The following is a 225314-nucleotide window of genomic DNA, read 5'->3' as shown; positions in this document are numbered from 1 at the left end:
CCGCCGTCTCGGCGGCGACCAGCTGCCGCACGGTCAGCCCCTCCGCGGCGGCGCGCGCCCGCAGCTGGGCTGCGCGGGCGACGCGATCCTCGACTCTCGTCGAGACCTGGCCGAGACGCTGCTCGCCCGCCCCCGGCTCGGTCGCGGGCAGCGGCCCGTCGGGGTCGAGCCCCGGGAGCTCGCGGCCCCAGATCGCCTCGACCCACGCCACCGCGGTCTGCGGAGTGGTCTGCGCGAAGCCGATCGCCCGCGAGGCCTCCGCCGCGTCGGCGTCGGTGTCGCCGATCACGAAGGTGGCCGCGGGGAGGATCAGCAGCGAATCCTCCGTGCGCCCCGCGGCGGGCAGGCGCCCCTTGACGTCGCGGTAGAACTGCTGCCCCGCCCGGTAGTCGGCGTGGCGCGAGAAGATGATCTCGGCATTGGCGGCGGCGAAGTCGCGCCCCGCCGGTGAGTCGCCGGCCTGCACGATGACCGGGTACCCCTGCGGGCTCCGCGGGAGGGACCCCGTCGCGCGCACGTCGAACTGCGGGCCGGAGTGCACCACGGAGTGCACGAGCTGCTCGTCGATGAAGCGCCCCGAGCCGCGGTCGGCGAGCACCGCGCCCGTCTCCCACGAATCCCAGAGGCGTTTCGCGAGGGCCACGAACTCCTCGGCGCGCGTGTACCGATCCTCGTACGGCAGGAAACCGCCGCGGCGGAAGTTCGCGCCGTGGAAGGCGTCGGGCGAGGTCACCACGTTCCAGCCGACCCGGCCGCCCGAGAGCGTGTCGATGGTGGCGAGCTGGCGCGCGAGCTCGTACGGCTCGTTGAAGGTGCTGGAGAGCGTGCCGACGACGCCGATGTGCTGCGTGACCGACGCCATCGCGGCGAGGATCGCGAGCGTCGCCGGTCGCCCCGCGACGTCGAGATCGTGGATCTGCCCGCCGTGCTCGCGCAGGCGAAGGCCCTCGGCGAGGAAGACGTAGTCGAAGAGCCCGCGCTCCGCGGTGCGGGCGAAATGGGCGAACGACGCGAAGTCGATCTGGCTGCCCGAATCGGGGTCGCTCCAGACGGTCGTGCTGTTGACGCCCGGGAAGTGGGCGACGAGTCGTGCCTGTCGCTGAGTCACGCGGAGACCTCCTGAGGTGCGCGCCGGGTGGCGTATCGGTTGGGTGCGACGCCGAGGCCGAAGCGCTCGCGCAGCGGGTTCGGTTCGGAGGCGACGGGGTTCGCGAGCCCGCGTGCGCGCAGCAGCGGCAGCAGCTCGGAGGCGATGAGGCCCAGGTCGAGCGGCAGCGCGGCGGGGCGCAGCCGCACGCCGTCGACGCCCGCGTCGCGCCACGCGGCGATCCGGTCGGCGATGCGCTCGACGGGCCCGGCTTCGACGCGCGCATCGCTCGCGGTGGCGACCCCCGCCAGCCGGTCGAGCCGCGCCACGCGATCCGCACCGCCCTCCGCGTCGGTGTCGAGCGCGACGACGAGGTCGGCGACGATGCGGAGCGGGTGCAGGCCGAGGGCGGCACGATCGACGCCGGCTTCGGCTTCGCGCACCTCGGCGATGAGGTCGGCCGCGGTCTTGCCGCGGGAGGCTCCGGCGGCGGGCGCCTCGTTCTCGGGCGTGATGAATACGACGTCGGCGGTGCGCGCGGCGAGGTCGAAGATCGGTGCGGCGTGCGCGAGCAGGGCGACGACGATCTGCCCCTGCGGTGAGCGCGGCACGATCGACGGGCCGATGACGGAGAACCCGTCTCCCTCGAAGTCGATGTGGTGCACGCGGTCGCGGTCGAGGAAGCGGCCGGTCTCGAGGTCGCGGATGATCGCGTCGTCCTCCCAGCTGTCCCAGAGCCGCCGTGCGACCTCGGCGGCGTCGGCGGCGTCGGCGATGAGGGCGTCGAGCCCCGCCTCCGGCTCGCCGGCGAACACGCGCTCGATGTCGAGCTCGGGCGGGGGGCGCCGCCCGAACGCGTCGGCCGAGGTCCGGTCGGCGGAGAAGCGCAGCTGCCAGCCGGCCCGCCCGCCCGAGACGTGGTCGAGCGTCTGCAGCGCGGTCGCGACGTGGAACGGCTCGGTGTGCGTCGTCGTGACCGTCGGGATGAGCCCGATGCTGCGGGTACGGGGGGCGAGCCAGCTGGCGGTGAGCAGCGCATCGAGGCGGCCCTCGACGCGTGCGGGGTCGAGGGTGCGCGATCCTGCCGGGGCGTCGGGGCTCGATTCCGCGGCGCCCTGCAGCCGCAGCGCGTCCTCGAAGGTGACGTAGTCGGCGCCCGCGCGCTCGGCGGTGTCGACGAGCTCCGACCAGTACTCGGGGGAGAACAGATCGGCGGGGCGAGCTGCCTCGTCGCGCCAGGCGCTCGAGTGCCAGCCTGCGCCGTCGAGGGCGATGCCGACGGTGAACGGCGGAGCAGTCTGTTTCGGTTCAGTTATGGAAGACATGCGGTGAGCTTATGGTGCAGGATTTCGATCCCGGAAGAAACATGACGAACGATGACCGTTACGGACTGTTGCGCGCCGCCCGCCGAACCCCGGAACGCGCGGCCTACACTGAGCACCACGCTCCGGGATGAGATCCTGGGCGCCTCCGCGACACCACACCGTGGATCACGACCGACCGCCGAGAAGGGAACGTCATGTCCACACTCTCCGTCATCATCGGAAACCCGAAACCCCGCTCACGCACCCGCCGGATCGCGGAGGCGCTCGCAGCGCGCATCGCCGACCGCACGGGCGCCGAGCTGCTGCCCACCGTCGATCTCGTCGACCACGCCGACGAGCTCTTCGCGTGGCCGGCACCCCACGTCGACGCGTGGAGCGCGCAGCTGCGCGACTCCGACTACGCGATCATCGCGACGCCCACCTACAAGGCCAGCTACACGGGCCTGCTGAAGGCGTTCCTCGACCGGTACCCGGCGGGCGGGCTCCAGGGCGTGACCGCGATCCCCCTCTTCACCACCGCCTCCGACGAGCACGCCCTCGCCGTCGAGTTCACGCTGCGCCCGCTCCTCGTCGAGCTCGGAGCGAGCGTGCCCACCCGCGGCCTCGCCTTCTCCACTCCCCGATTCGACCGGCGCGACGAGCTGCTCGACGCGTGGGTCGCCGCCGAGGGGGATCTGCTGCGACCGACCGAGGCGCGGCTGCAGGTGCCAGCATGAGCGCCAGCGCCTTCGCCGTCGCCGTCGCCCCGACCGCGGGCTCGGCTCCCGTCGCTCACGCCGCAGCACCGGTAGCGTTCGATCAGCGCGAGTTCCGCGATGCGATGGGCGGGTTCGCCTCGGGCATCACCGTCATCACGACGCACGGACCCGATGGGCCCGTCGGGTTCACCTGCCAGTCGTTCACCAGCATCTCCATAGACCCTCCGCTCGTCTCGTTCTCGATCTCGCGCACCTCGAGGAGCCTCGCCGCCCTGCGCGAGCACGGGCAGCTCGTCGTGAATTTCTTGAGCGCGCGGCAACAGGCGCTCAGCGGGCAGTTCGCCCGCTCGGGCACGGACAAGTGGGCGGGCGTGGCCTGGAGTCGGTCGGAGATCAACGGCGCACCGACGCTCGAGAGGGCGACCGGCTGGGTCGCGGGCGAAATCGCGCAGGAGATCGAGGCGGGCGACCACCTCATATTCCTGGTCGCCGTCAGCGGCATCTTCACCGACCGGGAAAGCGCCCCGCTGCTCTTCTTCCGCGGCGCGTACCACGAGCTCGCATCTCAGCCTCGCGGAGGGGTCGACAGCGCGCGCTGACTCATCGACGGCGATCCGTGCGAGCGGGGTCGCTTGCGGAGGGTGTCGTCCGATTTTCGGCGCGCGACACGCTCCGCAAGCGACCCCGCTTCATGTCGCTGTCGTTGTGGTCGTCGCTGATGCGACGCGCGCCGAGATGCCGGCGAGCAGCAGGTCCAGGCCCCTGTCGAACAGGCGCCGGTTGCGCTCGGCGCCGACCGGGTGGTCGCCGAGCAGTCCGCCGAGCACGTCGCCGGCGCTCGCGGGGTCGAGGATCGTATCGGGCGAGAGCGTGTCGAGCGCCGCGCCGAACGTGAACGCGTCGATCACCTCGATCGTCGTCAGCAATTCGCGCGCCGGCAGGCCCGCCTCGGCGAGCGCATCCGCGAGCGCGTTGTAGAACCGCATCACGTCGGGTTCGTCGATGACCGAGGTGACCATGTACTGGAGCACTCGCGGGTGACCGGCGTACATGCGCCAGGTGCGCTCCACCTCGAGGCGGATGCGATCCTCCCAGCCCGATCCCTCCGGCACATCACCGAGGTACTGCGGCACGAGCACCTCGCGCATGGCCCGGATCACACCATCGCGCCCGTCGACGTGGTGGTAGAGCGACGACACGCTCACGCCGAGCTTCTTCGCGAGCGGCACGAGTTGGAGTTCCCGACCCGATTCGGCGAGCTCGATCGCGGCGCGCCCGATCATCTCGCGGCTGAGCCGTGCGGTCTTCGGTCTCGCCACAACTTCCCCTTCGACATCCGCCAACAATCGCGTTTGACAGATCCTCCCACACCGGGGGAACATGTATGCGGTTTAACCGAAACCGATTCGGTTAAGACGCATCAGCCGGCGACGCAGCCGGAGAAACGAGTTCCCGTGTCTCGCACGCAGATCGACGCCGATCCTCGGCTTCCACTGACCCTCCGCAACGGCAGCGCGACCTTCCTCATCGCACTCGCCAGCCTGATGATGGCCAACCTCGCGCCGTTCATCATCACCGCACTCGGAGCCCTCGGCTTCGACGCGGTCGCCTCGGGCAATATCCTCACCTGGGCACTGCTCGCCTCCGCCGTGGTGGGCCTCGGCACCGGGCGCGTCGCCTCCGGCCGACTGCGCCGACCCCTCGCCATCGCCGGGCTGCTCATCGCGGTCGTCGCATTCGGTGCGGCCGCGCTCATACCCGCGACTCCCATCGTCGTGACCGGGCTCATCGTCGGCGGCGCCGGCGTGGGCGCGGCGATCTCCACCTCGGGCGCCGCGATCGCCGCGCTGCGCAACCCGAACCGCATCTCCGCGACGAGCGGCCTCGTCAACCGGGCCCTGATCACCGTGATCCTCGCGGTCATCCCGCTGATCGGCATCACCCAGGGCAGCGTCTTCGGAACGCTCGCGCTGATCTCCCTCGTGGGGCTCGCGCTCGCGGTCTGGCTCCCGAACGCGCCCGAGCACGCCGCACCCGTCGACGTCACCGAAAGCCTGCAGATCGCGGAGCCGCGCCGCATCACGATCGCAGGCATCGCGATCCTCTTCCTCTTCCCGATCTGGGGCACGAGCGAGGATGCGATCTGGACGATGGCGCCGGTGCTCGGCGACGCACTCGGCATCGACGAGCAGACACTCGGATTCACGCTCAGCCTCTCCGCAGCGGGCGGCATCCTCGGCATGCTGATCGCCGCCGTGATCGGCAACCGCTTCGGTCGGGCCTGGCCGCTGACCATCGCGCTCGTGATCGGCGGGGCGCTCAAGGTCTGGACCGGACTGACAGCGGACCCCCTGACCTTCGCGGTGCTCATCATCGCGGTGAGCTCCATCTACGCGTTCGCCTTCGCGCTGTTCATCGCGACCGCAGCCGGTCTCGACGCGCGCGGCCGCTGGTCGGGGCCGCTGCTCGGCGCGTACCTCGTCGGTTCGAGCTTCGCCCCGCTCATCGGCGGTGTGCTCATCGAGGGGCTCGGCATCGCCCCGTTCACGCTCATCACCGGTATCGTCAGCTTCGTGGTGATCGTTCCAATGGTGTTCGTCGCCCGCGTCTCGACCGGGGCCGAGCGCGCGCTCGCCCGATCGGCGACGCGCGGCGCCAACCCCGTCACCGTGTAGCGGCGCAACACCCGTCGCCTGGCGCACGCCGAGCGATCCTCACCAGCACCCGCACCCCGCACCAGCACCCGCACCAGCACCAGCACCAGCACCAGCACCGAAAGCGAGCCCCCATGTCGGCCCCCATCACCGTCTACCGCAACGCCGTCGTCTTCACCGGACCAGCCGATACCGCTCCGCTGCAGAGCTTCGCCGTCGCGGGCGACCGCTTCCTCGCCGTCGGCGATCTGGAGACGGTGCGCGAGGCCGCGGGCGCCGCTGCCCGTGAGATCGACCTCGCGGGCGCCTTCGTCACGCCCGGCATCACCGAGGGGCACGCCCACATGCTCATGCTCGGCGAGGCGCTCGGCAAAGTGCAGCTGCGCGACGCCGATTCCGTCGCGGAGGTGCAGCGGCGCCTCTCGGCCGCTCGCGAGGCGAACCCCGGTGCGAACAAGCTCACCGGCGTGAGCTGGCGCTTCGACATCTTCGGCGAGGGCGAGCGCCCCGCCGCCGCGATGATCGATGCGGTGGTAGCCGACGTGCCGGTCGTGCTCGACGCGAACGACCTGCACTCCGTCTGGGTGAACACGGCGGCGCTCGAGGCCATGGGCATCACCCGCGAGACGCCCGATCCCGTCGGCGGCGAGATCGTGCGCGACGCCGCCGGCAACGCGACCGGCTTCCTGCTCGAGACCGCGGCCGTCAAGTACGCGTGGAGCTACCTGGAGTCGATGGCGACCGATGAGGATCGCGACCGCTTCCTCGACAACGCGTTCTCCGCCTACCTCGAGACCGGGGTGACCGGGGCGACCGAGATGTCGTTCGGGCACGCCGAGCTCTCGACCTACAGCCGGCGACTCGACCGCGACGGCCGGCTGCCCTTCCCGGTGAACGCGCACTGGCTGCTCACCGCGTCGGGCGACCTCGACACCGACCTCGCCGAGATCGCGGAGGTCGCGCGCATCCGCGACGAGGTCGCCGAGAAGTACGGCGACCGGTGGCTGCGCATTGCGGGAGTGAAGTTCATCCTCGACGGGGTCATCGACGCGTGCACCGCCGCGATGCGCGCCCCCTACGCGAACGGTGCACTGCCCGGCCCGATCTGGGAGCGCGAGTTCGCGCTCCCCGTCGCGGTCGCGGCGGACGCCGCCGGGTTGCAGTTCGCGCTGCACGCGATCGGCGACGAGGCGAGCACCATCGCGCTCGACATGGTGGCCGAGGCGGAGCGGGTCAACGGTCCGCGCCCGGAGCGCCGCGCACGCGTCGAGCACCTCGAGTACGTGGCGGACGACACGATCGCGCGCATGGCCGAACTCGGCGTCACGGCGTCGATGCAGCCGGTGCACTGCGACCCGGCGGTGCTCGACAACTGGCAGGCCGTGCTCGGCGACGAGCGGGCGGTGACCGGCTTTCCATGGCACAAGTTCCGCGAGGCCGGCGTGCGTCTCGCGCTCGGCACCGACGCCCCGACGGCGCCTCACGAGGCCGCCGACAACCTCTTCATCGCGCTCACGGCGCAGTCGGTGCTCGAGCGGGATCGCGCGCCGTACCAGCCGGAGCGCGTCTTCACCCCGCCGCAGGCGCTCGAGGCCTTCACCGTCGGCACCGCGTATGCCACGGGTCGCGATGACGAGCTCGGCACCATCGCCCCCGGATACCGGGCGAACTTCGTCGTGTGGGCGGCGAATCCGCTCGTCGAGGATCCGGAGCTGCTGCTCGGCGCCTCCGCGGTGCTCACGGTGGTCGACGGCGAGGCGGTTGCGACGGAGGAGCGCGGCAGCTGAGCCCGCGGGCCCCCATAGACTGATGCCGTCACCGATCAGCCGAGGAGGCCCCATGTCGGAGCGCGGCCACGCGGCATCCCACCTCGATCTCGACGAGCTGGATCGCAAGCTCATCGCCGCACTGCAGGTGGACGGCCGCACGCCGTTCAGCAGCCTGGCGCAGGACCTGGGCGTATCCGCGTCATCCGTGCGCTACCGCGTGCAGCGTCTGCAGGACAGCGGGCTCTTCCAGATCGTCGGGATCGCCAACCCGCTGAACATCGGGTTCGACCGGCTCGCGCTCATCGGCATCAAGTGCGAGGCGGGCACCGCGCCGCAGGTGTGCGAGGCGCTCGCAGAGCTTCCCGAGACCAGCTACGTCGTGCTCACGAGCGGCGGCTTCGACGTGATGGTCGAGGTCGTGTGCCGCGACATCGAGCACTACACCGACCTGATGTTCAGCACCCTGCAGCAGGTGCCCGGCGTCGTCTCGACCGAGTCCTTCTTCGTGCTGAAGGCGCACAAACTCGCGTACGGCTGGGGAGTCGGCGACGGCTCCTGACTCCCCACCGCGTTCAGCGGGTTCCCTGGCGCCCGCATCGCCGAGCCAGCAGAATGGGCAGATGAGCATCACGGAAGAGCGCGTCGAGTTCGACTTCGTCGACGCCCACGGTGTCGAGATCCGGTGCTACGAGTGGCGCGCCGCCGATGCCGTCGGCGTCGTGCAGATCTCCCACGGCATCGGCGAGCACGCCCTTCGGTATGACGCCTTCGCGCGGTATCTCGCCGCCATCGGCTTCACCGTCATCGCCGACGACCACCGAGGTCATGGCGAGACGGGGCGACGCCAGCACGATGGCGACCTCTCCCGCCTCGGCAGGCTCGGAGTCGGCGGGCTGCTCGCCGCGGAGGCGGGGGTGCGGCAACTGGCCGAGATCGCACGCGAGCGGCACCCCGGCCTCCCGCTCGTCGCCTTCGCGCACTCCTGGGGGTCGCTCATGGCGCAGCGCATCATGAACGAGCATCCGCGCACGTGGGATGCGGTGGTGCTCTCGGGCTCGGCGTTCCGCACCTTCCGCCATATGGAGAGCGGCAATCTCAACGCGAAGTGGGATGCCCCCGAGGCCAACGGGTTCGAATGGCTCAGCCGCGATACGGCCGTCTCCGAAGCCTTCGCGAGCGATCCGCTGTGCTTCGAAGCCGACATCCTGCGACTCTTCGGCGTCGCGGATGGTCTGCGGTTGTTCGGCAAGCCGGGCTCGGGCCTCGCTCCCGATGTGCCGATCCTCATCGTCTCCGGTTCCCAGGACCCGCTGAGCCGCGGCGACGGCATTCGCCTGCTCGCGGACGCCTACCGCGCGAAGGGCGTGCGCGACGTGACGGTCAGGCTCTACTCCGACGCGCGGCACGAGATCCTGAACGAGACGAACCGCGACGAGGTGTTCGCGGATGTCGCGACGTGGATCCAGGAGCGCGTCGCCAGCGACTGAGGGCGACGATGCCGTGCACGCGGCAGTGTCGCAACGCTGCTCGCGGGCGTACTCTGAAGGCATGAGCATGCACGGCGAGTACAAGGTTCCTGGCGGCAAGCTGGTCGTCGTCGATTTCGAGGTCGTCGACGATCGCATCACCGATTTCCGACTCTCGGGCGACTTCTTCCTGGAACCCGACGACGCGCTCGCCTGCATCAACGAGGCCATCGAGGGGCACCACCCGAACGGCACGATCGAGGAGTTCTCGACCGCCATCCACCAGGCCCTCCCGAGCGAAGTGCACCTGCTCGGCTTCACGCCCGACTCCGTGGGTGTCGCGATCCGCCGCGCGGTGACGGGCGCCGCGCACTGGCGCGACTACGACTGGCAGATCGTGCACGAGCCGCCCATCGCCCCCGTGCTGAACGCGGCCCTCGACGAGGTGCTCACTGCGGCCGTCGGCGAAGGCCTGCGGGGGCCGACGCTGCGCATCTGGGAGTGGAACGCCCCCGCCGTCTTCATCGGCAGCTTCCAGTCCGTGAAGAACGAGGTGGACGAGGAGCAGGCGGCGGCCCGGCACGCGCAGATCGTGCGCCGCATCTCGGGCGGCGGCGCGATGTACATGGAGCCGGAGGCCTGCATCACGTACGCGCTGTACGTGCCGGGCGAACTCGTGCGCGGGATGAGCTTCGCCGACTCGTACGCGTATCTCGACGAGTGGGTGCTCGAGGCGCTGAAGTCGCTCGGCATCGACGCCGTCTACAAGCCGCTCAACGACATCACGAGCCCGCACGGCAAGATCGGCGGCGCGGCGCAGAAGCGCCTCGGCTCGGGCGCCGTGCTGCACCACGTGACCATGGCGTACGACATGGATGCCGGCGCAATGACGCAGGTGCTGCGCATCGGGCGCGAGAAGCTCTCCGACAAGGGCACTGCGAGCGCCGAGAAGCGCGTCGACCCGCTGCGCAGCCAGACCGGCCTGCCGCGCGAGGAGATCATCGAGCGCATGATCGAGGTCTTCAAGCGCCGGCACGGCGGCACCGACGGCGAGGTCACCGAGGGCGAGTGGGACGCTGCGGAGCGGCTGGTCGAGAAGAAGTTCTTGACCGAGGAGTGGATCCGCCGGGTGCCGTAAGGGCAGCCCCGTGGCCGCGATCGCCGCGCGGTCGGCGTCACGCAGCGGCCGGATCACCCGAGCGGCAAGCGAGCCCGCACCGCGAAGCCCTCCGCCGTCGGCCCGAACGCGACGGCGCCGCGGAGCGCCTCGACGCGTTCGCGCACCCCGGCGAGCCCGAGCCCGGAGCCGGGCGCGGGCTGCTGCCCCCTCGACGCATCAGCGGGCCCGTTCTCCACGTCGATCTCGAGCGCGTCGGCACCTGCTCGCACCGAGACGGCGACGTCGGCGTCGGGCGCGTGCCGCATGGCATTGCTGAGCGACTCCTGCACCACGCGGTACGCGGTCAGGCCGAGCGCGGGCGCGATCGCCGATGCGTCGAGCACCCCCTCGACGACGAGCCCGACGCGCACTCCGCTGCGACGGGTCGCCTCGACGAGCGACGGGATATCCGCGATCGACGGCTGCGGAGCGAGCGGGGCATCGCGATCCTCATCGCCGGATCGCAGCAGCGCGAGCAGGCTGCGCATCTCGGCGAGAGCCTGCCGCGACGACCCGGCGATCGATTCGAACTCGCGCTCCGCCTCGTCGCCGAGCGCAGGAAACCGGTACTTCGCCGTCGTCGCCTGCACGCTGATGACCGACATGCTGTGAGCCACGACGTCGTGCAATTCTCGCGCGATGCGGTTGCGCTCCTCGAGCTCGCGCCGCTGAGCACTCAGCCCCGCGCTCATCAGGCGCTCTTCGCGGAGCGCGCCGCGGTTCGCGAGCCACTGGCGCCCGAGCACGCCGATCGCGAGCATCGCGGCCGACACCGACGCCGAGACGATCACGTTCGCCCAGGCTGCACCGTCGAACCCGCTCATCAGCACGGCGATCGCGCTCGCGAGCTGGGGCACCGACCACGCCACCGCGGCCCACACCCAGTTGCGACGCAGGGACACGATCAGCACGAGCGCGGCCTGCACGATGAGGGCCATCACGGGCCAGGGCCAGGGCCACGAGGGGCTCGGCGCCGCGCTCGCCAGAACCGTCGACGCCACGGCGACGGTCTGCAGCGCAATACCCGCGGCGACCCAGCGCACGACGAGCACGATGGCGAGCGCCTGCCCCACGGCGATGAGCATCGCGCTCACGACGGAGATGCCCTACAGGGTTGCGAGCACCGGCCAGCCGATGGCGACGGCGACGACCGCGATGAACGTCGCGCCGATCCACCACCAGCTTTCCAGCGACCGCTGCGCCGAAGCGCTCGCTCCCCCGGGCGAATGCGCAGGCTCAGACGCAGGTGCACTGCCGGCGACCGCGACCGGAGCGGCCTGCCCGAGCGCCGCCGTGGTCACCACTGCCTCGAGGCGCGCGAGCCCGCGCAGTACGACGGGGAGCAGCAGCAGGAACACGACGCCCGCGATGCAGTTGAACGCGGCGTCGATGAGGAAGGAGTGGCGAAGGCGCCGGGCTCCGCGCCGGTCCAGGTTTCGAGAACGATCCCGGGCACCGTCTGCTCCTGCGGCGGCAGGAAGACACTCCACACCGGGTAGGTGACACCGCCGAGCGCGACCGCGGTCCAGGTGATCGCGAGTATCGCACTCACCGTGCGCAGCGGGAACGCGATGAGCGTCTCGAATGCGAGATCACCCCACCGGCGCGGCTCGGCGAGCACGCGCAATTGGCCAGGCAGACCGGGCGGGCGCACCGCGTAGTGCGCAGGAGGCAGCTCGCCGCCCCAGAGCCTCACGCGCGCCCGTGAGAGTTGTGCAGCGGCCGAAGCGATGTGGAGCGTCAGCGGCAGCAGGAGGGCGCCGATCCAGATGATGAGCGTGCCGACCGAGAGGAGCACCAGGGGAACGAGCACGACGAACGCGACGAGGGAGATGAGGAAGCCCGGCAGGATGAAGCTCATCGCGGTCGGCAAGTCGAACGGGGAGATCGCAGAGCACCTCTTCCTCTCCGAGCAGACCGTGAAAACGCATGTCTCGCGGGTGCTCGGCAAGCTCGGATTGCGCGACCGCACGCAGGTCGTCATCGCGGCCTACGAGTCCGGGCTCGTCGGCGTCGGTCGCTGACCCGCGTCACTCCGCAGTTCGGCGCGATTCACCCGACCGGGTGACGCGACGCCCGCCACCCCGCTCGTACCGTCTCTCCTTGTCCCCGACACAAGGAGCCCCCGGACCCTCGTACACTCGCACCCTGCCCGGACCGCACCCGGAGCCCCGACCCCGCCGCGCGCATCCGTTGCGACCTCCGCCTCGTATCACGATCCGACCATCGACGCCGTACGCACCGGCTCCCTGTTCGTCGTCGTGGTGCTGCACGCGCTGATGGTCGGCGTGGAGCTCGGACCCGCCGGATCGCTGCACACGAGCGTCGCGCTCTCGGGCGAGGCCTGGTTCGCGCCGATGACCTGGGTGCTGCAGATCATGCCTCTGTTCTTCATCGCCGGCGGGTTCGCCTCGCTCTCGCAGTGGCGGCGCATGCAGCGTCGGGGCGCCGGTGCCGTCGAGTACGTCATGGCCCGCACGCGTCGACTGGCGGTGCCCGCCGCGCTCATGATCGCATCGGTCGGCGGCGCACTGCTGCTCGCCCGAGCGCTGGAGGCGGATGCCGCACTCATCGAGGAGGCGAGTCTGAGGATCGGCCAACCGCTGTGGTTTCTCGCCGTGTACTTCGCCGTGACGGCCCTCGTGCCCGCGATGGCGTGGCTGCACCACCGGATGCCGCTGGTCACCGTGTCAATGCTCGCCGTGGGCGTCGTGATCGTGGATACCGCTCATGCCGGTCTCGGCGTGCCCGTCGGGTACCTGAACCTCATCCTGGTCTGGCCGCTCATGCAGCAGCTCGGGTTCATGATGCGCGACGGGGTGTTCATCGCCGCATGGTCGCGCGGTCGCCTGCTCACCGGCCTGCTCGCCGCGCTGACGGCCCTGCTCGTACTGATCGGCCGCGGGTGGTCTCCCGACATGCTGGAGAATCTGAACCCGCCCACGACGGCGATCATGCTGCTCGGCACCGCGCAGTTCTTCGCCCTGCAGCTGCTGCGCCCGCGGCTCGACACGCGCATGCGCGCAACGCGCTTCGTTCGCATCGTCTCGCGCGCGAATACTGCGGCGATGAGCGTCTACCTCTGGCACATGCCGGTCATCCTCGCCCTCGTCACCCTCATGTGGGTCGCGGGGCTTCCCCTGCCCGCCCCGCACTCCGGCGCATGGTGGGCGACTCGGGCGCCGTGGCTCCTCGTGATCGGGTGCTGCGTGATCCCATGGGCCGCCCTCATCGCACCCGTCGAGCAGCGGATACTCGCGAGACTCCCAGCGCAGAGGAGACCGGGCGACCTCGGCATCCGCGGTCGGGTCGCGGGCGGCGGGGCAGCGGCACTGAGCGTCGTGTGCTGCATCGCCGGTACCGCCATCGCGCTGCTCACCGGGATCGCGACGCCGCTGCCCTACGCCTGCGCGGTCGCGCTCCTGGCGCTCGGCATTCGCGCCGCTCGCGTGCCGTGATCCGACACGTACTGCCCTCGCACTGCCCTACGGTTCGAGGATCACCTTGCCCGTCGTGGCCCGCGATTCGAGTGCCCGGTGCGCTTCAGCCGCTTCAGCCAGTGGAAAGCGGGCGCCGATGCGGAAGTCGAGCCGACCTGCCCCGAGCGCGTCGAACAGCTCGCTGTATCGCCATGCGCGCTCCTCCGTCGTGCGCACGAAATGACCGAGCGAGGGGCGCGTGACCGAGAGGGATCCCCCGGCGTTGAGCCGCTGCAGGTCGAACGGCGGTACCGGCCCGCTCGCCGCGCCGAAGAGCACGAGCTCGCCCCGCACGCGCAGCGCCGAGAGCGAATCATCGAAGGTGCGTGCACCGACTCCGTCGTACACCACCGCGACGCCCTCGCCATCCGTGAGCTCACGCGCGCGCGAAGCGAAGTCGTCGTAGTCGAACACCTCCGCGGCGCCGGCGCCGATACTCAGCTCGCGCTTCTCCGGAGTCGAGACCGTCGTGAAGACTCGCACGCCGCGCGCGACCAGGAGCTGCGTGAGCAGCAGGCCGACGCCGCCGGCTCCCGCGTGAACGACGACCGTCTCCCCCGACTGGGGGCGAGCGGCCGAGGTGGCGAGGTAGTGGGCGGTGAGCCCCTGCAGCGGGATCGCCGCGGCCGCATCCGCCGCAATGCCCTCGGGCACCCGCACCGCCCGATCCGCAGCGACGACGAAACGCTCGGCATAGGTGCGCGAGGCCTCGGCGGTCGTGATCACGTCGCCTTCCGAGAACCCCTCGACACCCGCACCGACCTCGAGCACCAGCCCCGCCGCTTCGCCGCCCGGAGTGAAGGGGTACTCCACCGAGTACAGCCCCGACCTCTGGTAGGTCTCGATGAAGTTCACGCCGACCGCGCGGGTCTGCACGAGCAGTTCCCCGGGCCCCGCTTCAGGGCTCGGCACTTCGGTGAACTGCAGCAGCTCGGGGCCGCCGGCCTGGGCAACGGTGATCGCACGCATCTTCGACATGAGTCGAGCCTACGATGCTCGCCCGCTCAGCGCTGCACCGGGTCGTTGTTCGCAGCCAGTTTGAGCGAGTTCCCAAGACGGTCGATCGCGCAACCCCCTCGCGCACACGTGCGTCAGTTGAGACGGTGGGGAACCAACACACCGTACGGCGCGATCAGGAGCGGAGGAAGTATGACCATGAGCGATCCCTTCTCGGCGGAGGTACCGGAAGCCGATGCCCTCGAGCAGAGCAGGAATGCGGGTCTCGAGCACGAGTCGAGCTCTGATGACGCGGTTCTTCCCTCATCGACCGAGGCGGACACGGCTGATGCGCTCGAGCAGTCCATCACCGTGGAGCTCGATGACGACGACGCGCCGGCAGTCGAGACCTTTCGCGACTGAGACGCGGCGGTTCTTGTCGGAATCGGCGCGGATTGCGCACCACGAGCCAAGCAGTGAGCAGGAGGCAGCACGATGAGCGAATCAACCGTGACGACGAAGTCGAAGAACGGCCAGTGGGTGAACCACGTGGAAGGCGCCCCGCAGCTCTCGAGGAGCTTCCGTAACAAAGACGAGGCCGTGCAGGCGGGCCGTGAACTCGCGGTCGAGCGCGGCCTCGAGCACCGGATCGAAGAATCGGATCCGACGGGAGCGATCACCGATCCCGACCCCGCGTCGCAGCGACAAGCGGAATCGGCGGACCCCGATCCGAACGCGCCCTTCTCCGAGCAGAGCTGACCGCGCCCGGGCGGAAGCACACACCGCCGTCGTCACCGCTGAGCGGTGAGCTGCGGCGGAGGCCCTCCCGTGAAGTCCTCGAAGATCAAGATGGTGCGGGTGTTCCGCACCCACGGAATCGCCTGAACGTCTTCGAGCACCACTCGGCGAAGGTGGCTGTTGTCCGCGGCACGCACGAGGAGCAGGACGTCGAAGTCGCCGCCGACCAGAGCGATGTGCTCGACCTCCGGGATCTCGCCGAGCCGCTCGCGAACCTCCTGCCACCCGGTCTGGTCGATCAGCAGTGTGACGTAGGCCGAAGCGTGCGAGCCCGCGAGCACGGGATCCGTGCGCACCGTGAAGTTCATGATGACGCCGCTGTCGACGAGCCTGCGCACCCGCGCGTGGGCGCCCGCACGGGAGATGTGCATGGCTTCGGCGAGCGCCGTCATCGAGATGCGCGCGTCATCCTTGAGCACGGCCAGAATGGCACGGTCGGTGTCGTCCACCTGCATGTCTTCCCCCTTGGAGACCGAAACCTGGCCCGAGACACTCATCCAGACTTCGGGCGGATCTGCGATCAAACATACAGAACTCAGGCATGAACGCGCACAGTCGCGCCATGGAGGAGCACAATAGGCGACATATCGACGGACGGATTCAAGGAGGAAACCGTGTCCCGATCAGAAGTCGACCTGCTCCCTCGCTCGACCCCGGTGCAGCTGATCGCTCCCGACGGCGCCGAGTCGAGCGATCCCGAATTCTCGATGCCCGATCACGACACCCTGCGCCGCGCGTACGCGAACCTGGTGAACGGTCGGCGCATCAACGACCAGTGCAACGCGCTGGTGCGGCAGGGGCGCCTCGCGGTCTACCCCGCGTCGACCGGGCAGGAGGCCTGTCAGGTGCTTCGACGACGCACTGGCCCCGCGAGTGCACGACACCGAGGCGTTCGGGCCCGTGGCATCGGTGATCGGGTACGCGGCACCCGAAGAGGCGGCGTCACTCGTCGTGCGCGGCGGCGGCTCGCTGGTCACGAGCGTCGCATCTGCCGACCCCGAGTTCGTCGCCGGGCTCACGCGCATGTGCGCTGCAGCGAACGGGCGCATGCTCGTGCTCGACCGCACCGACGCGCGCAGCTCGACCGGCCACGGTTCGCCGCTGCCGAACCTGGTGCACGGCGGCCCGGGCCGCGCAGGCGGCGGTGAAGAGCTCGGCGGAGTGCGCAGCGTCTTCCACTACATGCAGCGCACGGCGATACAGGGCAGCCCCGAGATGCTCACCGCGGTCACCGGGGTCTGGCACGCGGGCGCGGCGACGCGCGATGAGGCGCATCCCTTCCGCAAATCGCTGCAGGAGCTGCGCGTCGGCGACCGCGTGGTGTCGGAGGAGCGCGAGGTCACCCTCGACGACATCGCCCACTTCGCGCAGTTCACCGGCGACACGTTCTACGCCCACACCGACGAGACGGCCGCCGCAGCCAACCCGTTCTTCCCGGGCCGCGTCGCCCACGGCTATCTTCTGCTGTCGTTCGCCGCCGGGCTCTTCGTCTCGCCCGAGCCGGGGCCCGTACTCGCGAACTACGGGCTCGAGAGCCTCCGCTTCATCACGCCGGTGTCGCCCGGCGACCGCATCAGAGTCGCGCTCACGGCGAAGCAGATCATTCCGCGCGAGACGGACGAGTACGGCGAGGTGCACTGGGACGCGGTGCTCACCAACCAGGAGGGCGAGATCGTCGCGACCTACGACGTGCTGACCCTGGTGTCGAAGACGCACGAGGCCGTCGCCGCGTGAGGGTGCACCGCCGAGCTACCGGAAGTCGGCGACCTCGTTGACCCGCAGCCCGGAGCGCACGTAGGCGAGCACCGCGTCGGCGAGCGCGTCGGGGGTCTCGGGGCCGTCGGGCCGGTACCACTCGACGAGCGAGTTCACGAGGCCGAACGTGAAGCGCGCGGCGAGACCGGGATCGAGATCGTCGCGCAGCGCGCCCTCGCTCCGAGCGCGCTCGAAGATGGCGCGCAGCCGCGCGGTGAGCGCACGGCGCCGCTCCAGAGCGCGCAGCTCGACCTCCGAATTGCCGTGCAGTCGCAGCAGCAGAATCAGATAGGGCTGCTGCTCGCAGGCGACGAGCACGGCCGCGCGCACGATGTCGGTGATCTGTCCGACCGCGCCGGCCTGCGCATCGGCCTCCGCCTCATCGAACACGCGCTCCAGCGCGCCGAGCGCACGCTCGAGCGCGATCTCGAGCATCTCCGCCTTCGAGGCGAAGTGGTGGTACACCGCCGACTTCGAGAGCCCGAGCCGGCTCGCGATCATGCCGAGCGAGGAGGCGTCGTATCCATGATCGGTGAATACCTGCACGATGACTTCGAGCATGCTGCCCTGGTCGTATCCCGGCCGCCCCCTCCGAGGTGCTGCGTCGGAGTTCGACATGGATCTCCTCCCCTCAGGAGCGGTCGCCCGCGACTCTCGCAGCGTGCACGCGGGGTTCCGCGCTGCCTGCAAATCTACCTCAGGTCGTAGAGGCGCTTGAGCTTGCCCTCCGACCGCGGCAGCGAGCCGATCGGCGCGAGCTCCGCGGCGATCGTCGCCCCGATCCGATCCTTGACGCACTTCTGCAGCCGCCGCAGCGCGTCGTCGGCGCTCTCGGGGCGCGCATCCGGATCCGCCTCGATCTTGATCGTGAGATGATCCAGCGCCCCTCGTTTCGTCAGTTCGAGCACGAAGTGGCTCGTCAGCCCCTCGACCTCGCACGCGATCTCCTCGATCTGCGTGGGGAAGAGGTTGACGCCGCGCAGGATGATCATGTCGTCGTTGCGCCCCGTGATCTTCGCGATGCGACGGTGTGCGGGCCGCCCGGTGCCGGGGTGCAGCGAGGTGAGGTCGCGCGTGCGGTAGCGGATCATGGGGAACGCCTCCTTGGTGAGCGTCGTGAAGACGAGCTCCCCGGTCTCGCCGTCGCGCACCCGGTGCAGCTGGTCGTCGACGATCTCGGGCAGGAAGTGGTCCTCCCAGATGCGCGGCCCGTCCTGCGTCTCCACGCACTCGCTGCCGACGCCCGGTCCCATCATCTCGGACAGGCCGTAGATGTCGACGGCTCGAATGCCCATGCGATCCTCGAGCTCGCGCCGCATCGCCTCAGTCCAGGGCTCCGCCCCGCAGATTGCGACCTTGAGGCTCGTGCCGCGCGGGTCGAGGCCGGCCCGTTCGAACGCGTCGGCGATGGTGAGCAGGTAACTCGGCGTGCACATGATGGCGTCGGGCTCGAAATCGCGGATCAGCTGCACCTGCTTCTCGGTCTGCCCTCCCGACATGGGGATCACCATGCACCCGAGCCGTTCGATGCCGGCGTGGGCGCCGAGCCCGCCGGTGAAGAGGCCGTAGCCGTACGCGTTGTGCACGCGCCACCCCGGCCGCACACCCGCTGCGTAGAGCGATCTGGCGATGAGGTCGGCCCAGTTGTCGAGGTCGCGCTCGGTGTACCCGACGACCGTGAGCCGCCCCGTGGTCCCCGATGACGCGTGCACACGGCGCACCTGCTCCATCGGCACCGCGAAGAGCCCGAACGGGTAGTGCTCGCGCAGGTCGCTCTTCGTCGTGAACAACAGTCGCTCGATGTCCGCGAGGGAGCGGATGTCGTCGGGGTGCACGCCCGCCGCAGCGAACTTCTCGCGGTAGAACGGCACGTTCTCGTAGGCGTGGCGCACCGTCCACTGCAGACGCTCGAGCTGGAGCGCCTCGAGCTCGGTGCGGGTGAGGCGCTCTGCAGGGTGCAGGGTCTCGGGATCCGCTGCGTCGGGTGCGGGCACTGGCGTGACCGCGGCGGGAGCTGCGGGGGTGTGAGTCTCGGTGATCATGGTCTCGCTCTTTCGTCGTCGAAGTCTCAGGAGGCGGGCAGAGGCCGGTCGGTGGCGAAGGACCGCCCGCGGAACTCGGCGATCGTGTCTCCGCGCTGATCGCGCACGGTGATGTCGTAGAGTCCGTTTCGCCCCGACAGCCATCGGCGTTCGGCGAGAGCGGTGAGGGTGTCGCCGGCTCGACTGGCGCGGGTGAACGTGATGTCGACGCCGGACGCGACGACGGCGTTCGCACCCTCGTTGCACGCGTAGGCGAAGGCCGTGTCGGCGAGCGTGAAGACCATCCCGCCGTGCGTGATGCCGAAGCCGTTCACCATGTCGTCGCGCACCACCATCGAGAGCTCCGCCCTCCCCCGTTCGAGCGCGCGGAGGCGGATGCCGAAGGCCGTCTTCGCCGTGTCGGCGCGCAGCATGGCCGTCGCCGACCAGCTCGGGTCGAAGTCGATGCGGTCCTCGATACCGCTCTGCGGAGAGACATCTGTCCGTGAACTCATGTGGCGCTCCATTGCGTCGATGCGGGAAGGCTGCTCCTCCTTTGCGATGCTGCCCGGAGAAGCGTATACTGACTGAATGGTCGGTCAGTAATTCCATGGGAACTCTACCACCACTGTCCCACCCAGAGCGAGAGTCGCGGCGCATTGCACCGATGCAAGGAGGCACGAGATGGCAACGATGGCTGAAGAGCTCACCGAGGCTGCGAAGCAGGAGCGCTTCGACGCTCTCATCGCGGACGAGCAGCGCATCGAGTCCCGCGACTGGATGCCCGAGAAGTACCGCCGCACCCTGATCCGGCAGATATCGCAGCATGCGCACTCCGAGATCATCGGAATGCAGCCGGAGGCGAACTGGATCACGCGGGCTCCGAGCCTCAAGCGCAAGTCGATCCTCATCGCGAAGGTGCAGGACGAAGCCGGCCATGGGCTCTACCTCTACTCCGCCGCGCAGACGCTGGGGGTTACGCGCGAGGAGATGACCGACGCGCTCATCGAGGGGCGTGCGCGGTACTCGTCGATCTTCAACTACCACACTCCGACGTGGGCCGACATGGGCGCCATCGGGTGGCTCGTCGACGGCGCTGCGATCTGCAATCAGGTGCCGCTCTGCCGCGCGTCATACGGCCCCTACGGCCGGGCGATGGTGCGCATCTGCAAAGAGGAGTCGTTCCACCAGCGCCAGGGATTCGAGATTCTGTACGAGCTCTCGCACGGCACCCCCGAGCAGAAGCAGATGGCGCAAGACGCGGTCGACCGCTGGTACGGGCCGTCGCTCATGATGTTCGGGCCGAGCGACGACGCCTCGCCGAACTCCGCGCAGTCGATGGCGTGGAAGATCAAGCGCTTCTCGAACGACGAGCTGCGCCAGCGCTTCGTCGGCATGTGCGTGCCGCAGTTCGAGGCGCTCGGCCTCGAGTGCCCCGACAGGGACCTTCGCTACGACGAGGAATCGGGCAAGTGGATCATGGGCGAGATCGATTGGCACGAGTTCTGGGAGGTGCTCGCCGGGCGCGGGCCGGCCAACGCCGAGCGCCTGCGTCACCGGCGGGAGGCGCACGAGAACGGCGCCTGGGTGCGCGAGGCCGCGGCCGCCTACGCGCAGAAGATGCAGGATCGCCGCCGCTTCGCGGCCTGACACCGACCGAGCGCCGAAACGCCGGGCGACCCAGGGGCGAACAGGGGCGACGAGATTCGAGCAGGCACGACCACACCGCACGCAGCACACACGAGGAGACGAAGATGTCGACACCCGGTGAGACCGGCACCGAGGCCTGGCCCCTGTGGGAGGTGTTCATCCGCGCCAACCGCGGACTGAGCCACGTGCACGCCGGGTCGCTGCACGCACCCGACGAGGCGATGGCCCTCCGCAACGCCCGCGACCTGTACACGCGGCGCCATGAGGGCGTCTCGATCTGGGTCGTGCCCGCTGCGGCGATCACCACGAGCGACCCCGACTCGAAGGGCGTGTTCTTCGAGTCGCCCGCGGGCAAGAACTTCCGGCACGCCGTCTACTACTCGCGCGCGGAAGGGGTGAAGCACCTGTGAGCATCGAAACGGGCGCACCGCCCGCCGACCCCCACGGCGACGTCAGCGTCGACGACCTGGAACTCGCCGACGAGCTGACCGGGTCGGGCGAGGTTGCGACACCCGAAGCGGGCGGGTACGCGCTGCGCCTGGGAGACGATGCGCTGATCCTCGCCCAGCAACTCGGCTGGTGGGTGTCGCGCGGGCCCGAGCTCGAAGAGGATCTCGCGCTGAGCAACATCGCGCTCGACCTGTTGGGGCACGCGCGTTCGCTGCTGCGCTACGCCGGCAGTGCTGCGGGGCGCACCGAAGACGATCTGGCCTTCTGGCGCGATGAACCCGACTTCCGCAACTGCTGGCTCGTCGAGCAGCCGAACGGGCACTACGGCGACACCATCGCCCGGCAGTTCCTCTTCTCCGCCTACCAGGCCGAGCTGTATCGCGCGCTGCTCACCAGCACCGATGCGACCCTTCGCGCCATCTCAGGAAAGGCCGAGCGAGAGGTGCGGTACCACCTCGACCACTCGGCCCAGTGGATGCTGCGCCTCGCCCTGGGCACCGATGCGTCGCGCGCACGCATCTCCGTGTCGCTGCGCGACCTGTGGCCCTTCGTCGACGAGCTCTTCTCCGACGACGCGCTCGTCGAGGAGCTCGCGGGAATCGCCGCACGACCGAGCGGGCTCCGCGCGGGATTCGACGCCACGGTGCACGCCGTGCTCTCCGAGGCCGAGCTCCCCGTTCCCGAGGTGGAGCCTGCGCTGGGTCGCGGGCGCGAAGGGCTGCACAGCACGCGCCTGGGCTACATCCTCGCCGAGATGCAGTGGCTTCCCCGCCGGCATCCGGGGGCGTCATGGTGACAGACCGGCGCCCGACAGAACCGGCATCGGCGCGGATCTGGGACATCGCCGCGCAGGTGCCGGATCCCGAGGTGCCCGTGCTCACCATCGAAGACCTGGGCGTGCTGCGCTCGGTGATCGCCGCCGAAGACGAGGTACGGGTCGTGCTCACCCCGACCTACTCGGGGTGCCCCGCGATCGACCAGATGCGGGACGACGTCATCGCGCGGTTGCGCGAAGCCGGTTACCCGCGGGTTCGCGTCGACACCACCCTGAGCCCCGCCTGGACCACCGACTGGATGAGCGACGCGGGCAAGCGCAAGCTCGAGGCCTACGGCATCGCGCCCCCGGACTTCCGCGCCGCGGGGCGTCATGGACCGATCGCCGTAGCACTCGCGGTGAAGTGCCCCCGCTGCCACTCGATCCGCACCCGCGAGATCGCGCGCTTCGGCTCGACCTCGTGCAAAGCGCTCTTCGAGTGCGAGGAGTGCCTCGAGCCGTTCGACTACTTCAAAGTTCACTAGGAGCACCATGGCCGCCATCAATCTCGGCGCGAGGCAGCGCGCGACCTTCCACGAGCTGCGCGTCGCCGAAGTGCGCCCGCTCACGGAGTCGAGCGTGGAGGTGACGTTCGAGGTGCCCGACGACCTCGCTCCGGAGTACACCTACCTCGCGGGTCAGTACCTCGCGCTGCGCGCCACCGTCGACGGCGAGGACCTGCGACGTTCATACTCGATCTGCCGCCCCCGACTCCGGGGCGCATCTCCGTCGCGATCAAACGGGACCTCGGCGGCCGCTTCTCCAGCTGGGCCAATGAGTGCCTGCGGGCCGGCGACGTTCTGCAGGTGATGACACCGCAGGGGGCGTTCACATCGAAACTCGACGAGCTCGACGGGCGGCACGTGGTCGGCATCGCTGCGGGCTCCGGCATCACGCCGATCATCACGATGGCGCATCGCGTGCTCACCCGCAGCGAGACCAGCCGATTCGACCTGCTCTTCACCAACCGCTCCTCGCTCGACGTCATGTTCGTCGAGGAGCTCGCCGACCTCAAAGACCGGTTTCCGCAGCGCTTCGCCATTCATCACGTGCTCTCGCGCGAGCAGCGCTCGGCGCCGGTCATGTCGGGGCGCCTCGACGAGGAGCGCCTGCGCACGATCCTGAACACCGTGATCCCCGTGGGCATGGCCGATGAGTGGGTGCTGTGCGGCCCCTTCGAACTCGTGCAGCTCTGCCGCGACCTGCTCGCCGAACACGGCGTGGACGCATCCCACGTGCGCTTCGAGCTCTTCTCGACGGGCGAGCCCGCTCCGACGCGGGCGAGGCACGTCGAGGTGCACACCGGGGAAGAGACCGTCACCATCGACTTCACCCTCGACGGCACCTCCGCCTCGGTGGAGAGCCCGGTCAGCGCCCACGAGACGATCCTGAACGCCGCGCTGCGCGTGCGCAGCGACGTCCCATTCGCCTGCGCCGGCGGCGTCTGCGGCACCTGCCGCGCACGAGTCGTCACGGGATCGGTGTCGATGACCGAGAATTACGCGCTCGAAGCCGACGAGATCGATCGCGGGTACGTTCTCACCTGCCAATCCCACCCGCAATCGGACCGCGTGGTCGTCGACTACGACGCGTGACCGGATCGGAGCCAGCATGATCACCCTGACCGTCGCCGACGACATCGCCGAGATCGCGCTCGACGCACCCGAGCGCCTCAATGCGCTCGCGCCCGACGACCTCCGTGAGCTCTCGGACGCCTACGCGCAGGCCGAGCAGCAGCGGGTGCGCGCCCTCGTGCTGCGCGGGGAGGGGCGGGCGTTCTGCGCGGGGCGCGACATCTCGGGCGTGGACCCGCGCACCGACGACGTGCACGAGTACCTCGACGGACTCGTGCAGCCGCTGCTCGAGCGCATGAGCCGCTTCCCGGCCCCGACCTTCGCGGTCGCGCACGGCGCGTGCCTCGGCGTCGGGCTCGGGCTGCTCATCGCGAGCGACGTCGTGTACGTCGCTGAACGCGCGAAGATCGGCAGCCCCTTCGCGAGCCTCGGGGCGACGCTCGACTCGGGCGGGCACGCCCTCTTCTTCGAGCGGCTCGGCGCGCACCGCACGCTCGATCTCATCTACACCGGCCGGCTCATGTCGGGCGCGGAGGCCGTGGCCGGCGGCCTCTTCTCGCAGTCGTTCCCCGACGACGAGGTGCTCGAGGCGACTCGGGGCGCTGCGGCGAGCGCGGCACGCGGGGCCACCGAGGCGTTTCTCGCCTCCAAGGCGCTCGTCGCCGAGCTGCGCGATGAGCGCCTCGGGCTGTGGCGGTCGATGGCGCACGAGAACCGGGTGCAAGCGGCGCTCTGCGACACCGACGACTATCGCGAAGGCTTCGCGGCGTTCCAGCAGAAGCGACGACCGGAGTTCACGGGCGGTTCGCGCACGGCGCGCTCCTCCGAGGTGCGGGCGTGAGCGCCGGCAACTTCGTCGCCGAGCACGGCGCCGGCGAACTGGCCGAGGCGATGGGAATCGAGTTCCTCGAGTTCTCCGTCGAGCGCACGGTCGGCCGCATGCCGGTGCGCGGCAATCGCCAGACCGTCGGGTTCTTGCACGGAGGCGCCTACGTCGTGCTCGGCGAGACGCTCGGGTCGCTGGCGGCGAACCTCCACGCCGGGCCGGGCCGCCTCGCCGTCGGCGTCGACATCAACGCGACGCACACGCGCTCGGCCACCGCGGGCTTCGTGACCGCGGTCTGCACGCCCGTGCACCTCGGGCGCAGTCTCGCCGTGCACGAGATCGTGGTCACCGACGAGGGCGGGCATCGGTGCTGCACCATGCGCATGAGCAACCTCATCAAGCCCATGCCGAGTCACGCCCGTACCGACCTCGGCGACTGAGCAGCAATCTGTACTGCACTGCACTGCACTGCACCCAGTGCTGCGGCAAGATGGTGAGCACACCTCCCCGTGCGCTCCCGCGCACAGAAACGGAGTCCACCCGTGTTCACCGGCCTCAGCGCGTTTCCCCTCACCCCGTTCGTCGATGACGCGGTCGACGAAGCCGCCTATGCCCGATTGATCGAACGCCTCGCCGCATCCGGCGTCGATTCGATCACCGCGCTCGGCTCGACGGGGTCGTACGCCTATCTCAGCCAGGAGGAACGGGCGCGCGTGGCGCAGCTCGCCGTCGAGCACGCCGGGGCGACGTCCGTGCACGTCGGTGTGGGAGCGCTGCGCACCTCGCACGTGCTCCAGAACGTGCGGAGCGCGGAACGCGCCGGCGCGTCGGGAGTGCTGCTCGCCCCGATGACGTACCAGGCCCTGACGCACGACGACGTGTTCGAGCTGTTCGCCGCCGTGGCGCGCAGCACCGAGCTCCCGGTGATCGTCTACGACAATCCGGGAACCACCCACTTCGAATTCACCCCCGAGCTCTACGGGCGCATCGCGACTCTGCCGGGCGTCGCCTCGGTGAAGATCCCGGCGCTGCCCGCCGACGCCGACGCGGCCGCAGAACGCATGGCGCGCATTCGCGCCGAGCTCCCGCCCCACGTCACCATCGGCATCTCGGGCGACGCGTCCGCCGCCGACGGTCTGCTCGCCGGTTGCGACGCGTGGTACTCGGCGATCGCCGGCACGCTCCCGGAGCCGGCGATCCGCATCACGCGAGCGGCTCGCTCCGGCGATCGAGCCGGGGCCCTGCGGGCGTCGCAGGATCTGCAACCGCTCTGGAATCTGTTCGCCTCGATGGGCGGCAGCCTGCGCGTCACCGCCACGATCGCCGAACTGCTCGGGCTCGTCGCGTCGCCCTCGCTCCCACGACCGATCCTGGGTCTCTCCCCGTCGCAGCGCGCCGAAGTCGCCGACGTGCTCGACCGACTCGGCGCGCTCGCGGGACGCTAGCGCGACGCGCGCCGACGCTCGCGCACGACGGCGAACGCGGTGAGCAGCAGGCCGGCCGCCGCCCACAGGGCGAGCACCACGGCCGCACCTCCGGCTGATCCGGCCCCCGTCGCAATACCCAGGAATCCGTCGAGCGCGGCGCCGAGCGGGCTGGCGTCGCCCACTGCGGCGAGCGCCCCGGGAACCGTGGAGACGACTCCGGCGGCGAAGGCGATGACCAGGAGGAGGAAGGCGAGGAAGCGTCCGAGCCCGCCGAGCAGGGCCGACAGCCCCTGCACGAGGAGCGTGAAGGCGATGCCCGCGACCAGCGCGAAGCCGAAGAACCGCGCGCCCTGACCGAGGTCGTACCCCAGCGCGATCGGCATCGCGACTCCGGCGGCCGCGCCTTGAATCGCTCCGAGCACGAGTGCCGGCCAGGCGCTGCGAAGCGTGATGTACCCCACGCCGCGAGCCGCCTCACGGGTGCGCCGCCACAGGGGCGACAGCACGAGGAACGCCGCGAGCGCACCGGCCCAGAGCGCGATGCCCGCGAAGAGTGGGACGCCCGACGCGGTGAAGAGCTCGTCGCCTCCACCTTCGGCGAGCACGGGGGTGACCGCTGCGCGGGAGAGCCGCTCGCGCTCCGAGTCCGTCGTGACCGGCACGCTCTTCGCCGCCGTGCTCAGGCCGGTCTCGAGTTCGGCGGCCCCGTCTTCGAGTTGCACCGTGCCGTCGGCGAGCTCGGCGGTACCGGCGGCGAGCTGCGATGCGCCGTCCGCGAGCCCGGGCGCGTTGGCGGCCAACTCGCCCGTGCCGGCGCTCAGCTGCGACGCGCCATCGGCGAGCTGCGCAGCACCGGCCGAGAGCTGCCCGCCCTGTGCCGCGAGTTCGTTCAGCCCGGTGCCGAACCGGCTCAATCCCTCGGTGAGCTGACCGAGCTGGGCTGCGGGGTCGGCCCCCGGGGTCGCCGCGCCGCCGAGCTGCTGCTGCAGCGCCTGCGTCGCCTGCGCCATCCCGGTCGCCCCCTCGCTCGCCGTCGCGAGCCCGCCGCTGATGGCACCGGCGTGCGACTGCAGCGAAGCGCTCAACCGCTGGCAGTACTCGGCATCGCCCGTCGAGACGAGGCAGTCCGTGACCAGCGGCTCGATATCCGCGCCGAGGGCCCCGGCCCCGGCCCCGGCGCTCGACAATCCCTGCTCGAGTTCGGCCGACGGTCCAGCCATTGCCGACTGCAACTGCTGCAGCGCTCCGATGAGCTCCTGCAACTGCTGCACCGCGGTCGTCGCGCCTGCCGCCAGCTGCGGGTACGCATCGGCCAGCTGCTGAGCGCCCGCGACGTACTGACCCACGCCCGACGCCAGGTCGCCCGATCCGGTCGCCAGCGTTCCGGCCCCGCTCGCGAGCTGCTGCGCGCCGTCCGCGAGCTGCTGCGCGCCATCGGCGAGCTGGGTGGCGCCATCGTCGAGCTGGGCCACCCCCGTCGACAGCTCGGATGCGCCGGATGCGAGCTGACCCGCCCCATCGGCGGCATCGCCCACGCCGGACCCGAGCTCGTTGAATCCGACGTAGACGCCGTCGACGAACTGCTCCCCGAGCTGTTCGTTCAGCACCTGCGTCGCGGTTCGCGTCACGATGCTCGAGAGCGCGGTATCGATCAGTCGACCGCGGTCGCTCTCGGTCACGTCGATCCTCGCCTGTTTCGCATCCCCGGGCTCTCCCGACAGCGATGTGGCGTCCGCCGAGAAGCTCTTCGGAATCGTCACGACGGTCGCGTACCGGCCGTCGGCGACGCCCTCGGCCGCATCGTCGGCGTCGGTGAGCACCCACGTGAAGTTCGTCATGCCATCGTCGGCGGACGTCGAGTCCGAGCCGGTCTCCGGATCGGCGGGGCCCGGATCGCCGATGAGTTCGCCGGCGAGCACGCGCCCGAGCGGCACGGTCTGCCCGTCGACCTCCGCGCCCTCGTCGAGGTTCACCACGGCGGCGGTCACGTTCTCGAGCCGCTCCGTCGGGTTCCAGAGCCCCCACAGCAGCACTCCAGCGACCGTCAACGGCACGAGCATGATGCCGACGATCGTCGTCCAGCGCACCGGCCGGGTGCTCTTCAGTCGGGTCAACGCTGCGCTCATCGCGCGCTCCCTTCACTGTCGCGAAGATGCGACACGAGGTGTGGTTCTGCAGGGTCGAGATTGTCGTCGGGGCCGGTTTCGGGCTCGGCTTCGGGAGCGACGAGCTGCGTGCCCACGGGCAGGATCCGACGCGCCAGCGCGGCGTCTCCGAGCACGAGCACGGTGACCTCCGGCGCCGCTCCCCGCGACACGGCGACCGCGTGGGCGGCGAATGCGGATCGCAGGTCATCGGCCATGGCCGCCGGCGCACCGGTCTGCGCCACCTCGCGCGCGTCGAGCACGAGCACGGACGGGTGATCCTGCAGGGCATCGCGCAGAGAATCGGGAGTCGCCCAAGCCGAGCGCGAGCGCAGGGAGGCGGCTCGCTCCGGCAGCAGGAGGCCGGTGACCTTCGCGGTTCCGGCGGCGATCGGCCTGCGCCCCGTCAGCGCCTCGGCGAGCGGAACCGCGATGCGGAGCTCTCGCTGGTCGAGCAGCAGCGCCTGGCCGGGAGCCACACGAATGGTCGGCGCAGCAGCACCGCCCGCACCCGCAGCGCCCGCAGCACCGCCCGGCAGCACGAGTGCGTCCGCGGCGATGCGCGCGTCGGGCATATCGCCGGGCCAGGAGGCGTGCGCGAGCTCGCGCGCGAGCCCCTCGCCCTCGACGTCGAAGGAGGGCAGCACGCGGCTCAACCAGCGCGGCATGCTCCAGGCGCGGTCGCCGAGGAGCGCGAGCACGGCCGGCACGAGCGTCATGCGCACGATGAATGCATCGACGAAGACGCCGACGGCGAGCCCCAGTGCGATCACCTTGATGCTCGGGTCGCCCTCCGGCACGAACGCGGCGAACACCGCGAACATGATGAGCGCCGCGGCCGTCACCACCTTCGCGCTGCCGACGAACCCGCGGCGGATGGCGGCCTGCGCATCGGCGCCGTGCACGTACTCCTCGCGGATGCGCGAGACGAGGAAGACCTCGTAGTCCATCGCGAGCCCGAAGAGCACCCCCATCAGGATGATGGGCATGAAGCTCAGCACCGGTCCGGTCGCGTGCACGTGGAGCGCATCGCCGAGCCAGCCCCACTGGAAGACGGCGACCACCGCGCCGAACGCGACGCCCACGGAGAGCAGGTAGCCGAGCGTCGCCTTGATCGGCACCCAGACCGAGCGGAAGACCATGGCGAGCAGGATCAGCGAGAGCCCGACCACCAGCACCCCGAACGGCAGCAGCGCCTCTCCGAGCAGGTTCGACACGTCGATGCCGACCGCGGTGAAGCCCGTCACCGCGAGACTGACGCCGTACTCGTCGAGCCATTCGTCGTGATGCGCCCGAAGTTCGGCGACGAGCTCGGATGTGCTCTCCGCCTGCGGGCCCTCCTCGGGAACGACCTGGATGATGCCGGTGTCCGCGTTCTGATTCGGGGTCGCGAGCGGCACGTCGTGCACGCCGGGGATCTCGCGCACCTCGTCCGCCAGATCCTCCATGAGCCCGAGCGGGTCGTCGCTCGTGATGATCGATCCCGTCAAGAGGAGCGGGCCGTTGGCACCCTCGCCGAAGTGCTCCCCCGTCAGTTCGTAGGTGATCCGCGCGGGGTCGGTCTCCTCCAGCGTCTCGGCTCCGGGAAGCGCGAGCCGCAGTTCAGTCATCGGAATCGCCGCGACCCCGAGCACCACGAGCACGGCGAGGATCGTGGCGACGGGCTTCGCGGTGACGCCGCGCACCCATCCGCCGAAGAAGCGGTCGGCGCGGCTCGGCCGGCGAGCGCCGGTCTCGGGCTCGGTGTGCGGGTCGATCGTCTCACCGGCGGCGAGCGCTGCGCGCTGCCGCTTCGGCAGGATCTTCAGGCCGGCCATGGCGAGGATCGCCGGTGTGAGCGTCACCCCGATGAGCACGGCGACCGCGACGCCGGCGGCCGCGGCGACACCGAGTGCGGTGAGGAACGGGATGCCCGCCACCGCGAGACCGAGCAGCGCGATGATCACGGTGAGACCCGCGAACACGACCGCCGATCCGCTCGTCGCCGTTGCTCGCGCAATGGACTCGGTGACCCCGAGACCCGCCCGCAGTTGCTCCTGGTGCCTGCTGACGATGAAGAGGGTGTAGTCGATGCCGACCGCGAGCCCGAGCATCAGCGCGAGCATCGGCGTGGTGGAGGTCATCTCGGCGAAGGCGGTCGTGACGAAGAGGCCCGCGATGGTGACGCCGACGCCGATGATCGCGATGATCAGGGGCATGCCCGCGGCGGCGAGGGAGCCGAGCGTGAAGAGCAGCACGATGAAGGCGATGAGCACGCCGAGTGCTTCGGTGGCGGTGAACCCGGGGATCGAGACGGAGAACACGTCGCCGCCGTACGAGACCTGCGTGCCGCCGGGCAGGCGATCCTGCAGCTGCTCGGTCACCGCGATGATGCCGTCGGTCGTCGCCTCGGGCACATCGCTCTGCGAATCGGTGATCTGAATCGTGAGGAGCGCCGCCCGCCCGTCATCGCTGAGTCCGCTCGCCGCCTGCTCGGCGAACGGCGAGGTCACCGCGCTCACGTGCTCGAGCTGCTCGAGGTCGTCGACCGCGTCGACGATGATCTGCTCGGTGCGCTCGTCATCCACCCGCTCGCCGTTCGGGGCGACGAGGATGATCGTCGCGCTCGTGCCGCTCACCTCCGGGAAGGTGCGCCCGAGCGTGTCGATGGCCTCCTGCGATTCGGTGCCGGGAATCGTGATCGGGGCGTTCGCGCCCTGCGAGAACAGGCCGGCTGCCACGCCGAGCACGGCGAGGATCGCGATCCACACGGCGAGCACCAGCCACTTCGCACGCGTCGCCCAGAGTCCGATCGCATGAAGCAGTGTCGACATGAGGGATGGGGCCTTTCGGTCTCGAACGATGCGGTGGTCGATACACGAGTGTATCCGATTCGATACACGAGTGTATCCGGTTCGGTACACTGATGTATCGGGAATCTTTCAGGCTAGGCTCTGCATGCTGTGCCGAGAAGAGAAAGGGGCTGCGATGACCAACGACGCTCACCAGGATCCGCCGACCGCACGTCGGCGAGAGACGCGCGGCCGCCTGCTCGACGCAGCGATCGAGGTCTTCGCGGAGGCCGGAGTGCAGGGAGCCTCAGTCGAGCAGATCTGCGCCCGTGCGGGATTCTCGCGCGGCGCCTTCTACTCGAACTTCAGCTCCAAGGAGCAGCTGTTCCTCGCGCTCCTCGAGCGCGAGTTCGATCGGCGCATCGAAGACGTCGAGGCGATCATCGCCGAACTCACGCCCGCACTGCGCCAGCACCACGGCATCATCGACGCCGAACAGGCGGCCGAGTACATCACGCGGTTCGTCGCGCACGAGAGCGGGAGCGCGCACTGGTTCATTCTCGAGAACGAGTTCACACTGCTCGCGATGCGCGACCCCGAGATCGCGCCGGGATACCTCGCCCTGCTCGACCGCGCGACCGCGAGCCTCGCCGAACTCGTCGAGACCGCAATCGCAGCGGCGGGGCGCCGCTTCGTCTTCCCCGCCGATCGCGCCACCGAGATCATCAACGGGATGTGCGAGCGCGCCGCACGCGTCTCGGCGCTCGAGAGCGAGGATCACCCGCGGGGCATCGCCGGGCTCCCCCACGAGATCGGCGAGCTGCTCTTCGCGGTGACCGAGCCGATCGAGGCGGTGGAGCCGATCACCCCGCGCTGATCGTGCGCCCGAGTGGCGGCCTCGGCCTGCGCACGGGGGCATCGGTCGAGAGCGCAGGGCTTCATCCGCCGCGCAAGATATCGTGCGCCTGTTCGAGGAGCTCGGGGACTCCGTGGATCAGCGTCGGCGCGAACGTCGTATCGCCGGGCCGCTCCCCATCGAGCCAGCGCGTGTAGATCGCCTCGCAGAAGATCGCCGCCTTCCACAGCGCGAGCGCTTGGTACCACGAGATCTCGGCGAGATCCAACCCGGTGGCCGCAGAATACCGCTCGGCGAGTTCGTCGCGCCGGAGATACCCCGGCTGCCGCGAGACGGGGCTGAGCTGCATGACCGACGCCGGCGATCCGGCCTCGGCCGCGGTCGCGAGGAGATATCCCACGTCGGCGAGCGGGTCGCCGAGCGTCGCCATCTCCCAGTCGAGAACGAGCACGACTCCGGGCGGCTCCGCTCCCTGTCGCGCGAACATGAGGTTGCCGAGACGATAGTCCCCGTGCGCGACGCTGAACCGCTGCGAGGCCGGCCGGTGCGATGCGAGCCGCTCGCCGAGCTCGGCGACGAGCGGAACGTCACGTCGGCTGTTCACCTCCCAGAGCGAGGCGAACCGGCGCACCTGCCGTTCGAGATAGCCGCTCGGCCGCCCCAACCCGGAGAGCGGCTCCTCGTCGATCGGCACAGCGTGCAGCGCGACGAGGGTGTCGACCATCTGCTCGCCGACCGACCGCCGCACCGCGGGGTCGTCCCATCCGGCAGGTTCTGCGCTCGTGAGTATCTCGCCATCCACGAAGGGCATCACGTAGAAGGGCACACCCAGGAGCGACGGGTCATCGCAGGTGGCTAGCACTCGCGGCACCGGCACCTCCGACTGCTGCAGGGCATCGAGCAGCTTCGCCTCTCGCAGCATGTCGTGCGCAGATTTCGGCAGCGGCGGCTTGGGGCCGCGCCGAAGCACCAGGTCGGCATCTCCCTGCCGCACCCGGAACGTCACGTTCGACTGCCCCTCTCCGATGCGCTCTGCCGAAAGCGGACCGTGACCGAGCCCGCGATCCTCGAGGAAGGCTCGAATGCGGGTCTCGTGGAAGAGCTCGTCGCGCCCCCGACCCGAGTCCGGGGTCATCGCGCAGCCATCCGCAGGATGTCGCGCTCGGGCTCTCCCGCGGCGACCTCTCGGGCGCGAGCCCGGGCCGCCCGCCGCGCGATCGCCCATCGCTGCGTCTCGCTCGAACCGTCGTAGATGCGAAACGGCCGCACTTCGTTGAGGAAGCTCGCAAGCGGCAGATGCTCGGAGACCCCGTCACCGCCGAGAAGCTGGATAGCGCGATCGATGACCCGATGAATGGCCTCCGAGCAGTGCACCTTCGCGATGGACGAGAGCGCGGTGCCCGCGCGCGCATCCTCGGAGAGCAGCAGCGCGGTGCGTTCGATGATGGCGGCGGAGCTCTCGATGTCGATCACCGAGTCGGCGATGAGCGCTTGCGCGAGGCCGAGCTCGTTGACCGAGGCTCCGAAGAGTTCGCGCTTCGCGGTCCGATCGAGCGCCGTATCGAGTGAGCGCCGGGCGAGGCCGAGCCAGCGCATGCAGTGCGTGAGACGAGCGGGCCCGAGACGCACCTGCGCGTAACGGAAGCCTTCGCCCGCCGCACCGAGCACCTGCTCCTCCGGGACGAACGCCTCATCGAAGCGCACGTGGGGGTGGCCGCCGATGATGGCGCGGTCGATCGTGTGCACGAGATCGCCGATGCTCACGCCCGGCGCGTCCATATCGACGAGGAACATCGTCGCGCCGCGATTCCCCTCGAGTTCGGTGGCGGCCATGACGATGGAGAAGTCGGCTCCGACGGCGCCGCTGCTGAACCGTTTCTCCCCGGTGATGCGCCATCCTCCGTCGACGCGCACCGCACGCGTGCGGAGGGCCGAGGGGTCCGATCCCGCCCCCGGGTGCGGTTCGGTCATGCCGAAGCAGGAGCGCATCTCGCCTCTGCCCATCGGCCCGAGATAGCGCTTCTGCTGCTCGGGGGAGCCGATCTCGCTGAGCAGATGCATGTTGCCCTCGTCGGGAGCCATGCAGTTGAGCGCCAGCGGGCCGAGCGGAGAGTACCCCGCCTCCTGGAATATCGGCGACCAGTGCTGGATCGGCAACCCGAGCCCCCCGAATGCCGCGGGCACCTGGGGAGCGAATACCCCGGCCGCGCGCGCCTGAGACTGCAGATCCTCGCGCAAGTCCTCATCGATGTGCGCGCCCGGCGGCAGTTCTCGGGGAATGACCGTCTCCCTGATGAAGCTGCGCGTCGTCGCTCGAAGCTCGTCGACACGTTCCGCCGTCCACGCCTGATGCTCGAACACGATCGTCCTCCTGTCACTCAGCCGCCGGGGCGGACATTCACGTTCTGGCCCGCGAACTACGCGGTTCCCCCGACGGCTGCGAGACCGCCGTCCAGGGTGAGTACTCGGCCCGTCACCCAATCCGCATCGCGAGACGCGAGAAACGTCACGGCCACTGCGACATCGCGCGGTTCGCCGAGCCGCCCGAGCGGATAGCGGGAGGCGACCTCCGCTTCGTTCTCGTAGAGCGCCGCGGAGAATTTCGTCTTGACGACGGCCGGCGCGACCGCGTTGACCCGGATCTCCGGGCCGAGCTCGGCCGCGAGCGTGCGGGTCAGGTGACTCAGTGCTGCCTTCGCGATGCCGTAGAAGCCGATGCCGGGCGATGGAGTCTCTGCCGTCGACGAGGAGATGTTGACGACCCGACCGCGGTACTCCCGGAAGCCGAGATCCGAATGGTGCAGAGCACCCTGCACCCATGCGAGCGGGGCGAGCAGATTCACTTCGAGGGTCTTCCGCGCCGCGCCGAGATCGAGGGCGGCGAGCGGCCCGTAGGCAGGGTTCGCCCCGGCCCCGTTCACGAGCACATCGAGGCGCCCGAACCGATCAGCCACGGCATCGAGCACCCGGGCACGATGCTCCGGATCATCGGCCTTCCCAGCGATCCCGATCGCGCGACCTTCAGGGAGCGCGAGCACGGCGCGTTCGAGTTCTTCCGCATGCCGGGCTGTGATGCACACGCGCGCGCCCTCCGCCGCGAGTTGCCTTGCGATCGCGAATCCGATCCCCCGACTCGCACCGGTGACGATCGCGACTTCGCCGGAGAACCGCGGGCGGTCGCCGCCGTGCGGCGTGTGGCTGCTCATCGGATCCGCTCTCAGGCCGGCTGCCCGAGCGGCACGAGTCGCTCGAGGAACCACTCCGTCGCCGCTCGAGCGCAGCGCTCCAGCAGCATCTGCTGGCTGTAGAGAGCGAGATGATCGGACTTGTCGATGACGGTCAGGCGTTTCTTCGCCGTTGGAATGCTCTGGTACACGCGCATCGCCTCGTCCCAGAGCGTGATGTCATCGTTCTCCGCGACGATCACCAGCGTCGGGGTGTCGATGATCCGACGCGTGAACGGTCTCACGTCGTACTGCATCAGCAGTTCGACCGACTCAGCTGTGGCGTCGAGGGAGTAGTTCGGTGCGACCGACGTGCGGAAGCCCTCGAAGAGCTCATAGCCGTCTGCGTTCGGCCATGCCGATATCTCATGCTCGGTATCGAGAGTGAAATGCGGGAAATAGGTGTCCTCGCCGGTCTCGAACCGCCTGCGTCGCGCTGCGAGGATCGCCTGCTCCAGACGACGGAAGTTGACGGTTCCGTTGGCGAGCTGCATGTTCAGGTAGCCGTCGATGACGGGGATCTGCGACACCGCGCATCGCACACGGGAGTCGATCGCGGCGAGCACGAGCGAGTGGCCGCCGCTGTACGACAGCCCCCAGCTCCCGATTCGCTCCGAGTCGACGACATCGAGCGTCTCGGCGTAGCTGATCGCGTTCCGATAGTCCTCGATCTGCATGCCCGGGTCGATGTGCTGACGTCGGTCTCCGCCGCTGTCGCCGAAGTTGCGATAGTCGAAGAGGATCGCGGCGATGCCGTTGTCGGCGAACATCTCCGCGTAGCGCGGTTGCACGATCTCCTTCACGTAGCACCACCCGCCCGCCATCACGACGGTCGGGAACGGCCCCGACCCCTCGTCCGGGGTGAACAACCAGCCGCGAACGGTCTCGCCGCCGCTCGGGAACTCGATGTCTGTGCGCACTCGGATCTCCTTCGAACCGCTTCATGGGAACTGCGAACCGACCCATCGGTCGGTGCCCACAAAATTAAGTCGAGCTGATCAATGTGTCAAGCAAAAGCACACTCTCTGCAGCTCGAAGCGCGAGAAAACACCGAGATTTCGCGCGTCTCGTCGCGATCTCCTCGTGCGCTTGAATAGTCACACTTGACATTACGCAGAACGCATGACGGAATAGTCGAGTGGCGACCGACCGCTCGGCCGGGTCGCCGCGCAGCGCATCGACTTCACCGGCCCGACGACGGCACTCGCAAAGGAGCGGACTATGACTTCATCGGCAGCACACGGATCACGCACCGCGGTCATCACCGGAGCGGGCGGCGGAATGGGCGTCGAGGCGGCGCTCCGATTCGCCGCTACCGGCCACCGACTTGCGCTCCTCGATCTCTCGGGCCCCCGCCTCGACGAGGTCGCGGACCAGGTGCGCGCCTCGCATCACGATGTCGAGATCCTCACCGTGCCCTGCGACGTCTCCGACCCGGCGTCGGTCTCGAACGCCCGGAACGCGGTACAGGCCTGGAGCGGCGATGTGCACGCACTGCTGCTCATCGCAGGCGTGCTGCAGAAGGCGGCCCCCGTGACCGAGCTGTCGGTCGAGGAATGGGATCGCACCTTCGATGTGAACATCCGCGGCGTCTTTCTGATGATTCGGGAGTTCTCGCCGCTCATGCCGGAGCACGCGGGTGCAAGCATCGTCGCGATCGCCTCGTGGTACGGCCGTTCGGGCCATGGCCTGTTCAGCGCGTACTGCGCGTCCAAGGCCGGTGTCATCAACCTCATGCAATCCGTCGCCTCGGAGCTCGCCCCGAAGGGCATCCGCGCCAACACCGTCTGTCCCGGCAACATCGACACCGAGATGCATCGGAAGGCCCTGCGCGAAGAGGCGGAGGAGCGCGGAATCAGCTTCGAAGAGATGAAGGCGATCGAATGGGCGAAGATCCCGCTCGAGATCGCAGGGCCGCCCACCTCCATCATCGACGCGGTCGAGTATCTCGCCTCCGAGAGGGCCTCGTACGTGACGGGGGCCTCGATCGACGTCAACGGCGGCGTACTGTTCCATTGAAACGACCGAGCGCGACAGCCCCGAACCGGTTCGAGCAACGATGACGAATTCCGCCCGCGTATCCCCCGCTGAGGCCGAGCAGATGCTCGCGCTCTTCCGGAAGGTGTGCGAGATACGTGCGTTCGAAGCGCGCGTCTCGACGCTGTACCGCGACGGAGAGATCCCCGGATTCGTCCACGTATCTCTTGGGCAGGAAGCCGTGGCGGCGGGAGTGTGCGCGGCACTCCGCACGCAGGACAAGATCGCATCGAATCACCGCGGCCACGGACACTGCATCGCCAAGGGCATGGCCACGCTGCCGATGTTCGCGGAACTCTTCGGCAAGGAGGAGGGGGTCGTGCGGGGGCGGGGCGGCTCGATGCACATCGCCGATCCGGAGCTCGGGATCCTCGGCGCCAACGGCATCGTCGGCGCCGGCCTCCCGATAGCGGTGGGGGCAGCGCTCGCAGCGCGCGTGCTCGATGAGCCGAACGTCGTCGTGGCGTTCTACGGCGACGGGGCGGTAGCGCAGGGGGCCTTCCACGAGGCGGTCAACCTCGCCGCTCTCTGGCGGCTCCCCGTCATCTTCCTCTGCGAGAACAACGGATTCGCCGAGTTCACCCCCGCGTCCGAGGGGCATCCCGTGACGCTCGAGCAGCGCGCCGCGGGCTACGCCCTGCCGTACCTCGGAGTCGACGGCACGGACGTCTGGCGCGTCTTCACCGCGATGACCGAAGTCGTCGCCCGCGTTCGCGATGGCGGAGGCCCGGTCATCGTCGAAGCGATGACCGCGCGGTGGCACGGCCACTACGAGGGGGACCAGCAGAAGTATCGCGATGCGGGCCAACTGAGCGCCGGACTCGCGAAGGATCCGATTCCCACCGCTCGCCAGCATATGCAGCGCGCCGGGGTCCCTGTCGAGCAGATCGATGCGATCGTCGCGGAGGTGGATCGCGAGATCGAGACGAATGTCGAGCGTGCACGGATGCTCGCAGCTCCTCGGCCCGAGACGTTCGCCGAGCACGTCTATGCGCCGAGGCCGGACGTGGTCGAGGGCCAGGTCGACCCCGACGCCGAGCCCGTGAAGTATCTGCAGGCCATTCGGCAAGCGATCTCCGATTCGCTCGACGACGACGAGAAGCTGGTCTTCACCGGGATCGATGTCGCGGCTGGCGGAGGGGTCTTCGCCGTATCGCGAGGCCTCCACGATCGGCATCCCGGGCGCGTGCTCGACACTCCGATCTCCGAGACCGCCATACTCGGTCTGGGTGTCGGCGGAGCGATATCGGGTCTGCACACGCTGACCGAGATCATGTACGTCGACTTCATCGGGGTCGCATTCGACCAGGTGCTGAATCAGGCGGCCAAGCTCCCCTTCATGACGGCGGGCAAGACGGCCATGCCGTTCACGCTGCGCACCCAGTTCGGTGCGGGGAAGTCAGCCGGTGCGCAGCATTCGCAGAGCCTGGAGGCTCTCTTCGCGCACATTCCCGGTCTGAGCGTCGTGATGCCGGCGACCTCCGCCGACGCGTACGGCCTGCTGCGGGCCGCCCTCGAGGATCCCAACCCGGTGGTGTTCATCGAGAACCGCACGCTGTACGGCCGCCGTTCGCCGAGCGTCGACAGGAACCATCGAGTACCGATCGGCAAGGCTCGCATCGCTCGCCCGGGAGCCGACGTCACCGTCGTCTCCTACTCCCGCCTCGCTCTGGAATGCGAGAGCGTCGCCGAGGAACTGGCGTTGGAGGGCATCGACGTCGAGGTCGTGGACCTGCGCACGATCTCGCCGCTCGACCGCGAGACGGTGCTCGCCTCGGTGGCGAAGACCAATCGCCTGGTCGTCGTGCACGAGGCCGTCGCCGAGTTCGGGGTCGGCGCCGAGATCATCACGACGGTGGTCGAGCACGGCTTCTGGAGTCTCGACGCGCCGATCGAGCGGGTAGCCGCTGCATTCTCACCCGCACCCTACGCACCCGCGCTCGAGGCCGCCTGGCTCCCGCAGCGCGACGACATCGCGGCCGCGATCCGACGCGTCGCCCGCTTCTGAGCATTCCCGAGGACCAGCCGCATGATGATCACGAACAGACGCCCCGAGCTCACTTCCGCGGGCGAGCAGCGCCGCGGCGAGATCGTCGAGGCAGCGGCGCAGCTCTTCAACCGATTGGGATACCACGCCACCTCGATGGCGGCGATCGCGGAGGAAGTGTCGATGGCGAAGGGCGCCGTCTATCACTACTTTCAGGCGAAGCACGAGATCCTCTCCGAGATCCACCGGATCTGGATCGAAGAGCTGATCGAGCGGTTCCAGGTGAATCAGGCTCGGACCGACGACGCTGTCGAGATCATCCGCTCGGTCTTCCACGACGTCCTCCGGCTGATCGACGAACGACCGGCTCACGTGCGCGTCTTCTTCGAGTTCTTCCGCGAGCTGCCACCGGAGCTGCGAGCGCACGCGCGGTCTCGGCGGGATCTCTACGAGGCGCTCGTCGAGAACACGATTCGGCGCGGAATCGATACGGGCGTCCTCCGGGAGATGAACCCTCGCACCCAGGCCTTCGCCCTCTTCGGCATGTGCAACTGGAGCTACCAGTGGTACCGGCGCGACGGTGAGTTCGACTCGCGCGAGATCGCCGACATGCTCTTCACCATCTTCACCGATGGAGTGCGAAACCGCGCATGATCACCGCCACGCATCGCTCCTCGCACCGCTTCACGACGGATCCGGATCCCGCCGTGACGATCCCCGAGTGCATCACGCTCCGCGCGGCTCGGCATCCCGGCCACCCGGCCGTCATCGACGGGAGAACACGACTCACGTCAGCCGAACTGATGCACGCATCATTCCGCGCAGCTCGGTTCCTCGCAGCCGCGGGGGTGCGGCGCGGAGACCTCGTGGCGCTGCAGCTCCCGAACCGTTGGGAGAGCATCGCCGCGATGCAGGGGGTGTGGCTGCTCGGGGGGATCACGACGCTCATCACCCCGATCTACCGCACCGGCGAACTCACGAACCTCTTCTCCGACGCACCGCCGCGCGCAGTGGTGGTGCCCGGCGAGTACCGGGGTACGGACTATGCGATGCAAGCAGCAGAGGCATTGCACAACGCGGGAGCAGACGCGCCCGTGCTTGTTCTCGGGGAGCTCTTCGCCGAAGCTTCGGGCGAGGCCTCGGAGGCGTGGCGACTCGGATCTGAGTCAGACGACCTCCCGGGCGGCGGCTCGCGATCCCCACGAACGCAGCCCGACGACGTCGCGATACTCATGTTCACCTCAGGCACGACCGGCCGCGCCAAAGGAGTGCTCCATACGCATCGCACCCTGCTGCACGAGGCCGCCTCGATCGCGGAGACGTTCGGGCTGAGCGGCGACGCGGTGTTCATGCCGTCCCCGCTCACGCACGTGACCGGGTTGCTCTACGGTGTGCTCCTTCCAACGCTCATCAACGGCTCGGTCGTGCTGCAGGATCGGTGGGACCCGGCCGAAGCCGCGACGAACATCGAGCGCCACAAGTGCACGTTCACCGTTTCGGCCACCCCGTTCCTCCGCGGCCTCGCAGACCAGTATGCGTCCCGAGGCGAGCGGTCGAGCCTGCGAGTCTTCGTGTGCGGAGGCGCCGACATTCCTCGAGACCTCGTGCAGCAGGCGAGCCGGACCATGGGATCGGACGTCTGCCGCACATACGGGTCGACCGAGATGCCGACGCTGACCGTCGTCACCCCCGATCTCTCCGCGCCGCAGCGCTGGGAGACCGAGGGTCGGCCCATCGGGGCGGCCCGCGGACGGATCGTCGACGCGACCGACGGCGTCGGGGAGCTCGAAGTGATCGGCCCCGAACTCTTCGTCGGCTACCTCGACCCTGCGGATAACGCCTCAGCGTTCACCGACGACGGCTGGTTCCGCACCGGCGACCTCGCACGGCTCGACGACGACGTGCTGCGGATCTGCGGCCGTTCGAAGGATCTGATCATCCGCGGCGGTGAGAACATCAGCAGTAAGGAGATCGAAGACGTCCTGCTCTCCGCTCCTGCGATCGATGACGTCGCAGTCGTCGCGATCCCCGACGAGACCATGGGCGAGCGCGCATGCGCCGTGGTCGTGGCGGCACCAGCCGGCCCCGACGATCGGAGCGGGTCGACCTCCCCTCCGCTGACGCTGGCAGACCTGAGCGCGGTACTGGAGTCGGCCGGCCTTGCGAGGCAGAAGCAGCCCGAAGCGCTGCTCATCGTCGACGAGCTGCCGCGCACGCCATCGGGGAAGATCCAGAAGTTCGTCGTTCGTGAACGAGTGCGGGAGGCCCTTGCGGAGGGGCGCGTGGTGCGGCGGTCGTGATGGCGCGCACTCGTTCTTGAGTTAGAGCGTCGCTCCCAGGGCACGCGCTTGCGCAAGAGCCGTCTCGAGTTCGTCCTCGGCGAGCTGTTCGCCGAGCGCGGGCACACGGTCAGCGAGGGTGCGGCTCGTCGTGATCGTTCGCACATGCATGCCGAGGCCGCTTCCGATGGTGAGTTCGAGGGACCCCAACGCATGCGCGAAGCCTCCGTCATCATCGGTGCCTCCGCGCGCGGCGACCAGCACCGCGGGCCGGCCTGCGAGCGGCCGGCTCTCGACATCGAAGGGAGCCGTCACGCCCGGTACATGCACGAGATCGATCCACGCCTTGAGCGTCGCGGGCATCGCGTAGTTGTACATCGGCACGCCGATCACCACGGCATCGGCCGCGAGGAGCTCCGCGATCGCGGAGCTCTGCGCCGCTTCGAGCGCAGGATCGAGCTGTGCGCCGTCGCGAAGTCGCTCTGGCCAGTGCTGCGCCGATGCGACCATCACAGGCGGCGGGTCACGGTGGAGGTCCCGCGTGACCACGGTGTAGTCGTGACCGCGGGATCGCCAGCTCTCCGCAAGACCGGCCGTGAGGCGTCGGGTGCGTGATGGGGCGCCATCGACCGATGAGTCGATCTTCAGAAGTACGGGCACGGGTGCGACCTCTTTCGTGAGAGACGAGTGTCCGGCTGCGGAGCGACACCGTGCCGGTGCCGCTCCGCAGCCTCAGACGAGAATACTCATCGGGTGCTCGATGCGCTTCGTGAAGGCGGCCAGCCACTCGGCGGCGAGCGCGCCGTCGAGCACGCGGTGATCCGCCGACAGCGTGACGGTCATGACGGTTGCGATGCCGAGGGATCCGTCCTCCTGCACCACCGGTCGCGGCTCCGCGGCGCCCACCGCGAGAATCCCCGCCTGCGGCGGATTGAGAATCGCGGAGAACTCGCTCGTCCCGTACATTCCGAGATTCGACACGGAGAAGGATCCTCCCTCGAGCTCATGCTGCTTGAGTCTCCCCTCCCGAGCTCGCGTCGCGAGATCGCGAATGGTCTCGCCGAGCTGCCCGAGCGACAGCTTCTCGACACCTCGAACGACCGGAGTCAGAAGCCCGCCGGGAATCGAAACCGCGACCGAGATGTCGATGCCCGTGAAGCGTCGCGTCGCGTCGTCGGTCCAGATCGCGTTCGCGTCGGGCACGTCGCGGAGCGCACCGGCGACGGCTTTGACGATGAAGTCGTTCACCGAGATCTGAATGCCCTCGATCGAGTTGATCTGCTTGCGCAGCGCGAGGAGATCGTCCATTCGGCATTCGGCGACGAGGTAGAAGTGCGGCACCGTGCTCTTGCTCTCGGTGAGCCGCCTCGCAATGGCACGCCGCATCCCGGTGTGCGGCACGTCGATGTAGTCCGTCGCAGCGTCGGGGCTTCGAGTCGGCTCGTCGCGTGTTTCGGTGCGCGTTGTGCTCGCAGCAGGTGTTTCGACAGTGGCGGCCGCGGTCGCGGGAGCCGCCTGCGAACCATCGATATCTCGCCGGACGATTCGACCGTTCGGGCCCGTACCGTGTATGCGAGTGAGGTCGATGCCGCGCTCCCGGGCGAGCTTGCGCACGAGCGGGCTCGCGAAGAGGCGCTCACCGCCCGGCGCTTCCGGAACAGTGAGGGCGAGCCCTGCGTCGGGCTCGTTCATCGGCGGGGTCGATGGAGCGGGCGCCTCGTCGGACGGCACGGGCGCGCTCTCCTCCTGTGCAGATTCCGGCGGGGAAGGGGCTTCGGGCGCCGCTGCCGCTTCCGATCCGACACCCGCCTCGGCGAGCGCATCGTCCGCCGATTGGCCGCCGGTGGCGAGCACGACGATCGGAGTGCCCACGGTGGCCGATGATCCGGCATCCAGGAGAATCCCGGCGACCACGCCGCTCTGCTCCGCCGAGTACTCGACCGTGGCCTTCTCGGTCTCTATCTCGACGATCTCCTGCCCCTCGGAGACATCGTCCCCGACCGCGACCAGCCAGCTCGCTATCGCGGCTTCAGCCGATCCCGTCGCGATCTCCGGCATCCGGACTACGATGGCCATCAGTTCCCTCCCCATGCTGCGCGCACGGCCTCGAGGCCAGCGACGACTTCCTCGGTCCCCGCGATCGCGGCGCGCTCCAGCACCTTCGAGATGCTCGGGCTTGCCTCGCCTCCCGTCACTCGAGCGACCGGCTGATCGAGCCAGTCGAAGCAACGGCGCTGAATCTCATCGGCGAGCCAGGCGCCGTACGACGGCCCCCGCGATCCCTGCTCGACGATCACGACGGCGTTCGTCTTCATGATGCTGGATTCGATCGTGGCCCAGTCGATCGAGGCTCGGTCGAGCCAGCGCAGGTCGACCACCTCGGCGTCGATGCCGGTCTGCTCGATCGCCTCGAGCGTGTGCTCGACCATTTTCAGGTACGTGAGCACGGTCACCTCGGAGCCTGTGCGTCGCACCGCTGCAGAACCGGGCGGAATGATGTAATCGAGATCGTCCGCCGGTACGCGGTCGGCGCTGCCGTACTGCATCATGTGCTCGATCACGAGCACCGGGTCCTCGAGCGCGAGGGCGGCGTTCATCAGTCCCACGTAGTCGGCCGCATTCGAGGCGGCGACGATGCGCCACCCGGGAGCGGTCGCGAAGATCCCGGCGGGATCCATGAGGTGCTGCGACCCGTACCCCGAGCCCATCGCCACCTTCGTGCGCAGCACCAGCGGCACGTCGTTGTTGTTGCCGAACATGTGCCGCGCCTTGCCTGCCTGGTTGAACACCTGGTCAGCCGCGACCCACATGAAGTCCGGGTACATGAACTCGACGACCGGGCGAATGCGCCCGTCGAGCGCGGCGCCGGTGGCGAAACCGAAGAAGGCGTTCTCACTGATCGGCGTTCCGACGACACGCTGCGGTCCATACTTCTCGGCGAGCCCTTTCGTCGCGCCGTTGGTCCCGCCGCCGAGATTGTGCACATCCTCTCCGAGCACGACGATGCGCTCGTCGAGCTCCATGCGGCGGTCCATCACCTGCGCAACCGCATCCACGAATTTGACGTCGCGCCACTCACCGCCGGCTTCCGTCGGCTCCACCGCGGAAAGGCCCTCGAGTTCCGAAGCGTCACTCCGAATACCGGTGTCAACCCAGTTCGTATCGGGCCAGAGCGCCGGAATGATCCTGCGCTTTCCCTCTCGCTCGGGGTCGTCCTCGACGAGCGCGCGCACGGCATCCGCCATCGCCTGCTTGGCCTGATCCTTCACCGCGGCGATCTCGGCCTCTGTCGCGTACCCGAGCTCCTGCATCTTCTGCCCCATGAGTACGAGCGGGTCGCGGACGCGCCAGGTCTTCTCCTCGTCCTTCGTGCGATACCCGAAGGCGCTCCCGGGAAACGGGCCGTTCTGGTGGAAGAAGCGGTATACCTCGGCCTCGATGACAGCCGGCCCCTCCCCCGCGCGCATGAGATCGACGGCTTCCCGAGTCGCCAGGTGCACGGCGAGGGGGTTCATGCCGTCCACGCGCCACGCCGGAATCGAGAACCCCTGCGCGCGGACGGAGAACCGTGGATCGGCGGAGGCCTCCCGAGCGTGCGTGGAAACGGCGTACAGATTGTTCTCGATGAAGAACAGCAGCGGAGTCTTCCAGGTCGCTGCGAGGTTCATCGATTCGAGCACGGACCCGATCTGACTCGATCCGTCCCCGAAGTAGTTGACCGAGACGTCGTCGGTGCCCGCGAATTTCTGAGCCCACCCGTTGCCGCCGGCGAGCGGCGCCCCGCCTCCGACGATCGCATTGGTGCCCAGCGCTCCCGCTTCGAGCCACTGGAGGTGCATCGACCCGCCGCGTCCGCCGGAGAATCCCTGCGCGAGACCGAGGATCTCAGCGAGCGTCCGCTGAAGCATGGCCTGCAGGTCGTCGGTGACGAGCTCCCCGAGGTCGAGACGTCCGCCTGCGACGTGCGTGATCGCCTTCGCGAGGAACTGGTGGTGACCGCGATGAGACCCGTTCACCGCGTCGCTCGAGCGCAGGCCGACGATGGAACCGACTGCACCGCCTTCCTGACCGATGCTCGAGTGCGCGGGGCCGTGCACGAGACCGGCGCCGGCCAGGTCGAGCACCGTTTCCTCGAAGCTTCGGATGAGCTGGATCTCCCCGAGCATGGTCGCGAGGAGTGCCGGGTCGGCAGCCCTCCAGTCGTCGTCCGTCGTGTCGAGTTCGAGCCAGGGCACTCCGGTATCGAGCTTGCGGCGTTCGGGCATAGTCCATCTCCGTTGATGCGAGTCGAGTGAGTTGAGACGAGAATACGGGTGATTGCATCCAATCGCAAGAACGAAGCACCTATATTGATCAGATTCGCCCACTGAAGGGCATTCTTGGATACAATTACCCACATCACGCCGAGGTGAGGAGATGCGATGGCGATTCCAGGGATTCGAGGCACTGACCACTTCGGGTTCACCGTTCCCGACCTCGACGAGGCCGAGCAGTTTCTCGTGGGCATCCTCGGAGCTGAACCGATCTACACCCTCGGCGCGAAGCGCGCCGACGACGACTGGATGCAGACGCAGATCGGTGTGCACCCGCGCAGCGTCATCGAGGAGATCCGCTTCTACCGCCTGCACACCGGGGCGAACCTCGAGGTCTTCGAGTACGACGCGGCAGACGGCCAACGATCTCAGCCTCGAAACAGTGACATCGGCGGGCACCATCTCGCACTCTACGTCGACGATATGGACGCGGCGGTCGCGTACCTCCGTGAACACGGCGTCGAAGTGATGGGTGATCCCGTCGAGAGCAGACAAGCCGCCGAGGGGCAGCGCTGGCTCTACTTCCGCTCTCCCTGGGGCATGCAGTTCGAACTCGTCAGCTTCCCCGACGGCAAAGCCTACGAGCGGGAAGCCGCGCGGCTGCTCTGGCACCCCGGGAATCCAGCCTCGTGAACTCGATCACCCGCCTCGATTCCGCACCTCCGACGACGGTGAATCGGGAAGACTGGGAGCAGTGCAACCCAGAGGGAGAACGATGTCGACACCGATCCAGAGCCGCACACGGGGAGGCGATGCCGGAGCACGCATCGCCGAGCGCCTGCGAGCAGAGATCCTTTCAGGGGAGCTCGGCCCCGGGGCGCGCATTCGTCAGGAGGATCTGGCAGCACGATTCGGGGCGAGCCGCGTGCCGGTGCGCGAGGCCCTCAGCATCCTGGTTCACGAGGGTCTCGTCACCACCGTTGCGAACTCCGGCTCGTGGGTCTCGACCCTCACCCTCGCAGAGTGCGAGGAGATCTATCAGATGCGCGAGCAGCTCGAGCCGTTGCTCCTCCGCTACAGCGCACCCCGACTCTCCGCCGACGACATCGATGCGCTCGAGCGCCTCGCGACCGATATCGACGATATCGCTCGCACGGGAGACGTCGACCTCTTCCTGCTTCGCGATCGGGAGTTCCACCTGGCGAGCTACGCCCGCGCCGAGACGCAGCAGCTCGGCGACCTCATCTCGAAGCTCTGGAACAGCACAGCGCCATACCGTCGTGCGTACGTCTCGACCTGGTCCCCCGAACTTCGCCGTGTTGCGAGCGATGAGCACAGCATTCTGGTCGCGACCCTCCGCGATGGCGACTTCGCAGAGGCGGAGCGCGTGCTCGCGGGGCACATCCGTCGCACCCGGCGGCAGCTGGCGAAACATCCGGAGATCTTCGGCGCAGACGACCCGCGTTCCCGCCGATAGCGGAGGCACCCCGGACGGAGCTCGTGCGGCAGGTCGAAACTCCCTCGCTTCTCCGCAGCACCGACTCTCGAAGGGTGGATCATGACCGACCTCTCTGCAGCGCAGCGCCCCCTCTACACGCCGGGTCAGATGGCCGTCGACTATGAGATGCGCGTCGACTTCGCGCGCCTGCGCGACTACCGCCTGCAGCGAGCGCATGCAGCGCTCGAAGCCAGCGAGTGCGGGGCATTCCTGCTCTTCGACTTCTACAACATCCGCTACACCACGCAGTCCTGGGTCGGCGGTGCGCTCGGCGATAAGATGATCCGCTATGCCCTGCTCACCCGCGGTGGTGAACCTCATCTCTGGGACTTCGGGTCGGCGGTGAAGCACCATCAGCTGTACTCCCCCTGGCTGCAGCACGAGCACAACCATCCCGGATTCCTCGGATTTCGCGGCGCCGTATCGCCTCGCGCCGGACTGATGGTCGATGCCATTGCTCAGATCAAGGGCATTCTCACCGATCTCGGGCTCCAGAACTCTCCGATCGGCATTGATATCGTCGAGCCTCCGTTCCTCTTCGAGATGCAGCGCCAGGGCTTCACGGTCGTCGACGCGCAGCAGCACATGCTCGACGCACGAGAGATCAAGAGCGCCGACGAGATCATGCTCATGAACCAGGCCGCCGCGATGGTCGACGGCGTCTACACGGACATCGTCGAAGCACTGAAGCCCGGAGTCCGCGAGAGCGAGATCGTCGCGCTCGCGGCGAAGAAGCTTTACGAGTACGGCTCAGATCAGGTCGAGGCGATCAACGCCATATCGGGCGAGCGCTGCAACCCGCACCCCCACAACTTCACGGACCGCATCATCAGGCCAGGCGATCAGGCGTTCTTCGACATCATTCACTCCTTCAACGGATATCGCACCTGCTACTACCGCACCTTCAGCGTCGGAAGCGCGACAGGGGCGCAGCGCTCCGCCTACAGTCGAGCGCGCGAATGGATGGACAACGCGATCTCGGCCATCAAGCCGGGCGTCGGCTCGGACGAGATCGCGTCCCTCTTTCCGACGGCCGAGTCCCTGGGATTCGGCGACGAGCTGTCGGCCTTCGGCCTCCAGTTCTGCCATGGACTCGGCCTCGGCCTGCATGAGCGGCCCATCATCTCGCGGCTGAACAGCTATCGAGAGCCCGTGGAGATCAAGCCGGGCATGGTGTTCGCCGTGGAGACGTACTGCCCGGCCTCCGACGGCTATTCGGCGGCGCGCATCGAGGAGGAGGTGGTGATCACCGACGAAGGTCCCGTGGTGATCACCAAGTACCCTGCGCAGGATCTCGTCGTCGCGAATCCCTTCTGACGCCGCTTCCGGCACCGCATGACGCATGAGCGTGCACCGAGCGCGGCCGATGACTCACCAGTCCGCCAGACCGACCGAGAGGAAACACCTTGACTCAGACATCGAACGTCGCCGTGATCACAGGCGGGGCCGGCGGGATCGGCCGTGCCGTCGCCCGGAGGTTCGCCGAAACCGGCGCGCGAGTCGTCGTCGCGGATCTTCGCCGGGAGGAGGCGGTCGAGCGAGCCACCGAGCTCTCCCGGGCCACCCAGACCGAGACCATGGGTATCGCGACCGACGTCACGGACTCGGCAGACGTGCGCAGACTCGTCGCTCGCACCCTCGAGCGATTCGGCCGCGTCGACCACGTCGTCAATTGCGCAGGCACGTCACTCAACTCGCCGACCGTCGAACACCCGGATCGCGATTGGAGCTTCGTACTCGATCTCAATCTCAGCGGAACCTTCTACGTCTGCCGCGAGTTCGCTCAAGAGCTCTTCGCAACCCGAGGCACAATCGTCAACATCTCATCCATCGCCGCCTTCGCGGCGACGCGCCCTGAGATTCATGTCGGATACGATGCGACGAAAGCGGGCATCATCGGGTTGACGCGCACGCTCGGCGTCGAGTGGGCGAAGTATGGCGTGCGCGTCAACGCTGTGGCGCCCGGGTACACCAACACCGAACTCCTGCAGACCGTCGGCTCGGACTCTCCCGAGACCGTGGAGGCGTGGCTGAGCCAGACCCCGCAGGCGCGACTGATGGAGCCGGAGGACATCGCGAACGTGGTGCACTTCCTCTCCTCGCCAGCGGCGGCCGCGATCACCGCGCAGACGATCCTCGCCGACGGGGGCTACTCGGCGGCGAAGTAGACGCGGAGGAGGCCCCGGTGCGAGCACACGCATTGCCGCCCGGGGCCTCGACCTCGGCGCCCTACAGAGTCGCGTCGAGCTCCACGTGCACTTTGAGGTTGCGGCTGCCATCGCGCGACGCTTCCAAGGCGTCGAGTGCATCGTCCGCAGCGAAGCGCTCCGTCACGAGCGGTGACAGGTCGATTCCCGTGCGCTCGAGGAAGCGAATGGCCTCGGGCCAGACGCCCGGCGACCCGATGGTGCCCGTGATCGTCAGCCCCTTCGATTGGATGAGGCCGAGCGGTGCCGACGCCTCGTTCCCCACGTCGATTCCGATGAACCCCAGGCGCGCCCCGTGCGCCGCGATCCTGATCGCGTTGCTCATGACCTTCGGATTGCCGCTCGCCTCCATGACGACGCTCGGGCCGCGGCCCTCGGTCAGGGAGCCCAGCAGCTCCTCCGCTTCTTCGGGACCCACGGCGTGGTCGGCGCCGAGTGCGAGCGCTGCATGACGACGCGCCTCGGAGGGCTCGACGGTGACCACTGTGGCCCCGAGGGCGTGCGCGGCGGCTGTCGTCACGAGCCCGACGGGCCCGGCGCCGAGCACGGCGACCGTGTCGCTCGCGTTGACGTTGCCGACTCGCATGAGCGCGTAGTAGCCGACGGTGAACGTCTCGATGAGCGCACCACTCGAGTAGTCGATGTTCTGCGGAATGCGGTGCAGCCACTCGGGCCGGGCGACGAAGAACTCAGCAGCGGCGCCGCTGATCGAGAAGCCGAAGTGATCCTCACCGATCACGCACTCGCCGACCACACGGTCCCCGACGGCGAACTCCGTGACATTCGCGCCGGTAGCGGCGACTTCACCCGCCCATTCGTGCCCGGGAATGATGGGATAGGTGAAGGGAATGATGTAGCGCCCCTCGAGCAGCTCGATGTCCGAGTGGCAGATGCCGACGGAGCGTGAGGCGATGAGCACCTCGTCGGCGGCGATATCGGGTACGGGAAGCTCCGAGACCTCCGGCTGGTGCTCGCCGAGGAACTGCAGTGCCTTCATGAAATCATCTCCATTGATCGATCCACTCCTGTTCATATTTACTGAGCAGAATGTACAGTCTAAATGTACGTCATCGGCGAGAGCGTTTCAAACACTGCGGACGCCGGCCGACGGCCGATCGAGGAGGAATGACGTGGAACCATCGAAGGATCAGCGCAGGGCGCTCGTGGTCGGGGCGAGCGGAATCTCGGGCCAGGCGGTCTGTCGCGAGCTCGTACGGCAGGGGTGGGAGGTGCACGGCCTGAGTCGCTCCGGTCGCGCGCCGGAGGGCACGACCGCGATCCGAGCCGACCTGCTCGATCCCGAGTCGCTCGACCCGCTCGCCTCGATTCGGCCGAACGCCGTGTTCATCACCACATGGATGCGTATGGAGACCGAAGCAGAGAACATCCGGGTGAATCGCTCTGCCATGGAGCACCTGATGGCCGCGCTCGAGCCGGCGCACTCGGTGCGCCACGTGTCGCTCATGACGGGCCTCAAGCACTACCTCGGCCCGTTCGAGGCCTACGCGCAGGGCGCCTCGGCCGACACCCCGTTCCACGAGGACGAACCGCGAATCGAGATTCCGAACTTCTACTACGCCCAGGAGGACGTGCTCTTCGCCGCCGCCGAGCGGCAGGGATTCACCTGGAGCGCCCACCGCTCGCACACGGTCATCGGGTTCGCGACGGGCAACGCGATGAACATGGCACTGACGCTCGCCGTGTACGCCGAACTGTGCCGCGCAACCGGAGAGCCGTTCATCTTCCCGGGCTCCGAAGTGCAGTGGAACGGCATCACGGATGTCACCGACGTCGATCTGCTCGCCGAGCAGATGGTGTGGGCCGCCGAAACGCCCGCGGCGGCGAACACGTCCTTCAACATCTCGAACGGCGATGTCTTCCGCTGGCGGTGGATGTGGAAGCAGATCGCTGAGTACTTCGGCGTGACCTGGGAAGGGCACAACGGCGTCGACCGCCCCCTCGAGCCCCGCGTGCACGCGCTCGAAGGGGCGTGGAGTGACATCGTCGAACAGCACGGGCTCGCCGAGCCCGACCTCTCCCGGCTCGCCTCCTGGTGGCACTCCGACAGCGATCTCGGGCGCCCGCTCGAGTGCTTCGCCGATATGCGACGCAGCCGAGAGCGGGGTTTCGACAACAACCGCGTCACCATCGACAGCTTCATCCACGCGTTCGATCGTTATCGCGAGGCGGGCATCCTCCCGAAGCGCTGAATCGGCCCCGCGGCCGGGCAGGCCGGCTCCATGCTCACAGCGGGCGGTTCCGAGAGCTTCCGAGCTCTGGGAGCCGCCCGCTGATGCGATCCGGCTCCCGGATCAGGCGGCGACCCGGCTCTTCACACGCGCCCGCACGACGGAGTAGATCACCGCGGCCGCGAGAATCATGATGCCCTGCAGATAGTACTGCCACGATTGATCCAGCTTGAGGAAGAACATCGCATTGAGCACCTGCGTGAGCAGCAGTGCGCCGAGCAGGCTTCCGACGAACGTGCCGCGCCCCCCGAACAGGCTCGTGCCGCCGAGCACGACCGCGGTGACGCTGGTGAGCGTGTAATTGACTCCCTGAGCGGCATCTCCGACGCCCACCTGCGCCATGAGCATCAGTGCTCCGAGGAATGTGAGGAGAGAGCCGAACACGTAGGCGGAGATCACCGTGCGATTGATCTTCACCCCGACCCTCCGGGCATTCGGCTCGTCCGACCCGGCGGCGCGCAGCTTCCACCCCCACTGCGTCTTCTTGAGCGCGAGCTCCAGTCCGGCTGCTACCGCCACGAGCGCGATGAACGCGACGGGAAGCGCGTCGAACAGCTTGTACTGGATCACGGCGGAGACTGCGGCGTCGATGGTTCCGCCCGGCGTCGGCCTGAGGATGAAGCTGAACCCCTGCAGCGCGAAGTACGTGGCGAGCGTGGCGGCGATCGCCGTGAATTTCAGGTATCTGATGAGGAGACCGTTCACGAGACCGTTGATGATCGCGACCGCGATCATCGCGGCGAGCCCGAGCAGCATGGACCCGACGGTCGCCCCCGAGAAGTGGAACGATGAGATCACCACGAGCAGCCCGACCAACGGGCCGAGCGACATGTCGATTCCGCCGAGCAGCAGCGCGAGCGTCTGCCCCAGGGCGACGAAACCGAGTGCGGCCGTCAGCGTCAGAACCGACGCCACGTTGAACGCGTTCAGGTACTTGTCGTTCTGAGCCAGGATGTAGAGCGCGAGCGCGATGATCACGACGCCCAGCAGCGCCACCGGCGCATAGTCGCCTTGCAGGAAGCGCGTGAGTCTGCTCGTTCCGCGCTCGCGCGATACGGCGACCGGCAGACTCTCCGTGCGCGAGGAGACGGCGGTGTGCACCATCCGCTCCTCTTGAATGTCGTCCCCCACGAGCTCGGTCACGATCTGACCTCGGGAGAGCACGATGACGCGGTCGCAGAGTCCTTCGAGTTCCTTCGCGTCCGACGATGCGACGACGACCGGGGTGCCCTGCGCCGATATCTCCCGGAGGATCCCGTAGAGTTCGGCGCGCGCGCCGACGTCGACACCTTGAGTCGGCTCGTGGGCGAGCACGATCTTCGGCTGGGAGAGTACCGTCCGCGCCATGACGACCTTCTGCTGGTTGCCGCCGGAGAGCGACGACACCTCCGCATCGAGCGAGGGCGCCTTGACCGCGAGCGATCGCAACTGATCCGTCACGAGATCGAGCTCTTGACGTCGGCTGAGCGCCGGCCCCTTGCGGAAGCGCTTCAGCGCGGTGATCGCAGCGTTCTCCCGAACGGACATTCGCATGATGAGGCCTTCATGGTGGCGGTCGGCCGGCATGTAGCCCGATGCATCGAGGAGTTGCTTGGTGCTCAGCTCCCTGCCGCCGATCTCGACCCTGCCCTGGTGCGGGGCGAGGCCCGCGAGAGCCCGCATGAGCTCCTCCTGCCCATTGCCCACGACACCGGCGATTCCGACGATCTCTCCGGGCTTGGCAGTGAACGATATGTCATGAATTCCATCTGCGGTCACGTGCTCGACGACGAGGTTCGGGGTGTCGGATCCGCCGGTGCGCTTGTCGGGGAACGTCGAGGAGAGACGGCGGCCGACGATGAGCGCGAGGAGATCGTCATCGCTGACATCGTCGATGAGCGTGTCGGATCGCGCGACATGCCCGTCCCGCAGCACGGTCACGCGCTGCGCGAGTTCGCGCACCTCGGCCATACGGTGGGTGATGTACACGATGGCGGTGCCCTCGGCCGTCCACTCGGCGACGAGTTCGAACAGCATCTGGACGGAGTCGCTGCCGAGCGGAGCCGTCGGCTCGTCGAGCACGAGCACGCGAGGGTGCAGAGCGAGCGCTTTCGCGATCTCCAGAAGATGCTTCTGCGCGACGCTGAGGTTCTCGACCTTGTCGGCGAGATGCACGCGCAGGCGCACCCGCGCGAGCAGCTCCTCCGCGACCTCCTTCGCCGGGCGCCCGGCGAATACGGAGTGCGGGAGTGCTACACGCAGATTCTCGAGCACGCTGAGATCGGGGAGGACCGCCGGGTGCTGATGCACGATCGCGATGCCCAGCTCCGATGCCTGGGTCGGCGTCAGCGAGCCGAAGCTCTCGCCGCCGATCTCGATGCTGCCTGCGTCGGGGGTCAGGGAACCGGTGGCCACATTCATCAGTGTCGACTTGCCCGCGCCGTTCTCGCCGAGGAGCGCGTGCACCTCGCCGGCGTAGACATTCAGGGATACGTCGGTCAGCGCGGGTACACCCGAGAAGCTCTTCCCGATTCCGTTGAGAGACATCACCGGTACGGGTGCGTTGGCATCGCTCTGCTGCACGTTGGGTTCCTTAGAGATGTGTGGCCGATGCGCCGACGGGTCGTCTCCGTCGGCGCATCGGCGATCGAGTTAGCGGCCGATGATCTCCGCCTGCTGATCACCGGTCAGGGCGGCAGAGGAGAGGTAGATGTCATCGGGCAGATCCGGCTCGCACTGCACCGGCTTGTCCTCGGCGGTCGAATCCTCGAAGATTCCGCTCTGGTAGGCGGTCTCCTCGGGGACCTCTCCGCCGGTGGCGCGTGCGACGGCGTGCTGCACGGCGAGTGCGATGTTGTCGGTGCCCGTCTTGATGGTCATCATCTTGAAGTCGGGATTGTCCGCTTGGTGATCGGTCCAGAAGCAACCGAGCACGTTGCCGTCGGAAGCCGCGAGTGCGGGAATGGAGCGACCTGCTTTCTCGAACTCCGGCAGTGCTCCGACGAGCGACGGGCCGTAATCCGAGACGATGACGTCGATCTGCGGATGCTTCGCGATAGCCGCGGTGAGCACCTGCTGCGTCTTGGCGGGATCCCAGTCGGTGATCTCGAAGGGCTGCTCTCCGATGAACTCGTACTTGTCATCGCCGCCGAGCACGTTGTCGAGACCCTCCTTCTCATCGAGACCCTGGGTGGTGCCCGCCGGACCGCTCATGAAGAGAATCTTCGCTCCATCGGGGAACTGCTCCTTGATCCAGTTGCCGAAGGTCTCGCCGTCGTTGACGTAGTCGGAACCGATCCAGATGTCGTAGTCGGTCTCGTCCTCGCCGCCGACGCCGTCACGGTAGGGAACGGTGACGACGCCCGCCTGATGAGCGGAACGGAGCGCAGGCAGCACGGCCTCGCCCGACGCGGTGTGCACGATGATGGCGTTCGAACCGGTGGCGACCGCGCCGTTGATGTCTGAGATGGCCTTCTGCGTGTCGCCCTGACCGTCGATCGTCTCCCAGGAGGTGACGCTCGGGCACTTCTCCGCCTCGATCTTTCCGGTCTCCGCGGCGATCTTGCGCCAGCCGTTGACGATGTAGCCGTCGAGGAACGCGACCGAGGCCTCGTCCGGCCCGCACCATGCAGGGGCATCCGCGTTTCCGCCTCCGCCGGCTTCTCCGCCCTGCTCCGAGCCGCCGCCCGACGAACATGAGGTGAGCGCGAGGAGGCCCACCGAGAGCGCCGCTGCTCCCGTGAGCAGCTTCCGGTTGATCTTCATGATGTGTCCTTTCAGTTGAAGGTGCTTGTCCTGCGTGCGCAAGGGTCACGTCGACGCCTGCGGCACGGCAAGTCGATGACGGCCGGTGATCCAGCGGCGTACGCGGGCCCAATCGACCGTGTAGATGGCGACGCCGATCACGAACGCGGCGGCCTGCATGAGTGTGCGCGCCGCGTAGGGAATCCCGAGGGCCAGCGAGAACTGCTCGAGCTGCGTGAGGAACAGAGCCGCGACGATGGTGGCGACGGGGAAGCCTCGGCCGCCGAGCAACGAGGTGCCGCCGAGGACGACGACAGCGACCGAGGGCAGCAGGTAGTTGTTGCCGAGGTAGGCCGTGGGCTGAGCGACAACGCCCGCGAGGATGATGCCCGCGGTGAAGTACAGCAGCTGCGCCCAGACGTACGCGCTCACCTTGTGCGTGCGCACCCGCAGGCCCATGGCGCGCGTCGCAGCCGGGCTCGCACCGATCCCCTCGAAACGACGCCCGGCCGCACTCTTCTTGAGCAGCAGGGCGACCGCCGCGAGCGCGACGATCAGGTAGACGGCGGTGTTGGGCACTCCGAGCACGTTGCCGTTCGTGATCTCGGCGAGCAGGGGCGTGGTGGTGCGCGGCACGCCTCCCGAGATGACGAGGATCGCACCGAACATGAGTCCATTGCTGCCGAGGGTGGTGATCACCGCGTTGAGCCCGAGCACGCCGACCAGCACCCCGTTGACAAGACCGCCGACCACCGCGAAGACGATGCACAGCAGCACCGCGACCCAGAGGCGACTCGAATCGCCATTCGGCACGTGCGTCGAGAGCACGACCGCCAGTGAGACGGCCCCTGGTACGGAGAGGTCGATGCCCGCCTGCTGCACGACGAGCATCTGACCGAGGCCCGCGATCCCGAGAACAGTTGCGAAGGGGATGATCCCGAGCAGCACGGCGGGAGTCACGCTGGAGGGTGCGATGAGGAAACCCAGCACGATGATCGCCGCGAGAGCGATGACCATCGTCACAAGCCCCCGTGACACGGGGACTCCCGCACCCTTGAGCACGCGCGGTGAAGCCGCCTCAGCCTCCATCATTTCTCCCTTGAATATCCGGACCCCGCCTGTGCAGCGAGTCGTTGAGCTACGCTCTAAGCCGTTAAGTGACACTCTACTTGCTCTGCATGCCGCGCCAGCTCGTCGGAGCCTTCCGATGCGGAATCGTTACCGACGCGGCCATCCCGTCACTGGGCGGTGTACCCGCCGTCGATGATCAGCTCGGTGCCCGTCACGAACTTCGATTCATCCGAGGCGAGGTACACCATTGCGTAAGCGACGTCCTCCGGCTCTCCGATCACGCCCAGAGGATGGATGGATCGCATCTGCTCGAGATATCCCTCCACGCCGCCGGGCATCCGGCTGCCCTTCTCGATGTTGAGCGGCGTCAGAATCGTTCCCGGCATCACCGAGTTCACGCGAATGCCCTCGGGGGCGTACGTAATCGCATCAGTCTTCGACATCAGCCGAACGGCGGCCTTCGTGGTGTGGTACACCGGAACATCGGCGTTGCCGATGAGCCCATAGATCGAAGACGTATTGACGATGCTCTTCATCCCGCTTGTTCTGCGCATGTGGGGAATCGCGTGCTTCGTGCACAGAAACGGCCCTCCGACGTTCACCGTGAACACGGATTTCCAGTCGTCGAACGCCACTTGGTCCGTCGGCTCCATCGGGCCCGAGATGCCGGCGTTGTTGATCAGCACGTTGAGGGCGCCGAATCGCTCGAAGACCTCCGCGAACACCGCTTCCACCCGAGCCTCGTCGGTCGTGTTCATCTGCCAGAACTCCGCGCGACCGCCCGAATCGCGGATCTCTTCCGCCACCTGATCGCCGCGCTCGGACATATCCGTCATCGCCACGACCGCCCCCTCCAGGGCGAACATCCGCGCTATGGCCTCCCCCATGCCGTTCGCCGCGCCCGTGATCAGTGCGACCTTCCCCGCCAATCGTCCACTCATGTCACTCGTTCCTCTCGATCGTCTGCCGGACCGGCAGGCCCGCCATCTCGTACGCCGCATCGATGGTGCGCATGTTCCTCACGGCTGCGGCGGTCGTCGTGTGATAGTCAGCACCGAGCCGGACCGCATCTCGAAACGCGCGCATCTGATGGACGAAACTGCTCGTCCTTCCCAGGTGCTCGGTGCGGGCATCCGACCCGGTGCTCACGAGGAGGCGATCATCGGTGTGCACATAGCTGAGGTTGCATTGATGCAGCGACCCCTGCGAGCCGATCGCCGTCAAGCTGAACTCCCGAGGCCCCACGAGATTCACTTCGGCGACGCCGTGCACGCCTCCGGGCAGAGCGAACGTGAGTTCGGCCCAGGAATCCACTCTCGGGTCCGCGCCCGACCGTGAGCCGGTCTTGACGGCAAGCAGCTGCGCTTCGCCGCCGAGTTCAGCAGCGACGTGATCGAGTGCGTCGATGACGTAGCACCCCACGTCCATGAGCGCCCCACCCGCGAGCGGCCAGGACCAGCGAATATCCGAGAGATCGGGCACGTCCACGGTCATCACCGCGCGGACGAACTGCACGTCCCCGATCTCGCCGCTGCGCAGCACGTCCTTGAACCGACGGAAGACCGGGTGGTAGCCGTAGTGAAATCCGTTGAACACCACGAGGTTCGGCCGTTCCGATGCCGCCCGGTGTACCGCCGCGGCCTCGGCCGCGTTGCTCGCGAAGGGCTTCTCTGCGAGGAGGTGCTTGCCCGCAGCGATCGCCTGAAGATTCCACGGCGCGTGCAGCGCGTTCGGCAGTGGGTTGTATACCACTTCGACTTCGGGGTCTGCGACGAGTGCCGCGTAATCGTCGAGGGCGCGTTCGATGCCGTGCTCCTCCGCGTACGCCTGTGCTCTCTCGGGTTCGCGGGCCGCGACTGCGACGATTCGCGCCCCGACGTCCCGGGCCGGTCGGATGGGCGTGTGCTCATTGATCCTGGCTGTACCGAGAACGCCGATCCTCAATGGCTCCATGTGTGTCTCCTCATCGCGACGAGTGGGATGGAGAGTCCGATCACCCGCGTGCGTTGATGAGCAGCTTCACCTCGTCGCCCGTCGGCGAGAGCAGCGTGTCGAATCCCGCGACGATCTCTTCGATGTCGACCTGAGCCGTGACGACCTTCTCCACGGGAAGCCCGAGGCGACTGATCAGATCGATGACACGCGGCCAATCGTTGAGCGGGTAGCACCATGTGCCGTTGTACGTCAGCTCACGCAGTGAGATCTGCATCGGATCGATCTCGGCCGGTCGAGTGAAGAGGCCGGTCTGGGTGACGGTTCCGCGCGACCGCACGGCACCGATCGCCGCCTCCAGTGCTCGGCCGTTGCCCGAGCACTCGATCGCCGCATCCGCACCGCGACCGTTCGTGAGATCGCGCATGTACTGCGCGACGTCGACGCTGGTCGGGTCGAGCGCCTCACCCACGCCGAGCGCGGCAGCGCGCTCGCGCCGTTTCGAATTGGGCTCCGAGATCACGACCCGCGCGCCGAGCGCAGCCGCGTAGATGGCGGCGAGCGAACCGATCGGGCCCCCGCCGGTGATGAGCACCGTATCTCCCGGGCGCACACCGGCAGTGTCCACTCCGCAGGCGGCGACCGCCATGGGCTCGACGAGAGCCCCCTGCACCTCGGTCATATTCTCGGGCAGTGCGAACGCGGCGCGCGCAGGCACGATCGCGAGCTCGGCGATGCCGCCCCACTCGTCGCTCAGCCCGATGCACGCCATCTTCTCGCAGAGGTGACCGAGCCCACGGCGGCAGTAGTAGCACTCGCCGCAGGCGAGGATCGGCATGACTGAGACCCGATCCCCCGGCACCAGATGCGTCACTGCAGATCCGACCTCGACGACCTCGGCCGAGAACTCGTGCCCGAGGATCTGCGGGGCCCTCGATCCGTTCAGCGCGTGCGGCTCGGTGGGAATGACGATCGGGCCGGCGGCGTATTCGTGCAGGTCCGTGCCGCAGATGCCGCACCAGTACGGCGCGACGAGCACCTCATCCGCTGCCACCGACTTCGGGGCGTCGACCTGCTCGACGCGAATATCTCCGGACCCGTAATACACCGCTGCGCGCATCCGCTGTACTCCTTCTGTGTGTTCGTGCTGGGGCATTCGAGGCGTGCCGGCTGATCAGACCAGGATCATGCCGCCCTCGATCGGAATGATCTGTCCGGTGATGTAGTCGGAATCCTCCGCGGCCAGGAAGATGGCGGTCGGCACGATGTCGGCGGGCTGCGCCGGTCGGCCGAGCAGAATGTCTCCCGACATCGAAGCGAATCCGGAGTCCCCTTCACCCATCTTCTCCAGATCCGCATCGAGCTTGTCCCAGAGCGGAGTGGCGACGACACCGGGCGCGAACCCGTTGACCGTGATGCCGTGCTCGGCGAGCGCCCGAGCGCCCGCCTGAGTGAGTGAGATGACCGCGGACTTGGCTGCGGAGTACGGTGCGAAGCTCGCGAACCCGGTGCGGCCGGCGATCGAAGCGGTGTTGACGATCTTGCCCCCGCCGCCCTGAGCGATGAACTGCTTGGCAGCCTCCTGCGTGCCGACGAGCGTGCCGAGTGCGTTCACGCTCATGACCTTCGAGAAGTTCTCCTCGGTGATCTCCAGGTACTTCATCGGAGCGTTCATCCCCGCGTTGTTGAAGTACGCGTCGATCCTGCCGAACCGTTCGACCGCGGCTTCGATGCCCGCCCGCACTGCGGCGCGATCGGTGATGTCCATTCGCACGGCGAGCGCGGCTCCACCGCTCTCGATGATCTCGTCGGCGATGGTCTGCGCCGCCTCGAGGTTGAGGTCGGCGAGCACCACGTTCGCACCCTCGGCGGCGAGACCCCGGACGATGCCGGCCCCGATGCCGGAAGCCGCTCCGGTGACTACTGCCGTTCGCCCTGCCAGTCGTGACGTCATTGTCTACCTTCTTCCTTGAAACGGTGTTCTCAGCTGACTTCGCATTGTGTGAATGTCTACTGAACAGTCCGAGTGTCACTCTACATCGATAACGCCGATATTTGCGAGAAATCACGATGACATGTCCTGGAGGTAACGTGATTTCGCTGATTCGTTTATTACCGCTGTACGCTCTCCATCCAGCTCCAGTCCTCGTTCTCCTGCAGCCCGACTTCCCACTGCTGCTCGACGAGCGGCAGCCGATGCGCGAGCACCGCATCGAGCGCGTCGTCGTCGATCGCGGCGTCCAGCGCCGCGATCGCGGACTTCAGGTGGGAGATGCTCGTCGTACCGACCACGGTCGTCGCGGCTGCGACGCGCTGGAGCGCATACTGGTTCGCGAGGAAGGCGATATCGACTCCCTGCGCAGCGGCTGTACGCGCCATCTGCTGGGCCGCGCGCAATGACACCGCCGATGCGATGTTGTGCTCGGTCATCTGCAGCACGCCGGGAACCAGGATTCCGAGCGAGACCGCAGCCGCATTCATCAGGCCGACCCCTCGTTCCTCCGCGATCGGAGCGAGCTCGTCGCTGAGCGAATTGTCGAGCAGGGTCCCGTGCGCGTAGTTGAGCACGACATCGACGTTCGTCTCGAGCATTGCCCGACGGGTGGTCGGCAGCGAGTAGCAGGTCATGCCCACGAAGCGGCACTTGCCCTCGCGCTTCAACTCCTGCAGCGCCTCGCATGTCTCGGTGAAAACCGGGCCGAGCGGCTGGAAGTCGATGTCGTGCAGCTGAAAGACGTCGACGGAGTCGCGCCCGAGCAGCCGCAGACTGCGTTCGAGACTGCGACGGATCCCCTTCGGCGAGAAGTCGAACTCATCCCACCCGAGCCGACCTCCTTTCGTCGCAATCGCGACATCGTCGGGGAGATCGCCCGCCATCCGTCCCAGGCGCTCCTCCGCGTCGCCGTAGTAGGACGACGTATCGATCAGATTCACGCCGAGATCGACAGCGGCGAACAGAGCGTCGCGCGCTCGTTCGAACGATACTTCTCCGAACAGCCCTCCGAGCGGCGCCGTGCCGAACGACACCGCCGAAACATCGAGCCCGGTCTTGCCGAGCGGGCGGAACTCCATGATGCTCTCCTCATCCTTGCGCGTCAGACCATCTCAGCGACGAGATCGACCTCTTCCGGCGGTGCATCCGCATCGACCACGTGCTCGGTGCGCACCCGACCGTCCTTCATGACGAGGATGCGATCGCTCATGTTGATGAGCTCCGGCAGATCATCGCTGATGAGAATGACGGACACGCCGGTGGCCGTGATCTGCTCGAGAATCGAGTAGATCTCCCCCTTCGCCCCGACGTCCACGCCGTTCGTCGGATTGTCGAGTACGAGGAGTTTCGATCCGATCGTGAGCCATCGAGCGAGAATGACCTTCTGCTGGTTCCCTCCGCTCAGATTCCGGATCAGTGCGCCCGGGCCGGGCGTCTTGATGCTGAGCTGCTCGATCGCAGCCACCGCATCGCGCCGCTCCTTCTTGCCGTCGATCACGGCGCCGCCGATGGCTGCGCCGATGAAGGGAAGGGAGTGGTTCTGCGCCACACTCATCCCGAGAACCAGGCCCTCGCGGTGGCGCTCAGTGGGCACGTATCCGATGGAGTGCCGGATTCCCGCTCGAGGCCCAGCCCGACCCGGCGCCTCGCCGTTGATGAGGATCTCGCCACTGCACCCGCGACCGAGCTCGAAGATCGCGCGCCCCAGCGTGCCCTTCCCCGATCCCACGACCCCCGCAATCCCGATGATCTCGCCCGGCGCCACGCTCAGGGAGACATCGGAGAACCCCTTTGCGCTCGAGAACCTGTCGAGTCTCAGCACCGGTGCTTCTGCGGAACCCGTGCGCACGTGTCGTTCGCGCCGATGCATCGCGATGCTCCGCCCCACCATCATCGAATGGATGTCGGTCTCGCTCAGTTCGCGCGGTCGATCGTTCTCAGCCACTTTCTCGCCGTCCTTCAGGACGACGAGCCGGTCGCACAGACCCACGATCTCCTCGAGGCGGTGCGACACGAACACCTGCGCGGCCTGGTCTTTGATGCGGTTGACGAAGTTGAAGAAGAAATCGATCTGTCCGCGCGTGAGCGCACTCGTCGGCTCATCGAGCAGGATCACCGGATGAGTGATGCCGAGTTCGCGGGCTTGCGCGAGACACCGTACGATCTCGACGACCTGCCGTTCGGCGAAGTCGAGTCGGTTCAACGTCATCTCCGGCCGCAACGCGACGCCGAGCTCCTCGAATATCTCGCGCGCCTTGCGCTCCATGTCGCGCTTGCGCAGCACGCCGAGCTTCGAGAACTGCCGCTCCTGCGCCAGATAGACGTTCTCGGCGACGCTCAGGTTCGGTACGAGCGCCTGATGCTGGTACACGCGGAAGACGCCGCTCAGCGCGGACTGGTAGTAGGAGCGGAACTTCACCTGCTTACCGTTCAGTTCCAGCGTGCCCTCGTCCGGCTCCAGCGTTCCGCTCAGCATCGAGAGCAAGGTCGATTTGCCCGCACCGTTCTCGCCGACGAGCCCGAGCACCTCGCCCACGCGAATGTCCAGGTCGACCGACTTGTTCGCGTGCACCGGCCCGAAGCGCTTATCCAGCCCGCGAGCCACGAGTATCGGAGTCGTATCGCTCGTCATCGTTCCCACCTCGATTCGCATCTACTTGATGATCGTGAGCTTGGCGCGGTCGAGCGTCAGCGCGACGGCGGCGACGACGACGAGACCCTGGATGATGTTCTGCATATAGGGCATCACGCCCATCGAATTCAGTCCGACCGTGAGGGTCGTGATCACCAGCACGCCCAGCACGGTGCGCTGCACGCCGCCCACGCCGCCGGTGATTGCCGTGCCGCCCATCACCACTGCTGCAATCGAGTTCAGGGTGAGCGCGTCACCCATGCCAGGAGTTGCGGCACCGATGCGAGACGTGAGCAGAATTCCAGCGATCGCGGCGCAGAGTCCGACCAGGGTCAGCGACCAGAGCTTGACCCGGCGATTGGGGATGCCGGCGAGAGCGCTCACGGGCTCGGCGCCGCCGATCGCGAAGGTGTAGCGCCCGAACCGTGTCTTCGTGGCGATGAAGGTGAAGATCAGCCAGATGACGAGCGCCCAGATAACGAGGTTCGGGATCCCGAGCAGCAGTTGATCCTGAGAGATCCAGCGGAGTCCTGCATCGGTGACCTGCACGGGCCGGCCATCGACGAACCATGTGCCGACGCCTCCGACCGTCATCGACATGCCGAGCGTGACCAGGAAGCTCGGGACCTTCCCGTACGCGAAGATGAAGCCATTGATGAAGCCCACGATGAGCCCTACGGCGAGTGCGGCGACTACCGCCACGAGGACGTTCGCGTCCTTGGTCACGGAAGCCGTGACCAGACCGGTGAGCGAGACTGTCGCTCCGACCGAGAGGTCGATGCTTCCTTGAATGATGACGAGCGACATGCCGACCGCTACGACCAGCAGCACCGCGGACTCGCGCAGGATCGTGACGAGAGTACTCACCTGCAGGAACGACGGGCTGAGCACGGAGAACAGCACCAGCAGGATGACGATCGCGACGACCGGCAGTCCGATCGATTTGAGTGTTTCTCGGCGTTCCGCTCGGCCGAGATTGATGGCTTGAGTAGCGCTCATGTGGTTTCACAGACCCTTTCAGTTCGTGGGCCCGTGCCGAGGTTCGGAAGGAGCATCAATGTCCTCCCGAACCTCCGCCGAGCCGATCCTCTCGTGAGCGATCGCTCAGTCGCGACGCAGCGCCTTCCAGTGCTCGTCCCATTCGGTGTTCACTTCTTCGAGGTTGGGCAGATCCGCCGTGTACTCCTCGGGGAGTTCGTACCCCGAGGGCTTATCCGCCCACTTCCACATGTCCTCCATGTCCATGGCCTTGATGCCGTTCTGCGGATCCCAGTCGTCCGGGTATGCCACGCGGCTCATCTTCACCCAGTCCCACGGCAGTTTGCCGTCCTGGGTGTAGTTCTCGATGTAGTCGTCCACGTTGTCGCCGGTGACGAGCATGCCTTGAGAGAGGATCTGTCGGTTGAGCGCGCGGGGCGGCTCTCCGGACTTGCACGCGTCGAGCGCCTGTACGAAGGAGAATCCGGCATTCCAGTTCGGCAGTGACGAATTCACGGCGAAGATGTCGCCCGACTTGATGAGGTCCATTGTTCCCAGATTGCCGTCCATGCCGGTGATCGGAACGTCCTCGATGCCGGCCTCCTGCATCGCATTCAGAGCCCCGATCGCGACATCGTCGTTCTGGCCGAACACTCCGTCGATGTCCTTGCCGACACGATTGATGACACCGGACATCGCGGTGCGCGATGAGTCGCGATCCCATTCACCCGGTTGCCGATCGATCAGCTCGATGTCCGGGAACTCCTTCAGTGCATCATCGACGGCAAGTGTGCGCACGGAGTCGGGGGTCGCGCCGGGGTGGCCGGTGATGTGCACGAACCTGCCCTCCCCGCCCATCTCCTCGAAGAGAGCTGTAGCCGTCTCGTAGGCCGCGGCATACGTATCGGGGAAGATGTACTGGGTGTAGTTGTCGCCGTATTCGAACGGCGAGTCCCACGGATCCATCTCCCAGGTGTTCACAAGGCAGACGTCGTTCTCGTTCGCGATACGAGCGATCTCCGGCACCGGCCCGGAATCGGGCGCGGTGATGAAGATGATCTTCACGCCCGCGTCGACCTGCTGCTGGAATTGAGCGATTTCGGTGGCCGGGTCGCCCTCGTTCGTCTGCGAGACATACGTGCCGTTGAAGGCCTCGACAGCTGCGCGGGCACCCTGATCCCACGTCGAGTAGTAGTCGTTGTTCATGCTGGTGAACAGCGATGCGACGGTCTCGCCCTTGAGGTCGACCGATTCGGGCAGTTCCGACTGGTTCGCTGCGGCATCACCGCCCCCGCCGCCGTCGCCGCTCCCGCTGCAAGCGGTGATGGCCAGTAAGCCGACGGACAGGAGACCTGCCGTGACGACTCGACTCGTCTTCTTCATTCCTCACTCCTTCGTGATTCGCGTGGGCTTCTCATGTCGCGCCCGTGGTGGTGTGCGCCGCAGCGCCTTCGGTGTTCCTGCCGGTGAAAGCTCGTTTCTCAGAATGGCTCCGATACTCAATCCCAGTAGCGGGTCGAGACGAAGTGCGGCTCACCGTCCTTCGGGTATGCCGTGAAGCCGACCTTGTCCTTCGGCATGTAGCTGATGGCGAAGCAGAAGCACCGCATCGGCACCCCCTGGTCGGCCTCCAGCGAGTGGATGAGGTTGGGCCTGATCCGCACCAGCTCACCAGGTCCGAAGGGGGCCCGCTCCCCATCGATCACCATCGTGCCGTTCCCTTCGAGTACGAAGTAGAACTCATCGGTGTCGTGGGAGTGCGGTTCGATCGCGACGCCCTCTCCGATGCTGAACTCGTTGACGAACTCGAGGTAGCCGTGCACCTCTTCGCGAAGCTCCTCCATCTTGTAGAAGAACATGCTCTGCACGGTGCCGTCATGCTCCGACATGATCTCGCGCCCGTCGCGCCGCTGGATGTCCATGTGCGCACCTCCTCTAGAACAGCGCTCGAATGCTGCCGCCGTCGACGCCCAGGGTGGCCCCCGTGGTGAAGGCGGACACGTCGGAGGCTAGAAAAGCGACGGCAGCGCCGACCTCTTCGGGGCGGCCCATGCGCGCCATGGGAATGCCGCGGTCATCGATCAGCGCCTGGAGGGCGGCGTCGCCTTGCTTGTCATAGGCGTCCTCGACCGTCTTCTGCCACCCGTAGTTCTCGTCGGACCAGAAGGGAGTGTAAATCGGGCCGGGCGCCACGCAGTTCACCCGAATCGTCGGTGCGTACAGACGTGCAAGAGACTTCGCAACCGAAGCGACCGCTGCTTTGGAGGCCGCATAATCGGTGATCGAATCCTCCGGCTGCCGAGAGAGATCTGACGTGACGGTGACGACCGAGCCTCCGCCGTTCTCGCGCATCGCGGGCAGAAACGCCTTGCAGATGCGCACCATTGCGAACAGGTTGAGCTCGAGCGTGCGATGGAATTCCTCGTCGCTCGTCTCCTCGATGGTGCGCAGGCGGCCGGTACCGACGTTGTTCACGATCACGTCCGGTGCCGAGCCGAAGATGCTCCTCCCCTCGGCGACGACCGCATCGATTCCCCCCTGCGTCGCGAGATCTGCGACGATCGAGAACGACTCCGCGCCAACGGCATGGAGTTCGCCCCGCTGTCGCTCCAGTTTCGCCGCATCGATGTCGACGGAGACGGGTACGGCCCCCTCCGCTGCAAACGTGCGGACGATCGCATCGCCGATGCCTGATGCCCCGCCGGTGACGAGCACCCGCTTTCCTGTGAGTCTCAGATCCATGATTTCCTTCTCTGTGAATTCAGCCGAGGAGTTCCCCGCGGCCATGGGCCGTCCTGGGGAGCGAGCCTCAGGACATGACGACGCCGCCGTTGACGTCGAGCGTCGCGCCGGTGATGTAGCTCGCCTGATCGCTCGCGAGGAAGAAGATCGCATCCGAGATGACGTGCGGCTCGCCCGCGTACCTCATCGGAATCGTCGACCAGTGCTTGTCGCGCATCTCCTCGAACGTGATGCCGAGTTCCGCCGCCTCGTCGCGCAAGTGCTTCTGGTGCATCTGCGTGTTGGTGTTGCCCGGCGCGACGCTGTTCACGCGGATCCCGTCCTCGGCGAGCTCTCCGGCGAGTACCTGCACCAGGCTGATGACGCCGGCCTTCGACGTGCAGTACGCCGCATACAGGGGGTGGGCTTCCCGACCCCAGTAGGAGGCCACCATGACGATCGAACCGGTGCCGTCCGTTGGAATCAGCGGGATGAAGTGCTTGGCGAGGATGAACGGCCCCGTGAGATTGACGGCGTGGACCCGCTGGAACTCCTCGACCGGCAGACGGGTGACCGGCACGCCCTCCGACTGCAGCACGCCGGCGACCACAGCGAGGGTCGTCAGCTGACCGCTCCACCCGCGGACGGCCTCAGCCGCCGCTTCGACCGAGGGGACCGAGGACTGGTCGAGCTCGAGCGGAAGAACGTCGGCCCCCGGGAACTCCGTCCGCAGCTCTTCCGCCAACGCGTCGACGGCGTCCTGCCGAATGTCCGCGATCGCCACTCGATGGCCCTCGCGCACGAACCGCTGAGCCGTCTCCCGGCCGATTCCACCCGTGGCGCCCGTCACGAGCACGGAAGGTGCTGCATTCGTCATGTTGCTCCCTTGCATCATTTCCGAAAGTGAACGATCCTGTTCACCGACGGTTAAATACTTGCGGCAAGGTTCGTTACTGTCAAGCAATATAGAACAACATTTGCTGGCTATTCCCGGAATGTTCCCATTTCGTTGCCCTTCAGCAGTGAAACTTGTTAAGTGGGGATGTCCACGTACTATTCATCGCTCGCGAAGGAGCAGCAATGGCATTCACCGTAGAGGGCGTGCATCACGTCGGGATCACCGTTCGCGATATGCGGCGATCGTTCGAGTGGTACCGCACGATGTTCGGGCTGAACCCCGGCCCCGTGAACCACAACGAGGGTCCCGATCTCGAAGCGGGGGTCGAGGTCGACGGAGCAGTGCTCGATTACTCGATGATCGAAGTTGGATCGACACGGATCGAGTTTCTCGAGTACTCATTCCCCGAGGGCGACGACTTCCAGCTCCGCAACTGCGACGTCGGTGCAGCGCATCTGTGCTTCCAAGTCGATGACATGGACGCGGCGTACCGCGCACTCACCGAACGGGGAGCCGCGTTCAATGCGCCACCGGTGACGCTCACCGAAGGAGCGCTGACCGGATCGCAATGGGCGTATCTGCGAGACCCTGACGGACTGCAGATCGAGCTGTGGCAGTGGCCGGCGGGTCGAGCCCCCGCGTAACGGGGCGGAACGGCCGGTGCCCGGGAGCTCCACAGCCCCGGGCACCGGCCTCTTGTTCAGAGCGAGGGGTCGAACAGTACTTTGCCCTCGATCTTCCCGGTCGCGAGCAGGTCCAGCTGCTGCGGCAGATCGTCGAGAGGACGCACGGAGTCGAGTAGCTCACTCGCGAGGTTCGTCGTGGCGAGGATGTGCAGCGCCGCAGGCATGTCCTCGGCGCACACGTGCGCCAGGGTCGTGCGAATCGAGATCTCGCGGAAGACGAGCTGATGGATGTCGACCTCCTGCGGAGTCGTGGGCAGCCCGACCTGCAGTACCGTTCCGCCATCGCGCGTGAGCGCGATCGCGCGATTCAGCTGACCGGGTGCTCCGCTCGCCTCGATGACGACATCGAGTGCGCCCTGCAGCGCGGACAGCTCCTCCTCGAACGAGTCGCCGTCGACCGCTATCACTCGAGATGCGCCGACTCGCGACGCACGCTCCAACCGGCTCCCCGCGAAATCGACCACCGTCACATCCGTTTCGACGAGATGCTGCAGCCCTGCCAGCACGAACGTTCCGATCGCACCGGCGCCGATCAGCAGCACTCGATCACCCGCGCGGGCACCCGCTCGACGCGCGGCATGGAGCCCCACCGCCAGGGGCTGTGACAGGCCGGCCGCGTCGTCTGTCAGCTGATCCGGAATGCTCACCAGAGTGTCCGCTGCCACGGCGACGTACTGGGCCATGCCGCCTTCGACGTTCAGCCCGTAGGTGCGGTACACCTGGCAGAGGTTGGCGCGCCCCTCTCGGCAGCGGTCGCACTCGCCGCACGACACCCCCGCGCCGGATGCCACGCGACTGCCGACCGGAAAGCGCGGGTCCTCGCTCTGCACCACCTCGCCGATGAATTCGTGGCCGAGGATCAGCGGCCCGTGGTGCCCGCTGTGCGGATGAGCGCGGTCGACGGGGAACACCTTCGGCCCGGCTTTCCATTCCGAGGCGTCAGTGCCGCAGACGCCGGAACGGGACACTCGGATCAGTACTTCCCCCTGCTGCGGTGCGGGGCGATCGACGCTCTCGAGCCGCACATCGCGCGCGCCGTAGAACACGGCGGCTCGCATCTGCTCTGTCATCTTCGCTCTACTCCTCGCCCCGGCCCCACGGCGTATTGAGATGCGACTGCGAGCTGCGCAGCGTGGGGAGATCGAAACCTACCGCATGGTACTTCGGGCCCGCCACCAGCAGCTCCTCCGCTGGGAACTTCGTGATAACCTCGCACCCGTCGGCGGTCACGACGACCTCCTCCTCGATGCGCGCCGCCCCGATGCCATCAGCGGAGGGCCAGTAGGTCTCGAGGGCGAAGACCATGCCCTCCTTGAGCTCCTCGGGGTGGTCGAACGAGACGAGGCGGGAGAAGATCGGCTTCTCCCAGATCGACAGGCCCACGCCGTGCCCGTACTGCAGAGCGAACGCGGCCTCCTCATCCGGGAAGCCGAACTCCTCCGCCTTCGGCCACACCGCGACGATGTCGGCGGTCGTTGCTCCCGGCTTGACCAGCGCGATCGCACGGTCCATGTATTCACGCGCGCGCTTGTACGCGTCGACCTGCGCGGGGCTCGCCGAGCCGACGGCGAACGTGCGGTAGTAGCAGGTGCGATATCCCTGGTGACTGTGCAGGATGTCGAAGAAGGCGGGATCGCCTGGGCGGATCAAGCGATCCGAGTACACGTGCGGGTGCGGCGAGCAACGCTCGCCCGAGATGGCGTTCACGCCCTCGACGTACTCGGAGCCGAGGTCGTACAGCACCTTCGACACCAGACCGACGGTTTCGTTCTCTCGTACGCCCGGCTTGAGGAAGCGGTAGAGCTCGTCGTACGCCGCATCGACCATCGAGGCCGCCTGAGTGAGGAGCTGGATCTCCTCCTTCATCTTGACGGCGCGCGCGTTCAAGAACACCTGCTGGCCATCGACCACGGAGATTCCCGCCCGTTGAAGCGCGAGGAGGATCGGCATCTCGACGATGTCGACGCCGAGCGGCTCATTCAGCAGTCCGAACTTCTCGAGCTCGCGCTTGACCTTGCGCGCCACCTCGTCCGCGATGCCGGCGTCGGGATGGAATGCGCCGCGGAGCGTGGAGATGCCGGCGCGAGCGCCGGACTCGGCGCGCGGCTTCACGGCGCCATGATGGGGTTGGTGCGGATCGGCGTCCATCTCGGTGGTCGTCGTGTGCAACCAGGGGTTGTACAGATCGTGGTGCTTCGCCGCCGAGCCGAAGTCCCAGACGATCGGGTCGCTGTTCCGAGTGATCAACGAGAACCGGATCGCCTTGTCCATCGCCCATGTGCCGATGTGCGTCGCCGACATGTAGCGGATGTTCGAGAAGTCGAATGCGAGCAGGCCGCCGAGGTCGGATCGCTCGAGCTCGACCCTGAGGCGCGCAACACGGCCGGAGCGCAGGGCGTCCCGATCGATCCGAGCTTCCCAGTCGACGTCGTTCATCCCGAAAGTTGGAATCGGCATTGGTACCAGTCCTCACAGTCATCTACTCGCGCGGCGTGTGCGTCACTGCACCACCGGATCGAGACTTGCCTACATGTACACAGTAACTAAACACATGTCCACGGTCAATGAAGCAGCGAGGTGAACATTCAAGCGCATAAATACGGGCGTTTCGTCCGTAAGTGCTCGAAGACGTGCCCTACAAGTGGAGGACATTGACAGTGACGCTGAAGAAGTGTGTACTTTTGCTACACGGCCGCCACGGGTCGTTCTCTCGAAAGGACAGCAATGAGGCTGCAGCACAAGATCGCGCTGGTGACCGGAGCAGCGGGAGGCATCGGACGTGCGACCGCGGAACGCTTCGCTGAAGAGGGGGCGATCGTATTCGCGGCGGATGTGCGGGCCGCCGAACCCTATGAGGCCCCCGGCGTCACCTTCGTCGAGCTCGACGTCACCGACGAGCCGCAGTGGCAGCGCGTCGCGGGCGAGATCGTCTCCGAGCACGGGCGCATCGACGTGCTCTTCAACAATGCCGGAATCGTGAAGGCCTACGACGGAGTCGCCGAGATCGCGCTCGAGGATTGGCGCCAGGTCATCGACGTGAATCTGAACGGCGTGTTCTACGGCTGTCGCACCGTGATTCCCGTGATGCGGGAGAACGGCGGCGGCTCGATCATCAACACCTCCTCGATCTGGGGCATCGCCGGTGCAGCGGGGGTCGCCGCCTACACCGCGTCGAAGGCTGCAGTCCGTTCGCTCAGTAAGAACGTCGCGTTGACCTACATCGGCGAGGGAATCCGTTGCAACTCCATCCATCCCGGCCTCATCGCCACGCCCCTCATCGACGCTCAAGACGATGACGTGACCGCGGCCGTGCTGGCCCAGACGCCGATCGGCAGACTCGGGACGCCCCGCGAGATCGCGAACGGCGCGCTGTTCCTCGCGAGTGACGAGGCCAGCTACGTCACGGGCGCCGAGCTCGTGATCGACGGCGGTTACACCGCGCAGTAGATCGCACCCGTGATCCACGGGCCCGAACACCCCGCTCAGAGCGATCGATCGCTCGCCGCATCGAGGAGAACCATGCACATTCCCCCGCTCCTGGCCTCGTGCTGGACGCACGCTGGAAACGCCGCACCCCAGTGGCCCGACGAGCGCTCGCCGTTCGACATCCTCGAACGCGTCGCCGCGGTCGCAGACTCCGGCTGGCAGGGCATCGGCCTCGTGCACGCCGACCTCGTCGAGGTGAAACGCTCCATCGGCCTGCCGCGACTCGCATCCGCGATCCGCGACTCCGGTCTGGAACACGTCGAGGTTGAGTTTCTCGGTGATTGGTGGACGGATGGGATCGATCGCACGGCCTCCGATCAGGTGCGACGCGATCTGTTCGAGGCGGCCGAGGTGCTCGGCGCGCGCACCATCAAGGCGGCAGGCAGGATGTTCTCGGATGACGTCGATTTGGACATCATGGCCGAGGCGTTCGACCAGCTCGCCCGCGAGGCGAAGGAGCACGGAGCGCGGATCGCATTGGAGACCCTGCCCTTCACCAATTTCCGCACCGTGGGCGACGGATCGCGCTTCGTCAGCGGGGTCGGCAACGAGAACGGCGGCATCATCGTCGACATCTGGCACGTGTATCGAGCCGGCAACGTTCCTGATGACCTCCTGCGCGACGTCGACCCGAGGTACCTGTTCGCCGTGGAGCTCAACGACGCTCTCGCCCCGACCCCGCCCTACGAGGAGCTCTGGGCCGACACCGTCGACGAGCGACGCCTGCCCGGGGAGGGGGACTGGGACGTGCCGCGGTTCATCGAGGTCGTCCGCGAGCTCGGCTATTCGGGTGCATGGGGGGTCGAGATACTCTCCGCGGAGCATCGTCGGAAGAGCCTGCACGACGAGGTCGCCTCAGCTCTCGCTGCGACCCGTCGGGCATTCGAGCTGGCCGGGCCGGTGGGCTGAGCCTCTCCCCCGTCGACCCGCGCTCAGCCGGAGGTCACCGGGTGCGTGCGCATCCGGATCGTCTGCGCCGCCGCGCCCACCGCGAGGAGCACGAGCGCGACGAGCGAAACCGCGTGCGCCCCGGAGGCGCTCAGAGCGAAGCCGCCGATGGCGGCTCCGAGAAAGCTGCCGAGATTCGTCGTACCCGACGTGAAGGAGGCCGCGACCTTCGGCCATCTGCGAGCACTGGTGACGAAGAGGATCTGAATCGCCGGCGAGTACGAGCCCAGGGAGACCCCGATCAGCAGCATGCCGGCGATCGCGGTCGCCCCGCTCTCACACGGGATGCTCAACAGAGCAGCGGCGACCACTCCACTCGCGGCGCTGAGCGCGAACGTGAGTTCAGCCGAGACGTCGGTCAGCCATCCTCCGCCGAAGTTGCCGATGTTCATGCCGATCCCGAACAGCAGCATGAAGACCGCCACGGGGATCCCCGCTCCGTGCCCCACCCCCTGGAGCTGCTCGACCACGGGCGCCACATACGTGACGAGCATGAACGCGCCGATGGCGAGGCCGGTGCCGACGACCAGCAGCACGCCGATCTGCCCCACCGACCCTGTGCGTACCGCCTCGTCCCCGCGGAGCCGCGCGTGGTCCGACCCGAGGCGAGGAGACATGAGCAGCGCCGCGATGGGCACGAGGAACAGCGCCGAGCACAGCAGCAGCACGAGGCGCCAGTCGCCATTCGATCCCAGTACAGTGCCGAGTGGGACGCCGAGCAGGTTCGCGAGCGCGAAGCCCCCCAGCACGAGCGAGGCCCCTCTCCCCTGGTACCGGACTCCGAGCATGCGCCCCACCAGAATCGCGGCGAGACCCACGTACGAGGCGTGGGTCAGCGAACTCAGGAAGCGCAGCAGCACGGTGAGCGGAAGCGTGGGCGAGAACGACGTGCATGCAGTCCAGGCGAACATGGCCGCAGCGCACACCAGCAACGTGGTGCGCAGTGAGAGCCTGTGGAGCGCGATCGGCGTGACGACGAGGCCGACGACGACTCCGAGTGCGTAGAACGACACGACGTTGCCGGCCGATGCCACCGCCGCGTCTGGATTCACCGCGAAGCGCTCGGGGATGAGGTCCGCAGCGATCTGAGGCAGCAGGCCCATGACGACGAACTCGCTGATGCCGATGCCGAACGATCCGCAGACGAGTGCGGCGATCACCCACCCGCGACCGCGGATGCGCGCCGGTTCCGTTTCAAGGGCCATCGGTGCTCCTGTCTCAGTGCGTGTCGGCGTGGCTCCGCTCGCGTCGATCGCGCGCAAGCCGACGTCGCCACGTGCGATACTACCCGCGGTCTCCCTCGTTGGATCCAGTAAGGGTGAACGGTAAAGCGTCGGCTCGCCACCCAAGGGAGCGCCCTCGACCGGCCGTCATTGCGGGCTTCAACCGCTTCTGCCGCGAGAGTTCCGTTCCACCCACCCCAACCTGTGTACATAAGGACTAAACTGACTGTGAACTCTCATCACGGTCGACTTGAATGAGGAAGCTATGCAGACATCCATCGGATTCATCGGACTCGGCACCATGGGCGCAGCCATGGCTCAGCGCATCGCAGAGGCGGGGCACACACTCCGCATCTGGAATCGGACGCCCGGGAAGGCGCCCGGCGTCGTCGCTGCGGGAGGCGTCGAGTGCGAGCATCTCTCCGAAGTCCTCGACCAATCCGACATCGTGCTGTCGATGCTCGCGAATGACGCGGCCGCCGACGCCACCTTCTCAGAGGAGGCACTCGCGAGCGCGCGCGGGATCATCCACGTGAACATGGCGACCGTGAGCATCGAGATGAGTCGCAGGCTCGAGGCGCGTCACCGTGCAGCAGGTGTCGGCTACGTCGCGGCTCCCGTGCTCGGCCGACCCGAGGTCGCCGCGGCAGGCAAGCTGAACATCGTCGCCGCGGGCCCTGCGGAGCTCATCGATCAGGCGAAGCAAGTTCTCGCGCTCGTCGGCAAGCGCACCTGGAACGTCGGCACGGATCCCTCGCAGGCGAGCCTCGTGAAGATCGGGGTGAACTACAACCTCATCCACGCAATGCAGGCGCTCGGAGAATCGCTGTCGCTCGTCGAGCACGGCGGTATCGACGCGGAGACCTTCGTCGAGATTCTCACGGACGCGGCATTCACCGGATCCGCGTACGTGGGATACGGCGGCATGATCGCGAAGCGCGCCTACCGCCCGGCTGGCTTCACGGTCGACCTCGGCCTGAAAGACCTCACTCTCGCGGAACAGGCGGCGGCAGAGCTCGGGGCGGTACTGCCTACCGCCCGCACCCTGCGCGCAATGTTCACGGAGGCGCAGTCAGATCCCGAGCTCTCCGATGGGGACTGGTCGATCATCGCCGAGGTCATTCGACGCGGGCCGTCGCAGGCCTGAGTCTGGCCCGCCCTATCGCGGAAGGTACCGCTGTGCAGGGCGCTCGGCCGAGCGCGCCGGCACGAGCACCGGTGATCGCAGCGCTTCGCGAAGCATCTCGACGTTCGCGGTGCTCGGCACGAGCTCGCCCCGCTCCACCTTGACACCGAGTTCGAGAATTCTCGCGTTCACCGGCGCATCGAGGCCGTACCTCTTCGCGAGCTCGACCACTTCTGCATGCAGTTCGACGACCTCGCTCCGGCGGTGCTTCATCCAGTCCTGCAGCACCGTCGCGCGGGAGTCGGGTTGAATGTAGTTCTCGACGAGGTTGTCGAGGATGGATGCCACGTACGTCTCGGGCGACGCCGCTTCGTCGCCCTCCATTCCGAAGATCGGCCGGACGGAGTACCCGTGCGCCTGCGCCGCCGCCACGGCTTCGTTGCCCGCGGCCAGCATCACCTCCCGCATCCCGGGGTACCGGGCGCAGTCCGCAATCGATAGATCGAGAACTGCGGAGGTGACCAGTTCGGCGACGTTCAGAACGAGCTTCATCCATTTCGCCGACTGGATGTCGTCGGTCTCCTCGACCACCCCGACGCAGCGCAGCAGTTCCGCTGCGACCGGCACGTGCCGTTCGGCCGCGGGGCTGAGCGCCCCGACGGCGAACCAGCAGCGCTCGGGCGCGGAGTGGCGTTCGACCAGTCCCGGCGTGTACATGGCAGAGGTCACCTCGATCACGGCCCCGACAGTTCGCTCGGAACCGACGACATCGGCGATCACGTCGGCGGTCATGCCGTTCTGCACACCCACCACGAACGAGTTCTCGTGGAGCAGCGGCTTGATGAGCTCGCATGCCCACCGTGTGTCGTACGCCTTCATCACGAGCAGCACGGCGTCGAACGGTTGTCGCATCTCCGCAATCTCGCAGAGGTGGTGAGTCAGAACGCGCGTGCTTCTGACCGTATCGTCGAGCTGCACACGGATCCCGTGTTCGCGGATCGCCTCGACGTTCGACGGCCACTGATCGATGGCAACCACATCAACACCGTGCTCAGCGAGGTCCGACGCGATGATCGACCCGTTCGCGCCTGCCCCCAGTACCGCTACGCGGAGTCCGTCCATGTGGTTCTTCTCGCTCACCCGTTCCTCCTTGAACAGCTGTGGTGTATGGTTTCGTTAATTGTAGCTGTACAAGTTATCCGACGGGAAGGACAACGGCGCCATGACGGTTGGAAAGCCGCGCATCGCGGTGCTCGGAGCAGGCGCGAACGGAGCGTCGATCGGCGCCGACATGGCGCGGGCCGGCCTCGATGTCTCCCTCATCGACCAGTGGCCCGCCCACATCGAGGCGATACGCGCCCACGGCCTGACCGTCGAGATGCCGGATCGCACCGTGACTGCGGAGATCCCGGCCTTCCACCTGTGCGAGGTCGCCGAGATGCGGCAGCCCTTCGACATCGTGTTCTTGTCGACGAAGACCTATGACACCCGATGGTCGGTGCAACTGATCGCTCCGCTTCTGCACCGTTCATCCGTCGTCGTCGGCCTGCAGAACGGCATGACCATCGACGACGTCGCCGATATCGTCGGGGGCGAACGCACGATCGGAGCGGTGCTCGGCATCGCCGCCAATATGTTCGAACCGGGTCGCGTCGTGCGTCAGGTGCCGCCCGAGGGAACGTGGTTCACAGTCGGCACGCTCGACGGCACTCGAACGCCGCAGCTCGAAGCGGTTGCCGAGGCGCTGTCGCACGCGGGCACCACGGAGATCACCGAAGACATCCGGTCTTCGAAGTGGATGAAGCTCATCGCGAACATCCCCGAGATGCTGCCCTCCGCCATCCTCGGCGTACCCCTGCTCACCGCGGTGGAGCAGCGCGACATGCGCCGCGTCATGGACGCCGCGTCTCGCGAGGCGTACCGGCTCGCGGTCGACGCGGGCATCACGATGCTTCCGATCTTCGGGAAGACCGCCGAAGATGTTCCGGATTCCGACCGGTACGCTCTCGACCTGCTCGATGCAGTGCTCGAATCCTATTCGCTGCCCGACACGCGCGTCGCCGTGCTGCAGGATTGGCAGAAGGGCCGTCGAGCGGAGCTCGACGGCTTCAACGGGTACATCGTCGAACTCCGCGAGCGGCTCGGCGGGGAGGCGCCGGTCAACAGCGCGATCCTCGAGATCGGAGAGCGCATCGAACGCGGCGAACTGGTCCCGAGCCTCGCGAACGCCAAGCTTCTGCGCGAAGCAATCATGGAACCGATCACCGTGCCCGCTCGCACCGAGCGGCGCGTCGAGCAGAAGAGGATGGACCGCCCATGATCCGCCATATCGTCACATTCCAATTCGCGGCGACAGATCCGGAGGGTCGCGCTGCAGCGGCGAATCGTCTGCGAGCAGCGCTCGAACCGCTCGCGAATTCCATTCCGGGTGTGCAGTCGCTCGAAGTCGGCATCGATGACGGAGGCATCTCGGGGCACTGGGATGCTGCACTCGTCTCCGTGCACGATTCAGCCGAAGCGCTCGCCGCCTACCAGTCTCACCCCGAGCACCTCGCCGCCCTCGCCGTGATCGCCGAGCTCACGGCGAGAAAGTCCGTGGTCGACTTCGAACTCGGCTCTGCACAGTGACGAATCTCCGCATCGCGGTACTCGGAGCCGGTGCGAATGGCGGCGCCATCGCGGCCGCACTCACCGATGTCGGAGCCGACGCCGTCGCTGTGGATCCGTGGCCCGCGCACGTCGAGCGCATGCGAGCAGAGGGTCTGACGGTCCGCGACTCAGAGGGTCGCGAGCGCGTCTCACCGGTACGTGCGCTGCACGTCTGCCAGCTCGCCGAGCAACGCGCTCGCTTCGACATCGTGGTGCTGGGCGTCAAGGCGTACGACACCCGTTGGGCGTGCGAACTCGTGAAGCCGTATCTCGCCGACGACGGCTTCATCGTGGGCGTTCAGAACGGGGTCACTCTCGACACGGTCGCCGATATCGTCGGCCCGGACCGCTCCGTCGGCGCCGTCATCGAGGTGGCCGCGAATCTCATGCAACCGGGAGTCGTCGTTCAAGAGGCTCCGATGTGGCTCGCACTCGGGGGTGAAACCCCTGCCGCCCAAGAGCGGGCGTCGATCGCGGCGGAGGCGCTCGCCCCCGCCGCAACGACAGTGGTCGTCGACGACATCCGCTCCGCGAAATGGATGAAACTCGTCGCCAACGCGTGCGAGCTCGTGCCGAGCGCGATCCTCGACCTGCCTCTCGCCGAAGCGATCTCGAGACCCGGAATCCACGAGTTCATGCTTGCAACGGGAGAGGAAGCACTCGCAGTGGCCCTTCGAGCGGGCCAGCGGATCGTGCCCATCTTCGGCAACGATGTCGATGAGGCGACTCTGCATCCGAATCGGTACGTCGAGCACCTCCTCGGCGTCGTACTCGAAACGTACACGTCACCCACGACACTCACCACGGTGCTGCAGGATTGGCGAAAGGGGCGGCGCGCGGAGATCGACCAGCTGAACGGGTACGTCGTCGAGATGTGCGCCGTCGACGGCGGGAGCGCGACGGACGAAGCGCTGGATGCTCCATTGAACCGTCGAGTGCTCGACCTCGCGCGGGCTATCGAGAACGGCGAGCTCCAAGCCGGGGAATCGCTCGTTCCGTCACTCACCGGCACCGAGACGGGATGAGTTGTCTGCCATGACTACACTGAAAAGCACCACGGCTGCACCTCACAGCATCGCCGCTCACGCAGGAGGACCTCCACACATGTCCGATTCCATCGGCGCCCGACTTCGCGAAGCTCGCGAAGCGCAAAGCATGAGCCTGCGCGCGCTCGCATCTGCGATCGGCGTCTCCCCGAGTCTTCTCTCGCAGATCGAGACGGGAAAGACGAAACCGTCGGTCAGTACGTTGTACTCCCTCGTCTCCCAGCTGAACATATCCACGGACGCTTTGCTCGGGCGAGAGCCCCACGAGCCGTCGCCCACACCCTCGCCGCAGCCGACGCCGGTGTTCGCGCCGAACCCGACGACGAGTTTCAACTTTCAGGCATCCGCCGACAACCCCACGCTCGAGATGGATAACGGGGTCAAGTGGGAGAAGCTCTCGGTGCTCGGCGGCACCGATGTCGAGGCCCTCCGCGTGACGTATCAGCCGGGAGCCTCCAGTTCGATCGAAGGGCGCCTCATGCGTCATTTCGGCATCGAGCACGTGTATCTCATCACCGGTGAGCTCACGCTTCAGCTCGAGTTCGATACCCACGTCATCAGGGCCGGTGACTCCATGGCATTCGATTCGCAACGCCCGCATCTGTTCGTCAATCGAGGCGACGAACCGGCCTTCGGCATCTGGTATGTGACCGGCCGTTCGGGCGCAGCGCAGAATTCTGCGCGCGGATCTGAAGAAGTGCTGACCAAGCAGGCCCACGACGAGGTTCTGAATTCTGCGGTCGACGTCCTCCGGAGCTTCCGCGGCTGATTCCCTGACGCGCCGATGCTCGATCCAGCGCCATGCCGTGGGCGCGCGCAACCCCGTAGAATCGTCCCGTGCTGCTCTCAGATCGCGACATCAAGGCCGAACTCGAATCGGGACGCATCGGGCTCTCTCCGAGCGAGGCGTCGATGGTGCAGCCCTCCAGCGTCGACGTGCGGCTCGACCGGTACTTCCGACTGTTCGACAACCACAAGTACGCGGTGATCGATCCCGCGGAGGAGCAGCCCGAACTGACGCGTCTGATCGAAGTCGACCCGGAGGAGGGGTTCATCCTGCATCCGGGTGAGTTCGTGCTCGGGTCGACGTACGAGCAGGTCTCGCTGCCCGACGACATCGCGGCGCGTCTCGAGGGAAAGAGCTCGCTGGGGCGGCTCGGCCTCCTCACGCACTCGACGGCCGGCTTCATCGATCCGGGCTTCGAAGGGCACGTCACACTCGAGCTCTCCAACGTCGCGACCCTGCCGATCCGCCTGTGGCCCGGCATGAAGATCGGCCAGCTCTGCTTCTTCAAGCTCACGTCCCCCGCAGAGCGCCCCTACGGATCAGGGGCGACCTTCTCGCGCTACCTCGGCCAGCGGGGCCCGACGGCTTCGCGTTCGCACCTCAACTTCCACCGCGCCGACGTGACGACGACCGCAGCGGGAGCGCCGGGCGCCTGATCCTCCACGTACGCGGCTAGTGCTGCGCGCCCAGTTCGACGAGCAGCACACCCGCACCGATCAGCGCGATTCCGGCGCCCATCACCCAGGTCAGCGGCTCCTTGAAGAGCACTCGACTCATCACCGCCGTGAGCGCGACGCCGACCGCAGCCCAGATGCCGTAGGCGACGCCGAGCGCCATCCCGAGCGAGAGCGTCAGCGACAGCATCACGAACGCCGTCAGGTATCCGACGACGACGGCGATGAACCAGAGCCGGTTCGGGCGCTTGCCCGCGGGCGCAGTCGTGGCGACGCGCAGTGAGAGCGACGCGGATACCTCGCTGATGATCGCCACGATCAGCGTGCCGAACATCACGCCTCCACCACGCCTGGCTCGCCGTGCGCGGAGCGTGCCGCCTTCCGATGGGCATGCTGCGAGCCGAGTTCGACGAGCAGCACGCCCCCGATGATCAGCACGATCCCCGCTCCCATGAGCGCGGTGAACGGCTCGTGGAACACGACAGTCGAGAGCCCGGCGGTGAGCGCGACGCCGGTCGCTCCCCAGATTCCGTACGCAACGCCGAGAGGCATGCCCAGCGACAGCACCTTCCCCAGGCAGACGAACGATCCGACGTAACCGACGGCCACGGCCGCGTAGAGCGCGGGCGCCTCGAGCGCGCCCTTCAGACTCATCGACCCGGCGACCTCCAGCAGTATCGCCCCCGCTAAGAAGTACCAGGCCCTCACTCGCCCGCTCCGGCACCGCTCGCGCGGCGCGCCTCCGACTCGGCGACGATCTCCTGCTGCCGCTTCATCTGCCGGGTCAGCACCATCGACAGCACGAACCCGCCGACGAGCGCGACGCCGATGAGCGCAACCAGTCCGATGTCGGGGTCGATCACACGAGCGACGTACATGAGCACGATGAGGATCGCGAGAACCGCGCCCTCCGTCAGCGCGAAGCGCAGAAAGAACTTCATGCGCGCTCGCGACAGCGCATCGAACTCCCGTCGGCCGATGTCATCGAGGTGCGGCAGGCCGTGCGGTGCGGGGTGCGTCATGCTCCGAGGCTAGCAACGATCATCGCCGCTGCGCGGCGCGCTTCCCATCACGGCGCGCCTGCTCGGCCAGCATCTCGTTGTAGGCCTCCAGCTCGGCGCCTCCCGAGCGATCCTCGGCGCGATCCTTGCGCTTCTGCTCCTTCTCGTCGCTGCGAGACCATTGAATGGCGACGATGAGTGCGAGGGCGAGCGTCGGCAGCTCGCCGATGCCCCAGGCGATGCCGCCACCCGTCGACTGGTCCTCGAGCGGCGGCGCGCCCCAGGTGCGGCCCATCGCACCGTACCAGTCGGAGAGCAGTAGACCGTCGCCGGTCATGATGGTGACGCCGAAGAAGGCGTGCGACGCCATGGTCGCGAACAGGGTGACGATGCGCAGCGGGTACGGGAAGCGGTAGGGCACCGGATCGATGCCGATCATCGACAGGTTGAAGAGGTAGCCCGAGATCAGGAAGTGGATGATCATCCACTGGTGCCCCAGGTGCTCCTCGGCGGCCCAGCGCGCGATCGGGGTGAAGTAGAACACCCACAGCGAGCCAGAGAACATGATGGCGGCGACGGCCGGGTGGGTCACGATCTTCGAGAAGGGGGTCTGCACCGCCCAGAGGATCCACTCCCGGCCGCCCCACGAACCGTCGCCGCGCTTGTGGGTCGCCCGCAGTGCGAGCGTCACCGGGGCGCCGAGCACGAGGCAGAGCGGAATCAGCATCGCGAACATCATGTGGCCCAGCATGTGGACGCTGAAGAGGTACTGCTCGTAGGCGTTGAGCGCCCCGTTCGTGGTGTAGGCGAGCAGCAGGATGCCGAGCACCCACGCGGTCGTGCGCCCGGCCGACCAGCGGTCGCCTCGCCGGGCGAGGCGGACCACCGCTGCCGCGTACATCGCGATGGCGAAGACGCAGACGAGCACCCAGAGCAGGTCGAACTTCCACTCGGTGAGGTAGCGCATGGGAGTCAGCTCGGGCGGCAGCGGGTCGCCCGTGAGCCACTCGGCGGGGCTGATGCCGCCCGGCTGGTCGCGCGCGGGTTCGACGGCCACCGGGGTGGCTGTGCGTCCGAGCGCACCGGCGATCCCGCTCGCGACGCCCATGACCACGAGTTCGCTCACCACGAACCAGGCGAATGGTCGCATACCGAGAGCCGAGTCGGCGATGTGCGCGATGAGCCGCACGCGCTGCATGGCCCCGAATGCGCCGAGCACGATGAGCGAACCCGTCTTGAGCAGCACGAGCTGCCCGTACCCGGTGCCGAAGAGCGCGTCCCACGTGCCGATCCGCAGCCAGGCGCTCACGACGCCCGAGGCGGCGACGCCGATGAACGCGAGCAGCGCGAGCGACGAGTAGCGGGCGGTGATCGTCGCGAGGCGCCTGTGATCGACCGTGCGCGCGACGAAGATCAGCGTCAGCAGACCCCCGAGCCACACGGCGGCACCGACGATGTGCACGAGCAGCGCGTTCACCGCGGCGCCGTGACCAGACGCGCCGGCAGCGTGCCCCTGCTGGGCGAGGGGCAGGGCGGTTGCGAGTGCCGCCACCAGCACGACCAGCGTCAGCTTCCTGCCGCGGATCGCGAATGCGAGCACCGTCGTGACGGCAGCGAGCATCAGCTCGAGCAGCCAGAGCTGCCCGAGCTCGATCTCCGTCAAGAACTGGGCGAGACCCGCGCCGAACGAGGCATCGCCGGAGAACGGCTGGCTCGACACGTCGAGGTAGGTGAACAGCGTGGCTGCCGCACTCGCAACCGTCAGCACCGCTGCGGACCCAGCCGCGAAATCCATGGCGAGCCGAGTCTCCGCTCGATCGCTCGCGAAGACCCAGACCGACATCACGATGGACCCGATCAGACCGGCCATGGCGACGTTCACGATCGTGCGGGTGACCGGCAGCCCGACACGAACGAACGCACCCGGGTCGGCGAGCGAGCGCTCGGCGGCCGCACCGCCGATGCCGAGGCCGAGCCACAGGGCCAGCAGTGTCGCTGCGAGCAGCGCGGCGGGGGCGAGAACGCGGACGAAACGGGGCACCCGACTAGCCTACGCGCACTGCGGTGGGAGCTCGGTCGGCGACGACACCCCCGCTCGGCGGGAGACCCGCCTCAAGACGACGAAACCCCCGAGCCGCGCAGCGACCGGGGGCTTCGAGGAAGACGAAGTTACTTGACAGCAGCCTTCAGCTTGCTGCCGACCGACACCTTGACGCGCTTGCCTGCGGGGATGTCGATGGACTCGCCGGTGCGGGGGTTGCGGCCGGTGCGAGCAGCGGTGGTCGCGGTCTCGAAGGAGATCCAGCCGGGGATCGACACCTTGTCGCCAGCGGCAACCGTGTCGGAAACAGCGGAGAACAGCCCGTCGAGCACGCTGGAGACGGCGGCCTGGCTCTGTCCGGTCTCGGCAGCGATCTTCGCGACAAGCTCGGTCTTGTTGAGTGCCATGTTGTGTCCTTCCAAGGCGATGCGCCGCAGCCGGGCACGCCCCTAGATCTGAGTTCAGGGTTCCCTCCGGGTGGAGGGTCCGATCGAATGATCGGTACGAATCTACCTCAATTCGGCGGAATGATGCGGAACTTCGGTCGGGGATTCCTCAGACTCACGTCGCCTCAGCCGGAATTGCCGCTGATCGGAGACGATTTCCAGTGCCGGTGGCGAGCTACGCAGAACGGCGCGGACCCCGAAGGATCCGCGCCGTTTCAGCTCAAGCGGCTGTTACCAGCTGCAACCAGCTGTTACCAGCTCGATCCACCGCTCACGCGGCCGACCGAGCCCAGCAGTGCTTATCGGTCGAGCTGTTACCAGCTCGACTTGGTGATGCCGGGCAGCTCGCCCCGGTGCGCCATGTCGCGGAAACGCACACGCGAGACGCCGTACTTCGTCAGCACACCGCGGGGGCGGCCGTCGATGACGTCGCGGCTGCGCACGCGCACCGGCGAAGCGTTGCGGGGCAGCTTCTGCAGGCCCACGCGTGCGGCTTCGCGGCTCTCGTCGGTGCCGTTCGGGTCCACGAGGGCCTTCTTCAGCTCGAGGCGCTTCGCCGCGTAACGCGCAACGATCGCCTGACGCTGCTTGTTCTTCGCAATCATGCTCTTCTTCGCCATGATTAACGCTCCTCTCGGAAGTCGACGTGCTTGCGGATGACCGGGTCGTACTTCTTGAGCACGAGACGATCGGGGGTGTTGCGACGGTTCTTCTTGGTCACGTAGGTGAACCCGGTGCCCGCCGTCGAACGGAGCTTGATGATCGGACGTACGTCCTTGTCCTTCGCCATTAGAGCTTCACCCCGCGCTTCTGCAGATCAGCGACTACCGACTCGATGCCACGAGCGTCGATCATCTTGATGCCCTTGACCGAGAGGGTCAGGGTCACCTTGCGGCCGAGCGAGGGCACGTAGTAGGTCTTCTTCTGGATGTTCGGATCGAACCGACGCTTGGTGCGACGGTGCGAGTGCGAGATGTTGTGTCCGAAGCCGGGAACGGCGCCGGTCACCTGGCACACTGCTGCCATGATGTTTCCTCTCATACCGTGAGACCGGACGGCCTCACCCAAGATTTCTTGTCTGCACGAACCTGCGGCGAAATCGATGATTGACGCGCCGCGACCGGTTCACGCGGTCTGTGCACTGGGACGGCGCACAGCCAAAGACCGAGCTTACGTCACAACCGAGTGGCGCGCAAGCCGGGCGTGTCGCTCGCGCGGCTCGGCTCGTTCGGCGCCCGAGTCGGGCCGCCCCGGGTGAGCCACAGAACCGAGGCCACGAGCACTGCGAGCGCTGCAGCCGATCCCCAGTTGAGGTACCCCTGCGTCAGCACCCACCCTACGGAGACCACCAGCATGGCGGTCGCTCCGAGCGCCGCCCACGACGGCATCTTCCGCGCGCGAACTCGCGGCCAGGACCGCTCGAGGCGCACCACGATCGGGCAGAGACCCGCGAGCACCACGGCGATCGCCAGCAGCCAGGGCACGCGGGTCAGCCACCACTGCGGCGTGAGCGGCTCGATGAACGGGAGTCCGATCGCCGACTGCACACCGACGACCACACCCATAGCGACCGTGTGCCACAGGTAGATGGTCATGCCGAAGGTGCCGAGCGCGGCTACGGGGACCAGCACGCGGGGCCGGCGTACGATACGGCGGATCGCAGGTTGCAGCAGGGTGAACAGGTACACCTGCGCGAGGCCGAGGAGAAGCAGCAGCACGGTCGGAGGATTGAGGTTGTCGAGCATGTCGGGCGAGTACCCGAACCCCCACACGGCCGCTCCGATGACGCCGTAGGCGGTCATCGCGAGCAGGCCGAGCAGCCAGCGCGGCCGTCGCGCGTACCACCCGTCGCGCACGCCGAAGCCGAGCTGCTGCACGAAGAGCCAGACGAACAACCAGTTCAGCGGCGCGATCGGGACGCCGCCGAAGCGGCTGAGCACATCGACCGCGACGGCGCCGGCGGCCAGTGCGAAGTACGTGGGCCACGCGGCGACGCGATGCAGCCGGGCCATCACCGGCACGAACGCGGTGCAGATCGCGTACACCGCGATGAACCAGAGCGGCTCCGCCAGCCGGAACGCGAAGCTGTGCAAGAAGCCGGGGTCGGCGCCGCAGAGCGCCATGATGCCGAGGGTTGCGAGCACGCCGAGCATCGCCGTCAGCGTGGGCCGCGCCAACCGGAGTGCGCGGGATCGCAGGTAGTCCCTCGCGGTACCGCCCTCCCCGCTGAGTCGTCGCCAGTTCGTGATTCCGGCGAAACCGCCCGCGATGAAGAACGTCGGCATGATCATGCCGACCCAGGTGATCCATACGAGCGGTTGCCAGTGCGCGAGGGCGTTCTGCGCGCGCAGCGGGTCCCCCGAGATGCCCATCTGCAGGGCGTGCAGCACGACGACGACCGGCAGGCACAGAGCACGCACGGCATCGATCGAGAGGTCGCGATCCGGCGGGATCCTGGGCAGCTGCGTCACCACCCGCCCAGCTTAGGCCGCGGGGCGGCATGGAGCGCGATGGGCGTAGGCTGTGCCCGTGAGCGAGTCGCACGAAGCCACCGATCAGGCCCCGATCCGCTATGTCGCCATCGGCGACAGCTTCACCGAGGGGGTCGGCGACGAGCGACCCGACGGCTCGGTGCGCGGCTGGGCCGATCTCGTCGCGCAGGGCCTCGCCGACGCGACGGGTACGGCCGTCGACTACGCGAACCTCGCCATCCGCGGCCGTCTCCTCGCGCCGATCATCGCCGAGCAGCTCGAACCGGCGCTCGCGCTGCGCCCGACGATCGTGACGTTCAACGGGGGCGGCAACGACATGCTGAGACCGCGCACGAATATCGAGTGGATCGCGGCCCAGACCGAGCATGCGCTGCTGCGCATCCGAGAGTCGGGCGCCGAGCCCGTGCTGCTCGCGGGGGCGAACCCGACCGCGGGGCTCCCGGGAGGCGCGCGGGTGCGCGTGAAGGGCGACGAGTTGGTGCGCGCCGCTCGAGCCATCGCGGAGCGACTCGATGTGCGCTTCGCCGACAACTGGAGCGACCCCGAGCTCGCGGGTGGGCAGTACTGGTCGCCCGACCGGCTCCATCTCGCTCCGGTCGGGCACCATCGCGTCGCAGCCAACGTGCTCCGAGCGATGGGGTACGCAGCCCCGCTGGACTGGGAGGTGCAGGCCGGGCCGATCCCTCGCCCGACACGGCGGGATCAGCTTCGCTACACTCGCGAGCACGTCTTCCCGTGGGTGCAGCGACGCCTCACCGGCCGCTCGAGCGGTGACGGACGCACGGCGAAGTACGCGCAGTGGACGCGCATCGAGCCGCGAGCGCTCGACTCCGCTCGCACCGCATGACCGCGCGCCTCGGCTCGAGCGCTCGCGGCCGCGGAGCATTCGCGGGCGCGTTCGCGCTCATCGGGCTGCTGCTCGTGGCGGGGAACCTGCGCGCGAGCCTCACGTCGGTCGGCCCGATCCTCGATCGACTGCAGTCGGAACTCGGGCTCACGTCACTCGCCGCATCCATGCTCATCAGCCTTCCCCTCCTCGCGTTCGCCGGCGTCTCGCCGATCGTGCCGAGCATCGCCGCGCGCCTCGGGCTCGAACGACTGCTCGGTGCGAGTCTCGCGATGCTCGCCGCGGGCATCGTGCTGCGCTCCGTCGGCGGGGTGTGGCTCTGGGTGGGGACGGTCGTGCTCGGCGTCGCGATCGCGTCGCTGAACGTCTCACTCCCATCACTGGTCAAGCGGGACTACCCGAGGCGCATCGGGCAGGTGACGGGAGCGTACTCGGTCGTGCAGTCGGTGTTCGCCGCGATCGCGGCGGGCGTGTCCGTGCCGCTCGCAGACGCGTCGAGTCTGGGGTGGCGGCTGTCGCTCGGTCTGTGGGCGGGATTCGCGCTGCTGGCGCTCGCCGCACTCGTACCGCGCATCCTGCGCACCGGTTCGCCCCGCGACGCTGCACCCAGCGAGGTGATCGCGCTCCCCGGAGGGGGCACCTCGCGCGACCAGTTCTCCCCTTGGCGCTCGGCGCTCGCATGGCAGCTCACCGCGTTCATGGGCGTGCAGTCCGTGGCGTACTACATCCTCATCCTCTGGCTGCCGTCGATCGAGGTCGCATCGGGCATTTCACCGGCGGCGGCCGGGTTCCATCTGCTCATCCTGAACGCCGTCGCCATCATCGGCAGCACCGTGTGCTCGGCGCTCATCCCTCGGTTCCGCGATCAACGGGGGCTCGGCGCCGTCTCCGGGCTCTTCTTCGTGGTGGCCGCACTCGGGCTCGCGTTCGCGCCCGAGTGGGGCGCGGTCTGGGCCGGGTGCGGTGGCCTCTCGGGCGGCATCTCGATCGTGCTCGCACTCTCCTTCTTCGGGCTGCGCACCCATCACCACCGCCACGCCGCAGCGGTCTCCGGTATGGCGCAGGCCGTCGGATACCTGTGCGCCGCCGCCGGCCCGCCTGCCATCGGGCTGCTGCACGACGCGACCGGTTCGTGGGCGCCCGCCCTCTGGACGCTCGGCGGCATCGGCGTGCTCCTCATGGGCCTCGGGGTGCTCGCCGGTCGCGATCGCTACGTGCGGTAGGCGGGCCGGGGAGGCTCGGCCTTCAGGCCGGAGCCGGTGAGCAGCACGACGGTCGTCTCGGAGGGGAGGATCGCGCCGCGCTCGACGAGCAGCCCGAATCCCGCGGCTGCGGTCGCGCTCGTCGGCTCGACGTACAGCCCGCGCGAGGCGAGTACTGCGTGCGCAGCGCTGATCTCCTCCTCCGGCACCGCAACCGTGCCGCCGCCGCTCTCGCGGAGCACGTGGAGCATCACGTCGAGACGAATCGGCCGCGGGATCGCCGTGCCCTCGGCGATGGTCGGGCGCGCTTCGCGGGCGGGCGCGGGGTCACCGGGTTTCACGTGGAACGCCGCATCCACGGGCGAGCAGTTCAGAGGCTGAGCAGCGTACAGTCTCGGAAGCCGCTCGATCTGACCGCTGCGCAGCAGTTCGCGGAAGCCGAACGCGCAGCCGAGCAGGCTGCTGCCCGCCCCCACCGGCATCACCACGGCATCGGGGGCGCGGAACCCGAGGTCCTCCCAGATCTCGTAGGCGAGTGTCTTGGTGCCCTCCAAGAAGAAGGGCTGCCAGTTGTGGCTCGCGTACCAGCCCTCGCCGCGCTCGGCTGCGGCGATCGCGGCGTTCTGCGAGGCGACGCGCGGTCCTGCGACCGGTTCGATGCGCGCCCCGTACGCTCGCGACTGCACGAGCTTGCCGGGCGAGGTGCTCGCCGGCGCGAAGACGGAGACGTCGAGCCCGCCGGCGGCGCCGTATGCCGCGATCGAGGCGCCGCCGTTGCCCGAGCTGTCCTCGATCACGGCACGCGCTCCCTGCTGCCGCAGCACCGAGAGCATCACGCTCGCCCCGCGATCCTTGAAGCTGCCGGTCGGCGAGCACCATTCGAGCTTCCAGTGCGGTCGCGCGCTTCCCCAGGTTCCCTGCACCAGTGGCGTTCGCCCCTCGCCGAGCATGATCGGCGCATCGACCTCGATCGCGAAGGCCGCCCGATAGCGCCACAGACCTGGAGCGCCGACCTCGATATCCGCACTCGTGATCCCCCGCCCGGGCTCGAGGAGGAGCGGACCGCCCGCATCCGAACGCCAGCGACCCGGCTCGAGCGCGTATCGTGCGCCCGAAGCCGGGTCGAGGTACATCGGTTCACTCACGTGCGTGCGCGGGCGACGTCAGCGCGCCCGCCCCCGCCCACCGGTGGCATCGTCACCGGGTCCGAGTTCGCCCTCCCCGGCGGCGAGCCCGGTGCCGACCTCGCCTCCGACCGCGGCGGCGACCGCAGGTTTCTTCACTGCCGCCATGGGCTTGCCGCTGCGCATGGCGGCGAGACGACCGGCGCGTCGCCCGAGCCACGACACCGTGAGGTTGATGGCCAGATAGATGACGACGGCGACGACCCAGAACGTGAAGAGGTAGCGGTTTCCGTAGAACGTGGAGGCCTGCTTCACGGTCGACGCGAGTTCGGAGTACGCCACGATGTACCCGAGCGAGGTGTCTTTCAGCAGCACGACGAGCTGCGCGATGATGATCGGCAGCATCTGCGTGAACGCCTGCGGGAACTCGATGAGCAGGCGCGTTCGCACCGGCGTCAGGCCGATCGACAGGCCCGCCTCCCGCTGCCCCTTGTTCAGTGCGACGATGCCGGCCCGGAGCGCCTCGCCGATGATGGCGCCGTTGTAGACGATGAGCGCGATGACCACCGCGCCGAACGCCCCGGTCGACGCCACCAGCAGGATGAAGAGCATCATCAGCAGCACGGGCATGCCGCGGAAGAACTCGAGCAGCACCGTCGTCGGAATGCGGATGAAGGGGCTCGTCGCCAAGCGGCCGAACGCGAAGACCATGCCGAGCAGCACCGCGCCCACCATCGCGACCGCGGCGGCTTGCAGCGTGTTGAGCACACCCCGGCCGATGAACTGCCAGACCTCGCCGTAGGCGAGCACGTCCCAGCGCGATGCGTCGAACATGCCCGGATTCTCGTTGCCGTTGACCGAGATCTGGGGCTGGGCCAGGCGCCAGATCACCCAGCCGAGCAGCGCCGCGAGCACGATCACTCCGACGACCGAGATGATGCGGGAGCGCCGGCGCGCCTTCGGCCCCGGAGCGTCGTAGAGGACTGTCGCCGTACTCATCGCAGCACCCGCACCTTCTTCTCGATCTGCCCGGCGATGAGGCCGAGCGGAATGGTGATCAACAGGTAGAAGCAGGCGACCCCGATGAGAATCGGGATCACCGCCTGCCCGTTGTTGTTCGTGAGCTGGCGCGCCGTCGCGAACAGCTCGACCACGAAGAAGCCGCCGGCGACGGAGGTGTTCTTCGTCAGCGCGATGAAGACATTGATGAGCGGCGGAACGACCATGCGCAGCGCCTGGGGCAGCACGATGAGCGACAGGGTCTGGCCGAAGCCGAGGCCGATGGAGCGCGCCGCCTCGGCCTGCCCCACGGGCACCCCGTTGATGCCGCTGCGGAGCGCCTCGGCCACGAACGGCGAGGTGTAGACCGCGAGACCGATCGACGCGAGCACGACGTAGGGCGGCTTGTCGGGCACGATCAGCGGCAGCACGAAGACCATGAACAGCAGCAGGAGCGTCAGCGGGATGTTGCGGATCAGCTCGGTGTACGCCGTCGCGAAGCCGCGGAGCGAGGCGACCGGGCAGATGCGCATCACGGCCACGAGGAGGCCGATCAGCAGTGCGCCGAGGCCGCCGAACAGCAGCAGCCGCAGGGTCATCAGGAAGCCGGCGAGGATGTCGCCGGCATTCGCGAGTAGGACATCCACGAACGGGATCCCTTCGTCAGGGCGGATCCCGGGGGCGGTGTGTACCGCCCCCGGGTCAGCTCAGTTCCAACAGATGGTCGGAGCGGTGAGGCTCCGCACCCGATCAGTAGCGGTCGACGGTCGGGGGCTCCGGGGTCTCGAGCACCGCGCCGGCGGTCTTCTCCCAGGCGGCCTCCCAGTCGCCGTTGTCGAAGGACTCCTCGAGCGTGTCGTTGATGAAGGTGCGGAACTCGTCGTCGCCCTTCATGAGACCGATGCCGTAGGGCTCCTCCGTGAACGGGTTCTCGACGACCTCGAACTCGCCCTCGTTCTGGTCGGCAAGGCCGGCCAGAATCACGTTGTCGGTCGACACCGCGACGACCTCGCCCGAGCGCAGCGGCTCGAGGCAGTTGGAGTAGGTGTCGGTGGCGAGCACCTCGACGCCCGCCTCCTTGAGGTTCTCCTCCGAGGTCGAGCCCGTGACCGAGCAGACCTTCTTCCCCTTCACGTCGTCGATGCCCGTGATGCCGTCGGGGTTGCCCGAGAGCACGAGCAGATCCTGGCCGGCGATGTAGTACGGGCCGCCGAAGTCGATGACCTGCTTGCGTTCGTCGTTGATCGTGTAGGTGGCGATCACGAGGTCGACCTCGTTGTTCTCGATGAAGGGCTCGCGGTTCGCGGAGACCGCTTCCTTCCACTCGATCTGATCCTCGGAGAGGCCGAGCTTCGCGGCGATGATCTTGCCCATCTCGACGTCGAACCCCTCGGGAGAGTTCGTCGTCGGGTTCATGAGGCCGAAGAGCGGCTGATCGTACTTCGTGCCGATCGTGATCTTGCCCGCTTCGTTGAGCTTCGCCATCGTAGTGCCCTCGTCGAACGTGACGTCCTCGGCGGGCGCCGGGGCCGACGACTCATCGCCGGCGTCGTTCGGCGAGCCCGAGGCGCAGGCGGTCAGGGCGAGGATTCCAGTTGCGGCGAGCACGGCTGCGTACTTTGCGATTCGCATGGTGTCTGCTTTCTCTTCGGTGAGTGGGGTGAGCCCGTGGCGGATGGTTCCGTCGAGGCTCGGTCGACCGGAGTGGAGGTCGGGTCAGTGGCCCAGGATCTTCGACAGGAAGTCCTGGGAACGAGAGGTCTGCGGGTCGGTGAAGAACTGCTCGGGCGTCGCCTCTTCGACGATCTGCCCGTCGGCCATGAAGATGATGCGATCCGCGGCGCGACGCGCGAATCCCATCTCGTGCGTCACCACGACCATCGTCATTCCGTCATTAGCGAGCCCGATCATGACGTCGAGCACCTCGTTGATCATCTCGGGATCGAGTGCCGAGGTCGGCTCGTCGAGCAGGATCAGCTTGGGATCCATGGCGAGAGAGCGCGCGATGGCGACGCGCTGCTGCTGCCCGCCGGAGAGCTGCGACGGCAGCTTCTGCGCCTGGTTCGCGATGCCGACGCGGTCGAGCAGTGCCATCGCCTTCTCCTCCGCCGCCTTCCGCGAGAGCCCGCGCACCTTCATCGGCCCGAGTGTGACGTTCTGCAGGATCGTCTTGTGCGCGAAGAGATTGAACTGCTGGAAGACCATGCCGACGTCGGCGCGAAGCGTTGCGAGCCCGTTGCCCTCCTCGGGAAGCGGCTGCCCGTCGATCGAGATCGTGCCCGAGTCGATCGTCTCCAGGCGGTTGATCGCGCGGCAGAGCGTCGACTTGCCCGATCCCGATGGACCGAGCACGACGACCACCTCGCCGCGCCCCACCTGCGTGTTGATGTCGTTCAGCACATGCAGGTCGCCGTAGTGCTTGTTCACCGCATCGATGATGACGAGTGGCTCTCGATCGTCGCGGACCACTCTGACCGCTGTCGTGTCTCCCATGCTGCGATCGTACAAACACCGGGGTGGGCAGCGGGAGAACTTGTGCGGCTCCCACAAACCTGACTAGGGTGAGTCAAAACTCCTGATCGCCGGTGAGAACGCCCACGAGCAGCGCACGGAAGCGCCGAGCGTCTCTCAGAATTGTTACCGAGCTGACATCTTCCGGGGCCGAAACGCGGCGCAGACGAGGAAGATCGCTGTGAGAACGAGGCCCACGGCTCCTCCGGCCGCGACGGAGAACTCGCGCGAGATCCACAATCCGACGAGTGCTCCGACGACGCCGATCACTGCCGAGATCACCGGAATCCACTCGAGGCGCTGCGTGAGCACGCGCGCTGCGGCAGCCGGAGCGATGAGTACCGCGACGCCGAGGATCGCGCCCACCGCGGGCATCGCGACGACGACCGAGGCGGCGACGATGCCGGTTACCACGAGTTCGATCGGCCAGCTGCGGAAGCCGGCTGCCGCGAATCCCACCGGGTCGAAGGTGTGGAAGAGGATCCGTCGGCCGAAGACAGCGGCGAGCAGGAGGGCTGCGACCAGCACTGCCGCGGTCGCGGCGACGTCCGACGCGTTCACGCCGAGCGGCGAACCCACGAGGAGCGCCTCGACGGGAACGCCGAGGCCGGGGTTCAGAGCCGCGAGCAACGTGCCGAGCGCGAAGCCGAACGAGAGCACGACGCCGCTCGTGACCTGGCGCCCCTGCCCGGGGATGCGCGCCAGGAGCGCCATGGCGAGCACGAGCACCAGTGCGAAGAACGCCTGCCCGATCAGCAGGTTCCAGCCGAGCACGGCGAACACGACGCCGCCTGGAAACGTCGCGTGACTGAGCGCCACGGCGAAGAACGAGCGCCGGCGGAGCACGATCAGCGTGCCGGCGACACCGGAGAGCAGCCCGAGCAGCGCGAGTTCGAGCGCGGCGAGCGCGAGATAGCTCATGCGGAGGCCCTCCGCTTCCTCTGCTTCCGCAGCGCCGTCGCTCCGGTGCGGATCAGCGCCGCGAGCACGTACGCCGCGACGAGAACCAGCACGACGACGGCTCCGGGAGACACGGTGGCGCCGAGCGACGTCGACCACTCGAACGAGAGCCACAACCCGGCCACGCCGGCTCCCAGAGGCAGCAGCATCGCCATGGGAATCAGCAGCGCGAAACCGCGCGTGAGCAGACGGGAGGCGGCCATCGGCACCGTCAGCAGCGCGATCACCATCAGCACGCCGAGGGCCTGCACGCCCGCCACGACCAGCAGCGCCACCGCGACCGAGAGGGCGAGGTCGGCGCGGAGCACGCGGAAGCCCGCGGCTTCGGCGCCGGCCGAATCGAAGGAGCGGAAGAGCTGGGCTCGCCAGGTGCACCCGACGATCCCGACGGCCACGATCGCGACGATCAGGATCTGCCAGAGCTGCGCCTCGGTGACGGTCAGGAGCCGCCCGAAGAGCAGCTCCGTGAGCTCCGAGACGTACCCCTCCTGCTGCGAGACCAGCACCACGCCGAGGCTGAAGAGCCCGGTGAGCACCACCGCGATCGCGGCGTCTGCGCCCACACCGCCGCGATGCTCGATGATCGTGAAGAGCACGGCCGCCAGGATCGCCGCGACCAGTGCGCCCGGAAGCAGACCTGCGGATCCGCCGATCAGAGACCCCGCGACCAGGCCGGGAAAGACCGAGTGCACGAGCCCATCGCTCACGAACTCGAGTTCGCGAAAGCTGATGAACAGCCCGACGACGCCGGCCGCGACCGCGAGGATCGCGACGGTGAGCAGTGCGCGCCACATGAACGGCAGCGCGAAGATCTCGAGCGGGCCGGATTGCACGAGGTGCAGCGCGGGCGCCAGCACCGTCGGAATCACTCCGTCTCCCGCGTGGTGGTCACGGTGTGGTGGTCGAGTTCGACGGTCGTGTCCTGGAAGGCGTGCTGCACCGCGTCGAGCGTCAGGGCTGCATCCACCGAGCCGTAGGCGGCGGGGTGGCCCGGTTGATTCGGGTGGTGCCCGCTCGCCAGCAGCAGCGCGTGGGAGCACGCCTCCTGCGCGATCTCGAGGTCGTGCGTCGAGACGATGATGGTGCGGCCCTCGGCGCGAAGCTCGCGCACGAGCCGCAGCAGCACGTCGCGGTTCTCGCGGTCGAGCCCGTTGAACGGCTCGTCGAGGAGCAGAAGCTGAGGATTCGATACCAGTGCGCGCGCGAGTATGCCGCGCTGCTGCTGGCCGCCCGACAACTCGCCGAATCGCCGATGCGCCCACGCGGAGAGACCCACGCGTTCGAGCGCCTGCGAGACCGCGGCCCGCCCGCTCCTGCCGATGGGGCGGAGTGCCCCGCGCGAGCGGTAGAGCCCCATGGTCACGACCTGACGGAGGGTGATGGGGAGTGCGGCGTCACGCGTGTCCGCCTGCGGCAGCGAGCCGATGCGCGGGCGGGCGCGATCCGGGGCTTCGCCGAGTACCCGGACCGACCCTGCGGTCAGATCGGCGAGACCGAGGATGCCGCGCAGCAGCGTCGACTTGCCCGACCCGTTCGGCCCGATCAGCGCGACTGCCGCGCCCGCCGGCACCGCGAGCGTCAGGCGTTCGACGCGAGGGGTGCCGTCGTACCCGAATGCCGCACCGTCGAGCACGAGGGCGGCGTTCGCCGCGCCCGTCGACTCCATCGCGCCCGGGGCCGCGCAGTGCTGCGCGTCGCCGTCGTCGTGTGCTGCTGCGTCGCGTGCGGCGGTCATCCCTGCAGACTATCGGGCACCGCGTCCACCTGCGCGCCCCACGCGTCGAGAATGAGCGCCGTGTTGTGCACGGTGGCGCCGATGTACGTCGACCCGTCGCTGTCGGGGGCTCCGAGGGAGTCCGCGTACAGGTTCTCGGAGTCGACCACCTCGACGCCCGCCTCGTCCGCGATCGTCTGGGCCAGCTTCGGGCTCATCGAGGATTCGACGAACACCGCCTTCACTCCGTGCTCTTCGATGGCGGCGACGAGCGCATCGATGTCGGCGGCGCTCGGTTCGGCGTTGTCCTCGAAACTCGGCAGAATCGACCCGACGAATTCGATGCCGTAATCGTGCAGGTAGTAGCGCAGCGAATCGTGGCCGCTCACGAGCACGCGCTCGTCTGCCGGTACGCGCTCGAACTGGGTCGCGATCCAGGTGTCGAGCTCCTGCAACCGCTCGGTGTACTCGGCGGCGCGCTGTTCGTAGTCGGTTGCGTGGTCCGCGTCTGCAGCGGCGAGGCCGTCCGCGATCTCCGCGACCATGCCGATGGCGTTCTTCGGCGAGGTCCAGATGTGCGGGTTGACGTCGCCGTGGTCATGATCGTGATCGTGCTCGGCGTGGTCGTCTTCGGCGTGATCGTGCTCCGCGTGATCGTGCTCCGCGTGATCGTGATCGTCTTCGGCGTGGTCGTGGCCCGCCTCCTCGGCGTGCTCGTGATCGTGACCGTGATCGTCGGCTTCGCCGCCCTCGGCGGTGATGCGCTTCGCCTCATCGAGATCGATGCCGTCTGCCGCGGTGACGATCGTGCCGTCGAACCCCGAGGCGTCGACCGCGTCGTCGATGAAGGTCTCGAGATCGGCGCCGTTGACGATCAGCACATCGGCCTCCCCGAGGGCCAGCAGATCGGACGGGCTCGGGTCGAAGTGGTGCGCGGAGGCATTGGGCGAGAGCAGCCCCGTGAGATCGATGTCGTCACCGCCGACCTCGCCTGCGAAATCGGTCAGCTGGGTGGTGGTCGCGACGACCTTCAGCCCGCCTTCGCCGCCCCCCTCACCCGCGGCGGCTCCCCCGCTGCACGCGGTGAGCGCGAGCAGCGATGCCAGGGCTGCGCTGGCGAGAACGGCGGGCTTCGTATTCCGGGGCTGAGGTTTCATGGCACACTTTCTAATGAGAACGAGTATCACTATACACCCCCTGTTCTCGCGCTCGTAAGCTGAATGCATGGAAGCAGGGGCCGCGCCCGAGACCGCGATCGACTGGCGCGACGCGCTCCGGCAGGGCGAGATCTCCGCCCGCGACGCGACCGAGCTCGTGCTCTCCCGAATCGAGGATCGCGCAGAGCTCGGAGCGTTCCTCACCGTCACGGCGGAGCAGGCCCGGGCAGAGGCGGCTCGCGCAGACGAGCGCTTCGCGTCGACCCCGCGCCGGGAGCGCGAGCACCTGCCCAGACTGCACGGCCTTCCCATCGCGTTCAAGGATCTCGTCGACGTCGCCGGAGCAGCGACGTCCCGGGGCAGCGCAGCCCTGCGCCACCCAGTCGCGGCGACCGACGCGCCGGGGGTCGCAGCGCTCCGCGCCGCGGGCGCGATCCCACTTGGCAAGACGCAGGTCCCCGAACTCGGCCTCACCGGCTACTCGGAGAACGCCATCGCACCCCCGGCGCGCAATCCGCTCGACCCGACGCGCACCCCAGGCGGGTCATCCGGCGGCAGCGCGGCGGCGATCGCGGGCGGGCTCATCCCCGTCGGCCCAGGAACGGACGGCGGGGGATCGATCCGCATCCCCGCCCTCGCCTGCGGCCTCGTCGGCCTCAAACCGGGGCTCGGAGCGGTTCCCGGCGATCTCGGCAGCGGTGCCGCGCCCTCCCTGCACGACGAGTTCGGAGCGCCGCGACTCACGGTCAGCGGCCCGCTCGCCAGGAACGCACTCGACGCCGCGATGCTCTACGATGCCCAGCGCGGAGCCGCCGGAGAACCCGCGCTCAGGGCTGTGCAGACCGCCGATGCCCTCATCGGGCTGCGCATCGCGTACACGGAGGCGTCGCCGTTCTCCTCCGTGTACCCGATCTCGCTGAGCGGCGAGGCAAGGAGCGCCGTCGAGATCGCGATCGACCGGCTCACCGGCCGCGGCCATCACATCGAATCGCCCCACTTCGTCTACGACCCGGAGTACCCCGAAGCGTTCACGACCTCGTGGACGGCCGGGCTCTCCCGGCTTCCCCTCACGCCGGCGGCCGCCGCGCGGCTCATGCCGCTCACCCGCACCTTCCGCGAACGCTCGCTCGCTCGGGGCGACGAGTCTTTCACGCGCGCGGGTGCGCGCCTGCGGGGCTTCGCCGCCGACGTGCGCGCGCAGTGGGGTGCGTTCGATGCAGTGCTCACTCCGGGCCTGACGATGCTCCCGCCCCGCATCGGAGCGTTCACATCGCTGGACGCCGACGATGACTACCGACTGCAGTGCGAGTGGGCCCCCTTCACCTCGATGGTCAACGTCTCGGGGCTGCCCGCGATCGCGGTGCCCGTACTGCGCCTTCCGACGGGACACGCGATGGGGGTGCAGCTCATCGGTCGAACGGGGGGCGAGGAGCTCCTGCTCCGGCTCGCCGTGCAGCTCACGACGGAGTGATGGAACGGCGCCGGGGGCGCTCGGCGCCGTCCGCATTCCCGCGCAGATTCCAGGAATCTTGCAGCGTCCTTCATTAGCACTCTCAGGTGCAGAGTGCTAATTTATAGGCACATCGAGTGACCTCCACTCACGTTTCACTGGAAGGAGATAACCATCATGGCAATGACGTTCGATCCCTTCAGCGAGCTGGACCGCTGGGCAGCGGGCGCGCTGCAGCAGGCGCGCTCGGGGCCCCGGCAGATGCCCGTCGATCTGCAGCGGGACCAGGAGCGGTACGTCCTGAACGCCGATCTGCCGGGCGTCGATCCCGGGTCCATCGATATCGACGTCGACGGTCAGCTCTTGACCATTCGCGCACAGCGCACGGCCGACGCCGCCGAGGGCTCGAAGTGGTTGACGCGCGAGCGCCCCTCCGGCACCTACCTGCGGCAGTTCAGCGTGGGTCAGGGCGTCGACATCGCCGGCATCTCGGCGTCGTACGACAACGGCGTGCTGAGCGTCGTGATCCCGGTCAGCGAGCAGGCCAAGCCGCGCAAGATCGCGGTGCAGGGCCAGTCCGAGCACCTCGAACCCGACGCCCAGAAGTCGCTGACGCACTAGGGCACGCGCGAGCCGGGGGTGCTGTTCGGGCACCCCCGGCTCTGCTGCGCGCGCCGCACGGCCGCTGGGCCGCGCGTCGCGGCTACTGATCGTAGGCGCCCGGAACGTTCTGATCCCAGTCGATGATCGAACCGGTCACGACGCCGCTGCGACCGCTCAGCAGGAAGACGATCGCGTCCGCGATCTCATCGGGGCGACCGAGCTTTCCCATGGGCTGCTCCGACTCGGCCCGCTCGAGCCAATCATCATCGGCACCGTGGAAGGTCTGCTGCGTGACCGCCTCCCCCGGCGTGGCCGTCCACCCGATGTTGAGCCCGTTGATGCGGATCCGATCGAAGCGGTGCGCGAACGCCGCATTCTTGGTGAGCCCCGCGAGGCCGGCCTTCGACGCCACGTAGGGCGCGAGATACGGCTGCCCGCCGTGCATCGACATGCTGATGACGTTCACGATCGTGCCCGGCTCTCCGCGGCGACGCATGTCGGAGACCGCTCCCTGCATCGTCATGAACGGCGCGATGACGTTGAGGTTCAGGTGCTCCTGCAGCAGCTCGCGGGAGGTGTCGAGCAGCGCGCCTCGCGAGGTCGCCCCGGCGGCGTTCACGAGGGCGTCGACGCGGCCGAAGCGCGCGACGGCTTCGGCGACCGCGCGCTCGGCCTCTCCCGCCTCGGCCAGATCGGCGATGATCGCAGAGGCCTCGAATCCGGCCGGATCCGAGGCGCACCGGCGGATGGCGGCGAGCGCGGTCTCCGCCTTCTCCGCGCTCCTGCCCACGATCACCACTCCTGCGGCTCCCTCTCGTGCGGCCGCCTCCGCGACTGCGCGCCCCAACCCCTGGGTGCCACCCGTGACGAGAACGATTCTGCCGGTGAGTAAGTGCTGCATGGTGTGCTCCTGAACGTGATCGGTGGATGCGGGTCAGACGTCGAGGCGCCCCGGTCGCAGCGGAAGGCCGGCGCGCGTGTACACCTCGTCGATCAACGCCATGGTGCGCCGCGAACGCTCGAGATCGACGCGCGACCGCTCTGCAGAGCGCACCGCTGCGCGAATGCGACGCAGCTGATGCGTGTACGAGGAGGACGTGCCGATGTGCTCGACCCGCTCCTCGAACCCGGCACCGCTCGTCGTGCGTACGATGAGCCGCCCGTCCTCCTGCGGCTTCACGAAGTTCGGCAGCACGACCTCGCCGAGCGCACCGCTCAGGCGGAGGCCGAAGTTCCACTCCGGGCTGACCATGCTCGTGTGCACGGCCGCGCTCACTCCGCCCAAATCCAGACCCGCGACGACCGTGGCGTCGACCCGCGCATCGCCCTCGTACGGCTCGGCTCGCGCGGATTCCAGCGCGAGAGGCGCTTCGGCGGGCAGCGCCGAGCCCGCGAGCTCATCGCCGAGCAGCAGCAGGGCGTGCAGCGCGTAGCAGCCCAGATCCATGAGCGCGCCGCCCGCCAGGTCGAAGCTCCAGCGCGGGTCGCCCGGGTCGGGAGCGGGCATATCCATGTGCACGTCGATGCCGCGGATCTCGCCGATCGCGCCCTCGCGCACGATGCCGATGAGGCGGTGCACACCGGGGTGATCGGCGTAGTGGAACGCCTCCCAAGCCCACCCGCGCGAGAGCTCCAGCCTGGCCGCGACGCGATCGAACTCTGCGAGATTCGACGCGAAGGGCTTCTCGACGAGCACATTGCGTCCCGCCTCGAGCGCTCGTGCCGTCCACTCCGCATGCAGGGCGTTGGGCAGGCCGATGTAGACGAGGTCGAGTGAATCGTCTGCGATGAGCGTCTCGTAACTCGCCGCTGCCGACTCGAACCCCCGGTCGGCGGCGTAGCGTCGAGCGCGCTCGGGATCCCGCGCCGCCACGGCGGCCCGAACGTCGCCGGTCTCCTCCGTCGCCGCGATGATCGACGCATCGGCGATGCGAGACGCCCCCAGCATGCCGATGCGCAGCGGTGCACTCACGCCGCTGCCGTTCCGTCGTGCTCCCCGAGAGCGCCGCGCAGATAGGCGACGCTCCGCCGGGCGTTGTCGAAGGCCGTCTCCGCATCTGCCTCGTTCTCGACCACCGTGTCCTGCTCGAGCACGTACCAGCCGGAGTATCCGGCGTCGCGCAGCGCGGAGACGATCTCGCCGATGCGCGCATCGCCGGAGCCGAGCGACCGGTACATGCCCTGCCGCACTCCTTCGCGGTAGTCGATCTCTCCCGCGCGCACCCGGGCCGCGACGGCGAGGCTCACATCCTTCAGATGGGCGTGCACGATGCGCCCCGCGTGCTGTTCCACGAAGACGACCGGGTCTCCGCCGCCGAGCGTGTAGTGGCCCGTATCGAGGCACAGGCCGATGCGCGACCCCGCGACGACGCGCTCCACGGCCTCGGGTGTCTCGACGACCGTGCCGAGGTGGGGGTGCAGCGTCGCGACGACACCGACCGCCGCGGCGGCGTCGAGCGCGCGATCGAGGTTGCCGAGCAGCGTGGTCCACTCCGCTTCGGTCAGCTGAACCGTGCCGTCGTAGCCGGCTTCTCCCGTCACGGCGGAGAGCACCAGCGTCGTCGCTCCGGCGGCGACGTACGCCTCGAGTTCGCGCTCGATCGACGGCAGCGGATCCTGCGCATCACGGTGGAGCACGACGGGGAAGAACCCCCCGACCGCGCTGAGCCCCGCGGCGGCGAGCGCTGCGGCTCGATCTTCCGGAGCATCGGGGAGAAACCCCTCCGGCCCGAACTCGGTCGCGGTGATGCCCAGCGAGACCATCTCCGCGAGCACGCGGTCGCGCTCGAGCTGCAGGCCCCAATTCGGAACTTCGATGACTCCCCAGCTGATCGGGGCTGATGCGATGCGTGCAGAGCGTGCCATGTGCGACTCCTTCGTCGGTCGAGGTGATGGGGTGGCGTGAGATTCGAGCGTGGAGATACTCGGGTGAGGATCGTCGGTCAGGCGCCTGCCGCGGTCGTCCCCTCGACCGGGGCGCTCGTCTCCCATGTGCGCGTCTCGGCGGAGCGTTCGGCGGCCGTGACCACCTGCGCCGCGGAGAGCGCGTCCTGAATATTCGAGTTGACGGCTTCGCGGCCGAGCACGGCCTGCAAGAACTTCTTGGCCTCGATGACCTTGAGGTCGTCGTATCCCATCGAAGTACCGGCTCCCGGCTGGAAGCGGCCGAAATCGCCCATGCCCGGTCGCGCCATGACGCGCGTGTATCCCTGGTTCTCGGCCCCGAGGCCGCCGGAGAGGTGGAGCTCGTTCATGCGCTCGAAATCCCAGTGCGCGGAGCCCTGGGTGCCGTACACCTCGATGCCGTAGCTCGCCCGCGGCCCCACCGAGACGCGCGAGGCCTCGAGAGCGCCCACCGCGTTCGCGGCCGGAGCCCCGTCGGCGATGCGCACGAGCATGCCGGCGTAATCCTCGTTCTCGACCGGTTTCATCTCGCCGTTCTCGATCACCGCGAAATGGGTGCCGGTGCCCATCGGGAGCTCCGGGCGCTCGGTGTACACCGTCGACGTGACCGCGCTGACCTCGGCGATGGGCCCGAGCGTGTACTGCACGAGATCGACGAGGTGCCCCATGAGGTCGCCCAGCACGCCGTTGCCGGCGAGTCCGCGCACGAAGCGCCACGAGAGCGCGCCTCGCGGGTCGGCGGAGTAGTCGGCGAACATCTGGCCGCGCACATTGGTGATGCGCCCGAGCTTGCCGTCGAGTACGAGCTCGCGGAGGTACTCGATGGCGGGAGCGTGGCGGTAGTTGAATCCGATCGAGCTGATCACACCGGCTGCCGCCGCCGCGTCTGCGACCTCACGGGTCTCCTGCTCGCCGCGGCCGACGGGCTTCTCGATCCAGAAGTGCTTGCCGGCTCGCGCGGCGGCGATGCCGATCTCGGCGTGGAGGAAGTTCGGGGCGCAGATCGACACGACATCGACCTCGGGGTCGCTCAGCACTTCGCGGTAGTCGGCCGACGCGCGCTCGTATCCGAGCACGTGGACGGCCTCCTCGGCGCGCGCCGGCGCCGGATCCGCCGCGTGCACGAGGCGGGGCTTCAGGCCGAGGTCGGGATACGCGTACTTCAGGTTCGCGTAGGCGCGACTGTGCAGCTGGCCCATCCAGCCGACGCTGATGAGACCGACTCCGATCTCGACGGTTCCATCCGGCAGTGTCCGCATCGGTGCTCGCTTCCGTAATCGTGGTGCTGGGCACCGATCCTCGTCGTTGAGGTCCAGGCCGCGCTACGCGCCCGAGGGCACGATGGCGTTGAAGAATGGACCGGTCCAAATTGTATGAACATATGCGGTCGACTGTCAATGAGACACGCGCCTTCGCGGCGACCGAAGCACGCGGAACGGGCGCCGATCCTCGATAGGATCGACGCCCGTTCTCAGCGAGGCGAGTCGCGCTCAGCGACGCGATCGTCCGCGCCCACGGCCCTCCGGCTCTTCCTCGTCATCCGCGTACTCGCCGGGCACGACGGTGACGGCCTCCGTGACCTGCACGCGCCCGACCCCCGCAGCGGCGTCGCCCTGGATCTCGTCGCGGATGGTGCGCACCGCATCGGTACTCGTACCGACATCGCGCAGCTCGTGCACGAGCTGCTCCAGTTCGGCGCCGCCCGCCATCAGGCCGGTGAGCTCCTCGAGCGAGATCGCCGACTTCTCGTGGTACCCGATGCTCTGCCCGCGCTTGAGCAGCAGGAAGCGGTCACCCACGGGGTACGCGTGGTGCGGATTGTGCGTGATGAAGATGACGCCGAGACCCCGGTCGCGCGCCTGGATGATGTAGCGCAGCACCACGCCCGACTGCTTCACGCCGAGCGCAGCCGTCGGCTCGTCGAGAATCAGCACCTTCGCGCCGAAGTACACCGCTCGCGCGATCGCGACGCACTGCCGCTCGCCGCCCGAGAGCGTGCCGATCGGCTGGTCGACATCGCGCAGGTCGATGCCCATCTCGAGCAGCTCCTGCTTCGCGGTCTTCCGCATGAAGTCGACGTCGAGGCGCTGGAACGGGCCCCAGCCCTTCGTCTTCTCCGAGCCGAGGAAGAAGTTGCGCCACACCGGCATGAGCGGCGCCACCGCGAGATCCTGGTACACGGTCGCGATCCCGCGATTCAGAGCCTCACGAGGGGAATCGAACTTCACCGAGTCGCCCTCGACGAGGTACTCGCCGGCGGTGTGCTGGTGGAGGCCCGCGATGATCTTGATCAGCGTCGACTTGCCGGCGCCGTTGTCGCCGAGCACGCACATCACCTCGCCGGCCGAGACCTTCAGGCTGACGTCGCGGAGCGCGATGATGTTGCCGTATCGCTTCTCGGCGTCGCGCAGCTCGACGAGCGGCGCGTTCGCAGTTGCTGTGGCGTTCACTTCTTCCCTCCCCGCGCCGCGCGGCGCTGCAACGTGAAGTTCAGCACGGTCGCGCCGAGCAGCATGGCGCCGAGGAAGAACCTCAGCCAGTCCGGATTCCACTCGGCGTAGACGACGCCCTTGAGCGCCATGCCGTAGATCAGGGCGCCGATCGCGCCGCCGATCGCCGAACCGTATCCGCCGGTCATGAGGCAACCGCCGACGACGGCCGCGATGATGTAGAGGAACTCGTTGCCGATGCCCTCACCCGACTGCACCGTCTTGAACGCGAACAGCTGATGCATGCCGAGCAGCCACGCGCAGAAGCTGACGCCCATGTAGAGGCCGATCTTCGTCTTCACGACGGGCACGCCCACGGCGCGAGCCGCATCCGGGGCGCCGCCCGACGAGAAGATCCAGTTGCCGATCTTGGTGCGCTGCAGAATCCAGGTCGCGATGAGCACCAGGATGATCCAGTAGAACACCGTGATCTTCACGTTGACGCCGAACACGGGAATGTCTGCGGCGAAGACGGCCTCCGCCGAGGCGAAGCCGGGCCACTCGGCGATCGACGGCGCTGCCACGCCGCCCGTGAGGGCTCGGGTGACGCCCAGGTTGAGGCCGGTCAGCATGAAGAAGGTCGCGAGCGTGATGATGAAGCTCGAGAGCTTCGTCTTCGTCAGCAGCCAGCCGTTGAGCAGGCCGATCAGCAGCGAGAACACCAGACCGACCGTCGCTCCGACCCAGACGTTCCCTCCGAACCAGTACATGAAGAGGGAGGACGAGAGCGCCGCCGAGATGACGCCGACGCCCGCCGACAGGTCGACCTCGCCTCCGATCATCAGCAGGGAGACGCCGACGGCCATGATCCCCACCGTCGAAGCGCCGTAGAGGATCGTCGCGATGGAGTTCGGCTGGGTGAACTGGGGGGCGACCACGGCGAACATGATCGCGAGAACCAGTGCGGCTGCAGTTGCGCCCGCCTCGGGCTTGGTGAAGAACCTGGTGAACAGGTTGCCTGAGGCGATGCGCTCATCGAGCTTGGGAGCTGTTGCTGTACTCATGGATTCGACCTTCCGGTGCGACCCTCTCCTACTCTGCGGACTCTTCGTCGCCGCCGTCGAACTGCGCGGCGACGCTCTCGGCGTTCTCGGCGTTGACGACCGCGGGGCCGGTCAGCACCGCCTGCCCGCCGCCGAGCACGTATCCGCCCTCGGTGTAGAGCCGCACGGCTTCGACTGAGGAGTAGCCCTGCAGGAACGGCTGCTGGTCGATGCCGAAGAGGATCGTGCCGTCCTTGATCGCCGAGTAGACGTCGGAGTTGAGGTCGGTCGTGGCGAGGGTCGCGCTGCTGCCGGCATCGGCGATCGAGTCCATCGCCGTCATGGCGAACGGTGCGCCGAGGGTGAGCACCGCATCGATGTCGGAGTTGGTCTGCAGCTTCGACGTGATGGTCGATGCGACATTCGTCATGTCGGTGCCCTGCACGTAGAGCACCTCGGAGGTGCCCTCGAACACATCGGCGAGGCCTTCGCAGCGCGACTCGAGGCCGACGTGGCCCTGCTCCTGGATCACGCAGACGGCCTTCTTCAGGCCGGCCTCGTTGAACTGCTCGCCCGCGGCCTGGCCGGCGATGAACTCGTTCTGACCGAAGTGGGCGAGCACTCCCATGTCTTTGTAGTCGTCTTCGCCTGCGTTGATGCTGAACACGGGGATCCCGGCGTCGACGGCCTTCTGCACCTCGCCCGCCATCGCATCCGCCTTGGCGAGCGTCACCACGATGCCGTCGACGCCCTGGTCGACCGCCTGCTGCACGAGCTGCGCCTGACGCGCACCGTCGGGATCGGAGCTGTACAGCAGCTCGACATTGTTGCGCTCGGCGGCGTTCTCGGCTCCGGCTCGGATCGTGTCCCAGAACGTGTCGCCCGGAGCGGCGTGCGTCACGAGGGCGACCTTGATCTCGTCCTCTTCGACGCCTCCGCCACCGCCACCGGCTGCGCCGCCCCCGGCACCCGCGGGCGTTCCGCATGCGGCGAGGGCCAGTGCTCCGACACCAGCCAGGCCTGCGAGGCCGATCTTCGACCAACGCCCGAAACGTGATTTCAACATAGCTGCACTCCATCGTGTAATTGAACTAATGTCGTTACAAAGCTTGCGCTCTGCGTTTACAGTACCGTAACTTCCGCGATCAAGCATCTCCTACGGTAAAGGTTGGATAACGACCGCCGAGCACCTCGCCCACCGCGACGGCAGCCATGCGCACGGTTTCCCGACGCGCCGCTCTCGAGAACCCGGTGGTGTGCGGGCTCAGCAGCACATCGGTACGACCCGCGAGCGGATGCCGCTGCACGGGTTCGTCCTCGAACACGTCGAGACCCACCCCGCCCAGTATCCCGCTCTCGAGGCCCTCCTGCAGCGTCGCCGTCGAGACGAGGTCGGCCCTGGCGCAGTTGACGAGCACCAGACCCGGTTTCGCGGAGCGCAGGATCGCGAGAGGCAGCAGCTCCGATCCCCCTCCGGGCAGATGCAGCGTGAGGGCGTCGGCCCGCCGCACCGCGTCCTCGAGCGAGACGTTCTCGGCGTCGTCGGCCGAGACGAAGGGGTCGTGCGCGATGACGTGCATCCCGAACGCGCGCCCGAACCCGGCGACGATCCGCCCGATGCGCCCGTATCCGAGCACTGCGAGCGTGCGGCCGTGCAGGTCGCCCGCCTCGGGCACCGGCGCGCGCCCCCACTCGCCCGCGGACACATAGCGGTGGGATTCGCCGAGATTCTTGATCAGCGAGGCGAGCATCGTGAAGGCGCCCTCGGCGACGGCGCGACTGTTGCTCCCCGGGGTGATGGCGACGGGGATGCCGCGCTCCCGTGCCGCGTCGAGATCGACCCGATCCACGCCGACCCCGGTGCGTGCGATGATGCGCAGACGCGGCATGCGATCGAGCATCGCGCGGTCGAGGGTGAAGGCGGCACGAACGATCGCCCCCTCCGCGACCGCGAGGTCGTCGGCCCCGGGGTCGGGCACGAACTGCGCATGCTCGGGCAGGTGCGGCGTCACCTCGTCGGCATCGACCGGCCCGAGCGCGACCACTACGCTGCGCGGCCGGGCGGAGGCGCTCGACGCCGGTGCCGGCGATGCGGCGCTCATCGGTCGACGCCCAGCCCCGCGGGCACCACTCGGCGCAACGTCGCGGCGAGCAGCGTCGCGTCGGAGCCGATCGCGATGAACCCGAAGCCGCGCGCCAGGTACGCCTCGGCGCCCGCGCGGTCGTTCGTCAGGATCCCCGCGACCTTCCCGTGCGCTCGGCACGCCGCGACCACCCGATCGAGCGCCTGCTGGAACCGCGGATCGTCGTACTGGCGCGGAGCATCCAGGGCGTAGCTGAGATCCTGCGGGCCGACGAACAGCACGTCGGCGCCCGGAAGCGCGGCGATCGCGTCGACCTCCGCGAGTCCGCCGGCGGTCTCGATCTGCACGATGCCGATCGCGCGATCGTTCGCGGCGTCGATCGCAGACGGATCGGCACCCCAGCGCGCGGCGCGGTTGTAGCTCGCGACGCCGCGATCCCCCAGCGGCGGATAGAGCCGATGCCGCAGCGCCGCCTCGGCCTCCGCTGCGCTCGAGATCCGCGGCAGCATCACACCCGCACCGCCGGCATCGAGCACCCGCCCGACGCGCAGGCGATCCGGCACCTCGACCCGCACGAGCGTTGCGACACCGTACGCACCGGCGGCAGCGGCGATCGACCCCACCTGATCCTCATCGCCTCCGCCGTGCTCGAGGTCGACGAGGAGCCAGTCGAGCCCGGCCGATGCGCACACCTCCGCCGCGGTCACCGACCCCAGCCCGATGAACGTGCCGACGGTCGGCTCACCGGAGAGCAGGCGTTCGCGCAGCGCCCATCCCGGAGCGAGCGGCCCGCGATTCCCGGCGCTCACCCGTGCCACCGCTGCTGCGCGAGGCCGTCGCCGTACTCGACGAGTTTCTCCGAGGTGTCGACTCGCTCCCACACCTCCGCCGGCGACACATCCCACCAGACATCGGACGAGGGCAGGTCGGCGTGCGGGATCGTCGGCACCACGATCACGACCGGTCCGCGGACGTCCCGGGTCTCGTCGAGCGCGGCCCGCACCTCCGACGGCGCGGTCGCGGTGCGCACCTGCGCGCCCAGCCCCGCAGCGATCTGCGCCAGGTCGATCTTCAGGTAGTCGCCCTCGAGCCGGCCGCCGTCGCCGCCACCGGCGCCGGAACCCGCCAGCGAACCGCCCTCCCGGTACCGGAACTCGTTGCCGAAGTGCTCGCCCGTGCGCCACATCTGGAGGCGCCGGATCACCTGGTAGCCGTGATTCTCGGAGATCACGACGGTGAACGGAATGCCCTCCTGCGCGGCGGTCACGATCTCGGTCGGCATCATTATGAACGTGCCGTCGCCGATGAACGCGGTGACGCGGTGCGCGGGATCGGGGTCGGCGAGACGCACCCCCATCGCGGCCGGCAGTTCGTATCCCATGCACGAGAAGCCGAACTCGAGGTGCGCGTGGCGGCTGTTCGTCGCATCCCAGACCTTCTGCAGGTCACCGGGAGGCCCTCCCGCTGCGGCGACGATGGTGTCGCCCGGCCGGGAGTGCTCCTGCATCAGCCCGATGAGCTGCCCCTGCGTGAGCACGGCGCCGGTGTCGGGCAGCTCGGGGTGCTGCTCGAGCGGGAATCGCGCGTCGGCGTCGAGCGCCGCGTCGCGCACGGGCAGCCAGGCCTCGCGAGCGGCGACCACCTCTGCGGCCCACGCCTCGGGCACCCGGTAGTCCCCGAGCGCTGCGGCGAGCGCCTCGAGGGCGAGCCTGGCGTCGGCGATCACTGCGGTCGCGCCCTGCTTCACCGCGTCGTGCTCGACCACATTGATCGACGCGAAGCGCACCTCGGGGTTCGCGAACAGCGACTGCGATGCGGTCGCGAAGTCGGTGAGTCGCGTCCCCACGTGCACGATGAGGTCGGCGCGCTCGGCAAGGCGATTGGTGGTCGGGGATCCCTCGAGCCCGATGCCGAACACGCTCCACGGGCCGTCCGCCGCGACCGCGCCCTTGCCGGCGAAGGTCTCGCCGACCGGCAGGTGCGTCGTGCGGCCGAGCTCGGTGAGAGCCGCCGTCGCGTCGGAGTAGTGCACCCCGCCCCCGGCGATCACGAGCGGTCGCTCGGCCGACCTGACGAGTTCGGCGATCTGCTCGACCTCGGCGGCATCCGGCACGCGGCGGCGGATCACCCAGTCGCGATCCTCGAAGAACTCGACCGGGAAGTCGAAGGCATGCGACTGCACGTCCTGCGGCAGCGCGACGACCGCAGCGCCCGTCTCCTCGGGGCTCGCGAGCACCCGGAAGGCCTGCGGGAGCGCGGTGAGCAGCTGCTCGGGGCGCGTGATGCGGTCGAAGAAGCGGGAGACCGGGCGGAAGGTGTCGTTCGCGGTGACGTCGGGAGTGCCGGGCAGATCGAGCTGCTGCAGCACGGGGCCCTGGCGGCGAGTGGCGTACGTGTCGCCCGGCAGCAGCAGCAGCGGAATGCGGTTGACGGTCGCGAGCGCGGCCGCGGTGACGAGGTTCGTCGCACCCGGGCCGATGGACGCGGTCACGGCGAGCGTGCGGCGGCGCTTCGACGCCTTCGCGAAGCCCGTGGCCATGTGGCCGAGTGCCTGTTCGTTGCGGCCCTGCACGAACGGCAGGCGATCCGCGTGCTCGGCCAGCGCCTGCCCGAGGCCCGCGACATTGCCGTGGCCGAAGATGCCCAGTGCGGCCGGGACGAAGCGCTCGCGCACTCCGTCGGCGACCGAGTACTGGGCGGAGATGTAGCGGATGACGGCCTGAGCGACCGTGAGGCGGACCGTGCGGCCCGAGGCTCCGTGAACCATGGGTGTCAGCTCCTTCGCTGGTGGTGAGTGGGTGGGTGCAGCGCGTCAGCCGTGCATGACGACGGTCTTGACCTCCGTCATCTCCTGAACCGTCGAGCGCACGCCCTCCTTTCCGTAGCCGCTCGCCTTCAGCCCGCCGTAGGGCATCAGGTCGGCGCGCCACAGCGGAGTCCATCCGAGGTGCACGCTGCCGGCGTCGATCTCCCGCATCGCCCGCACGCCCTCGGCGAGGGTGCCCCCGAAGACACCTGCTGCGAGCCCGTAGGCGGTACCGTTCGCCGCGTCGATCGCGGCGTCGAAACTGTCGACGGAGGTGACCGCGACGGCCGGGCCGAAGAGCTCCTCCTGCGCGAACGCATGATGCGTGTCGACTCCCGTGACGATGGCGGGCGAGACGAATGCGCCGTCGCGTTCGCCTCCGGTGAGGAGCGTCGCTCCATCATCGACCGCACGAGCGATGCTGGCGGCCACGCGCTCGGCCTCCCGCTCGGCGATGAGCGGGCCGAGGGTCGTGCCGTCGGCGAAGGGGTCGCCCATGCGAATCGCTTCGACCTTCGGCCGGAGCGCGTCGAGCAGGTCGCCCTCGACGTCGCGGTGCGCGATGACGCGCTGCACCGAGATGCAGACCTGACCCGCGTTGACGTAGCCGCCGGCCGCGATTGCCGCGGCGGCGCGCTCGATGTCGGCCCCCGGCAGCACCAGCGTCGGCGAGGAGGCCCCCAGCTCGAGCGACAGCTTCGTGACACCCGCGAGGGAGGCGATGCGCTCCCCGACGCTCGTCGAACCGGTGAACGACACCTTGCGCACGCGAGGGTCGCTCACGAGGGCGTCGCCGAGCTCGCCGCCCGGGCCGGTGAGCACCGAGATCACGCCGGCCGGCACCCCGGCCTCGACGAAGATGCTCGCGAGAGCGAGAGCCGTGAGCGGCGTGGCGCTCGCGGGCTTCAGCACGACCGCGTTGCCGGCCGCCAGCGCAGGCGCCACCTTGTGCAGCACCAGGAGCGCCGGATAGTTGAACGGCGTGATGGCGACGACGACGCCGACGGGCTGCCGCAGCGTGAAACCGACTTTGTCGAGCCCGGTGCCCGGGTTCGCGTCGAGCGGCAGGCCTTCGCCGTAGAGCTGCGTGCCCTCGTGCGCGGCGAGGCGGATCAGGGCCCCCGATCGTCGGGCCTCGCCGAGCGACTCGGCCAGCGGCTTCCCGTTCTCGGCGGAGATGGTGGCGGCGAGCACGTCGGCTCGGGCGTCGGCCAGTTCGGCGGCGCGGCTGAGGATCGCGAAGCGTTCATGCGCGGGCGTTCGGCGCCAGACCGCCGCTCCGCGTTCGGCAGCCGCCAGCGCGGCCTCCGCGTCGGCCGCGCTGGCGACCGCGACCTCGCCGACGGTGCGGCCGTCGTACGGGCTGCGGATCTCGGCCCGGGCGCCTCCCGCGGCCGCGCGCCACTCGCCGGCGACGAGCAGCCCGTACGAACCGGGGTCACCCCCCGCGCCCGTTGCTCGTGCTGCGTGCGGGTGCGCGCTCTGCTCGCTCATGACCGTCCTCTCGCCGTTGACTTGGACCGGTCCAAATTGTATGCACAAGGTGTCGGCCGGGTCAACCGGAGGCACGATCGCTTCCGGACGAACCGTACCTCTCCCGCGTCACGCCGAGGCACGCACCACCAGGGTCGGCGGAATCAGCACCTCACCGGTCGGCTGATCCGTCAGGCCCTGCGCTCCGAGCAGCGCCTCCGCCGCCTCCCGGCCGATGCGGCGGTTGTCGGGATCCACAGTGGTCAGGGAGATGCGCGGGATCGCGGAGAGCGTGGTGTCGTCGTAGCCCACCACGCGGCACCCGCCCGGTACCGCGATGCCCGCGGCCTCGAGTGCCGTGATCACTCCGACCGCGGTGAGGTCGTTGACGGCGACAATGGCTTGCGGCAAGCGATCCTCATCGAGCAGGCGGGCCACCGCCCGGCGCGCACCCGCCTCCGTGAAGTCGGCGCGCTCGGCCCACGCACTGCTCCCGAACCCGCGTCGCTCGACGGCGGTGCGGAACGCGGCCTCCCGGGAGGCGGAGACCGTGCCGCCGGCGCCGCCCACGAACGCGATGCGCTCGACGCCCTGCGCGGCGAGATGCGCGATGACGAGGTCGAGACCCGCCACGTCGTCGGTGCGCACCGTCGCCACCACATCCTCTGTGGCATCGATCGCGCTGGCGACGACGGTCGGAATCGCAGCCGTCAGCTCGGCGAGCTCGGCGAACTCGGGAATCGTGCCGACTGTGATCAGCCCCGACGGGCGCAGATCGCGCAGCACGTCGATGTTGTCGCGATCCAGCACCGTGCCGCCCGCCCCGTCATCGACCTGCGCGCTCACGATCATGGTGCGCCTGCCCGCGTCCGCCAGACGCGCCTTGGCGGCCCCCACGATCTCGGCGAAGAGCGGGTTGTGCAGGTTCGACACGAGGATCGCCACGATGTCGCGGCGCCCTGCGGAGAGCGATTGCGCCACGAGATTGGGGCGATAGCCGAGGCCGGCGGCGGCGTGCAGCACCCGGAGGCGCCGCTCCTCGCTCACGTTCTCGCCGCCGTTGAACACCAGGGAGACGAGCGACTTCGAGACGCCCGCAACGCGAGCCACATCGCGGATCGTGGGCGGGCGCGGCGCAGCATCGAGCGGGGCACCGGTGTCGTGCGCCATCGTCCTCCTCACGTCCCGTTCATCATAGGGGCGGCGCGGCCGACGGGCGACGGTTCAGAGCGCGACGGCGACGATGCCGCCGGTCTCGGCCGACCGCTGCGCCGCATCGGCCAGGATCAGCGCCGCGCGCCCGTCCTCGAACGTGGGGCTCGTCGAAGCCTCCCCGCGCACGAGTCTCACGAACTCGCTGAGCTCGGCGGCGTACGCGGCCGCATACCGCTCGAGGAAGAACTCGGCGTACGGCGGCCGGGACTCGACCGAGTCGCCGTTCGAGAGCACCACGGTGTTCTGCTGCGGGTTGCCCACCTGCAGCATGCCCTTCGCTCCGAACGCCTCCATGCGCTGGTCGTACCCGATCGCGCTGTGACGCGAGTTCACGATCGTGACGATCGCGCCCGAGGCCGCCTGCAGCGTCACGACGGCGGTGTCGAAGTCGCCGTGCTCACGCGCGCCGGCGTCGAAGGTACGGGTACCGGTGGCGCTGACCGAGACGATGTCGTCGATGAAGAACCGCGCCATGTCGAAGTCGTGGATGGTCATGTCGCGGAAGATCCCGCCCGACACTCCGATGTACTCGGCCGGCGGGGCTGCAGGGTCGCGGCTGATGATGATCAGCTGCTCGAGATCGCCGATCTCCCCCGCGCGCACCCGCGCCTGTGCGGAGGCGTGATTCGGGTCGAAGCGGCGGTTGAACCCGAGCGCGACCGGCACTCCGCTCGCGGCGACCAGGGGGCGCAGGGCATCGACGCGAGCGATGTCGAGGTCGATGGGCTTCTCGCACAGCACGGGCAGACCGGCGCGCACTGACGCCTCGATGAGATCGACATGGGTGGGGGTCGGGGAGGCGATGAGGATCGCATCGACCTCGCCCGACGCGATCAGCTTCTCGGCGGATTCGGTGGCGGTGGCCCCATAGCGCTCGGCGATCGCGTTCGCACCGGCGATGAAGGGGTCGGCCACCCACGAGAGCGTCGCCTCAGGCGAGGCGGCGATGCTGGCGGCGTGCACCTGGCCGATGCGACCGGTTCCGACGAGGCCGAAGCGAATGGGTTGCTGCGTCATTGCGATTCCCTTGCGATGTGCGCCCGGTCGATCGAGAGTGCGAGCCTGGCACAGATGAATTGTTAGGTCAAAGTCTGATTCTAGGCCTCGGCGAAGCGACGCGCCAGCGGCGCGGTCAGGGGCGCAGGATCGCGGATGTCGAATCGCGAACGACGAGTCGGGGGGCGAAGGTGCGCGATCCGGCCGGCGCTCCTGAGAGCAGCTCGAGCAGCGTCTCGCCTGCCGCCTCCCCCACCTCTCTCGGGTCTCCGCTCACCGAGGTGAGCGAGACGAGGCCGTAGTCGGCGAGCGGCGAATCATCGTAGCCGACGACCGAGATGTCGCCCGGCACGGTGAGACCCGCATCGGCGGCCGCTCCCATCACGCCGACCGCCATCGGGTCGTTCACCGCGAATACGGCCGTCGGCCGCGGCGCGCCCGCCCCGCGAACCCGCCCGGCGGCACTGCCGCCTCCCAGTATCGGCGCAACAGCGGCGCGAGCCGCCTGCTCCTCATTCGCGTCCGCGGGAACGATGCAGGTGTCGAGCCCCGCCTCGCCCATCGCCTCTCGGTACCCGCGCTCGCGCTCGGTCGCGCTCGCACCGGGCCCCGACACGCAGACGATGCTGCGGTGGCCGATCTCCATCAGGTGGCGCGCGGCGATGCGCCCGCCTTCGGCCTCATCACTCGCGATCACCGGCATCCCTGAACCGCTCACGTGCCGCGTGCCGAGCACGACCACCGGCACGCCGGCTCGCTCGACGGCCGCCGCCGTCGCCTCGCCCGCGAGCACGATGCCGTCGACGCGCAGAGCGCGAAACGCGTCGAGCGGGTCGATTCCGAGGTGCGCGTTGAGACTGGCGTCCGCCACGCTGAGCGCATACCCCTCCCGTCCGATCGCCGAGCGAAGACCCGTGAGCGCCTCGACGAACCAGAGGTTCGCGAAGTCGTCGATGACCACGCCGATGCTTCTCGTGCGCGTGCCCGCGAGCCCGGCGGCCAGACGGCTCGGGGTGTAGTCGAGTTCCGCGACGGCGGCGAGGACCGCGGCCCGCTTCTCGTCGCTCACCCGCGGGGAATCCCTCAGCACCAGTGAGACGAGCGACTTGGAGACTCCGGCGCGCTCGGCAACATCGTAGATCGTCGGTCGTCGCATCGCAGTCCTTCCTCGCGGGTGGCCCGACTCAGGCTACGGGAAGCCCGGCGAATTCGGCGCACGACCGATTGACGGGGGCCCGGCGCCCCGGCTACCCTGGCCGTAATTGGAGCGCTCCAATACTCGCTGCACCCTCGCCCCACAGCACCGAAGCACTCTCGGAAGGATCACCATGCACGCATCTCTCGGCGTCGCCGTCATCGGAGCCGGCATGGCCGGCAAAGCGCACGCAGCCGCGTATCGCGCGGCCTCGACCCTCTACGCACCGGTGCTCCCGGACATCCGGCTCGTCGCGATCGGCGATGTCTTCGCACCGCTCGGCGAGGAGACCGCGAAGCGCTTCGGATTCGAGCGGCACGTCACCGATTGGCGCGAGATCGCCGCGGCCGACGACATCGACGTGGTGAGCGTCGTCGTCGCCAATTCGCTGCACCGCGAGATCGTCGAGGGCCTGCTCGCCGCGGGCAAGCACGTGCTCTGCGAGAAGCCGCTCAGCGACACCATCGAAGACGCTCGCGCAATGGCCGATGCCGCCCGCGGCGCCGAGGCGAACGGCGTGATCGCGCGCATCGGCTTCAGCTACCTGCGCGCGCCGGGCATCGCGTTCCTGCACAAGCTCATCGAGGAGGGCCGACTCGGCGACGTACTCCACTTCTCGGGCCGCTACTGGACGGACTACGCCAGCCGCCCCGACGCCCCCATCAGCTGGCGCTACCAGGGCCCCGCCGGCACCGGAGCCCTCGGCGACGTGGGCAGTCACCTCAGCTACATCGCCGAGTACCTGTGCGGACCGGTGCGAGAGGTCTCGGGCGGTCGCTTCCACACGGCCATCACCGAACGCCCGCAGCCGCTCGGCCGGGTCGTCGGGCACACCCGCGGCAACGTGAGCAACGAGACCGCACCGGTGACCAATGACGACTACGCCACCTTCAACGCCGAATTCGCCCGCTGCATCGGCACCATCGAGGTCTCACGTGTAGCGGCCGGCCATCCCAACAGCTGCACGGTCGAGATCTTCGGATCGCAGGGGGCTGCGCGATGGACGCAGACCAACCCCTCCCAGGTCGAGGTCGTGCTGCACGACGAGCACTCCGATGTCGCCGGGTACCGTACGATCCCCCTCGGTCCTGAGCATCCGCACTACGCGGGCGGATGGGCGATGGACGCCCCCGGCGTCGGCATCGGGCAGAACGACCTCTTCGTGCATCAGGCAAGGGCCTTCCTCGAGGAGATCGCCGGGATTCCCACCTCCGAGTCGCTCCCCCGCTGCAAGAGCTTCGACGACGGCGTGCACAACATGGAGTTCCTCGCGGCCGTCGCCGAGTCGGCGGCCCGGGGCGGCACCGCGGTCGCGGTGCGTTGATCCTCACATCCCCGAACCCCGATCCCGAAGAAGCGAGCACCCCATGAAACTCGGCGTCTACAACGCAATCCTCCACGACCGAACCCTCCCCGAGGCCATCGAGGTGGTCCGCGACCTCGGCCTGGCCGGCATCGAGCTCAATTCGGGCGGCTTCCTGCCGTCGCTCCACATCCCGACATTCGAGCAGATCCTCGAGTCGGACAGCGCGCGCGACGACTTCCTCGGAACGTTCGAGGGTACCGGCGTCTCGATCGCCGGACTCAACTGCAACGGCAACCCGCTCCATCCGAAGCGGGCGATCGGCGAAGCGCATGCGAGTGACGTGCGGCGGTCGATCCTGCTCGCGGAGCGGCTCGGGCAGGATCGCGTCGTCACGATGTCGGGCCTCCCCGGAGGCGAGCCCGGGGCGACCGTGGTGAACTGGGTCGTCAACGCCTGGAATTCTGCGGCGCTCGACGTGCTCGACTACCAGTGGGACGTTGCGGCGAGGTTCTGGCGCGAGACCGACCGCTTCGCCGCCGAGCACGGCGTCACGGTCGCACTCGAGCTGCACCCGCAGAATCTCGTCTTCAACTCGGCGGATGTGCACAAGCTCATCGAGCTCACCGGCGCAACGCACGTCGGCGTCGAGCTCGACGCCTCCCACCTCTTCTGGCAGCAGATGGATCCGATCGCCGTCGTGCAGCACCTCGGCGAGCTCGTCGTGCACGCCGCTGCCAAAGACGTACGGGTGAACCCCGAATGGGCGCGCCTCAACGGCGTACTCGACAACTCGTTCCGCCGTCTCGGTGCGGATGAGCCGCGCACCAACCTCGGCGGCGACGAATGGGCGAACGAATGGCCCGTGCATTCCGCCTGGGACTTCGTCGCACTCGGTCGAGGGCACGACACCGCGTTCTGGACGGAGTTCTTGCGAGCGCTCCGCGATGTGGACCCGGACATGTGGGTCAACATCGAGCACGAAGACGTCTCGCTCGGCCGCATCGAGGGCCTCGAGGTCGCAGCGAGAGTGCTTCTCGACGCGGACGCGGCCCTGCGAACCGCCCCGTAGGCCGAGGCGCTCTCGCGGGCCGAGAGACGCGCGCCCGTCGCGGCCGCGAGAGCGCAGTCGTGGTCGTCCGCGCGAGCGGGCGCGACCGAAACTGCGCTCTCGGCGCGGTCAAGGGCGCTCAGACCGTCACGCGCTCACCCGTCAGCGCGCTCTCCCGGGCGGCGTCGAGCACGGCGACCGTGTGCAGCGCCTCGTCGAGGGTGACGTTCGGCGAGGTACCGGCGGCGAGCGCGCGGTGCAGGTCGCGGTAGAACTCCGTGTAGTCGCCTCGCAACGACGGGACGCGGATCGCGCCATCCGCAGTCGTCAGCACGCCCCAGCGCTCCTCGGCCTCGATGCCCCACACGTCCGCATTCGCGGCGGGGGTCAGCCCGGCGATCAGCTGCTCGAACTGCACGTCGGCCATGTGCGACTCGTAGTTGCCCTCATGGCCGACCACGATCATGCGACGATCCTGACGACGCGCGCCCTTCGTCGACGAGACCGCGCTGAACACCCCCGACACGTGGTGCAGCCCCAGGAAGAACCCGACGTCGACGCGTCGATCACCGGTGCCGATCCAGTCGAGGTGCGCGTCGACCCGCTCCACGGGGCCGAAGAGCTGCGTGAGCTGGTCGACGACGTGCGCGCCGAGGTCTCGCAGGAGTCCCTCGTCGGGCCCCTGGTCGAGCACCGCGCGGTCGTCCTGCTCGAGCGCGAAGTCCGCCCGCCAGACGGGGCCGAGCGCTCCCGATGCGAGCACCGATCGCAGCGTCACGAGATCCGTATCCCACCGGCGATTGTGGAACACGGTGAGCGTCCGCTCCGCCGCCCGCGCCGCCGCGATGAGTTCGCGAGCGGTCGCCGCATCGGGCGCGAAGGGCTTGTCGGCGACGACGTGCACTCCGCGTTCGAGCGCCCGCAGCACCAGCTCGCGTCGCGTCGCGGGCGGGGTCGTGATGACGACGGCGTCGACGCCCGCATCGATGAGCGCGTCGAGCGACGCGAATGCCGGCACCCCGGGCGCGGCGTCGGCGAGCGCTGCGCGCGTGCGCTCCGACCGCGCGACCGCACCGACCAGCTCCCACTCCGTGGCGGCCTGCACGTAGGGCAGGTGGAACAGGCGTCCTCCGACGCCGAACCCGACGATTCCGATGCGCATGCGCGCTCCTCACTTGCTCCGCGGCACGTAGATCGCGCCGGTCGAGACTTCTTCTTCGAGCGCCTCGAGGGTGCGCCCCCGCGTCTCGGGCACGCTCTTCCAGACGAACAGCAGGGCGAGCGCGCCGACGGCGGCGAAGACGAAGAAGGTGTTGGAGATCCCCACCCCGTCGACCAGCGGCAGGAAGAACAGCGCGACGATGCCGTTCATGATCCACAGTGCGAACACCGAGATTCCCATTCCGATGCCGCGCATGTGCAGCGGGAAGATCTCCGAGAGATACACCCAGACGGCGACGTTCAGGAACGTCTGCATGGACCCCACGAAGATGACCACGAGCGCGAGAATCACCCACGGGCGTGCGGCGCTGCCCTCGGGCAGCGTGAGCGACGCCACTCCGATGAGCAGGTGGCTGACGGTGGTGAGGCTGAATCCGGTGATGAACGTCTTGCGTCGATCGAGCCGATCCATCATCTGGAGCGCGATGATCGCGCCGATCACGGCGATCACGCCCGGCGCGACGTTCGCGATGAGGGCCGCGTTCTGCGAGAAGCCCGACTGCTCCAGCACCTGGCTGCCGAAGTACATGATCGAGTTGATGCCCGTGAGCTGCTGGGCGATGCCGAGGCCGATGCCCACGAGGATGATCTTCGTGAGGTTGCGATTCGCGAAGATCGCGCGCCAGCCGATCTGAGTCGCTCCGCGCTCCTCCTCGATGAGCGTGCGCAGCTCGCCGATCTCGGCCGTCGCCCGCTCCGGCGTCCGCACGGTCGCGAGCACGCGCTCAGCGCCGGCGAAGTCGCCGCGACCCACGAGCCAGCGGGGCGACTCCGGCATGCGCAGCATGCCGAAGAAGAGCGCGATCGCCGGAAGCGCGCACACGGCGAACATGACGCGCCAGATGCTGTCGATGTGCCCCCAGACGTTCCCGATGATGGCGTTGACCACGAAGGCGGCGAGCTGACCCACCACGATCATGAGTTCGTTGCGGCCCGCGAGGGAGCCGCGAATCTCGTAGGGCGCGAGCTCGGCGAGGAAGACGGGCACGACGGTCGAGGCTCCGCCCACGGCGAGGCCGAGCAGCACGCGCCCGAGGATGAGCGTGCCGAACCCGAGCGGCGTGTGCGAACCGAAGACGTCGCCGCTCGGCGCGAACACGACGAACGCGGTTCCCACGAAGAAGAGCACGGCGAGCAGGATGATGGTCTTCCGTCTGCCCCAGCCGTCGGAGAGCCGCCCGCAGACCATCGCGCCGAGCGCGGCGGCGAACACCAGCGAGCTCGTGAACCAGCCCTCGAGGAACGGAGTGAGCCCGAGCTCCTCCGACATCGGGCTGAGCGCGCCGTTGACCACTCCGGTGTCGTACCCGAAGAGCAGGCCGCCGAACGTGGCGATGAGCGCCACGAGTCCGAGGCGGCGCCGATGCGGCCCGGTTCCGAGCGGAGGCAGCGAGGTACGACTCGCGCCCGCGGTTCCGACTGACATAGTGTGACTCCTTCGTCGTGCACGCGACCCGCCGAGTAACGGGCCCTTCATCTGAGCCTAACAATGTCGTTACATTTGGACAAACTTTCGCGAGCGGTACAGTGGTGCGGTGATGACCCTGCTACCCGAGCTCGCTCCCCTCGCCTGGACGACGCTCGGGGTCGCAGCCGTCATCGTCGGGTTCTCGAAGACGGCGCTGCCCGGCGCCAACACCGTATCGATCGCGATCTTCGCCGCGATCCTGCCCGCGAAGGAGTCGACCGGAGCTCTTCTCGTGCTGCTCATCGTAGGCGATGTCTTCGCAGTGTGGGCCTATCGCAAGCACGCGAGCTGGCAGACGATCCTGCGTCTCGCGCCCGCGGTGGTCGCGGGCCTCGCACTCGGCGCCGTGTTCCTCGCCATCGCTGATGACGGATGGGTGCGCCGAGTGATCGGCGCGATCCTACTGCTCGTCGTCGCGTTCACCGTCTGGCGCCGCTTCTTCTCCGTGGGCCGGTCCGAGGCCGGGGCGGGAGGACTCGCCGGCAGCGTCGGCTACGGGTCGCTGGCGGGCTTCACGACGATGGTCGCGAATGCCGGCGGGCCGGTCATGTCGATGTACTTCCTCGCGGCGAAGTTCCCGGTGCAGGCCTTTCTCGGCACCGCGGCCTGGTTCTTCGCGATGATCAACGTCGCGAAGCTGCCGTTCTCGTTCGGGCTCGGCCTCATCGACGCCTCGAGCCTCGCACTCGACCTGCTCCTCGTGCCCGGCGTGATCATCGGAGCCGTTCTCGGGCGATGGATCGCGGTGCGCCTCAAGCAGCGGGTGTTCGAAGGCGCCGTGCTCGTCGTGACGGTGCTCGCAGCGCTGTATCTCGTGATCTTCTGAGCAACGCGCGAATCAGGCCAGACCGACCAGTTCGCGCAGCTTCTCGAGCTGGAATCGGGAGATCTCGTCCGCGCGCTCGTCTTCGGCGAACACGTTCGACACGATGAGCGCGTCGTCACGGTCGAGGTACCCCGACTGCCGCAGCACGCTGAAGAACTCCTGCCAATCCACGTCGCCATCGCCGATCGCCAGGTGCTGATGCACGCGCACCGCATTGCCCGGCGGATTCGTGATGTACCGCAGCGCGTGCGACCGCGTGTGGTCGAACGTGTCGGCGGCGTAGACCGCGCCGAGGCGATCGCCGAGCTGCGGAATGAGGCTCGTCGCCCGGTCCCCGTAGTGGAAGGTGTGCGCAGCGACGTAGACGAAGCCGACGCGGTCGCAGTTCAGCCCGCGGATGATGCGCCACGCCTCGAGCCCGTCCTCGACGAAGTCGTCGGGGTGGGGGTCGAAGTTGAGCGCGACGCCCTCCCGCTCGAGCACGGGGATGAGCCGCTCCATCGCTCGGTAGAACGCGTACTCCGACTCCTCCTCGCGCTCCGGCCGACCCGAGAACTCGGTGTTCACGACGGGTGCCTCGAGCTCGGCGGCGATCTCGATGTAGCGGGTCGTGTTGAAGACGGCCGCGTCGACCTGGTGCGGCTCGGGGCCGCCGAACCGCTGCACGGGCAGCACCGACGTGATGGTCACCCCCGCGTCCTTCGCCCGCTTCTTCAGCTGCGCGATGAGGTCGCTGTCGACCTTCGGGTAGTGGAAGTGCCGCCCGAAGTCGGGGCTCGGCGTCAGCTGCAGGTACTCGTACCCGAGCTTCGCTACGAGGTCGGGGAAGTCGAGCAGATGCACCGAATCGTTGTACGGCGTCGGGTCGAGTGCGATGCGCACCATGGGGGCCTCCTCTGTCGTGTGCTGGGCTCAGGCGTAGAACTCGGGGCGTTCGGGCGCCTCGACGGGCACGACGCCGCCGCCTCGCATGGCGTTCACGCCCGCCTCGCAGGAGAGCGCGACGAGGTATCCGTCCCACGCGTTCGGCCCGTCGATGAGGTCGCCGCGGTGCACGGCATCCACCCAGCGCTGGATCTGCTCGTCGTAGGCCGCGGCGAAGCGCGTCGTGAACGACTCGTGCTCCCTCGTGCTGAATCGGCCCGCGCTCCAGAGCTGCAACCCCGAGGGCTGACCGATGCGGGCGACGCCCTGCTCGAAGACCGCCTCCGTGGCGACCTGGTAGCCGAACTGCACGCTGACGCTCATCTCGACATCGACGAGCACGCCGTTCTCGAGCTCCATGATGACGAGGATCGGCTCGTGCAGGCGCTCCGGCGCGAGCGAGTTGCGCCGCGGGTGCTTCACCTCGACGCTCACGACCCGCGACCCCGCGAGCCAGGGCACCACGTCGAACTCGTGCACGACGGAGTCGGTGATGAGCATGTCGTTCGTGTAGCTCTCGGGCACCGAGGGGTTGCGGTGCACTCCGCGAACCATCAGCAGCTCGCCGCTCTCGCCCGACTCGACGAGCTCGCGAAGCGCCTGGTACTCGGCGTCGAAGCGGCGCATGAATCCGACCTGGATGTGCGGTCGGTCCAGCTGCTGCTCGAGCTGCAGCACCTCCCAGGAGCTCGCGGAATCCTGCGTCAGCGGCTTCTCGCAGAGGATCGGCAGCTTCGCCGCCAATGCCGGTGCGAGCACGGGCGCGTGGAACTGGCCCGGAACGGCGATGAGCACGGCGTCGAGCGCCTCGGCGGCGATGGCCTCCTCGATGCTCGCGAACAGCTGGGCGCCCGGAGCGTCCTGCGCGGCAGCAGCGGCGCGTCCGGCATCGGGCTCGACGACCGCCGAGACGCGGGCGCCGCTGATGCGTTCGGTGATGCGTGCGATGTGGTCGGCGCCCATCTTGCCGGCGCCGACCACGGCGATGCGAAGATCTTCGGTCATGGTGTGGGTCCTTTCGTGTCATTTCCGGGCCCGAGGGCGGTCCCGGGACCGGTAGCGCGCGCCGCGATGCGGCGCTCGAGCGCTACGTCCGCGCAAGGTGCGTGCAGGAGAAGATGTGCTCCCGCGTGCGCGTGGCGATGGGCAGGGGTCGGTCGACGTCGCAACCGTACATGTCCTGCTCCACGATCGCGAAGATCTCCGAGTCGATCTTCGCGACGGCTTCGATCACGGGCGCGAGGTCGGGGATGCCGTGCGGGGGCTCGATCATGATGCCCTGCGTCACCGCTTCTGCGAATGGCACGTCGTTCTTCAGCACGTCGAAGAGCAGCGACGGGTCGACCTGCTTCAGATGCAGGTAGCCGATGCGATCCGGCCGCTCCTCGATGAGCTTCACGTTGTCACCGCCGTAGTACGCGAAGTGCCCGGTGTCGAGGCACAGGTTCGTGTACCGCTCATCGGTCTCGTCGAGGAATCGCAGCACCTCACGGGTGGTGCCGATGTGGCTGTCGGCGTGCGAGTGGAACTGCTGCTTGACGCCGAACTCCTCGAGCAGCGCCTTGCCGAGTCGGTCATGACCGGCCCCGAGCTTCGCCCACTGCTCGTCCGTGAGCGTTCGCGGCTCGAGCACCTGACTCGTCGCGTCGCTGCGCCAGAGATCCGGGATCACGACGAGGTGCTCCGCCCCGAGCTTCGACGCGAGGCCCGCGACCTGCAGTGCCTGGTCCCACGCGCGCTGCCACTCGTCGTCGCCCTTGTGGAAGCCGGTGAACACCGTGCCCGCACTGAGCTTCAGCCCGCGCTTGCCGAGTTCGTCTTCGAGCTGGTGCGGGTCGGTGGGCAGGTACCCGTACGGGCCGAGTTCGATCCACTCGTAGCCGGAGGCGACGACCTCGTCGAGGAAGCGCTCCCACGGCACCTGCCCCGGGTCGTCCGGGAACCAGACGCCCCACGAATCCGGCGCGGTTCCGATCCGGAGGCCGGCATTGTCGGTTGGTGATGCGTTCACGCAAACTCCAGTGTTCGGAATGGGCGCTGCAGAGTCCTGCGCCCTATATTGATATGACAATAGATCATAGCTGAGCGGTACTCCCGCCCTATCCGAGCAGGGGCCTCTGCGCGGCGACCTGCTCCTCGTACGCGGCCCGAGCGCGCTGCGTCGACTCGAGCGTCGACACCTGCGGCACCGGCACATCCCACCAACCGGCGCCGTCCGGCGCGTAGATCAGCGGGTCGCTGTTGACGTGGATGAAGGTCGCGCGATCCGACGCCTTCGCCTGCGCGATCGCCGCCTCGAGATCCGAGATCGCAGACGCGGTCGGCTCGACCTCGATGACATCCATGCCGTAGCTGCGGGCGTTCATCGCGAGGTCGACCGGCAGCACCCGCTCGCCCTGGAAGTTCTTCGCGTCGCCGTCGTACTCGCGGTACCACGTGCCGAAGCGCTCGGAGCCGACGGTCTCCGAGAGGTGGCCGATCGACGCGTATCCGTGATTCTGAATGAGGATCACGATGACCTTGATGCCCTCGGCCACCGCGGTCACGAGCTCGCTGTTCAGCATCAGGTACGAACCGTCGCCGACCATGATGATCACATCGCGGTCGTCATCGGCGGCGACGAGCCCGCGCTTCGCGCCGATGCCGCCGGCGATCTCGTAGCCCATGCACGAGTAGGCGTACTCGACGTGGTAACCGAGCGGGTCGCGCACGCGCCAGAGCTTGTGCAGGTCGCCGGGCAGTGATCCCGCCGCCTGCACGATCACGTCATCGGGGGCGCTCGCCCGCTGCACCGCTCCGATGATCTCCGGCTGGCCGGGCAGCTCGCGCCCCGACGGCGCGAACGCCTCATCGACGAGGCCGTCCCACTCCGCCTTCTCGGCGGCGATGCGCTCGGCGTAGTCGGAGACCACGCGCAGTTCGCCCGTCGCATCCGCGTCGACGGCCTCGATCAACTCGACGAGCGTCTCGCGGGCGTCTGCGATCACCGGAATCTGGCTGCCGTGCTTGTACGCGTCGAACGATGCGACGTTGATGTTCACGAAGCGCACATCGGGGTTCTGGAACGCGGTGCGCGACGACGTGGTGAAGTCGCTGTACCGTGTGCCGATGCCGATGACGACGTCGGCCTCAGCCGCGAGCCGGTTCGCCGCGAGCGTGCCGGTCGCGCCGACGCCGCCGAGGTACTGCGGGTGATCCCAGTCGAGCACGCCGCCGCCGGCCTGCGATGATCCGACGGGGATGCCGGTCGCCTCGACGAACGCGCGCAGCTGCTGCTCGGCGTCGGAGTACAGCACGCCGCCGCCCGCGACGATGAACGGGCGCTGCGCGGTGCGGATCGCATCGAGCGCGAGGGCGAGCGCATCGCGCTCCGGGCGCGGGCGACGGATGCGCCACTCGCGCGGCTGCAGAAACTCCTCGGGCACGTCGACGGCCTCGGCCTGCACGTCTTCGGGAAGCGCGATCGTGACGGCGCCGGTTTCGGCGGGGTCGGTGAGCACGCGCATGGCGGCGAGCGCGATCGAGAACAGCTGCTCGGGGCGCTGCACCCGGTCGAAGAACCGGGACACCGGGCGGAACGCATCATTCACGGTGAGCCCGATGTCGTGGGGCTGCTCGAGCTGCTGGAGCACGGGATCGGCCACGCGCGTCGCGAATGTGTCGCTCGGCAGCAGCAGCGCGGGCAGACGATTCGTCGTGGCGAGCGCGGCGCCCGTCAGCAGGTTGGTCGCGCCGGGCCCGACCGATGCGGCCGAAGCGTACGTGCCGCGACGGCGATGCATGCGGGCGTACCCGACCGACTGGTGCACCATCGCCTGCTCATTGCGAGCCTGATAGTAGGGCATGAGGTCCGGCTGTTCGACGTTGGCCTGCTTCAGAGCCTGGCCGATCCCAGCCACGTTCCCGTGGCCGAAGATGCCGAAGGCGCCCGGGATCGTGCGCTCGCGGATCTCGGTGCCGTCGGCCGCGCGATCCACTGTCCACTGGTTCGCGAGGAATTCGATGAGCGCCTGGCTCACGGTCATGCGTCGGGTGCTCATCGTGCCTGCTCCGTTTCGTTCGAGGGGGTCTGCGGGGCGAACGGGAGGCGGGGGTCGAGGTCCTGTCCCTCCCAGGTATCGCGCACCCAGCCGTGCGCCGGGTCGTCGCTGATGAGCCAGGTGCGCTCGGGATCGGGGCCGGCCATCACGTTCAGGTAGTACATGTCGTACCCGGGCGCGGCGACCGCAGGCCCGTGGTAGCCGTGCGGCACGAGGGCGATGTCTCCGGTGCGCACCTGGGAGTCGATCTCGATGGGACCGGCGGGCGAGGAGTAGGTGCTGAACATGCCGAACGCGCGCTCGGGATCGACGCCCTCCGGGGCGTCCCTGACGGGCGCGACCTCGAAGTAGTAGATCTCCTCGAGCTCCGACTCGTGCCCGGGGATGTGCTCGTCGTGCTTGTGCGGCGGATACGACGACCAGTTCTCGGCGGGCGTGATGACCTCCACGACGATGAACCGGGCGGCATCGAGCGACTCCTTGCGGCCGAAGTTGTGCACCTGACGGCTCGAGGCGCCCGCGCCGCGCAGTTCGACCGGCACCTCATCGACCGCCATGTAGCGGGAGGGGCGCACCAGCTCGGGATCGCCCTCGGGCACCGGCGAGGTGGCGACGAGGAACCGCGCCTCTCCGGTGGGCGCGACGGTCGCGGTGACCTCGGCCGTGGCGACCGACGACAGGTAGAGCACGTCGGTGGGGCCGTCGAAGACGGAGGCGCGGCCTGCGAGACCCACCTCGGTCTCGCTGCCGTCCGCCTCCCGGTACGTCACCGCGAATGATCCGGAGAGGGGGACGATCAGGCGCTCGACTCCGGTGCCCTCGAGCGCGATGGAAGCACCCTCGGCGAGCCGGGCGACGCGAACACCCGTGTGCTCCCACCCCGGAATGCGCTCGTCGACGACGGATTCCCACCCGCCCTCCGCGAGTTCACCTCGGCGGTGGAACCACCGCTCGGCCGGTGCCGTCTGCTGCGCGTCGTGCGTCATCTCGCCCCTCCTTCGGTGCGTTCGATCAGTTGTTCTGCGGGAAGCCGAGGTTGATGCCGCCGTGCGTCGCGGGATCGAGCCAGCGGCTCGTGATGGCCTTCTCACGGGTGAAGAACTCGAAGCCCTGCACGCCGTACGCCTTCGAGTCGCCGAACAGCGAGGCCTTCCACCCGCCGAAGGAGTGGTACGCGACGGGCACGGGGATCGGAACGTTGATGCCGATCATGCCGACCTGGATCTCGTGCTGGAAGCGACGCGCCGCCCCGCCGTCGTTCGTGAAGATCGCGGTGCCGTTGCCGAACGCGCCGGAGTTGATGAGCTCGACGCCCTCCTCGAAGGTGTCGACGCGCACCACCTCGAGCACGGGCCCGAAGATCTCCTCAGTGTAGGCGCGCGACGTGGTGGGGATGCGGTCGATCAGGGTCGGACCGACGAAGAAGCCGTTCTCGTGCCCCTCCACCGAATAGTCACGGCCATCGACCACGATGGTGGCGCCGTCCTGCTCGGCGATGTCGATGTAGCCCGTGACCTTGTCGCGATGCGCGTCGGTGATGAGCGGCCCCATGTCGGGCTCGGGGGTCGAGGCGCCGTTGCCGATGCTGAGCTTCGCGATGCGCTCGCTGATCTTCTCGATGAGCTCATCGGCGACGGGTTCGACTGCGAGCACGACCGAGATGGCCATGCAGCGCTCGCCGGCGGCGCCGTAGCCCGCGTTGATCGCCTGATCGGCGACGAGGTCGAGGTCTGCGTCGGGCAGCACCAGCATGTGGTTCTTCGCCCCGCCGAGCGCCTGCACGCGCTTGCCGTGCTTCGAGGCCGTCTCGTAGATGTACTGCGCGATCGGTGTCGACCCGACGAAGGAGATCGAGTGCACACCGGGGTCGGTGAGCAGGCCGTCGACGGCGAGCTTGTCGCCGTTCAGCACGGTGAAGACGCCGTCGGGCAGCCCGGCCTCCTTCCACAGCTCGGCGAGCCACAGCGCTGCGGAGGGATCCTTCTCGGAGGGCTTCACGATCACGGCGTTGCCCGCGGCGATCGCGATGGGGAAGAACCACATCGGCACCATGGCCGGGAAGTTGAAGGGCGCGATGATGCCCGCGACCCCGATCGGCTGCTTGATGGAGTAGACGTCGATACCGGTCGACGCGTTCTCGGAGAACGCGCCCTTGATGAGGTGCGGAAAGCCGGTCGCGAGCTCCACGACCTCCTGGCCGCGCAGGATCTCGCCCATCGCATCGGAGACCACCTTGCCGTGCTCGCGAGTGATGATCTCGGCGAGCTCGCCCTTGCGCGCGTTCAGCAGCTCGCGGAAGGCGAAGATGACGGTCTGACGCTTCGCGATGGAGAATGCGCTCCACGCCTCGAACCCGCGGTTCGCCGAGGAGATGGCCTCGGCGATCTCGGACTCGTCGGCGAGCGCGACATGCGCCTGCACCTCGCCGGTGGCCGGGTTGTAGACGGGAGCGGTGCGACCGTTCGTCGAGGCGCGGCGGGCTCCATCGATCCAGTGGGGAATCACGGGGAGGGAATCGGTGCTCATTGCGTATGTCCTTCGTGTGGGGTCGTGTCGTTCGTTCAGGAGATGGGTGCGGGTTCGGATCGGTGCGGGGCCGGGTTCGGATCGCGAAGCGCCTCGTCGAGGCCCCGGTGCACCAGCCGCGCGGCGGTATCGACCGCGGCCGCGACGTCGCCGTCGTGCGGGTACAGCAGCGTGCGCCCGACGGTGAGGCCGCGCACACCCGGCAGCGCGAGCGCCTGCTCCCACGACGCGAACGTCTCGTCGGGATCGCCGCCGTTGTCTCCCCCGAGCAGCAGGGTCGGCATCGTCGTCGCCTCCATGACGCGCTCCATCTCGGGCACGACGGGCAGCTTCATCCAGGTGTAGGCGCTCGAATTGCCGAGGCCCGATGCGATGGCGGTCGAGAGGATCACCGCGTCGGCCGACAGATCATTGACCACCTTGCCGTCGACGCGACGGCTCATGAACGGCTCGAGCATGATCGGCAGCCCAGCGGCGGCGGCGGCATCGACGGCACGGGCCGTCGCCTGAAGCGTGGCCGCCGTGCCGGCGTCCTGCAGGTCGACGCGGATCAGCGTCTTCGCGAAATCGAGCCCCTGCCGCACCATCGCATCGATGTCGTACGCCGTGTACCGGTCGTCGAGCTCGAACGAGGCGCCGCGCAGCCCGCCGCGGTTCATCGACCCGACGACGATCTTGTCGTCGAGCAGCCCGAGGGCGGCGAGGTCGTCGATGATGTCGGGTGTTCCCAGCACGCCGTCGACGCCGGGGCGCGACAGGGCGAGAGCCATGCGCTCGAGCAGGTCGTACCGGTTCGCCATCGCGGTGGCATCACCTCCCACGGCGATGGCGCCGCGCGCCGGGTGATCCGCCGCAACGATGAAGAGGCGCCCATCGCCGGCGATGACGTCGCGCCGGCGACGCTCCGCGAGAGCGCGACCGATGCCCGAGGGGTCTGCGGCGCGCAGGTGGCGCAGCCGCTCGAAGTCGAGTGCCACGGTCAGGCCTCCTTCACGAGGAGCGCTTCAACCTCAGCGGCATCGGGCATCGCGGTGGAGCATTCGCGCCGCGTGGCCACGATCGCACCGGCGACGTTGGCGAATCGGAGGATGCGTTCGAGGTCCCACCCCTCGAGCAGCCCGTGGCAGAGCGCGCCCCCGAAGGCGTCACCGGAGCCGAGGCCGTTGACCACGTCGACGAAGTGCGGGGGCACCTCCACGCGCTCCCCCCGCGTCTTCGCGAGCACGCCCTTGGGCCCCTGCTTCACGATCGCGAGTTCCAATCCGCGCTCGAGCAGGGCATCCGCCGCGCGATCGGGCTCGGTCTCCCCCACTGCGACCTCGCACTCCTCCCGGTTGCCGACGGCGATCGTCGCCTGCTCGATCGCTGCCGCGACCTGCGTCGTCGCCTCCGCCGGGTCGTCCCAGAACATCGGGCGGTAGTCGAGATCGAAAATCGTGTGCGCGGCTCCTGCGCGCGCTTCGAGGGCGGCGAGATGCGCCCCCCGGCTCGGCTCCTCGCTCAACCCCGTGAGCGTGAACCACAGTATGCGCGTTTCGCGCACGGCGTCGAGGTCCAGATCCTCAGCGGCGATCTGCAAGTCGGGCGCCTTGGGCTTGCGGTAGAAGTAGAGCGGGAAGTCGTCGGGCGGAAAGATCTCGCAGAAGGTGACCGGAGTCGGGTACTGCGGATCGACGCGCACCTCGCGGCTCGAGACGCCCAGCCGTTCGAGCTCTCGCAGCAGGTACCGCCCGAAGGGGTCGTCGCCGACGCGCGAGACCAGAGCACTTGCTCTCCCGTACTTGGCTGCGGCGACGGCGACGTTGGCTGCGCTGCCGCCGAGGTACTTGCCGAAACTCGTGACGTCTTCGAGGCCGACTCCGTCTTGCAACGGGTAGATGTCGACTCCGAGTCGACCCAGTGCCAGAACGTCATCCCGACGTCGCAGTCCCGACATTCGCTACTCGCCTTCTCGTCGTGGCGCAGGCGGGCCTCGTGCACCGCTGCATTTGTCCTAACAATAGCACGAACTGGCGCGGAACCTCGTACGGTGGAATGAGGGGGGTAATGTTGTCATCACAAAGGGGTCGCTCGCGGCCCACCGCCTTCGATCCGCGTGCCACCCCAGCGCCGAGGAGCACCGCATGAGTACTGAACCCGTCTGGCCGAGCGAGCTCTTCACGGACCTCGACCGCAGCGGCCCCATCCCGCTGTACTTCCAGATCTCGAGCCGCCTCGAGCGAGCGATCCGCGACGGCGTCATTCCCGCCGGGGCCCGTCTCGAGAACGAGATCGCCATCGGGCAGCACCTCGGGCTCTCGAGGCCCACGGTGCGCCGCGCGATCCAAGAGCTCGTGGACAAGGGACTCCTCGTTCGACGGCGCGGGATCGGCACCCAGGTCGTGCAGGCGCGCGTGAGCCGGCCGGTCGAACTCACGAGCCTGCAGGAGGACCTCACGCGCGCAGGCCATCACCCGAGCACCCGAGTGCTCTCGCTCGACAGGATCCCCGCCGACGAGGATGCGGCACTGCGGCTCCGGGTCGCGGTGGGCACCGAGATCACGCGCATACGGCGCCTGCGCAGCGCGGACGGCACGCCGATGGCCATCCTCGAGAACCTGCTCCCGCCCGAGTACGCGGACATCACGTTGGAAGACCTCGAGACGCATGGTCTGTACGAGATGCTGCGGGCGCGAGGCATCGCGATCAAGATCGCGAATCAGACGATCGGCGCGCGACGCACCCACAGCGACGAGCACGAACTGCTCGATCTCGCGAAGGGCAGCCCGGTACTCACGATGGATCGCGTCGCCTTCGATCAGGGCGGGAGCGTGATCGAGGCCGGGCATCACTGCTATCGCCCCGACCTCTACTCGTTCGAGACCACGCTCGTCTCCCGCTAGATCTCGCGGGCGATGATTTCTCGGTAGACCTCAACGAGACGGTCGGCGGACGCCTGCCAGCTGCGCTCCACCGCGTGCGCGCGAGCCGCATCTCCCATGCGCTTCAGACCCGGGGCGTCGGCGAGCATCTCCCGGATCGTCGAGGCCCACACCTCTGCGTCGTCGCTCGTCACCAGCACACCGGTCGTGCCGTCGACGACCGCCTCCCGCAGCCCGCCCGCGTTGCGCGCGATCACGGGCACCCCGGATGCAGCCGCCTCGAGCGCGACGAGACCGAACGTCTCGGTGTGCGACGGCACGAGCATCACGCTGGCTGAACGAATGCGCTCCGCCAGCTCCCGACGCCGCAGAGCGCCCTCGAACGCGGTCGTGCCGAGCATGCCGTGCGCCACGACGGACTCGTGCAGGGCTCGGGCGTACGCATCGCCATCCGGCGGCGGCGCCCCGACGATGCGCAGCGTCGGCCGCTCGGCCCGCGGCAACCGAGCGATCGCCTCGATCGCGAGGTCGAACCCCTTGAGCGGGTGGAGGCGACCCACGAGGATCACCTCGGGCCGCCCGCCGCCGCGCAGCCAGTCGCGCTGCTCTTCGCACTCGGCCGTGTCGCACGGGTGGAACAGCTCGGTGTCGACGCCGAGCGGCACCACGCGCACACGATCCGGATCGCCCTTCAGCCGCTCCAGCACGGTCGCCCGCTCCGCGTCGCTCACCGCGATGATGAGGTCGGCCTCGGCCGCGAGCCGAGCTTCACCCGCGAGTCGCCCGGGCGACTCCGGCCGCTCGCCGTCGCCGATCGGCGACTCGGGCGGTGCGGCGATCGAGTGGTAGCTCTGCACGAGCGGGATGCCGCGGTCACGTGCGACGGGCAGAGCGGCGATGCCCGAGAACCAGTGCTCGGCGTGGAGGACCTCGACCGGGTCATCGGCGAGCTCGTCGAGCAACAGGCGGCTGAACTCCTCCATCACCTGCTCGTGCTCGCCCTTGGCCAACAGGCGAGGGGCGCCCGCGTCGAGCAGCAGTACGGTCAGGTTCGGCATCAGCTCGACGCGAGCCGGCGTCTCCGTGTCGCTGCGCCGGGTGAAGATGCGCACCCGATGCCCGGCGCGCGCGAGGGCTTCGGCCTGGGCGCGCACGACGACGTTCATTCCACCCGCATCCTTGGTGCCCGGCACATCGAGCGGCGAGGTGTGCAGCATGACGAAGCCGATCGAGAGTGCTGCGGTAGTCATACATCGAGCGTAGTGGCAGGATCGAGGCCGGCCGTCACAGGACGGACCTGCCGGCCGAGCAAGCCTCGACTAAAGATACCCCCGGGCGGTATGCTCGATTGCATCGACCGGGGAGGGAGCCGCCATGTCCGAGCCGCACGCGAGCAGCGACGCCTGCGAACCCGAGTTCAGCGCCGGGCACCCCACCCGACCGGGGGAAGACGCAAATCCCCGAACGGCGCACGCCCACGATCACGGCCTTCAGGGCGCGGCCACCGGCACGGCGAAGCACCGCCGCAGACTGGTGCTCGTACTCGGGATCACGCTCGCGGTCTTCGTCGTACAGCTCATCGGCGCCTTCGTCTCGAACTCGCTCTCCCTGCTCGCGGATGCCGGGCACATGCTCACCGACGCCACGGGAGTGGCGATCGCGCTCATCGCGAGCCTCATCGCGGGCGTCGCCGCCACATCGAAGCGCACCTTCGGCTACCTGCGGATCGAGATCCTCGCCGCACTCGTCAACGGCATCGTGCTCGGGGTCATCGCGATCGTCATCCTCGCTCAGGCCATCGCGCGCTTCGGCTCCGAGGTCGAGGTGCACTCCGGGCCGATGCTCGTCGCCGCCGTGATCGGAGCGCTCGCGAACCTCATCTCCCTGCTCATCCTGCAGTCGGGTCAGCGCGAGAGCCTCAACGTGCGGGGCGCCTACCTCGAGGTGCTCGGCGACCTGCTCGGATCGGTCGCCGTCATCGCCGCCGGAATCGTCATCCTGCTCACGGGCTGGAACGCGGTCGACCAGATCGCCTCGATCCTCATCGCGCTCCTCATCTTCCCGCGAGCGATCAGCCTGCTCCGAGACGTCGTCGGCGTGCTGCTCGAAGCATCGCCCAAGAACATCGATGTCGACGCCGCGCGCACGCACATGCGGGCGGTGCCCGGGGTCGAGGACGTGCACGACGTGCACGCGTGGACCATCACCTCGGGGGTGCCGGCCTTCTCAGCCCACGTCACGGTAGCCGACGCCGCGTGGAGCGAGCGCGGCTACCACGCGATCCTCGACGAGGTGCGCGCCTGCCTGCACGAGCATTTCGACACCGAGCACGTCACGCTCCAGCTGGAGCCGCGCAGCCACGAAGCGGCAAGCGAACGCGTGCACGCGTGACCCGTCCCGGGCTCAATCGAGCAGCAGCGCAGGCTCCTCGAGCACCGACGCGACGTCGGCGACGAAGCGCGAGATCACATCGCCGTCGACAATCCGATGGTCGAAGGATCCGCCGACCGTCGTCACCATGCGCGGCCGCACCTCGCCGTCGACCACCCACGGCTTCTGACGGATCGTGCCCATCGCCATGATGCCGCACTCGCCTGGGTTGAGGATCGGCGTGCCGAAATCCATGCCGAACACGCCGATATTGGTGATCGTGATGGTGCCCCGCGCCATGTCGCTCGGCTGGGTGCGCCCGTCGCGCGCCGTGATGGTCAGCTGCTCGATCGCGCGGGCGAGATCGAGCAGGCTGAGATCCTGCGCATCCTTGATATTCGGCACGACGAGTCCGCGGGGCGTGGCCGCCGCGATCCCGAGGTTCACGAAATTGTGTCGAATGATCTCGGTGTCCGTGAAGGTCGCGTTCACCTCGGGGTTGCGCCGCACCGCCCAGAGCATCGCCTTCGCGAAGATGAGCAGCGGCGACACCTTGACGCCGGCGAAGTCGGTGGAGCTCTTCAGCCGCTTCACGAACTCCATGGTGCGCGTCGCATCGACGTCGGTGAACACGCTCACGTGCGGCGCCTCGAAGGCGCTGGTCACCATCGCCTGCGCCGTCATCTTGCGAATGCCCTTGAGCGGAATCCGCTCCTCCCGAGCCTCCGCCGCCTCCGGAGTCGACAGGTTGCGGAAGACGCTGGCCTGCGACGCCTCGCGCACGACGTCGTCGCGGAGCACCTCGCCGGCGATGCCGGTGCCGGTCACCCGCGTGAGATCGACGCCCAGATCTTTTGCGAGCTTGCGGATCGGCGGCTTCGCAATCACGGGCGACGACTCCGCGACCGGGATCACGGCGTGCGACCCCGCCTGCGGCCCGCGAACCGCGGCCGCGCCGCCACCCGTTGCAGCGCCTCGATTCGCGTCCGTGCCGCCCGCGTTGCCGCGCAGCAGCGGCTCTCCCCCGCGGCGGCGGCGCGACTTCACCGCACCTCCGGTGCCATAGCCGACGAGCACCGCCCCGGCCTCGCCGTCCTCGTGAGCGACACTGGCGGCGGTGTCCGCGACGACGTCGCGGGTCTCCTCGGTATCGAGCGGGCTGGTCGGCGTCGCGGGATCCTGCGCGACGGGATTCTCCCCGCCGAGACCCGATGCATCCCCGGCAGTCTCGCCCTCCACACTCACGCGCAGGATCGGCTGACCCACGGGCACGGTGACACCGACCTCGACGAGCACTTCGGAGACGACGCCGGTGAACGGGGAGGGCAGCTCGACGAGCGACTTCGCCGTCTCGATCTCGCAGATCACCTGATTCAGCGCGACCGTATCGCCGGCGGCGACGTGCCAGGTGACGATCTCGGCCTCGGTGAGTCCCTCTCCGACATCGGGGAGGGGGAACGTCATCTCGCTCATGAAAACTCCTGCAGTCAGTTCGGGGTCAGTAGTGCATCGTGCGGTCGACGGCCTCGAGCACGCGGTCGGCGTCGGGGAGGAACAGCGGCTCGATGGCGGCCGCGGGGAACGGGACGTCGTACCCCGAGACGCGCAGCACGGGCGCCTGCAGCGAGTAGAACGCGCGTTCGGCGACGGTCGCCGCGATCTCACTGCCGACACTGGCGTTGCCCGACGCCTCCTGAGCGACGACGAGGCGTCCCGTCTTGCGCACGGATGCGAGCACCGGCTCGTAGTCGATGGGAGAGACCGTGCGCAGGTCGATCACCTCGAGGCTCGTCCCCTCCGACTGCGCGATCTCGGCCGCCTGCAGCAGGGTCGTGACCATCGCCCCGAATCCGACGACGGTGCAGTCGGTGCCGACGCGGGCGATTCGGCTCTCGTGCAGCGCGGCGGCGGGGGCCGTCGGATCGACTTCCCCCTTGTGCCAGTACTTCGCCTTCGGCTCGAAGAACAGCACCGGGTCGTCCGAGGCGATCGCCTGCTGGATCATCCAGTAGGCATCGTTCGCCGTCGACGGCGCGACGACGCGCAGCCCCGCAGTGTGCGCGAAGTACGCCTCGGGGCTCTCCTCGTGGTGCTCGATCGAGTTGATGTGCCCGCCGTACGGCACGCGGATGACGATCGGCATGCTCACCGTGCCGTCGTGCCGCGCGCGGATCTTCGCGAGCTGCGTGGTGATCTGGTTGAACGCGGGGAAGATGAACCCGTCGAACTGGATCTCGACCACGGGGCGGTAGCCGCGCAGCGCCAGTCCGATCGCACTGCCGACGATGCCCGCCTCCGCGAGCGGCGTATCGAGCACTCGGGCCGAGCCGAAATCGGCCTGCAGCTTGTCGGTCACGCGGAACACCCCGCCGAGGGGCCCGATGTCCTCGCCCATCAGCAGCACGCGGTCGTTCTCGACCATCGCGGTGCGCAGGCCCTCGTTGATCGCCCGCGCGATGGGCAGTTCGGCGCGCTTCGCGAGCGTCTGGATCTCGGTCATGCGGCGCCCCCCTCGAACGAGGATTCGTACTCGGTGAACCAGGCGCGCTGCTCGTCGATGCGCGGGTGCGGCTCGGCGTACACGTGCGCGAACATCGACTCCGGGTGCGGCTTGGGAAGCGTGAGGATCTGATCGCGCACGACCTTCGCCTGCCGATCCGCGGTCTCGGCGACCTCTGCGAAGAAGGCGTCGTCGACGTCGAGGCTGCGCAGGTGCGCCTCGAGGCGCGCGATCGGGTCGCGCAGCCGCCACGCTTCGAGCTCGCCCTCCGGGCGGTAGCGGGTCGGGTCGTCGGCGGTGGTGTGCGCGCCGATGCGGTACGTGAGCGCCTCGATGTAGCCCGGACCCCGCCCCTCACGGGCGAGGCGCATGAATCGACGCCCCACGGCGAAGGCCGCGAGCGGGTCGTTGCCGTCGATCTGCACCGCGCGGAGGCCGAAACCGAGGGCTCGGCGGTACAGCGGAGTGCGCGACTGGCGCGCCACCGGCACCGAGATCGCCCACCCGTTGTTCTGCACGACGAACACCTCGGGCGTCTGATAGCTCGCGGCGAAGATCATCGCTTCGTTCGGATCGCCCTGACTGGTGGTGCCGTCGCCGTAGAAGACCATCGTGGCCTCCCCGGTCGGGGTCCCCGGCTCGCCGGCGTCGAGCGCGGTGCTGCCGGAGCGGCGCTTCGCATCGAGCACCTGCGCGAGCGCATGGCCCGTGGCGTGCTGCGTCTGGGAGCCGAGCACCAGCGTGTAGAGGTGCACGTTGCCGTTGGAGGGGTCGGTGATGTCCCACCCCCCGTGCGTCACCCCGCGGAATTGCGCTGCGATGTCGAGCAGGTCGACGCCGCGCACGTGCGCGACCAGGTGCTCGCGGTACGCCGGGAAGACGTGATCCTGCGGCTCGGTCGCACGGACGAGCCCGACCTGACACCCCTCCTGGCCGACGCTCGGCACCCACAGGGCGAGCTGACCCTGCCTCTGCAGATGCGTGCATTCCGTGTCGAAGGCGCGGGTCGTCACCATGTCGCGGTACCACTGCATGAAGTCTTCGACGCCCACGCCCTCGAGCTCGGCCGCGTACTCGGCCGCCGTGTCCGACGGCGCGTAGCCGCCCTCCGCGTCTAAGAAGCGGATCGGCTCGGGGTCGTCGCCGCGCAGCAAGCGCTCTGTGCTCTGTTCGCTCATCTCGACTCAGTGTAATGAGTGGCGCTGCGCACGGCGGGATATACCCGCGGAGTCGCGGTGCAGCGATTACCGCTTCGCGAGATGGCGGCGCACGATCTCGATGACGACCGGCACGCTCTCCGGCTCACCGACTGAGATGCGCACGCCGACGCCGCCGAAGGGTCGCACGAGCGTGCCGGCCTCGGAGAAGTCTGCGGCGAGCGCGAGCGCATCCGCAACGCCTCCGGGCGCTTCCCCGGTCTCCGGGATCCAGACGAAGTTGCCCTGCGCCTGCGGAATCGCGAGACCCAAGTCCCGCAGCGCTGCGGCGAGCGCATCACGGCGTTCGGCGAGTTCGGCCACGCGTTCCACGTGCACGGCGCGCGCCTCGGGGGTGAGCGATGCGCGGGCGGCGCTTTCCGCGATCCCCGTGACCGAGAGCGGAATCGCCACGCTGGCCGCCGCCGCGAAGATCGCCGGATCGCCGACGCCGTAGCCGATGCGAAGCCCGGCGAGCCCGTACGCCTTCGAGAAGGTGCGCAGTACGACGAGATTGGGGTGCTGCCGCAGCACATCCTCACCGCGCACCGCGTCCGGATCGGTGACGAATTCGCGGTACGCCTCGTCGAGCACCACCAGGGTGTCCGAAGGCACTCGCGTCATGAAGCGGTCGAAGTCGGTACGGCGGATCGTCGGCCCGGTCGGATTGTTGGGCGTGCAGAGCAGCACGACCCGGGTGCGCTCGGTGATCGCGTCGGCCATCGCCTCGAGGTCGTGCTCGGCGGTCGGGGTGAGCGGAACCCTGCGCGCCACGGCACCCGAAGCGAGACCGAGTGAGGGGTAGGCCTCGAAGCTCGGCCACGCGTGCAGGTACTCGTCGCCCGCAGCGGCAGTCGCCTGGACGAGCTGGAAGAGGATCGCGACGGAGCCGGCGGCGAGATGCACGTGCGCGCCATCCACGCCGAACTCCGCACCGATCGTCTCCCGGAGCTCGGGCATCGCGACCGCCGCGTAGCGATTGACGTCCGCGCGCCGGGCGATCGCATCGAGCACGCCGGGAAGCGGCGCGAACGGGTTCTCGTTGCTCGAGAGCTTGAATCCCGGCTTCGTCGGCGCTGCGCCCTGACGATAGGCCGGAACGGCGAGGACGTCCGCGCGGAATCTGACGGGGGGCACGGCCTGCTCACTCATGACAAGTGAGTCTAGTGATCAGGCCGCGCCGCTGCACCGCTACCAGCCGCTGGCGATATAGATATCGGAGATCACGGGTTTGCCGTCCTCGATGCTGATCGTGCCCCACACGCTGACCGTGTGTTCCTCGAGCTCCGGGTCCTCGTCGAACATGGAGGGATTGGAGCGCGTTGCGATGGTGCCCTCTCCCGACGTGAAGCTGTCGAGCGAGATGTCGTCGAAGCCCGATGGCTGTGCGACGACCTTCATCTCTGCGAGGTCATCGTCTCGCGTGACGTACGGACAGACGTCGTCCATGTTGGTGGGAATCTCAACGCACTGCGCGATGCGATTCTGCACCTGCAGCAGCACTTCCTCCTCGAACGCCTCGCTCGGGGCGACGGTGATGGTGACCCCCTCGCCGAGGCCGCCGCCGGGCGTCACCCGCAGGCTCTCCTGCGACGGCGTGATGAAGGCGCTTCCCGGGCCCGTCACGGGGTACACACCGGGATAGGCGTAGAGGGAACGGCTGGCGTAGCCGTACCCGCCGTCACTCTCGAGCGCCACGTCTGTTGCACCGACGGTGACCGTTTCCAGGCCTTCGGCGCTCAACGTCACGGGAGCGACGAGCGAATCCTCCAGCGTCCAGGTGTCGAGCACGACGAACTCTTTGGGCCCCGGCGACAGGAAGAACGTCTTCTCGAATCGTTCGCCGTCGAGCGCCAGCGTCGCGTCCACCGTCGCACCCGAATCGGATCGATCCGTGGTCTCCACATCCACGATCTCGATGCGGGTCTCGGCAGACCCGAGCACCTCGTCGGTCAGCAGCTCACGATCCGCATTCTGCAGTCCGGGATCGACGAGCTCGTTCGCCTGTTCGGCTTCGCCCTCCGCGAGGAGTTCGAGGTACTGCTCCACCGCCTGCGCCGGGTCGCGCTGCTGATTGAGCACCGACACGGTGACCGCCGCGCCCACACCGAGCAGCACGACGAGGCCGACGATCGACCCGGTGACGATGAGCGCGCGCTTGGTGCTCGGCGCCATGGGCTGCCGAGGCGGCAGTTCGAAGGACGGTTGCCCGCCCGCTGCCGCTCCGGGTGCGGCTGTCGGAGCCTCATACGCGACCGCGGGCGCGGGTGATGCGTCCGCTGCGTATGCAGCTGCGGGAGCAGGCGCGGGCGCGGCCGGCCTCCTCGCGCCGGTGATCCATGCGTGCGCGTTCCCGCGCCCGCCGAACAGCACCAGCAATGCGGGGGAGATGCGATATGCGAGCAGCGGCGCGAACTCGGCTGCGACGGAGATAAGCCCGGCCCCGATTCCGACTGCCAACGGGCTCCACCAGGAGACGTTCACGGTTCCGCCTGAGCCGAGGCTCGCGAGTGAGAGCACCTCGCCGCGCACCGAGGCGCCGGCCACCCCGAACGCGAGCACGCACCACGCGCCCAGAACGATGAGCGGCATCTGCCAGACGCGGCCCCACACCGGAGCCTGCGCCCGCGGGCGACGAACTCCGATCATGGCGGCCGCGATGACGAGTGCGAGGAGCGCAACGACGATCGACCAGATGCCGTATCCGTCGGGAACGTCGAACGCACTCGTGCTCATCGAGGGATACGATGCGACCGACAGGCTGACGCCTCCGAAGTGCCCGAGGGCAGCGATCATCGCCGCAAGATTGCCGAGCAGCGGCATCCCGGCGAGGATCGGCGCGAGCGATTCCGCTTGCACCGAGAGCACGGCGAGCACCACGAGCGCGGCGGCGCCGAACGCCGCGAACTGCACGACGAGGGCGATTCCGCTTTCGCGCAGGCCGGAGATCCACGCTCCGTCGTGCACGGCGGTGACTTCACGCCGCAGCGCTGTGCGGGCGATGAACAGCGAGAGCGACACGGTGAGCAGCACGACGAGGAAGACCAGCCCGGCTTGCGTGCGCACGCTGAATCCAGCGCTGAGCGAAAGCCCGTCGAACCTCGCGAACGCCGTCACCAGCGTGACGACAAGCGCGATCACGGTGGCCTCGATAGCGGCGCGCGCCGCTTCTGCCCCGAGATTCGGCGCCAGAACGCGGTCGTGCCGCATTCGCCAACGCGCGATCAGCGCAGTGCCGGTGATCATGATGGCAACCGTGCCGAGCGGCACGACGGACAGAGACCCCGCAGCACTCGCACTCATGAACGACTCGTCGATCCTCGCGTCGACCGCGATACCACCGCCGAGCGCCGCACCCAGGGCCAGGAGCAGTCCGAGGAACGCCTGCCCGAGGTCGGGCGCAGCGCCCCCCGGGTCCGAGGCGAACGCTGCGACGATGAGCAGGAGTGCACTCGTCACCCCCGCTGCGAGCACGCCTCCCGCGAGCCACCCCAGGGTCCGCAGGCCCGCGGCGCTCCAGATCGCCCGGAGGTAGGCGGCGACCGCCGGGTTGCGCGGAGCGGGGGGCGGCAGTGGAGGAGCATGGTGATGCGGCTCCGCTCCCGGTTGACCGGCCATTGAGGGAGTCTGGGGAGTCTCGGGTGCCGGCGGGTGCGGCGAGCGGTACTCGGGGTGAGGATCGTCCGTGCTGGACACGTTGGGCGGCTCCATTCGATCGGCGACGAAGTTCTCCGCACACACGCGTCCCCTCGGAAAACTCACAGGCAATGCGAAGCTTAGCAATCCGCGTGATCGGCGCTCAAGGCCGTCCGCCGACGGGCGGATCTTTCCTCTCGTCGGAGCGCTCGGGCGGGTGGGAGAATCGAAGCATGCGCACGCTCATCCGGGTCCTCGTGAACGCCTTCGCTCTCTGGCTCACCACGCTCATCGTGGGCGGCAGCGGGAACCACGGCGTGTGGATCGATCCGATCAACGCGGACGGCTCCGGCCAGGTGATCACCCTGGTGCTCGTCGCGCTGGTGTTCGGCCTCGTCAACGGCACGCTCGGCAAGGTCGTGCGCTTCGTCTCGATCCCGCTCTACATCCTGACGCTCGGCCTCTTCGGTCTCATCGTGAACGGACTGCTCCTGGCGGTCGTCGCATGGCTCTCCGACCTGGCCGGGTTCGGCCTGCGTCTCGACGGCTTCTGGTGGGGTGTGCTCGCGGCACTCGTGCTGTCGATCCTCTCGGGAATCTTGAACGGCCTGCTCGGAACCTCTCGGAAGAAGGTCGGCTGAGCCGCCATTCGGCGCCACGTCCACGGGCGGGCGGCGTGGGAGAATGGTCGACGGACCGCGATCCCGATTCCGAGAGGCTCACATGACCCCGCTCCCCACGCAGCCCATCAGCCCCCTCGACGGACGCTACCGCGCTGCGGTCGCCGAACTCGGCAACACCCTCTCCGAGGCGGGTCTCAATAAAGCGCGCGTGCACGTCGAGGTCGAGTGGCTCATCCACCTCACCGAGCACTCGCTGCTCGGCGGCTCCCCCATCGATGCCGATCAGGTCGCTGCGCTGCGGGAGTGGGCGGCCGACTTCGGTCAGGCCGAGATCGACGAGCTCGCGGAGACGGAGCGCACGACGCAGCACGACGTGAAGGCGGTCGAGTACCTGGTGCGCGCCCGTCTCGAATCGCAGGGCCTCGGTCGTCTGGCCGAACTCACCCACGTCTGCTGCACCAGCGAGGACATCAACAACCTCTCGTACGCACTGACCGTCAAGCAGGCGATCGCCGAGGTGTGGCGCCCGCGCTTCGAGAAGGTCATCGCCGAGCTCGCGCGGCAGGCCGAGCAGTACCGCGAGCTCCCGATGATGAGCCGCACGCACGGCCAGCCCGCGACCCCGACGACGCTCGGCAAGGAGCTCGCCGTCTTCGTGCACCGGCTCGAGCGCCAGCTCAACCAGATCGACGACATCGAGTACCTCGGCAAGTTCTCGGGCGCGACGGGAACCTTCGCGGCGCATCTCGCCGCTGACCCCGATACCGACTGGGCGCAGGTGTCGCAGGAGTTCGTCGAGGGGCTCGGCCTCGACTGGAATCCGCTCACCACGCAGATCGAATCCCACGACTGGCAGGCGGAGCTGTACACGCGCATTGCTCACGCGAACCGCATTCTGCACAATCTCGCCACCGATATCTGGAGTTACATTTCCATCGGCTACTTCCGGCAGATCCCGGTCGCAGGCGCCACCGGGTCTTCGACGATGCCCCATAAGGTCAATCCGATCCGTTTCGAGAACGCAGAGGCGAACCTCGAGCTCTCGAACGCGATCCTCGATTCGCTCGCGGCGACACTCGTCACCAGCCGCTGGCAGCGCGACCTCACCGACTCCTCCGCACAGCGCAACATCGGCGTCGGCCTCGGCCACTCGGTGCTCGCCCTCGACAACATCCTGAAGGGGCTCGGACAGATCGATGCGGCGCCCGAGGTGCTCGCCGCCGATCTCGACGCCAACTGGGAGGTGCTCGGCGAGGCGATCCAGACCGTGATCCGCGCCGAGGTCACCGCCGGCCGCTCATCGATCAGCGACCCCTATGCGGCCCTGAAGGAGCTCACGCGCGGTCGCCGCATCGGGCAGTCGGACCTCGTGGAGTTCGTCGAGGGGCTCGAGATCGGCGACGACGCGAAGCAGCGACTGCTCGCTCTCACCCCGGCGACGTACATCGGAGACGCCGTGCGGCTCGTCGACTACCTGCAGCGGTAGCTCGTGCCCTTCGGGGCGCGGGATCGCGGACGGTGGGAGGCGACTCCCCCGTCCGCCTCGACGACTTCTCCCCTCCACGAGCCGCAGGTGACGTTCCACAGCGCGCCGTGCTGAACGCTCGTCGAGGTGACGACGAGAGCGTCAGTGCCAGGTGGGCTTGTCGTTCGGCTGCTGCAGGTCTTTGCGCGCATCGAGGTCGTCCTGACTCGGCTTGCCGCCGAGCCCGACCAGCGCGACCATCATGATCGAGACGATGAAGCCGATGCCCAGGAAGACGGCCGCGAGGATCAGATCCCGCGTCGTCAGCAGCACCACGACGCCGGCGAAGAGGCCGAGGACCACGGAGAAGCCGATGAGCTCGAGCGGCTTCAGGCGGTCACGGCGCGACGGCGTCACGGGTTCCTGATTGGCGGGCTCGGGGGGCTGGGTCATCGTCTGCTTTCGGAAGGCTCGGGTGTGGTCAACGGTTGCCGGCGGCGGCGTCGCGAGGGGAGTGCACTCGGCGTGTGTCGAAGGCGGAGATGCCGAGGAAGACTCCTGCGAGCACCGCGTACGCTCCGAGGAACCCCAGCACGGCGACCTGATCGTCGCGCACGAGGATCACGAGCAGCGCGAGCAGCATGCCGATCGCTCCGAGGAATACTGCGTCTTGCCTGCTCCCCGGGCGCACGGTCGTCCCGACGAACTCGAGGAGCGCGCTCAGCAGCGCCCATGCGGCGACGATGATCGCAAAGGCGACGACGGCGCCCGCGAACGCGAGCCCGAGCGCTGCTGCCACCGAGACGAGGCCGAGCAGCAGCGGAAGCGGGTTTCCTCCGTTCGCCCGCCACGACCACCACTCGAGGAGATGGGCGATGCCGATGGCGCCGATCGTGATGGCGGCCATACCGAGATCGAACGGGAGCTGCTCGTGGAGCGTCGCCGAGAATGCGATGGCGATCCCCGAGAGCAGAAGCACTGCGACGCGCACCAGCTTGACCGGGCGTGAGACGGGGATTTCGGGAGTCGACGATCCCGCAGTTGTCGAAACTGCAGCAGGCATGACACCCCTTTCTCGCTCTTCCCCAGTCTACCCCCGCCTCGCTGAGCAGAATCCCCGCGGGAGTGGGCTTAGCCCTCAGCCCTCGGCCGTCACCGTGTGCGATTCTCCGCGGATCGCGAGCATCGGCCGATCGCCGGCGTTGTCACGACTTTCCGAGCCGTCGTTCGGCGATCTTACGAGCGACGTCGAGGAACCCGGGGACGTACTCCCCCCAAGAGTCGCTGATCTTGTCCCCGTCGAGCTTGCCGGTGTGCACCTGTTCGCACATTCGCATCCAGCCCTCCCCCGTTGCCGCGGTCAGCGCCGCGGCAATTCCGGCATTCATGACGTTTCCGGCCCCGGGGATGATCTTGAGCAGGCTACTCGCAAGCGCCCTGCCGGCCAGTTGCACACCGACCTGCGCTAGCGCCCCGGCGGACATCATCGTCTTCATGTCCAGGTCGTATATGGCCGAGATCCTCCCCATCATTCCGAGTTGGATCGGCGCCAGAATGGCCGCATCCGCAATGGGAACCGGGACTGCTGCTGCCGCTGCGGCTGCTCCCGAAGCGGATGTGATGACGGGACGGGCCAGTTCCCTCTTCCAGGGAAGATTGAGTCGCTGGGCGACGCGAAACGCGTCCTTCTCGTTTTCGGGCGAGAGTGCGAGGGTCTCCGCTACGAGCTCACCGAGGCCATGCCCCTTACCCTTCCCGTGCTTGTCGCGTGTAGAAACCAGCACAATGCGCTGATACGGGATGTCAAGCGGTTCGCCCGTCGCGTCATTGACAGGACTCTCGAGCCAGTCGACGAACGCCTGTACGTCCTTCGCCGCACCGCGCTGACCGGTGATGGGGTTCTTGATCCAATCGACCTTTGTGAGCACAAGAATCACTGGGAGGCCTGCGGCGTCGAGCTCCCGAATCATCGCGATGTCCGCCGGAGTCAGTCTGTCGTCGTTCGCCTTCACGCAATACCAGACGACAGCAATCTGGCGATCGGCCGGGTGCTCGGCGATCATCGCAAGGTGCGCCCTGAGCTGTTCCGCGGGCGATACCGGAGAACCGATCTCGAAACCCTCGACGTCCCAGATGCCAAGCGAATCGTCGTGATAGAACTGCACGCCACGAGTCACGGGGAGACCCTTGCCCACTTTCGCCCAGTCTCTCCCGAATACGGCATTCACCAGCGAGGACTTCCCGACGCCAGAACCGCCGATGACGGCGAGGTTGAACCGACCATACGCCGACTTGGATTCTGCGTTCGCTTCGAGGAATGCGCGCTCATCGATCTTCCGTACGGACTCACCGGTCGCCTCTGCCGCCTCAGCGGGGTCGGGCACGGGTTCAGCGCCGTTCGGCGCTTCCTGTTTCGTCACCTCAGCTCCTCGTCTCTGGGCGAGCTACTCGGCGAACTCGAACGTGAGGACGGCATCGGGTTCGATACTACTGACGATCCGCGTATAGAACGTCTCTGCTTGCGCTTCGAGGAGCGGCCGGAACTCCGCAACCTGCTCGGTGATCTGGGCATCGGTGAGTATCTCTTCGATAGCTTCGGTCTTGTCGATCTCCGGGGTGACCCAGCTCAGAATGCCGTTCGATTCAGTCGCGACAGTGAAGTTGGGGTCGTTATAACCCAAAAAGATAAACTCGGGGATCTCGATCGTGTAGGTCATCTCACCCGTGGGACGAATCTCGACATCTTTGCCTTCGATGCCGAACTTCGCGTCGAAGTCGTACTGCATGAAGACCTCGCGGTCGGAGAACGGGATGTCAAAGAGACCGAAGAAGTTCTGGTTCTCCTTCTGAGGCTTAATCTCGCTGAGTCCGGCGGTGACCAAGATGACCTGCTCCTCACCTTTCACAGACCGGAGGACCTGAACGGATCGCTCCTCCTCGGCGCCGAGGTGTGTCCCAACTCCGACGCCGACGACACCAGCGCCAACGATGAGTGCGGTCACCACGACAAAGAGCAGCATTCTCGCCCACGCCGGCGTTCGCTGCGTGGCCTTGCGTTGGGACGCCGATGGCAGCGAGTTCATAGCGTTCATACAGTGTCCTTCAAATCGGCCCGCCGGTGCAGACTTCTGAATCTACCGGACGGGCCGGGCATGGTCACGCCCGAGGATCACACCTGCGGCATGTCCTGGAAGCGCGAGTAGTGCCCCTGGAATGCGACCGTCACGGTGCCCGTGGGGCCGTTGCGCTGCTTGGCGAGGATGAAGTCGGCCTCCCCCGCTCGTGGGCTGTCGCGATCCCCCACCGCTTCTCGATGGAGCAGGATCACCATGTCGGCGTCCTGCTCGAGCGATCCCGATTCGCGGAGGTCGCTGATGGCCGGCATCTTGTCTGCGCGCTGCTCCGAGGCTCGGTTCAGCTGCGAGAGCGCGATGACCGGCACATCCAGCTCCTTGGAGAGCAGCTTGAGGGCTCGCGAGAACTCCGAGACCTCCTGCTGACGGCTCTCCGACTTCTTGCCGCTCGAGAGCAGCTGAAGATAATCGATCACGACCATGCGCAGCCCGTGCTGCTGCTTCAGACGACGGCACTTCGCGCGAATCTCGACGAGCGTCAGGTTCGGGCTGTCGTCGATGTAGAGCGGCGCCTCGGCCACGCGTGCCTGCGTCGCCGCGAGCTTCTGGAAGTCGCGGTTGTCGAGCGCACCCTTGCGAAGCGTCTGCATCGGGATGCTCGCCTCCGCCGCGAGCAGACGCATCGCGATCTCCGCGCGGCCCATCTCGAGCGAGAAGAACACGGTGGGAGCGTTCGCGTGCACCGACGCGTTGCGCGCGACGTCCATGGCGAGCGTCGACTTACCCATGGCGGGTCGAGCGGCGATGATGATCATCTGGCCACCCGCGAACCCGTTCGTCATGGCGTCCAGCTCGCTGAAGCCGGTGGGCACGCCGAGCATGCCATCCGCCGCACCGTTCGCCTTGTTGATCTCCTCGAGCGCAGCATCCACGGCGAGGTGGAGCGGCACGTAATCCTCTCCCTGGCTCTCCCCCGTGACGCCGTAGATCTCGGACTGAGCGACGTTGACGAGGTCGATCGCCTCGCCCTCACCGGCATACCCCATCTGCACGATTCGGGTTCCGGCCTCGACGAGTCGCCTGAGGAGCGCCTTCTCCGCGACGATCTCCGCGTAGAAGCTCGCGTTCGCTGCGGTCGGCACGATACTGGTGAGCGTGTGCAGGTATTCCGCACCGCCGGCACGCTGCAGCTCACCGCTCTTCGTCAGTTCGTCGGTGACCGTGATGACGTCGGTGGGCTCGCCGCGGGAGTACAGCGAGAGTACGGCCTCATAGATCACTTCGTGCTTGGGCACGTAGAGGTCGGAGCCCTTCAGCAGACCCGTAACGTCTGCGACGGCGTCCTTCGACAGCAGCATGCCGCCGAGTGCGCTCTGCTCCGCCAGAAGATCGTAGGGAGGAGTTCGCTCGTGCCCCCGGGAGTCGTCGTCGACGAAGGGATCCGGGATACCCAGGTGTGCAATTGACACGCGCAGACTTCCTCTCACAGCGATGGATTCGGTTACTGATCGATCAGACACCAGACCCCGGACATTCACGGTAGGGCTCGAACGTCGGTGGTCAAAACGGTGCTCTTCCACACGTGCAGCGTCCTGTGGATAACTCGGTGGACAAGTCACCGCTTTGAGCCGCACGTTGTCCACATTCCTGGGGACAACTTGTGGATGGCTTGTGGATCAGAATGTTTTTATGGCGGCTGACCTGCGATTTATAATCTCCACAGGAGAAAAGTTATTCAAGCTTCAGGTACACCTTGAGGCTTGATGAAACGCCCGAAGTGTGGAGAACTTGCGGCGGGGAACTCGCCATTGATAGCAATTCTCCGAAGCGTTCGAATCGCTGTGTTCACGACTCGTTCAGCGAGCTGTACGACTCCACCACGCCGCCCGGCAATCGCGACCAGCGCCTCCGCGGCATGGCTTCTGCACACGACAACGGCGGGACGCCGACCCGGAGAACCGAGCCGGCGTCCCGCCGTTGTCGTGCGCGAGAGCGTTATCGCTGAGCGATGACCTGCAGCGTGACCTTGGCGTCGACGCCCTCGTGCAGGTGCACGACGGCCTCGTACTCGCCCGTGGTCTTGATCGAGGGGAGCGTGATCTTGCGCTTGTCGATCTCGCCGATTCCGGCCTCGGAGACCGCAGCTGCAACTGCAGCGGGCTTCACCGAACCGAACAGACGACCGCCGTTTCCGGTCTTGGTGAGGAGGCGGATCTTGCCCTCCTGCAGCTTGGCCTTGAGGGCCTGAGCCTCTTCGACCGATGCGAGCGCACGAGCCTCGCGCGCAGCGCGGATCTGCGCAACCTGGGCCTCGCCACCGCGAGTCCAGTGCACCGCGTACCCCTGGGGGACGAGGTAGTTGCGTGCGAAGCCGGTCTTGACGTCGACGACGTCTCCGGCGGAACCGAGGCCCTGGACCTCGTTCGTGAGGATTACCTTAGACATTTCTCTGCTCCTTACCGGCCGGAACCGGCGTAGGGGAGGAGAGCCATCTCGCGGGCGTTCTTCACGGCCTTCGCGATGAGTCGCTGCTCCTGAACGGACACACCGGTGATGCGACGGGCGCGGATCTTTCCACGCTCGGAGATGAACTTGCGGAGCGTTGCGACATCCTTGTAATCGATGACGCCGACGGTCTGCTTCTTCGCGGGTGCGAGGGTCTTGGCGTTCTTACCGCGACCCGGCTTGCGGGCTGTGCCGCTGGACTTGCCTGCCATAATTGGTCTCTTTTCGTGATGCGTTCCGGCTGAGCCGGATCAAGAAGTTTAGAAGGGTTGCTCGTCGTCGAAACCGCCGCCGAAACCGCCGCCTGACTGACCCTGACCCGAATTGGTCCAGGGATTGTCCTGCTGCTGAGGAGCTGCGGGCTGGCCCCAGCTGCTCTGCCCGGCGGGCTGGTTTCCACCCGAGTTCGCGCCACCGAAGCCGCCGACCTGACCACGAGCCTGGCCGCGCGCGACCTGTGCTGTGGCGAACCGGAGCGACGGGCCGACCTCTTCGACCTCGAGGTCGAGAGAGGTGCGCTGCTGGCCCTGGTTGTCGGTGTAGCTGCGCTGGGTGAGGCGGCCCTGCACGATGACGCGCATGCCCTTGGTGAGGGATGCCGCGATGTTGTCGGCGTACTCGCCGTATGCGCGGCATCCGAGCCACAGCGGTTCGCCGTCCGACCAGTCACCCGACTGACGGTCGCGCACGCGGGGGGTCGAGGCGATCCGGAAGGTCACCCACGACTTTCCCGCCTGGCTGACGCGCGGTTCCGGGTCGGCAACGAGGTTGCCGACGACTGTGATCAGCGGCTCGCCGGCCATGAGCTAGGCGCCGACCTTCGCTGCTGCGCGAGCAGCCTTGGCCTGGTCGCGCTTCTTCTGCTCTGCGCGCTGGGCGATGAGCTCGTCGGAGCGCAGCACCTTGGTGCGGAGCACGGCCTCGGAGAGACCCAGCTGGCGATCGAGCTCAGCGGTGGCCTCGTGCGACGCGGTGAAGTTCACCACGACGTAGATGCCTTCGGACTGCTTCTTGATCTCGTAGGCCAGACGGCGCTTGCCCCAGATATCGGTGCTCTCGATCTCGCCGCCCGCATCGCGGATGACGCCGAGGAACTTCTCGATGCTGGGGGCCACGGTGCGCTCGTCGATACCCGGATCGAGGATCACCATCAGTTCGTACGGATGCATTATTGACCCACCTCCTTCGGACTTCACGGCCACAGGATTTCTGTGACAGGAGGGTGTTGATACATCATGCCGTCGCGCAGCGCAGGGTGCACTGAACGCAGACAACTTCAACAGCTTAGCACCTCGTGCCCGAAGCGTCATACAGAGTGTGGCGTGCGTGCGACCCCGAAGAACTGCAGTGTGAAGTCGTACCACGGGCCGCTCATGACGATCGGACGCCAGCCCGTATCGCGGCCGCGGCGTCGAGCCGCGTACGAGCCGACGCAGACGTACGCGACGCGATCCGCCCGGGCCTCGTAGACGTGCACGATGAGATCCCCGAGATTGTGCCATTGCGGCATTCCGAGCTGCTGCAGCGCCGCGAGATCTCCGGCTCTCAACTGCTGGTAGATCCATTCGTTCCAGGCGTCGTCCGAGTGCCACGTGCGCTCGAACACGCGCACGACCGGCGCTCCCGTCGCACGACGGCGAAGCGCATCCGCGCTGCGGTTGAACCAGAGGCGGTGACGGATCATGAATGCTCCGCCGATGGAGAGGGCGAGGAGGAAGAGGAGCCCGAAGGGGATCAGCGCGAGCGTCAACGCCCGGCTCGCGCCCGCGGCTGCTGAGCAGTCGACGCCGGGGCGGCACACCGCCTCCGCGTTCGAGGAGGAACCGAGGGCGACGGCGATGAAGATCGTGCCGAGCACTACGAAGCCGATGGACCAGGCCAGGTGGAAACCCACGGTGCTCCGCTTGATCTCCGGCAGGCTCAGCAGCTGCTGAACCGGGTCGTGATATCGACTCATCCTCGCTCCGTTCCGCCCCCGGGTCTCAGTCCGCCGAGGAAGAGGACCCCGGCGAACCCGCCACCGGTGTCAGGCGCCGGAACGCCTCGACCGTGCCAATCGGCTCGCGCTGCCCGCCGACGTGCACGATCTCGTCCCCGTCGACCGTGAGCTGCGTGCCGTACGCCCGCAGCGCCGCGACCTTACGCGGAAGCCAGGGGGAGACGTCGTACGCCTCGACCGACTCGCTCGCGTGCACGGGGGCGACATCGCTCGCGAAGACGTCGGAGACGATGCCCCAGAACGGGATCTCCAGAGCGTGCGCGACCGCGCGCGCGATGCGATGCGCGAAGACGTGATCCGGGTGCCCGTACCCGCCGCCGTCGTCGTAACTCACGATCGCCTGCGCACCCGAATGGAAGGCGGCGGCGAGGAGATCGTTCAGCGCCTCCACCGCGGGGGCCGAGGTGAGCGCATCCGGGCTCGCATCCTGCGCCGCCGTTGCGCGCCCGTCCGGGCCCCATGCCATACCCGAATCCTCGTAGATCACCGGGGGATGCCCTTCGGCGCGCGCCGGCTCGACTCCGAGGAACGCGTGGCGATCCACCCCCAGCATGCCGAGCGCCGTCTTGAGTTCGTTCTGACGAGCGACCGCGATTCCGTGCGCTGCCACCAGCGCCTCCAGCGGGCCGGCCACCACCTCGCCGCGCTCCCCGCGCGTGAGCGTCACGAGCAGGGGCTCCCGACCGGCCTCCGCGAGAGCCGCAAGGGTGCCACCGGTCGCGATCGTCTCATCGTCGGGATGCGCGTGCACGAACAGCACCCGCGCACGCCCGTCGAACCAGGTCGAAGCAGTCTCACTCACGTCACGATCTCCCATTCACTCGTCGCCGTGCTCGGCGTACCACGCGCGCAGCCTCGTCTCGGCTGCCTCCGCCCCGATCGGCCCCTCGTCGAGACGCACCTCGAGCAGGTAGCGATACGCGCGGCCGACCGCCGGCCCGGGTCGAATGCCGAGGATCCCCATGATCTGCTCGCCGTCGAGCTCGGGACGCACCGCCGCCAGCTCCTCGGCCTCCGCGAGTTCGGAGATCCTCCGCTCGATGTCGTCGTAGGCATGATCGAGTCGCTCCGCTTTGCGCCGATTGCGCGTGGTGACGTCAGCCCGAGTCAGGATGTGGAGGCGCTCGAGTTCTTCCCCGGCGTCGCGGACGTAGCGGCGCACCGCCGAGTCCGTCCACGGCTGGTCGCTGTACCCGAAGAACCTGAGGTGCAGTTCGATGAGCCGAGCGACGCGCTTCACGGTGTCGTTGTCGAACCGCAGTTCGCGCAGTCGCTTCTTCGCGAGTTTCGCACCCACCACATCATGGTGGTGGAACGTGACACCGCCCCGTTCGAAGCGGCGCGTCGCGGGTTTGCCGATGTCGTGCAGCAGCGCCGCGATCCGCAGAACGATGTCGGGCGCCACTGCCCCTGCGTCGCCTCCGGCCCGCGCGCCACGCGATCGTTCGAGCCCGATCGCCTGCTGCAGCACGGTGAGGCTGTGCTCGTAGACGTCCTTGTGCCGTCCGTGATCATCCTGCGTCGCGATGAGCGCCGTGAGCTCCGGCAGGAAACGCTCGGCGAGGCCCGTCTCGACCAGCAGTCGGATGCCCGGGAGCGGGTCGCCGGCCGACAGGAGCTTCACGAACTCGTCGCGGATCCGCTCGGCCGAGATGATGTCGAGCCGTTCTGCGAGTTCCTCCATCGAGACCCGAGTCTCCTGACCGACCTCGAACCCGAGCTGCGCGGAGAAGCGCGCAGCCCGCAGCATGCGCAACGGATCGTCGGTGAACGACTCCTCGGGGGCGCCCGGCGTGCGGATCTTGCCCGCGAGCAGATCCTCGAGCCCCCCGGAGACATCGACGAGGCGCAGATCGGGGAGCATGAGCGCAAGCGCGTTGATCGTGAAATCGCGGCGCACGAGGTCGCCCTCGATCGTCTTGCCGAAGCGCACCTCGGGCTTTCGCGAGTCGTCGCGATACGTCTCCGCGCGATACGTGGTGATCTCGACCGTCTCGCCCAGTACATTCGCCGCGATCGTGCCGAAATCGCGCCCGACATCCCAGACGTTCGTCGAGACGGCGTCCAGCACGGCTCGCGTCTCGTCCGGGTGAGCAGACGTGGTGAAGTCGAGATCCGTCACCGGTCGGCCGAGCAGCGCGTCGCGCACCGGGCCGCCGACGAGGGCGAACTCATGACCGCGTTCGGCGAAGGCTGCGGCGAGTGCCGCGACCGGCGCCGAACCGGCGATAGCGCGCAACGCATCCATGGATGCAGCGAGGGAAGGCATCCCTCTAGGGTACTCGGCTCCGCGTGGTAGGTCCGGTCCCTAGACTTGACGCCATGCTCCCACTCCTCCGTCTGCACGCGCGCGCTGTCGGATCGTGGGCGCTCGCCGGAGCCGTGCTGGCCGGAGCCGTCTTCGGAACGTCGGTCGAACCTCCGAGGAGCGCGGATGGCGCCCCGATCACATCCGAGACCGGTGGGGGAGCGGACGTCGAGCTCGTGGTCTCGCCGCGCGAACCCGTGATCGCAGCTGCAGACGATGAGGTGCAGTTCGGCCTGCTGATCCGGAATTCGACCTCCGCCGCATTGCCCGCCGGCACGGTGTCGCTCGAGCTCGACGCAACGCGCCTGAACGATCCCGCAGAGCTCGAAGAGGCGCTCCCCGAGTCCGCGATCCGCTTCGCGGAGGCCGAAGTGGGATCGACCGCTCCCGGCGCGGATCAGACGGTGACGGTGACGGTACCCCGCGGCGAGCTGCCGATCGGTCCGAACGCGGCCGCGGGGGCGTATCGCGTCGGTGCGACGCTCGAGTTCGTCGAAGCTCCTGAACCGGGATTCGCGTTGTTCGGAGCAGAACCCACCGATCAGACCGCTGTCGTCCCGGCGACGGTCTCGAGCGGAACCTCGATCGTCTGGAAGGGGGCGGGTGCGCAGAGCGTCCCGTTGAGCGTCATCGTGCCGTTCGTGCTGCCCCCCGATATTCGTACGCTGCCGACGCGCGGCCAGCTCGAGGATCTCGCTCCGGGCTGGGATCGCTTGCTGACGGCTGCTCGAACGCACGAGGCGACGCTCGCGATCGACCCCCGCGTGATCGCGGGTATCCGCGCGTACGGCGACGAGGCGCCGCGGAACGCCCAGTTGCTGCTCAACCGCCTCGAGACCACCCCGCTTCCATCATTCCTCCTGCAGTTCGCCGACGCCGACCCGTCCGCGCAAGCGGCGCTCGGGTTCACGACGCTGCTGGAGCCCACCAGCCTCGACTTCGTCAGCAGGTTCGGGAGCTTCTCCGAGGCACCGGCGTCCGATGCGGGCACCGAGGCCGATGCGGACTCCGGCCCCAGCTCCGGCTCCGGCTCCGGCTCCGATAGCAACTCCGTCGCAGATGGCGCATCCGGCACCGAGAGCACTGACTCCGCCGACGAAGCCGACGCCGGCGCCGAATCGACTCCCGAAATCGAGCCGGAGTCAGCTCCGCTTCCCGCGCTGAGCGACCTGCTCGCGTGGCCCCAGCAGGAGTCGCTGCACGCCTGGCCGGCGGAGGGCCGAGCTGACCCGGCACTGCTCCCGCTGCTCGAGAGCGAAGGCGTTGACAGCCTCGTGCTGAGCTCGGAGGGAGTCGAGCTCGCCGGCGGGCCGCGGGGGAGTATCGGAGACACCGAGGTGACGGTCACCGACGCGGAGCTCGACCGCGCCGCCCGCACCGCGCTGCGAGCGGCGACCGAGACCGAGCGCTCCGGAGGAGTGGCGCGAATCGCCGCGGAACTCGTACTGGAGGCCCAGGACGGTTCCGACGGGGTGGTACTCGCCCTCGACCGGGGGGCGACCGGGGGCGCGGCCGATCCGGCGGCTCTGCTCGAGCAACTCGAGACCTTCGCGTGGACCTCGCCGACGGCGATCGCCGAGCAGGGCACGGGATCAGTCGAACTTCGACCGTCCGGCCCGCTGCAAGACCGACTCGAGCTCCTGCGTTCCGCATCGAACCGCGAGGGATCCGTGAACGAGGTCGGCGCGGTGCTCACCCATCCCGAGTACCTCAGCGGTTACCAGCGCACGCGTCTCCTGGAGCTCTTCTCGACGCGGTACGCCGGCGATGAGGGCGGTTTCGCCGACGTCGCGGCCGCCTTCCGGGAGCGCGACGCCGAGCTGCTCAGCGGGGTTCAAGCGATCAGTACCGAGCACATTCAACTCGTCGGCAGTTCATCGCGCGTCCCCGTGCAGCTGCGCAACGCGCTTCCCTTCGACGCCGCCGTCACGGTCGATGTCGAACCGGCATCAGCAGCCCTCTCCGTGGAGGAGCGCCGCTTCGAGGACGTCATCGTGCCGGCGGAGACGACCGAGCGCGTGCTCGTGCCCGTGCGCAGTCGCGTCTCGTCCGGAGAATCGGGTCTCGTCGTCAGCGTGTCGGCGGCCGACGAGCAGACGACGGTGTTCACGGGCACGCTGTCGATCACCATCCGCAGCAGCATCGAGACAATCATCTTCTGGTCGCTGGGCGGGCTGGCGGTGCTGCTCCTCGTATTCGGCATTCTGCGGAGCGTGCGCCGCAGACGTCATCGAGCCGAGGGATCGTCGGGAGCGCAGGACGCCCCAGAGGAACCGGCTCGGGCGATGTAGTCCCGGCCTCAGTCGCCAGGAATACCGCGCGCCTAGGATGGGTTGTATCATCCGAGCGGTCATCACCGCGACCCAATCACCAGGTGTGCAAGGAGCGTCATGCACCAGATCATCATCATCGGATCCGGCCCGGCCGGTTTCACCGCGGCGATCTACGCCGCGCGCGCCGGCCTCGAGCCTGTGCTGTTCGCGAGCGCGGTCGGCATCGGCGGCGAGCTCATGAACACCACGGAGGTGGAGAACTTCCCCGGGTTCCCGGAGGGCGTGCAGGGACCCGACCTCATGCAGAAGATGCAGGAGCAGGCCGAGAAGTTCGGCACGGAGGTCGTCTACGACGACATCACCGAGGTCGATTTCACCGGCGACGTCAAGCGCGTCACTGCCGGCGACGGGTCGGTTCACGAGGCCCGCACGGTGATCTACGCGACGGGCTCGGCCTATCGCAAGCTCGGCATCGCCGACGAGGATCGCCTCTCCGGTCACGGCGTATCGTGGTGCGCAACCTGCGACGGCTTCTTCTTCCGCGAGAAGACGATCGCGGTCGTCGGCGGAGGCGACTCCGCGATGGAGGAGGCGACGTTCCTCACCCGCTTCGCCGACAAGGTCTTCGTGATTCATCGTCGCGAGGAGCTCAAGGCGTCGAAGATCATGCAGCAGCGGGCGTTCGACAACCCGAAGATCGAGTTCGTGTGGAACTCCGAGGTGGCTGCGATCCACGGCGAAACCGAGGTCACGGGCCTCACGCTCCGCGACACGGTCGACGGCTCCGAGAAGGACCTCGCCATCGAGGGCCTGTTCATCGCTATCGGCAACGACCCCCGTACGCACCTCGTGCACGGCAAGCTCGACTTGACGGACGATGGCACGATCGCGGTCGAGGGACGCAGCTCGCGCACATCGGTCCCCGGTGTATTCGCGGCGGGTGACGTGATCGACCCGTCGTACCGCCAGGCCATCACGGCTGCGGCCTCCGGCACGGTCGCCGCCCTCGACGCCGAGCACTACCTCGCTGCGCACGAGCAGGCCGAGCAGATCGCACTCGCGACTGTCTAACCGCAAGAACACGTCAGAAGGAGTCACCATGTCACAGGCAATCACCGTCGACGAGCAGAGCTTCGAGCAGGCCGTCCTCCAGAGCGACGTTCCCGTTCTCGTCGATTTCTGGGCTGAGTGGTGCGGCCCCTGCCGCGCCGTCGCGCCCGTGCTCGATCAGATCGCCGCCGAGAACGAGGGCAAGATCGTGATCGCGAAGCTGAACGTCGACGAGAACCCGAATCTCGCCGCTCAGTACCGCATCACGTCCATTCCTGCGATGAAGGTCTTCAAGGGCGGCTCCGAGGTGCGCGAGATCATTGGCGCCATGCCGAAGCCGATGATCGAGAAGCACCTCGACGGCATCATCTGAAGCCAGTGAGCTGAAGACACTTTCAGCTCAGAGTGACGGCCGGCAATCGATTCGACGATTGCCGGCCGTTCTCATGTTCGGAGAGCCCTCTACGGCCGCCTCTGCGGATAGCGGAGGAGTTCCTCAGGCGCCGAAGCCGGGATCACCGAGGTCGGTGAGAATACGCTTGAGATCGGCGATCGTCGCGAAGTCGATGACGATCTGACCCTTCTTCGCGCCGAGCTTGACAGCCACTCGCGTGTCGAACCGGTCGCCCAAGCGCTCCGCGATCTCCCCGAGCTGCGCCTGTACGCCTCCCGCTCGGGGCTTCGGCCTGTTGCGCTTCGGCTCCTCCGAGGCGGCGGCCTCGGCCGCGCGCACCGAAAGTCCCTCGTTCACGACCTTGTCGGCCAGCCGCTGCATCGCGTCGACGTCGCCATCGAGCGAGAGGATCGCACGCGCGTGGCCCGCCGACAGCACCCCCGCGGCGACGCGCGCCTGCACGGGCTCCGGCAGCCGCAGGAGACGGATCGTGTTCGAGACCTGCGGACGCGAACGTCCGATGCTCTCGGCGAGCTGCTCCTGCGTGATCCCGAAATCGGCGAGCAGCTGCTGATACGCCGACGCCTCCTCGAGCGGGTTCAGCTGTGCGCGGTGCAGGTTCTCGAGCAGTGCGTCTCTCAGCATGTGCTCATCGGCGGTGCTGCGCACGATCGCGGGGATCGTGTCGAGACCCGCGCGCTTCGACGCGCGCAGTCGGCGCTCGCCCATGATCAGTTCGTACCGCGCACCCTCGGCGGGCACCGGTTCGATCGCGCGCACCACGATCGGCTGGAAGACTCCGAACTCCCGAACGCTGTGGGTCAGCTCTTCGAGCGCCTCCTCATCGAACTCGGAACGGGGCTGAACCCGGTTCGGCACCACGTCTTCGACGCTGAGTCTCGTGAGACGCGCACCCGGCACCTCCTGGAGGGGAGGCGCGGTGTCACCCTCGGGGGCCCGCTTCTCGTCCGCCTCAGGATTCGGAGTGGCACTGACGGCGGCAGGCGCCGCGCCTGAGGGGAAGAACACGTCGACAGGGCGCTCCTCGCCCGATGACGTCTGCGGAATGAGCGCGCCGATTCCGCGACCGAGACCGCCTCGTTTCTTGGTCGCCATGCGTTAGGCCTTTCCGTCTTGCTGAATGTCACCTGCGGCTTCACCGGCGCCGCGTTCCGCGATCTCGGCGGCCGCCTCCAGATAGGCGAGCGCTCCGATCGATGCTCCGTCATAGGCGTGCACCGTCTGTCCGTAGCTCGGCGCCTCCGAGATCCGCACCGATCTGGGCACGATGGCGCTGAGCACTTGGTCGGGGAAGTGCTCGCGCACCTCGCCCGCTACCTCCTGCGCGAGATTCGTTCGAGCGTCGTACATCGTCAGCAAGATCGTCGAGATGCGCAGCCCGGGGTTGAGATGCTTCTGAATGAGTTGGATGTTCCCGAGAAGCTGGCTCAGACCCTCGAGCGCGTAGTACTCCGTCTGAATCGGGATCAGCACCTCATCCGCCGCGACGAACGCGTTCACCGTGAGGAGACCGAGAGACGGAGGGCAGTCGATGAACACGTAGTGGTACGTGCGCTCCGACTCCGCGAGGAAGGTCTGGAGAGCCGTGCGCAGGCGCTGCTCTCTCGCGACGAGAGACACCAGCTCGATCTCGGCGCCGGCGAGGTTGATCGTCGAGGGAACGCACCAGAGATTCTCGTGATCTGACGTCGGCTGCAACGCATCGGGAATCGTGTCGTCCCCGAGCAGCACGTCGTAGATGCTCGTCACCTCCGGCCGGTGGGGTACACCGAGAGCGGTCGAAGCATTCCCTTGCGGATCCATGTCGATGACGAGCACCGTCGCTCCGCGGCGAGCCAGAGCCGCCGCAAGATTCACGGTGGTCGTCGTCTTGCCCACGCCCCCCTTTTGATTGGAGACCGTGATGATGCGCGTCTCCGCCGGGAGCGGAGACACCGTTTCGGCGAGTTTGCGCCGTCGCCGAATCTTATCGACGAGATGGTCGCCGACGAGCGATTTCTCCGCTTCAGCCATGTCTCACGATTTTAGCTCGAAAGACACGGGTCGTTTCAGCGAGCAGACCCTCGGAGACGAGATCCGTGCCGAGCTCGGACACCTCGACGTCGCGCACTCGGTACTTCTGCAGCACCTTGGCCGCCGCTCCGATCTCGTTCTCCACCGAGGCACCCTTCAAGAACAGCATGTCACCGCCGTCCCGAAGGAGCGGAGCGGTGAGCGGGACGAGCCTCCGCAGCGCTGTGACCGCGCGCGCCGTGATCTGATCCACTTCGAACGCGCCGTGGAATTCCTCGGCGCGGCCCCGTCGTACTTCAGCGTTCACCAACCCGAGTGTCTGAATCTGCTCGGCAAGCCATGCGCAACGCCGCTCCATCGGCTCGACGAATACGAAGTGCGCATCCGGTCGCACGATCGCGAGAACCAGGCCCGGCATGCCTCCGCCGGTACCGATGTCCGCGACCTGGGCACCGCTGACGATGAGGGGAGCGAGCAGCGCACTGTTGAGCAGGTGCCGAGTCCAGAGTCGGGGCGCCTCCAGCGGACCGATGAGACCGAGCTCCTCGCCGCGCTCGCCGAGGTCTGCGGCGAACGCCCGAAGCACGTCAATGCGCTCGCCCGCCATCACGGCGGCGGCAGCAGGCTCCTGCTCTGTCACCTGCTCAACGGGCATGGTCGTCCTTCCGGAGTTTCACGTGAAACGGCGCTGCGTTTAGGCGCGGCTGATGACGAGGCGGCGATCGCGGCCCTCACCGCGGGACTCGGAGAAGTACCCGCGATCCGCCACGTCGTCATGCACCAGCTTGCGCTCATAGGAGGACATCGGTTCGAGCTCCACGTGCTCACGGCCCGCCGCAATCTGCGCGACCGCAGCATCGACCATGCGCTTGAGTTCGACCGCCCGGGCATCCCGGGAGCCGCCCACATCGACGATCAACCGCGAGAAACGACCCGTCCTCGCCTGCACCGCGAGACGAGTCAGGTCCTGCAGCGCCTGCACGGCGTCGACGCTCGCGAGACGCTCGAGGTCGGCGTCGCCTCCGGTCACCGAGACGTAGGCGCGTCCATTGGCGACGTCGATGTCGATGTCGCCATCGAGATCAGCGATGTCGAGCAGGCCCTCGATGTAGTCGGCGGCGAGATCGCCGTCAGCCTCGAGTTCCGCGAGACTGAGCTCGTCAGTGGTCGATCCGGGAGCAGTGCGGTCGTCCGTCACCATCACTTGCCTTTCTTCTTCGAACGCTTGGCGCTGATCGGCTGCTGCCGCTGACCCGTCTTCGCAGGAGCGATCTCTTCGCCGCGAGCCTGCGCGCGCTTCTCGTCGTCGGTCAGCTTGCCCTTCGCCTTGAGGCGTTCCTGACGCGCTCGCCAGGCGTCACTGCCGGGCGTCGGCATGTTCCGGATCACGATGAACTGCTGGCCCATCGTCCAGAGGTTCGAGGTGAACCAGTAGACGTTGAGCGCGAGCGGGAATGCAACACCGGAGAAGAGGAACGCGAAGGGGATGATGTAGAGCAGAATGCGCTGCTGGCGGTACATCGGAGAGTTCTTCGTCTCGTCGGAGACGTTCTTCGACATGATCTGCAGCTGCGTGAAGAACTGCGATCCGATCATCAGGATGACGTTGATGCCGAGCAGCACGACGACGGTCCAGTTGCCGGACTCCCAGCCCTGCGTGAAGGTCATCTTCAGCGGAGCGCCGAAGAGTTCCGCGGCGTTGAAGTTCTTCGTGAGCTCCGCCGTCATGAAGCCGATGCCCGTCGTGTTGTCCGACGCATGGCGCAGCACGTAGAAGAGCGAGAAGAATACCGGCATCTGGATGAGGATCGGCAGGCACGACGAGAACGGGTTCGTACCGTGCTTCTTGTACAGAGCCATCGTCTCCCGGCTCATGGCCTCGCGGGAGTACTGATCCTTCTTGCCCTTGTACTTGTCCTGGATCTTCTTCATCTCGGGAGCGAGATCCATCATGCGACGCTGCGACTTGATCTGTCGCACCGTGACTGGGATGAGCGCGGACCGAACCACGACGACGAGACCGATGATCGACAGCACCCACGTCAGACCGGACTCCGGATCCATGCCGAGCCAGGTGAAGGCCTGGTGCCAGACCGCGAGCACGAGCTCGACGAGCCAGCGCAGCGGCCACAGGATTGTTTCGAAGAAGTCCACCGGGTTAAGCCTTTCGCTCGATGGGGCGGACGAAGCCGCGGGTGTTGGTCACGAAGTGGGAGTGCGCTCGCTGCGGCACGTCATCGATGCCGCCGGGCGTGAGAGGATTGCAGCGCAGCAACCGCCACGCGGTGAGAGCGGTTCCGACGATGAAGCCGCGGGATTGATACGCGTCAACAGCGTATCTGGAACACGATGGATAATACCTGCAGACTTCGCCGTACAGCGGAGAGACGAGTCTGCGATAGGCGTGCATGCAGGCGAGCGCGGCATTGCGCGGGGCGAGCCACAGCTCCGTCATGACTCGCATCATGTCGCCACCTGCGCGGGAGTCTGCCAGCGTTCCACACGATCGAGCGCGCGATTGATCTCTCGATCGAGTGACGCGAAATCCGCTTCGGCCGAGGCCGGAAGAGCACGAAACACCACGTCGACCCCCGCTATCCCTGACCGAAGGCGTTGCTCCACGATCGTCTTCAGGCGTCGGCGTAGCAGGTTGCGCGTCACCGCGTTCCCCACCGCCTTCGAGATGATGAACCCGAACCTCGCTTCTGAACCCGTCGAACGCAAAACCGCGTGGGTGATGCACAATGCACCACCCACGCGGCGTCCGGCACGAACGGTCTGCCGGTAGTCCTCTCCGCGGGTCACTCGATTTCGCCGTGCAGGCATGATCGATCCCGGGGGGAGTACGTCGATTACGCGGTGAGCTTCGAGCGGCCCTTGCCGCGACGAGCCGCCACGATCGCGCGGCCGGCGCGCGTGCGCATGCGGGCGCGGAAGCCGTGCACCTTGGCGCGGCGGCGGTTGTTGGGCTGGAAGGTACGCTTGCTCATAATGAAGACTCCGTGACTTATGGAATAGATCCCCGTGCCTCTCGGGCGGCGAGGAAGTCGGATGCAGGTCGCCCGCGTGCGTGCGACCACGCGCGTGATCAAATCGTTTTCGAGCACACGATGACGCACTCGTCGTACACGAGCCACCCATACAAGGTCTTCACTCTACGCCTTCACCCCGATTCCGTCAAAGTTCGCCGCGATTCTGGTGGGTTCGCACACGGAGTTCTCGCATGCCGTGCCATCTTCGCCGTCCGACTTGCCTGTGGACAAATCTGTGACTAACGTGGGCGCAAGTGTTCGCAGGCGGCTGGACTTCGCTGTTTTTTCGCGACATCGCGCTCGTTCGCCTGTGGATAAGCCTGGGTATAACGGGTGATCTCAACCAATGAACAGCGAGCCGGGAGCGACGTGACTGAGGACGAACTGCAGGAAGTCTGGGATCGCGTCACTCAGGCCGTCATGGGAGATCCGGCTGTCGGGCCGGCGGTGGGCGCGCAACTCGCGCTCGCTCTTCCGCGCGGAATCGCTGCGGGAACGCTGTATCTCGCCGTACAGCTCGACTTCACGCTGAAGCTGCTCGAGAATCGTCTTCGCCCGGCGATCATGGCGGCGATTGCGCGTATTCCCGAAGCGCACGAGATCGACAACTTCATCGTGATCGTCGACGAAGACGCGCACCCCGATATCGATCCCGAGCCGGCCCCTGCACCGCCGGCGCCGGTCACTACAACCCGCGATGCCGATGCACCGGACTTCGGAAATGCGCGTTTCGATGCTCCACGACACGATACGCAACGCCCCGTGGCCGAACCCCGACGTCGTCACGGCGCGGAAGAGGCCGTGGACAGCCGACTCAACGAGAAGTACCGCTTCGACAGTTTCGTCATCGGCCAGTCGAACCGTTTCGCTCACGCCGCGGCCGTCGCAGTGGCCGAAGCCCCCGCGCGTGCGTACAACCCGCTGTTCATATACGGCGATTCCGGGCTGGGCAAGACGCACCTTCTGCACGCCATCGGCCACTACGCCCGCGAGCTCTTCCCCGACGTGCGCGTCCGGTACGTCAGCTCAGAGGACTTCACGAACGACTTCATCAACTCGATCGCGAACAACCAGGGCGCCGCCTTCCACGCGCGGTACCGCAGCGTCGACATTCTGCTCGTCGACGACATCCAGTTCCTCGAGGACAAGGTGGAAACGCAGGAGGCGTTCTTCCACACCTTCAACACGCTCCACGATCACAACAAGCAGGTCGTCATCACGAGTGATGTGCAGCCGAAGCAGCTCCGCGGATTCGAGGAGCGGATGCTCTCGCGTTTCGAGTGGGGCCTGCTCACCGACATCCAGGTTCCGGACCTCGAAACCCGCATCGCGATCCTGCGGAAGAAGGCGGAGCGCGAGAACCTGGAGATCGATTACAGCATCCTCGAGTTCATCGCCAGCAAGTTCTCGTCGAACATCCGCGAGCTCGAAGGAACCCTGATCCGCGTGACGGCGTACGCGAGCCTGAATCAGCAGCGCATCGACATGCAGCTCGTGCACACGGTGCTCAAGGACCTCATCACCCTCGACGCGGACAACGAGGTGCAGCCCTCGGACATCATCAGCAAGACCGCCGAGTACTTCGATCTCTCCGTCGATGACCTCTACGGCCCGACTCGCGCACAGCAGATCGCCACGGCTCGGCAGATCGCGATGTACCTCTGCCGTGAACTCACTCCGCTCTCCCTCCCGAAGATCGGACAGCTCTTCGGCGGCCGCGACCACACGACGGTGATGTACGCGCACAAGAAGATCTCGCAGTTGATCGCTGAGCGCCGATCGATCTACAACCAGGTCACGGAACTGACGACTCGTATCAAGCAGGGCTCCCGCTAGTCGAGTTATCCACAAGTTTTCGCGCACATGTGAATAGTTGGGGAGAACTCACCCGAACTTGTGCATGGATCACCATCCCCTGTGAGCGAGGCGTCAACGCGAAAGATTCGCATGGTTCCGCCGAACTCGTTCCATCCACGTGGAGTGCACAACTCACATTCGTGTAGTTCGGTTGCAAGAATTGGGAAGAAGCGACTTATCCACAAAATCCACAGACGTTAACACTGTTAACACTTCTCATTCTTTTCAACGGGCACTCGATCACGCGATCGGCTCTTCACACGAAACGAGTCCTCGGTGAGCCGCTGAGCTAACGGATGCTCAGCCCTCGGGAGTATGCAAAGATTGTCAGGCCGAGGAGAACGACGCGACCCAGAACGCGTGCGAAGGGAAGCCCGATGCGATTTACCGTCAATCGTGACGTATTCAGCGATGCAGTGTCTTTCGCGGTCAAGTTACTTCCTCCTCGCCCCACCCAGCCGCTCCTGACCGGTGCGCTCATCGAAGCGGAAGGGGAGCAGCTCACGGTTTCTTCGTTCGACTACGAGGTTTCAGCGCGAACATCGATCTCCGCCGTCGTATCTGAATCGGGCCGCGCATTGGTATCCGGTCGTCTGCTCGGCGAGATCGCCCAGCGCCTGCCGCACTCGGACGTCGAGGTATCGCTCCTGGAGAGCCGCGTCGAGGTCCGATGCGGCTCCGCGTCATTCAGTCTTCCCGCGATGCCGGTGGAAGAGTACCCGCAGGTTCCGAGGGTCGACTCGGTGTCGGGATCCGTTCCCGCCGACGTCTTCTCCGACGCGGTGTCCCAGGTGTCGATGGCGGCGTCGAAGGATGATGTGACTCCGGTGATCACGGGAGTGCAGTTCGAAATCGATACGAACTCAGTCACGTTGACGGCGACGGACCGCTACCGTGTAGCTACCCGGAGCATTGATTGGGAGCACCGCGACGCAGGGGAGTCGCTGGGTGCGCTCGTTCCCTCGAAGATCGTGACCGAAGTCGGGAAGACCTTCTCCGGAGTCGGCGAGGTGCAGGTCAGCATCGTGAAGGATGCGGATCGTGAGCTCATCGCGTTCACCGGTGGGACGAAGACCGTGACGTCGTTGCTCATCAAGGGCAACTATCCTCCGGTCGGACGCCTCTTCCCGGAGAACGTGGACAATTACGCCGTGGTCAGCACGTCCGAGCTCATCGAGGCGGTCGGTCGTGTCGGTCTGGTGCTCGAGCGTGAAGCCGCTCTGCGGTTCTCATTCGCCGAGGGCATCGTCACGCTCGAGGCGGCGGGAACCGAATCCGCTCAGGCTGTCGAGACGGTCGACGCGCATCTCGTCGGCGACGACATGGTCGTCTCGCTGAAGCCGCAATTCCTTCTCGACGGATTGCGCTCCACTCACTCGGAGTTCGCACGGATCGGTTTCACACGCACTGACAACCCGGGCAAGCCGGGCCCGGTTCTGATTACGAGCCAGCGCAGTAAAGACGATGCGGATGAGAAGAGCTTCCGCTACCTGCTGCAGCCGAACCTGCTTCTGCGTTAGGGGAGCGATGCGGGTTTCGCATCTCTCGCTCGGCGACTTCCGCAACTATCACTCGGCGGAGTTGCCGCTTTCGCCTGGCCCGAACCTGCTCATCGGTCAGAACGGTCAGGGCAAGACGAATCTGGTCGAGGCCATCGCCTATTTTGCGACGCTGAGATCGCATCGCGTCACCGGTGACAGTGCGCTGATTCGCGCCGGTCGCGAATCAGCGGTCGCGCGTATGCAAGTTCGCTCAGGGGAGCGGGAGGTGCGACTGGAGTTGCAGCTCAATCAGGGCAGGCCGAATCGAGCCCAGGTGAATGGCAATGTCGTGCGCCCTCGTGAGGTGACGCGCTGGTTCTCAGCGATAGTGTTCGCGCCCGAAGATCTCGTTATCGTTCGTGGAGAGCCCTCAGGACGCCGGCGCTTCCTCGATGATGCGCTGCTCGCGAGACATCCGATCGCCTCCGTCGCTCTTGCAGACTACGAAAGAGTGGTCCGCCAGCGCACGTCTCTCTTGAAATCCGCTCGCTCCAGAGGAGACTCGGCACTCTCCAGCCTCCCCGTGTGGGACGACCAGCTCGTCGAGTACGGCACGCAGATCATGCTTGCCCGCCGCGAACTTCTTCGAGATCTCGAGCATCCATTGCGGAGGCACTATGAGGCGCTCGTGGGTGCAGATCACGCCCCTCGTGTATCCATGTCGGAGAGCGTCTCCGACGCCCTGACTGATACCGGCGTTTCACGTGAAACAGTTGGAATTGAAGAGCTCGCCGGCGTTTCACGTGAAACGCTCGCTGACGACTTCCGGTCCGCTCTGCGCTCGGTCCACAGTCGCGAGATCGAGCGGGGCGTCACCCTCGTCGGCCCACATCGAGATGATCTGCTGCTCTCGCTCAATGCACTGCCGGTCAAGGGGTATGCGAGTCATGGGGAATCCTGGTCCTTCGCGCTCTCCCTGAAGCTTGCGCTGGCGGAGCTCCTTCGCTCTGAGTCATCCGCTGGTGATCCCGTCATCATTCTTGACGACGTCTTCGCGGAACTCGACGCCGCTCGACGAGCGCGACTGATGTTGGCCGTCGCTGATTACGAACAGGTCATCGTCACTGCTGCCGTTGAAGCGGACGTACCCGATGACGTTGCGTGGGACCGTGTGCGAATACGCGCCGGCGTCCTGCACCCGATTTCGGCCTCTGATGTCGGCGCGGAATCAGAAGCTGATCGACCTGCAGACCTGGGGACGCGCGATGACGCGCAGTCGCAACGTGATGAATGACGCGGGCGCCGAGTTCGCGACGGACGCGTATCTCAGAGCGAAATCCGTATGGCGAGGCGTGCCGCAACGTCGGCGAAAGCGGCAGGGTGGCACGGATAGCTCGGCAGGGAGTCCGTTCGGGTTCGGTCGCGACCCTCGGGCGCTCTCAGACGTCCTGGTGACGGTGGCGTCCGATATGGGCTGGAGCGTGGAACTCGAGCAAGCACGACTCATCAGCGATTGGCCGATATTCGCGGGGGAGGCGACAGCTGAGCACACGCGGGTGATCGGGCTGAGTCACGGCGTGCTTCAGATTCAGTGCGATTCCACCACGTGGGCGACAGAGCTGCGGAGACTGCGCGGTGAACTGCTCACGCGACTGTTGCGCGATTACCCCGATGCGGAGGTGCGTGACATCAGGTTCCTCGCTCCCGGCGCGCCGAGCTGGCGGCACGGCCCGCGGTCCGTGCCGGGCCGCGGGCCACGCGACACGTATGGGTGATTCCTCTACGCTCGCCCACGCTTGGTGCGATGCTCGAGCATGTTCTCGAGGGAATGAAGCGGTCGGGGGTCGATCCCGCACAAATTCGCTGGTCAGGAGGCCCGTAGCGCGCCTGTGAACGCCTGAATCTTGATAAGCTGGTGGGCGGAAGTGCTCGGGGCTCAATCGCGCCCTGAGATGCCCAGATAAGGATCTTTCTACCTATGAGTTCAGAGCAGGCTCCCGCTGCGGAAAATTACGGTGCCGGAGCGATCCAGGTACTCGAGGGGCTCGAAGCGGTACGCAAGCGGCCTGGCATGTATATCGGTTCGACGGGCCCTCGTGGCCTGCACCACCTGGTGTACGAGATCGTCGACAACTCGGTCGACGAGGCACTCGCAGGGTACTGCGATTTCATCGACGTCACGATTCTCGCCGACGGGGGAGTGCGTGTGGTCGATAACGGCCGCGGTATCCCCGTCGACGAGCACCCGACGGAGGGCCGCTCCACTGTCGAGGTGGTGCTGACGGTCCTGCACGCCGGCGGAAAGTTCGGAGGCGGAGGATACGCGGTGTCCGGAGGGCTCCACGGCGTGGGTTCGTCCGTGGTGAATGCACTGTCGCGTCGCTTCGAGGTATCCGTGCAGCGGCAGGGTTTCACGTGGAACATGTCATTCACCGACAGTGTTCCCGATGCCCCGTTGGCGCAGGGGGAGCCGAGCACCGAAACGGGAACGGCGATCACGTTCTGGCCGAGCGGCGACATCTTCGAAACGATCGACTTCGACTATCAGACGTTGAAGACACGATTTCAGCAAATGGCCTTCTTGAACAAGGGCCTCCGCATCGCGCTGACGGACCTGCGAGAACTGGATCCGATCGAGAATGCCGAGGGCGAGCTCGTTGCGCCGCCGGCTCTGCATGACGAGTTTCTGTACGAGAACGGTATTCAGGACTACGTGCAGCACCTCAACTCTGCGAAGCGCGCTGAACTCGTCAATGACGAGATCATCTCGTTCGAAGCAGAAGATGCGGATCGCAAGATCGCTGCCGAGGTGGCGATGCAGTGGACGACCTCGTACACGGAGAGCGTGCACACCTACGCCAACACCATCAACACGCATGAGGGCGGCACGCACGAGGAGGGCTTTCGCGCCGCCTTGACCACGCTCGTCAACCGGTATGCTCGCGAGAAGAACATCCTCCGCGAGAAGGACGACAACCTGTCCGGCGACGACGTTCGCGAGGGACTGACGGCCGTGATTTCAGTCAAGCTGGGGGAGCCCCAGTTCGAGGGGCAGACGAAGACGAAGCTCGGGAACACCGAAGCCAAGGCGTTCGTGCAGAAGGTCGTCGGGGATCAGCTCGGAGATTGGTTCGAGCGGAACCCGGGACCCGCGAAGGACATCATCCGCAAGTCGATCCAGGCTGCCTCGGCTCGTTTGGCGGCTCGGAAGGCGAGGGAAACGGCGCGTCGCAAAGGTCTCCTCGAGTCCGGTGGCATGCCCGGCAAGCTCTCGGATTGCTCGAGCAAGGATCCGACGATTTCGGAGATCTTCATCGTCGAGGGCGACTCGGCAGGAGGATCCGCCAAGACTGGTCGGAATCCGCATACTCAGGCGATCCTGCCCCTGCGAGGGAAGATCTTGAATGTCGAGAAGGCGCGTCTCGATCGCGCGCTCAACAACGCCGAGGTGCAGGCCATGATCACGGCATTCGGCGCGGGTATCGGCGAGGACTTCGCCCCGGAGAAGGCGCGGTATCACAAGATCGTGCTCATGGCGGACGCCGATGTCGACGGTCAGCACATCACGACGCTGCTTCTCACGCTGCTCTTCCGGTACATGCGTCCTCTCATCGATCTCGGTTACGTCTATCTCGCGCAGCCGCCGCTGTATCGCATCAAGTGGTCGAACGCCGAGGATGAATACGTGTACAGCGACGCCGAGCGGGATTCGCGGCTCGCCGCCGGTGCCGAGCAGGGCCGGCGCCTGATGAAGGAGAGCGGCGTTCAGCGCTACAAGGGCCTGGGCGAGATGAATCACGAAGAACTGTGGGACACCACGATGAACCCCGAGACCCGCACCTTGCTGCAGGTCACCATGGAAGACGCGGCGATCGCCGATGAGATCTTCGCGACCCTGATGGGCGAAGATGTCGAGGCTCGCCGTACCTTCATTCAGCAGAACGCGAAGGACGTGCGCTTCCTTGACATCTGAGAACGAGACCCCGGAGACGGAAACCAGCGCGATGGTGGCGCAGGAAGACGCGGTGCACGGTCGGATCGACCAGGTCGATCTGCAGCTCGAGATGCAGCGCTCGTACCTCGACTACGCGATGAGCGTGATCGTAGGCCGTGCGCTGCCCGATGTACGAGACGGGCTCAAGCCCGTGCATCGCCGTGTCATCTACACCATGTACGACGGGGGCTACCGACCCGACAAGGCCTTCTCGAAGTGCACCCGCGTGATCGGCGATGTGATGGGGCAGTTCCATCCGCATGGCGACAGCGCCGTGTACGACTCGCTGGTACGTCTGGTGCAACCGTGGACGCTCCGGTACCCGCTGGCCCTCGGACAGGGGAACTTCGGTTCACCGGGCAATGACGGGGCCGCCGCGCACCGGTACACCGAGACCAAGATGGCTCCGCTCGCCCTCGAGATGGTGCGGGATATCGACGAGGACACGGTCGATTTCCAGGACAACTACGATGGGCGCACGCAAGAGCCCACGGTACTCACATCGCGGTTCCCGAACCTGCTGGTCAACGGATCGGTCGGTATCGCCGTCGGTATGGCGACCAACATTCCCCCGCACAACCTCAGAGAGGTGTCCGAAGCTGCGATCTGGCATCTCGAGCACCCGGATGCCAGCCGTGACGAGCTCCTGGACGCGCTCATGGAGCGGGTGCACGGGCCCGATTTCCCGACCGGTGCACAAATCCTCGGCACGAAGGGCATTCGCGAGGCTTATCGGACCGGACGCGGTTCGATCACCATGCGCGCGGTCGTCAACATCGAGGAGATTCAGGGCCGCACCTGCCTCGTCGTCACCGAGCTGCCCTACCAGGTCAACCCCGATAATCTGGCGGTGAAGATCGCCGACCTCGTCAAGGAGAACAAGGTCCAGGGGATCGCCGACATCCGCGACGAATCGAGCGGGCGCACCGGGCAGCGACTCGTGATCGTGCTCAAGCGCGATGCCATCGCGAAGGTCGTGCTGAACAACCTGTACAAGCACACGCAGCTTCAGGAGAACTTCGGCGCGAACATGCTCGCGATCGTCGATGGAATTCCGCGAACGCTCTCGCTCGACGGGTTCATCACGGCGTGGGCGAAGCACCAGATCGAGGTCATCGTACGTCGGACCGCATATCGACTGAAGAAGGCCGAGGCCGAAGCCCACATCCAGCGCGGATACCTGAAGGCGCTGGATGCTCTGGACGAGGTGATCGCCCTCATCCGACGCTCACCCACGGTGGACGAGGCTCGTGAGGGTCTGATGGCGCTGCTCGAGGTGGATCAGATCCAGGCGGATGCGATCCTCGGTCTGCAGCTGCGCCGCCTCGCGGCGCTCGAGCGCCAGAAGATTCTCGACCTCGCGGCCAAGCTCGAGGCCCAGATCGCCGAGTACGAGGCGATCCTCGCCTCGCCGTCGGAACAGCGCGGGATCGTGGTGCAAGAACTCGGCGAAATCGTCACCAAGTTCGGCGACGAACGGCGCACCGCCATCCTGCACGGCTTCGATGGCGACATGTCGATGGAAGACCTGATTCCCGAGGAGGAGATGGTCGTCACCGTCACTCGCGGCGGATACGTGAAGCGGACGCGCATCGACAACTACCGTTCGCAGCACCGAGGCGGGAAGGGTGTCAAGGGTGCGCAGCTGCGCGCCGACGACATCGTCGAGCACTTCTTCGTCACAACCACTCACCACTGGCTGCTCTTCTTCACGAACACCGGTCGTGTCTATCGTGCGAAGACGTACGAGGTCCCCGAAGGCGGACGCGATTCGAAGGGTCAGCATCTCGCCAACCTGCTCGCGCTCGCCCCCGACGAGATGGTCACGCAGATTCTCGACGTCCGCGACTTCTCGGCGGCCGGCTATCTCGTGCTCGCCACGCGAGACGGTCTGGTCAAGAAGACCGCCCTGACCGAGTACGACACGAACCGGACGGGCGGCATCATCGCGATCAAGCTGCGTGATGGCGACGAATTGGTCTCGGCGCTCATCGCAGAGGCGAGCGACGATGTACTGCTCGTCTCCCGCCACGGCATGTCCGTGCGTTTTACTGCTTCTGATCAGGCTCTTCGCCCGATGGGACGCTCGACCAGCGGCGTGCGCGGCATGAACTTCCGTGAGGGCGACGCCCTCCTCGGAGCGTCGCGAATCGACGGCAGCGGGGGGTACGTCTTCGTCGTCACCGAGGGCGGATACGCGAAGCGCACGGCTGTCGACGAATATCGTGTGCAGCAGCGCGGCGGCTTCGGCATCAAGGTCGCGAAGCTCGATGAGAACCGTGGCGTACTCGTCGGCTCGTTGATCGTCGATGAGACCGATGAGGTGCTCGCGGTACTCGCAAGCGGAAAGGTCGTCCGCTCGGGAGTGGCCGAGGTACCCGCGAAGGGCCGCAACACCATGGGAGTCGTCTTTGCACGATTCCCAGAGCAGGACCGTATTATTGGCATCGCGCGCAATCCGGAGCGTGGGCTCGACGACGAGGAGTCCGAGGCCGCAGGGCCCGAGAACGCGGAAAACGAGGAAGACCTGAATGAGTAACACTGTCGCCGACAAGCTGGCCAAGAAGACCCGTAAGAAGGCGCCGGCGAAGCAGGTTCGCCTCAAGCTCGTATACGTCGACTTCTGGTCGGCGGTGAAGTTCTCCTTCCTCGTGGCGATCTGCTTCGCAGTCGTGAGCGTCGTCGCGACGATTCTGATCTACACGGTGCTGCTGCAGACCGGGGTCTTCGCACAGGTCGATCAGCTCTTCATGGACATCGTCGGTGAGGACAACAGCCTGATGAGGATCATCGGGTTCCCGCAGGTGCTCGGCTTCTCGGTCGTCGTCGGCATCCTGAATGTCATCGTCGGCACCGCGCTCGGCGCCGTCGGCTCACTCGTATACAACCTGCTGGTGCGCGTTCTCGGCGGATTCCAGCTCGGCTTCACGAGCAACTGAGCAGTGCGCCCGGCCCGTCGGTGGGCCGGGCCACGCCCGGTTTTCGAGGTCGATTTCGGATTTGTCGCGTATTCGGGTAGAGTCATTGCTTGGTCGAGGGGCTATAGCTCAGGTGGTTAGAGCGCTTCACTGATAATGAAGAGGTCCCAGGTTCAAGTCCTGGTAGCCCCACCACAACCACACGAAAGTCCCGCTGAAACCAGCGGGACTTTTGCGTTGTAGGGATGGGCCCGGATGTGCCCGCCGTTTGCACTCGAGGCACGCCGGCACTTCCCGTTTTGCGCTTTCCGCACCGAGTCTGTAAAGTTGATCGAGTTGTTCCGGTCTACGATTGGGGCAGCGGAGGGAAGTGTTCAACTTCCTTCGGGTCCTTAACTCAGTTGGTAGAGTGCCTGCTTTGCAAGCAGGATGTCGGGAGTTCGATTCTCCCAGGATCCACCAGTGCACCCCCGTCGATTTTGGCGGGGGTGTTTCGTTTCACGTGGAACGTTCGCGTCGAAATAGGGAAAACCCGAACCGCGTTCTCGGGTCCGCTCGCTCACGCCGGGGTAGGGGAGCACCTACCGTAGAACCATGACCACTCCTCCTCCATCCGAGGCGATGACAACTCCGCTTCTCCCGACCTCGGGCCCGCAGCCCGCCGATGACGAGCGCACGGCGAGCACCTCCGAACCCGCATCCCGGCCGGGACGGCCCTCCACTGCGTCGATGAAGCCGGCCGCGAAGTGGGCATCCAAGACGCCGTTCCACCTCCTGCTGACAGTTCTGCATCTCGCCGCTCTCGGGGTCGTGGGGTTCACGATCACCATCGTGCTCGCCACACTCCTGGGAACGGGCATCGGCATGCTCATCATCGGCATCGGGCTTATCCTGCTGATCGCGGCGGTGTACGCGCTGTACGGAATCGCCTGGTTCGAAACCTTCCGCGTCGGCGGGTTGTACGAGCTCTCAGTAACGGCGCCGAGGTGGCAGGAGCGGCGCGGGCCGGGCTTCTCGGCATGGCTCGGATCGGTGCTGCGCCAGTCCGTGGATGGGCGCATGTGGCGAGCGGTCGCGAACTTCGCGATCTCAAGCGCGCTGGGTGCGGCAGTGCTGGGTCTCGTTCAGGGGTTCGCCCAGGCGTTCGCGTCCGTCTTCCGCACATTCTCGATATGGTGGCAGCCCGGAATCATCGGCATGCTGCTCTGCGCTGCCGGCATCGTCGGGCTTGCGCTCCTGCACCGCCTCATCGCAATCGCGATCATCGGCTCGAGTGCGGCGGAAGCGCAGCTCACGGAGAGTGCGCGGGTTTCCGCGCAGCAGCGCGAAGGAGCCGTACGCGCCGCCGATGTGGAACGCACTCGCATCGAACGCGACCTGCATGACGGCGTTCAGCCGCGTCTGGTGGCCGTCGGTATGACGCTCGGTCTCGCACAGGAGAAGATCGATAGCGATCCCGCTGCGGCGAAGTCACTCGTCGCCGAAGCTCACACGTCCACGAAGGCCGCGATCACGGAGTTGCGGCAACTCGCGCGAGGCATCTACGCCTCGGTGCTCGATGATCGCGGGCTCGATGCAGCGCTCTCAGCGCTTGCAGCCCGGTCGCACATTCCGGTGCACATCGACGTGCGCCTGACCGATCGCTGCAGTCGTGAGGCGGAGGCCGCCGTGTACTTCGCGATCGCGGAGTCGCTCACCAACGCTGCGAAACACTCCCGCGCGAGTGAAGCGCGTGTGGTCGTGCGCATGCGCAACGATGACGAAGCGCAGCCGGCACGACTGTGGGCGAGGGTCGAAGACAACGGGATCGGCGGTGCTCGGGTGACGCCCGGCGGCGGGCTCGACGGCATCATGAACCGGGTGCTCGCAGCCGGCGGCACGACGCGACTCGACAGCCCGCACGGCGGGCCGACCACGTTGGAGGTGAGCGTTCCGTGCGCATCCTGATTTGCGAAGACTCAGTACTGCTGCGTGAGGGGCTGGTCCGGCTCCTCGAGCACGGCGGCCACACGGTCGTCGCGGCACTGCCCGACGCGAGCAATCTGCTCGAGACGGTCGCCTCGGCGGACCCGGAGCTGTGCATCCTCGATGTTCGTCTGCCGCCGTCGTTCACGGATGAGGGGATTCTCGCAGCACTCGAGCTGCGCCGTACCCGACCGGGCCTGCCAGTGCTCGTGCTGTCTCAGTATGTGGAGGAACGCTATGCGAGTGAGTTGATCGCTGCGCAGGGCGGAGCCTTCGGTTACCTGTTGAAGGATCGTGTTGCGGACGTGGGGGATTTCATCGATTCCGTCCGCAGGATCGCCGCAGGGGCCACCGTACTCGACCCCGAGGTGGTCGCACAGCTCCTGACGAGGCGCTCGCGCGACGACCGCATGCGTGCACTCACGGACCGCGAACGCACCGTGCTCGCAGCGTTGGCGGAAGGGCGGTCCAATCAGGCGATCGCCGCCCTGCTGTTCCTCTCCGAAGCGAGCGTCGAGAAGCACATCACCGCGATCTTCCAGAAATTGCAGCTCGAGCCCGACGGCGGCGGCAATCGCCGAGTGCTGGCCGCGATCGCCCACTTCGAAAGCCTGGGAGGCGCTCCCAGCACGATGCACGACGCCGATCGTTCACACCCCGACGCACAGACCGGAGTTTCCGCATGAACATCCCCTCGAACGACGACCAGAACCAGAACCAGACGCAGTCGCAGCCGACGCAGACACAGCCGCAGCCGCCCGCGACGGCTCAGCGCGGGGGCGGCGCCTCCGGCAAGCAAGCGCCCTCCACCCGCGTCATCGTCGCAGTCACTGCAGCTGTCGGAGGTGTCGCCCTGCTCGCAGTCGGCGCTTCAGCAGCGTACGCCGCGATCGCTCCGAACCGCTTCGACGCCATTGACGCCTTCGTCGGCAACGCGACGAACTCCGCGGACGCCTCCTCCGAGTACTCCCAGGACATCAATGCGGGATCGGTTGAGACGATCGACGACGGCGACGGCACGTTCACGCATACGGCACCCATCGAGGGCGTGCGGTCGCTGGATCTCGAGATCGCGGGAGCGGGTTTCGAGGTGGCCTTCGGCGATGTCAGTGAGGCCGAGCTCGTGGTGACAGGGGATCGCGCTGCGGACTGGAGGGTGGCGGTCGACGAGGGTCAGCTCAGCGTGGAGACCCCTGACCGCGGGTTCACCTCGGGCTGCCTCTTCAATTGCGGGGCAGGTGCGCTCGGCAACGCCTCAGCGACGCTCACCCTCCCGCAGGCGATGAGCGACGACGGTTCGCTCGACGCGGAGATGAGCGTCGAGGGCGGAGCGCTGAGCGGCTCCGGATCCTTCCGCTCCCTCGACCTCAGCGTGGAAGCGGGCGACCTCCGCATCGACGGGAGCGCTCAGAACGTGGATGTCGATGTCGAAGCAGGTGAGACCGAGCTCGACCTCGCCGACGTGACCGCGGCGGAGGTGGGGGTCGAGGCCGGCTCCGTGCGACTCGGCATCACCGGGGCGGCTCCGGATCGCGTGTCCATCGACGCGAGCACGGGAAGCGCCGTGCTCGACCTGCCGGACGCCGAATACCGCGTCGACGCGATGACGGAGCTCGGAGAGCTCGATGACCGTCTCTCGAAGAGCGAAGACTCGAAGCACGTGGTGACGGTGCGCGCCGAAGCCGCGAAGGTGACGCTGAACTAGACCCCGACCCGCTGTGGTCCCGCCACGTACACTGGGAGCATGGACCACGGCGGGGCTTCGGGACGGCACGGCAGTCCGCCGCCGCGTGCTCGCCGCGTCGAACCGGCACCCTCCGGGCCCGACTCCGACCGTGCCGCAACGCGTGAAGCCGCGGCGCCCCAGGCGCGGGCACCGTCGCCTTCTGGGCGGGAGGATCGCCCGCCGCCCGTCTGGGCGCCCGACGTATTGGGGCCCGGCTTCGAGGCGGCGCAGCTCGATCTCGGTGAGGATGACGAGGGCCCGCTCGTCGCGACGCTGGTGCGGTCGATGCCGACGTCGCGCACGTTCATGGATCGGATGCTGCATCGCACGCGCGTGCTCGAGGATGTCGACGTCCTCTACGTGCACGGCTGGTCGGATTACTTCTTCCAGCGAACGATGGCCCGATTCTGGACGGATCGAGGTGCGCGCTTCTACGCGCTCGATCTCCGCAAGTACGGTCGGAGCCTGCGCGACGGGCAGACGCCGGGGTACATCCAGGATCTCGGCGAGTACGACCTGGAGATCGGGCTCGCACTCGACTCGATCGGGCATCCGGAGGCCGGAGCGGAGTCGGCGTCGTCTCGAGAATCCGCGCCGCCGGTAGGGGGCCGGCAGCGAAGACTCGTGCTCTTCGGGCATTCCACCGGCGGATTGATTCTGAGCCTGTGGGCCTCCACGCACTCCGGGCGTGCGGACGCGCTCGTGCTCAACAGCCCATGGCTCGAGTTCCAGCTGACGGGCGCCGGCAGACAGATGCTCGCACCACTGCTCGATCTCGGAGCTCGCTTCAACCTGCGGGACTCCGCGCCGCAGTTCGATGCCGGGCTCTACTCCCGCGCGCAGCGCGAGGTGGGGCCGAAGGACGAACTCGATGCGATCGATGAACGGTGGCGGCCGACGCGAAGCCACCCCGTGCTCACGGCGTGGCTTCGCGCGATCCTCACCGGTCATGCGCGGGTCAGTCGCGGGCTCGCCATCGATGCGCCCATCCTCATGCTGCTCTCGGCTCGCTCCGCCGTGCCGTGGCGGTGGGACGACGCGTTGACCAGCGCGGATACGGTGCTCGAGGTGGAGGAGATCGCGAAGGCGTCACTGCGCCTCGGCTCCTCGCTCACGATCGAACGGCTCGAGGGCGCGTTGCACGACGTCTTCCTCTCGCGCGATTCCGTACGGGCCGAGGCCTACCGCAGACTCGATCGCTGGATCACCGGCTGGGCTGAAACGGAGCAGAGGTCGGTGCAGCGGCCCCCGGCGCGCGCGGAGCGTGCGGAGCACCCGAACGACTAGGCTCGGATCATGGATCTTCGAGTCGCCGCCTACGCCGTCGTTGAGCGGCGCGGCAAGATCCTGCTCACGCACTGGCGGCGGGGCCACCTGCACGGCTGGACCCTTCCCGGGGGCGGCATCGAGAGCGGCGAGGATCCCCGAGACGCCGTGGTGCGCGAGGTCGCCGAGGAGACCGGGCTCGAAGCGCGTGTCGGCAAGCTTCTCGGCGTGGATTCGCGTGTGATGGTACGCGAAGAGGTTCCCGCGGGCGACGAACCCGAACTGCACACGATCCGAATCGTCTATCGTGCGACCGTCATCGACGGGCCGCTGCGCAACGAGGTCGATGGGTCATCGGATGAGGCGCGCTGGGTGGCGCTGCGCGATCTCAAATCGCTGCGCACGCTCTCGCTCGTGCAGACCGGTCTGCGGATGGCGGGTCTGAATCGGCGCCCGGCAGGTAAGCCTGGCAAGGGTGCGAACCGCCAGGGTCGCTCGGCGAAACCGCGCAAGTAGTGGGGGTGGCGGGTCGTCGCTGTTCTTGGCGCAAACGGTTCAACCGGTCAGGATCGCGGGACGTCCGCCCGAAACGACGAATGGCGCCCCGGCTGGTGAGCCGGAACGCCATTCACCGCTGCTGATCAGTTCTCGGGGGCGACCCAGAGTTCGTCATCGGTGCGGAAGGCCTGCCACAGCGCGTACCCCACTCCGACGGCAGCAGCCACGCCGAGCCCCAACGCCACGACACCGCCCTTGCTCTTCTTGGGCTTCAGGTAGCCGGAGCGCTCTCCGAATCCGCGCACCTTCTTCGCGGCCTTCGGGTTGTCGATCTCATCCAGCGTCCGGATCGTGCGCGCGAGCGCACTCGCCACGATCGGTGTCGTCGCCCGCTGCACCGTCCGCGCCGCACGGCGTGCGGTCGCGACGCCACGGTCCAGCGTCGGGCGCACCGCCTCGAGAGCGCCGTCGACGCGCGGCATGAGATGCTCATCGCTGAGGTGACGGGCCTGTCCGCCGGCCTGCCCGAGCACCTCCCCGGCGTGCCCCAGCACGACGCGCTGCTGATCGAGCAGCTCCTGGGCGTTCTTCCGCAACTTCCGGAGTTCGCGGCGGCGCTTACGTGAGAGATTCATTCGTATCCTCCTTGCTCGACGAGGCAATCCTTTGAGCCATATCACCCGTAGCCTCCACGCTACACCGATCCCGACCGCAGGCGGCGGGATCACGCGCGAGAACCGCGGGTTGTCAGGGTTTCTCAGGCTCCGAAGGGCCTTGACAACACTTTCTTCCCACCCCCCGCGGCCTACACTGGTCGCATGACGATTCACTCCTCAGTAGCCACCATCCACACGAACCACGGCGACATCGTCGTCAACCTCTTCGGTGACCACGCCCCGAAGACGGTGAAGAATTTCGTAGATCTCGCTGAGAAGGGTTTCTACGACGGCGTCATCTTCCACCGCATCATTCCGAACTTCATGATCCAGGGCGGCGACCCCACCGGTACCGGCACGGGCGGCCCCGGATACACCTTCGATGATGAGATCCACCCCGAGCTGACCTTCAACGAGCCCTACCAGTTGGCGATGGCGAACGCGGGCAAGCGCCCCGACATGACCGGCCGCCTCGCGGGCACCAATGGTTCGCAGTTCTTCATCACGACGACCGCCCCCGACTGGCTGAACGGCAAGCACACCATTTTCGGTGTGGTCGCGGATGACGCATCGAAGGCCGTGGTCGACACGATCTCCAATGTGCAGACCGGCGCACAGGATCGCCCGGTGGAGGACGTCGTCATCTCCGGCGTCGACATCGCTGCAGCGTAAGGACGATCGCAGGTGACGAACGGGTCGGGGCCGGTGTACGGCGAACGCGTCGAACCCGGCCCCGACGACGTGTGCTACCGGCACCCGGGAGTGCGCAGCTTCGCTCTGTGCCAGCGGTGCGGGCGCACGATCTGCGGAGACTGCCAGGTCGTGTCGGCCGTCGGCGTGCTCTGCCCCGAGTGCACGAAGGAGCTGCGGGCTCCGGCGACGAAGCGCGCGGCTCGATCCACTCGAGTGGCGGGTCGCAGGATCGCCGCGATGGACGCCCCCGTGACGTATGGGATCATGATCCTGTGCGCCGTCGTGTTCGTCGCGCAATGGGTGAGTGCGACCTTCGGCGGGAACGAGGTGACGGCGGCGCTCTGGTACGCACCGCTGTACTCGATGCCCGGGGCCTTCGAGCCCTGGCGCATGCTGACCGTGATGTTCACGCATTCGCCGACCTTCTTCCTCCACATCCTCTTCAACCTGTATGCGCTCTGGCTGTTCGGCAGAAATCTCGAGCAGACGATCGGGCGGGCGGCATTCGCGGTGCTCTACGTGTTCGCCGGTGTGGGCGGATCGCTGGGTGTCATGATGTGGGCCTACTTCGAGCCGCAGTCTCTCGTATCGCCGACAGTGGGCGCCTCCGGCGCGATCTTCGGCGTCCTCGCTGCGACGCTCGTCGCGATGCGGGCGGCGCGGGTGAATATCACCTCGCTCGCCGTGCTCATCGCGATCAACTTCGCATTCGGTCTCATCCCCGGTGCCGCAATCTCATGGCAGGCGCATCTCGGCGGGATGGTTGCGGGTGCGGCCACCATGTGGCTGCTGCTCGCCACGCGAGGTCCCCGGCGACGCACGCAGCGGATCACCGGTCTCGTCGCGCTCGGCGCGCTCCTGGTGCTGCTTTCGGGAGCGTACTTCTTCGCGGCTCCGGCGGCGGGTTTCATCGGGTGAGGATTATGGATAACTGACTGAGGCCCGGCATCTGCCGGGCCTCAGTCAGTTATCCACAGGTTCATCCCCACCTGGGGAGGAACTACACCGGTGTGATTCACATCGGTTGTCGCGCTACTTCCACCACGGCGTCATGAGGAAGCCCACGAGCACCAGGCCGAAGCCGATGAAGATGTTGGCCTGGCCGAAGGCGGGAATGGGCAGCTGCAGGGTCGAGCTGGTGATGTAGTAGAGCACGATCCACACGAGACCGAGCAGCATGAAGCCGAACATGACGGGCTTGAACCAGACGGGGTTCGGAGCGTCCTTGCGCGCGGCCGCAGCATCCGCACGATTCTGTGCAACCTCGGCCGAATTCCGCTTGCTTACATTCTTTCCAGCTGCTGCCATGGGTGACAGTCTACCTGGAACCTGGCCGGCACCCAGTGAGCGCGCTTTAGAATGTGAGGGTGAACGAGACAGTCAGGAGAGGCCGCCGTCGCCGTCGTGCGAGGTTGAGCCCGTTGACGGTGATCGGCGAACTGCTGCTGGTCGGGGGTCTCGCGGTGATGGGGTACATCGTGTGGCAGCCCTGGCACACCGGCGTCGGCGTCACCGCGAAGCAGACCGACCTCTCCGAAGAGGATTCGGCACGGTGGGACAGTGAGGCGTCTGCGGCGCCCTTCGACGGGGTCGTTCCGGTGACTGCTCGACCCGACGCAGCCGAGGTCTTCGCGGTGCTGCGGGTGCCCTCGTTCGGCACGACCTACGCCAATCGTGTGGCGGAGACGACTGACTGGGACACGGTCCTCAATCTGGACGACAAGGGGATCGGCCACTACGAGGCCACGCAGATGCCGGGCGAAGCGGGCAACTTCGCACTCGCCGGGCACCGCTCCGGGCCGCTCATCAACTCGTTCCGCGAGGTCATGAATCTGAGGATCGGCGACCCGCTGTTCGTGGAGACGGCCGACGGCTGGTACACCTATCGCTTCCGCTCGATCGAATACGTCACGCCCGATGAGGTCGATGTGCTCAATCCGTTCCCGCGTCTCGAGGGGACGCCGGGCGACGACCAGATCCTGACACTCACCACCTGCCACCCGAAGATGGCGGGGAGCGACGAGCGAGCGATCGCGTACTCCGTGTACGAGGGTTTCCAGCCGCGCTCCGACGGGCCTCCGCAGGAGCTCCTCGAACTCAATCCGACGATGGGCGCGACGCAAGCGCTGAGAGGGGATCAGGAATAGTGTTCTCGATACTCTGGCGCTTCTTTCCCGGACCGGCGTGGTTGCGCGTCATCGTGCTGCTCCTCGTTGCGGCGGCCATCGTGTACGCGTTGATCGCGTACGTCTATCCCTGGGTCGCCACGCAGATGCCGGGCGAGGAAGTAACGGTCAACACGTGAGCAAGATTCTAGTCATCGACAACTACGACAGTTTCGTCTACACGCTGAACGGGTACCTGCAGCAGTTGGGTGCCGAGACGCACGTGATGCGGAACGACGAAGTGACGCCGGCCGCGCTCGAAGCGCTCGTCGCCGAGTACGACGGTGTGCTGATCTCGCCCGGGCCGGGCACCCCTGCCGATGCCGGCGTTTCGATCGCGATGGTCGACCTCGCCCTGCGCACCGGCGTTCCGCTGCTGGGGGTGTGCCTCGGGCACCAGGCGATCGCCGAGGCTCTGGGTGGAACCGTCACGCACGCCGAGGAGCTGATGCACGGCAAAGTGTCGCGCGTGCAGCACACCGACGACCCGTTCTTCGACGGCGTGGCACCCGAGTTCGATGCGACGCGGTACCACTCGCTCGCAGTGGTGCGAGACACCGTACCGGAGAGCCTAATGATCACCGCCGAGACCGCGAGCGGCATCGTCATGGCCTTCCGCCACCGCGAGCTCCCGATCTACGGCGTGCAGTACCACCCCGAGTCGGTGCTCACCGAGGGCGGGTATCAGCAGCTCGGCAATTGGCTGGACGTCGTGGGTGTACCGAACGCGTCCGAGGTCGCGCGAACACTGTCGCCGCTCCTCGTCGACTGATCACTGCGCTCCGAGAGACCGTGGCAGTGGTCAGTCGAAGCTGATCAGCCGGAGCAGTACTTGAGCGTGAGGTCCGACCGCTGCGCCTGCGATCCGACGATCGACTGCTCGATGATCGGGTATCCCTCGACGGTGGGGCACGACGGCTCAGGCGTATAGGTCACGTTGAGGCCGAGGCTCTCGACCATCGACTTCGCCACCTGCATGGGCTGCGTGACGACATCGGGGATCTGCACGTTTCCGCTCGAGACGACCATCTCTATGCCGGTGCCCGACTGCACCTCGGTACCGGGTTCGGGGCTCACGCTCAAGACCCGCCCGGCGGCCTCGGTTGCATCGTCGCGCTTGGAGACGATACCCACGGTGAGGCCGAGATCTTCGAGCTTTTCGCGATAATCGTCTTCCGACATCCGGCCGATGGAGGGAACCTTGGCGGTCTCCGGGCCGGTCGAGACGTAGACGGTGATGCTGTCACCCGCGGTCAGCACCGACCCCGCCTCGGGAACGGTGGAGATGACGTGGTCGTTCGCGACGGTGTCGCTCGTCTGCTCGACGCTGATCGTGGTGAGCTCGAGCTCGCGCAACCTGTCGAGGGCCTCGCCGCTCTGCATATCGACCAGCTCGGGGACCTCGCGCGAGGAATCCGGAAGGAACTCCTGCGGCGCGAGGGTGACCAACCAGAAGACGACGGCGGCGATGACGGCGCCGATCGTCAAGATGGCCGCCCACGTCCACATCACCGGCGGGCGGCTCTGCGTGCGAGTCGCTCCGCCGCCGTCGGAGAGCTGCCGGAGCGCGAGGTCCGACTCCGACACTTCTTCGCCGCCCGAGAACAGCACCGTGTCCTGTTGCTGCACCGCGAGCTTCGGCATTCGGCCGTTCGCCGCTTCACGCAGGGCTTCGCGGAACTCGGATGCCGACTGGAAGCGCTTGGCGCGATCCTTGGCGAGACCGTAGAGCACGACGCGATCGAGCTCCGGCGTCACCTCGGGCTCGCGATCGCTCGGCGGCTTGGGCCGTTCGCTCACGTGCTGGTAGGCGACCGCTACCGCAGTGTCGCCGCGGAACGGGACATCGCCGGTGAGCAGCTCGTAGAGCATGACCGCGGTGGAGTACAGATCCGTGCGCGCGTCGATCGATTCGCCCTTGGCCTGCTCGGGGGAGAAGTACGCCGCGGTACCGAGGATCGCGGTCGTCTCCTGCAGCGTCGAAGAGGTGTCGGAGACGGCTCGGGCGATGCCGAAGTCCATGACCTTCACCTGACCACTCTTGGTGATCATGATGTTCGCGGGCTTGATGTCGCGGTGCACGATGCCCGCGCGGTGCGAGTACTCCAGCGCTGTGAGCACCGAGTCGACGACGCGGCAGGCCTCGGATTGCGAGAGTCGGCCCTCGGCCTCGAGCTGTCGCAGGTTCGTGCCCTCGACGTACTCCATGACGATGAAGGGCAGGCGCTTCGGGCCGTCGGCGGTCTGGATCAGGTCGTCGCCCGCGTCGAACACGCGGACCACGGTCGGGTGCGCCATGCGCGACGCGGACTGCGCCTCTTGACGGAAGCGCGAACGGAACTGCGCATCGCCCGCGAGATCGGCTTTCATCACCTTGATGGCGACCTGACGCCCGAGTTTGGTGTCGGTTCCCCGATACACCGTCGCCATGCCACCCTGGCCGACGAACTCCCCGATCGCGTACCGGCCGGCGAGAATTCGCTGTTCGCCGACGTCGGCCGTTTCGGGCATGTTCACCTCTTCCGTGGTCATGGAGTACCGTCCTCAGTTTAACGCGATGCGAACCGGGTGTTCGCCGTGTGGCCGAGCTGTTATCCGTCGTCGCCGTTCGCACCCGAGTTCGCGCCGCCGTTCGGGCCGTTCGCTCCGTTCGAACCCGAATTGGATCCGCCCGAGCCGCCGCCCGAACCCGCGCTCGGCGCTTCCTCGGGTGCCTCGACGGCTACCGAGAGATCGGGCGAAGCGGGCGAGACGCGCTCGGTCCCGTTGCCCTGGCAGGAGACGGTGTAGTTCACGGTGATCGTGCCTCCCGCGTCGGGCTCCTCGGCGACGAGGTTGGCCGTCGTTCCGGAGATGCTCGCGAGGCTGCCGTCGCCCGAGACGGTGACGTCGTAGTTCGACACCTGCATGCCCGTGGGGCACACGTAGGTGGGCAGCGAGACCGTGAACGACGCGCCCGACTTGACCGAGCTCGGGCCGGTCGGTGCTCCAGGCGCAGGGGCCTCGCCGTAGGCGACGTTGTACGTCAGCGTGATCGGCTCATCGAGGGGCACGCTGCTCCCCGTCGGGTTGACGGACGTCACGAGGTTCACCTGGTCATCGGGTGCCTGGTTTCCCGGAGCAGTGGTGACGTTGGTGAAGCCGAGGCTCTGCAGGTACCCGACCGCTTCATCGACGTTGCGCCCGACGACTTCGTCGCCGTCGACCACGCCCGTGGTCGGCTCCGGCGGCGTCGTCTCCGTCGGCGTCGTCGTGCGCGTCGGCGTCGAGGTGGTCGGAGGCTGGTCGGCGTCGCCGTTGTTGTTCAGCAGGGCGATGGCCGTGCCGCCGCCGATCAGCAGGAGCAGCACCAGCAAGGTGATGAGCGGCCAGGTCCACGGGCTGCGCTTCTTCTTCTTCGGCTCCTCCTCGGCGACCGTCTCGTCGTCGTCGCCGTTCGCCTCGAGCGCGGTCGCACCGGCGAGGGCGGTGGTCTGCGGAAGGGCGGTCGTGGCGGCGTCGGACACCGACGTCTGCGGCAGCGCCATCGTCGCGGGCTGGCTGTCGCCGAGCACCTGGGGGACGTAGCTCGCGGCGAGCTGCACGTCGCCGCGGTGGAGCGCCGTCGCCGCTTGCGCAAGCTTGGCAGCGGTCATCGGTCGACCGGCCGCGTCCTTCGCGAGGCACGCGAGCACGAGGTTGCGCACGGGCTCGGGGATGTCGCTCGGAAGGTCAGGCGGAGTGTCGTTGATCTGCGCCATCGCGATGGCGACCTGCGACTCGCCGGTGAACGGACGCTTGCCGGCGAGGCACTCGTACGCGACGACTCCGAGGGAGTAGATGTCCGTCGCGGCGGTGGCGGTGTGCCCGCTCGCCTGCTCCGGTGCGAGGTACTGCACGGTGCCCATCACCTGACCGGTCGCGGTGAGCGGCACCTGGTCGGCGATCCTCGCGATCCCGAAGTCGGTGATCTTCACGCGCCCTTCCGGGGTGATGAGGAGGTTGCCGGGCTTGATGTCGCGGTGCACGAGGCCCGCGTCGTGAGCGGCCTGCAACGAGGTCGCCGTCTGCGCGACGATGCCGAGCACCCGGTTCGCGGGAAGGCGTCCCTCTCGATCGATGATCGCGGAGAGCGGTTCACCGGGCACGAGCTCCATGACGATGTACGCGGAGCCCTGCTCCTCACCGTAGTCGAACACGTTGGCGATGCCCTCGTGGTTCACGAGGGCGGCGTGGCGGGCCTCGGCGCGGAAGCGCTCGAGGAAGCCCGGATCCCCCATGTACTCGTCTTTGAGGATCTTGATGGCGACGGTGCGGCCGATAATGCTGTCGGTCGCCTTCCAGACCTCACCCATGCCACCGACGGCGATCCTCGAGCTGAGCTCGTAGCGTCCGCCGAATGTGATCCCTGCCGCTGGCCTCATTCGCTCAACACCGCTTCCATTACTCGTTTTCCAACAGCCGTGGGAAGCTCGAACGAGCCCCCCTCATTTCCGAAGTTCGCGCCGCCGCCGTCGGCGATCACAACGGCTACCGCGACCTCCGGGTCCTCCACCGGTGCGAAACCAGTGAACCACAGCGTAAAGGGAAGGTCATTCCCATCCTCGTCCGTGCCGTTCTCCGCCGTGCCCGTCTTCCCGGCGACCCGCACGCCGTCAATGGCGGCGTTCTGCGCGAGTCCCTCGGGCTTGTTCACGCCGTGTTCCATCATGCCCGCGACCGCGTCGGCGGTCTCCTTCGAGATGGGCTGGCTGAACTGCTCCGGAGCGTACTCCTTCTCGACGGTCAGATCGGGCGTGATGACCTTGTCGACGAGGTACGGCTTCATCACGGTGCCGCCGTTCGCGATGCCGGCGGAGACCATCGCGATCTGCAGCGGCGTGGCGCGCACGTCCTGCTGACCGATCGACGAGAGCGCGACCTGCGCCTTGCTCTCGGGAACCGGCGACTGGCTCGGCGTCACCGGAGTCGGAATGGCGATCTCCTGTTCGAATCCGAACTTCGCGGCCATGTCGGGCACCGCGTTGTCGTCCATCTTCGTGGTCATCTCCGCGATCGGAATGTTGCAGGAAAGTACGAGCGCCTGATCGAGCGTCGCCTTGTCGCCTGAACCGCACGTGCTGCGAGACGCGTTCTGCAGCACCGAGCTCGACTGGGGCAGGGTCCACTGCGCCGGGTTGTCGAACTCCGTCGACGGAGTGGCCACGCCCGCTTCGATCGCCGCAGCGGCCGAGATCAGCTTGTACACCGATCCCGGGTGGTACAGGTCGCCGGCGATGGCGCGGTTCTGCAACGGCTGCGACGGGTCGTCGTTGAGCTGACGGTAGTTGGTGATGATGTCGGCGTCGTTGTTGCTCGAGAGCGCGTTCGGGTCGAAGCCGGGCGTCGAGGTGAGCGCGAGGACCTTGCCGGTCTTCGGCTCCAGCGCGACGACGGCGCCCTCGAATCCGTTCTCCGTCATCGCCGTGTACGCGGCCTCCTGGGCGGCCGGGTCGATCGTGGTCTCGATCGAGCTGCCCTGCGGCTCGACGCCGTTGAGCGTGTTCATGATGCGCGTGAAGAACTGCGCGTTGCCGCTTCCCGAGAGGTCCTGGTTCATCGCGGCCTCGAGGCCGGTCATGCCCTGAGTGCGCGAGAAGTAGCCGGTCAGGGGTGCGTACATCGGTCCGTCCGCGTACTGGCGCACGTACTGGAAGTCGTCGTCCGTGGGCGTGGAGTAGGCGACGGGGTCGCCATCGACGAGGATCGCGCCGCGTTCGACCTTGTAGCTGTTCATGAGCGCGCGCGAGTTCAGCGCGTTGGCGCGCAGGTCGTCGGCCTGGACGAACTGGACCATCGTCACGGAGAAGAAGAGCACGATGAACATGCCGAAGACGGCGCGGGTGATGAGCTTGAGGGGCTTGTTCATGCGCGAATCACCAGTTTCGGTCGGTTGCGAACCGAGTTCGAGAGGAGGATCAGGAGGGCGATGATGATCCAGTTCGAGACGAGCGAAGATCCGCCCGCCGCGAGGAAGGGCGCGGTGAGGCCCGTGAGCGGGATCACCCGGGTGACGCCGCCGACGACGATGAAGACCTGGAACGCGATGGTGAACGCCAGGCCCGCGGAGAGCAGCTTGCCGAAGTCGTCGTGCCCGGCGAATCCGATGCGCAGCCCGCGGGAGACGAGCAGCAGATATGCGGCGAGGATCACGAAGAGCCCGATCAGGCCGAGCTCTTCACCGAGGCTCGGAATGATGTAGTCGCTGAACGAGAGCGGGGTCACCGCGGGATAGCCCTGGCCCAGCCCGGTGCCGGTCATGCCGCCGTTCGCCATTCCGAACAGGCCCTGCACCATCTGGTAACTCGCGCCGTTGGGATCCGCGAACGGGTCGAGCCAGTTCGCGAAGCGGTTGCCGACGTAGCTCAACGTCTGGCTCGCGAGCAGGCCGCCCGCGAGGAAGAGGCCGAGACCGAGAATGATCCAGCCGATCCTGCCCGTCGCGAGATACAGCATCGAGAGGAAGAGACCGAAGTAGAGCAGCGAGGTGCCGAGGTCGCGCTGGAAGACGAGCACGGACATCGCGGCGAGCCAGAAGACGATCAGCGGGCCGAGGTCGCGCGCGCGCGGGAAGCGGATGCCGAGAATCTTCTTGCCCGCCATCGCGAGCGAATCGCGGCTGCGCACCAGGTACCCGGCGAAGAAGACGGCGAGCAGGATCTTGGCGATCTCGCCCGGCTGGAAGGAGAAGCCGCCGATGTTGATCCAGACCCTCGCGCCGTTCAGCGTCTGGCCGATGCCGGGGAGCATCGGCAGCAGCAGGAGCACGACCGCCCCGAGTCCGGTGAGGTACGTGTACCGGAAGAGCACCATGTGATTGCGGATCACCCAGAGCACCACGATCGCAGCGACGATCGCGACGGTCGACCACAGCAGTTGCCGGACGGGATCGGCTTCCGGCTCGTCGAACGAGATCCGGTGGATCATCGCAACGCCCACGACGTTGAGCATCGCCGCGATCGGCATGATCAGGGGATCGGCATCGGGAGCGATGCGGCGGATGGTGAGGTGCAGACCGAGGAGGGCGACGACGAACGCGATGCCCATCGGCAGGAGCTTCGTCGACGGGGCCCCACCGACGGTGAGGTCGATGATGACGATCGCGCCGACGCCGATGGCGATCGCGAAGACGAGCAGCGACAGCTCGAGCGCCTGCAGCTTGCGGGGGGCGCGGAGTGCCGTGATGCGCTGCAGCACGGTCTCGCTGGTACGGGTCTTCTCGAACGTGCGGGCGTCCTTGCCGCCGGATTGAGCGTCACTCATCGGTGTCCCCCAATCGCAGCACGATGTCGCGCGCCTCCTCGAGAGAACCGGCCGTCAGCGTCCGTTTGACCTGGCGCTGCTCGAGACCATCGAGGTCTTCGAGCGGAATCTCCGTATCCTCGGCGACCGAGTAGAGCGAGAGCGCCCCGATGTTCTGCTGCACGCCCTGGTAGATGATCACCGTTCGATCGTCCGTGCCGACGAAGTACCGCGTCTGAGTCCACTGGTACCCGACGAGCAGGGCACCGCCGATGGCGACCAGCACGGCGATCGCGCCGAACGCCCACAGCAGCCGCCTGCGGCGGTTGCGGCGCTTCGTCTCCGCGATGAGCTCGGCGAGGTACTCGTCCACCCGAGACTCGAAGTGGCTCTCCTCGACGACCGGCGCCTTGCGCACCGCGCGCTTGCGGCTGAGGAGGCGGTTGCGGGCCGTCGATGTCGTGCCGTCCATCGCGGCCTCGGTCGTGGCGGCCGAGCCGGCGAAGCGCCGGCCCTCCTGCTTGAGCTCGAGGGTATCGCCCGGGTCGACGGCGGGGGCGGCCACGGTCTCGACGAGCACGACCGTGACGTTGTCGGGGGCGCCGTGCGACAGGCTCTTGTCGATGAGCGCGTCCACGCCGCCCTGCAGCGATGAGCGCCGCCGCAGGATCTTCTCGATGTCGCTGTCGTCGACGTACCCGCAGAGGCCGTCGGAGCAGAGCAGCCACACGTCGCCCGGCTGCGTGTCGACCACCTGGGTATCGACCTGCGGCGAGGAATCGACATCGCCGAGCACGCGCATCAGCACTGAGCGGCGCGGGTGGGTCTTCGCCTCCTCCTCGGTGATCTTGCCGCTGTCGACGAGACGCTGCACGAAGGTGTGATCCTTGGTGATCTGCTGCAGCGCGTCGTCGCGCAGCAGATACAGGCGGGAATCGCCGATGTGGCCGATGGCCAACTGATCCTCCACCGGAATGATCCCCGTGAAGGTCGTACCCATGCCCGCGAGCTCGGGACGGTCGCGCACGGTGGAGCGCAGCTTCGTATTGGTGTCGAGGATCGCCGTGCGCAGCACATTGGTCATCGCCTCGGGGCTGCCCGTCGGCGGCACATCGAGCTCGGACAGCGTCTTCGCCGCGATCGCGGAGGCGACATCGCCGCCCGCGTGGCCGCCCATGCCGTCGGCGACCAGGTAGATGTGATCGCCGGCGAAGGCGGAATCCTGGTTGTTCGACCGCACCATGCCCACGTGGGAGCCGATGGCGCTCTCATACGCGACCGTCACGCTCAGGGCCTCAGCTCGAAGGTGGTCGTGCCGATGGTGACGGGCGTGAACGGGGGAACGGGCACCGACTTGGTCACGCGAGCACCATCGAGGCGGGTGCCGTTCGTGGAGTCGAGGTCGGTGAGGATCCACTCGTCGCCGGTGCGCGCGAGACGCGCGTGATAGGTGGACGTGTACTCGTCGACGATGACGAGGGTGGAATCGCTGCTGCGGCCGATGGTGACGAGGTCGTCGTCGAGCACGATCGAGGTGCCCGAGGCGACTCCGGAGGTGATGACGAGGTGCTTGGGGGCGCCGAGCCCGCCGGCGGACGGCAGAGCTCCGCCGCTGGGCGTGATCGCGGGCGGTCCCGTCGACACCTGCGGTGCGGCCGGAGCGGAGGATCGTTGGGATGCCGCGGGCGACACCGTCTGCACCGACGGAGCCGACGCGGATCCATCGCCCTTCATACGACGCACCGGAGCTCCGAAGAGGTCGCTGCGCAGGGCGTAGACGATGGCGAATATGAAGATCCACAGCACCAGCAGGAAGCCGATGCGCAGGATCAGGAGGGTGAGTTCGCTCACAGGCCTCTCCAGAAGTCTTCGTCGATGCCCGGGGCCGCATCGCGTGCGGGGCTCGGGTTCGTCGTACGTGGGGCACCGCGCTCGGCGCCTCGGTCGGGTGAGTCTGCATTGCGGGGAGCGGGGCCGGCGCTGGGCGGGGCGCTCGGGAGATCTGCGGGGGAGGCGGAGCGTTGCGACGGCGCCTCGCGTCTGGTCGACTGCACCCGCGTCGCCGCGGGAGGCGCCGTCCGGCGGGCCGATTCGCGGCCCGGGACGAGCTGGAACTGGAGGCTCGTCTGACCGATGGTGATGACGGTTCCGGGGGAGAGAGCGGCCTCGCGGAAGCGCTGCCCGTTGATCTTGGACCCGTTCGTCGAGCCGAGGTCGCGGGCGATGCCGGCCGCTCCGTCCCAGATCAGTTCGAGGTGCTTGCGCGACGCCGCGTTATCGCTGATGCGAATGCCGCAGTCGCTGCCCCGGCCGACCGTGGTCGTTCCACGGCTCAACTCGTGCCGCGTGCCGTCGACATCAATGGCGGCGACCCAGTCGACGGCGCCCTCGACGCGCGACGCGTCGACCTGCAGTACGCCGACGGTGATCGAGCCGTCGCTGCGGATCTCGACGTCTGGCTCGCCCAGCAGTTGGTAGCTCTGACGCTTCGCGTGCTTCGTGATGACGCCGCGCAGCTCTTGGCCGAGCGTGCTGCCGAGCTGGTAGAGCCGATCGGCGTCCTTCTCGGAGACGCGGACGACGAAGCGGTTGGGAGCGAGCACGCGATCGCGGTCGACCACGACGGCGCCGATGTCGAGCTCGCGCTTGAGCGCCGAGGCGATCTCCACCGGTTGCACTCCGGAGCGGAACGTGCGCGCGAACGCGCCGTTGACGGCTCGCTCGAGCCCCCGCTCGACGCTGTCCAGAATGCCCACGTGCCGTGTCGTCCCTTCGTCTGCCTCGGACGGCGCCCAAGGCGGTTTGGTTTAGTTTAGCCCGCTTTGGTGAGTCGGGCTTCGGCTGCTAAGCTAGGGGAGTTGTCTGAGTGGAAGCGCTCAGGAAACGACTCGCGCGAGTGGCGGAATGGCAGACGCGCTGGCTTCAGGTGCCAGTGCCCGCAAGGGCGTGGGGGTTCAAGTCCCCCCTCGCGCACGAGAGAAGCGCTCGGTTCCTTCGGGGATCGGGCGCTTTCGCGTTTTCGGGCGATGCCGCGCAGCGCCCCCGCAGTCCTGTTCGCGCAGTGGATCCGCGCTCATGCAGGAGACCTTTGCCGTAGGCGACCGCGTGATGCCGAATCCACTGCGCGACGCGGCGCCGGAGCGGGGCGCCGGGAGCGCAATACCCCGACGGGTGCGCGCGTCGAGGAGTAGCGTGGCCCCGAGACCGAACGGACGAACGGGGGTGCCGATGATTCCGATGTGGCTGCAGGCCCTGTGGTGGGGGTTCGTGGGCGGAGCCGCGCTGATCCTCGGAGCGTTCGTCGCCTGGAAGTGGCGGATCCCTCCGAAAGCGGTGTCCACGATCATGGCGTTCGGCGCCGGCGTGCTCATCTCTGCCCTGGCGTTCGAACTGGTCGACGAGGCTGCCGAGGGCGGCGGATTGATTCCGACCGTCGCCGGCTTCCTCGCCGGGGCCGTCATCTTCGTAGCTGCGAACGCCGTTCTCGCCCGAAAGGGGGCGCGGCACCGGAAGCGCTCGGGCGACCGTCAGAAGAGCGAATCGGAGCAGCCGGGCAGCGGCACCGCGATCGCGGTGGGCGCCCTGCTCGACGGCGTTCCCGAGTCGCTCGTGCTCGGGCTGGGGCTCGTGACGTCGGGCGCGGTGAGCCCGGCGATGCTCGTCGCCGTCTTCATCTCGAACGTGCCCGAGGGCCTCTCGAGCAGTGCCGGCATGAAGCGAGCGGGGCGCAGCGCCGCATACGTCTTCGGAGTGTGGAGCGTCATCGCGGTGCTGTCGGGCGTGTCGGCGGCGGCGGGATTCCTGCTGCTCGACGGCGCACCGGCCGAGCTGATCGCGTTCATCACGGCGCTCGCCGCAGGAGCGATCCTGGCCATGCTCTCCGACTCGATGATCCCGGAGGCCTTCGAGAACGACCACCTGCTGACAGGGCTCACCACGGCCCTGGGCTTCGCCGTCGCGTTCACCGTTCACTCGCTCGGGGGCTGAGGCATCCGCCGCACCTCCCGACCGGGAACCAGGTCGTGCTTGCGATGATCGGACCCCGGGAGTTTACTGGGGGCAGGGGGCTCGACCGGAGGAGTTCGAGATGTTCGAAGTCGACATGGAGGGGGTGCCCCAGCGCGCATCCACCGGCTCGCTTCCGGGGCGTGGGCGCGTGGCCGAGCTCCTGCGTGAGGCCCACGCGCGGTACGCCCCACTTCGAGACGGCGTCGTCGCCGACTACATTCCGGTGCTCGAGCGAGCGGATCCCGATCGCTTCGGCCTCTCCCTCATCGGAGTCGACGGCGCAGCTGAGGAGGTGGGCGACGCGGCCGATGCGTTCACCATCCAGTCGATCTCGAAGGCGTTCGTCTTCGCCCTCGTCTGCGAGGAGATCGGTCATCACGCGGTCCACGAGCGTGTCGGCGTGAACAACACCGGGCTGCCGTTCAACTCGGTGATGGCGCTCGAACTGAACCTCGGCAGCCCGATGAACCCGATGGTCAACGCGGGGGCGATCGCGACGACGGCGATGATGCCGGCGCCGTCGCACTCCGCGCGGTGGGATGCGATCCTCCACGGACTCTCGCGCTTCGCCGGCCGGGAGCTCGCGGTGGACACCGAGGTGTACGAGTCGGAGATGCGCACGAACACGAGGAACCGGGCGATCGCGCGGCTGCTCGAGGGGTACGGGCGCCTCGATGAGGATCCCGGAACCATCGTGGAGATGTACACGCGCCAATGCGCGCTCCTCGTCACCGCGCACGACCTCGCGGTGATGGGGGCCACGCTCGCGGACGGGGGCGTGAATCCGGTGACGGGCGAGCGCGTCGTGGCGGAGGAGGTCGCGAGGGACACGCTGACCGTGCTCGCATCGTGCGGCATGTACGAGCGCTCCGGCGAGTGGCTGTTCGAGATCGGGCTCCCCGCGAAGTCGGGAGTCTCGGGCGGGATCGTCGCGATCTCGCCGGGCAAGGGGGCTCTCGGGGCGTTCTCGCCTCCGCTCGATCCTGCCGGCAACAGCGTGCGCGGGCAGCGCGCGTGCGCGTTCCTCTCGCGCGCACTCGGACTCAATCTCTTCGCCAGCGGGGTCACGAGCAGGGAGAGCACAGCATGAGCAACGCGCAGAAGCGGATCGACGTCACGCCGACGGACGATCGCCGATCCTGGACCCCGATGATCGGGCTCTTCCTCGCCCAGGTGCTGATGTCGTTCAACGTCGCGGCCCTCCCGATCTCGCTCGGCGGGTTCGTCGAGGATTTCGGCGTGCCGCCGACCACGGCGAGCACCACGATCGTCGTGTACGGGCTCGCCGTCGCCGCCCTCGTGATGACGGGGGCGAAGCTGGGTCAGCGCGTCGGCTGGGTGCTGATATTCCGCATCGTCGTCGTCGCGTTCGCCGGGTCATCGCTGCTCATGATCTTCTCGCCATCCATCGAGTGGGCGATCGGCGGCCAGGTGCTCGCGGGCGCCTCGGCAGCGATCATCGTGCCGTCGCTCGTCGCGCTCATCGCCGAGAACTACCGCGGCGATCAGCAGGCCACGGCGGTCGGCTCGCTGGGTTCCGCGCGGGCGTTCTCAGGCGTCAGCGCGTTCCTGATTGGCGGCACGCTCGGCACGCTGGTCGGGTGGCGCCCGGTGTTCCTCATCACCCTGGGCCTTGCGGTCGCCGTCTTCGCGTTGAGCTTCGGTCTGCGATCCGACCGGGGCAACCGCGCGGTGCGCATCGACCTCGTGGCGTCGGTGCTGATCGGCGCCGCGATCGTCATGCTGACGCTCGGGTTCAACAATCTCAACGGCTGGGGCGTCGTGACGGCGCGCGATGCCGCGCCGTTCTCGATTCTCGGGCTCTCGCCGGCGCCCGTGCTCGTGGTGCTCGGCGTGGTGTTCGGGCAGCTCTTCTTCATCTGGACGAGGCGCCGCATGCGGGTCGGGAAGACGCCGCTCGTCGACCTCAGCGTGCTCGACCGGCCGCAGGAGCGCGCGGCGATCTACGCGATGTTCATCATCGTGCTCATGGAGGCGGCCGTGAACTTCACGCTGCCGACCTACATCCAGGTCGTCCAAGGGCGCACTCCATTCGACACCTCGCTGGCGATGATGCCGTTCAACCTGACGGTGTTCGTCACGGCGACGCTCATCGTGCGGTTCTACTCGCGTTTCACGCCGCGCGCCATCGCGCTGTTCTCCTTCGCGCTCACCACGATCGCGCTCGTGTGGCTGGCGTTCGTCGTCACGAACAACTGGGAGACCATTCCGACGATCGCCGGGCTGATCGTCTTCGGGATCGGGCAGGGCGCGCTCGTCACGCTCGTGTTCAACGTGCTCGTCACCGCTGTTCCGAAGGAGCTCGCCGGCGATGTCGGGTCGGTGCGCGGCACGACGCAGAATCTGGCGTCCGCGGTGGGCACGGCGATCATGGGTGCGGTGCTGGTGACCCTGCTCACGACGGGCGTCGCGAACGCGGTCGAGGATCACCCGGAGCTGCCCGCGGAACTGGTCGAGCAGGTGGATCTCGACTCCGTCGACTTCGTCGGCAACGACGAGCTGCGCCAGGTGCTGGAGTCGACGACGGCCACTCCCGAGCAGATCGACGCCGCAGTCGCGGTGAACGAGGACCAGCGCCTGCGCACGCTGAAGCTCGGCTTCCTGATCCTCGCCGGCATCAGTGCGGTGGCCGCTCTGCCGGCGTCGCGGCTGCCGAACTACAAGCCGGACGAGATTCCGGATCCAGAGACCGCATAGTCGCGTGACGTCAGGACTGGCGGCCGCCTGGCGTGCGGTGGCCCGGTGCGGAGGCGCAGTGCGCACGTCTGGTGCGCCCGCAGCACAGAACGTAGGCTGATCGCATGGCCGTCTTCGACAAGATCCTCAACTCCAAGTTCGTCGACAAGTACGGGGCTGCGCTCGCACCGTCCTTCGATTTCGTGGACTCGTCCGCCCGCGCCGAGGTGGACGTGACCGGGGATCCGGCGCAGGTGAGCGCCGCGGTGCAGCAGTTGGTCTCCGAACTCGGGCACACGCTGGCGGGAGTGAGCGACGATCAGCTGGCGCTCGCGGTCATCACGAAGAAGACGCTGCTCAGCTGGGAGATCGCGACCGGCATCGAGATCACTCCCTCGGCGCACGGCTCGCACGTGGTGATCTACATGGCGAACATGCCGGGGCGCCCCACCGCGCTGCTCGATGGAGCGAAGAACACGAAGGCCGCGCAGAAGCTGGCCGGGCAGATCCGCAACGCTGCAGCGTAGGGAAGCGGTCGGAGCGACGATGCGCACTCGGCTCTCGCGCACCGCCGGGTGCCTCGTCGGCGTGCTGCTCGGCGGTGCGCTGCTCGCTGGATGCGCCGATGTTTCCGGCCCACCCACGGGTGCCGAACCCGAGAAGCGGCCGTCGGCGCAGCAGACGATCTCGTCGGGCCTCGAGGCGCCCTGGGCGGTGACCTTCATCAGCTCGACGCCGATCGTGAGCGAGCGCGACAGCGGCAGAATCCTCGCGGTCGCCGCCGACGGGGGGACGACGGAGCTCGCGACGCTCGACGGGCTGCGCGAGGGCGGGGAAGGCGGCCTGCTCGGCCTCGCAGCGGCCGACGATGCGCTGTACGCCTACGCCACGTTCGGCGACGGCAACCGCATTCTGCGCTTCGCACTGCTTCACGGCGAGGGAGTCGAGCTCGGCGATCCTGAAATCGTGCTCGACGGGATTCCCGCGGCGGGCAACCACAACGGCGGGCGGCTGGCCTTCGGCCCCGACGGGAAGCTGTACGCGACGACCGGCGATGCCGGAGAGCCCGGGGCGGCGCAGGATCCCGAATCGCTCGCCGGCAAGATCCTGCGCTTGGAGCCCGACGGTTCCGTTCCAGACGACAATCCGTTCCCGGGATCGCCCGTCTGGAGTCTCGGGCATCGCAACCCGCAGGGCATCGCATGGACCCCGGACGGCACGATGCTGGCCTCGGAGTTCGGGCAGAACACGTGGGACGAACTCAACGTCATCGAGCCCGGGGCGAATTACGGCTGGCCCGAGGCCGAGGGTGCTGCGGAAGAGGCGGAGTTCGTGGATCCCGTGCAGCAGTGGGCGCCGGCCGAGGCGAGCCCCAGCGGGATCGCGGTGCACGACGACCGCGTCTGGATCGCGAACCTGCGGGGCGAGTCGATTCGCGAGGTGCCGCTCGATGCACTCTCGTCGGCCGAAGTGCGCGACGCGGGAGCGTTCGGGCGGGTCCGCGATGTCGTCGTCTCCCCGGCGGGGGAGCTGTGGGCCGTGACGAACAACACCGATGGTCGAGGGGCGCCCCGCGAGGGGGACGACCGCATCATCCTGCTGCCGTGACCTCCGCGGGCCCGACCCGGGCGGGAGGCTCGCGCGGCACGTCGCGAAGCAGCGCGCCGAGCAGCCGGATGCCTTCGCCGAGTCGCGCGGCATCGGTGCTGAAATGCCCGAACCAGCTGCCGATGATCGTCATGTGCACGAGCGTCACGAGCGCCGAGAAGCCTCCCGGCAACTGCGCATCAGCGCCGATCCGCCAGGGCTCGAGAAGCCGCACGGCACGTGCCATGACCTGCTCGTGATTCTCGTCGGCGAGCCGCGTATTTCCGCGACGCATCGAGTGCGCGAGGATCTCGAACATCGCGAGATGGTCTTCGAGCGGCATCGCCATGGCCTGGTCGAACAACCAGCCGAGCTGCTGATCGAGGTGCGGCTTCGGTTCGGGGGCGTCGAGTTCTGCGGCTGTGGCCTGCTGCACGTGCTCTGCGACGGCGTCGAGCAGCGCCTCTTTGCTCGCGAACCAGTAGTGCAGGCTCCCCAACGGCACTCCTGCCTGCTGCGCGACCCTGCGCGTGGTGACACCTGCGATCCCTCGCTCCGCGATCACCGCGATCGTCGCCTCGATGAGCACGCGTCGAGTGTCGTTGCCGCGGGTCTGCACTTCTCGGTTCACCGGGTCAGTGTACGCAACAATTGTTGCGTGCGGAACGATTCACCGCCAGATTCAGGGTTCGTTGCGCTGCCGCGCCCTCCCGCCGACCCGCGCTTCAATCCACGCCGACGCGTCGCGCCTCCGTCACCGCGCGTACCGCCCCGTGCTCGTAGGCTGCCCCGTGCCCCGGGAGGAGCACCTGCGCCCGCGTGCGGGCCAGTGCATCCAGCGATCGGAAACCGAGGTCCGCATCGGCGGTCGCGGCCCGAGCGACCGTGCGGGGGCCGCGCTTGCCGGTGTAGGGATCGTAGGTGACGAGTGCGTCTCCGGTGAAGAGCACTTCGACGGGAGCGCCGCCTCGGGAACTCGCGTATCGGAGAGCGCAGTGCCCGTACGTGTGCCCCGGGCTGAACACGGGCGTGCACGGATGCGAACCCTCATCAGCGGCGAGCAGGTCATAGTGCGGTTCGATGCCGCGCACGCCGAGGGCGCCGGCGGCCACCATCCGAATGAGCCCGGGAAGGGCTGCGGGGTAGCGCAGCGGGTACTTGAGCCGAACGGACTCGTGCGCGTAGCGGTAGGGGTGCCGCAGCAAGGCCGCATCCGACTCATGCACGTAGACCGGCACGGCGTGCTCGTCGTGCAGGCTGCGGCAGAGGCCCACGTGGTCGAAGTGCGCGTGCGTGAGGAGTACAGCGGCGATGTCGCCCGCCCGGCGCCCGAACATCGTCAGCGCCTCATCGAGCAGGCGGCGGCTGCCGGGCAATCCCGCATCGATCAGTACCGGGCCCGCGGCGGCGTTCACGAGGTAGCAGTTGGTATTGGCCCGCGTCATCATCGCGATGTCGTCGGTCACGAGGCGCACGCCATCGCGCGGCGGGGCCATGGACGACTCACCCATGCCGCCGACCCCGCGTGAGCAGCGAGACGACGACTCCGACTCCGAGCAGCCAGGGGCCCGCCACGATGAGCGGGTCGAGCCACGCGTGCCGAAGGTCGACCCGCCCGTGACCGCGTCGCGAGCGGACGGGATGCCGCCGCACCTCGCTCAGCACGCCCGTCTGCGTGATGGGATTGTCGGGTCGGAGGGTCGCGAGCGATCGGAGGTGCGCCCCGACGGCCTCGACGCGATCCCCCAGCACCAGCAGGAGCCAGCGAACGTTCTTCCCCTCGCCGAAGCGCCGGTAGGCGGTGCGCCGAATGACTCCCGAGACTCCGTGCAACGGCTGAGCGGTGCCGAATACGGGAGGCAGTGTCTCGTGCTCGATCGATCGCTCCCGGCGCCCGTGGTCGTGCTGCCGCTCCGGGAAGTCCCAGTGCGCTCCGGTCCGTTCGGGTGCGGTGGTCTCCATCGGCCACGAGGGGCGTTGCGCGGCATCGAGGTCGGCGCCCCAGCCGGGGATGCGTGCGCGGAGCGCATCCGAGGAGGGGGCTCGATTCGGGTGTTCGGCGCGGTATGGCATGGCTTACTCCATTCCGGTGATGATCGCGGGCTTGATGCAGTCGTCGAGTTTGGCGGAGAACATGTGGTACCCCTCGGCGATGTGCTCCAGGGGAATGCGGTGCGTCAGCAGCTCGCCCGGGTGCACGTCGTCATTGCGGATGTGCTCGAGCAGACGGGGCCACTGCCGTTTCACCGGTGCCTGGTTCGCCCGGATCGTCAGGCCCTTGTTCATCGCGTCGCCGAAGCGGATCGCAGACGGGAGGGGCCCGTACGCACCCAGTACCGCGACGCGGCCGCCCTTGCGCGCGGAGTCGATCGCCCAGTTGAGCGCGACGGGAGACCCGCCCTGCAGTTTGAGTTTCGCCGAAGTGATGTGCTGCAATGCGCTCCCATCGGCCTCTGCGCCGACGGCGTCGATGACCACATCGGCCCCGAGGCCATCGGTGAGCCGCTTCATCTCGACCACGATGTCTCGGTGGTCGCGAATGGCGACGGTCTCGGCGTATGCGAAGCTTCTGGCCTTCTCGAGTCGGTAATCGAGATGGTCGACCACGATCACGCGCCCTGCCCCCATGAACCATGCGGAGCGGGCCGCTGCGAGCCCGACGGGCCCGGCGCCGAGCACGAGCACCGTCTCGCGCTCGGCGATCTCACCGAGCTGCGCACCGAAGTACCCCGTCGAGAAGGCGTCCGTCAGCATGAGCGCATCATCATCGCCGAGCCACTCGGGAATGATCGAGGGGCCGACATCGGCGAACGGTACGCGCACGAGCTCCGCCTGGCCGCCGTCGTACCCGCCCGCCGAGTGCGAGTAGCCGTAGATGCCTCCGATGGCCGTCGCGTTCGGATTCACGTTGTGGCAGTTCGACAGCAGCCCGCGAGCGCAGAAGTAGCACGACCCGCACGAGATGTTGAACGGAACCATCACGCGATCTCCTCGGGAGAGGCTCGTCACCGACGAACCCACCTCCTCCACGACCCCGACGATCTCGTGCCCGAACGTATGCCCGATGCGAGTGTCGGGAATCAGTCCGTGGTAGAGGTGCAGATCCGACCCGCAGATCGCTGCCCGAGTCACTCTGACGATGGCATCGTTCGGGTGCTCGATCTTCGGCTCGGGCTTGTTCTCGACGCGTACCTTGTAGGGGCCGCGATACGTCATTGCTCTCATCTCATGCCTCCTCCGTCCACTGTGAGAGTTCTGCGCGGCCCGGGTGAGTGCCTTGTCAGTGCCGCACGATTGGTGTAGCCGCGCGCGGAGGGATGAGTGATGATCCCGGGAGGGACGGCTATGTTGGAACGGGCTCGATCGTTCGGGTCGAGGCAGTGATATCGAGGGGGCGCCGATGGCACCACACATCGAGGGCGCTGGAACGAAGCAGCGGCGCGGCATCGAGACGCGCATGGCGCTGCTCGAGGCGTCGGGGCGGGTCTTCTCACGGCTCCCGTACGACCAGGCGAAGCTCAAGGACATCTCGGACGAGGCCGGGGCCAGCCAGGGATCGATCTACTTCCACTTCGGCAACAAGTACGACATCGCCGAAGCCGTGCTCGCGGTGCAGCAGGAGCGCATGCGCGCCGCGCTCGACGAGGAGCTCGCCGTCGGTCGCAACGGCTTCGACACGATCCTCGTCATGCTCCAGCGCCTCGCCGACCTCATGGCGACCGATCGTCTGGTGCAGGCGGGACTCCAGCTCGTGGACTCCCTGCCCGAGGCGCTGCGCGACCACGGCCACAACTCGTACGTCACGTGGCAGGCGAACGCCGCCGCGCTCATCGAACGCGGCGTCGCCGACGGGTCGATCACCTCGACCGAACCTCCGCGTCTCCTGGCTGAGATCATCAACGAGCTGTACGTCGGAGCGCAGATGATGGCGGGGATGGCGGATCGCTGGGGGTCGCTCCCCGATCGCGTCGACCGCTTCCTGCCCTTCGTGCGCACGCTCCTGCGGCCCGAGCCTCCCCGCTGAGACTGAGCGCTTCTGCCGGGTTCCGCGTTCAGTCGTTCAGGCAGGCTCCGGTCGGCACCGGTGCCTGAGCCGTGTCGAGGGTTGCGAGCACCGGCAGCAGCTCGGCGAGCGTCATCGCGTACCCGACCCCGGCGCGCTCCGTGTCGCGCGCGAAGATGACGCCGGCGACGCCGCCCTCGGGCGTCAGCAGCGGTCCGCCGGAGTTGCCGGGCCGCACGTCCGCGGAGAGCACATGGATCGAGCGCGGGGCGGTGGACGAACCGTAGATGTCGGAGATCGGTGCATCGCGCGTCGCGAGCACCCCGGCGGTGACGGTGGTGAAGGGGCCGCCGTACGGGTATCCCTGCACCGCCCCGCCGCTTCCCGGCACGAGCGAGTCGTCGATGGGGAGCGGGGTCGCGTCCACGTCGGCGGCGATGACTGCGAGGTCGTCGACAGGGTCGAAGTACACGACAGTGCCGTCCCGCGCCGGCTCTCCGGGCAGCTCGACGAGCGGCGTCTCGATGCCGGCGACGACGTGGGCGTTCGTCACGATGCGATCCTCGGCGACGACGAATCCCGTGCCCGACGGCATCGTGCCGCAGCCGTAGGCGATCCCGGAGATGCGCGCCACGGACGCCGCTGCGGAGGCGAGCGCGGGATCATCCGTGTCGATGGTCTCCGCCGGCGTTTCGGTGCTCAGGTCCGAATCGAGCAGGGCGTCCACGGTCGGGATCACGGTGTCGCCGAGCACTGCGGCGTGCAGGCGGGATGCAGCATCGGTGAGCGGCTTCGGCGTCCACTGCTGGAGCGTGCGCAGCACCGTCGAGGACGCGACGGCGGAGGATACGACCGGCACGCCCGACGAGGCGATGGCGGCGCCGATGAGCGCCACCGCGGTCACCGACGCGACGAGGCCGAGTGCTCCGCCGAGCAGGCGCTCGATCGCACGCAGTTTCAGGCGATCCGCACCGCGCCGCAGGAATGCGCCGATGGCCGAACCGATCCAGGCCCCGAGAGCGAGCAGGAGGATCGCCGAACCGATGACCGCTGCGCTGCGCCACCCGTTCTCGGGCAGTTCGCGCGCGATGATGGGCAGCAGCCAGGGGGATACCGCGGCACCGGCGACGAGACCCGCCAGGGCTCCGAGCACGGAGAAGAACCCCGATCGCACTCCGGCGAGCGTGGACACGATGAGTACGACCACGATGATGATGTCGACGATCGGCAGCACCCGGCCTCGTTCCTCTTCACGCTCGGGCCACCCGCCCGCTGCTTCTCGGGAACTGTACTGATTCGGGCTGGGAGCACTCCGCAGGATCGCTGTGCACGGCCTCTTCGCGGGAACGCTGTCGAGGGCTCTCCTGTCAGAGCCGGTGGGGCTCGGGGCTTCGCCGTATTCGGCTGAGCGCCCAGACCAGGGCGCCGCTCGCGATCAGAGCGACCAGCAGGCCCGCGCACGTCGCCAGCAGCGCGCCGACTCCGCGCTCGGGCAGCAGGAAACCGTACGGCACCCACCCGTCGGTGGCGCCGCGCACGAGCACGACGGCGAGCCAGGCGAGCGGGTACGGGAGCACGACCCAGAGGGTGCGCCACGGCAGCGGAGGGCGGTCGTGGATGCAGATCCAGTCGAGCAGCAGCAGTGCGGGGAACACGAGATGGAGCATTGCGCTGACCCACGGCGGTGCCGACCCCGTGCCGGGCACCAGCACGTTGTAGATCGTTGCGACGATGAGCATGCAGGCGACCGAGACTCCCCGCGCCAGCGCGAACCACCGCGGTGCGGCGCGCCTCCGCAGTGCGATGCTGCCGACAGCGACGAGCAGGGCGGCGGAGAGCGCGCTCGTGAGATTCGTGAAGTACCCGAAGAAATCGAACGGATTGCGGCCGCCGTCGCCCTGCGCGTAGGTCGAGAGAAGGGTGAGGATCACGGTCGTGCCGACCAGGACGCGCGCCGCCGCGACGCCCTCCGATCTGCGGCTCACCGTTTCGGCCATTCCCAGCGCGGCACGTCGAGGAGACCCTGCCCCGCCACTTCCGTGCCGAGGCCGTCGGAGACAAGCTCGATCGATGATCCCGCGTCTTCGAGCGCGCGGCGCAGCACGCTCGAGTGCGTGACGACGATGACCTGCGTGCGTCGCGCGGCCGCCTCGATCAGCGCGGCGAGCGGCGGGATCAAGCTCTCGTGCAGTGACGCCTCGGGCTCATTGACGACGATCAGCGGCGGTGGGTCGGCGGGGAGGAGCGCCGCGCAGAGCAGGAGATAGCGCAGCGTGCCGTCGGAGAGTTCCGCTGTCGAGAGTGGCCGGAGGAGGCCCGGCTGGCTCAGCATCAACCGGAACACTCCGGCCGTGACGTCGATGGAGACCCGCGACCCCGGGAACGCGTCGCCGACCGCTCCGGCGAGATCGCGATCCTGCGCCGCCTCGATCGCCGTCGCCCAGACCGCTGCGAGGTCGGCGCCGTCATCACTCAGCCAGCGCGTGCGCGTGCCGACCTGCGGAGCTCGAGCGGGGGCGTCGCGGTCGGTGCGGAAGTGGTCGTAGAACCGCCACTGCGCCATCCGATGGCGCAGACGCAGCGTATCGGGGAGCGCCGTCGCATCCTCGAGGTCGAGCAGCACGCTCTGGCCGGGGCCGAGCGTTTGAGACAGCATGCGCCACTCGGTGTCTCGCACGCGCACAGCTGACCGGGTTCGATCGACAATCACGGAAGCCGGCCTCGCGAACGGCCCCACGAAGACCTGCTCCCGCTTCACCTCCGGATCCTGCCTGAAGAAGCTGCGACCCGAGTCGACCTGCGGGAGCCCGAGATCGGTGAGGTAGCCGAACTCGTCGGAGCTGAAGCCGAGTCGGAGGGAGACGGGACGGCGCGGTGCGGCGCCCTGCACGGGCCCCGACGCGCGACGCGGCACCTCGGGGCCCGCCCAGAGGGCGCTCGCGAGGCCGCCCTCGCGCGCGACCGAACCGATGATGCGCCCCTCGCCGGCGGCCGCGAGCAGCCGCATCGCGCGGTACAGGTTGGACTTGCCGGTGCCGTTCGCGCCGGACACCACGGTGAGCTGATCGAGCGGCACGATGAGTTCGACGAGCGACCGGTACCCCGAGACTGCGAACGTGGTGAGCATGGCTGCATTCTCGCAGCGGCCGCCGACAATCCCCGTTACGCGGCCTCGACGAGCGCGAGCGCGGTGTCGATCGCCGCCATCGACCCCTGGCGGTCGATGCGCGCGAGCGCGAGGGCCGCCACCACCTGGCCGGTGCAGGCAGCGGTCACGCGATCCGCCGCGTCGACCTCGAGGTGGGGCAGCCGAGCCGCGATGCCGCGTGCGAGCGCGTCGTGCAGTTCGCTCCGGTAGGCGGCGACGGTCGCCGCGACCGCTGCATCGTCGCCGATGGGAGCCCCCGCCGTGTTGATGAGCAGGCAGCCGCTGCGCGCCGAGAGGGACGCGGGGTCCGCGAGCACTGCGCGCAGCCCCTGGAGGTACGCGACGATCGCCTCGGGCCCTACGCTCGCAGAGCGCAACGGCTGCAATCTCGGGCGGATGACGCATTCGAGGTACTGCTCGACCGCGGCGTCGAAGAGGCCCCGCTTGGAGCCGAAGGTGTTGTAGATGCTCGAGCGCCGAAGCCCGGTGGCCCGCTCGAGGTCGGAGATCGCCGCGCCCTCGTATCCGGCGGCCCAGAAGACGTCCATGGCAGCACTCACGACGGATCGCCGGTCGAACGAAGCTGTGCGTGCCATGGATGCGCCTTTCAGGAACGGTCGTTCCAGTATATGTTGGAACGACCGTTCCGAATAGCGGGGTCCCGAGGGCCCGGCACCCGAGGGCGCGCCATCGCCCGTACACCTGGAGGTTTCACGTGACCGCACCCATCAGCACTCAGATCCAGCTCGTCTCGCGCCCGAGCGGTTGGCCGACGCACGAAGACTTCCGCACCGTGCGGGTCGAGCTCGACGAACTGCAGCCCGGAGAGGTGCGCGTGCGCAACGAGTTCGTCTCGGTCGACCCCTACATGCGCGGGCGCATGAACGACACGCGCAGCTACGTCGCGCCGTACGCGCTCGGCGAGCAGATTCAGGGCGGTGCGATCGGCCGCGTCGTCGCCTCCGCCTCGGACGATGTGCCGGAGGGCGCGGTCGTGCTGCATCAGCACGGATGGTCCGACCTGGTGCAGGCCGACGCCGGCACGTTCCGCGTCGTACCCGAGGTGGAGGGCGCGCCGCTGTCGCTGCGCCTGCACATCATGGGCATGACCGGCCTCACCGCCTACGTCGGCCTGACCGCCATCGCGGGGCTGCGCGAGGGCGACACCGTCTTCATCTCGGGCGCCGCGGGAGCGGTGGGCACGGCTGCGGGGCAGATCGCGAAGCTCCTCGGAGCGGGGCGGGTGATCGGCTCCGCGGGATCCGCCGAGAAAGTGGCGCTGCTCACCGAGAAGTACGGATACGACGCGGCCTTCAACTACAAGGACGGCGACGTGCGCGACCTGCTCGCTGAGGCTGCGCCGAACGGCATCGACGTCTTCTTCGACAACGTCGGCGGCGATCACCTCGAAGCGGCGCTCGACGCCTTCAACGACGACGGGCGCGCCGCCCTCTGCGGCGCCATCTCCCAGTACAACAGCACGGAGACGGCTCCGGGCCCCGACAACATGGCGAACCTCATCACCCGCGCGCTGAAGCTCGAGGGGTTCACCGTCGGCAAGCACCTGCAGCACTCGCCCGAGTTCCAGCGGCGCATGAGCGAGTGGTTCGCCGCCGGCAGAATCGCGTACGACGAGACGATCGTCGACGGCATCGAGCATACGGTCGACGCGTTCCTCGACATGATGCGCGGCGGAAACATCGGCAAGATGCTCGTGCGGGTGTAGCCCGCCCGAGCACGGCGAAGCGCTCGCGGTCTCGGAAGCGACCGCGAGCGCTTCGCATCGGCACAGCAATGTGCCCGCCTCTCCTGTGCGAGCGACGGGCACATTGGTCTTGCAGGCGATGGGATCGCGCCACCGCGATCCCATGCCGGGTCTTGCAGCCGGCGAGATTACTCGGCCGGGGGCATCAGAACGCTGTCGACCAGGTAGACGGTCGCGTTGGCGGTCTGAACGCCGCCGCAGATCACGTTCGAATCGTTGACCATCAGCTCGTCACCCGAACCGGTCACCTCGACATCCGCACCCTGAACAGTGGTGTGCATGCCCGCGATGTCTGCCGGCTCGATCTGGCCGGGCACCACGTGGTAGGTGAGGATGCTCGTCAGCATGTCGCTGTCGGTCTTCAGCGTGTCGATGGTGGCCGCGTCGATCTTGGCGAAGGCGTCGTCGACCGGTGCGAAGACGGTGAACTCATCACCGTTCAGCGTGTCGACGAGGTCGACGTCAGGGTTCAGCTGGCCGCTGACTGCTGAGACGAGCGTCTTCAGCATCGGGTTGTTCGATGCTGCGACGGCTACCGGATCCTGCGACATGCCCTGGATCGATCCATCGCCGTCCGGCACTGCCTCAGCGTAGGCCGCGCAACCGGGGCCGACGAGGTTCGCCGCCGGATCCATGGCGTCCGACGACTCCGTCGACTCCTCCATGGGCGTCGACTCCTCCATCTGCTCCGTCGACTGGTCTTCAGCTGCCTCGTCCGACGCTCCCATCGAGCAGCCGGTGAGCATTGCGGCGCCGACCAGCGTCATTGCGAACGCGGCGCCGAGGGTCTTCTTCTTGGTGAACATGGTTCCTCCTCAGATGAGATCCGCAGTTTTCCGCGGCTTGCAAACGTCTTCGGAGCCCTCTCGGGGTCGGATGGAAAAAACCTCGAAAGAGTTTCGACCCCTTCCTCTGCGCCGGGCGCTCCTCACGATGCAGCCGGCTCGCCCATCCGAATGACCTTCCGCTCCGAAATACCTCGCAACAGGAAGGCTTCTCATGGATATCGTGCTCATCGGTCTGCTCGGCGGACTCATCACCGGCATCTCTCCGTGCATTCTGCCGGTACTCCCGGTCATCTTCCTGACGGCCGGCGCCAAGCCGGCGGCTCCGGGCCAAGCTCCCGAGGTCATCCCGGCGAAGCGCAGCCGCCCGTTCTGGATCATCGCGGGACTCGTACTGAGCTTCTCCGTGGTGACGCTGCTCGGCTCGCTGCTGCTGGGTCTGCTGAACATTCCGCAGAGCGCGATCCGCTGGGCGGGCGTCGCGGTGCTGCTGATCATCGGCGTCGGCATGCTCTTCCCCGGCTTCGAGCAGCTGCTCGAGAAGCCCTTCCAGCGTCTGCCCCGCCGCAAGGTCGGCGAGGGCGGCAACGGATTCGGCATGGGCCTCGCCCTCGGCACGGTGTTCGTGCCGTGCGCCGGGCCCGTGCTTGCCGCGATCATCGTCGCGGGTGCGACCGGGCAGATCGGGATCGAGACCGTGCTGCTCACGGTCTCCTTCGCCCTCGGCGTCGCGGTGCCGCTGCTCGTCTTCGCGCTCGCCGGCAGCAAGGTGGCGCAGCGCATCCGCGGCTTCCGCAAGCGCGAGCGCGTGCTGCGCATCGTCGGCGGTGTCGCCCTGATCGCGCTCGCCGTCGGGCTCGCATTCAACGTGCCGCAGGCCCTCCAGCGCCTGCTCCCCGATTACACCGCCGGCATTCAGAAGGATCTCGCCGAGAGCGAGGCGGGTCAGAGCGCCTTGAACCTGGGCGGACTCGTCACCGACGAGAACCGCGACCTCGACAAGTGCGCGAACGACGCCGAGGAGCTGGCCTCGTGCGGCAAGGCCCCCTCGATCAAGGGCATCGAGACCTGGCTGAACACGCCCGGTGGTGAAGCGATCGACCTCGACGAGCTGAAGGGGCAGGTCGTGCTCATCGACTTCTGGGCGTACTCCTGCATCAACTGCCAGCGCTCGATCCCGCACGTGGTCGCGTGGGATGAGACGTACGGCGACCAGGGTCTTCAGGTGATTGGCGTGCACTCGCCCGAGTACGCATTCGAGAAGGAGCAGGCGAACGTCGAGGCCGGTATCGAGGACTTCGGCATCGAGTACCCGGTGGCGATGGACAACAACCTCTCGACCTGGACGAACTATCGCAACCGCTACTGGCCCGCGCACTACCTCATCGACGCGGAGGGCACCGTTCGGCACATCTCGTTCGGCGAGGGCAACTACGAGACCACCGAGAAGCTCATGCGCGAACTGCTCGAGGATGCGAACCCCGATGAGCAGCTCCCCGAGGAGACGAACGTCTCCGATGCCACTCCCGAGCTCGGCAGCACCACCCCCGAGACCTTCCTCGGCTCGTCGAAGGATCGCAACTTCGCGGGGCCCGGCGAGTACCGCGCAGGCGAGGGGGAGTACGAGTTCCCCGAGGAGCAGCAGCAGGACACGTTCGCGCTCGACGGCCGGTGGGCGGTTGAGACCCAGTACGTGACGCCGACGAGCGGCGCGGATGGCGCGGACGCGAAGATCCGCCTCGACTACCGGGGGCAGGAGGTGCGCGCGGTGGTCGCGGGCAGCGGAACGATCGAGGTCGCGATCGAGGGCGGCGAGACCCGCTCGATCGAGATCGACGGCACGCCGCGCTCCTACCGATTGGTCGAAGCGGATGATCCGGCCGAGGGCGTGCTCGAGGTGACGGTGCCGGAGGGCGTGCAGGTGTACTCGTTCACGTTCGGGTAGGCCGCGATCGCATAACGGATGGAGACTCGCATGCACGTGACGAAGGCGGAGTGGAGGTGAATGAGGCATGCTAAGTGTGATGGTCATTGACGGGGTGGAGATACCGGAGGACGGCGCGAGCGTCGATCCGGCGGACAGGGCGCTCGCACGTGCCGCGGTGGGAGACCAGCGCGCATTCGCAGAGTTGTACGATCTGCTGTCGGCTCGCGTGTTCGGCCTGATCCTCAGGGTCCTGGTCGATCGGTCGCAGAGCGAGGAAGTGCTGCAAGAGGTCTTTCTCGAGGCGTGGCAGACCGCCGACTCCTTCGACCCGGATCGGGGTCGCGCCCGCACGTGGCTCCTCACGATCGCCCACCGGCGCGCCGTCGATCGCGTGCGGGCCTCGCAGGCGTCGCGGCGCCGGGATCTCGCGGCGGGAGTCCGCGACGTGGCCTCGCCGCAGCCGGGCGTCGACGACGAGGTGGAGCTCATGATCGACGGCACGCGCGCCGTGCACGGATTGAACGAACTCCCCGAGCCCCAGCGCCGCGCGATCGTGCTCGCCTACTTCGGCGGCTACAGCCAGAGCGAGATCTCAGTGCTCCTCGGAGCCCCGCTCGGCACCATCAAATCAAGGATTCGAGACGGCTTGACCCGTCTCAGGAAAGAAATGGAGGCGACGCGATGAACGAGCAACAGTTCCGCGAGCTCTCCGCTGCCCGCGCCCTGCATGCGCTCTCCCCGGAGGAGGAGCAGGCGTTCTCGGAGGCGCTGGCGGCGCACCCGGAGTGGCTTCCGGTCGTCGACGAGGATCGCGAGACCGTCGCAGCGCTGGCATCGTCGATCGGCGAGGTCGCGCCGCCCCGTGCAGCGCGTGCCGCGATCCTCGATCTGATCGCCCGGTCGCCGCAGTTCGAAGCCGACCAGAGCGGCGGGTTCCGAGACGGTTCGGCGGATTCCACCCGTTCGGCGGCGCCCGCTGCCCCAGCAGCGCCGGTCGCGGATCCGAAACCCGCTCGTGCGAATGATCTCGTGCCCGAGCTGGTCGAGGAGCCCGAGGATCCCGAGCTCGCGTTCACGCGCTCGCGTCGGAAGAAGGCCTGGTTCGGGCTCGCGGCATCGGTCGCGGTGCTGCTCGCGATCGCGCTCGCGCTTCCGATGCGCGGGGGCATGGCGCCTCAGGACCCGGTGTCGGTCGCGCTGCAGCAGGTCGAGGCGGCTCCCGACGCGCAGTCGGAGACGGTGAATGTCGGATCGGGTGAGGCGACACTGCACTGGTCGGATTCGACGCAGCAGGCCGTGTTCATGACCGACGGCATGGAGCCGGCGCCCGAGAACCACGATTACGAGCTCTGGATCGTGCGGGGCGACCAGCCGATCTCGCTCGGCGTCATGCACGCCGATGCGAACGGCGGTGCTGCGGTGCTCGCCGAAGGGTTCGCACCGGGCGATGCGCTGGCGGTGACGGTCGAGGATCGCGGCGGGTCGCCCACGGGCGCCCCGACCACCGACCCGATCGTGGTCGTGGCCTCCGCGTAACAGTCGGAGAGCAGGGCGCGAAAGCGCGTTTCGGGCTCCGTCGTCATCAGAGGAGAGCCGGAAACGCGCTTTCGTCGCAGAAGGCCCCGGGATCCTGACGGATCGCGGGGCCTTCGCGCGGCTTACAGGGCGTGCGCGGTGTCTTCCACCTCACCCACGAGCTCCTCGACGATGTCCTCGAGGAACAGCACGCCGGTGAAGCCTCCCGTTCCAGAGCTCACGCGAGCGATGTGCGCCCCGCGCTCCCGCAGCAGCTCGAGCGCCTCCTCGACCTCGGCATCGGAAGCGACCGTCGGCAGTTCGCGCGCGCGATCCGCCGGGATGGGGGCGTTGATCTCCGACGCCGCAGAGAGGTCGAGGATGTCCTTCAGGTGGAGGTAGCGCTCGGGCGTGCCATCGGCCGAGTGCAGCACGTACCGCGAGTAGCCGTGCTCGGAGACCGCCTGCTGCACCTGTCGCGGGGTCGCGTCGAGGGGCAGGCGCACGAGCGAGTCGAGCGGCACCTCGACGTCGGAGACGTGCTTCTCGGTGAACTCGAACGCGGCCGAGATGGTGCCGCTCGTGTCCTCCAGCGTTCCCTCGCGGGTCGACTGCTCGACGATGCTCGCGACCTGGTCGATCGTGAACGCCGTGTTCGCCTCGTCCCTCGGCTGCACGCCGCAGAGACGCAGGAAGCCGTTGGCGACCCAGTTGAGCGAGCGGATGAGGGGGCCGACGACCTTCGACACGAAGACCAGCGGCGGTGCGAGGAGGAGCGCCGCGCGATCCGGCACCGAGAACGCGAGATTCTTCGGCACCATCTCGCCGAACACGACGTGCAGGAACGTGACCAGCACGAGCGCGACGATGAACGCCGTGATCGATACCGCTTCAGCGGTGAGGCCCGTCCATGCGAGCAGCGGGATCTCGAGCAGGTGATGGATCGCGGGTTCCGACACGTTCAGGATGATGAGCGAGCAGACTGTGATGCCCAGCTGGCTCGTCGCGAGCATGAGGGTCGCGTGCTCCATCGCCCAGAGCGTGGTCTTGGCGGCCTTGCCGCCCGCGGCGGCGCGAGGCTCGATCTGCGATCGGCGCGCCGAGATGACGGCGAACTCGGCGCCGACGAAGAAGGCGTTGACCACCAGGAGGACGACGAGCCAGATCAGGCCGGGAAGGTACTCGTTCATCGTTCCACTCCCTGACGTCGGCCCTGCTGAGCGGTCGGCTGATCCTGATTCGCGGCCTGCCGGCCCTGCTCGAATGCGTCGATCACCTTGTTCCGCGTGTTGAAGGCGGGATCGTTCTCCCGGTCGGAGCTCGCATAGCGCAGGCGCGTGATGCGCGAGCCGTCGAACTCCTCGACGCGCAGCGTGCCGTGCGTCAGCTCGAGCTCCTCGCCGAGATCGGGGATGCGCTCCAGGGTGTCGAGCACGTACCCGGCGATCGTCTCGTACTCCTCGCTCTCCGGCACGCGAATCGCGAGACGGTCCCAGAGCTCATCGGGGCGAAGTGAGGCGGGGAAGAAGATCTCATCGCCGCTGACCACCACGTCTTCGGGGAGCGCGTCGTGCTCGTCGCGCACCTCGCCGAGCAGCTCCTCGACGAGGTCCTCCAGCGTGACGACACCCGCGGTGCCGCCGTGCTCGTCCACCACGACGGCCATCTGGTAGCTGCGCTGTCGCAGCACCTCGAGCAGCGATTCGACGCCGGCGGCCTCGGGCACGCGCACGGGCTCCGACATGATCTCGGAGACGGACGTGTATTCGCGGCGCTCGAAGTCGACTCCGTAGGCGGACTTCACGTGGACGATGCCCACGATGTCGTCGACGCTCTCATCGAAGATCGGGTAGCGGGAGTGGCCGGTCTCGACACTTCGCGCCACGACCTCGGAAGCCGTCGCGGTGCGCGGCAGCATCTCGGCTACGACGCGCGGTGTCATCACATCCTCCGCGGTGCGAGAGGAGAAGGAGAGTGTACGGTGCAGCATGGTCGCCTCGTCGTGATCGAGGGATCCCTCGAGCGCCGAGCGGCGCACGAGGAAGCTGAGCTCCTCAGCGGTGCGGGCCCCCGAGAGCTCCTCCTTCGGCTCGACGCCCATCGATCGGATCAGGCGGTTGGCCGTGCCGTTGAGCAGGGCGACCACGGGGCGGAAGATGAAGGTGAACGCGATCTGGAGCGGGATGACCGTCTTGGAGGTCGCGAGGGGAACCGCGAGGGCGAAGTTCTTCGGAATCAGCTCGCCGAAGATCATCGAGAACAGCGTCGCGAGCACGATCGCGACGACCGCGCCGACTCCTACGACGCCCGCCTCGGGGACGCCGACGCTCATCAGCGGTTCGCGCAGCAGCGAGCTGATCGCGGGCTCGAAGGTGTAGCCCGCGAGCAGCGTCGTCAGCGTGATGCCCAGCTGGGCCGCCGAGAGGTGCGTGGAGGTGATCTTCAGCGCCGAGATGGTCGGGCCCAGTCGGCGCTCCCCGCGCGTGCGGCGCTGTTCGAGTTCGGGCCGGTCCAGGTTCACCAGCGCGAACTCGGATGCCACGAAGACGCCCGTTCCGAGCGTCAGCAGGACCCCCGCGAGGAGGCCCCAGATTTCCCCTGTCATCGCTCACCCCCCATGCGGACCGAGAGGGTGAGCTTCGTACTATGACCGGGTCTGTCGTCCATGAGTACTGAAACTAGCGGTGCCAGCCGTGAAAGTGCCGAGACTTCCGCGGCATTCCACGCTCGGCGATCCTCACCCGCTAGCGCGAGCATGAAGAATGCGAAACCCCCTGATATCGCCCTCCGGCCGAGCCGTACGCTCGCACCATGTCAGGATATGAAACCACCTTTGATGCCCATGACGAAGCCCTGATCGCCGCGCCGCGGGCGCTGCTCATCAACTGCACGCTGAAGCCTTCGCCTCAGCCGTCGAGCGGCGACGTGCTCGGCGGGCAGGTGCTGCAGGCGCTCGAGGAGCACGGTGTGCAGGGATCGTCGATCCGCGCGGTCGACCACCGAATCCTCCCCGGCGTCGAGAACGACATGGGCGAGGGCGACGCGTGGCCCGAGATCCGGGAAGCGGTCATGCAGGCCGACGTTCTCGTCTTCGTCACCCCCACGTGGTTGGGCCAGCACTCGAGCGTGGCCCAGCGGGTGCTCGAACGGCTCGACGCCGAGATCTCCGCGACCGACGAATCGGGTCGCCCGACGCTCTTCGGCAAGGTGGCGATCCCGGTCGTCGTCGGCAATGAGGACGGCGCGCACCACATCTGCGGCATTCTCTCGCAGGCGCTCGGCGACACGGGCTTCACGATCCCCGCACAGTCGGCCGTCTACTGGAACGGCGCCGCCATGAGCGGCACCGATTACCGCGAGCTCGATAAGACTCCCGAAGCGGTCGCCACGACGATTCGCACCGCCGCCGCGAACGCGGCGCATCTCGCCGAGTTGCTGCGGGCAGAGCCTTACCCTGCGTGAACCGAGTCGCGCAAGACGCGAGACGCGTGTCGCGAGGCCCGTGCTACGGGTCGAGTCGGTAGGTCTCGTTCAGGTGGTGGCGCAGCAGCGCCTCGAAGCGGGCGAGTGCCGGTTCGGTCGGGTCCGCGTCTCCCCCCACCGCCTCGACCGGCGCTCCGACCGGTGCTCCCGCCGCGGCCAGGGCATCGAGCATCGCCGCATGCTCGGCGAGGATCTCGTCGCTGCGATCGAACAGCCGCTGCCCGTAGCTGAAGAGCAAGAAGCGCTGGCGATCCGCCAATCGATCGTAGAGCTCGGTGAGCACCGCGTTGCGTGCCGCGATGACGAATGAGCGATGGAAGTCGATGCTCAGTTCGACGAACCCGGGCAAGTCTCGCGCCTCGAGAGTCTCCCGCTGCTCCGCGAGCTGCTCGCGCAACGACTCGGCCGTGCGGCGGCGCAGCGTCGAGCACGCTGAGCGCACGGCCCCCGATTCGAGCAGGACCTTCGACTGGGCCAGGTCGGCGACCGCCTGCGCGCTCACCTCGCGCACGAGGGCACCGCGCTTCGGGAAGATGGTCAGCCATCCCTCATCCTGCAGACGGATCAGGGCCGCTCGGACGGGAGTGCGGCTCACGCCCACCGAATCGGCGATGGCGGATTCGCTGAGCATGCTGCCACCCGTGTGGGCGCCCGTGAGGATGCCGTCGAGGATGGCGCGGTACGCGCGGGAGGCGGCGGAGTCGGAATCGATGGGAGCATCGGGCATGCCTCCATTCTCCGCCCTCCCAGACCCGACTCAGGCGCGCAGGGATACATCTTGTATCCTAGGCGCGTGTCGCAGCAATCATCGAAGTCTCGAACGTCCGATCGCCGGCTGAAATCCTGGCTGTTCCTCGCGGCCGCGGTGATCGTCTTCCTCGGCGTCGTGATCTTCGCGCAAGCGTCGATGAACGCGGGAGGCAGCTCTTTCGGCGCGGCCGCCAAGCAGGGCGAGGCGGCAGCCGGCGCCGGCGATGAGGGGCCGGATGACGCATCGGCCCCAACTGGCTTCGACACGCGCGATCCCGGTGACCCCATGGCGATCGGAGACGTCGATGCGCCCGTGGTGCTCGTCGAGTGGACCGACATGCGCTGCCCCTACTGCGCAGTCTTCAACCAGGAGACGCTGCCGACCCTCGTCGAGGAGTACGTCGAGACCGGCGAGGTGCGCATCGAAGTGCGCGATGTCGCGTTCTTCGGGGAGGCCTCGGAGACGGCATCGGTCGCAGCCCGGGCCGCCGGCGAACAGGGCAAGTTCATGGAATACCTGGATGCCGTGTACGCCGCGGCACCCCCGGAGGGGCACCCCGATCTGCCCGTCGGTCAGCTGATCGGATTCGCGAAGGAGGTCGGAGTGCCCGACATCGCGAAGTTCAAGGCGGATCTCGAGGACCCGGCGCTGCGGGCAGCGGTGCAGCAGAGCACGTCGACCGCGCAGCAGCTCGGCGTCACCGGAGTTCCGTTCTTCGCGGTCGGCACCGACGCGCTCTCCGGTGCGCAGCCGATCGATGCCTTTCGGAAGTTCCTCGACACCGCGATCGAAGCGGCGCCCGACTCGGCCGCCTGAACCGTGGAGCTCGGTCTGCTCGGAGCGTTCCTCGGCGGAGTGCTCACCCTGCTGAGCCCCTGCTCCGTGATGCTGCTCCCCGCGTTCTTCTCATACGCCTTCACCTCGCCCGGCGCGATGCTGGCGCGCACGGGAGTCTTCTACCTCGGTCTGATCACGACGCTCGTCCCGCTCGGCGTGCTCGCCGGCACCCTGGGCGCGTTCGTGAACGCCAACCGCGAGGGGTTGGTGCTCGTCGCCTCGATCGTCATCATCCTGCTCGGTGCGATGCTGCTGCTGGGCATCCCGCTGCCGTTCATGCGCGGGCGGGAGGGCGGCGGCGGCACGACCGCGCTCTCCGTCTACGCGCTCGGCACGGTGTACGGAATCGCCGGGGTCTGCGCCGGGCCGGTGCTCGGCGCCGTGCTCACGATGGCAGCGGTCTCGGGCAACGCGCTGCTCGGCGGCGTGACGCTGCTGGCGTTCGCCGCGGGCATGGCGCTGCCGCTCGTCGTGCTGAGCCTGATGTGGACGCGGCTGCCGTTCGTTCGCCGCATCGTCCGGCCGCGCGAGGTGCGCATCGGGCCGTGGCGCAACACGTGGACCGGCATCGTCGGCGGCGTGCTCACCATCGGCATCGGCGTTTTCATGCTGGTCACCCACGGCACCACGACCCTGGGCGGCGTACTCGGCGCTTCCGATCAGATGCGCCTCGAGGGGTGGGTGCTGGAGCACTCGCGAGCCGTGCCCGACCTCGTCGTCGTCGGCATCGCGCTCGCGCTCGCGGCTATCGCGTTGTGGTGGTCGCGTCGTCGCGCGCGGCGAGACGCGCAGCGCGCTGAGCCCGGATCGCCACGTTGATGCGCTTCGCGTAAAGCGCGGTGACGATGGCGGCGATCACGCCGGGGAGAGTCATGACCAGGATGAGAATGGCTTGGGGTTCCATGTCTCCCAGCGTAGAAGACGGTGCAAGGGCCGGCATCCGCCGCGGGAATGAGACGCATCCGCCGCGGGGTGGAGAACGCGAGTCTCTGCCGCAGCTGCTTTCCGCTCGGTACAGTGGTGTCCGGATCGGCATGACTCATGCCGCTCCTGGCGCGTCGACGCGCCGCCTAACTGGAGGAACGATATTCATGTCCAAGTACCGGGTGCAGAATCCTGCCACGGGTGAGGTTCTCGAGACGTTCGAGGCCGCCACCGATGCGCAGATCGAGGAGGCGCTCACGAGCGCCGACGCCGTATACCGGGAATGGCGGGAGCGGAGCGTGCAGGAGCGCGCCGCTGTCGTCAAGCGAGTCGCCGAGCTGTTTCTGGAGCGGAAGGACGAGCTCGCTCGCCTGATCGCGCTCGAGATGGGCAAGTCGATCGCCGAGTCGATCGACGAGGTCGAGTTCGCCGCCCAGATCATCGAGTACTACGCGGTGCACGGCCCGAGCCTGATCACGGATTACGAGATCCCGAGCACCATTCCGGGGAAGGCGTACATCGAGCACCGCCCCGTGGGCGCCCTGCTCGGCGTGATGCCGTGGAACTTCCCGTACTACCAGGTGGCCCGCTTCGCGGCCCCGAACCTCGTGCTCGGCAACACGATCCTGCTGAAGCACGCCGACGTCTGCGGCCGTTCGGCGCTGACCATCCAGGAGATCATGGAGAAGGCCGGCGTTCCCGTCGGCGGCTACCAGAACGTGTTCGCGTCGCACGACCAGATCGCGACCATCATCGCCGACGCGCGCGTGCAGGGCGTCTCGCTCACGGGCTCGGAGCGGGCCGGAGCCATCATCGGTGCGCAGGCCGGGTCGCACCTGAAGAAGGCCGTGCTCGAGCTCGGCGGCATCGATGCGATGGTCGTGCTCGACTCCGATGACGTGGCCGACGTCGCGAAGCAGGCGTGGGACTTCCGCGTCTACAACGCGGGCCAGGTCTGCAACTCGAACAAGCGCCTCATCGTGATGGACGACATCTACGACGAGTTCGTCGCCGAGCTGGTGAAACTCGCCGAGGGCCTGGAGCCTGGTGACCAGCTCGACCTTCAGGAGGGCCAGTACGTGCCGCTCTCCTCGCGTGCTGCAGCGGAGACCGTCGACGCTCAGGTGCAGAAGGCCGTTTCGGAGGGCGCGAAGCTGCTCGCGGGCGGTGTGCTCTCGGAGGGGCCCGCGGCGTACTACTCGCCCGCCGTGCTCGTCGACGTGCCGCGCGACTCCGAGTCGTACGGCGAGGAGATCTTCGGACCGGTCGCGACGGTCTACCGGGTGTCGAGCGACGAGGAGGCCCTGGAGCTCGCGAACGACTGCGCCCTCGGTCTCGGCGGCTCGGTGTTCTCGACCGACGAGGCGCGTGCGGCGCGGGTCGCCTCGCGTCTCGAGACCGGCATGAGCCACGTGAACATCATTGCCGCGGAGTCTGCCGAGATTCCGTTCGGCGGAGTGAAGCGTTCGGGCTTCGGTCGCGAGATGGGGCCGATCGGCATCGGCGAGTTCGCGAACAAGCGCCTCTACTTCGTCGCGAAGTAGGCGTACTCCACTGAGAAGCGGGCCGCGGGGTGACTCACTCCGCGGCCCGCTCGCATCTGCCGGGTGCAGACTGGTCCCATGCGCATCCGCACCGAGTTCGAAGCCGATTGCCCGCCCGACGTCGCCTGGCGCGCACTGCACGACCCGAGCGTCGCAGCGGAGCTGTACGCCCCGATCCTCGTCATGCAGCCCGAGCGCGCATTCCCCGAGACCCTGACGACCGGCACGGAGATGCGAGCGCGGCTTCGCGGCCTCGGCGTGCTGCCCGTCGGCGTGCAGCTGATCCGGATCACCGATGTCGCCGCCCCCTCGGGTGCCGACTGGCCTCGCACGATGCGCGACCATGGGGAGCCGCTGTCGGGCCCGCTGGCTCTGCTCGACACCTGGCGGCACGAGATCACGATCTCACGATCTCGGGCCTCGGATCATCGCGCCGTCTGGACCGACGAGCTGCGCATCGGCGGAGCCTTCGCGCCCCTGTTCCGGCCCGCTCTCGCCGTGATGTGGCGCTGGCGAGGTCGCAAGCTGCGTCGCCTCGCCAGGAACTGGCGGTAGCCCGCGATGACGCGACGCAGAAGCTCCGTGAGCATCGGCGGCATCGAACTGCACGAACAGGTGTCGGGGTCGGGCGAACCCGTCGTGGTGCTGCACGGCGGGTTCTGCTCGCTCGAGTCGCTCGCGCCGATCGCGGGCGCGCTCGCCGCAGACCATCGCGTCTACGCGTACGAGCGGCCGGGGCACGGTCGGTCGCCCGATATCCCCGGCGAGTACACGTACGAGCGCGGCCTCGACGATGCGATCGCGTACCTCGACGCCCACGGTCTCGCCGACGCGCACGTGGTCGGGTACAGTGATGGTGCGATCATCGGTCTGCTCCTCGCGATGCGGCACCCCGAGCGCGTGCGCACGGTGACCGCGATCAGTGCGAATCTCGATCCATCCGCCTACGACCGCGACCCCGAGGTGAACGGGCCGATCCTGCCCCGCTGCCGCGACCTGCTGCGGCAGAGCTCACGAGAGCGCAGGATCGCGTGAGCCCTGAGCGCCTCGCCTACGAGCGCCTGTCACCCGACGGCCCCGCGCACGCCGATGTCGTGTGGGAGAAGTGCGTGCGGCTGTGGACGACCGAGCCGCACATCGACCCGGGGGATCTCGCGAGCGCGACTGCGCCGACGCTCGTGCTCGCGGGCGACCGCGACACCGTGCGACCGATGCATTCGCTGCACATCGCTTCGGCACTACCGAACGCGCGGCTGGGCATCGTGCCGGGAACCACCCACGGACTCATCGACGAGAAGCCGGAGCTCGTGACGGCGCTGATCCTCGACTTCCTCGCGGAGGCCGCGGGCACTCACGCCGAGCGGCGCAGCAGCCACACGAAGTAGGGCGCGCCGATGAGCGCGAGCATGAGCCCGGCGGGCAGCTGCGCCGGCGAGATGAGCGTGCGCCCGAGCGTGTCGGCCACGCAGACGAGCAGCCCGCCGAGCAGCATCGACACCGGGATGATGCGCGTGTGCCGGGCTCCGACGATGGCGCGCGCGAGGTGCGGCGCGACGAGGCCGACGAACCCGATGACGCCGACTGCGACCACGCTGACCGCCGCGAGTGCGGCCGCGATGGCGAGGAGCGAGAAGCGCGTCTTCTCCAGACCGACGCCGAGAATGCGGGGCGTGTCCTCGTCGATTGCGAGGAGGTCGAGGTGGCGGCGCAGCCCGATGAGGATCGGCAGGGCGACGACCAGCGCGATCGTCACCGGCAGCACGTCGCCGAGCGAGCGCCCGTAGGTCGTTCCGGAGAGCCAGGTGAGGATGCGCGGGGCGTTCCAGGGGTCGGCGCGCAGCAGCAGGAATGTCGTGAGCGCGGTCAGGCCGTAGCCGCAGCCGATGCCGATGAGCACGAAGCGATCGGGCAGCATCCCACCGCGCCAGGAGAGCAGGGCGATGAGCGCGAAGGTCGCGAGCCCGAACACGACGGCGAGCGTGATGAGCAACGGCCGCCCGCCGCCGCTGGTGACGGCGATGACCGCACCGAGGCCGGCGCCGGCGGTGATGCCGAGCAGACCCGGTTCGGCGAGCGGGTTGCGCACGGTCGACTGCACGACGCAGCCGGAGAGTGCGAGGGCGGCCCCCGCCAGGAGCGCTGCTGCGACGCGCGGCACGCGCTCGTCGATGGCGCGGGCGACGAGGTCGGGTGCGAGCCCCTGCGCCCAGAGGGCCAGATCGCCGGTGCGGAGCCAGAGACTGCCCGCGAGCAGGCCCACGACGGCGGCGACGACCAGGAGTACGCCGGCTGCAGCGACGACGATGCCGAGCCGCCTTCGGGAGCGTCCCGGCGCTTTCGCCTGGGGCGGGTTGCGCACGCTCCCGGCGTCGCGCATGCGGAGCGCGAGCACCACGATGACGACTGCGCCGAGCAGTGCGGTCGGAATGCCGGTGGGCACCGAGGTTGCGCCCTCCGCGCCGAGGATGGCGCGGAGGCCCGCATCCGCGAGCAGGATGAGGAGCGCGCCGAGCAGCCCCGAAACCGGAATGAGCAGGAGATGCCGGCCGACGGGTCGCACTCTGGCTGCGATGAGCCGGGCGAGCACGGGCGCCCCGAGGCCGACGAACGCGATCGGGCCCGCGAGCATCACCGCGGTGCTCGTGAGCAGCACGGCGCAGACCACCGCGATGAGCCGGGTCGCCCGGATCGGCACCCCCACCGCCGAGGCGGTGTCATCGCCCAGCCCGAGTACGTCGAGGCGACGGGCGAGGAGCAGTGCCACCACGAGGATGACGACGATGAGCGGAGCCGCTCTGACGGACGCGTCGATGTTGAGCTGCGCGAGCGAGCCGCTGCCCCAGGCGAAGAGGCCGGTGGTGTTCTCCTTGAACAGGATCAGCAGCATCGCCGTGCCGGCGTCGAGGGCCATCGCGAGGGCAGAGCCGGCCAGGATCAGCCGGGTCGTTCCCGTGCCTGCGGTGCTGCCGGCGAGGGCCAGCACGAGCGCGGCCGCCGCCATCCCGCCGATGAATGCGACGCCTCCCGAGGCCCACAGGGGGAGGGAGAGGCCGAACGCCGCGACCGCGGAGAGCGCGAAGTACGAGCCCGCGGTCACGGCGAGGGTGTCGGGTGAGGCGAGCTGGTTGCGGGTGATCGACTGCAGCAGCGCACCGGCTGCCCCGAGCGCCACGCCGACGGCGACGCCGGCCGCGAGGCGGGGGAGGCGGGAGCCGGTGAGCACGTCGCCCACGGGCACGCCGTTCACGGTCTCCCGAGCACCGCCGGCGTAGCGGATCAGGTCCCAGACACCCACGCCCGAGGTGCCCTGCGTGATGTGCCAGGCTCCGACGGCCACGACGCCGAGGAGCAGCGCGGCGAGCACCGCGATTCCGCTGGCGCTTCCGCGCAGGCCGAGGTCCCGGGCGGCGAGGCTCGAGGCTCCCGTGCCGCGCGCCGCCGCGGTCGCCGGAGCGGTGCTCGCCGTCATCGCGATCCTGCGCCCGTTACTTTTGGAGGATCACGTCGACGAAGGCGTCGACGGCCTGCTCGCCCGAAAGCGGCCCGCCCGCGCCCCAGACGCCCGCGGGGAACGCCTGCGCACGTCCCTCTTCGACGGCGGGGAGCGACCTCCAGATCGCGCTCTGCTCGAGCTCGTCGGCCCACTCGCCCTCCTTCGAGTAGAAGAGGTTCGCGTCGCCGACCGCCGTCAGGCCCTCGAGGTCGGTCTGCGCGAGGCCGTAGGCGGGATCGACGCCGCCGCTGCCGTACGCCTCGTTGACGTCGTCATTCCACGCCGGGGTGAGGCCGAGCTCCTCGCCGAACGCGGTGAAGAGCGCGCCCTCGCCGTACGGGCGGATCACGAGGTTGCTGCCCTCGATCCAGCCGTCGAAGAAGACGAAGTCGGTCGTGGGCAGATCGGCGTCCGCAACTTCGGCCTTCGCGTCGGCGAGGTGCTGGTCGAAGTCGGCGAGCACCTGATCGGCGCGCTCCGTGCGGCCCGTCGCCTCGGCGATGAGCGAGAACACGTTCTTCATGTTGCCGATCGGGTCGGAGGCATCGGCGCCGACCGTGACGAGCACCGGCACATCGCTCTCCTTCTCGAGCGTCTGCACGATGTCGGCATCGGCCTCGAACGCCTCGACGATGATGAGGTCGGGGTCCGCTCCGTAGAGCGCATCGAGATCGGGCTCGCCGCGCGTGCCGAGGTCGATGACGTCCTGCGGGAGCGTTTCAGCGCTCACCCACGTGGAGTATCCCTCGGGGTCGGAGACCGCGACGGGCGCGACGCAGAGGGTCATCGCGTCCTCCGCCTGCTGCCACTCGAGTACGGCCACGCGTTCGGCGGGCGCATCGAGCTTCACCGTGCGGCCGACGCCGTCGGTGAGCTCGACCGGGCCGGTCGCCGTGGTCGTCGTGTCGTTCTGGCACGCCTCGGACGTGGCCGGGGGTGCGTCGGCGCCGCCGGCGTCGACGGATGTCGTGCCGCAGCCCGCGGCGGTGAACGCCACGGCGGTGACGACCGCAGCTGCGGCTGCGGTGCGGAATGCGCGGATCATGAAGGTCCTCTCGGAAGGGTGCGGATTCGGGTGAGGCTGAGACGAGTTACGAGCGGAAGCCGCCGGTCGCGACCACCTGGCGGGCGATCCGCGGGGCGTGCCGACTGACGGGGTCGACGCGCACGCGACCGGTGCGCTCGTCGACCTCCACCTCGACGTCGATGCCGTAGACCTCGCTCACGTGCTCGGCGGTGAGCACCTCGGCGGGAGCGCCGGCTGCGCGAACGCGCCCCTGGTCCATGAGAATCAGATGGTCTGCGACGCGTGCGGCATGGTCGAGGTCGTGCAGCACGATGCCGACGGCCACGCCGGTCTCCTCGACGAGGTCGCGCACGAGGTCCAGCGTTTCGATCTGGTACCGCAGATCGAGATGGTTCGTGGGCTCGTCGAGCAGTACGGCCCCCGTCTGCTGCGCGACGCAGGCCGCCAGCCAGACGCGCTGCATCTCACCGCCCGACAGCTCGCCCACCGGGCGCGTCGCCATGTCGCTCACGCCGGTCGCGCCGAGTGCGTGCTCGATCGCCCGGCGGTCGGCCTCGGCGAGCCCGGCGAAGCGGCGACGATGCGGGTGGCGGCCGAAGGCGACGACCTCGCCGACGGTGAGACCCTGGGGCGCTGGGCGCGACTGCGAGAAGAGCGTGACCTCGTGCGCGAACTCACGGGCGGTGAGCATCGAGACGGGCCGCGGCTCCGAGCTTCCCGCACCCGTGATCGTGACCGCGCCGCTCGGCGACGGGTGGAGGCGCGCGAGCGCGCGCAGCAGCGTGGATTTGCCACTGCCGTTGGGGCCCACCAGCGCGGTCGCGCGACCCGGTTGCAGCGAGATCGACACGTCGTGCACGACGGAGTTCTTGCCGTACCCGAGATCGAGATGCTCCCCGCTCAGCGTGACGGGCACGCGCAAGGCGGGCGCGGGGGCGGCTGAGGGCATGGGGCGGATCCTGAATCGATCGAAGTGGATGAGGCGTTTCCGAGTCGGTCGCTTCGAGCAACTTAGGCCATCCTTGCTTACATCAGATTAGCGATGGCCGGGCGACCTCTGCAATTTCCATGTGCGCCCTGGATCCGCGGTGCACGGGTATCGGCGTCGTGCTCGGCCTGTGCACGAGCTGGCGTGCGTGCATCGCATGCATGAGAATCGGATCGTGGACGGTGAGACGATGCAGGAGCGAGCGGCGCTGCGCTCGAACGAGCTGCCGGGCGCAGTGCTCGAGCACCCCTTCGGCCCGGAGTTCGAGGTCTTCAAGGTGTGCGGCAAGGTCTTCATGCTGATCTCCGATCTGCGGGGCACGCCGATCGTGACACTAAAATCTGCTCCGGCCGACGCGAACGTGCTGCGGGAGGCATACCCCGAGATCGCGCCGGGGTACCACATGAACAAGAAGCATTGGATCACCATCACCGGTGGCGGCTCACTCGCTCCCGAGCTGCTGGACGATCTGGTCACGGAATCGTATCTGCTCGTCGTCGAGAAGCTGCCGAGGCGGCTGCGCCCGGTCGCCCCGGAGACGTTCGGTCGTCGCGCCTGAGAACCTCTGCTCTGCCCTTTACAACGTCCGATAATCCCCGCGTGTTCGACGGTGCTGAGATCAGCGCGGCAGCGCCCGAGGACGACGCGGGACCCAGCACGCGACGTCGCGGGCGTATGCGTCGAACTCGGCGCCGAAGCGCTCCAGCAGATCCGCCTCCTCGTGCGGGCGGATCACCCAGTTCCAGACGCACGACCCGGCGAGCGCGTACACGACGACCATCCACGAGCCGAGCATGCAGCCGACTCCGATGCCCTGCGCGATGCCGGCGACCGCCATCGGGTTCCGCACCCATCGATACGGTCCCGCGATGACGAGGCGTCGCGCCGTCGCCGACGGCAGCGGCGTTCCCGCTCCGCGCGTCGACATCGTGAGCGCCGACCAGATGCCGAGCGCGCTTCCGGCCGCGAAGCAGCCGCCGCCGACGACGCCGAGGGGGACCGGGAACGCGATCCTCAGGCCCCACCGCGCCTCGATCGCCGCGATGGCGAGGGGCAGCAGCGCGAGAAAGCAGACCCAGAACACGGCCAGTTGACGCCCGGTACGTGCGAGGTTGCGGCGATCCGTCGTCCGCTCCGCCTCGCGGAAGGCGAATGGGCCGACGAGCAACCGCTCGGACGGGACGCGCCCGTACCTGAGGAGCACTCCCGCGGCGGCGCTGCCGAGTGCTGCGGCGACCATCGCGACGGCGCCCCACCCCGCGAGCCCGGTGAGCGTCGAGTACGCGGCCATGCCGAGGGCCACCAGCAGCGTCCAGGGCACCGCGATCCATGCCGCCCAGCGCAGGCCGACGGCCGCGAGCAGCGATGCGCAGACGAAGAGCGGCACGTCGAACGCAGCGATCAGCACGGGATCGAGCCCGCCGAGCGTTGCCCGACGCACGCCCGGAACGGTGAAGACTCCGACCCACCACAGCGCACCGGCACCCCCCTGCATCGCGAAGTACCAGCGGGCCAGGGCGCCGCCCTGAGCGCCGCCCCGAACGCTCAGACCAGGCCCATCTGCCGGGCGCGCGCCAGCGCCTCCGTACGGCTCGACACCTTGAGCTTCTTGTAGATGCTGCGCGTCTGCGTCTTGATCGTGTTAGAGGAGACGTGCAGATCGCCCGCGATGTCGTCGATCGACCCGCCTCTCGCCAACTCGAGCAGCACCAGCGCCTCGCGCTTCGACAGCTGCTCGAGTACGACGTCGTCACCGACGAACGGGCTCCCGGGAGGCATGCGCCACACGTCGGCGGGCACGAGCGACCTGATGAGCGCCAGCTCCGCTGCCGGGATCCACAGGAGCGGCAGTCGGTTGTCGAGACGATCGAGCGTGAGCAGCGCCCCCGTGGCGAGCGAGGTTGCGCACTCGGTGTTTCCCTGCCGGGCGTAGATGGCCGCGCGCAGCAACTGCGACTGCGCCACCTGCGCGGGGAACGGCGCCGACGCGGGAGTTTCGGAATCGCGCGCCTCGGCCTGCTGCGCAGCGGCGTGGTCGGGATCCGCCCGCCGAGCCCCGGCGTCGAACGCATCGAGGTGCACGAGGGCCTCGGTCGGCTGGGATGCGAGGATCGCGAGACGCGCGCGCGCCAGACGCGACGAGGCGCCGTCGCCGCCGTGCGCGAGCGCCGCGCGCGCCCCGACCAGGTCGCCGGTTGCGAGGAGGAACTCTCCGCGCAGCGTCTGCAGTTCCTCCGTCCAGCCCGCACTGAGCGGCAGGCGCTCGCGCGCGGCCAGGGCCGACTCGAGCTCTTGGTACCCGAGCGCGGCCTGATCCGCGACAAGGCGCGCTTTGCCGCGTGTCCACACGATCGCCGGCCAGAGCTCCGAGTCGTCCATGCGGGGCGCGACCGCCGACAGCGCTTCGAACGCCTGGTCGTGATGGCCGAGGCTCGAGGCGCGCAGCGCTGACGCCAAGTGCCAGCCGATGCTGTGCGTCGACTCGCGCCACCCCGCCTGCGACGGATCGACGGCTCCGAGTTCACGACGCGCCGCGCGCAGGTCGCCGATGCGGGCGTATGCGAACGCGAGCACCGAGTGCATGTGAGCCTGCCGGCCGGGATGCGTGTCGTCGGCGAGCCCCTCGGCGAGCGCGAGCACACGGGGAATGCGTGCTGCGAGCAGCTCCGTGACGATGATCTGCAGACGCGCGGCGTTCATGCCCGAGCGCCAGCTCGGCGACGCGAGCTCGCCCTGCCTTAGGAACTGCTCGCCCGCATCCGCTGCTGCTTCATACGCGCGGCTCACGCGCAGCCCCGCGAAGCGCGCGAGGAGCAGGAGCAAACCCGCCGCCCCACTCGCCTCCGTCGCTCGGTGCTCCAGCGCCGGCATGCCGACCTCCAGCAGATCGCGCATCCGAGGTGTGGGTACGAGAGAGTGCTCGCTCAATGCGACGGCGATCATGATCGGGATCGTTCCCTCGCGCGCCTGCCGCTCGGGCGAGATGCTCTCCGCGACCGAGATGAGTTCGCGCGAG

219 protein-coding genes, 3 tRNA genes and 3 pseudogenes (2 of these 225 cut by a window edge) are annotated in these 225314 nt (G+C 67.9%); 91 read left to right on the top strand and 134 right to left on the bottom strand.

Annotation, left to right across the window (positions count from 1 at the left end):
• On the bottom strand, positions 1-1108 hold the 5' portion of the coding sequence (locus PQI23_RS03655; RefSeq protein WP_339971624.1) for an NtaA/DmoA family FMN-dependent monooxygenase. 284 nt of this gene lie to the left of the window's left edge; 1108 of the gene's 1392 nt are visible here — the first part of the coding sequence; it begins with the start codon at positions 1106-1108; its stop codon lies off the left edge, out of view.
• The gene (locus PQI23_RS03650; protein WP_339971622.1) at positions 1105-2412 is read right to left on the bottom strand and encodes an LLM class flavin-dependent oxidoreductase; all 1308 of its coding nucleotides are present in this window, start codon (positions 2410-2412) and stop codon (positions 1105-1107) included. The genes PQI23_RS03655 and PQI23_RS03650 overlap by 4 nt, the downstream gene beginning before the upstream one ends.
• 194 nt (positions 2413-2606) lie before the next feature.
• Between PQI23_RS03650 and PQI23_RS03645 the strand changes: the two genes are divergently transcribed.
• Together PQI23_RS03645 and PQI23_RS03640 are read left to right on the top strand one after the other, a co-directional pair.
• Positions 2607-3128: an NADPH-dependent FMN reductase gene (locus PQI23_RS03645; RefSeq protein WP_339971620.1), complete on the top strand. Its 522-nt coding sequence runs from the start codon at positions 2607-2609 to the stop codon at positions 3126-3128.
• Positions 3125-3709, top strand: coding sequence for a flavin reductase family protein (locus tag PQI23_RS03640; RefSeq protein WP_339971618.1), 585 nt, complete (start codon positions 3125-3127; stop codon positions 3707-3709). Before PQI23_RS03645 ends, PQI23_RS03640 begins: the two co-directional genes overlap by 4 nt.
• Before the next feature lie 90 nt (positions 3710-3799).
• On the opposite strand, the gene PQI23_RS03635 is transcribed toward PQI23_RS03640, so the two are convergent.
• Positions 3800-4429: a TetR/AcrR family transcriptional regulator C-terminal domain-containing protein gene (locus PQI23_RS03635; protein WP_339971615.1), complete on the bottom strand. Its 630-nt coding sequence runs from the start codon at positions 4427-4429 to the stop codon at positions 3800-3802.
• A gap of 135 nt (positions 4430-4564) precedes the next feature.
• On the opposite strand from PQI23_RS03635, the gene PQI23_RS03630 reads away from it, so the two are divergent.
• The 5 genes from PQI23_RS03630 to PQI23_RS03610 all read left to right on the top strand — a co-directional run bounded on the left by PQI23_RS03630 (position 4565) and on the right by PQI23_RS03610 (position 10137).
• Complete coding sequence (locus PQI23_RS03630; RefSeq protein WP_339971613.1) at positions 4565-5785, top strand: MFS transporter; 1221 nt, start codon at positions 4565-4567, stop codon at positions 5783-5785.
• 113 nt (positions 5786-5898) lie between these two features.
• Positions 5899-7551, top strand: a complete 1653-nt coding sequence (locus PQI23_RS03625) for an amidohydrolase (protein ID WP_339971611.1) — start codon at positions 5899-5901, stop codon at positions 7549-7551.
• A 52-nt stretch (positions 7552-7603) separates the two neighbouring features.
• Positions 7604-8092 carry an Lrp/AsnC family transcriptional regulator gene (locus tag PQI23_RS03620; protein ID WP_339971609.1) on the top strand — a complete coding sequence of 163 codons (489 nt, stop codon included), beginning with the start codon at positions 7604-7606 and terminating at the stop codon, positions 8090-8092.
• A 61-nt stretch (positions 8093-8153) separates the two neighbouring features.
• Positions 8154-9020: an alpha/beta hydrolase gene (locus PQI23_RS03615; protein ID WP_339971607.1), complete on the top strand. Its 867-nt coding sequence runs from the start codon at positions 8154-8156 to the stop codon at positions 9018-9020.
• A gap of 67 nt (positions 9021-9087) precedes the next feature.
• The gene (locus PQI23_RS03610) at positions 9088-10137 is read left to right on the top strand and encodes a lipoate--protein ligase family protein (protein ID WP_339971831.1); all 1050 of its coding nucleotides are present in this window, start codon (positions 9088-9090) and stop codon (positions 10135-10137) included.
• 53 nt (positions 10138-10190) lie between these two features.
• Here the strand turns inward: PQI23_RS03610 and PQI23_RS03605 are convergent, their stop codons facing one another.
• Genes PQI23_RS03605 through PQI23_RS03595 form a run of 3 tightly spaced genes read right to left on the bottom strand, consistent with a single transcriptional unit; the run spans position 10191 to position 12019 of the window.
• The gene (locus PQI23_RS03605; RefSeq protein ID WP_339971829.1) at positions 10191-11243 is read right to left on the bottom strand and encodes a sensor histidine kinase; all 1053 of its coding nucleotides are present in this window, start codon (positions 11241-11243) and stop codon (positions 10191-10193) included.
• Between the two features lie 21 nt (positions 11244-11264).
• Positions 11265-11462 (bottom strand): hypothetical protein, encoded by a 198-nt coding sequence (locus tag PQI23_RS03600; protein ID WP_339971605.1) that lies wholly within the window; start codon positions 11460-11462, stop codon positions 11265-11267.
• Positions 11456-12019, bottom strand: a complete 564-nt coding sequence (locus PQI23_RS03595) for a sensor domain-containing protein (protein WP_339971603.1) — start codon at positions 12017-12019, stop codon at positions 11456-11458. Before PQI23_RS03595 ends, PQI23_RS03600 begins: the two co-directional genes overlap by 7 nt.
• Here PQI23_RS03595 and PQI23_RS03590 point away from each other — a divergent pair.
• Positions 12009-12182: a response regulator transcription factor gene (locus tag PQI23_RS03590; RefSeq protein WP_339971601.1), complete on the top strand. Its 174-nt coding sequence runs from the start codon at positions 12009-12011 to the stop codon at positions 12180-12182. The genes PQI23_RS03595 and PQI23_RS03590 overlap by 11 nt on opposite strands.
• A gap of 201 nt (positions 12183-12383) precedes the next feature.
• Positions 12384-13616: an acyltransferase family protein gene (locus PQI23_RS03585; RefSeq protein WP_339971827.1), complete on the top strand. Its 1233-nt coding sequence runs from the start codon at positions 12384-12386 to the stop codon at positions 13614-13616.
• Between the two features lie 27 nt (positions 13617-13643).
• On the opposite strand, the gene PQI23_RS03580 is transcribed toward PQI23_RS03585, so the two are convergent.
• Positions 13644-14615, bottom strand: a complete 972-nt coding sequence (locus tag PQI23_RS03580; RefSeq protein ID WP_339971599.1) for a quinone oxidoreductase family protein — start codon at positions 14613-14615, stop codon at positions 13644-13646.
• Between the two features lie 177 nt (positions 14616-14792).
• On the opposite strand from PQI23_RS03580, the gene PQI23_RS03575 reads away from it, so the two are divergent.
• Both PQI23_RS03575 and PQI23_RS03570 read left to right on the top strand, forming a co-directional pair.
• Entirely contained in the window at positions 14793-14996 is a 204-nt protein-coding gene (locus PQI23_RS03575) for a hypothetical protein (protein ID WP_339971597.1), read from the top strand.
• Positions 14997-15068: 72 nt separating this feature from the next.
• Positions 15069-15332 (top strand): DUF2188 domain-containing protein, encoded by a 264-nt coding sequence (locus tag PQI23_RS03570; protein ID WP_339971595.1) that lies wholly within the window; start codon positions 15069-15071, stop codon positions 15330-15332.
• Positions 15333-15364: 32 nt separating this feature from the next.
• Here PQI23_RS03570 and PQI23_RS03565 read toward each other — a convergent pair whose 3' ends face one another.
• Positions 15365-15826 carry an Lrp/AsnC family transcriptional regulator gene (locus tag PQI23_RS03565; RefSeq protein WP_339971593.1) on the bottom strand — a complete coding sequence of 154 codons (462 nt, stop codon included), beginning with the start codon at positions 15824-15826 and terminating at the stop codon, positions 15365-15367.
• A 394-nt stretch (positions 15827-16220) separates the two neighbouring features.
• On the opposite strand from PQI23_RS03565, the pseudogene PQI23_RS03555 reads away from it, so the two are divergent.
• Positions 16221-17105 (top strand): annotated as a pseudogene (locus tag PQI23_RS03555) (MaoC/PaaZ C-terminal domain-containing protein); the annotation flags it as partial.
• 15 nt (positions 17106-17120) lie between these two features.
• Here PQI23_RS03555 and PQI23_RS03550 read toward each other — a convergent pair.
• The 3 genes from PQI23_RS03550 to paaI form a co-directional block, all read right to left on the bottom strand.
• Entirely contained in the window at positions 17121-17744 is a 624-nt protein-coding gene (locus tag PQI23_RS03550; protein WP_339971591.1) for a TetR/AcrR family transcriptional regulator, read from the bottom strand.
• 74 nt (positions 17745-17818) lie between these two features.
• Positions 17819-19168, bottom strand: coding sequence for an AMP-binding protein (locus PQI23_RS03545; protein WP_339971590.1), 1350 nt, complete (start codon positions 19166-19168; stop codon positions 17819-17821).
• Positions 19169-19194: 26 nt separating this feature from the next.
• Positions 19195-19662, bottom strand: a complete 468-nt coding sequence (paaI, locus tag PQI23_RS03540) for a hydroxyphenylacetyl-CoA thioesterase PaaI (protein WP_339971588.1) — start codon at positions 19660-19662, stop codon at positions 19195-19197.
• A 169-nt stretch (positions 19663-19831) separates the two neighbouring features.
• Here paaI and paaA point away from each other — a divergent pair, with 169 nt between their 5' ends.
• From paaA to PQI23_RS03500, 8 genes and pseudogenes are all read left to right on the top strand, one after another.
• Positions 19832-20797: a 1,2-phenylacetyl-CoA epoxidase subunit PaaA gene (paaA, locus tag PQI23_RS03535; RefSeq protein ID WP_339971586.1), complete on the top strand. Its 966-nt coding sequence runs from the start codon at positions 19832-19834 to the stop codon at positions 20795-20797.
• Positions 20798-20901: 104 nt separating this feature from the next.
• Positions 20902-21207, top strand: a complete 306-nt coding sequence (gene paaB / locus PQI23_RS03530) for a 1,2-phenylacetyl-CoA epoxidase subunit PaaB (protein WP_339971584.1) — start codon at positions 20902-20904, stop codon at positions 21205-21207.
• Positions 21204-22043, top strand: coding sequence for a 1,2-phenylacetyl-CoA epoxidase subunit PaaC (gene paaC / locus PQI23_RS03525; RefSeq protein WP_339971583.1), 840 nt, complete (start codon positions 21204-21206; stop codon positions 22041-22043). Before paaB ends, paaC begins: the two co-directional genes overlap by 4 nt.
• Complete coding sequence (gene paaD / locus PQI23_RS03520; protein WP_339971581.1) at positions 22037-22546, top strand: 1,2-phenylacetyl-CoA epoxidase subunit PaaD; 510 nt, start codon at positions 22037-22039, stop codon at positions 22544-22546. The genes paaC and paaD overlap by 7 nt, the downstream gene beginning before the upstream one ends.
• Before the next feature lie 7 nt (positions 22547-22553).
• Positions 22554-23656: pseudogene (paaE, locus tag PQI23_RS03515) on the top strand (1,2-phenylacetyl-CoA epoxidase subunit PaaE).
• A gap of 16 nt (positions 23657-23672) precedes the next feature.
• Complete coding sequence (locus PQI23_RS03510; RefSeq protein ID WP_339971579.1) at positions 23673-24476, top strand: enoyl-CoA hydratase/isomerase family protein; 804 nt, start codon at positions 23673-23675, stop codon at positions 24474-24476.
• Between the two features lie 50 nt (positions 24477-24526).
• A complete protein-coding gene (locus PQI23_RS03505) occupies positions 24527-24901 on the top strand; it encodes a PaaI family thioesterase (protein WP_339971825.1) in 375 nt (124 codons plus the stop codon).
• A gap of 102 nt (positions 24902-25003) precedes the next feature.
• The gene (locus PQI23_RS03500) at positions 25004-25906 is read left to right on the top strand and encodes a dihydrodipicolinate synthase family protein (protein WP_339971577.1); all 903 of its coding nucleotides are present in this window, start codon (positions 25004-25006) and stop codon (positions 25904-25906) included.
• Here the strand turns inward: PQI23_RS03500 and PQI23_RS03495 are convergent.
• Positions 25903-28014 carry a YhgE/Pip domain-containing protein gene (locus PQI23_RS03495; protein ID WP_339971575.1) on the bottom strand — a complete coding sequence of 704 codons (2112 nt, stop codon included), beginning with the start codon at positions 28012-28014 and terminating at the stop codon, positions 25903-25905. The genes PQI23_RS03500 and PQI23_RS03495 overlap by 4 nt on opposite strands.
• Entirely contained in the window at positions 28011-30845 is a 2835-nt protein-coding gene (locus PQI23_RS03490; RefSeq protein WP_339971573.1) for an MMPL family transporter, read from the bottom strand. The genes PQI23_RS03495 and PQI23_RS03490 overlap by 4 nt, the downstream gene beginning before the upstream one ends.
• 154 nt (positions 30846-30999) lie before the next feature.
• On the opposite strand from PQI23_RS03490, the gene PQI23_RS03485 reads away from it, so the two are divergent.
• The gene (locus PQI23_RS03485; RefSeq protein WP_339971571.1) at positions 31000-31680 is read left to right on the top strand and encodes a TetR/AcrR family transcriptional regulator; all 681 of its coding nucleotides are present in this window, start codon (positions 31000-31002) and stop codon (positions 31678-31680) included.
• Between the two features lie 61 nt (positions 31681-31741).
• Here the strand turns inward: PQI23_RS03485 and PQI23_RS03480 are convergent, their stop codons facing one another.
• Genes PQI23_RS03480 through PQI23_RS03465 form a run of 4 tightly spaced genes read right to left on the bottom strand, consistent with a single transcriptional unit; the run spans position 31742 to position 35803 of the window.
• Positions 31742-32794 carry a phosphotransferase family protein gene (locus PQI23_RS03480; protein WP_339971569.1) on the bottom strand — a complete coding sequence of 351 codons (1053 nt, stop codon included), beginning with the start codon at positions 32792-32794 and terminating at the stop codon, positions 31742-31744.
• Complete coding sequence (locus PQI23_RS03475) at positions 32791-34020, bottom strand: acyl-CoA dehydrogenase family protein (RefSeq protein ID WP_339971567.1); 1230 nt, start codon at positions 34018-34020, stop codon at positions 32791-32793. The genes PQI23_RS03480 and PQI23_RS03475 overlap by 4 nt, the downstream gene beginning before the upstream one ends.
• A 56-nt stretch (positions 34021-34076) precedes the next feature.
• Complete coding sequence (locus PQI23_RS03470) at positions 34077-34865, bottom strand: SDR family oxidoreductase (protein ID WP_339971565.1); 789 nt, start codon at positions 34863-34865, stop codon at positions 34077-34079.
• An 11-nt stretch (positions 34866-34876) separates the two neighbouring features.
• On the bottom strand, positions 34877-35803 hold the full coding sequence (locus PQI23_RS03465; RefSeq protein ID WP_339971563.1) for an alpha/beta hydrolase: 927 nt from the start codon (positions 35801-35803) through the stop codon (positions 34877-34879).
• Positions 35804-36104: 301 nt separating this feature from the next.
• Here PQI23_RS03465 and PQI23_RS03460 point away from each other — a divergent pair, with 301 nt between their 5' ends.
• The 4 genes from PQI23_RS03460 to PQI23_RS03445 are packed head-to-tail and all read left to right on the top strand — an operon-like array spanning position 36105 to position 41207.
• Positions 36105-36902: an SDR family NAD(P)-dependent oxidoreductase gene (locus tag PQI23_RS03460; protein ID WP_339971561.1), complete on the top strand. Its 798-nt coding sequence runs from the start codon at positions 36105-36107 to the stop codon at positions 36900-36902.
• A gap of 40 nt (positions 36903-36942) precedes the next feature.
• Positions 36943-38928 carry an alpha-ketoacid dehydrogenase subunit alpha/beta gene (locus PQI23_RS03455; RefSeq protein WP_339971559.1) on the top strand — a complete coding sequence of 662 codons (1986 nt, stop codon included), beginning with the start codon at positions 36943-36945 and terminating at the stop codon, positions 38926-38928.
• A 21-nt stretch (positions 38929-38949) separates the two neighbouring features.
• On the top strand, positions 38950-39561 hold the full coding sequence (locus PQI23_RS03450) for a TetR/AcrR family transcriptional regulator (protein WP_339971557.1): 612 nt from the start codon (positions 38950-38952) through the stop codon (positions 39559-39561).
• Positions 39558-41207, top strand: a complete 1650-nt coding sequence (locus PQI23_RS03445) for an AMP-binding protein (RefSeq protein ID WP_339971555.1) — start codon at positions 39558-39560, stop codon at positions 41205-41207. Before PQI23_RS03450 ends, PQI23_RS03445 begins: the two co-directional genes overlap by 4 nt.
• Before the next feature lie 21 nt (positions 41208-41228).
• On the opposite strand, the gene PQI23_RS03440 is transcribed toward PQI23_RS03445, so the two are convergent.
• The 3 genes from PQI23_RS03440 to PQI23_RS03430 form a co-directional block, all read right to left on the bottom strand.
• The gene (locus PQI23_RS03440) at positions 41229-41846 is read right to left on the bottom strand and encodes an FMN-dependent NADH-azoreductase (RefSeq protein WP_339971553.1); all 618 of its coding nucleotides are present in this window, start codon (positions 41844-41846) and stop codon (positions 41229-41231) included.
• A gap of 72 nt (positions 41847-41918) precedes the next feature.
• A complete protein-coding gene (locus PQI23_RS03435; RefSeq protein WP_339971551.1) occupies positions 41919-43262 on the bottom strand; it encodes a pyruvate dehydrogenase complex dihydrolipoamide acetyltransferase in 1344 nt (447 codons plus the stop codon).
• Positions 43262-45451: an alpha-ketoacid dehydrogenase subunit alpha/beta gene (locus PQI23_RS03430; protein ID WP_339971549.1), complete on the bottom strand. Its 2190-nt coding sequence runs from the start codon at positions 45449-45451 to the stop codon at positions 43262-43264. The genes PQI23_RS03435 and PQI23_RS03430 overlap by 1 nt, the downstream gene beginning before the upstream one ends.
• A 156-nt stretch (positions 45452-45607) precedes the next feature.
• On the opposite strand from PQI23_RS03430, the gene PQI23_RS03425 reads away from it, so the two are divergent.
• From PQI23_RS03425 to PQI23_RS03410, 4 genes are all read left to right on the top strand, one after another.
• Positions 45608-46132, top strand: a complete 525-nt coding sequence (locus PQI23_RS03425) for a VOC family protein (RefSeq protein ID WP_339971547.1) — start codon at positions 45608-45610, stop codon at positions 46130-46132.
• Between the two features lie 82 nt (positions 46133-46214).
• Complete coding sequence (locus PQI23_RS03420; RefSeq protein WP_339971545.1) at positions 46215-46916, top strand: GntR family transcriptional regulator; 702 nt, start codon at positions 46215-46217, stop codon at positions 46914-46916.
• Positions 46917-46997: 81 nt separating this feature from the next.
• Entirely contained in the window at positions 46998-48254 is a 1257-nt protein-coding gene (locus PQI23_RS03415; RefSeq protein ID WP_339971543.1) for a M24 family metallopeptidase, read from the top strand.
• 89 nt (positions 48255-48343) lie between these two features.
• On the top strand, positions 48344-49105 hold the full coding sequence (locus PQI23_RS03410; RefSeq protein ID WP_339971541.1) for an SDR family NAD(P)-dependent oxidoreductase: 762 nt from the start codon (positions 48344-48346) through the stop codon (positions 49103-49105).
• A 61-nt stretch (positions 49106-49166) separates the two neighbouring features.
• Here the strand turns inward: PQI23_RS03410 and PQI23_RS03405 are convergent, their stop codons facing one another.
• Entirely contained in the window at positions 49167-50141 is a 975-nt protein-coding gene (locus PQI23_RS03405; protein WP_339971539.1) for a zinc-dependent alcohol dehydrogenase, read from the bottom strand.
• A gap of 133 nt (positions 50142-50274) precedes the next feature.
• On the opposite strand from PQI23_RS03405, the gene PQI23_RS03400 reads away from it, so the two are divergent.
• Positions 50275-51354, top strand: coding sequence for an SDR family oxidoreductase (locus PQI23_RS03400; protein ID WP_339971537.1), 1080 nt, complete (start codon positions 50275-50277; stop codon positions 51352-51354).
• Positions 51355-51456: 102 nt separating this feature from the next.
• On the opposite strand, the gene PQI23_RS03395 is transcribed toward PQI23_RS03400, so the two are convergent.
• The 15 genes and pseudogenes from PQI23_RS03395 to PQI23_RS03330 form a co-directional block, all read right to left on the bottom strand.
• Positions 51457-53955, bottom strand: a complete 2499-nt coding sequence (locus PQI23_RS03395; protein ID WP_339971535.1) for an ATP-binding cassette domain-containing protein — start codon at positions 53953-53955, stop codon at positions 51457-51459.
• Positions 53956-54024: 69 nt separating this feature from the next.
• Positions 54025-55137: a substrate-binding domain-containing protein gene (locus PQI23_RS03390; protein WP_339971533.1), complete on the bottom strand. Its 1113-nt coding sequence runs from the start codon at positions 55135-55137 to the stop codon at positions 54025-54027.
• 45 nt (positions 55138-55182) lie between these two features.
• Positions 55183-56154, bottom strand: coding sequence for an ABC transporter permease (locus tag PQI23_RS03385; RefSeq protein ID WP_339971531.1), 972 nt, complete (start codon positions 56152-56154; stop codon positions 55183-55185).
• Between the two features lie 200 nt (positions 56155-56354).
• A complete protein-coding gene (locus tag PQI23_RS03380) occupies positions 56355-57128 on the bottom strand; it encodes an SDR family NAD(P)-dependent oxidoreductase (protein WP_339971530.1) in 774 nt (257 codons plus the stop codon).
• Position 57129: 1 nt separating this feature from the next.
• Positions 57130-58140, bottom strand: coding sequence for a Gfo/Idh/MocA family protein (locus PQI23_RS03375; protein WP_339971529.1), 1011 nt, complete (start codon positions 58138-58140; stop codon positions 57130-57132).
• Between the two features lie 40 nt (positions 58141-58180).
• Positions 58181-59239, bottom strand: coding sequence for a 2,3-butanediol dehydrogenase (locus tag PQI23_RS03370; RefSeq protein WP_339971528.1), 1059 nt, complete (start codon positions 59237-59239; stop codon positions 58181-58183).
• 54 nt (positions 59240-59293) lie between these two features.
• On the bottom strand, positions 59294-60073 hold the full coding sequence (locus PQI23_RS03365; protein WP_339971526.1) for an SDR family NAD(P)-dependent oxidoreductase: 780 nt from the start codon (positions 60071-60073) through the stop codon (positions 59294-59296).
• Positions 60074-60231: 158 nt separating this feature from the next.
• Entirely contained in the window at positions 60232-61191 is a 960-nt protein-coding gene (locus PQI23_RS03360) for an aldo/keto reductase (protein WP_339971525.1), read from the bottom strand.
• A gap of 23 nt (positions 61192-61214) precedes the next feature.
• Positions 61215-62228: an ATP-binding cassette domain-containing protein gene (locus PQI23_RS03355; RefSeq protein WP_445238399.1), complete on the bottom strand. Its 1014-nt coding sequence runs from the start codon at positions 62226-62228 to the stop codon at positions 61215-61217.
• A gap of 33 nt (positions 62229-62261) precedes the next feature.
• Positions 62262-62660, bottom strand: a pseudogene (locus tag PQI23_RS13960) (ATP-binding cassette domain-containing protein); the annotation flags it as partial.
• Between the two features lie 105 nt (positions 62661-62765).
• Entirely contained in the window at positions 62766-63743 is a 978-nt protein-coding gene (locus PQI23_RS03350) for an ABC transporter permease (protein ID WP_339971521.1), read from the bottom strand.
• 105 nt (positions 63744-63848) lie between these two features.
• On the bottom strand, positions 63849-65105 hold the full coding sequence (locus PQI23_RS03345) for a sugar ABC transporter substrate-binding protein (protein ID WP_339971519.1): 1257 nt from the start codon (positions 65103-65105) through the stop codon (positions 63849-63851).
• A gap of 116 nt (positions 65106-65221) precedes the next feature.
• Entirely contained in the window at positions 65222-65644 is a 423-nt protein-coding gene (locus PQI23_RS03340) for a cupin domain-containing protein (protein WP_339971517.1), read from the bottom strand.
• A 13-nt stretch (positions 65645-65657) separates the two neighbouring features.
• A complete protein-coding gene (locus PQI23_RS03335) occupies positions 65658-66464 on the bottom strand; it encodes an SDR family NAD(P)-dependent oxidoreductase (RefSeq protein ID WP_339971515.1) in 807 nt (268 codons plus the stop codon).
• Positions 66465-66531: 67 nt separating this feature from the next.
• Positions 66532-67320, bottom strand: a complete 789-nt coding sequence (locus tag PQI23_RS03330; protein WP_339971513.1) for an SDR family NAD(P)-dependent oxidoreductase — start codon at positions 67318-67320, stop codon at positions 66532-66534.
• 203 nt (positions 67321-67523) lie between these two features.
• On the opposite strand from PQI23_RS03330, the gene PQI23_RS03325 reads away from it, so the two are divergent.
• Positions 67524-67985, top strand: coding sequence for a VOC family protein (locus PQI23_RS03325; protein ID WP_339971511.1), 462 nt, complete (start codon positions 67524-67526; stop codon positions 67983-67985).
• Positions 67986-68041: 56 nt separating this feature from the next.
• On the opposite strand, the gene PQI23_RS03320 is transcribed toward PQI23_RS03325, so the two are convergent.
• Both PQI23_RS03320 and PQI23_RS03315 read right to left on the bottom strand, forming a co-directional pair.
• The gene (locus PQI23_RS03320; protein WP_339971509.1) at positions 68042-69097 is read right to left on the bottom strand and encodes a zinc-dependent alcohol dehydrogenase; all 1056 of its coding nucleotides are present in this window, start codon (positions 69095-69097) and stop codon (positions 68042-68044) included.
• 7 nt (positions 69098-69104) lie between these two features.
• A complete protein-coding gene (locus PQI23_RS03315; RefSeq protein WP_339971507.1) occupies positions 69105-70484 on the bottom strand; it encodes a M24 family metallopeptidase in 1380 nt (459 codons plus the stop codon).
• Positions 70485-70751: 267 nt separating this feature from the next.
• On the opposite strand from PQI23_RS03315, the gene PQI23_RS03310 reads away from it, so the two are divergent.
• Together PQI23_RS03310 and PQI23_RS03305 are read left to right on the top strand one after the other, a co-directional pair.
• Positions 70752-71474, top strand: coding sequence for an SDR family NAD(P)-dependent oxidoreductase (locus tag PQI23_RS03310; protein ID WP_339971505.1), 723 nt, complete (start codon positions 70752-70754; stop codon positions 71472-71474).
• A gap of 72 nt (positions 71475-71546) precedes the next feature.
• Positions 71547-72422: a sugar phosphate isomerase/epimerase family protein gene (locus PQI23_RS03305; protein WP_339971503.1), complete on the top strand. Its 876-nt coding sequence runs from the start codon at positions 71547-71549 to the stop codon at positions 72420-72422.
• Between the two features lie 23 nt (positions 72423-72445).
• Here the strand turns inward: PQI23_RS03305 and PQI23_RS03300 are convergent, their stop codons facing one another.
• On the bottom strand, positions 72446-73666 hold the full coding sequence (locus tag PQI23_RS03300) for an MFS transporter (protein WP_339971501.1): 1221 nt from the start codon (positions 73664-73666) through the stop codon (positions 72446-72448).
• Positions 73667-73949: 283 nt separating this feature from the next.
• Between PQI23_RS03300 and PQI23_RS03295 the strand changes: the two genes are divergently transcribed.
• Positions 73950-74831, top strand: coding sequence for an NAD(P)-dependent oxidoreductase (locus PQI23_RS03295; protein WP_339971500.1), 882 nt, complete (start codon positions 73950-73952; stop codon positions 74829-74831).
• Between the two features lie 12 nt (positions 74832-74843).
• Here PQI23_RS03295 and PQI23_RS03290 read toward each other — a convergent pair whose 3' ends face one another.
• Positions 74844-75950, bottom strand: a complete 1107-nt coding sequence (locus PQI23_RS03290) for a ketopantoate reductase family protein (protein WP_339971498.1) — start codon at positions 75948-75950, stop codon at positions 74844-74846.
• 82 nt (positions 75951-76032) lie between these two features.
• On the opposite strand from PQI23_RS03290, the gene PQI23_RS03285 reads away from it, so the two are divergent.
• From PQI23_RS03285 to dcd, 5 genes are all read left to right on the top strand, one after another.
• On the top strand, positions 76033-77130 hold the full coding sequence (locus tag PQI23_RS03285; protein ID WP_339971496.1) for a ketopantoate reductase family protein: 1098 nt from the start codon (positions 76033-76035) through the stop codon (positions 77128-77130).
• A complete protein-coding gene (locus PQI23_RS03280) occupies positions 77127-77438 on the top strand; it encodes a Dabb family protein (protein WP_339971494.1) in 312 nt (103 codons plus the stop codon). Before PQI23_RS03285 ends, PQI23_RS03280 begins: the two co-directional genes overlap by 4 nt.
• Positions 77435-78484, top strand: coding sequence for a ketopantoate reductase family protein (locus tag PQI23_RS03275; protein ID WP_339971492.1), 1050 nt, complete (start codon positions 77435-77437; stop codon positions 78482-78484). The genes PQI23_RS03280 and PQI23_RS03275 overlap by 4 nt, the downstream gene beginning before the upstream one ends.
• A 79-nt stretch (positions 78485-78563) precedes the next feature.
• A complete protein-coding gene (locus PQI23_RS03270; protein ID WP_339971490.1) occupies positions 78564-79274 on the top strand; it encodes a helix-turn-helix domain-containing protein in 711 nt (236 codons plus the stop codon).
• Between the two features lie 68 nt (positions 79275-79342).
• On the top strand, positions 79343-79948 hold the full coding sequence (gene dcd, locus PQI23_RS03265) for a dCTP deaminase (protein ID WP_339971488.1): 606 nt from the start codon (positions 79343-79345) through the stop codon (positions 79946-79948).
• 16 nt (positions 79949-79964) lie between these two features.
• On the opposite strand, the gene PQI23_RS03260 is transcribed toward dcd, so the two are convergent.
• The 9 genes from PQI23_RS03260 to PQI23_RS03220 form a co-directional block, all read right to left on the bottom strand.
• Positions 79965-80303: a DMT family transporter gene (locus tag PQI23_RS03260; protein WP_339971486.1), complete on the bottom strand. Its 339-nt coding sequence runs from the start codon at positions 80301-80303 to the stop codon at positions 79965-79967.
• Complete coding sequence (locus PQI23_RS03255; protein WP_339971484.1) at positions 80300-80674, bottom strand: DMT family transporter; 375 nt, start codon at positions 80672-80674, stop codon at positions 80300-80302. Before PQI23_RS03255 ends, PQI23_RS03260 begins: the two co-directional genes overlap by 4 nt.
• Positions 80671-80988: a hypothetical protein gene (locus PQI23_RS03250; RefSeq protein WP_339971482.1), complete on the bottom strand. Its 318-nt coding sequence runs from the start codon at positions 80986-80988 to the stop codon at positions 80671-80673. The genes PQI23_RS03255 and PQI23_RS03250 overlap by 4 nt, the downstream gene beginning before the upstream one ends.
• Before the next feature lie 19 nt (positions 80989-81007).
• On the bottom strand, positions 81008-83008 hold the full coding sequence (locus PQI23_RS03245; protein ID WP_339971480.1) for a cytochrome c oxidase assembly protein: 2001 nt from the start codon (positions 83006-83008) through the stop codon (positions 81008-81010).
• Positions 83009-83136: 128 nt separating this feature from the next.
• Complete coding sequence (locus PQI23_RS03240; RefSeq protein ID WP_339971478.1) at positions 83137-83415, bottom strand: HU family DNA-binding protein; 279 nt, start codon at positions 83413-83415, stop codon at positions 83137-83139.
• A 353-nt stretch (positions 83416-83768) separates the two neighbouring features.
• A complete protein-coding gene (rpsN, locus tag PQI23_RS03235) occupies positions 83769-84074 on the bottom strand; it encodes a 30S ribosomal protein S14 (protein ID WP_010155689.1) in 306 nt (101 codons plus the stop codon).
• A gap of 2 nt (positions 84075-84076) precedes the next feature.
• Positions 84077-84244, bottom strand: coding sequence for a 50S ribosomal protein L33 (gene rpmG / locus PQI23_RS03230; protein WP_010155688.1), 168 nt, complete (start codon positions 84242-84244; stop codon positions 84077-84079).
• The gene (rpmB, locus tag PQI23_RS03225; RefSeq protein ID WP_010155686.1) at positions 84244-84480 is read right to left on the bottom strand and encodes a 50S ribosomal protein L28; all 237 of its coding nucleotides are present in this window, start codon (positions 84478-84480) and stop codon (positions 84244-84246) included. The genes rpmG and rpmB overlap by 1 nt, the downstream gene beginning before the upstream one ends.
• A 149-nt stretch (positions 84481-84629) precedes the next feature.
• The gene (locus tag PQI23_RS03220; protein ID WP_339971475.1) at positions 84630-85928 is read right to left on the bottom strand and encodes an acyltransferase family protein; all 1299 of its coding nucleotides are present in this window, start codon (positions 85926-85928) and stop codon (positions 84630-84632) included.
• Positions 85929-85983: 55 nt separating this feature from the next.
• Here PQI23_RS03220 and PQI23_RS03215 point away from each other — a divergent pair, with 55 nt between their 5' ends.
• On the top strand, positions 85984-86793 hold the full coding sequence (locus tag PQI23_RS03215; RefSeq protein ID WP_339971473.1) for an SGNH/GDSL hydrolase family protein: 810 nt from the start codon (positions 85984-85986) through the stop codon (positions 86791-86793).
• Positions 86790-88016: an MFS transporter gene (locus PQI23_RS03210; protein WP_339971471.1), complete on the top strand. Its 1227-nt coding sequence runs from the start codon at positions 86790-86792 to the stop codon at positions 88014-88016. Before PQI23_RS03215 ends, PQI23_RS03210 begins: the two co-directional genes overlap by 4 nt.
• On the opposite strand, the gene PQI23_RS03205 is transcribed toward PQI23_RS03210, so the two are convergent.
• The 9 genes from PQI23_RS03205 to PQI23_RS03165 all read right to left on the bottom strand — a co-directional run bounded on the left by PQI23_RS03205 (position 88004) and on the right by PQI23_RS03165 (position 96460).
• Positions 88004-89140 (bottom strand): threonine synthase, encoded by a 1137-nt coding sequence (locus PQI23_RS03205; RefSeq protein ID WP_339971469.1) that lies wholly within the window; start codon positions 89138-89140, stop codon positions 88004-88006. The two genes, PQI23_RS03210 and PQI23_RS03205, sit on opposite strands and share 13 nt — an antisense overlap.
• A gap of 18 nt (positions 89141-89158) precedes the next feature.
• Positions 89159-90118, bottom strand: a complete 960-nt coding sequence (locus PQI23_RS03200) for an amino acid ABC transporter permease (protein WP_339971467.1) — start codon at positions 90116-90118, stop codon at positions 89159-89161.
• Entirely contained in the window at positions 90115-90765 is a 651-nt protein-coding gene (locus PQI23_RS03195) for an amino acid ABC transporter permease (RefSeq protein ID WP_339971465.1), read from the bottom strand. Before PQI23_RS03195 ends, PQI23_RS03200 begins: the two co-directional genes overlap by 4 nt.
• 103 nt (positions 90766-90868) lie before the next feature.
• A complete protein-coding gene (locus PQI23_RS03190; RefSeq protein ID WP_339971464.1) occupies positions 90869-91750 on the bottom strand; it encodes a glutamate ABC transporter substrate-binding protein in 882 nt (293 codons plus the stop codon).
• A gap of 84 nt (positions 91751-91834) precedes the next feature.
• On the bottom strand, positions 91835-92611 hold the full coding sequence (locus PQI23_RS03185; RefSeq protein WP_339971463.1) for an amino acid ABC transporter ATP-binding protein: 777 nt from the start codon (positions 92609-92611) through the stop codon (positions 91835-91837).
• A 144-nt stretch (positions 92612-92755) separates the two neighbouring features.
• Positions 92756-93550 (bottom strand): metal ABC transporter permease, encoded by a 795-nt coding sequence (locus tag PQI23_RS03180; RefSeq protein ID WP_339971462.1) that lies wholly within the window; start codon positions 93548-93550, stop codon positions 92756-92758.
• On the bottom strand, positions 93547-94458 hold the full coding sequence (locus PQI23_RS03175; RefSeq protein ID WP_339971461.1) for a metal ABC transporter permease: 912 nt from the start codon (positions 94456-94458) through the stop codon (positions 93547-93549). Before PQI23_RS03175 ends, PQI23_RS03180 begins: the two co-directional genes overlap by 4 nt.
• Positions 94455-95324: a metal ABC transporter ATP-binding protein gene (locus PQI23_RS03170; RefSeq protein WP_339971460.1), complete on the bottom strand. Its 870-nt coding sequence runs from the start codon at positions 95322-95324 to the stop codon at positions 94455-94457. The genes PQI23_RS03175 and PQI23_RS03170 overlap by 4 nt, the downstream gene beginning before the upstream one ends.
• Entirely contained in the window at positions 95321-96460 is a 1140-nt protein-coding gene (locus tag PQI23_RS03165; protein ID WP_339971459.1) for a metal ABC transporter substrate-binding protein, read from the bottom strand. Before PQI23_RS03165 ends, PQI23_RS03170 begins: the two co-directional genes overlap by 4 nt.
• 67 nt (positions 96461-96527) lie before the next feature.
• Here PQI23_RS03165 and PQI23_RS03160 point away from each other — a divergent pair, with 67 nt between their 5' ends.
• The gene (locus tag PQI23_RS03160) at positions 96528-97931 is read left to right on the top strand and encodes an amidase (protein ID WP_339971458.1); all 1404 of its coding nucleotides are present in this window, start codon (positions 96528-96530) and stop codon (positions 97929-97931) included.
• A gap of 156 nt (positions 97932-98087) precedes the next feature.
• A complete protein-coding gene (locus tag PQI23_RS03155) occupies positions 98088-98531 on the top strand; it encodes an Hsp20/alpha crystallin family protein (protein WP_339971457.1) in 444 nt (147 codons plus the stop codon).
• 82 nt (positions 98532-98613) lie between these two features.
• Here PQI23_RS03155 and PQI23_RS03150 read toward each other — a convergent pair whose 3' ends face one another.
• From PQI23_RS03150 to PQI23_RS03085, 14 genes are all read right to left on the bottom strand, one after another.
• Positions 98614-99414: an SDR family oxidoreductase gene (locus PQI23_RS03150; protein ID WP_339971456.1), complete on the bottom strand. Its 801-nt coding sequence runs from the start codon at positions 99412-99414 to the stop codon at positions 98614-98616.
• 33 nt (positions 99415-99447) lie between these two features.
• Positions 99448-100485 carry a Gfo/Idh/MocA family protein gene (locus PQI23_RS03145; RefSeq protein ID WP_339971455.1) on the bottom strand — a complete coding sequence of 346 codons (1038 nt, stop codon included), beginning with the start codon at positions 100483-100485 and terminating at the stop codon, positions 99448-99450.
• Positions 100482-101378, bottom strand: a complete 897-nt coding sequence (locus PQI23_RS03140) for a sugar phosphate isomerase/epimerase family protein (RefSeq protein WP_339971454.1) — start codon at positions 101376-101378, stop codon at positions 100482-100484. Before PQI23_RS03140 ends, PQI23_RS03145 begins: the two co-directional genes overlap by 4 nt.
• Before the next feature lie 77 nt (positions 101379-101455).
• Positions 101456-102676, bottom strand: coding sequence for a Gfo/Idh/MocA family protein (locus PQI23_RS03135; RefSeq protein ID WP_339971453.1), 1221 nt, complete (start codon positions 102674-102676; stop codon positions 101456-101458).
• Between the two features lie 231 nt (positions 102677-102907).
• Positions 102908-103867 (bottom strand): ATP-binding cassette domain-containing protein, encoded by a 960-nt coding sequence (locus PQI23_RS03130; RefSeq protein WP_339971452.1) that lies wholly within the window; start codon positions 103865-103867, stop codon positions 102908-102910.
• Entirely contained in the window at positions 103864-104910 is a 1047-nt protein-coding gene (locus PQI23_RS03125; protein ID WP_339971451.1) for an ABC transporter permease, read from the bottom strand. The genes PQI23_RS03130 and PQI23_RS03125 overlap by 4 nt, the downstream gene beginning before the upstream one ends.
• Positions 104911-104938: 28 nt before the next feature.
• Positions 104939-105955: a sugar ABC transporter substrate-binding protein gene (locus PQI23_RS03120; RefSeq protein ID WP_339971450.1), complete on the bottom strand. Its 1017-nt coding sequence runs from the start codon at positions 105953-105955 to the stop codon at positions 104939-104941.
• Positions 105956-106034: 79 nt separating this feature from the next.
• A complete protein-coding gene (locus PQI23_RS03115) occupies positions 106035-106991 on the bottom strand; it encodes an NAD(P)-dependent oxidoreductase (RefSeq protein WP_339971449.1) in 957 nt (318 codons plus the stop codon).
• Positions 106988-107782 carry an HpcH/HpaI aldolase family protein gene (locus PQI23_RS03110; protein ID WP_339971448.1) on the bottom strand — a complete coding sequence of 265 codons (795 nt, stop codon included), beginning with the start codon at positions 107780-107782 and terminating at the stop codon, positions 106988-106990. Before PQI23_RS03110 ends, PQI23_RS03115 begins: the two co-directional genes overlap by 4 nt.
• Positions 107779-109740: a 3D-(3,5/4)-trihydroxycyclohexane-1,2-dione acylhydrolase (decyclizing) gene (iolD, locus tag PQI23_RS03105; protein WP_339971447.1), complete on the bottom strand. Its 1962-nt coding sequence runs from the start codon at positions 109738-109740 to the stop codon at positions 107779-107781. Before iolD (PQI23_RS03105) ends, PQI23_RS03110 begins: the two co-directional genes overlap by 4 nt.
• A 45-nt stretch (positions 109741-109785) precedes the next feature.
• Positions 109786-111273 (bottom strand): aldehyde dehydrogenase family protein, encoded by a 1488-nt coding sequence (locus PQI23_RS03100; protein ID WP_339971446.1) that lies wholly within the window; start codon positions 111271-111273, stop codon positions 109786-109788.
• Between the two features lie 108 nt (positions 111274-111381).
• A complete protein-coding gene (locus PQI23_RS03095) occupies positions 111382-112422 on the bottom strand; it encodes a LacI family DNA-binding transcriptional regulator (RefSeq protein WP_339971445.1) in 1041 nt (346 codons plus the stop codon).
• A 54-nt stretch (positions 112423-112476) separates the two neighbouring features.
• Positions 112477-113484, bottom strand: a complete 1008-nt coding sequence (gene iolG, locus PQI23_RS03090) for an inositol 2-dehydrogenase (protein ID WP_339971444.1) — start codon at positions 113482-113484, stop codon at positions 112477-112479.
• Positions 113485-113599: 115 nt separating this feature from the next.
• Positions 113600-114619: a LacI family DNA-binding transcriptional regulator gene (locus tag PQI23_RS03085; RefSeq protein WP_339971443.1), complete on the bottom strand. Its 1020-nt coding sequence runs from the start codon at positions 114617-114619 to the stop codon at positions 113600-113602.
• A 172-nt stretch (positions 114620-114791) separates the two neighbouring features.
• On the opposite strand from PQI23_RS03085, the gene PQI23_RS03080 reads away from it, so the two are divergent.
• The gene (locus PQI23_RS03080) at positions 114792-115982 is read left to right on the top strand and encodes a Gfo/Idh/MocA family protein (protein WP_339971442.1); all 1191 of its coding nucleotides are present in this window, start codon (positions 114792-114794) and stop codon (positions 115980-115982) included.
• A 43-nt stretch (positions 115983-116025) separates the two neighbouring features.
• The gene (locus PQI23_RS03075; RefSeq protein ID WP_339971440.1) at positions 116026-117033 is read left to right on the top strand and encodes a sugar phosphate isomerase/epimerase family protein; all 1008 of its coding nucleotides are present in this window, start codon (positions 116026-116028) and stop codon (positions 117031-117033) included.
• Between the two features lie 118 nt (positions 117034-117151).
• Here PQI23_RS03075 and PQI23_RS03070 read toward each other — a convergent pair whose 3' ends face one another.
• Positions 117152-118174 carry a Gfo/Idh/MocA family protein gene (locus PQI23_RS03070; RefSeq protein WP_339971438.1) on the bottom strand — a complete coding sequence of 341 codons (1023 nt, stop codon included), beginning with the start codon at positions 118172-118174 and terminating at the stop codon, positions 117152-117154.
• 9 nt (positions 118175-118183) lie between these two features.
• Entirely contained in the window at positions 118184-119659 is a 1476-nt protein-coding gene (locus PQI23_RS03065; RefSeq protein ID WP_339971436.1) for a sugar porter family MFS transporter, read from the bottom strand.
• Between the two features lie 112 nt (positions 119660-119771).
• Between PQI23_RS03065 and PQI23_RS03060 the strand changes: the two genes are divergently transcribed.
• A complete protein-coding gene (locus tag PQI23_RS03060) occupies positions 119772-120527 on the top strand; it encodes a sulfite exporter TauE/SafE family protein (protein ID WP_339971823.1) in 756 nt (251 codons plus the stop codon).
• A gap of 12 nt (positions 120528-120539) precedes the next feature.
• Here PQI23_RS03060 and PQI23_RS03055 read toward each other — a convergent pair whose 3' ends face one another.
• The 8 genes from PQI23_RS03055 to iolC form a co-directional block, all read right to left on the bottom strand.
• The gene (locus tag PQI23_RS03055) at positions 120540-121412 is read right to left on the bottom strand and encodes a sugar phosphate isomerase/epimerase family protein (protein ID WP_339971434.1); all 873 of its coding nucleotides are present in this window, start codon (positions 121410-121412) and stop codon (positions 120540-120542) included.
• Positions 121413-121439: 27 nt separating this feature from the next.
• Positions 121440-122456 carry a Gfo/Idh/MocA family protein gene (locus tag PQI23_RS03050; protein ID WP_339971432.1) on the bottom strand — a complete coding sequence of 339 codons (1017 nt, stop codon included), beginning with the start codon at positions 122454-122456 and terminating at the stop codon, positions 121440-121442.
• 82 nt (positions 122457-122538) lie between these two features.
• Complete coding sequence (locus PQI23_RS03045) at positions 122539-123462, bottom strand: sugar phosphate isomerase/epimerase family protein (RefSeq protein ID WP_339971430.1); 924 nt, start codon at positions 123460-123462, stop codon at positions 122539-122541.
• Positions 123463-123550: 88 nt separating this feature from the next.
• The gene (iolD, locus tag PQI23_RS03040) at positions 123551-125491 is read right to left on the bottom strand and encodes a 3D-(3,5/4)-trihydroxycyclohexane-1,2-dione acylhydrolase (decyclizing) (RefSeq protein ID WP_339971428.1); all 1941 of its coding nucleotides are present in this window, start codon (positions 125489-125491) and stop codon (positions 123551-123553) included.
• Positions 125488-126477, bottom strand: a complete 990-nt coding sequence (iolB, locus tag PQI23_RS03035; protein ID WP_339971426.1) for a 5-deoxy-glucuronate isomerase — start codon at positions 126475-126477, stop codon at positions 125488-125490. Before iolB ends, iolD (PQI23_RS03040) begins: the two co-directional genes overlap by 4 nt.
• Positions 126478-126502: 25 nt before the next feature.
• Positions 126503-128017 carry a CoA-acylating methylmalonate-semialdehyde dehydrogenase gene (locus tag PQI23_RS03030; RefSeq protein ID WP_339971424.1) on the bottom strand — a complete coding sequence of 505 codons (1515 nt, stop codon included), beginning with the start codon at positions 128015-128017 and terminating at the stop codon, positions 126503-126505.
• Positions 128018-128052: 35 nt separating this feature from the next.
• Complete coding sequence (locus PQI23_RS03025; RefSeq protein WP_339971422.1) at positions 128053-128994, bottom strand: class I fructose-bisphosphate aldolase; 942 nt, start codon at positions 128992-128994, stop codon at positions 128053-128055.
• Between the two features lie 2 nt (positions 128995-128996).
• Positions 128997-129953, bottom strand: coding sequence for a 5-dehydro-2-deoxygluconokinase (iolC, locus tag PQI23_RS03020; protein ID WP_339971420.1), 957 nt, complete (start codon positions 129951-129953; stop codon positions 128997-128999).
• A gap of 187 nt (positions 129954-130140) precedes the next feature.
• On the opposite strand from iolC, the gene PQI23_RS03015 reads away from it, so the two are divergent.
• A complete protein-coding gene (locus PQI23_RS03015; protein ID WP_339971418.1) occupies positions 130141-130899 on the top strand; it encodes a GntR family transcriptional regulator in 759 nt (252 codons plus the stop codon).
• Here the strand turns inward: PQI23_RS03015 and PQI23_RS03010 are convergent.
• Positions 130896-132128, bottom strand: a complete 1233-nt coding sequence (locus PQI23_RS03010) for a glycosyltransferase (RefSeq protein WP_339971416.1) — start codon at positions 132126-132128, stop codon at positions 130896-130898. The two genes, PQI23_RS03015 and PQI23_RS03010, sit on opposite strands and share 4 nt — an antisense overlap.
• 124 nt (positions 132129-132252) lie before the next feature.
• Here PQI23_RS03010 and PQI23_RS03005 point away from each other — a divergent pair, with 124 nt between their 5' ends.
• Entirely contained in the window at positions 132253-133269 is a 1017-nt protein-coding gene (locus tag PQI23_RS03005) for a cation diffusion facilitator family transporter (protein ID WP_339971414.1), read from the top strand.
• Between the two features lie 12 nt (positions 133270-133281).
• On the opposite strand, the gene PQI23_RS03000 is transcribed toward PQI23_RS03005, so the two are convergent.
• From PQI23_RS03000 to PQI23_RS02980, 5 genes are all read right to left on the bottom strand, one after another.
• The gene (locus PQI23_RS03000) at positions 133282-134721 is read right to left on the bottom strand and encodes a dihydrolipoamide acetyltransferase family protein (protein WP_339971412.1); all 1440 of its coding nucleotides are present in this window, start codon (positions 134719-134721) and stop codon (positions 133282-133284) included.
• Positions 134722-134746: 25 nt separating this feature from the next.
• Complete coding sequence (locus tag PQI23_RS02995; RefSeq protein ID WP_339971410.1) at positions 134747-135748, bottom strand: alpha-ketoacid dehydrogenase subunit beta; 1002 nt, start codon at positions 135746-135748, stop codon at positions 134747-134749.
• On the bottom strand, positions 135745-136926 hold the full coding sequence (locus PQI23_RS02990; protein WP_339971408.1) for a thiamine pyrophosphate-dependent enzyme: 1182 nt from the start codon (positions 136924-136926) through the stop codon (positions 135745-135747). The genes PQI23_RS02995 and PQI23_RS02990 overlap by 4 nt, the downstream gene beginning before the upstream one ends.
• A 66-nt stretch (positions 136927-136992) precedes the next feature.
• The gene (locus PQI23_RS02985) at positions 136993-138096 is read right to left on the bottom strand and encodes a histidinol-phosphate transaminase (protein ID WP_339971406.1); all 1104 of its coding nucleotides are present in this window, start codon (positions 138094-138096) and stop codon (positions 136993-136995) included.
• 39 nt (positions 138097-138135) lie between these two features.
• On the bottom strand, positions 138136-140562 hold the full coding sequence (locus PQI23_RS02980) for a hypothetical protein (RefSeq protein ID WP_339971404.1): 2427 nt from the start codon (positions 140560-140562) through the stop codon (positions 138136-138138).
• A gap of 251 nt (positions 140563-140813) precedes the next feature.
• Between PQI23_RS02980 and PQI23_RS02975 the strand changes: the two genes are divergently transcribed.
• Both PQI23_RS02975 and purB read left to right on the top strand, forming a co-directional pair.
• Positions 140814-141221, top strand: a complete 408-nt coding sequence (locus PQI23_RS02975) for a phage holin family protein (RefSeq protein WP_339971402.1) — start codon at positions 140814-140816, stop codon at positions 141219-141221.
• 82 nt (positions 141222-141303) lie between these two features.
• The gene (gene purB, locus PQI23_RS02970; protein ID WP_339971400.1) at positions 141304-142689 is read left to right on the top strand and encodes an adenylosuccinate lyase; all 1386 of its coding nucleotides are present in this window, start codon (positions 141304-141306) and stop codon (positions 142687-142689) included.
• 141 nt (positions 142690-142830) lie between these two features.
• Here the strand turns inward: purB and PQI23_RS02965 are convergent, their stop codons facing one another.
• From PQI23_RS02965 to PQI23_RS02910, 12 genes are all read right to left on the bottom strand, one after another.
• A complete protein-coding gene (locus PQI23_RS02965) occupies positions 142831-143121 on the bottom strand; it encodes an ABC transporter ATP-binding protein (RefSeq protein ID WP_339971399.1) in 291 nt (96 codons plus the stop codon).
• A 28-nt stretch (positions 143122-143149) separates the two neighbouring features.
• A complete protein-coding gene (locus PQI23_RS02960; protein WP_339971397.1) occupies positions 143150-143731 on the bottom strand; it encodes a hypothetical protein in 582 nt (193 codons plus the stop codon).
• Positions 143732-143873: 142 nt separating this feature from the next.
• Positions 143874-145052 carry a GTPase family protein gene (locus PQI23_RS02955; protein WP_339971395.1) on the bottom strand — a complete coding sequence of 393 codons (1179 nt, stop codon included), beginning with the start codon at positions 145050-145052 and terminating at the stop codon, positions 143874-143876.
• 60 nt (positions 145053-145112) lie between these two features.
• A complete protein-coding gene (locus tag PQI23_RS02950) occupies positions 145113-145760 on the bottom strand; it encodes a hypothetical protein (RefSeq protein ID WP_339971393.1) in 648 nt (215 codons plus the stop codon).
• A 77-nt stretch (positions 145761-145837) separates the two neighbouring features.
• Entirely contained in the window at positions 145838-147211 is a 1374-nt protein-coding gene (gene dnaB / locus PQI23_RS02945; protein ID WP_339971391.1) for a replicative DNA helicase, read from the bottom strand.
• 526 nt (positions 147212-147737) lie between these two features.
• Positions 147738-148187 carry a 50S ribosomal protein L9 gene (rplI, locus tag PQI23_RS02940; protein WP_339971390.1) on the bottom strand — a complete coding sequence of 150 codons (450 nt, stop codon included), beginning with the start codon at positions 148185-148187 and terminating at the stop codon, positions 147738-147740.
• An 11-nt stretch (positions 148188-148198) separates the two neighbouring features.
• A complete protein-coding gene (gene rpsR, locus PQI23_RS02935; RefSeq protein WP_010155628.1) occupies positions 148199-148459 on the bottom strand; it encodes a 30S ribosomal protein S18 in 261 nt (86 codons plus the stop codon).
• Positions 148460-148507: 48 nt separating this feature from the next.
• Positions 148508-149050, bottom strand: coding sequence for a single-stranded DNA-binding protein (gene ssb / locus PQI23_RS02930; protein ID WP_339971387.1), 543 nt, complete (start codon positions 149048-149050; stop codon positions 148508-148510).
• A gap of 3 nt (positions 149051-149053) precedes the next feature.
• Complete coding sequence (gene rpsF / locus PQI23_RS02925; RefSeq protein ID WP_339971386.1) at positions 149054-149416, bottom strand: 30S ribosomal protein S6; 363 nt, start codon at positions 149414-149416, stop codon at positions 149054-149056.
• A gap of 137 nt (positions 149417-149553) precedes the next feature.
• Entirely contained in the window at positions 149554-150204 is a 651-nt protein-coding gene (locus PQI23_RS02920) for a hypothetical protein (protein ID WP_339971384.1), read from the bottom strand.
• Between the two features lie 25 nt (positions 150205-150229).
• Positions 150230-151048 (bottom strand): PIG-L family deacetylase, encoded by an 819-nt coding sequence (locus PQI23_RS02915; protein ID WP_339971382.1) that lies wholly within the window; start codon positions 151046-151048, stop codon positions 150230-150232.
• 15 nt (positions 151049-151063) lie between these two features.
• Complete coding sequence (locus PQI23_RS02910) at positions 151064-152515, bottom strand: CCA tRNA nucleotidyltransferase (protein ID WP_339971380.1); 1452 nt, start codon at positions 152513-152515, stop codon at positions 151064-151066.
• 53 nt (positions 152516-152568) lie between these two features.
• On the opposite strand from PQI23_RS02910, the gene PQI23_RS02905 reads away from it, so the two are divergent.
• The 3 genes from PQI23_RS02905 to trxA all read left to right on the top strand — a co-directional run bounded on the left by PQI23_RS02905 (position 152569) and on the right by trxA (position 156250).
• Complete coding sequence (locus PQI23_RS02905; RefSeq protein WP_339971378.1) at positions 152569-154845, top strand: DUF6049 family protein; 2277 nt, start codon at positions 152569-152571, stop codon at positions 154843-154845.
• A gap of 99 nt (positions 154846-154944) precedes the next feature.
• Positions 154945-155898 carry a thioredoxin-disulfide reductase gene (gene trxB, locus PQI23_RS02900; RefSeq protein ID WP_339971376.1) on the top strand — a complete coding sequence of 318 codons (954 nt, stop codon included), beginning with the start codon at positions 154945-154947 and terminating at the stop codon, positions 155896-155898.
• 28 nt (positions 155899-155926) lie between these two features.
• A complete protein-coding gene (gene trxA / locus PQI23_RS02895) occupies positions 155927-156250 on the top strand; it encodes a thioredoxin (RefSeq protein WP_010155619.1) in 324 nt (107 codons plus the stop codon).
• A gap of 123 nt (positions 156251-156373) precedes the next feature.
• Here trxA and PQI23_RS02890 read toward each other — a convergent pair whose 3' ends face one another.
• Genes PQI23_RS02890 through rpmH form a run of 8 tightly spaced genes read right to left on the bottom strand, consistent with a single transcriptional unit; the run spans position 156374 to position 161295 of the window.
• Positions 156374-157387, bottom strand: a complete 1014-nt coding sequence (locus PQI23_RS02890) for a ParB/RepB/Spo0J family partition protein (RefSeq protein ID WP_339971373.1) — start codon at positions 157385-157387, stop codon at positions 156374-156376.
• Between the two features lie 3 nt (positions 157388-157390).
• Entirely contained in the window at positions 157391-158305 is a 915-nt protein-coding gene (locus PQI23_RS02885) for a ParA family protein (protein ID WP_339971371.1), read from the bottom strand.
• Positions 158298-158960, bottom strand: a complete 663-nt coding sequence (gene rsmG, locus PQI23_RS02880) for a 16S rRNA (guanine(527)-N(7))-methyltransferase RsmG (RefSeq protein ID WP_339971369.1) — start codon at positions 158958-158960, stop codon at positions 158298-158300. The genes PQI23_RS02885 and rsmG overlap by 8 nt, the downstream gene beginning before the upstream one ends.
• A 39-nt stretch (positions 158961-158999) precedes the next feature.
• Positions 159000-159506: a Jag family protein gene (locus PQI23_RS02875; protein WP_339971367.1), complete on the bottom strand. Its 507-nt coding sequence runs from the start codon at positions 159504-159506 to the stop codon at positions 159000-159002.
• On the bottom strand, positions 159506-160459 hold the full coding sequence (yidC, locus tag PQI23_RS02870; protein ID WP_339971365.1) for a membrane protein insertase YidC: 954 nt from the start codon (positions 160457-160459) through the stop codon (positions 159506-159508). Before yidC ends, PQI23_RS02875 begins: the two co-directional genes overlap by 1 nt.
• 4 nt (positions 160460-160463) lie before the next feature.
• Positions 160464-160769 carry a membrane protein insertion efficiency factor YidD gene (yidD, locus tag PQI23_RS02865; protein WP_445238398.1) on the bottom strand — a complete coding sequence of 102 codons (306 nt, stop codon included), beginning with the start codon at positions 160767-160769 and terminating at the stop codon, positions 160464-160466.
• On the bottom strand, positions 160769-161131 hold the full coding sequence (gene rnpA / locus PQI23_RS02860) for a ribonuclease P protein component (protein WP_339971362.1): 363 nt from the start codon (positions 161129-161131) through the stop codon (positions 160769-160771). Before rnpA ends, yidD begins: the two co-directional genes overlap by 1 nt.
• Before the next feature lie 26 nt (positions 161132-161157).
• A complete protein-coding gene (rpmH, locus tag PQI23_RS02855; RefSeq protein WP_010155609.1) occupies positions 161158-161295 on the bottom strand; it encodes a 50S ribosomal protein L34 in 138 nt (45 codons plus the stop codon).
• 462 nt (positions 161296-161757) lie between these two features.
• On the opposite strand from rpmH, the gene dnaA reads away from it, so the two are divergent.
• The 14 genes from dnaA to PQI23_RS02785 all read left to right on the top strand — a co-directional run bounded on the left by dnaA (position 161758) and on the right by PQI23_RS02785 (position 177060).
• Positions 161758-163173 (top strand): chromosomal replication initiator protein DnaA, encoded by a 1416-nt coding sequence (gene dnaA / locus PQI23_RS02850; protein WP_339971821.1) that lies wholly within the window; start codon positions 161758-161760, stop codon positions 163171-163173.
• Between the two features lie 398 nt (positions 163174-163571).
• Positions 163572-164714, top strand: a complete 1143-nt coding sequence (gene dnaN, locus PQI23_RS02845) for a DNA polymerase III subunit beta (protein ID WP_339971359.1) — start codon at positions 163572-163574, stop codon at positions 164712-164714.
• A gap of 7 nt (positions 164715-164721) precedes the next feature.
• Positions 164722-165969: a DNA replication/repair protein RecF gene (gene recF, locus PQI23_RS02840; RefSeq protein ID WP_339971357.1), complete on the top strand. Its 1248-nt coding sequence runs from the start codon at positions 164722-164724 to the stop codon at positions 165967-165969.
• The gene (locus PQI23_RS02835) at positions 165890-166450 is read left to right on the top strand and encodes a DUF721 domain-containing protein (RefSeq protein ID WP_339971355.1); all 561 of its coding nucleotides are present in this window, start codon (positions 165890-165892) and stop codon (positions 166448-166450) included. The genes recF and PQI23_RS02835 overlap by 80 nt, the downstream gene beginning before the upstream one ends.
• Positions 166451-166653: 203 nt before the next feature.
• A complete protein-coding gene (gyrB, locus tag PQI23_RS02830; protein ID WP_339971353.1) occupies positions 166654-168648 on the top strand; it encodes a DNA topoisomerase (ATP-hydrolyzing) subunit B in 1995 nt (664 codons plus the stop codon).
• A 31-nt stretch (positions 168649-168679) separates the two neighbouring features.
• A complete protein-coding gene (gyrA, locus tag PQI23_RS02825) occupies positions 168680-171208 on the top strand; it encodes a DNA gyrase subunit A (protein ID WP_339971819.1) in 2529 nt (842 codons plus the stop codon).
• A complete protein-coding gene (locus PQI23_RS02820) occupies positions 171201-171608 on the top strand; it encodes a DUF3566 domain-containing protein (protein WP_339971351.1) in 408 nt (135 codons plus the stop codon). Before gyrA ends, PQI23_RS02820 begins: the two co-directional genes overlap by 8 nt.
• 97 nt (positions 171609-171705) lie before the next feature.
• Positions 171706-171782 (top strand) — tRNA-Ile (locus tag PQI23_RS02815).
• Positions 171783-171973: 191 nt separating this feature from the next.
• Positions 171974-172049, top strand: a tRNA-Ala gene (locus PQI23_RS02810).
• 132 nt (positions 172050-172181) lie between these two features.
• On the top strand, positions 172182-173534 hold the full coding sequence (locus PQI23_RS02805; RefSeq protein ID WP_445238397.1) for a sensor histidine kinase: 1353 nt from the start codon (positions 172182-172184) through the stop codon (positions 173532-173534).
• A complete protein-coding gene (locus tag PQI23_RS02800; RefSeq protein WP_339971349.1) occupies positions 173522-174238 on the top strand; it encodes a response regulator transcription factor in 717 nt (238 codons plus the stop codon). The genes PQI23_RS02805 and PQI23_RS02800 overlap by 13 nt, the downstream gene beginning before the upstream one ends.
• Entirely contained in the window at positions 174235-175257 is a 1023-nt protein-coding gene (locus PQI23_RS02795; RefSeq protein ID WP_339971347.1) for a DUF4097 family beta strand repeat-containing protein, read from the top strand. Before PQI23_RS02800 ends, PQI23_RS02795 begins: the two co-directional genes overlap by 4 nt.
• Before the next feature lie 39 nt (positions 175258-175296).
• Positions 175297-176565, top strand: a complete 1269-nt coding sequence (locus tag PQI23_RS02790) for an alpha/beta hydrolase (RefSeq protein ID WP_339971345.1) — start codon at positions 175297-175299, stop codon at positions 176563-176565.
• A gap of 9 nt (positions 176566-176574) precedes the next feature.
• On the top strand, positions 176575-177060 hold the full coding sequence (locus PQI23_RS02785) for an NUDIX hydrolase (protein ID WP_339971343.1): 486 nt from the start codon (positions 176575-176577) through the stop codon (positions 177058-177060).
• A 125-nt stretch (positions 177061-177185) separates the two neighbouring features.
• Here the strand turns inward: PQI23_RS02785 and PQI23_RS02780 are convergent, their stop codons facing one another.
• Positions 177186-177677, bottom strand: coding sequence for a DNA/RNA helicase (locus PQI23_RS02780; protein ID WP_339971342.1), 492 nt, complete (start codon positions 177675-177677; stop codon positions 177186-177188).
• 183 nt (positions 177678-177860) lie between these two features.
• Between PQI23_RS02780 and PQI23_RS02775 the strand changes: the two genes are divergently transcribed.
• Both PQI23_RS02775 and PQI23_RS02770 read left to right on the top strand, forming a co-directional pair.
• Complete coding sequence (locus PQI23_RS02775; protein WP_339971340.1) at positions 177861-178370, top strand: peptidylprolyl isomerase; 510 nt, start codon at positions 177861-177863, stop codon at positions 178368-178370.
• A gap of 12 nt (positions 178371-178382) precedes the next feature.
• Positions 178383-179309, top strand: coding sequence for a rhomboid family intramembrane serine protease (locus PQI23_RS02770; RefSeq protein ID WP_339971338.1), 927 nt, complete (start codon positions 178383-178385; stop codon positions 179307-179309).
• A 114-nt stretch (positions 179310-179423) separates the two neighbouring features.
• On the opposite strand, the gene PQI23_RS02765 is transcribed toward PQI23_RS02770, so the two are convergent.
• Entirely contained in the window at positions 179424-179699 is a 276-nt protein-coding gene (locus tag PQI23_RS02765; protein WP_339971336.1) for a cell division protein CrgA, read from the bottom strand.
• Between the two features lie 59 nt (positions 179700-179758).
• Between PQI23_RS02765 and PQI23_RS02760 the strand changes: the two genes are divergently transcribed.
• From PQI23_RS02760 to PQI23_RS02750, 3 genes are read left to right on the top strand one after another with little or no spacing between them, the layout of a single operon-like run.
• Entirely contained in the window at positions 179759-180538 is a 780-nt protein-coding gene (locus tag PQI23_RS02760) for a class E sortase (RefSeq protein WP_339971334.1), read from the top strand.
• Positions 180538-180696, top strand: coding sequence for a hypothetical protein (locus PQI23_RS02755; RefSeq protein ID WP_339971332.1), 159 nt, complete (start codon positions 180538-180540; stop codon positions 180694-180696). Before PQI23_RS02760 ends, PQI23_RS02755 begins: the two co-directional genes overlap by 1 nt.
• On the top strand, positions 180693-181328 hold the full coding sequence (locus PQI23_RS02750) for an anthranilate synthase component II (protein ID WP_339971330.1): 636 nt from the start codon (positions 180693-180695) through the stop codon (positions 181326-181328). The genes PQI23_RS02755 and PQI23_RS02750 overlap by 4 nt, the downstream gene beginning before the upstream one ends.
• Positions 181329-181372: 44 nt before the next feature.
• Here the strand turns inward: PQI23_RS02750 and pknB are convergent, their stop codons facing one another.
• Genes pknB through PQI23_RS02715 form a run of 7 tightly spaced genes read right to left on the bottom strand, consistent with a single transcriptional unit; the run spans position 181373 to position 190572 of the window.
• Positions 181373-183088, bottom strand: coding sequence for a Stk1 family PASTA domain-containing Ser/Thr kinase (gene pknB / locus PQI23_RS02745; RefSeq protein ID WP_339971328.1), 1716 nt, complete (start codon positions 183086-183088; stop codon positions 181373-181375).
• Positions 183089-183147: 59 nt separating this feature from the next.
• Positions 183148-184959 carry a serine/threonine-protein kinase gene (locus PQI23_RS02740; protein ID WP_339971326.1) on the bottom strand — a complete coding sequence of 604 codons (1812 nt, stop codon included), beginning with the start codon at positions 184957-184959 and terminating at the stop codon, positions 183148-183150.
• On the bottom strand, positions 184956-186443 hold the full coding sequence (locus PQI23_RS02735) for a peptidoglycan D,D-transpeptidase FtsI family protein (RefSeq protein ID WP_339971324.1): 1488 nt from the start codon (positions 186441-186443) through the stop codon (positions 184956-184958). Before PQI23_RS02735 ends, PQI23_RS02740 begins: the two co-directional genes overlap by 4 nt.
• Positions 186440-187837, bottom strand: coding sequence for an FtsW/RodA/SpoVE family cell cycle protein (locus PQI23_RS02730; RefSeq protein WP_339971322.1), 1398 nt, complete (start codon positions 187835-187837; stop codon positions 186440-186442). Before PQI23_RS02730 ends, PQI23_RS02735 begins: the two co-directional genes overlap by 4 nt.
• On the bottom strand, positions 187830-189101 hold the full coding sequence (locus PQI23_RS02725; protein ID WP_339971320.1) for a Stp1/IreP family PP2C-type Ser/Thr phosphatase: 1272 nt from the start codon (positions 189099-189101) through the stop codon (positions 187830-187832). The genes PQI23_RS02730 and PQI23_RS02725 overlap by 8 nt, the downstream gene beginning before the upstream one ends.
• 2 nt (positions 189102-189103) lie before the next feature.
• Positions 189104-189667, bottom strand: coding sequence for an FHA domain-containing protein FhaB/FipA (locus PQI23_RS02720; protein ID WP_339971318.1), 564 nt, complete (start codon positions 189665-189667; stop codon positions 189104-189106).
• Positions 189664-190572: an FhaA domain-containing protein gene (locus tag PQI23_RS02715; RefSeq protein WP_339971316.1), complete on the bottom strand. Its 909-nt coding sequence runs from the start codon at positions 190570-190572 to the stop codon at positions 189664-189666. Before PQI23_RS02715 ends, PQI23_RS02720 begins: the two co-directional genes overlap by 4 nt.
• 134 nt (positions 190573-190706) lie before the next feature.
• Between PQI23_RS02715 and PQI23_RS02710 the strand changes: the two genes are divergently transcribed.
• The 6 genes from PQI23_RS02710 (at position 190707) to PQI23_RS02685 (ending at position 196129) form a co-directional block, all read left to right on the top strand.
• Positions 190707-190789 (top strand) — tRNA-Leu (locus tag PQI23_RS02710).
• A gap of 219 nt (positions 190790-191008) precedes the next feature.
• Positions 191009-191803 (top strand): ZIP family metal transporter, encoded by a 795-nt coding sequence (locus PQI23_RS02705; RefSeq protein WP_339971314.1) that lies wholly within the window; start codon positions 191009-191011, stop codon positions 191801-191803.
• A gap of 100 nt (positions 191804-191903) precedes the next feature.
• Positions 191904-192914 carry a glutaminase A gene (gene glsA, locus PQI23_RS02700; RefSeq protein ID WP_339971312.1) on the top strand — a complete coding sequence of 337 codons (1011 nt, stop codon included), beginning with the start codon at positions 191904-191906 and terminating at the stop codon, positions 192912-192914.
• Entirely contained in the window at positions 192911-194542 is a 1632-nt protein-coding gene (locus PQI23_RS02695) for an MFS transporter (protein WP_339971310.1), read from the top strand. Before glsA ends, PQI23_RS02695 begins: the two co-directional genes overlap by 4 nt.
• Positions 194543-194646: 104 nt before the next feature.
• On the top strand, positions 194647-195048 hold the full coding sequence (locus tag PQI23_RS02690; protein ID WP_339971308.1) for a hypothetical protein: 402 nt from the start codon (positions 194647-194649) through the stop codon (positions 195046-195048).
• A 19-nt stretch (positions 195049-195067) separates the two neighbouring features.
• Positions 195068-196129, top strand: a complete 1062-nt coding sequence (locus tag PQI23_RS02685) for a PQQ-dependent sugar dehydrogenase (RefSeq protein WP_339971306.1) — start codon at positions 195068-195070, stop codon at positions 196127-196129.
• Here PQI23_RS02685 and PQI23_RS02680 read toward each other — a convergent pair.
• The 4 genes from PQI23_RS02680 to PQI23_RS02665 form a co-directional block, all read right to left on the bottom strand.
• Positions 196113-196739, bottom strand: coding sequence for a TetR/AcrR family transcriptional regulator (locus PQI23_RS02680; RefSeq protein WP_339971304.1), 627 nt, complete (start codon positions 196737-196739; stop codon positions 196113-196115). The genes PQI23_RS02685 and PQI23_RS02680 overlap by 17 nt on opposite strands.
• Positions 196740-196833: 94 nt before the next feature.
• A complete protein-coding gene (locus tag PQI23_RS02675; RefSeq protein WP_339971302.1) occupies positions 196834-197604 on the bottom strand; it encodes an MBL fold metallo-hydrolase in 771 nt (256 codons plus the stop codon).
• A 7-nt stretch (positions 197605-197611) separates the two neighbouring features.
• Complete coding sequence (locus PQI23_RS02670) at positions 197612-198181, bottom strand: hypothetical protein (RefSeq protein WP_339971300.1); 570 nt, start codon at positions 198179-198181, stop codon at positions 197612-197614.
• 3 nt (positions 198182-198184) lie between these two features.
• Positions 198185-199333, bottom strand: coding sequence for a zinc-dependent alcohol dehydrogenase (locus PQI23_RS02665; RefSeq protein WP_339971298.1), 1149 nt, complete (start codon positions 199331-199333; stop codon positions 198185-198187).
• Between the two features lie 175 nt (positions 199334-199508).
• Here PQI23_RS02665 and PQI23_RS02660 point away from each other — a divergent pair, with 175 nt between their 5' ends.
• A complete protein-coding gene (locus PQI23_RS02660) occupies positions 199509-200132 on the top strand; it encodes a TetR/AcrR family transcriptional regulator (protein WP_339971297.1) in 624 nt (207 codons plus the stop codon).
• Positions 200133-200160: 28 nt separating this feature from the next.
• Here the strand turns inward: PQI23_RS02660 and PQI23_RS02655 are convergent, their stop codons facing one another.
• The 4 genes from PQI23_RS02655 to PQI23_RS02640 form a co-directional block, all read right to left on the bottom strand.
• Positions 200161-201345, bottom strand: a complete 1185-nt coding sequence (locus PQI23_RS02655; protein ID WP_339971295.1) for a MarP family serine protease — start codon at positions 201343-201345, stop codon at positions 200161-200163.
• Between the two features lie 133 nt (positions 201346-201478).
• A complete protein-coding gene (locus PQI23_RS02650; protein WP_339971293.1) occupies positions 201479-202096 on the bottom strand; it encodes a Pr6Pr family membrane protein in 618 nt (205 codons plus the stop codon).
• Entirely contained in the window at positions 202093-203238 is a 1146-nt protein-coding gene (locus PQI23_RS02645; RefSeq protein WP_339971291.1) for an AAA family ATPase, read from the bottom strand. The genes PQI23_RS02650 and PQI23_RS02645 overlap by 4 nt, the downstream gene beginning before the upstream one ends.
• Positions 203239-203273: 35 nt before the next feature.
• A complete protein-coding gene (locus PQI23_RS02640) occupies positions 203274-203855 on the bottom strand; it encodes a TetR/AcrR family transcriptional regulator (protein ID WP_339971289.1) in 582 nt (193 codons plus the stop codon).
• A gap of 119 nt (positions 203856-203974) precedes the next feature.
• On the opposite strand from PQI23_RS02640, the gene PQI23_RS02635 reads away from it, so the two are divergent.
• Complete coding sequence (locus PQI23_RS02635; RefSeq protein ID WP_339971287.1) at positions 203975-204985, top strand: NADP-dependent oxidoreductase; 1011 nt, start codon at positions 203975-203977, stop codon at positions 204983-204985.
• A gap of 167 nt (positions 204986-205152) precedes the next feature.
• Here the strand turns inward: PQI23_RS02635 and PQI23_RS02630 are convergent, their stop codons facing one another.
• Entirely contained in the window at positions 205153-205830 is a 678-nt protein-coding gene (locus tag PQI23_RS02630; protein ID WP_339971285.1) for a fasciclin domain-containing protein, read from the bottom strand.
• Positions 205831-206023: 193 nt separating this feature from the next.
• Here PQI23_RS02630 and PQI23_RS02625 point away from each other — a divergent pair, with 193 nt between their 5' ends.
• The 3 genes from PQI23_RS02625 (at position 206024) to PQI23_RS02615 (ending at position 209272) form a co-directional block, all read left to right on the top strand.
• The gene (locus tag PQI23_RS02625; RefSeq protein WP_339971283.1) at positions 206024-207754 is read left to right on the top strand and encodes a cytochrome c biogenesis protein DipZ; all 1731 of its coding nucleotides are present in this window, start codon (positions 206024-206026) and stop codon (positions 207752-207754) included.
• A 79-nt stretch (positions 207755-207833) separates the two neighbouring features.
• Complete coding sequence (gene sigK / locus PQI23_RS02620) at positions 207834-208421, top strand: ECF RNA polymerase sigma factor SigK (protein WP_339971815.1); 588 nt, start codon at positions 207834-207836, stop codon at positions 208419-208421.
• Positions 208418-209272 (top strand): anti-sigma factor, encoded by an 855-nt coding sequence (locus tag PQI23_RS02615; protein WP_339971282.1) that lies wholly within the window; start codon positions 208418-208420, stop codon positions 209270-209272. Before sigK ends, PQI23_RS02615 begins: the two co-directional genes overlap by 4 nt.
• Positions 209273-209394: 122 nt before the next feature.
• Here the strand turns inward: PQI23_RS02615 and PQI23_RS02610 are convergent, their stop codons facing one another.
• On the bottom strand, positions 209395-210441 hold the full coding sequence (locus PQI23_RS02610; protein WP_339971280.1) for a hemolysin family protein: 1047 nt from the start codon (positions 210439-210441) through the stop codon (positions 209395-209397).
• Positions 210438-211856 carry a hemolysin family protein gene (locus PQI23_RS02605; protein ID WP_339971278.1) on the bottom strand — a complete coding sequence of 473 codons (1419 nt, stop codon included), beginning with the start codon at positions 211854-211856 and terminating at the stop codon, positions 210438-210440. Before PQI23_RS02605 ends, PQI23_RS02610 begins: the two co-directional genes overlap by 4 nt.
• A gap of 206 nt (positions 211857-212062) precedes the next feature.
• On the opposite strand from PQI23_RS02605, the gene PQI23_RS02600 reads away from it, so the two are divergent.
• Positions 212063-212713: a flavodoxin family protein gene (locus PQI23_RS02600; protein WP_339971276.1), complete on the top strand. Its 651-nt coding sequence runs from the start codon at positions 212063-212065 to the stop codon at positions 212711-212713.
• 43 nt (positions 212714-212756) lie between these two features.
• Here PQI23_RS02600 and PQI23_RS02595 read toward each other — a convergent pair whose 3' ends face one another.
• Positions 212757-213461, bottom strand: a complete 705-nt coding sequence (locus PQI23_RS02595) for a GntR family transcriptional regulator (RefSeq protein ID WP_339971274.1) — start codon at positions 213459-213461, stop codon at positions 212757-212759.
• A gap of 66 nt (positions 213462-213527) precedes the next feature.
• On the opposite strand from PQI23_RS02595, the gene PQI23_RS02590 reads away from it, so the two are divergent.
• The 6 genes from PQI23_RS02590 (at position 213528) to PQI23_RS02565 (ending at position 218175) form a co-directional block, all read left to right on the top strand.
• The gene (locus PQI23_RS02590; RefSeq protein ID WP_339971272.1) at positions 213528-214301 is read left to right on the top strand and encodes a DsbA family protein; all 774 of its coding nucleotides are present in this window, start codon (positions 213528-213530) and stop codon (positions 214299-214301) included.
• Positions 214302-214304: 3 nt separating this feature from the next.
• Positions 214305-215141, top strand: a complete 837-nt coding sequence (locus tag PQI23_RS02585) for a cytochrome c biogenesis CcdA family protein (RefSeq protein ID WP_339971270.1) — start codon at positions 214305-214307, stop codon at positions 215139-215141.
• 272 nt (positions 215142-215413) lie between these two features.
• Positions 215414-216790, top strand: coding sequence for an NAD-dependent succinate-semialdehyde dehydrogenase (locus tag PQI23_RS02580; protein ID WP_339971268.1), 1377 nt, complete (start codon positions 215414-215416; stop codon positions 216788-216790).
• Between the two features lie 78 nt (positions 216791-216868).
• Positions 216869-217345: a hypothetical protein gene (locus PQI23_RS02575; protein ID WP_339971266.1), complete on the top strand. Its 477-nt coding sequence runs from the start codon at positions 216869-216871 to the stop codon at positions 217343-217345.
• 27 nt (positions 217346-217372) lie between these two features.
• Complete coding sequence (locus PQI23_RS02570) at positions 217373-217825, top strand: alpha/beta fold hydrolase (protein ID WP_339971264.1); 453 nt, start codon at positions 217373-217375, stop codon at positions 217823-217825.
• Entirely contained in the window at positions 217822-218175 is a 354-nt protein-coding gene (locus tag PQI23_RS02565; RefSeq protein WP_339971262.1) for an alpha/beta fold hydrolase, read from the top strand. Before PQI23_RS02570 ends, PQI23_RS02565 begins: the two co-directional genes overlap by 4 nt.
• On the opposite strand, the gene PQI23_RS02560 is transcribed toward PQI23_RS02565, so the two are convergent.
• Genes PQI23_RS02560 through PQI23_RS02550 form a run of 3 tightly spaced genes read right to left on the bottom strand, consistent with a single transcriptional unit; the run spans position 218142 to position 222259 of the window.
• Entirely contained in the window at positions 218142-220259 is a 2118-nt protein-coding gene (locus PQI23_RS02560) for an iron ABC transporter permease (protein ID WP_339971260.1), read from the bottom strand. The two genes, PQI23_RS02565 and PQI23_RS02560, sit on opposite strands and share 34 nt — an antisense overlap.
• 16 nt (positions 220260-220275) lie before the next feature.
• A complete protein-coding gene (locus PQI23_RS02555) occupies positions 220276-221328 on the bottom strand; it encodes an iron-siderophore ABC transporter substrate-binding protein (RefSeq protein WP_339971258.1) in 1053 nt (350 codons plus the stop codon).
• A 46-nt stretch (positions 221329-221374) separates the two neighbouring features.
• Complete coding sequence (locus tag PQI23_RS02550) at positions 221375-222259, bottom strand: ABC transporter ATP-binding protein (RefSeq protein WP_339971256.1); 885 nt, start codon at positions 222257-222259, stop codon at positions 221375-221377.
• Positions 222260-222473: 214 nt separating this feature from the next.
• On the opposite strand from PQI23_RS02550, the gene PQI23_RS02545 reads away from it, so the two are divergent.
• Positions 222474-222857 carry an MmcQ/YjbR family DNA-binding protein gene (locus PQI23_RS02545; protein ID WP_339971254.1) on the top strand — a complete coding sequence of 128 codons (384 nt, stop codon included), beginning with the start codon at positions 222474-222476 and terminating at the stop codon, positions 222855-222857.
• A 60-nt stretch (positions 222858-222917) separates the two neighbouring features.
• Here the strand turns inward: PQI23_RS02545 and PQI23_RS02540 are convergent, their stop codons facing one another.
• The gene (locus PQI23_RS02540; RefSeq protein WP_339971252.1) at positions 222918-223793 is read right to left on the bottom strand and encodes a methyltransferase family protein; all 876 of its coding nucleotides are present in this window, start codon (positions 223791-223793) and stop codon (positions 222918-222920) included.
• A gap of 50 nt (positions 223794-223843) precedes the next feature.
• Positions 223844-225314, bottom strand: the 3' portion of a protein-coding gene (locus tag PQI23_RS02535; protein WP_339971251.1) for a LuxR C-terminal-related transcriptional regulator. 1136 nt of this gene lie beyond the right edge of the window; the window shows 1471 of its 2607 coding nt (coding positions 1137-2607); the start codon falls outside the window, past its right edge; the stop codon is at positions 223844-223846.

The sequence above is a fragment of the Leucobacter sp. USCH14 genome (assembly GCF_037619215.1).
Lineage (GTDB): Bacteria > Actinomycetota > Actinomycetes > Actinomycetales > Microbacteriaceae > Leucobacter.
The sequence above is the reverse complement of the archived record's forward strand: the minus strand, read 5'-3'. Positions and strand labels throughout refer to the sequence as shown.

Bases quoted from the DNA above. Each gene is read 5' to 3' on its own strand.
- PQI23_RS03325 (WP_339971511.1), top strand. From the start codon at position 67,524: ATGGCATTCACCGTAGAGGGCGTGCATCACGTCGGGATCACCGTTCGC.
- recF (WP_339971357.1), top strand. From the start codon at position 164,722: ATGCGGGTTTCGCATCTCTCGCTCGGCGACTTCCGCAACTATCACTCG.
- PQI23_RS02975 (WP_339971402.1), top strand. From the start codon at position 140,814: ATGCGCACGCTCATCCGGGTCCTCGTGAACGCCTTCGCTCTCTGGCTC.
- PQI23_RS02600 (WP_339971276.1), top strand. From the start codon at position 212,063: ATGTCAGGATATGAAACCACCTTTGATGCCCATGACGAAGCCCTGATC.
- PQI23_RS03135 (WP_339971453.1), bottom strand. From the start codon at position 102,676: ATGCGGACACTGCCGGATGGAACCGTCGAGATCGGAGTCGGTCTCATC.
- PQI23_RS02615 (WP_339971282.1), top strand. From the start codon at position 208,418: ATGAACGAGCAACAGTTCCGCGAGCTCTCCGCTGCCCGCGCCCTGCAT.
- rpmB (WP_010155686.1), bottom strand. From the start codon at position 84,480: ATGGCAGCAGTGTGCCAGGTGACCGGCGCCGTTCCCGGCTTCGGACAC.
- PQI23_RS03480 (WP_339971569.1), bottom strand. From the start codon at position 32,794: ATGACCCCGGACTCGGGTCGGGGGCGCGACGAGCTCTTCCACGAGACC.
- rplI (WP_339971390.1), bottom strand. From the start codon at position 148,187: ATGTCTAAGGTAATCCTCACGAACGAGGTCCAGGGCCTCGGTTCCGCC.
- PQI23_RS02910 (WP_339971380.1), bottom strand. From the start codon at position 152,515: ATGCCTTCCCTCGCTGCATCCATGGATGCGTTGCGCGCTATCGCCGGT.
- ssb (WP_339971387.1), bottom strand. From the start codon at position 149,050: ATGGCCGGCGAGCCGCTGATCACAGTCGTCGGCAACCTCGTTGCCGAC.
- PQI23_RS03140 (WP_339971454.1), bottom strand. From the start codon at position 101,378: ATGGCACGCTCTGCACGCATCGCATCAGCCCCGATCAGCTGGGGAGTC.
- PQI23_RS02965 (WP_339971399.1), bottom strand. From the start codon at position 143,121: ATGACCCAGCCCCCCGAGCCCGCCAATCAGGAACCCGTGACGCCGTCG.
- rpmG (WP_010155688.1), bottom strand. From the start codon at position 84,244: ATGGCGAAGGACAAGGACGTACGTCCGATCATCAAGCTCCGTTCGACG.
- PQI23_RS03065 (WP_339971436.1), bottom strand. From the start codon at position 119,659: ATGTCAGTCGGAACCGCGGGCGCGAGTCGTACCTCGCTGCCTCCGCTC.
- PQI23_RS03590 (WP_339971601.1), top strand. From the start codon at position 12,009: ATGAAGCTCATCGCGGTCGGCAAGTCGAACGGGGAGATCGCAGAGCAC.
- PQI23_RS03210 (WP_339971471.1), top strand. From the start codon at position 86,790: ATGACCGCGCGCCTCGGCTCGAGCGCTCGCGGCCGCGGAGCATTCGCG.
- PQI23_RS03470 (WP_339971565.1), bottom strand. From the start codon at position 34,865: ATGAGCAGCCACACGCCGCACGGCGGCGACCGCCCGCGGTTCTCCGGC.
- PQI23_RS02555 (WP_339971258.1), bottom strand. From the start codon at position 221,328: ATGATCCGCGCATTCCGCACCGCAGCCGCAGCTGCGGTCGTCACCGCC.
- paaD (WP_339971581.1), top strand. From the start codon at position 22,037: ATGGTGACAGACCGGCGCCCGACAGAACCGGCATCGGCGCGGATCTGG.
- rsmG (WP_339971369.1), bottom strand. From the start codon at position 158,960: ATGCCCGTTGAGCAGGTGACAGAGCAGGAGCCTGCTGCCGCCGCCGTG.
- PQI23_RS02990 (WP_339971408.1), bottom strand. From the start codon at position 136,926: ATGAGCGAACAGAGCACAGAGCGCTTGCTGCGCGGCGACGACCCCGAG.
- PQI23_RS03030 (WP_339971424.1), bottom strand. From the start codon at position 128,017: ATGAGCACCGATTCCCTCCCCGTGATTCCCCACTGGATCGATGGAGCC.
- PQI23_RS02740 (WP_339971326.1), bottom strand. From the start codon at position 184,959: ATGAGGCCAGCGGCAGGGATCACATTCGGCGGACGCTACGAGCTCAGC.
- PQI23_RS02605 (WP_339971278.1), bottom strand. From the start codon at position 211,856: ATGACAGGGGAAATCTGGGGCCTCCTCGCGGGGGTCCTGCTGACGCTC.
- trxA (WP_010155619.1), top strand. From the start codon at position 155,927: ATGTCACAGGCAATCACCGTCGACGAGCAGAGCTTCGAGCAGGCCGTC.
- PQI23_RS03505 (WP_339971825.1), top strand. From the start codon at position 24,527: ATGGGAATCGAGTTCCTCGAGTTCTCCGTCGAGCGCACGGTCGGCCGC.
- PQI23_RS03485 (WP_339971571.1), top strand. From the start codon at position 31,000: ATGACCAACGACGCTCACCAGGATCCGCCGACCGCACGTCGGCGAGAG.
- PQI23_RS03330 (WP_339971513.1), bottom strand. From the start codon at position 67,320: ATGACGAATGCAGCACCTTCCGTGCTCGTGACGGGCGCCACGGGTGGA.
- PQI23_RS03120 (WP_339971450.1), bottom strand. From the start codon at position 105,955: ATGTTGAAATCACGTTTCGGGCGTTGGTCGAAGATCGGCCTCGCAGGC.
- paaB (WP_339971584.1), top strand. From the start codon at position 20,902: ATGTCGACACCCGGTGAGACCGGCACCGAGGCCTGGCCCCTGTGGGAG.
- PQI23_RS03240 (WP_339971478.1), bottom strand. From the start codon at position 83,415: ATGGCACTCAACAAGACCGAGCTTGTCGCGAAGATCGCTGCCGAGACC.
- PQI23_RS03310 (WP_339971505.1), top strand. From the start codon at position 70,752: ATGAGGCTGCAGCACAAGATCGCGCTGGTGACCGGAGCAGCGGGAGGC.
- dnaA (WP_339971821.1), top strand. From the start codon at position 161,758: ATGGGAGATCCGGCTGTCGGGCCGGCGGTGGGCGCGCAACTCGCGCTC.
- iolC (WP_339971420.1), bottom strand. From the start codon at position 129,953: ATGTCGGGACTGCGACGTCGGGATGACGTTCTGGCACTGGGTCGACTC.
- PQI23_RS02575 (WP_339971266.1), top strand. From the start codon at position 216,869: ATGCGCATCCGCACCGAGTTCGAAGCCGATTGCCCGCCCGACGTCGCC.
- PQI23_RS03460 (WP_339971561.1), top strand. From the start codon at position 36,105: ATGACTTCATCGGCAGCACACGGATCACGCACCGCGGTCATCACCGGA.
- dnaN (WP_339971359.1), top strand. From the start codon at position 163,572: ATGCGATTTACCGTCAATCGTGACGTATTCAGCGATGCAGTGTCTTTC.
- PQI23_RS03320 (WP_339971509.1), bottom strand. From the start codon at position 69,097: ATGACAGAGCAGATGCGAGCCGCCGTGTTCTACGGCGCGCGCGATGTG.
- PQI23_RS03450 (WP_339971557.1), top strand. From the start codon at position 38,950: ATGATGATCACGAACAGACGCCCCGAGCTCACTTCCGCGGGCGAGCAG.
- PQI23_RS02795 (WP_339971347.1), top strand. From the start codon at position 174,235: ATGAACATCCCCTCGAACGACGACCAGAACCAGAACCAGACGCAGTCG.
- PQI23_RS02875 (WP_339971367.1), bottom strand. From the start codon at position 159,506: ATGGTGACGGACGACCGCACTGCTCCCGGATCGACCACTGACGAGCTC.
- PQI23_RS03335 (WP_339971515.1), bottom strand. From the start codon at position 66,464: ATGGATCTGAGACTCACAGGAAAGCGGGTGCTCGTCACCGGCGGGGCA.
- PQI23_RS02920 (WP_339971384.1), bottom strand. From the start codon at position 150,204: ATGAGTCGATATCACGACCCGGTTCAGCAGCTGCTGAGCCTGCCGGAG.
- PQI23_RS03545 (WP_339971590.1), bottom strand. From the start codon at position 19,168: ATGATCACCGAGACTCACACCCCCGCAGCTCCCGCCGCGGTCACGCCA.
- PQI23_RS02785 (WP_339971343.1), top strand. From the start codon at position 176,575: ATGGATCTTCGAGTCGCCGCCTACGCCGTCGTTGAGCGGCGCGGCAAG.
- PQI23_RS03605 (WP_339971829.1), bottom strand. From the start codon at position 11,243: ATGCTCATCGCCGTGGGGCAGGCGCTCGCCATCGTGCTCGTCGTGCGC.
- PQI23_RS03005 (WP_339971414.1), top strand. From the start codon at position 132,253: ATGTCCGAGCCGCACGCGAGCAGCGACGCCTGCGAACCCGAGTTCAGC.
- PQI23_RS03625 (WP_339971611.1), top strand. From the start codon at position 5,899: ATGTCGGCCCCCATCACCGTCTACCGCAACGCCGTCGTCTTCACCGGA.
- PQI23_RS02675 (WP_339971302.1), bottom strand. From the start codon at position 197,604: ATGGCCCCGCCGCGCGATGGCGTGCGCCTCGTGACCGACGACATCGCG.
- PQI23_RS03575 (WP_339971597.1), top strand. From the start codon at position 14,793: ATGAGCGATCCCTTCTCGGCGGAGGTACCGGAAGCCGATGCCCTCGAG.
- PQI23_RS02835 (WP_339971355.1), top strand. From the start codon at position 165,890: ATGTCGGCGCGGAATCAGAAGCTGATCGACCTGCAGACCTGGGGACGC.
- PQI23_RS03350 (WP_339971521.1), bottom strand. From the start codon at position 63,743: ATGAGCGCTACTCAAGCCATCAATCTCGGCCGAGCGGAACGCCGAGAA.
- rnpA (WP_339971362.1), bottom strand. From the start codon at position 161,131: ATGCCTGCACGGCGAAATCGAGTGACCCGCGGAGAGGACTACCGGCAG.
- PQI23_RS02805 (WP_445238397.1), top strand. From the start codon at position 172,182: ATGACCACTCCTCCTCCATCCGAGGCGATGACAACTCCGCTTCTCCCG.
- PQI23_RS02790 (WP_339971345.1), top strand. From the start codon at position 175,297: ATGGACCACGGCGGGGCTTCGGGACGGCACGGCAGTCCGCCGCCGCGT.
- PQI23_RS03075 (WP_339971440.1), top strand. From the start codon at position 116,026: ATGAAACTCGGCGTCTACAACGCAATCCTCCACGACCGAACCCTCCCC.
- PQI23_RS03340 (WP_339971517.1), bottom strand. From the start codon at position 65,644: ATGGACATCCAGCGGCGCGACGGGCGCGAGATCATGTCGGAGCATGAC.
- PQI23_RS03645 (WP_339971620.1), top strand. From the start codon at position 2,607: ATGTCCACACTCTCCGTCATCATCGGAAACCCGAAACCCCGCTCACGC.
- rpsR (WP_010155628.1), bottom strand. From the start codon at position 148,459: ATGGCAGGCAAGTCCAGCGGCACAGCCCGCAAGCCGGGTCGCGGTAAG.
- PQI23_RS03115 (WP_339971449.1), bottom strand. From the start codon at position 106,991: ATGAGCGCCGCATCGCCGGCACCGGCGTCGAGCGCCTCCGCCCGGCCG.
- PQI23_RS03650 (WP_339971622.1), bottom strand. From the start codon at position 2,412: ATGTCTTCCATAACTGAACCGAAACAGACTGCTCCGCCGTTCACCGTC.
- PQI23_RS03490 (WP_339971573.1), bottom strand. From the start codon at position 30,845: ATGTCGACACTGCTTCATGCGATCGGACTCTGGGCGACGCGTGCGAAG.
- PQI23_RS02730 (WP_339971322.1), bottom strand. From the start codon at position 187,837: ATGAGTGACGCTCAATCCGGCGGCAAGGACGCCCGCACGTTCGAGAAG.
- PQI23_RS03345 (WP_339971519.1), bottom strand. From the start codon at position 65,105: ATGAAGAAGACGAGTCGAGTCGTCACGGCAGGTCTCCTGTCCGTCGGC.
- PQI23_RS03000 (WP_339971412.1), bottom strand. From the start codon at position 134,721: ATGAGCGAGATGACGTTCCCCCTCCCCGATGTCGGAGAGGGACTCACC.
- gyrB (WP_339971353.1), top strand. From the start codon at position 166,654: ATGAGTTCAGAGCAGGCTCCCGCTGCGGAAAATTACGGTGCCGGAGCG.
- PQI23_RS03390 (WP_339971533.1), bottom strand. From the start codon at position 55,137: ATGAAGATCAACCGGAAGCTGCTCACGGGAGCAGCGGCGCTCTCGGTG.
- PQI23_RS02775 (WP_339971340.1), top strand. From the start codon at position 177,861: ATGACGATTCACTCCTCAGTAGCCACCATCCACACGAACCACGGCGAC.
- PQI23_RS03610 (WP_339971831.1), top strand. From the start codon at position 9,088: ATGCACGGCGAGTACAAGGTTCCTGGCGGCAAGCTGGTCGTCGTCGAT.
- PQI23_RS03185 (WP_339971463.1), bottom strand. From the start codon at position 92,611: ATGGGAGACACGACAGCGGTCAGAGTGGTCCGCGACGATCGAGAGCCA.
- PQI23_RS03510 (WP_339971579.1), top strand. From the start codon at position 23,673: ATGATCACCCTGACCGTCGCCGACGACATCGCCGAGATCGCGCTCGAC.
- PQI23_RS03170 (WP_339971460.1), bottom strand. From the start codon at position 95,324: ATGACCGCCGCACGCGACGCAGCAGCACACGACGACGGCGACGCGCAG.
- PQI23_RS03380 (WP_339971530.1), bottom strand. From the start codon at position 57,128: ATGAGTGGACGATTGGCGGGGAAGGTCGCACTGATCACGGGCGCGGCG.
- PQI23_RS03285 (WP_339971496.1), top strand. From the start codon at position 76,033: ATGACGGTTGGAAAGCCGCGCATCGCGGTGCTCGGAGCAGGCGCGAAC.
- PQI23_RS02695 (WP_339971310.1), top strand. From the start codon at position 192,911: ATGAGCAACGCGCAGAAGCGGATCGACGTCACGCCGACGGACGATCGC.
- PQI23_RS03125 (WP_339971451.1), bottom strand. From the start codon at position 104,910: ATGAGTACAGCAACAGCTCCCAAGCTCGATGAGCGCATCGCCTCAGGC.
- PQI23_RS03620 (WP_339971609.1), top strand. From the start codon at position 7,604: ATGTCGGAGCGCGGCCACGCGGCATCCCACCTCGATCTCGACGAGCTG.
- PQI23_RS02780 (WP_339971342.1), bottom strand. From the start codon at position 177,677: ATGAATCTCTCACGTAAGCGCCGCCGCGAACTCCGGAAGTTGCGGAAG.
- PQI23_RS03010 (WP_339971416.1), bottom strand. From the start codon at position 132,128: ATGACTACCGCAGCACTCTCGATCGGCTTCGTCATGCTGCACACCTCG.
- PQI23_RS03615 (WP_339971607.1), top strand. From the start codon at position 8,154: ATGAGCATCACGGAAGAGCGCGTCGAGTTCGACTTCGTCGACGCCCAC.
- PQI23_RS03165 (WP_339971459.1), bottom strand. From the start codon at position 96,460: ATGAAACCTCAGCCCCGGAATACGAAGCCCGCCGTTCTCGCCAGCGCA.
- PQI23_RS03430 (WP_339971549.1), bottom strand. From the start codon at position 45,451: ATGCCCGAACGCCGCAAGCTCGATACCGGAGTGCCCTGGCTCGAACTC.
- paaI (WP_339971588.1), bottom strand. From the start codon at position 19,662: ATGAGTTCACGGACAGATGTCTCTCCGCAGAGCGGTATCGAGGACCGC.
- PQI23_RS02735 (WP_339971324.1), bottom strand. From the start codon at position 186,443: ATGAACAAGCCCCTCAAGCTCATCACCCGCGCCGTCTTCGGCATGTTC.
- PQI23_RS02980 (WP_339971404.1), bottom strand. From the start codon at position 140,562: ATGGCCGGTCAACCGGGAGCGGAGCCGCATCACCATGCTCCTCCACTG.
- pknB (WP_339971328.1), bottom strand. From the start codon at position 183,088: ATGACCACGGAAGAGGTGAACATGCCCGAAACGGCCGACGTCGGCGAA.
- PQI23_RS02960 (WP_339971397.1), bottom strand. From the start codon at position 143,731: ATGCCTGCTGCAGTTTCGACAACTGCGGGATCGTCGACTCCCGAAATC.
- PQI23_RS03295 (WP_339971500.1), top strand. From the start codon at position 73,950: ATGCAGACATCCATCGGATTCATCGGACTCGGCACCATGGGCGCAGCC.
- PQI23_RS03445 (WP_339971555.1), top strand. From the start codon at position 39,558: ATGATCACCGCCACGCATCGCTCCTCGCACCGCTTCACGACGGATCCG.
- PQI23_RS03405 (WP_339971539.1), bottom strand. From the start codon at position 50,141: ATGAAGGCACTGCAGTTCCTCGGCGAGCACCAGCCGGAGGTCTCGGAG.
- PQI23_RS03365 (WP_339971526.1), bottom strand. From the start codon at position 60,073: ATGACGTCACGACTGGCAGGGCGAACGGCAGTAGTCACCGGAGCGGCT.
- PQI23_RS02645 (WP_339971291.1), bottom strand. From the start codon at position 203,238: ATGCTCACCACGTTCGCAGTCTCGGGGTACCGGTCGCTCGTCGAACTC.
- PQI23_RS03375 (WP_339971529.1), bottom strand. From the start codon at position 58,140: ATGGAGCCATTGAGGATCGGCGTTCTCGGTACAGCCAGGATCAATGAG.
- PQI23_RS02670 (WP_339971300.1), bottom strand. From the start codon at position 198,181: ATGCCATACCGCGCCGAACACCCGAATCGAGCCCCCTCCTCGGATGCG.
- PQI23_RS02660 (WP_339971297.1), top strand. From the start codon at position 199,509: ATGGCACCACACATCGAGGGCGCTGGAACGAAGCAGCGGCGCGGCATC.
- PQI23_RS03420 (WP_339971545.1), top strand. From the start codon at position 46,215: ATGTCGACACCGATCCAGAGCCGCACACGGGGAGGCGATGCCGGAGCA.
- PQI23_RS03250 (WP_339971482.1), bottom strand. From the start codon at position 80,988: ATGACGCACCCCGCACCGCACGGCCTGCCGCACCTCGATGACATCGGC.
- PQI23_RS02540 (WP_339971252.1), bottom strand. From the start codon at position 223,793: ATGCAGGGGGGTGCCGGTGCGCTGTGGTGGGTCGGAGTCTTCACCGTT.
- iolG (WP_339971444.1), bottom strand. From the start codon at position 113,484: ATGACGCAGCAACCCATTCGCTTCGGCCTCGTCGGAACCGGTCGCATC.
- PQI23_RS03080 (WP_339971442.1), top strand. From the start codon at position 114,792: ATGCACGCATCTCTCGGCGTCGCCGTCATCGGAGCCGGCATGGCCGGC.
- iolB (WP_339971426.1), bottom strand. From the start codon at position 126,477: ATGACGCACGACGCGCAGCAGACGGCACCGGCCGAGCGGTGGTTCCAC.
- PQI23_RS03050 (WP_339971432.1), bottom strand. From the start codon at position 122,456: ATGACCGAAGATCTTCGCATCGCCGTGGTCGGCGCCGGCAAGATGGGC.
- sigK (WP_339971815.1), top strand. From the start codon at position 207,834: ATGGTCATTGACGGGGTGGAGATACCGGAGGACGGCGCGAGCGTCGAT.
- PQI23_RS03570 (WP_339971595.1), top strand. From the start codon at position 15,069: ATGAGCGAATCAACCGTGACGACGAAGTCGAAGAACGGCCAGTGGGTG.
- PQI23_RS02630 (WP_339971285.1), bottom strand. From the start codon at position 205,830: ATGTTCACCAAGAAGAAGACCCTCGGCGCCGCGTTCGCAATGACGCTG.
- purB (WP_339971400.1), top strand. From the start codon at position 141,304: ATGACCCCGCTCCCCACGCAGCCCATCAGCCCCCTCGACGGACGCTAC.
- PQI23_RS03150 (WP_339971456.1), bottom strand. From the start codon at position 99,414: ATGCAGCACTTACTCACCGGCAGAATCGTTCTCGTCACGGGTGGCACC.
- PQI23_RS02890 (WP_339971373.1), bottom strand. From the start codon at position 157,387: ATGGCGACCAAGAAACGAGGCGGTCTCGGTCGCGGAATCGGCGCGCTC.
- PQI23_RS03435 (WP_339971551.1), bottom strand. From the start codon at position 43,262: ATGGCCATCGTAGTCCGGATGCCGGAGATCGCGACGGGATCGGCTGAA.
- PQI23_RS02685 (WP_339971306.1), top strand. From the start codon at position 195,068: ATGCGCACTCGGCTCTCGCGCACCGCCGGGTGCCTCGTCGGCGTGCTG.
- PQI23_RS03055 (WP_339971434.1), bottom strand. From the start codon at position 121,412: ATGGTGCGCATCGCACTCGACCCGACGCCGTACAACGATTCGGTGCAT.
- PQI23_RS03370 (WP_339971528.1), bottom strand. From the start codon at position 59,239: ATGCGCGCAGCGGTGTATTACGGGTCCGGAGATATTCGCGTCGAGCAG.
- PQI23_RS02885 (WP_339971371.1), bottom strand. From the start codon at position 158,305: ATGGCTGAAGCGGAGAAATCGCTCGTCGGCGACCATCTCGTCGATAAG.
- PQI23_RS03200 (WP_339971467.1), bottom strand. From the start codon at position 90,118: ATGAGTACGGCGACAGTCCTCTACGACGCTCCGGGGCCGAAGGCGCGC.
- PQI23_RS02560 (WP_339971260.1), bottom strand. From the start codon at position 220,259: ATGACGGCGAGCACCGCTCCGGCGACCGCGGCGGCGCGCGGCACGGGA.
- PQI23_RS03300 (WP_339971501.1), bottom strand. From the start codon at position 73,666: ATGGCCCTTGAAACGGAACCGGCGCGCATCCGCGGTCGCGGGTGGGTG.
- PQI23_RS02820 (WP_339971351.1), top strand. From the start codon at position 171,201: ATGAGTAACACTGTCGCCGACAAGCTGGCCAAGAAGACCCGTAAGAAG.
- PQI23_RS03280 (WP_339971494.1), top strand. From the start codon at position 77,127: ATGATCCGCCATATCGTCACATTCCAATTCGCGGCGACAGATCCGGAG.
- PQI23_RS02640 (WP_339971289.1), bottom strand. From the start codon at position 203,855: ATGGCACGCACAGCTTCGTTCGACCGGCGATCCGTCGTGAGTGCTGCC.
- yidD (WP_445238398.1), bottom strand. From the start codon at position 160,769: ATGCGAGTCATGACGGAGCTGTGGCTCGCCCCGCGCAATGCCGCGCTC.
- PQI23_RS03565 (WP_339971593.1), bottom strand. From the start codon at position 15,826: ATGCAGGTGGACGACACCGACCGTGCCATTCTGGCCGTGCTCAAGGAT.
- PQI23_RS03425 (WP_339971547.1), top strand. From the start codon at position 45,608: ATGGCGATTCCAGGGATTCGAGGCACTGACCACTTCGGGTTCACCGTT.
- PQI23_RS03595 (WP_339971603.1), bottom strand. From the start codon at position 12,019: ATGAGCTTCATCCTGCCGGGCTTCCTCATCTCCCTCGTCGCGTTCGTC.
- PQI23_RS02985 (WP_339971406.1), bottom strand. From the start codon at position 138,096: ATGAGTGAGCAGGCCGTGCCCCCCGTCAGATTCCGCGCGGACGTCCTC.
- iolD (WP_339971447.1), bottom strand. From the start codon at position 109,740: ATGGTTCACGGAGCCTCGGGCCGCACGGTCCGCCTCACGGTCGCTCAG.
- PQI23_RS02995 (WP_339971410.1), bottom strand. From the start codon at position 135,748: ATGACCGAGATCCAGACGCTCGCGAAGCGCGCCGAACTGCCCATCGCG.
- PQI23_RS03580 (WP_339971599.1), bottom strand. From the start codon at position 14,615: ATGTCGAAGATGCGTGCGATCACCGTTGCCCAGGCCGGCGGCCCCGAG.
- PQI23_RS03455 (WP_339971559.1), top strand. From the start codon at position 36,943: ATGACGAATTCCGCCCGCGTATCCCCCGCTGAGGCCGAGCAGATGCTC.
- PQI23_RS03155 (WP_339971457.1), top strand. From the start codon at position 98,088: ATGGCAATGACGTTCGATCCCTTCAGCGAGCTGGACCGCTGGGCAGCG.
- PQI23_RS03315 (WP_339971507.1), bottom strand. From the start codon at position 70,484: ATGCCGATTCCAACTTTCGGGATGAACGACGTCGACTGGGAAGCTCGG.
- PQI23_RS03640 (WP_339971618.1), top strand. From the start codon at position 3,125: ATGAGCGCCAGCGCCTTCGCCGTCGCCGTCGCCCCGACCGCGGGCTCG.
- PQI23_RS02595 (WP_339971274.1), bottom strand. From the start codon at position 213,461: ATGCCCGATGCTCCCATCGATTCCGACTCCGCCGCCTCCCGCGCGTAC.
- PQI23_RS03015 (WP_339971418.1), top strand. From the start codon at position 130,141: ATGAGTACTGAACCCGTCTGGCCGAGCGAGCTCTTCACGGACCTCGAC.
- PQI23_RS03085 (WP_339971443.1), bottom strand. From the start codon at position 114,619: ATGCGACGACCGACGATCTACGATGTTGCCGAGCGCGCCGGAGTCTCC.
- PQI23_RS02580 (WP_339971268.1), top strand. From the start codon at position 215,414: ATGTCCAAGTACCGGGTGCAGAATCCTGCCACGGGTGAGGTTCTCGAG.
- rpmH (WP_010155609.1), bottom strand. From the start codon at position 161,295: ATGAGCAAGCGTACCTTCCAGCCCAACAACCGCCGCCGCGCCAAGGTG.
- glsA (WP_339971312.1), top strand. From the start codon at position 191,904: ATGTTCGAAGTCGACATGGAGGGGGTGCCCCAGCGCGCATCCACCGGC.
- PQI23_RS02665 (WP_339971298.1), bottom strand. From the start codon at position 199,333: ATGAGAGCAATGACGTATCGCGGCCCCTACAAGGTACGCGTCGAGAAC.
- PQI23_RS03160 (WP_339971458.1), top strand. From the start codon at position 96,528: ATGGAAGCAGGGGCCGCGCCCGAGACCGCGATCGACTGGCGCGACGCG.
- PQI23_RS03550 (WP_339971591.1), bottom strand. From the start codon at position 17,744: ATGTCGAACTCCGACGCAGCACCTCGGAGGGGGCGGCCGGGATACGAC.
- iolD (WP_339971428.1), bottom strand. From the start codon at position 125,491: ATGAGCACCCGACGCATGACCGTGAGCCAGGCGCTCATCGAATTCCTC.
- trxB (WP_339971376.1), top strand. From the start codon at position 154,945: ATGCACCAGATCATCATCATCGGATCCGGCCCGGCCGGTTTCACCGCG.
- PQI23_RS02610 (WP_339971280.1), bottom strand. From the start codon at position 210,441: ATGAACGAGTACCTTCCCGGCCTGATCTGGCTCGTCGTCCTCCTGGTG.
- PQI23_RS02765 (WP_339971336.1), bottom strand. From the start codon at position 179,699: ATGGCAGCAGCTGGAAAGAATGTAAGCAAGCGGAATTCGGCCGAGGTT.
- gyrA (WP_339971819.1), top strand. From the start codon at position 168,680: ATGGTGGCGCAGGAAGACGCGGTGCACGGTCGGATCGACCAGGTCGAT.
- PQI23_RS03180 (WP_339971462.1), bottom strand. From the start codon at position 93,550: ATGAGCTATCTCGCGCTCGCCGCGCTCGAACTCGCGCTGCTCGGGCTG.
- PQI23_RS03360 (WP_339971525.1), bottom strand. From the start codon at position 61,191: ATGGAGTTCCGCCCGCTCGGCAAGACCGGGCTCGATGTTTCGGCGGTG.
- PQI23_RS03070 (WP_339971438.1), bottom strand. From the start codon at position 118,174: ATGCGCATCGGAATCGTCGGGTTCGGCGTCGGAGGACGCCTGTTCCAC.
- PQI23_RS03190 (WP_339971464.1), bottom strand. From the start codon at position 91,750: ATGCGAATCGCAAAGTACGCAGCCGTGCTCGCCGCAACTGGAATCCTC.
- PQI23_RS03095 (WP_339971445.1), bottom strand. From the start codon at position 112,422: ATGGCGCACGACACCGGTGCCCCGCTCGATGCTGCGCCGCGCCCGCCC.
- PQI23_RS03415 (WP_339971543.1), top strand. From the start codon at position 46,998: ATGACCGACCTCTCTGCAGCGCAGCGCCCCCTCTACACGCCGGGTCAG.
- PQI23_RS02905 (WP_339971378.1), top strand. From the start codon at position 152,569: ATGCTCCCACTCCTCCGTCTGCACGCGCGCGCTGTCGGATCGTGGGCG.
- PQI23_RS02690 (WP_339971308.1), top strand. From the start codon at position 194,647: ATGGCCGTCTTCGACAAGATCCTCAACTCCAAGTTCGTCGACAAGTAC.
- PQI23_RS03100 (WP_339971446.1), bottom strand. From the start codon at position 111,273: ATGAGCGAGCAGAGCGCGCACCCGCACGCAGCACGAGCAACGGGCGCG.
- rpsN (WP_010155689.1), bottom strand. From the start codon at position 84,074: ATGGCGAAGAAGAGCATGATTGCGAAGAACAAGCAGCGTCAGGCGATC.
- PQI23_RS03305 (WP_339971503.1), top strand. From the start codon at position 71,547: ATGCACATTCCCCCGCTCCTGGCCTCGTGCTGGACGCACGCTGGAAAC.
- PQI23_RS03495 (WP_339971575.1), bottom strand. From the start codon at position 28,014: ATGAGCGCAGCGTTGACCCGACTGAAGAGCACCCGGCCGGTGCGCTGG.
- rpsF (WP_339971386.1), bottom strand. From the start codon at position 149,416: ATGCATCCGTACGAACTGATGGTGATCCTCGATCCGGGTATCGACGAG.
- PQI23_RS02950 (WP_339971393.1), bottom strand. From the start codon at position 145,760: ATGAACGCTATGAACTCGCTGCCATCGGCGTCCCAACGCAAGGCCACG.
- PQI23_RS03270 (WP_339971490.1), top strand. From the start codon at position 78,564: ATGTCCGATTCCATCGGCGCCCGACTTCGCGAAGCTCGCGAAGCGCAA.
- PQI23_RS02550 (WP_339971256.1), bottom strand. From the start codon at position 222,259: ATGCCCTCAGCCGCCCCCGCGCCCGCCTTGCGCGTGCCCGTCACGCTG.
- PQI23_RS03060 (WP_339971823.1), top strand. From the start codon at position 119,772: ATGACCCTGCTACCCGAGCTCGCTCCCCTCGCCTGGACGACGCTCGGG.
- PQI23_RS02625 (WP_339971283.1), top strand. From the start codon at position 206,024: ATGGATATCGTGCTCATCGGTCTGCTCGGCGGACTCATCACCGGCATC.
- paaA (WP_339971586.1), top strand. From the start codon at position 19,832: ATGGCAACGATGGCTGAAGAGCTCACCGAGGCTGCGAAGCAGGAGCGC.